238 protein-coding genes, 8 pseudogenes, 1 riboswitch and 3 other annotated features (2 of these 250 running past the window's edge) are annotated in these 230,686 nt (G+C 34.1%); of the genes and pseudogenes, 54 read left to right on the top strand and 192 right to left on the bottom strand.

Going from position 1 to position 230,686, the window contains the following annotated elements; all coding sequences use genetic code 11:
* The 8 genes from ACXKY9_RS09575 to ACXKY9_RS09540 all read right to left on the bottom strand — a co-directional run.
* Positions 1-194, bottom strand: partial view of a hypothetical protein gene (locus ACXKY9_RS09575; RefSeq protein WP_000017440.1) — the 5' portion only. The gene continues 94 nt to the left of window position 1, outside the view; only the first 194 of its 288 coding nucleotides appear in the window; the start codon lies at positions 192-194; the stop codon falls past the left edge of the window.
* 402 nt (positions 195-596) lie between these two features.
* On the bottom strand, positions 597-842 hold the full coding sequence (locus ACXKY9_RS09570; protein ID WP_015382276.1) for a hypothetical protein: 246 nt from the start codon (positions 840-842) through the stop codon (positions 597-599).
* 206 nt (positions 843-1,048) lie between these two features.
* Positions 1,049-1,591, bottom strand: a complete 543-nt coding sequence (locus ACXKY9_RS09565; protein WP_001012176.1) for a site-specific integrase — start codon at positions 1,589-1,591, stop codon at positions 1,049-1,051.
* A complete protein-coding gene (locus ACXKY9_RS09560) occupies positions 1,588-2,073 on the bottom strand; it encodes an ArpU family phage packaging/lysis transcriptional regulator (protein ID WP_000166155.1) in 486 nt (161 codons plus the stop codon). Before ACXKY9_RS09560 ends, ACXKY9_RS09565 begins: the two co-directional genes overlap by 4 nt.
* Positions 2,074-2,100: 27 nt before the next feature.
* Positions 2,101-2,265, bottom strand: a complete 165-nt coding sequence (locus ACXKY9_RS09555) for a hypothetical protein (protein ID WP_000866514.1) — start codon at positions 2,263-2,265, stop codon at positions 2,101-2,103.
* A 165-nt stretch (positions 2,266-2,430) separates the two neighbouring features.
* Positions 2,431-2,712 carry a hypothetical protein gene (locus tag ACXKY9_RS09550; RefSeq protein ID WP_000965619.1) on the bottom strand — a complete coding sequence of 94 codons (282 nt, stop codon included), beginning with the start codon at positions 2,710-2,712 and terminating at the stop codon, positions 2,431-2,433.
* A gap of 1,408 nt (positions 2,713-4,120) precedes the next feature.
* On the bottom strand, positions 4,121-4,528 hold the full coding sequence (locus tag ACXKY9_RS09545) for a hypothetical protein (RefSeq protein WP_000404184.1): 408 nt from the start codon (positions 4,526-4,528) through the stop codon (positions 4,121-4,123).
* Between the two features lie 353 nt (positions 4,529-4,881).
* Positions 4,882-5,181 carry a DUF8088 domain-containing protein gene (locus ACXKY9_RS09540; RefSeq protein ID WP_001098845.1) on the bottom strand — a complete coding sequence of 100 codons (300 nt, stop codon included), beginning with the start codon at positions 5,179-5,181 and terminating at the stop codon, positions 4,882-4,884.
* A gap of 150 nt (positions 5,182-5,331) precedes the next feature.
* Here ACXKY9_RS09540 and ACXKY9_RS09535 point away from each other — a divergent pair, with 150 nt between their 5' ends.
* A complete protein-coding gene (locus tag ACXKY9_RS09535; protein WP_000705118.1) occupies positions 5,332-5,631 on the top strand; it encodes a hypothetical protein in 300 nt (99 codons plus the stop codon).
* On the opposite strand, the gene ACXKY9_RS09530 is transcribed toward ACXKY9_RS09535, so the two are convergent.
* The 11 genes from ACXKY9_RS09530 to ACXKY9_RS09480 all read right to left on the bottom strand — a co-directional run bounded on the left by ACXKY9_RS09530 (position 5,628) and on the right by ACXKY9_RS09480 (position 11,020).
* Positions 5,628-5,843 carry a Thoeris anti-defense Tad2 family protein gene (locus ACXKY9_RS09530; RefSeq protein WP_001025406.1) on the bottom strand — a complete coding sequence of 72 codons (216 nt, stop codon included), beginning with the start codon at positions 5,841-5,843 and terminating at the stop codon, positions 5,628-5,630. The genes ACXKY9_RS09535 and ACXKY9_RS09530 overlap by 4 nt on opposite strands.
* 17 nt (positions 5,844-5,860) lie before the next feature.
* Complete coding sequence (locus ACXKY9_RS09525; protein WP_000817807.1) at positions 5,861-6,025, bottom strand: DUF3954 domain-containing protein; 165 nt, start codon at positions 6,023-6,025, stop codon at positions 5,861-5,863.
* A 71-nt stretch (positions 6,026-6,096) separates the two neighbouring features.
* Positions 6,097-6,363, bottom strand: coding sequence for a hypothetical protein (locus ACXKY9_RS09520; RefSeq protein WP_000436951.1), 267 nt, complete (start codon positions 6,361-6,363; stop codon positions 6,097-6,099).
* A 41-nt stretch (positions 6,364-6,404) separates the two neighbouring features.
* The gene (locus ACXKY9_RS09515) at positions 6,405-7,217 is read right to left on the bottom strand and encodes a DnaA ATPase domain-containing protein (protein WP_002133989.1); all 813 of its coding nucleotides are present in this window, start codon (positions 7,215-7,217) and stop codon (positions 6,405-6,407) included.
* The gene (locus ACXKY9_RS09510; protein ID WP_015382274.1) at positions 7,180-8,196 is read right to left on the bottom strand and encodes a hypothetical protein; all 1,017 of its coding nucleotides are present in this window, start codon (positions 8,194-8,196) and stop codon (positions 7,180-7,182) included. The genes ACXKY9_RS09515 and ACXKY9_RS09510 overlap by 38 nt, the downstream gene beginning before the upstream one ends.
* A 243-nt stretch (positions 8,197-8,439) precedes the next feature.
* Positions 8,440-9,087 carry a sigma-70 family RNA polymerase sigma factor gene (locus tag ACXKY9_RS09505; RefSeq protein ID WP_038415676.1) on the bottom strand — a complete coding sequence of 216 codons (648 nt, stop codon included), beginning with the start codon at positions 9,085-9,087 and terminating at the stop codon, positions 8,440-8,442.
* A 23-nt stretch (positions 9,088-9,110) separates the two neighbouring features.
* On the bottom strand, positions 9,111-9,419 hold the full coding sequence (locus ACXKY9_RS09500) for a hypothetical protein (RefSeq protein ID WP_000176230.1): 309 nt from the start codon (positions 9,417-9,419) through the stop codon (positions 9,111-9,113).
* A 161-nt stretch (positions 9,420-9,580) separates the two neighbouring features.
* Complete coding sequence (locus tag ACXKY9_RS09495; RefSeq protein ID WP_015382272.1) at positions 9,581-10,324, bottom strand: phage regulatory protein; 744 nt, start codon at positions 10,322-10,324, stop codon at positions 9,581-9,583.
* A 45-nt stretch (positions 10,325-10,369) separates the two neighbouring features.
* Positions 10,370-10,525 (bottom strand): DUF6906 family protein, encoded by a 156-nt coding sequence (locus tag ACXKY9_RS09490; protein ID WP_000788398.1) that lies wholly within the window; start codon positions 10,523-10,525, stop codon positions 10,370-10,372.
* A gap of 24 nt (positions 10,526-10,549) precedes the next feature.
* A complete protein-coding gene (locus ACXKY9_RS09485) occupies positions 10,550-10,738 on the bottom strand; it encodes a helix-turn-helix transcriptional regulator (protein ID WP_000549467.1) in 189 nt (62 codons plus the stop codon).
* 75 nt (positions 10,739-10,813) lie between these two features.
* Positions 10,814-11,020, bottom strand: a complete 207-nt coding sequence (locus tag ACXKY9_RS09480; protein ID WP_000714354.1) for a helix-turn-helix domain-containing protein — start codon at positions 11,018-11,020, stop codon at positions 10,814-10,816.
* A 175-nt stretch (positions 11,021-11,195) separates the two neighbouring features.
* Between ACXKY9_RS09480 and ACXKY9_RS09475 the strand changes: the two genes are divergently transcribed.
* Entirely contained in the window at positions 11,196-11,540 is a 345-nt protein-coding gene (locus tag ACXKY9_RS09475) for a helix-turn-helix domain-containing protein (protein ID WP_000258007.1), read from the top strand.
* Here ACXKY9_RS09475 and ACXKY9_RS09470 read toward each other — a convergent pair.
* Together ACXKY9_RS09470 and ACXKY9_RS09465 are read right to left on the bottom strand one after the other, a co-directional pair.
* On the bottom strand, positions 11,537-11,683 hold the full coding sequence (locus ACXKY9_RS09470; protein WP_001033792.1) for a hypothetical protein: 147 nt from the start codon (positions 11,681-11,683) through the stop codon (positions 11,537-11,539). The two genes, ACXKY9_RS09475 and ACXKY9_RS09470, sit on opposite strands and share 4 nt — an antisense overlap.
* Positions 11,684-11,939: 256 nt before the next feature.
* Complete coding sequence (locus tag ACXKY9_RS09465) at positions 11,940-13,160, bottom strand: AimR family lysis-lysogeny pheromone receptor (protein ID WP_000936291.1); 1,221 nt, start codon at positions 13,158-13,160, stop codon at positions 11,940-11,942.
* Positions 13,161-13,899: 739 nt separating this feature from the next.
* Between ACXKY9_RS09465 and ACXKY9_RS09460 the strand changes: the two genes are divergently transcribed.
* The gene (locus ACXKY9_RS09460) at positions 13,900-14,991 is read left to right on the top strand and encodes a tyrosine-type recombinase/integrase (RefSeq protein WP_000237493.1); all 1,092 of its coding nucleotides are present in this window, start codon (positions 13,900-13,902) and stop codon (positions 14,989-14,991) included.
* 22 nt (positions 14,992-15,013) lie between these two features.
* On the opposite strand, the pseudogene ACXKY9_RS09455 reads toward ACXKY9_RS09460, so the two are convergent.
* From ACXKY9_RS09455 to ACXKY9_RS09435, 5 genes and pseudogenes are all read right to left on the bottom strand, one after another.
* Positions 15,014-15,316, bottom strand: a pseudogene (locus ACXKY9_RS09455) (HAD hydrolase family protein); the annotation flags it as partial.
* A 6-nt stretch (positions 15,317-15,322) separates the two neighbouring features.
* Complete coding sequence (locus ACXKY9_RS09450) at positions 15,323-15,913, bottom strand: histidine phosphatase family protein (protein WP_001166434.1); 591 nt, start codon at positions 15,911-15,913, stop codon at positions 15,323-15,325.
* 89 nt (positions 15,914-16,002) lie between these two features.
* Positions 16,003-17,250, bottom strand: a complete 1,248-nt coding sequence (gene spoIIP, locus ACXKY9_RS09445) for a stage II sporulation protein P (protein ID WP_000613905.1) — start codon at positions 17,248-17,250, stop codon at positions 16,003-16,005.
* Positions 17,228-18,196 carry an SPFH domain-containing protein gene (locus tag ACXKY9_RS09440; protein ID WP_000226253.1) on the bottom strand — a complete coding sequence of 323 codons (969 nt, stop codon included), beginning with the start codon at positions 18,194-18,196 and terminating at the stop codon, positions 17,228-17,230. Before ACXKY9_RS09440 ends, spoIIP (ACXKY9_RS09445) begins: the two co-directional genes overlap by 23 nt.
* Positions 18,197-18,198: 2 nt before the next feature.
* Positions 18,199-18,627 carry an NfeD family protein gene (locus ACXKY9_RS09435; RefSeq protein ID WP_000741975.1) on the bottom strand — a complete coding sequence of 143 codons (429 nt, stop codon included), beginning with the start codon at positions 18,625-18,627 and terminating at the stop codon, positions 18,199-18,201.
* Between the two features lie 274 nt (positions 18,628-18,901).
* Between ACXKY9_RS09435 and ACXKY9_RS09430 the strand changes: the two genes are divergently transcribed.
* Complete coding sequence (locus tag ACXKY9_RS09430) at positions 18,902-20,119, top strand: MFS transporter (protein WP_001245226.1); 1,218 nt, start codon at positions 18,902-18,904, stop codon at positions 20,117-20,119.
* A gap of 49 nt (positions 20,120-20,168) precedes the next feature.
* Here ACXKY9_RS09430 and ACXKY9_RS09425 read toward each other — a convergent pair whose 3' ends face one another.
* The 5 genes from ACXKY9_RS09425 to spoIIP (ACXKY9_RS09405) form a co-directional block, all read right to left on the bottom strand.
* Positions 20,169-21,644 (bottom strand): amidase family protein, encoded by a 1,476-nt coding sequence (locus ACXKY9_RS09425; protein WP_000405394.1) that lies wholly within the window; start codon positions 21,642-21,644, stop codon positions 20,169-20,171.
* Between the two features lie 182 nt (positions 21,645-21,826).
* Positions 21,827-22,273, bottom strand: a complete 447-nt coding sequence (locus tag ACXKY9_RS09420) for an NUDIX hydrolase (RefSeq protein ID WP_000178288.1) — start codon at positions 22,271-22,273, stop codon at positions 21,827-21,829.
* A gap of 23 nt (positions 22,274-22,296) precedes the next feature.
* Positions 22,297-23,037, bottom strand: coding sequence for a M15 family metallopeptidase (locus ACXKY9_RS09415; RefSeq protein WP_000747647.1), 741 nt, complete (start codon positions 23,035-23,037; stop codon positions 22,297-22,299).
* Between the two features lie 11 nt (positions 23,038-23,048).
* Entirely contained in the window at positions 23,049-23,546 is a 498-nt protein-coding gene (locus tag ACXKY9_RS09410; protein ID WP_000617573.1) for a GNAT family N-acetyltransferase, read from the bottom strand.
* Positions 23,547-23,801: 255 nt separating this feature from the next.
* Positions 23,802-24,956: a stage II sporulation protein P gene (gene spoIIP / locus ACXKY9_RS09405; protein WP_001079274.1), complete on the bottom strand. Its 1,155-nt coding sequence runs from the start codon at positions 24,954-24,956 to the stop codon at positions 23,802-23,804.
* 88 nt (positions 24,957-25,044) lie between these two features.
* Here spoIIP (ACXKY9_RS09405) and ACXKY9_RS09400 point away from each other — a divergent pair, with 88 nt between their 5' ends.
* Complete coding sequence (locus ACXKY9_RS09400) at positions 25,045-25,341, top strand: hypothetical protein (protein WP_000770738.1); 297 nt, start codon at positions 25,045-25,047, stop codon at positions 25,339-25,341.
* 4 nt (positions 25,342-25,345) lie between these two features.
* Positions 25,346-25,651 carry a hypothetical protein gene (locus ACXKY9_RS09395; RefSeq protein ID WP_016109792.1) on the top strand — a complete coding sequence of 102 codons (306 nt, stop codon included), beginning with the start codon at positions 25,346-25,348 and terminating at the stop codon, positions 25,649-25,651.
* On the opposite strand, the gene ACXKY9_RS09390 is transcribed toward ACXKY9_RS09395, so the two are convergent.
* The 3 genes from ACXKY9_RS09390 to brnQ4 form a co-directional block, all read right to left on the bottom strand.
* On the bottom strand, positions 25,624-26,190 hold the full coding sequence (locus ACXKY9_RS09390) for a DUF1572 domain-containing protein (RefSeq protein ID WP_000435828.1): 567 nt from the start codon (positions 26,188-26,190) through the stop codon (positions 25,624-25,626). The two genes, ACXKY9_RS09395 and ACXKY9_RS09390, sit on opposite strands and share 28 nt — an antisense overlap.
* Positions 26,171-26,500 (bottom strand): chaperone CsaA, encoded by a 330-nt coding sequence (gene csaA / locus ACXKY9_RS09385; RefSeq protein ID WP_001263016.1) that lies wholly within the window; start codon positions 26,498-26,500, stop codon positions 26,171-26,173. The genes ACXKY9_RS09390 and csaA overlap by 20 nt, the downstream gene beginning before the upstream one ends.
* Before the next feature lie 65 nt (positions 26,501-26,565).
* Positions 26,566-27,903 (bottom strand): branched-chain amino acid transport system II carrier protein BrnQ4, encoded by a 1,338-nt coding sequence (gene brnQ4 / locus ACXKY9_RS09380; RefSeq protein ID WP_011110049.1) that lies wholly within the window; start codon positions 27,901-27,903, stop codon positions 26,566-26,568.
* Positions 27,904-28,388: 485 nt separating this feature from the next.
* Here brnQ4 and ACXKY9_RS09375 point away from each other — a divergent pair.
* Positions 28,389-29,734 (top strand): IS3-like element ISBth10 family transposase gene (locus ACXKY9_RS09375; protein ID WP_087942842.1). Its coding sequence is split into 2 segments (ribosomal slippage): positions 28,389-28,830 and positions 28,830-29,734, totalling 1,347 coding nucleotides; the frame shifts between segments, so codons are not numbered across the junction.
* Positions 29,735-29,793: 59 nt separating this feature from the next.
* Here ACXKY9_RS09375 and cbpA read toward each other — a convergent pair.
* On the bottom strand, positions 29,794-30,441 hold the full coding sequence (cbpA, locus tag ACXKY9_RS09370) for a cyclic di-AMP binding protein CbpA (RefSeq protein ID WP_001220524.1): 648 nt from the start codon (positions 30,439-30,441) through the stop codon (positions 29,794-29,796).
* Positions 30,442-30,697: 256 nt separating this feature from the next.
* Here cbpA and ACXKY9_RS09365 point away from each other — a divergent pair, with 256 nt between their 5' ends.
* The 3 genes from ACXKY9_RS09365 (at position 30,698) to ACXKY9_RS09355 (ending at position 33,567) form a co-directional block, all read left to right on the top strand.
* On the top strand, positions 30,698-31,567 hold the full coding sequence (locus ACXKY9_RS09365; protein WP_000055257.1) for a hypothetical protein: 870 nt from the start codon (positions 30,698-30,700) through the stop codon (positions 31,565-31,567).
* Between the two features lie 208 nt (positions 31,568-31,775).
* Positions 31,776-33,083 (top strand): hemolysin family protein, encoded by a 1,308-nt coding sequence (locus tag ACXKY9_RS09360; protein ID WP_000353738.1) that lies wholly within the window; start codon positions 31,776-31,778, stop codon positions 33,081-33,083.
* Between the two features lies 1 nt (position 33,084).
* The gene (locus ACXKY9_RS09355) at positions 33,085-33,567 is read left to right on the top strand and encodes a DUF456 domain-containing protein (protein WP_000217338.1); all 483 of its coding nucleotides are present in this window, start codon (positions 33,085-33,087) and stop codon (positions 33,565-33,567) included.
* Between the two features lie 24 nt (positions 33,568-33,591).
* Here ACXKY9_RS09355 and ACXKY9_RS09350 read toward each other — a convergent pair whose 3' ends face one another.
* From ACXKY9_RS09350 to cls, 4 genes are all read right to left on the bottom strand, one after another.
* Positions 33,592-34,215 carry an NAD(P)-dependent oxidoreductase gene (locus ACXKY9_RS09350; protein WP_000861653.1) on the bottom strand — a complete coding sequence of 208 codons (624 nt, stop codon included), beginning with the start codon at positions 34,213-34,215 and terminating at the stop codon, positions 33,592-33,594.
* Between the two features lie 101 nt (positions 34,216-34,316).
* Positions 34,317-34,496: a hypothetical protein gene (locus ACXKY9_RS09345; protein ID WP_001045960.1), complete on the bottom strand. Its 180-nt coding sequence runs from the start codon at positions 34,494-34,496 to the stop codon at positions 34,317-34,319.
* 225 nt (positions 34,497-34,721) lie between these two features.
* A complete protein-coding gene (locus ACXKY9_RS09340; protein ID WP_000340535.1) occupies positions 34,722-35,180 on the bottom strand; it encodes a spore coat protein in 459 nt (152 codons plus the stop codon).
* A gap of 31 nt (positions 35,181-35,211) precedes the next feature.
* A complete protein-coding gene (gene cls / locus ACXKY9_RS09335; protein ID WP_002004934.1) occupies positions 35,212-36,396 on the bottom strand; it encodes a cardiolipin synthase in 1,185 nt (394 codons plus the stop codon).
* A gap of 160 nt (positions 36,397-36,556) precedes the next feature.
* Here cls and ACXKY9_RS09330 point away from each other — a divergent pair, with 160 nt between their 5' ends.
* Positions 36,557-36,643 carry a YjcZ family sporulation protein gene (locus tag ACXKY9_RS09330; protein WP_000505094.1) on the top strand — a complete coding sequence of 29 codons (87 nt, stop codon included), beginning with the start codon at positions 36,557-36,559 and terminating at the stop codon, positions 36,641-36,643.
* A 125-nt stretch (positions 36,644-36,768) separates the two neighbouring features.
* Here ACXKY9_RS09330 and ACXKY9_RS09325 read toward each other — a convergent pair whose 3' ends face one another.
* From ACXKY9_RS09325 to cotH, 8 genes are all read right to left on the bottom strand, one after another.
* Positions 36,769-37,275 (bottom strand): acyl-CoA thioesterase, encoded by a 507-nt coding sequence (locus ACXKY9_RS09325; protein WP_000141164.1) that lies wholly within the window; start codon positions 37,273-37,275, stop codon positions 36,769-36,771.
* Positions 37,276-37,394: 119 nt separating this feature from the next.
* A complete protein-coding gene (locus tag ACXKY9_RS09320; RefSeq protein ID WP_000488043.1) occupies positions 37,395-38,264 on the bottom strand; it encodes a TIGR03943 family putative permease subunit in 870 nt (289 codons plus the stop codon).
* A 3-nt stretch (positions 38,265-38,267) separates the two neighbouring features.
* Positions 38,268-39,164 carry a permease gene (locus tag ACXKY9_RS09315; RefSeq protein ID WP_000418716.1) on the bottom strand — a complete coding sequence of 299 codons (897 nt, stop codon included), beginning with the start codon at positions 39,162-39,164 and terminating at the stop codon, positions 38,268-38,270.
* A gap of 198 nt (positions 39,165-39,362) precedes the next feature.
* Positions 39,363-40,304, bottom strand: coding sequence for a magnesium transporter CorA family protein (locus ACXKY9_RS09310; protein WP_000932389.1), 942 nt, complete (start codon positions 40,302-40,304; stop codon positions 39,363-39,365).
* Positions 40,305-40,638: 334 nt separating this feature from the next.
* A complete protein-coding gene (locus ACXKY9_RS09305; protein ID WP_000678847.1) occupies positions 40,639-42,018 on the bottom strand; it encodes a putative polysaccharide biosynthesis protein in 1,380 nt (459 codons plus the stop codon).
* 96 nt (positions 42,019-42,114) lie between these two features.
* Positions 42,115-42,717 carry an undecaprenyl phosphate transporter UptA gene (gene uptA, locus ACXKY9_RS09300; protein ID WP_000880691.1) on the bottom strand — a complete coding sequence of 201 codons (603 nt, stop codon included), beginning with the start codon at positions 42,715-42,717 and terminating at the stop codon, positions 42,115-42,117.
* A 104-nt stretch (positions 42,718-42,821) separates the two neighbouring features.
* The gene (locus tag ACXKY9_RS09295; RefSeq protein WP_000153584.1) at positions 42,822-43,439 is read right to left on the bottom strand and encodes an NUDIX hydrolase N-terminal domain-containing protein; all 618 of its coding nucleotides are present in this window, start codon (positions 43,437-43,439) and stop codon (positions 42,822-42,824) included.
* A gap of 105 nt (positions 43,440-43,544) precedes the next feature.
* Positions 43,545-44,621 (bottom strand): spore coat protein CotH, encoded by a 1,077-nt coding sequence (gene cotH / locus ACXKY9_RS09290; protein WP_000937997.1) that lies wholly within the window; start codon positions 44,619-44,621, stop codon positions 43,545-43,547.
* A gap of 181 nt (positions 44,622-44,802) precedes the next feature.
* Between cotH and exsB the strand changes: the two genes are divergently transcribed.
* On the top strand, positions 44,803-45,345 hold the full coding sequence (exsB, locus tag ACXKY9_RS09285; protein WP_000817485.1) for an exosporium protein ExsB: 543 nt from the start codon (positions 44,803-44,805) through the stop codon (positions 45,343-45,345).
* A 46-nt stretch (positions 45,346-45,391) separates the two neighbouring features.
* Here the strand turns inward: exsB and ACXKY9_RS09280 are convergent, their stop codons facing one another.
* The 6 genes and pseudogenes from ACXKY9_RS09280 to ACXKY9_RS09255 form a co-directional block, all read right to left on the bottom strand.
* Positions 45,392-46,003: a phosphoserine phosphatase 1 gene (locus ACXKY9_RS09280; RefSeq protein WP_000858822.1), complete on the bottom strand. Its 612-nt coding sequence runs from the start codon at positions 46,001-46,003 to the stop codon at positions 45,392-45,394.
* Between the two features lie 13 nt (positions 46,004-46,016).
* A pseudogene (locus ACXKY9_RS09275) lies at positions 46,017-46,562 on the bottom strand (short-chain dehydrogenase).
* Positions 46,563-46,575: 13 nt separating this feature from the next.
* Positions 46,576-46,992 carry a FosBx1 family fosfomycin resistance bacillithiol transferase gene (gene fosB / locus ACXKY9_RS09270; protein ID WP_000943769.1) on the bottom strand — a complete coding sequence of 139 codons (417 nt, stop codon included), beginning with the start codon at positions 46,990-46,992 and terminating at the stop codon, positions 46,576-46,578.
* A gap of 59 nt (positions 46,993-47,051) precedes the next feature.
* A complete protein-coding gene (locus ACXKY9_RS09265; protein WP_000824280.1) occupies positions 47,052-48,713 on the bottom strand; it encodes a peptide ABC transporter substrate-binding protein in 1,662 nt (553 codons plus the stop codon).
* An 84-nt stretch (positions 48,714-48,797) separates the two neighbouring features.
* Complete coding sequence (locus ACXKY9_RS09260; protein ID WP_002196418.1) at positions 48,798-49,802, bottom strand: DUF2628 domain-containing protein; 1,005 nt, start codon at positions 49,800-49,802, stop codon at positions 48,798-48,800.
* Positions 49,803-49,809: 7 nt separating this feature from the next.
* Complete coding sequence (locus ACXKY9_RS09255; protein WP_000283913.1) at positions 49,810-50,262, bottom strand: methylated-DNA--[protein]-cysteine S-methyltransferase; 453 nt, start codon at positions 50,260-50,262, stop codon at positions 49,810-49,812.
* Between the two features lie 133 nt (positions 50,263-50,395).
* Here ACXKY9_RS09255 and namA point away from each other — a divergent pair, with 133 nt between their 5' ends.
* The gene (namA, locus tag ACXKY9_RS09250; RefSeq protein ID WP_001083648.1) at positions 50,396-51,433 is read left to right on the top strand and encodes an NADPH dehydrogenase NamA; all 1,038 of its coding nucleotides are present in this window, start codon (positions 50,396-50,398) and stop codon (positions 51,431-51,433) included.
* A gap of 29 nt (positions 51,434-51,462) precedes the next feature.
* Here the strand turns inward: namA and ACXKY9_RS09245 are convergent, their stop codons facing one another.
* The 3 genes from ACXKY9_RS09245 to ACXKY9_RS09235 form a co-directional block, all read right to left on the bottom strand.
* Positions 51,463-52,122, bottom strand: coding sequence for an oxidoreductase (locus ACXKY9_RS09245; protein WP_001042736.1), 660 nt, complete (start codon positions 52,120-52,122; stop codon positions 51,463-51,465).
* Positions 52,123-52,417: 295 nt separating this feature from the next.
* The gene (locus ACXKY9_RS09240) at positions 52,418-53,854 is read right to left on the bottom strand and encodes an IS4-like element IS231C family transposase (protein WP_001053969.1); all 1,437 of its coding nucleotides are present in this window, start codon (positions 53,852-53,854) and stop codon (positions 52,418-52,420) included.
* Positions 53,832-54,053, bottom strand: a complete 222-nt coding sequence (locus ACXKY9_RS09235) for a hypothetical protein (protein WP_002132987.1) — start codon at positions 54,051-54,053, stop codon at positions 53,832-53,834. The genes ACXKY9_RS09240 and ACXKY9_RS09235 overlap by 23 nt, the downstream gene beginning before the upstream one ends.
* 264 nt (positions 54,054-54,317) lie before the next feature.
* Here ACXKY9_RS09235 and ACXKY9_RS09230 point away from each other — a divergent pair, with 264 nt between their 5' ends.
* Together ACXKY9_RS09230 and ACXKY9_RS09225 are read left to right on the top strand one after the other, a co-directional pair.
* Positions 54,318-55,268, top strand: a complete 951-nt coding sequence (locus tag ACXKY9_RS09230; protein WP_001126151.1) for a metal ABC transporter substrate-binding protein — start codon at positions 54,318-54,320, stop codon at positions 55,266-55,268.
* A 138-nt stretch (positions 55,269-55,406) separates the two neighbouring features.
* Positions 55,407-55,877: a GNAT family N-acetyltransferase gene (locus ACXKY9_RS09225; protein WP_001048676.1), complete on the top strand. Its 471-nt coding sequence runs from the start codon at positions 55,407-55,409 to the stop codon at positions 55,875-55,877.
* 112 nt (positions 55,878-55,989) lie between these two features.
* On the opposite strand, the gene ACXKY9_RS09220 is transcribed toward ACXKY9_RS09225, so the two are convergent.
* Positions 55,990-56,940 (bottom strand): CobW family GTP-binding protein, encoded by a 951-nt coding sequence (locus ACXKY9_RS09220; protein WP_000613420.1) that lies wholly within the window; start codon positions 56,938-56,940, stop codon positions 55,990-55,992.
* Between the two features lie 97 nt (positions 56,941-57,037).
* Complete coding sequence (locus tag ACXKY9_RS09215; RefSeq protein WP_001040871.1) at positions 57,038-58,507, bottom strand: RNA-guided endonuclease InsQ/TnpB family protein; 1,470 nt, start codon at positions 58,505-58,507, stop codon at positions 57,038-57,040.
* 261 nt (positions 58,508-58,768) lie between these two features.
* On the opposite strand from ACXKY9_RS09215, the gene ACXKY9_RS09210 reads away from it, so the two are divergent.
* Positions 58,769-59,671, top strand: a complete 903-nt coding sequence (locus ACXKY9_RS09210) for an aldo/keto reductase (RefSeq protein WP_000376357.1) — start codon at positions 58,769-58,771, stop codon at positions 59,669-59,671.
* Between the two features lie 24 nt (positions 59,672-59,695).
* Here ACXKY9_RS09210 and ACXKY9_RS09205 read toward each other — a convergent pair whose 3' ends face one another.
* Together ACXKY9_RS09205 and ACXKY9_RS09200 are read right to left on the bottom strand one after the other, a co-directional pair.
* Positions 59,696-60,280 carry a GNAT family N-acetyltransferase gene (locus ACXKY9_RS09205; RefSeq protein WP_001068749.1) on the bottom strand — a complete coding sequence of 195 codons (585 nt, stop codon included), beginning with the start codon at positions 60,278-60,280 and terminating at the stop codon, positions 59,696-59,698.
* 84 nt (positions 60,281-60,364) lie between these two features.
* Positions 60,365-61,828, bottom strand: a complete 1,464-nt coding sequence (locus ACXKY9_RS09200; protein WP_001168116.1) for a flavin monoamine oxidase family protein — start codon at positions 61,826-61,828, stop codon at positions 60,365-60,367.
* 177 nt (positions 61,829-62,005) lie between these two features.
* Between ACXKY9_RS09200 and ACXKY9_RS09195 the strand changes: the two genes are divergently transcribed.
* The 3 genes from ACXKY9_RS09195 (at position 62,006) to ACXKY9_RS09185 (ending at position 64,758) form a co-directional block, all read left to right on the top strand.
* On the top strand, positions 62,006-62,197 hold the full coding sequence (locus tag ACXKY9_RS09195; RefSeq protein WP_000683357.1) for a DUF3896 family protein: 192 nt from the start codon (positions 62,006-62,008) through the stop codon (positions 62,195-62,197).
* A gap of 104 nt (positions 62,198-62,301) precedes the next feature.
* Complete coding sequence (locus tag ACXKY9_RS09190) at positions 62,302-63,303, top strand: LLM class flavin-dependent oxidoreductase (RefSeq protein WP_000594031.1); 1,002 nt, start codon at positions 62,302-62,304, stop codon at positions 63,301-63,303.
* Positions 63,304-63,415: 112 nt separating this feature from the next.
* A protein-coding gene (locus tag ACXKY9_RS09185; RefSeq protein WP_087942833.1) for an IS3 family transposase occupies positions 63,416-64,758 on the top strand; the annotation gives its coding sequence in 2 pieces (ribosomal slippage) (positions 63,416-63,797 and positions 63,797-64,758; 1,344 coding nt in all).
* A 60-nt stretch (positions 64,759-64,818) separates the two neighbouring features.
* Here the strand turns inward: ACXKY9_RS09185 and ACXKY9_RS09180 are convergent.
* The 3 genes from ACXKY9_RS09180 to ACXKY9_RS09170 form a co-directional block, all read right to left on the bottom strand.
* Positions 64,819-65,763 (bottom strand): alpha/beta hydrolase, encoded by a 945-nt coding sequence (locus ACXKY9_RS09180; protein ID WP_000798320.1) that lies wholly within the window; start codon positions 65,761-65,763, stop codon positions 64,819-64,821.
* 215 nt (positions 65,764-65,978) lie between these two features.
* Positions 65,979-66,434: a DUF3939 domain-containing protein gene (locus ACXKY9_RS09175; RefSeq protein WP_000488206.1), complete on the bottom strand. Its 456-nt coding sequence runs from the start codon at positions 66,432-66,434 to the stop codon at positions 65,979-65,981.
* Between the two features lie 102 nt (positions 66,435-66,536).
* A complete protein-coding gene (locus ACXKY9_RS09170; protein ID WP_000105199.1) occupies positions 66,537-66,980 on the bottom strand; it encodes a Dps family protein in 444 nt (147 codons plus the stop codon).
* A 240-nt stretch (positions 66,981-67,220) separates the two neighbouring features.
* Here ACXKY9_RS09170 and ACXKY9_RS09165 point away from each other — a divergent pair, with 240 nt between their 5' ends.
* The gene (locus ACXKY9_RS09165) at positions 67,221-68,261 is read left to right on the top strand and encodes a YkvI family membrane protein (protein ID WP_000370203.1); all 1,041 of its coding nucleotides are present in this window, start codon (positions 67,221-67,223) and stop codon (positions 68,259-68,261) included.
* 34 nt (positions 68,262-68,295) lie between these two features.
* Here the strand turns inward: ACXKY9_RS09165 and ACXKY9_RS09160 are convergent, their stop codons facing one another.
* From ACXKY9_RS09160 to ACXKY9_RS09135, 6 genes and pseudogenes are all read right to left on the bottom strand, one after another.
* Positions 68,296-68,661 carry a DUF3979 family protein gene (locus ACXKY9_RS09160; protein WP_000965059.1) on the bottom strand — a complete coding sequence of 122 codons (366 nt, stop codon included), beginning with the start codon at positions 68,659-68,661 and terminating at the stop codon, positions 68,296-68,298.
* Between the two features lie 322 nt (positions 68,662-68,983).
* Entirely contained in the window at positions 68,984-69,289 is a 306-nt protein-coding gene (locus tag ACXKY9_RS09155) for a hypothetical protein (protein WP_000539571.1), read from the bottom strand.
* A 196-nt stretch (positions 69,290-69,485) separates the two neighbouring features.
* The gene (locus ACXKY9_RS09150) at positions 69,486-70,304 is read right to left on the bottom strand and encodes a methyl-accepting chemotaxis protein (RefSeq protein ID WP_408732993.1); all 819 of its coding nucleotides are present in this window, start codon (positions 70,302-70,304) and stop codon (positions 69,486-69,488) included.
* 123 nt (positions 70,305-70,427) lie between these two features.
* Positions 70,428-71,366: pseudogene (locus ACXKY9_RS09145) on the bottom strand (HAMP domain-containing protein); the annotation flags it as partial.
* Positions 71,367-71,668: 302 nt separating this feature from the next.
* Positions 71,669-72,721, bottom strand: a complete 1,053-nt coding sequence (gene rsgA, locus ACXKY9_RS09140) for a ribosome small subunit-dependent GTPase A (RefSeq protein WP_001073075.1) — start codon at positions 72,719-72,721, stop codon at positions 71,669-71,671.
* A 182-nt stretch (positions 72,722-72,903) separates the two neighbouring features.
* A pseudogene (locus ACXKY9_RS09135) lies at positions 72,904-73,430 on the bottom strand (DinB family protein).
* A gap of 196 nt (positions 73,431-73,626) precedes the next feature.
* Here ACXKY9_RS09135 and ACXKY9_RS09130 point away from each other — a divergent pair.
* Positions 73,627-73,974 (top strand): DUF4257 domain-containing protein, encoded by a 348-nt coding sequence (locus tag ACXKY9_RS09130; protein ID WP_000426317.1) that lies wholly within the window; start codon positions 73,627-73,629, stop codon positions 73,972-73,974.
* 84 nt (positions 73,975-74,058) lie between these two features.
* Entirely contained in the window at positions 74,059-74,283 is a 225-nt protein-coding gene (locus tag ACXKY9_RS09125; protein WP_000162602.1) for a hypothetical protein, read from the top strand.
* Between the two features lie 199 nt (positions 74,284-74,482).
* On the opposite strand, the gene ACXKY9_RS09120 is transcribed toward ACXKY9_RS09125, so the two are convergent.
* From ACXKY9_RS09120 to ACXKY9_RS09105, 4 genes are all read right to left on the bottom strand, one after another.
* The gene (locus ACXKY9_RS09120) at positions 74,483-74,845 is read right to left on the bottom strand and encodes a DUF805 domain-containing protein (RefSeq protein ID WP_001198794.1); all 363 of its coding nucleotides are present in this window, start codon (positions 74,843-74,845) and stop codon (positions 74,483-74,485) included.
* Between the two features lie 143 nt (positions 74,846-74,988).
* Positions 74,989-75,195, bottom strand: coding sequence for a hypothetical protein (locus ACXKY9_RS09115; RefSeq protein WP_001101741.1), 207 nt, complete (start codon positions 75,193-75,195; stop codon positions 74,989-74,991).
* Positions 75,196-75,243: 48 nt separating this feature from the next.
* Positions 75,244-76,419 (bottom strand): MFS transporter, encoded by a 1,176-nt coding sequence (locus ACXKY9_RS09110; RefSeq protein WP_001082497.1) that lies wholly within the window; start codon positions 76,417-76,419, stop codon positions 75,244-75,246.
* A 47-nt stretch (positions 76,420-76,466) separates the two neighbouring features.
* Positions 76,467-77,402, bottom strand: coding sequence for an aldo/keto reductase (locus ACXKY9_RS09105; protein ID WP_000874082.1), 936 nt, complete (start codon positions 77,400-77,402; stop codon positions 76,467-76,469).
* Between the two features lie 106 nt (positions 77,403-77,508).
* Here ACXKY9_RS09105 and ACXKY9_RS09100 point away from each other — a divergent pair, with 106 nt between their 5' ends.
* Entirely contained in the window at positions 77,509-77,817 is a 309-nt protein-coding gene (locus ACXKY9_RS09100) for an ArsR/SmtB family transcription factor (RefSeq protein WP_001259906.1), read from the top strand.
* 41 nt (positions 77,818-77,858) lie between these two features.
* Here the strand turns inward: ACXKY9_RS09100 and ACXKY9_RS09095 are convergent, their stop codons facing one another.
* The 3 genes from ACXKY9_RS09095 to ACXKY9_RS09085 form a co-directional block, all read right to left on the bottom strand.
* A complete protein-coding gene (locus ACXKY9_RS09095; RefSeq protein ID WP_000099756.1) occupies positions 77,859-78,806 on the bottom strand; it encodes a serine protease in 948 nt (315 codons plus the stop codon).
* A 274-nt stretch (positions 78,807-79,080) separates the two neighbouring features.
* Positions 79,081-79,368 (bottom strand): AbrB/MazE/SpoVT family DNA-binding domain-containing protein, encoded by a 288-nt coding sequence (locus ACXKY9_RS09090; protein ID WP_000648325.1) that lies wholly within the window; start codon positions 79,366-79,368, stop codon positions 79,081-79,083.
* A 115-nt stretch (positions 79,369-79,483) separates the two neighbouring features.
* Positions 79,484-81,364, bottom strand: coding sequence for an FtsX-like permease family protein (locus tag ACXKY9_RS09085; protein WP_001026002.1), 1,881 nt, complete (start codon positions 81,362-81,364; stop codon positions 79,484-79,486).
* Positions 81,365-81,639: 275 nt separating this feature from the next.
* Here ACXKY9_RS09085 and nadE point away from each other — a divergent pair, with 275 nt between their 5' ends.
* Positions 81,640-82,458, top strand: coding sequence for an NAD(+) synthase (gene nadE / locus ACXKY9_RS09080; protein WP_000174901.1), 819 nt, complete (start codon positions 81,640-81,642; stop codon positions 82,456-82,458).
* 49 nt (positions 82,459-82,507) lie between these two features.
* Here nadE and ACXKY9_RS09075 read toward each other — a convergent pair whose 3' ends face one another.
* The 4 genes from ACXKY9_RS09075 to ACXKY9_RS09060 form a co-directional block, all read right to left on the bottom strand.
* Positions 82,508-82,969 carry an NUDIX hydrolase gene (locus ACXKY9_RS09075; protein WP_000024999.1) on the bottom strand — a complete coding sequence of 154 codons (462 nt, stop codon included), beginning with the start codon at positions 82,967-82,969 and terminating at the stop codon, positions 82,508-82,510.
* Between the two features lie 31 nt (positions 82,970-83,000).
* Positions 83,001-83,198 carry a DUF4083 domain-containing protein gene (locus ACXKY9_RS09070; protein ID WP_001048102.1) on the bottom strand — a complete coding sequence of 66 codons (198 nt, stop codon included), beginning with the start codon at positions 83,196-83,198 and terminating at the stop codon, positions 83,001-83,003.
* 105 nt (positions 83,199-83,303) lie between these two features.
* Entirely contained in the window at positions 83,304-84,464 is a 1,161-nt protein-coding gene (locus ACXKY9_RS09065) for a transglutaminase domain-containing protein (RefSeq protein ID WP_000520856.1), read from the bottom strand.
* A 150-nt stretch (positions 84,465-84,614) separates the two neighbouring features.
* Complete coding sequence (locus ACXKY9_RS09060; protein ID WP_001034835.1) at positions 84,615-85,367, bottom strand: YwqG family protein; 753 nt, start codon at positions 85,365-85,367, stop codon at positions 84,615-84,617.
* A gap of 223 nt (positions 85,368-85,590) precedes the next feature.
* Here ACXKY9_RS09060 and ACXKY9_RS09055 point away from each other — a divergent pair, with 223 nt between their 5' ends.
* Complete coding sequence (locus ACXKY9_RS09055; protein WP_000540423.1) at positions 85,591-85,731, top strand: YjcZ family sporulation protein; 141 nt, start codon at positions 85,591-85,593, stop codon at positions 85,729-85,731.
* Between the two features lie 87 nt (positions 85,732-85,818).
* Complete coding sequence (locus ACXKY9_RS09050; protein ID WP_000686789.1) at positions 85,819-86,784, top strand: patatin-like phospholipase family protein; 966 nt, start codon at positions 85,819-85,821, stop codon at positions 86,782-86,784.
* Between the two features lie 113 nt (positions 86,785-86,897).
* Here ACXKY9_RS09050 and ACXKY9_RS09045 read toward each other — a convergent pair whose 3' ends face one another.
* Both ACXKY9_RS09045 and ACXKY9_RS09040 read right to left on the bottom strand, forming a co-directional pair.
* Positions 86,898-87,065 carry a DUF3933 family protein gene (locus ACXKY9_RS09045; protein WP_000816391.1) on the bottom strand — a complete coding sequence of 56 codons (168 nt, stop codon included), beginning with the start codon at positions 87,063-87,065 and terminating at the stop codon, positions 86,898-86,900.
* Between the two features lie 12 nt (positions 87,066-87,077).
* Entirely contained in the window at positions 87,078-88,520 is a 1,443-nt protein-coding gene (locus ACXKY9_RS09040) for an aminotransferase-like domain-containing protein (RefSeq protein ID WP_000439399.1), read from the bottom strand.
* A gap of 118 nt (positions 88,521-88,638) precedes the next feature.
* On the opposite strand from ACXKY9_RS09040, the gene ACXKY9_RS09035 reads away from it, so the two are divergent.
* Complete coding sequence (locus ACXKY9_RS09035; protein WP_001287305.1) at positions 88,639-89,253, top strand: LysE/ArgO family amino acid transporter; 615 nt, start codon at positions 88,639-88,641, stop codon at positions 89,251-89,253.
* A gap of 53 nt (positions 89,254-89,306) precedes the next feature.
* Here ACXKY9_RS09035 and bcbE read toward each other — a convergent pair whose 3' ends face one another.
* The 7 genes and pseudogenes from bcbE to ACXKY9_RS09000 all read right to left on the bottom strand — a co-directional run.
* Positions 89,307-90,536 carry a bacillibactin exporter BcbE gene (bcbE, locus tag ACXKY9_RS09030; RefSeq protein ID WP_033667350.1) on the bottom strand — a complete coding sequence of 410 codons (1,230 nt, stop codon included), beginning with the start codon at positions 90,534-90,536 and terminating at the stop codon, positions 89,307-89,309.
* Positions 90,537-90,771: 235 nt separating this feature from the next.
* Positions 90,772-90,978, bottom strand: a complete 207-nt coding sequence (locus tag ACXKY9_RS09025; RefSeq protein ID WP_000113545.1) for an alpha/beta-type small acid-soluble spore protein — start codon at positions 90,976-90,978, stop codon at positions 90,772-90,774.
* Positions 90,979-91,102: 124 nt separating this feature from the next.
* Entirely contained in the window at positions 91,103-91,945 is an 843-nt protein-coding gene (locus tag ACXKY9_RS09020) for a sugar phosphate isomerase/epimerase family protein (RefSeq protein WP_000877670.1), read from the bottom strand.
* Between the two features lie 37 nt (positions 91,946-91,982).
* The gene (locus ACXKY9_RS09015) at positions 91,983-92,966 is read right to left on the bottom strand and encodes a DUF6005 family protein (protein WP_000200704.1); all 984 of its coding nucleotides are present in this window, start codon (positions 92,964-92,966) and stop codon (positions 91,983-91,985) included.
* Between the two features lie 23 nt (positions 92,967-92,989).
* Positions 92,990-93,256 (bottom strand): petrobactin biosynthesis protein AsbD, encoded by a 267-nt coding sequence (asbD, locus tag ACXKY9_RS09010; protein ID WP_001250558.1) that lies wholly within the window; start codon positions 93,254-93,256, stop codon positions 92,990-92,992.
* Positions 93,253-94,491, bottom strand: coding sequence for an AMP-binding protein (locus ACXKY9_RS09005; RefSeq protein ID WP_000909581.1), 1,239 nt, complete (start codon positions 94,489-94,491; stop codon positions 93,253-93,255). The genes asbD and ACXKY9_RS09005 overlap by 4 nt, the downstream gene beginning before the upstream one ends.
* Positions 94,478-95,719: pseudogene (locus ACXKY9_RS09000) on the bottom strand (IucA/IucC family protein); the annotation flags it as partial. The pseudogene ACXKY9_RS09000 and the gene ACXKY9_RS09005, both read right to left, overlap by 14 nt.
* Before the next feature lie 82 nt (positions 95,720-95,801).
* Between ACXKY9_RS09000 and istA the strand changes: the two are divergent.
* Together istA and istB are read left to right on the top strand one after the other, a co-directional pair.
* Positions 95,802-97,097: an IS21-like element IS232 family transposase gene (gene istA / locus ACXKY9_RS08995; protein WP_000275580.1), complete on the top strand. Its 1,296-nt coding sequence runs from the start codon at positions 95,802-95,804 to the stop codon at positions 97,095-97,097.
* Positions 97,087-97,839 (top strand): IS21-like element IS232 family helper ATPase IstB, encoded by a 753-nt coding sequence (gene istB, locus ACXKY9_RS08990; RefSeq protein ID WP_000798699.1) that lies wholly within the window; start codon positions 97,087-97,089, stop codon positions 97,837-97,839. The genes istA and istB overlap by 11 nt, the downstream gene beginning before the upstream one ends.
* Before the next feature lie 54 nt (positions 97,840-97,893).
* On the opposite strand, the pseudogene ACXKY9_RS08985 reads toward istB, so the two are convergent.
* From ACXKY9_RS08985 to ACXKY9_RS08905, 17 genes and pseudogenes are all read right to left on the bottom strand, one after another.
* Positions 97,894-98,505 (bottom strand): annotated as a pseudogene (locus ACXKY9_RS08985) (IucA/IucC family protein); the annotation flags it as partial.
* A gap of 60 nt (positions 98,506-98,565) precedes the next feature.
* On the bottom strand, positions 98,566-100,374 hold the full coding sequence (locus ACXKY9_RS08980) for an IucA/IucC family protein (protein ID WP_001163356.1): 1,809 nt from the start codon (positions 100,372-100,374) through the stop codon (positions 98,566-98,568).
* Between the two features lie 156 nt (positions 100,375-100,530).
* Positions 100,531-101,688, bottom strand: a complete 1,158-nt coding sequence (locus tag ACXKY9_RS08975) for an RNA-guided endonuclease InsQ/TnpB family protein (protein WP_000710470.1) — start codon at positions 101,686-101,688, stop codon at positions 100,531-100,533.
* 86 nt (positions 101,689-101,774) lie between these two features.
* Positions 101,775-101,960 (bottom strand): recombinase family protein, encoded by a 186-nt coding sequence (locus tag ACXKY9_RS08970; RefSeq protein WP_021728404.1) that lies wholly within the window; start codon positions 101,958-101,960, stop codon positions 101,775-101,777.
* Positions 101,961-102,275: 315 nt separating this feature from the next.
* The gene (locus tag ACXKY9_RS08965; protein ID WP_002100922.1) at positions 102,276-102,812 is read right to left on the bottom strand and encodes a GNAT family N-acetyltransferase; all 537 of its coding nucleotides are present in this window, start codon (positions 102,810-102,812) and stop codon (positions 102,276-102,278) included.
* Positions 102,813-102,905: 93 nt separating this feature from the next.
* Complete coding sequence (locus ACXKY9_RS08960; protein WP_000119510.1) at positions 102,906-103,586, bottom strand: MgtC/SapB family protein; 681 nt, start codon at positions 103,584-103,586, stop codon at positions 102,906-102,908.
* A 159-nt stretch (positions 103,587-103,745) separates the two neighbouring features.
* Entirely contained in the window at positions 103,746-104,402 is a 657-nt protein-coding gene (locus ACXKY9_RS08955; protein ID WP_000873565.1) for a YkyA family protein, read from the bottom strand.
* A gap of 14 nt (positions 104,403-104,416) precedes the next feature.
* Positions 104,417-105,238, bottom strand: a complete 822-nt coding sequence (locus ACXKY9_RS08950) for a peptidoglycan-N-acetylglucosamine deacetylase (protein ID WP_000409482.1) — start codon at positions 105,236-105,238, stop codon at positions 104,417-104,419.
* 101 nt (positions 105,239-105,339) lie between these two features.
* On the bottom strand, positions 105,340-106,698 hold the full coding sequence (locus ACXKY9_RS08945; protein ID WP_000824531.1) for a sensor histidine kinase: 1,359 nt from the start codon (positions 106,696-106,698) through the stop codon (positions 105,340-105,342).
* A complete protein-coding gene (locus tag ACXKY9_RS08940; protein ID WP_000036070.1) occupies positions 106,695-107,384 on the bottom strand; it encodes a response regulator transcription factor in 690 nt (229 codons plus the stop codon). Before ACXKY9_RS08940 ends, ACXKY9_RS08945 begins: the two co-directional genes overlap by 4 nt.
* 12 nt (positions 107,385-107,396) lie before the next feature.
* Positions 107,397-108,644, bottom strand: coding sequence for a hypothetical protein (locus tag ACXKY9_RS08935; protein WP_001174860.1), 1,248 nt, complete (start codon positions 108,642-108,644; stop codon positions 107,397-107,399).
* Between the two features lie 165 nt (positions 108,645-108,809).
* Positions 108,810-109,811, bottom strand: coding sequence for an LCP family protein (locus ACXKY9_RS08930; RefSeq protein WP_002100920.1), 1,002 nt, complete (start codon positions 109,809-109,811; stop codon positions 108,810-108,812).
* Positions 109,812-110,131: 320 nt separating this feature from the next.
* Positions 110,132-112,435 carry a glycoside hydrolase gene (locus ACXKY9_RS08925; RefSeq protein ID WP_000738151.1) on the bottom strand — a complete coding sequence of 768 codons (2,304 nt, stop codon included), beginning with the start codon at positions 112,433-112,435 and terminating at the stop codon, positions 110,132-110,134.
* A gap of 207 nt (positions 112,436-112,642) precedes the next feature.
* A complete protein-coding gene (locus ACXKY9_RS08920; protein WP_001031481.1) occupies positions 112,643-112,852 on the bottom strand; it encodes a DUF6366 family protein in 210 nt (69 codons plus the stop codon).
* Positions 112,853-112,983: 131 nt separating this feature from the next.
* Positions 112,984-113,877, bottom strand: a complete 894-nt coding sequence (gene thrB, locus ACXKY9_RS08915; RefSeq protein ID WP_000612105.1) for a homoserine kinase — start codon at positions 113,875-113,877, stop codon at positions 112,984-112,986.
* Positions 113,874-114,932, bottom strand: a complete 1,059-nt coding sequence (thrC, locus tag ACXKY9_RS08910) for a threonine synthase (RefSeq protein WP_000276439.1) — start codon at positions 114,930-114,932, stop codon at positions 113,874-113,876. The genes thrB and thrC overlap by 4 nt, the downstream gene beginning before the upstream one ends.
* Positions 114,925-116,220 (bottom strand): homoserine dehydrogenase, encoded by a 1,296-nt coding sequence (locus ACXKY9_RS08905; RefSeq protein ID WP_001066899.1) that lies wholly within the window; start codon positions 116,218-116,220, stop codon positions 114,925-114,927. Before ACXKY9_RS08905 ends, thrC begins: the two co-directional genes overlap by 8 nt.
* A 403-nt stretch (positions 116,221-116,623) precedes the next feature.
* Between ACXKY9_RS08905 and ACXKY9_RS08900 the strand changes: the two genes are divergently transcribed.
* Positions 116,624-117,817, top strand: coding sequence for an IS110-like element ISBth13 family transposase (locus ACXKY9_RS08900; RefSeq protein ID WP_000499523.1), 1,194 nt, complete (start codon positions 116,624-116,626; stop codon positions 117,815-117,817).
* A 137-nt stretch (positions 117,818-117,954) separates the two neighbouring features.
* Positions 117,955-118,186 (bottom strand) — a binding site (T-box leader).
* 114 nt (positions 118,187-118,300) lie between these two features.
* Positions 118,301-118,532: a binding site (T-box leader), on the bottom strand.
* 385 nt (positions 118,533-118,917) lie between these two features.
* Here ACXKY9_RS08900 and ACXKY9_RS08895 read toward each other — a convergent pair.
* Entirely contained in the window at positions 118,918-119,556 is a 639-nt protein-coding gene (locus ACXKY9_RS08895; RefSeq protein WP_000402136.1) for a pyridoxamine 5'-phosphate oxidase family protein, read from the bottom strand.
* 81 nt (positions 119,557-119,637) lie between these two features.
* Between ACXKY9_RS08895 and ACXKY9_RS08890 the strand changes: the two genes are divergently transcribed.
* On the top strand, positions 119,638-120,246 hold the full coding sequence (locus tag ACXKY9_RS08890; protein ID WP_000141381.1) for an NUDIX hydrolase: 609 nt from the start codon (positions 119,638-119,640) through the stop codon (positions 120,244-120,246).
* A 47-nt stretch (positions 120,247-120,293) separates the two neighbouring features.
* Here ACXKY9_RS08890 and ACXKY9_RS08885 read toward each other — a convergent pair whose 3' ends face one another.
* From ACXKY9_RS08885 to ACXKY9_RS08855, 7 genes are all read right to left on the bottom strand, one after another.
* A complete protein-coding gene (locus tag ACXKY9_RS08885) occupies positions 120,294-120,632 on the bottom strand; it encodes an SdpI family protein (protein ID WP_000271092.1) in 339 nt (112 codons plus the stop codon).
* 69 nt (positions 120,633-120,701) lie between these two features.
* Positions 120,702-121,529: a peptidoglycan-N-acetylglucosamine deacetylase gene (locus tag ACXKY9_RS08880; RefSeq protein WP_000291223.1), complete on the bottom strand. Its 828-nt coding sequence runs from the start codon at positions 121,527-121,529 to the stop codon at positions 120,702-120,704.
* 120 nt (positions 121,530-121,649) lie between these two features.
* Positions 121,650-122,522 carry an aminoglycoside 6-adenylyltransferase gene (locus ACXKY9_RS08875; protein WP_001258538.1) on the bottom strand — a complete coding sequence of 291 codons (873 nt, stop codon included), beginning with the start codon at positions 122,520-122,522 and terminating at the stop codon, positions 121,650-121,652.
* Between the two features lie 290 nt (positions 122,523-122,812).
* Positions 122,813-123,532: a 3-ketoacyl-ACP reductase gene (locus ACXKY9_RS08870; RefSeq protein ID WP_000818979.1), complete on the bottom strand. Its 720-nt coding sequence runs from the start codon at positions 123,530-123,532 to the stop codon at positions 122,813-122,815.
* Positions 123,533-123,821: 289 nt separating this feature from the next.
* A complete protein-coding gene (gene hitS, locus ACXKY9_RS08865; protein WP_001231621.1) occupies positions 123,822-124,895 on the bottom strand; it encodes an envelope stress sensor histidine kinase HitS in 1,074 nt (357 codons plus the stop codon).
* Positions 124,892-125,569: an envelope stress response regulator transcription factor HitR gene (hitR, locus tag ACXKY9_RS08860; RefSeq protein ID WP_000612414.1), complete on the bottom strand. Its 678-nt coding sequence runs from the start codon at positions 125,567-125,569 to the stop codon at positions 124,892-124,894. Before hitR ends, hitS begins: the two co-directional genes overlap by 4 nt.
* A gap of 85 nt (positions 125,570-125,654) precedes the next feature.
* A complete protein-coding gene (locus tag ACXKY9_RS08855) occupies positions 125,655-127,415 on the bottom strand; it encodes an ABC transporter ATP-binding protein (RefSeq protein ID WP_000453861.1) in 1,761 nt (586 codons plus the stop codon).
* A 240-nt stretch (positions 127,416-127,655) separates the two neighbouring features.
* Between ACXKY9_RS08855 and ACXKY9_RS08850 the strand changes: the two genes are divergently transcribed.
* Positions 127,656-128,420, top strand: a complete 765-nt coding sequence (locus ACXKY9_RS08850; RefSeq protein WP_001194306.1) for an alpha/beta fold hydrolase — start codon at positions 127,656-127,658, stop codon at positions 128,418-128,420.
* Between the two features lie 99 nt (positions 128,421-128,519).
* Here ACXKY9_RS08850 and entFM read toward each other — a convergent pair whose 3' ends face one another.
* Positions 128,520-129,800, bottom strand: a complete 1,281-nt coding sequence (gene entFM / locus ACXKY9_RS08845) for an enterotoxin EntFM (protein ID WP_000755525.1) — start codon at positions 129,798-129,800, stop codon at positions 128,520-128,522.
* A gap of 752 nt (positions 129,801-130,552) precedes the next feature.
* On the opposite strand from entFM, the gene ACXKY9_RS08840 reads away from it, so the two are divergent.
* Complete coding sequence (locus ACXKY9_RS08840) at positions 130,553-130,723, top strand: hypothetical protein (protein WP_001244279.1); 171 nt, start codon at positions 130,553-130,555, stop codon at positions 130,721-130,723.
* A gap of 40 nt (positions 130,724-130,763) precedes the next feature.
* On the opposite strand, the gene ACXKY9_RS08835 is transcribed toward ACXKY9_RS08840, so the two are convergent.
* Positions 130,764-131,366 (bottom strand): nitroreductase family protein, encoded by a 603-nt coding sequence (locus ACXKY9_RS08835; protein WP_001987122.1) that lies wholly within the window; start codon positions 131,364-131,366, stop codon positions 130,764-130,766.
* A gap of 240 nt (positions 131,367-131,606) precedes the next feature.
* Entirely contained in the window at positions 131,607-132,560 is a 954-nt protein-coding gene (locus ACXKY9_RS08830; RefSeq protein ID WP_001080874.1) for a D-alanyl-D-alanine carboxypeptidase family protein, read from the bottom strand.
* A gap of 260 nt (positions 132,561-132,820) precedes the next feature.
* Between ACXKY9_RS08830 and ACXKY9_RS08825 the strand changes: the two genes are divergently transcribed.
* From ACXKY9_RS08825 to ACXKY9_RS08815, 3 genes are all read left to right on the top strand, one after another.
* Positions 132,821-133,822 carry a S66 family peptidase gene (locus ACXKY9_RS08825; RefSeq protein ID WP_000926335.1) on the top strand — a complete coding sequence of 334 codons (1,002 nt, stop codon included), beginning with the start codon at positions 132,821-132,823 and terminating at the stop codon, positions 133,820-133,822.
* 147 nt (positions 133,823-133,969) lie between these two features.
* A complete protein-coding gene (locus tag ACXKY9_RS08820) occupies positions 133,970-134,311 on the top strand; it encodes an EamA family transporter (protein WP_000805125.1) in 342 nt (113 codons plus the stop codon).
* Complete coding sequence (locus tag ACXKY9_RS08815) at positions 134,304-134,642, top strand: EamA family transporter (RefSeq protein ID WP_001089868.1); 339 nt, start codon at positions 134,304-134,306, stop codon at positions 134,640-134,642. Before ACXKY9_RS08820 ends, ACXKY9_RS08815 begins: the two co-directional genes overlap by 8 nt.
* A gap of 35 nt (positions 134,643-134,677) precedes the next feature.
* Here the strand turns inward: ACXKY9_RS08815 and ACXKY9_RS08810 are convergent, their stop codons facing one another.
* The 15 genes and pseudogenes from ACXKY9_RS08810 to ACXKY9_RS08740 form a co-directional block, all read right to left on the bottom strand.
* Positions 134,678-135,124, bottom strand: a complete 447-nt coding sequence (locus tag ACXKY9_RS08810; RefSeq protein WP_000695229.1) for a DUF6376 family protein — start codon at positions 135,122-135,124, stop codon at positions 134,678-134,680.
* Positions 135,125-135,214: 90 nt separating this feature from the next.
* Positions 135,215-135,436, bottom strand: a complete 222-nt coding sequence (locus ACXKY9_RS08805; RefSeq protein WP_000459099.1) for a hypothetical protein — start codon at positions 135,434-135,436, stop codon at positions 135,215-135,217.
* A 184-nt stretch (positions 135,437-135,620) separates the two neighbouring features.
* On the bottom strand, positions 135,621-136,187 hold the full coding sequence (locus ACXKY9_RS08800; RefSeq protein ID WP_001084184.1) for an acyltransferase: 567 nt from the start codon (positions 136,185-136,187) through the stop codon (positions 135,621-135,623).
* Positions 136,180-137,310: a DegT/DnrJ/EryC1/StrS aminotransferase family protein gene (locus tag ACXKY9_RS08795; protein ID WP_000427968.1), complete on the bottom strand. Its 1,131-nt coding sequence runs from the start codon at positions 137,308-137,310 to the stop codon at positions 136,180-136,182. The genes ACXKY9_RS08800 and ACXKY9_RS08795 overlap by 8 nt, the downstream gene beginning before the upstream one ends.
* A gap of 15 nt (positions 137,311-137,325) precedes the next feature.
* A complete protein-coding gene (locus ACXKY9_RS08790) occupies positions 137,326-139,887 on the bottom strand; it encodes a glycosyltransferase (protein WP_001260423.1) in 2,562 nt (853 codons plus the stop codon).
* 107 nt (positions 139,888-139,994) lie between these two features.
* Entirely contained in the window at positions 139,995-141,143 is a 1,149-nt protein-coding gene (locus ACXKY9_RS08785) for a hypothetical protein (protein ID WP_000664253.1), read from the bottom strand.
* Positions 141,144-141,276: 133 nt separating this feature from the next.
* Positions 141,277-143,001, bottom strand: a complete 1,725-nt coding sequence (gene cydC, locus ACXKY9_RS08780; protein ID WP_000073649.1) for a thiol reductant ABC exporter subunit CydC — start codon at positions 142,999-143,001, stop codon at positions 141,277-141,279.
* The gene (gene cydD, locus ACXKY9_RS08775; protein WP_000824021.1) at positions 142,998-144,719 is read right to left on the bottom strand and encodes a thiol reductant ABC exporter subunit CydD; all 1,722 of its coding nucleotides are present in this window, start codon (positions 144,717-144,719) and stop codon (positions 142,998-143,000) included. Before cydD ends, cydC begins: the two co-directional genes overlap by 4 nt.
* Entirely contained in the window at positions 144,719-145,735 is a 1,017-nt protein-coding gene (gene cydB, locus ACXKY9_RS08770) for a cytochrome d ubiquinol oxidase subunit II (protein WP_000950086.1), read from the bottom strand. The genes cydD and cydB overlap by 1 nt, the downstream gene beginning before the upstream one ends.
* The gene (cydA, locus tag ACXKY9_RS08765) at positions 145,722-147,125 is read right to left on the bottom strand and encodes a cytochrome ubiquinol oxidase subunit I (RefSeq protein WP_000448869.1); all 1,404 of its coding nucleotides are present in this window, start codon (positions 147,123-147,125) and stop codon (positions 145,722-145,724) included. The genes cydB and cydA overlap by 14 nt, the downstream gene beginning before the upstream one ends.
* A gap of 594 nt (positions 147,126-147,719) precedes the next feature.
* Positions 147,720-148,775, bottom strand: coding sequence for an LLM class flavin-dependent oxidoreductase (locus tag ACXKY9_RS08760; RefSeq protein ID WP_000417540.1), 1,056 nt, complete (start codon positions 148,773-148,775; stop codon positions 147,720-147,722).
* 119 nt (positions 148,776-148,894) lie between these two features.
* Positions 148,895-149,338 carry a MarR family winged helix-turn-helix transcriptional regulator gene (locus ACXKY9_RS08755; RefSeq protein WP_001205528.1) on the bottom strand — a complete coding sequence of 148 codons (444 nt, stop codon included), beginning with the start codon at positions 149,336-149,338 and terminating at the stop codon, positions 148,895-148,897.
* A gap of 153 nt (positions 149,339-149,491) precedes the next feature.
* Positions 149,492-149,776 carry a carboxymuconolactone decarboxylase family protein gene (locus ACXKY9_RS08750; RefSeq protein WP_223272771.1) on the bottom strand — a complete coding sequence of 95 codons (285 nt, stop codon included), beginning with the start codon at positions 149,774-149,776 and terminating at the stop codon, positions 149,492-149,494.
* 27 nt (positions 149,777-149,803) lie between these two features.
* Positions 149,804-150,217: pseudogene (locus ACXKY9_RS08745) on the bottom strand (tautomerase family protein); the annotation flags it as partial.
* 42 nt (positions 150,218-150,259) lie between these two features.
* Positions 150,260-150,808: a DUF4865 family protein gene (locus tag ACXKY9_RS08740; protein ID WP_000579915.1), complete on the bottom strand. Its 549-nt coding sequence runs from the start codon at positions 150,806-150,808 to the stop codon at positions 150,260-150,262.
* A gap of 120 nt (positions 150,809-150,928) precedes the next feature.
* Here ACXKY9_RS08740 and ACXKY9_RS08735 point away from each other — a divergent pair, with 120 nt between their 5' ends.
* Positions 150,929-151,717: a LysR family transcriptional regulator gene (locus tag ACXKY9_RS08735; protein ID WP_000405000.1), complete on the top strand. Its 789-nt coding sequence runs from the start codon at positions 150,929-150,931 to the stop codon at positions 151,715-151,717.
* A gap of 62 nt (positions 151,718-151,779) precedes the next feature.
* Here ACXKY9_RS08735 and ACXKY9_RS08730 read toward each other — a convergent pair whose 3' ends face one another.
* From ACXKY9_RS08730 to ACXKY9_RS08700, 7 genes are all read right to left on the bottom strand, one after another.
* A complete protein-coding gene (locus ACXKY9_RS08730) occupies positions 151,780-152,733 on the bottom strand; it encodes a branched-chain amino acid ABC transporter permease (protein WP_002102967.1) in 954 nt (317 codons plus the stop codon).
* A gap of 49 nt (positions 152,734-152,782) precedes the next feature.
* Positions 152,783-153,643: a branched-chain amino acid ABC transporter permease gene (locus ACXKY9_RS08725; RefSeq protein ID WP_000382787.1), complete on the bottom strand. Its 861-nt coding sequence runs from the start codon at positions 153,641-153,643 to the stop codon at positions 152,783-152,785.
* A gap of 21 nt (positions 153,644-153,664) precedes the next feature.
* Positions 153,665-154,366: an ABC transporter ATP-binding protein gene (locus ACXKY9_RS08720; protein ID WP_001196697.1), complete on the bottom strand. Its 702-nt coding sequence runs from the start codon at positions 154,364-154,366 to the stop codon at positions 153,665-153,667.
* Positions 154,344-155,117, bottom strand: coding sequence for an ABC transporter ATP-binding protein (locus ACXKY9_RS08715; protein ID WP_000149338.1), 774 nt, complete (start codon positions 155,115-155,117; stop codon positions 154,344-154,346). Before ACXKY9_RS08715 ends, ACXKY9_RS08720 begins: the two co-directional genes overlap by 23 nt.
* A gap of 89 nt (positions 155,118-155,206) precedes the next feature.
* Positions 155,207-156,424, bottom strand: a complete 1,218-nt coding sequence (locus tag ACXKY9_RS08710) for a substrate-binding domain-containing protein (protein WP_000062005.1) — start codon at positions 156,422-156,424, stop codon at positions 155,207-155,209.
* Between the two features lie 263 nt (positions 156,425-156,687).
* Positions 156,688-157,611, bottom strand: a complete 924-nt coding sequence (locus ACXKY9_RS08705; RefSeq protein ID WP_001044941.1) for a CobW family GTP-binding protein — start codon at positions 157,609-157,611, stop codon at positions 156,688-156,690.
* Between the two features lie 106 nt (positions 157,612-157,717).
* On the bottom strand, positions 157,718-159,154 hold the full coding sequence (locus ACXKY9_RS08700) for a flavin monoamine oxidase family protein (RefSeq protein WP_000528025.1): 1,437 nt from the start codon (positions 159,152-159,154) through the stop codon (positions 157,718-157,720).
* A gap of 200 nt (positions 159,155-159,354) precedes the next feature.
* Between ACXKY9_RS08700 and ACXKY9_RS08695 the strand changes: the two genes are divergently transcribed.
* The gene (locus ACXKY9_RS08695) at positions 159,355-160,299 is read left to right on the top strand and encodes an L-lactate dehydrogenase (protein WP_000715321.1); all 945 of its coding nucleotides are present in this window, start codon (positions 159,355-159,357) and stop codon (positions 160,297-160,299) included.
* Between the two features lie 86 nt (positions 160,300-160,385).
* Here ACXKY9_RS08695 and ACXKY9_RS08690 read toward each other — a convergent pair whose 3' ends face one another.
* The 7 genes and pseudogenes from ACXKY9_RS08690 to ACXKY9_RS08660 all read right to left on the bottom strand — a co-directional run bounded on the left by ACXKY9_RS08690 (position 160,386) and on the right by ACXKY9_RS08660 (position 164,925).
* Positions 160,386-161,399, bottom strand: coding sequence for an AI-2E family transporter (locus tag ACXKY9_RS08690; RefSeq protein ID WP_001006597.1), 1,014 nt, complete (start codon positions 161,397-161,399; stop codon positions 160,386-160,388).
* Positions 161,400-161,613: 214 nt separating this feature from the next.
* Positions 161,614-161,739: pseudogene (locus ACXKY9_RS08685) on the bottom strand (amidase family protein); the annotation flags it as partial.
* A gap of 124 nt (positions 161,740-161,863) precedes the next feature.
* On the bottom strand, positions 161,864-161,995 hold the full coding sequence (locus ACXKY9_RS08680; protein ID WP_000997343.1) for a hypothetical protein: 132 nt from the start codon (positions 161,993-161,995) through the stop codon (positions 161,864-161,866).
* Positions 161,996-162,121: 126 nt separating this feature from the next.
* Positions 162,122-162,724 (bottom strand): nitroreductase family protein, encoded by a 603-nt coding sequence (locus ACXKY9_RS08675; protein ID WP_001277012.1) that lies wholly within the window; start codon positions 162,722-162,724, stop codon positions 162,122-162,124.
* Positions 162,725-162,781: 57 nt separating this feature from the next.
* Positions 162,782-163,432: a DsbA family oxidoreductase gene (locus ACXKY9_RS08670; protein WP_000216673.1), complete on the bottom strand. Its 651-nt coding sequence runs from the start codon at positions 163,430-163,432 to the stop codon at positions 162,782-162,784.
* A gap of 71 nt (positions 163,433-163,503) precedes the next feature.
* Entirely contained in the window at positions 163,504-163,935 is a 432-nt protein-coding gene (locus ACXKY9_RS08665; RefSeq protein ID WP_000704082.1) for an Rrf2 family transcriptional regulator, read from the bottom strand.
* Between the two features lie 120 nt (positions 163,936-164,055).
* The gene (locus tag ACXKY9_RS08660; RefSeq protein ID WP_000156749.1) at positions 164,056-164,925 is read right to left on the bottom strand and encodes a LysR family transcriptional regulator; all 870 of its coding nucleotides are present in this window, start codon (positions 164,923-164,925) and stop codon (positions 164,056-164,058) included.
* Positions 164,926-165,022: 97 nt separating this feature from the next.
* Between ACXKY9_RS08660 and ACXKY9_RS08655 the strand changes: the two genes are divergently transcribed.
* Positions 165,023-165,928 carry a DMT family transporter gene (locus ACXKY9_RS08655; protein ID WP_000192820.1) on the top strand — a complete coding sequence of 302 codons (906 nt, stop codon included), beginning with the start codon at positions 165,023-165,025 and terminating at the stop codon, positions 165,926-165,928.
* 41 nt (positions 165,929-165,969) lie between these two features.
* Here the strand turns inward: ACXKY9_RS08655 and ACXKY9_RS08650 are convergent, their stop codons facing one another.
* The 5 genes from ACXKY9_RS08650 to ACXKY9_RS08630 all read right to left on the bottom strand — a co-directional run bounded on the left by ACXKY9_RS08650 (position 165,970) and on the right by ACXKY9_RS08630 (position 171,433).
* Entirely contained in the window at positions 165,970-166,590 is a 621-nt protein-coding gene (locus ACXKY9_RS08650; RefSeq protein WP_000821399.1) for a YcnI family copper-binding membrane protein, read from the bottom strand.
* A gap of 72 nt (positions 166,591-166,662) precedes the next feature.
* Entirely contained in the window at positions 166,663-168,312 is a 1,650-nt protein-coding gene (locus tag ACXKY9_RS08645) for a copper resistance CopC/CopD family protein (RefSeq protein WP_000114333.1), read from the bottom strand.
* A gap of 328 nt (positions 168,313-168,640) precedes the next feature.
* Complete coding sequence (locus ACXKY9_RS08640) at positions 168,641-169,060, bottom strand: VOC family protein (RefSeq protein WP_000750846.1); 420 nt, start codon at positions 169,058-169,060, stop codon at positions 168,641-168,643.
* Between the two features lie 83 nt (positions 169,061-169,143).
* Complete coding sequence (gene brnQ / locus ACXKY9_RS08635; protein WP_001284783.1) at positions 169,144-170,502, bottom strand: branched-chain amino acid transport system II carrier protein; 1,359 nt, start codon at positions 170,500-170,502, stop codon at positions 169,144-169,146.
* A gap of 238 nt (positions 170,503-170,740) precedes the next feature.
* Positions 170,741-171,433 (bottom strand): FMN-dependent NADH-azoreductase, encoded by a 693-nt coding sequence (locus ACXKY9_RS08630; RefSeq protein ID WP_000522502.1) that lies wholly within the window; start codon positions 171,431-171,433, stop codon positions 170,741-170,743.
* A gap of 292 nt (positions 171,434-171,725) precedes the next feature.
* Here ACXKY9_RS08630 and ACXKY9_RS08625 point away from each other — a divergent pair, with 292 nt between their 5' ends.
* Positions 171,726-172,691 carry an arsenic resistance protein gene (locus ACXKY9_RS08625; protein WP_000103805.1) on the top strand — a complete coding sequence of 322 codons (966 nt, stop codon included), beginning with the start codon at positions 171,726-171,728 and terminating at the stop codon, positions 172,689-172,691.
* A gap of 180 nt (positions 172,692-172,871) precedes the next feature.
* Here ACXKY9_RS08625 and ACXKY9_RS08620 read toward each other — a convergent pair whose 3' ends face one another.
* Both ACXKY9_RS08620 and topB read right to left on the bottom strand, forming a co-directional pair.
* The gene (locus tag ACXKY9_RS08620) at positions 172,872-174,119 is read right to left on the bottom strand and encodes a DUF4153 domain-containing protein (RefSeq protein ID WP_001024709.1); all 1,248 of its coding nucleotides are present in this window, start codon (positions 174,117-174,119) and stop codon (positions 172,872-172,874) included.
* A gap of 203 nt (positions 174,120-174,322) precedes the next feature.
* Entirely contained in the window at positions 174,323-176,467 is a 2,145-nt protein-coding gene (gene topB / locus ACXKY9_RS08615; protein WP_000766771.1) for a DNA topoisomerase III, read from the bottom strand.
* A 322-nt stretch (positions 176,468-176,789) separates the two neighbouring features.
* Between topB and ACXKY9_RS08610 the strand changes: the two genes are divergently transcribed.
* Positions 176,790-177,341, top strand: coding sequence for a hypothetical protein (locus ACXKY9_RS08610; protein WP_000458547.1), 552 nt, complete (start codon positions 176,790-176,792; stop codon positions 177,339-177,341).
* A gap of 51 nt (positions 177,342-177,392) precedes the next feature.
* Here the strand turns inward: ACXKY9_RS08610 and ACXKY9_RS08605 are convergent, their stop codons facing one another.
* Positions 177,393-179,033 carry a multicopper oxidase family protein gene (locus ACXKY9_RS08605; protein WP_000819877.1) on the bottom strand — a complete coding sequence of 547 codons (1,641 nt, stop codon included), beginning with the start codon at positions 179,031-179,033 and terminating at the stop codon, positions 177,393-177,395.
* A 362-nt stretch (positions 179,034-179,395) separates the two neighbouring features.
* On the opposite strand from ACXKY9_RS08605, the gene ACXKY9_RS08600 reads away from it, so the two are divergent.
* On the top strand, positions 179,396-180,031 hold the full coding sequence (locus tag ACXKY9_RS08600) for a pentapeptide repeat-containing protein (RefSeq protein WP_000687273.1): 636 nt from the start codon (positions 179,396-179,398) through the stop codon (positions 180,029-180,031).
* Between the two features lie 94 nt (positions 180,032-180,125).
* On the opposite strand, the gene ACXKY9_RS08595 is transcribed toward ACXKY9_RS08600, so the two are convergent.
* Positions 180,126-181,409 carry an aminopeptidase P family protein gene (locus tag ACXKY9_RS08595; RefSeq protein ID WP_000842968.1) on the bottom strand — a complete coding sequence of 428 codons (1,284 nt, stop codon included), beginning with the start codon at positions 181,407-181,409 and terminating at the stop codon, positions 180,126-180,128.
* A gap of 189 nt (positions 181,410-181,598) precedes the next feature.
* Here ACXKY9_RS08595 and ACXKY9_RS08590 point away from each other — a divergent pair, with 189 nt between their 5' ends.
* On the top strand, positions 181,599-181,829 hold the full coding sequence (locus ACXKY9_RS08590; protein ID WP_001179612.1) for a DUF896 domain-containing protein: 231 nt from the start codon (positions 181,599-181,601) through the stop codon (positions 181,827-181,829).
* A gap of 47 nt (positions 181,830-181,876) precedes the next feature.
* On the opposite strand, the gene ACXKY9_RS08585 is transcribed toward ACXKY9_RS08590, so the two are convergent.
* The 8 genes from ACXKY9_RS08585 to ACXKY9_RS08550 all read right to left on the bottom strand — a co-directional run bounded on the left by ACXKY9_RS08585 (position 181,877) and on the right by ACXKY9_RS08550 (position 188,841).
* Positions 181,877-182,356, bottom strand: a complete 480-nt coding sequence (locus ACXKY9_RS08585; RefSeq protein ID WP_000561043.1) for a CcdC family protein — start codon at positions 182,354-182,356, stop codon at positions 181,877-181,879.
* 17 nt (positions 182,357-182,373) lie between these two features.
* Positions 182,374-182,769 (bottom strand): DUF2871 domain-containing protein, encoded by a 396-nt coding sequence (locus ACXKY9_RS08580; RefSeq protein ID WP_000737864.1) that lies wholly within the window; start codon positions 182,767-182,769, stop codon positions 182,374-182,376.
* Positions 182,770-182,915: 146 nt separating this feature from the next.
* Complete coding sequence (locus ACXKY9_RS08575; RefSeq protein ID WP_000516778.1) at positions 182,916-183,311, bottom strand: cytidine deaminase; 396 nt, start codon at positions 183,309-183,311, stop codon at positions 182,916-182,918.
* Positions 183,312-183,344: 33 nt separating this feature from the next.
* Positions 183,345-184,646 (bottom strand): pyrimidine-nucleoside phosphorylase, encoded by a 1,302-nt coding sequence (locus tag ACXKY9_RS08570; protein WP_001983022.1) that lies wholly within the window; start codon positions 184,644-184,646, stop codon positions 183,345-183,347.
* Between the two features lie 36 nt (positions 184,647-184,682).
* Positions 184,683-185,864 carry a NupC/NupG family nucleoside CNT transporter gene (locus ACXKY9_RS08565; protein ID WP_000876173.1) on the bottom strand — a complete coding sequence of 394 codons (1,182 nt, stop codon included), beginning with the start codon at positions 185,862-185,864 and terminating at the stop codon, positions 184,683-184,685.
* 102 nt (positions 185,865-185,966) lie between these two features.
* On the bottom strand, positions 185,967-186,638 hold the full coding sequence (gene deoC / locus ACXKY9_RS08560; protein ID WP_001017441.1) for a deoxyribose-phosphate aldolase: 672 nt from the start codon (positions 186,636-186,638) through the stop codon (positions 185,967-185,969).
* A 304-nt stretch (positions 186,639-186,942) separates the two neighbouring features.
* Complete coding sequence (deoR, locus tag ACXKY9_RS08555; RefSeq protein WP_000409786.1) at positions 186,943-187,890, bottom strand: DNA-binding transcriptional repressor DeoR; 948 nt, start codon at positions 187,888-187,890, stop codon at positions 186,943-186,945.
* Between the two features lie 360 nt (positions 187,891-188,250).
* A complete protein-coding gene (locus ACXKY9_RS08550) occupies positions 188,251-188,841 on the bottom strand; it encodes a TetR/AcrR family transcriptional regulator (protein ID WP_000169648.1) in 591 nt (196 codons plus the stop codon).
* A gap of 640 nt (positions 188,842-189,481) precedes the next feature.
* On the opposite strand from ACXKY9_RS08550, the gene ACXKY9_RS08545 reads away from it, so the two are divergent.
* Both ACXKY9_RS08545 and ACXKY9_RS08540 read left to right on the top strand, forming a co-directional pair.
* Positions 189,482-190,135: a CPBP family intramembrane glutamic endopeptidase gene (locus ACXKY9_RS08545; protein ID WP_001009302.1), complete on the top strand. Its 654-nt coding sequence runs from the start codon at positions 189,482-189,484 to the stop codon at positions 190,133-190,135.
* A gap of 129 nt (positions 190,136-190,264) precedes the next feature.
* On the top strand, positions 190,265-190,576 hold the full coding sequence (locus ACXKY9_RS08540) for a heavy metal-binding domain-containing protein (RefSeq protein ID WP_000637518.1): 312 nt from the start codon (positions 190,265-190,267) through the stop codon (positions 190,574-190,576).
* A gap of 123 nt (positions 190,577-190,699) precedes the next feature.
* Here ACXKY9_RS08540 and ACXKY9_RS08535 read toward each other — a convergent pair whose 3' ends face one another.
* The 5 genes from ACXKY9_RS08535 to ACXKY9_RS08515 all read right to left on the bottom strand — a co-directional run bounded on the left by ACXKY9_RS08535 (position 190,700) and on the right by ACXKY9_RS08515 (position 197,577).
* Complete coding sequence (locus ACXKY9_RS08535; protein WP_000432999.1) at positions 190,700-191,326, bottom strand: LysE family translocator; 627 nt, start codon at positions 191,324-191,326, stop codon at positions 190,700-190,702.
* A 232-nt stretch (positions 191,327-191,558) separates the two neighbouring features.
* Positions 191,559-192,638, bottom strand: a complete 1,080-nt coding sequence (gene nheC, locus ACXKY9_RS08530) for a non-hemolytic enterotoxin NHE subunit C (RefSeq protein ID WP_001171995.1) — start codon at positions 192,636-192,638, stop codon at positions 191,559-191,561.
* Positions 192,639-192,745: 107 nt separating this feature from the next.
* Positions 192,746-193,954 (bottom strand): non-hemolytic enterotoxin NHE subunit B, encoded by a 1,209-nt coding sequence (gene nheB, locus ACXKY9_RS08525; protein WP_000162986.1) that lies wholly within the window; start codon positions 193,952-193,954, stop codon positions 192,746-192,748.
* A gap of 37 nt (positions 193,955-193,991) precedes the next feature.
* Positions 193,992-195,152 carry a non-hemolytic enterotoxin NHE subunit A gene (nheA, locus tag ACXKY9_RS08520; RefSeq protein WP_000751832.1) on the bottom strand — a complete coding sequence of 387 codons (1,161 nt, stop codon included), beginning with the start codon at positions 195,150-195,152 and terminating at the stop codon, positions 193,992-193,994.
* Between the two features lie 598 nt (positions 195,153-195,750).
* Positions 195,751-197,577 carry an APC family permease gene (locus tag ACXKY9_RS08515; RefSeq protein WP_000254887.1) on the bottom strand — a complete coding sequence of 609 codons (1,827 nt, stop codon included), beginning with the start codon at positions 197,575-197,577 and terminating at the stop codon, positions 195,751-195,753.
* A gap of 144 nt (positions 197,578-197,721) precedes the next feature.
* Positions 197,722-197,868: riboswitch (cyclic di-AMP (ydaO/yuaA leader) on the bottom strand.
* A 140-nt stretch (positions 197,869-198,008) separates the two neighbouring features.
* Here ACXKY9_RS08515 and ACXKY9_RS08510 point away from each other — a divergent pair.
* Positions 198,009-198,137 (top strand): hypothetical protein, encoded by a 129-nt coding sequence (locus tag ACXKY9_RS08510; RefSeq protein WP_000031873.1) that lies wholly within the window; start codon positions 198,009-198,011, stop codon positions 198,135-198,137.
* A gap of 64 nt (positions 198,138-198,201) precedes the next feature.
* On the opposite strand, the gene panE is transcribed toward ACXKY9_RS08510, so the two are convergent.
* On the bottom strand, positions 198,202-199,146 hold the full coding sequence (gene panE / locus ACXKY9_RS08505) for a 2-dehydropantoate 2-reductase (RefSeq protein ID WP_001221910.1): 945 nt from the start codon (positions 199,144-199,146) through the stop codon (positions 198,202-198,204).
* A 175-nt stretch (positions 199,147-199,321) separates the two neighbouring features.
* Here panE and ACXKY9_RS08500 point away from each other — a divergent pair, with 175 nt between their 5' ends.
* Positions 199,322-200,797 carry a hypothetical protein gene (locus tag ACXKY9_RS08500; protein WP_000387424.1) on the top strand — a complete coding sequence of 492 codons (1,476 nt, stop codon included), beginning with the start codon at positions 199,322-199,324 and terminating at the stop codon, positions 200,795-200,797.
* Between the two features lie 290 nt (positions 200,798-201,087).
* Here ACXKY9_RS08500 and trhO read toward each other — a convergent pair whose 3' ends face one another.
* Complete coding sequence (gene trhO / locus ACXKY9_RS08495; RefSeq protein ID WP_000246218.1) at positions 201,088-202,047, bottom strand: oxygen-dependent tRNA uridine(34) hydroxylase TrhO; 960 nt, start codon at positions 202,045-202,047, stop codon at positions 201,088-201,090.
* Between the two features lie 478 nt (positions 202,048-202,525).
* Between trhO and ACXKY9_RS08490 the strand changes: the two genes are divergently transcribed.
* Together ACXKY9_RS08490 and ACXKY9_RS08485 are read left to right on the top strand one after the other, a co-directional pair.
* Positions 202,526-203,821: an Nramp family divalent metal transporter gene (locus ACXKY9_RS08490; RefSeq protein ID WP_001030677.1), complete on the top strand. Its 1,296-nt coding sequence runs from the start codon at positions 202,526-202,528 to the stop codon at positions 203,819-203,821.
* Between the two features lie 196 nt (positions 203,822-204,017).
* Positions 204,018-204,548, top strand: a complete 531-nt coding sequence (locus tag ACXKY9_RS08485; RefSeq protein WP_000484229.1) for a GNAT family N-acetyltransferase — start codon at positions 204,018-204,020, stop codon at positions 204,546-204,548.
* Between the two features lie 51 nt (positions 204,549-204,599).
* On the opposite strand, the gene ACXKY9_RS08480 is transcribed toward ACXKY9_RS08485, so the two are convergent.
* The 7 genes from ACXKY9_RS08480 to ACXKY9_RS08450 form a co-directional block, all read right to left on the bottom strand.
* Complete coding sequence (locus ACXKY9_RS08480; RefSeq protein ID WP_000823496.1) at positions 204,600-206,228, bottom strand: peptide ABC transporter substrate-binding protein; 1,629 nt, start codon at positions 206,226-206,228, stop codon at positions 204,600-204,602.
* A gap of 152 nt (positions 206,229-206,380) precedes the next feature.
* Positions 206,381-207,706: a bifunctional S-methyl-5'-thioadenosine deaminase/S-adenosylhomocysteine deaminase gene (locus tag ACXKY9_RS08475; protein WP_002100905.1), complete on the bottom strand. Its 1,326-nt coding sequence runs from the start codon at positions 207,704-207,706 to the stop codon at positions 206,381-206,383.
* A 53-nt stretch (positions 207,707-207,759) separates the two neighbouring features.
* Entirely contained in the window at positions 207,760-208,119 is a 360-nt protein-coding gene (locus ACXKY9_RS08470; protein WP_000342912.1) for a YunG family protein, read from the bottom strand.
* A gap of 27 nt (positions 208,120-208,146) precedes the next feature.
* Entirely contained in the window at positions 208,147-208,590 is a 444-nt protein-coding gene (locus ACXKY9_RS08465; RefSeq protein WP_000701894.1) for a GNAT family N-acetyltransferase, read from the bottom strand.
* A gap of 225 nt (positions 208,591-208,815) precedes the next feature.
* Entirely contained in the window at positions 208,816-210,330 is a 1,515-nt protein-coding gene (gene scpC, locus ACXKY9_RS08460; protein WP_000429822.1) for a succinyl-CoA:acetate CoA-transferase ScpC, read from the bottom strand.
* A gap of 127 nt (positions 210,331-210,457) precedes the next feature.
* Positions 210,458-211,102 (bottom strand): LytTR family DNA-binding domain-containing protein, encoded by a 645-nt coding sequence (locus ACXKY9_RS08455; protein WP_000390208.1) that lies wholly within the window; start codon positions 211,100-211,102, stop codon positions 210,458-210,460.
* 293 nt (positions 211,103-211,395) lie between these two features.
* A complete protein-coding gene (locus tag ACXKY9_RS08450; protein ID WP_001102598.1) occupies positions 211,396-212,319 on the bottom strand; it encodes an alpha/beta hydrolase in 924 nt (307 codons plus the stop codon).
* A gap of 207 nt (positions 212,320-212,526) precedes the next feature.
* Between ACXKY9_RS08450 and ACXKY9_RS08445 the strand changes: the two genes are divergently transcribed.
* Positions 212,527-213,288, top strand: coding sequence for a DODA-type extradiol aromatic ring-opening family dioxygenase (locus ACXKY9_RS08445; protein WP_000982910.1), 762 nt, complete (start codon positions 212,527-212,529; stop codon positions 213,286-213,288).
* 48 nt (positions 213,289-213,336) lie between these two features.
* Here the strand turns inward: ACXKY9_RS08445 and ACXKY9_RS08440 are convergent, their stop codons facing one another.
* The 3 genes from ACXKY9_RS08440 to ACXKY9_RS08430 form a co-directional block, all read right to left on the bottom strand.
* Positions 213,337-214,551 (bottom strand): multidrug efflux MFS transporter, encoded by a 1,215-nt coding sequence (locus ACXKY9_RS08440; protein WP_000179299.1) that lies wholly within the window; start codon positions 214,549-214,551, stop codon positions 213,337-213,339.
* A 167-nt stretch (positions 214,552-214,718) separates the two neighbouring features.
* The gene (locus tag ACXKY9_RS08435; protein WP_000390851.1) at positions 214,719-215,579 is read right to left on the bottom strand and encodes a GNAT family N-acetyltransferase; all 861 of its coding nucleotides are present in this window, start codon (positions 215,577-215,579) and stop codon (positions 214,719-214,721) included.
* Between the two features lie 18 nt (positions 215,580-215,597).
* A complete protein-coding gene (locus ACXKY9_RS08430; protein ID WP_000236039.1) occupies positions 215,598-216,314 on the bottom strand; it encodes a DUF554 domain-containing protein in 717 nt (238 codons plus the stop codon).
* Positions 216,315-216,518: 204 nt separating this feature from the next.
* On the opposite strand from ACXKY9_RS08430, the gene ACXKY9_RS08425 reads away from it, so the two are divergent.
* Both ACXKY9_RS08425 and ACXKY9_RS08420 read left to right on the top strand, forming a co-directional pair.
* Positions 216,519-217,622 carry a CapA family protein gene (locus ACXKY9_RS08425; protein WP_000854542.1) on the top strand — a complete coding sequence of 368 codons (1,104 nt, stop codon included), beginning with the start codon at positions 216,519-216,521 and terminating at the stop codon, positions 217,620-217,622.
* A 52-nt stretch (positions 217,623-217,674) separates the two neighbouring features.
* The gene (locus ACXKY9_RS08420) at positions 217,675-217,902 is read left to right on the top strand and encodes a hypothetical protein (protein WP_000916802.1); all 228 of its coding nucleotides are present in this window, start codon (positions 217,675-217,677) and stop codon (positions 217,900-217,902) included.
* An 80-nt stretch (positions 217,903-217,982) separates the two neighbouring features.
* Here ACXKY9_RS08420 and ilvA read toward each other — a convergent pair whose 3' ends face one another.
* The 6 genes from ilvA to ilvE are packed head-to-tail and all read right to left on the bottom strand — an operon-like array spanning position 217,983 to position 224,883.
* Positions 217,983-219,245, bottom strand: a complete 1,263-nt coding sequence (ilvA, locus tag ACXKY9_RS08415; protein ID WP_000250323.1) for a threonine ammonia-lyase IlvA — start codon at positions 219,243-219,245, stop codon at positions 217,983-217,985.
* 31 nt (positions 219,246-219,276) lie between these two features.
* Positions 219,277-220,950 (bottom strand): dihydroxy-acid dehydratase, encoded by a 1,674-nt coding sequence (ilvD, locus tag ACXKY9_RS08410; RefSeq protein WP_001255833.1) that lies wholly within the window; start codon positions 220,948-220,950, stop codon positions 219,277-219,279.
* 46 nt (positions 220,951-220,996) lie between these two features.
* Entirely contained in the window at positions 220,997-222,004 is a 1,008-nt protein-coding gene (ilvC, locus tag ACXKY9_RS08405; RefSeq protein WP_000861139.1) for a ketol-acid reductoisomerase, read from the bottom strand.
* Positions 222,005-222,018: 14 nt separating this feature from the next.
* Positions 222,019-222,249: an ACT domain-containing protein gene (locus ACXKY9_RS08400; RefSeq protein WP_000019916.1), complete on the bottom strand. Its 231-nt coding sequence runs from the start codon at positions 222,247-222,249 to the stop codon at positions 222,019-222,021.
* Complete coding sequence (ilvB, locus tag ACXKY9_RS08395) at positions 222,246-223,961, bottom strand: acetolactate synthase large subunit (RefSeq protein WP_000813474.1); 1,716 nt, start codon at positions 223,959-223,961, stop codon at positions 222,246-222,248. Before ilvB ends, ACXKY9_RS08400 begins: the two co-directional genes overlap by 4 nt.
* 22 nt (positions 223,962-223,983) lie before the next feature.
* Positions 223,984-224,883 carry a branched-chain-amino-acid transaminase gene (gene ilvE / locus ACXKY9_RS08390; protein WP_000528156.1) on the bottom strand — a complete coding sequence of 300 codons (900 nt, stop codon included), beginning with the start codon at positions 224,881-224,883 and terminating at the stop codon, positions 223,984-223,986.
* Positions 224,884-225,032: 149 nt separating this feature from the next.
* Positions 225,033-225,272, bottom strand: a binding site (T-box leader).
* A 545-nt stretch (positions 225,273-225,817) separates the two neighbouring features.
* Here ilvE and ACXKY9_RS08385 point away from each other — a divergent pair.
* Together ACXKY9_RS08385 and msrA are read left to right on the top strand one after the other, a co-directional pair.
* Positions 225,818-226,576: an SDR family oxidoreductase gene (locus tag ACXKY9_RS08385; protein ID WP_000911808.1), complete on the top strand. Its 759-nt coding sequence runs from the start codon at positions 225,818-225,820 to the stop codon at positions 226,574-226,576.
* A 90-nt stretch (positions 226,577-226,666) separates the two neighbouring features.
* Positions 226,667-227,203 carry a peptide-methionine (S)-S-oxide reductase MsrA gene (gene msrA / locus ACXKY9_RS08380; protein ID WP_001291863.1) on the top strand — a complete coding sequence of 179 codons (537 nt, stop codon included), beginning with the start codon at positions 226,667-226,669 and terminating at the stop codon, positions 227,201-227,203.
* 163 nt (positions 227,204-227,366) lie between these two features.
* Here msrA and ACXKY9_RS08375 read toward each other — a convergent pair whose 3' ends face one another.
* The 6 genes from ACXKY9_RS08375 to ACXKY9_RS08350 all read right to left on the bottom strand — a co-directional run.
* Entirely contained in the window at positions 227,367-227,567 is a 201-nt protein-coding gene (locus ACXKY9_RS08375) for a hypothetical protein (RefSeq protein WP_000913386.1), read from the bottom strand.
* Positions 227,568-227,789: 222 nt separating this feature from the next.
* A complete protein-coding gene (locus tag ACXKY9_RS08370; RefSeq protein ID WP_000385086.1) occupies positions 227,790-228,257 on the bottom strand; it encodes an RCC1 domain-containing protein in 468 nt (155 codons plus the stop codon).
* 142 nt (positions 228,258-228,399) lie between these two features.
* Positions 228,400-229,041, bottom strand: a complete 642-nt coding sequence (locus tag ACXKY9_RS08365; protein WP_000387073.1) for a FusB/FusC family EF-G-binding protein — start codon at positions 229,039-229,041, stop codon at positions 228,400-228,402.
* A 110-nt stretch (positions 229,042-229,151) separates the two neighbouring features.
* Positions 229,152-229,838 (bottom strand): DUF421 domain-containing protein, encoded by a 687-nt coding sequence (locus ACXKY9_RS08360; protein ID WP_001015535.1) that lies wholly within the window; start codon positions 229,836-229,838, stop codon positions 229,152-229,154.
* 160 nt (positions 229,839-229,998) lie between these two features.
* A complete protein-coding gene (locus tag ACXKY9_RS08355; protein ID WP_000878325.1) occupies positions 229,999-230,262 on the bottom strand; it encodes a CD3324 family protein in 264 nt (87 codons plus the stop codon).
* Between the two features lie 369 nt (positions 230,263-230,631).
* Positions 230,632-230,686 carry the 3' end of a sodium-dependent transporter gene (locus tag ACXKY9_RS08350; RefSeq protein WP_001088198.1) on the bottom strand. Its footprint extends 1,283 nt past the window's final position, so only the last 55 of its 1,338 coding nucleotides appear in the window; the start codon falls outside the window, past its right edge; its stop codon occupies positions 230,632-230,634.

The following is a 230,686-nucleotide window of genomic DNA, read 5'->3' as shown; positions in this document are numbered from 1 at the left end:
GTTGCTATATGCTGAGGATTTAAATTAAATTGCATCTTACTCCCTGTTTCTATATCTATTTGTGGAACAAGAATAAACTTATTGTAAATTTCCCCATCCTTATCTATAAGTTCCTTTTCAATCAAAAGACTAGGCTGGATTGGCACAATATATTCATTTCCATTGGATAAAATAATTTTAGAATAGCCACTCATCCTGATTACCACCCTTGCTCCATAAAATGACTGACTTATATTACATTGTTGTATACCTATTTTCACTATTTATATTAGATTATTTGTACTTTTAATACATATTAATTCTAAAAGGAGTACTTCATGAAGTTTGCACACTGTTTGTTATTTATTTTTGCTCTTCTCATACTTATGTTTATGTGGTTCGCTTAGTAATAAAAAAGAACATCCAAATGGATGCTCCTTTTATGGACGGTATCATTTAATCAGTACCATCTGCTGGTTTCGGATTTTATGTGCCGTCATTACGAACCGTTTAGAATTCAAGAAAAACATAGTGAGTTGTGTTTTCCGCCACTTCTCATAATACAAATATAACATGCTTTTATAAAAAACGTCGGCCTTTTTCCTGCCAAAAAGCGGTCAAAATTCTGCCACTTTTTTTATCCTCCTCATTTCAAAAGTTTCCACTTCACTTGTCAGTTCTACTTCAACCCCGAGAAACGTCTGATCCAAGTTCTTAATTTTCTTTTCAATTAGCCAATCAGGGTAAGCTAATTGCTCTAATACTGTTTTATAGTAATCTTGGTTTAACCTTAATGTGCTTAGCTTTTCTCCTTGCTGCATTTGATATTGAACCAATGCTTGTAACAATTCTTCACACATCATCTGTTCCACCTCTCATTCATTCTATATAACCTTTATACGTCATGTGCATATTTTATACCTTCCAATTACCCATATGTTTAATTGTGTGTAACTGACCCCTTCGCCAAAACCCTTGGTATCATTGATTTCATTTCACTTTCTCTTTTGAGTTACACATTACGAAATTTATGAGTAACTGTATAGATGTAAAAAGAAAAAAGCAATGATTAGATTTTAAACCTAGTCATTGCTTTATCCATTGCATCTTGGTTTACACCTATATAACGTAACGTGACCTTCTCTGACGAATGATTGAATATCTCCATAAGTAATGCTATGTTTTTCGTTTGCATGTACATGTGATACCCGTACGTCTTTCTTAGCGTATGTGTTCCTATTTCATCTAATCCGAACTCTGCTGCCGCTCCACTTAGTATCTTATATGCCATACTACGACCGATTGGCCGATTTTTTCCCTGCCTACTTTTTAATAGGTACTCATCATCTTCTCTATTTTCATTAAACCATCGAAGCTCTCTCTTTAGTGCTGCTGTTATTTGTATGCGTTTCTGCTTACCTGTCTTCATTTCTCGCATTGAGATATGACTACCTTTTAAATCTCCAACCTTTAGTTTTAAAATATCACTGATACGTAACCCTGTATTGATTCCCATTACAAATAAAATATAGTTACGTGCATTCTTTTCTTTTAAATATTCTTTGATTTGTTGTATTTGCTCTGAATCACGTATGGGCTGGACAAAATTCATGATTCATTCCCTCCAGTTTCTTCAGTTTCATAAACTTCTAGTCTAAGAGCAAAGGCCAGTTTATAAAACGCTCTAGCTTTCACACGTCGATACGTACGTTCACTCATGCCAATTTCGTTATATACCATATAATCGCATACATCTTCGTCTTCTAAATATCGTTTAACTATAATGTCCCTCTGGTTTTTTCCAACTGTATTGTTTCCGAATCGACTTAATGCTTGTTCAACTCGAAATGCCATTTTCTCTAAACATTCTTCACGCTTGCTTTGTTGAATATTAGAGATTGCTACATCTTCTAACGGTTTACCAACTGCATGTGTAGGACCATGCTCTTTCCTTTCATAAGAAGGAGTGACTTTCATTTCCTTACGTATCATTCCAAATTGCTTATATATACGTACACTTTCCAACATCCCCTCCAATTGCTCTTGCGTTGCTGCTCTATCGATTTTTGGTAAGAAAGATAATTGCTTAGTCATTCCAGACCACTCCTTTTTATTTTTAAATTACTTTTCTCTTATTGCTCCATATCTTCGTTCATAACAAGGCCTATGCCCCTCCATTAAATCCTCAATTTGACGAGTGCTTAACTTCTCTTTTCGTTTTTTCTTAGTTTTCTTTTTTGTTTGATTGCTTTTCCATTCACGTAATTGATCTCTCAACACCTTCATCTCCCCATCTCCCTTCTCAAAATAAAAGGACACCTATTCCTAAAACAGCTTGAATTGCTGCTTTAATGAATTGGTGTCCTCTAGTTTTCTAGCCGGACTTTATTCCATTCTTCTACTCAAAACTTATATGATAACCTTATGACTTTCCCTTCAATTGATTATAAATTATGCTTTAGCCTCCTCTTTTTCTTCATTTTCCTCTTCTTGTATTACTTTCAATGTACTTAACATCAATTTGTAAAATGTATAATTATTTGTATAATCTATTTCTTTATAACTTTGCTTCATTTGATTTACTATAAAAGAATCTTTATGATACTTTTCGATATACAAAATACTTTTTGACACCCAAACTCCAAAATTAACTGAATCAAAATATAATCTCCCCTCAGATTGCTTTACTTCAGATTCTAATGCTTCCCCTAATTTTATCAAATGATATAGCATATACTGTCTCCCTCCTTCTAGTTCATGTATCAATTCGACAGTAAATTTGTGCATCCTACCAATTCTGATAAAATATTTTTCGCTATGAAATTACAAAAAAACATTCAAATACCACTTAAAAGGATCATTTTGTTGGGTTTTAAATACTTTCATTGTCACTCCTGCGACGACGTTTTCATATGTTATTGTATGGCTTCTTCCTTTCAGGAGCGAGCTTATTCATTTTATTCCTTAAAAACCTCTTGCAAGTCCATGTAATATACACTTCCGGGAAAGAGCACTGTTCGAAGGTGCTCTTTTTATTTTTTGCAAATCTGAATATCCTTTCATACATAGCACATACTATACATGGGCGATAAGCCGGAACTCCAATAATCCTCCCTTGTATTTTTTCACTTCTTTTTAGTACAAGCACCTATTTATTAACAGGTACATAAACTATTTCGAACCTTACTTTTCGACTCATTTAATTGTTCATGACTCACAAACATAACATAATAAATGATGTCATCTTATAAAACGGGCACTCTGGCACAAGTGCTCGTTTTATTTTGTTGATTTTCTACAAAATAAAACTTTTATAAATTATTTCTCAACAATTAGCACATAGAAATTTCAATTCGTTTTTGGTAATATATAGTTAATCTCTATATGCTTAGTATATATGCCTGGCTTCAGTAAAAGGACCCACCCCCTCAATGTGGGTCCTTCTTTTTAAATATTTTCTACTAATTAACACTTATTAATATATCTCAATAAGTCATCAATCTTTTTGTTTTGTATAACCAGCATTTCCTTATAAGTATCTAAAAATTGTTGTAAATCCATCTTTGTACAAGCAATTTGGCCCATTACAATGAAGATAACTATCCAAAAAACTAATTCCAGCCCCTACACCTCACTTTCACCCAAATAAAATTTCTATTTTATCTCATGCACATTTTTTTAAGACAAACATATAGTGTATTGACAATTTAAATTCTTTAAGACTCCTTTTTTTAAAATATTTACCTAGAGCACATACATTAATGTGCTCTTTTTTTTATTAAATTTAAAATAACGTTTTTATTTTATTCTTGCTAACCGCTCCGCCCTTGTATAATCGTACCTTTTTTTACACATCCTATTAAAACTCTCTTTTAGGGTGGTGCTAATTTGAAAAAGGTATTTAAATACATTTTAATCTTTTTGTGTGTAGTGTTTTATATTACATTTATAAGCGGTATGATTTATCAAAACTTTGTCCGTGAGCATTTTATTCCTCCAGCCGAGAAATCTAAGCTGGAACATAATGATCCCTAATTATTATAAATACTTCCCTATATGAGCTCGTTATTTTCATTATGATTAGGTATCAGAGGAGCTTTACAAGGCGCTCTTTAATTTAAAAATAAAGATTTTGTATCAATTAATGTACAACTTCACTTTCCTCCTCAAATATCCAATCCGTATCAATATTTTCAATCGGTGGCATCGCACCTAAACGTTCGAAAGCTATTTTTTTCTGTTTTTTGAGTAACTCATCAAAATCCCCTCGTTCTTCCATAATTATTTTTAAATGCTCACCAACTTTTTCTAAAAACCTCATTGTATCTTCCTTAGTGCTTGTTAACATCCAAACCTTTAAATTTATAGGGACACTTATAGCCTTCACACCTGACGTTACTTCTGAAACATTAATAGAGTCACTTAATGGAATTGCACAAAAATGATATTGTCCCACTTTAATTCCATGACCAACTGCAGGTACCCATTGTACCCATTCATCAAACGCTAGATAAAAACGTTGTGTTTGCTCATTCACTTTGATTTCCATTACGTTCTCCTCCAAATCAAAATTTAGTTTGTTTTAGCAGTGTTATATTCAAAAAAACTGAGAGACTTTTTATGTTTATCGCAAGCGTATACATCTGTAGGAAGATGTTTCCTGCCTTGTGGATCTCTAGCAAATATAAAACCTTTGGTTGTTGCATCATTGTCACATCCAACATAATTGCATTTCGCCACTTTCATTTCCCTCCAAAACAAATATTTTATTGAGTTCGATGCACTTTTACTTGAGACGAGCATACGCTGTATTATGTCTCATCTCTCAAAAGTGCCTCCTTTTTTCAAGAGTACATATTAAATATGCACTTTTTTTACATGGCTACAAAATAACGCTTTGGTTTAGTTTTTTGAATGTTCAAATGCTTTTTTCTCACAATCCATGCATGCGACAATGTCGCCACCTTCATCAAATTGATAAATTGATTTCTCTTCAATATCCTTATTTTGAAAGCAAAGATCACAATTGAATTTTCTTTTCTTATCCACTAATTCGTCACTGATTTTCTTAGTTAGTTTTACAGATCCAATTTCTTCATAAGGTTCAATGAAATAGCCTTTCTCTTGTAGAAATTTCGTAATCTCTCGCATATCCTTCCATGCTTCTGTACCTTGACCGAATTGAATAATTACTGTATTCATGGTTCATTCCTCCATTTTTTAATAAAATTCAAATTTTGTCTTACTTTACATCTACACGTGCTTGACTTGCTTCCCGACTAAATTCCCCATAAAATTCTCATTTATTGTAATTTTCTTGATATAATTCCCCATAGAGGGGAGGTGTAATTAATGAAAATAACTAAGCTTTCAGAAAAACTACTAAAATACATGGTAACTGAGTATAAAAACCATGGGACAGATATGTTCTCTTTTGAAACATTTAAAGAGTTGTACCAAAATGAGACTGATGATTTTATTTCGAAAGCACTCTATCGTTTGCGAGATGAAGATTTAGTCTCTGTGTATGCAGCAGACAATGTTGCCTATAACACTGTCTTACTTCCACAAGGGATTGCATATTGTGAAGAGAATAATTCTCTTAAAACCGGATACAAATTTGCAAAAGAAGCAAGATCATGGTTACCTTAATCAACAATTATCCAATCATCAGCAATTAAATCATCTGCGCAGGGATTCCACGCCCTGCGCGGTTTAAATTCGTTAGGATAAATTGGATAATTTCCACACAACTCATACGTATTTGTTGGCTTAATCTTGACCTTAAAGGTCTTCATAAAGTGTAATCGTGAAATAAATTTATTTTGTTCCATCGCTAACTTAGTAGCTTCTTGTATATTCATTATTTTCCCACCTCGTTTTATTTAAACTTCTTCGTAATCGTTGTTTGTGTATGAGACACTTTTCCCTTTACCCAATATAAGACTTGCTGTCCGTAGCCGCTCTTTGGGGGTTCTTCAAAGTTGATTTTTCCATCCACCACAATGTAAATGCCGTTTGTTTTCATGTCTATTTCTCTTTTCATCTATGCCTGTTCTCCTTTGCATTGGCTTGTCCATTTTAGGAAATGCATGTGCTCTCTTGATAAAAATGCCCTTAGTCCAGCTCCATAATTTCTTTCAATGTTCGATTGGACACATATACTTTAATGATTTGAATTCTCCCGTATGTTTCTACCGCTTTTTCTTTTGCTTCAGCCTCTGTATTCACTTCAAACCAACGTAACTTCTGTTTTTCATCTCGGTCAAAAAATTCTACTGCATAGGTAGGTGTTACTGAATGATTAGAGAGGAATTTCTCAGCCGTACTATGCGCTGTATAATCCATGTTTCCTACGATATCTTCAAAGGTTAATTGTTCCATACACTCAACTCCATTCCCACAAAATGATTGATTTCTCCCCTTTACCGTCTATAACTTTCTCCCTCGACTTCAATCAAATAGTGATTTGCCATCCCTAGCAATCTATCAGCAGCTGCAAACCCAATTTTTTCAGGTAAGGTATATTCATCTTCATTTGAGCTAAAAATGATGGGCGCTTTACGCTTATATCGCTCATTAATGATTTCGTAGTACATTTCTTCACGAGATTCTGTATGTTTGCTCTTACCTAGATCATCCCAAACCAGCACATCCGCATACTCTACGACTGTATGGAGCTTTTCAAAGTACTCCTTTTTATCATCACGCTTTGCTGACATAATCTCTGTCATAAAAGTGACATCACTTATACAAACTACTCTGCACCCTCTCGGTTGTGCATTTACAATGTCTTTATTTACAGTTTGAACATTTTGTATAATCCACCTAGCAGCTGCTATTTGTAGATGCGTTTTACCTAATCCGTAATTGTTGTGAAGTTTCATTTTCTCAACCCGTTCATTGATGGATAAGGCTTTTAACCTTCCCTCGCCATATGTAGCGATATATCCAAAGCTATTGCGCTTCGTATCCCTGATTTCATTAAACTTTTTTAAGTATTCCATCATGCTGTTAAACATTTTCTTTTGCATATCGGTATGACGAATATAATTTTTAAAACGTGCTTCTTCAAATTCTTCTGGTATCATTGCATTTTTCAACCTTGCTATTTCAGATTGTTTCTTTTGGCAATCACACATTCTACCTGTCCATCCATTTAAGATCATTCCCGTTCCACTGCATAACGGACAGGTATCATTAAGCGTCTTCTCCGAGCCATTCAATGTTATTTTCATATTCTTGTTGTGATTCCTCTCGTTCCTTGTCTGTAAGTTCTCTCCACTTTTTTGTTGGTTCTGGCAATTTTTCATAGCCCTCTTTTGCAAATCTGCCATGACTTCCGCTATGCTTGCGAATCTGCTCATTTTTCTTCACCTCGTGTTCTTCTTTGGCTTCAATTACTAACCTGTCCCATTGCTTTCTCAACTTACTAGGTGACAATATATTTTTTTTCCAGAAGGAATGATCCTGAGACCATTCCAAGAGATACACAATTTGTTGATTTGTTTTCTTGTCTCTTTCGCGAATTAAGCGGAATTCATTGGCCCACTTCTCGAAGTTCGGCTCTTTATGTTCTGGATTGGTTTCTAAAATTAACTGGAATAACAATTTGGCATGCTCCATGTCGCAAGTTTCAAACTTGTGACAAGAAGTCTTTTTATTTGTAGTAATCTCTGTAGTATTCTCTGTAGTAATCTTTGTATTTGTCCCACGTTTCAATGTAGGAGCCTCCTCCGTTTTAGCGTGGGAGCCTCTCTCATTAGAATGTGGGAGGGTGTCACTTTCTAGCGTGATAGGGTCTTGATATAAGATAGAAACTTTTTCGATGTTCTTCACAATTGGTTCCACATACATAACGTTGTTATGCCTAGTTCCGTTAACTATGATCGTACGAAATTCAATTGCAATTAATTCTCTTTTTACTAAGTATTTGCATGCTTCTTGTACTTGTCTTTTGGTAAAACCAAATGAATCAGCCAATTGTTGATAACTTTTTTGAAGTTTGTCTGCTTTAAATTTTTGTTTATATTGGATTTCATTTGTTCTTTCATCCTTTATTTCAGTTGGTTTATACCAATAAAAAATTTCGCTAAGTATTGTAATCGCAACCATATAGGGCTTGCCATTTTCTAAAGTAAGGTACTTAAACCAGCCCTGGTCTAAAGTGTTACCTTGCAGGTTTATTCTTGCGACTTTTATTACATTGGTATTCATTCCAGTCACCCTTCTCTATCTAACATTTTTTCAATATATCTTTACTGCTAGGGTATTTGATATTTCTCAACAAAAAGATTTAATATTTTTTATTTTCGATCTTTTATTTTTCACTTTTTCCTGTTAGAATGATGAATAAGTTATATTCTTTCACGAAATACCCTGACTTTTGACCTGCTATAACAGGTCTTTTTTTGCATCTCGTACGCAACATGTGTTATGATGACATCACATGTGTTTCTATTAGATCACCAGCCCCAACTGGTGGTTTCTCTTTATCATTCTTTTCCCCAAGAAAAAGGATTTTTGTTTGATTGGCTTATAAGCTGGATTCATCTTTAAAAATGCCCGTGTCTTTCTTGTTTGAACAGTAGATTTTTTCATCTCTAATTTTCTAGCTATTTCTTCTGTGGTATACCCTTCACCGACGTGCAGAATAATTGACTTTTCTTGTTCTTCAAGTACACTCGTCACTTCTTCAAATTCAATGGATAATATCGCTTCTTTTTCCACATCAATAGGAGATACTGCATAAAATTCTTTTACTGTTTCCTCATCTCGATGCAAATCAATCGAATGAATATTCATTTTATTCCGTTCCTCATGACCAACTCGTCTGCTTATCTTAAAAGGAGTCCCTTTCAAGTGAAGCTCATCACTCATTGCCCATTTCATGCCTTTCATCACGTATGCATTGAATGTATCTACTCTCTCTGGATCATAATTCATACAATGCTCCCATAAATACAGATGGCCAACTTGTATTAAATCATCCAAATCCATATTGTTTATTTCTGCAATCTGCCCAGCTCTTGCGATACTTCCAAATTGTTGCTTGATCGCTGCAATCACTAAATATTTCTTTTCTTCAAATAATTCTTCTGCTGTCATTTTTTTACCATCCCTTCTTGTTTTTAAATATAATAGTTTGCTATACAATGTACCCTCTCCACGGCTGAAGCATTGATGCCTCTACTTCTTAAATGTTCCACAATCCCTAAAATGCTTTTACGATCCTGTTCAAGTTGGTTATCATATTTTTCTTTCTCACGGTATAGCGCTATAAGCTCCCGTCGAGCCAATCGTGCTTCTTTAATCCAAATGCAAAGTAACAATGGATCATTCTTTTGAATCGCCTCTATTTGTTTCTTTTCACAATGCTGCAAGAATTCATCTAGTATTTGTTTTTTCTGTACATCTTTCTTTAAAACTGATAACGTCATAGCGCTTTCTCCTCTCAAATTCATTCCACATCTTTTGTAAATTCTTTAATTGGTTTATCGAGTGCATAAACAACAAGCAAAAGCCCACAGATCAGAAACCCAGTGATACATACTGAAAAAACACTTTCTTCCATCATAGTTATTTCCTCCTTCCAACTTTTTCACATCTCAGAGAACTTAATTTGAGAGTTTACTATATTAATTTTCTCACTCAGCACAATAGGTAACGTATACTCTCCAACAATCTTTGTTGCGAGTGCCAAATGACCACGTTTAATTGCTTTATGGCTTGTTACTCCAAATTCACGATATAACTGATTATAGATATCACGGTAGACCTTACCTCTAATCCCCGCATGTTGGTACGCATTAGACTGTTTACCACCTAATAGCGCAACGCCATGACGCTTGACTGCATTTGATATTTCATCGCATTCTACAGCAAATAACGGCGCATTTTCTCGTAAGTCTTTGACATCTGATTTGATGTGCTGGAGTTCTTGCTTTTGCCCTTCTAGCGCTTCAAAAGTAAGCTTTAAAATACTCATGGGATCTGTAGGTACATGTTGCTGTTTTTTGATGTATTCCTTCATACGTTTAAATTCTTGTATAAATCGAATTTTTGTTTGCACTGCTTCTTTCGTGTTGTACCCAAAAACAACTAATGTAAATGCTTCTTCTGTTAAATTGTACTTGGGATATATTCGACCACGTTCATTTGTGTAAGTTGACTCCTCAAAATTTAGGAGTGAGAATTCTGCTCCTGCATAATCCATTTGAAGTTTAATATCTGATATAACATTATCGTGTCGTTTACCGAAAATCTCAGCAATTGTCAAACTATCCGTTACTACCTCACCATTACTTTCAAATACCAGTTCGTTTGCTACTGTTAATCCATCCATGTAAAGCCCTCCTAAATTTTAATAATGCTTGTCCAGTCCACCACCCTATGCACTTGGAATGATTCGTATTGAGTTCGTATGACGATGTACTAAATGTAATTCATCATCTACTTTCTTAAAGATTAGCCAATTATCAGGATTTAAATTATATGAATTGATATGTATCTTTTCTCTCTTGGTTGGTCTTTTACCATTTTTCATAAATGCTCCTCCCACCTTTTCTGTTTATTTTTCAAACAGCTCGTCCACTGTTGTTTTGAAGTATTTTGCTAGTTTCTGAGCTTCTTTTAGGGTGAAATCACTTTTACCGTGTTCCTTAGCAAAATATGTTCTCGGTGAAATATGGATTAAATTTGCAATTGTTTCTTGCGTCATACGTTGCTCTTTTCGAGCAATAAATAAGTTTTTGTGCATGGATATCATTCCTTTTCTAATTAAATTAGTTTTCAATCATAATCCAACATAAAGTTAACACTGTTAACATGTCAGTTAAAAAAAATCGATGAATAAATCATCCATTGGAATTTTAAAAACTTCCGACATCCCTAATAATTTTGAGGTTGTTGGCTGGATTTTTCCGTTTTCCATTAAATTAACTAAAGAATGACTACAGTTTAATAATTGAGCCAATTCCCTCTGTGAAAACCCCTTATTTTTTCTTAATAAAGACAGTTTCTTCCCATTAAATTTTTTCATTTTCGCCCTCCATCTGTTACCTGTGTTAACATCATACACTAAATATATTTTCTTTGTAAACCCTTTTTATCTTTTTTTTAATATCTTGTTCTTTAAAAAACATTGCTTTGTTATACTTTTTTAGTTATCATAATCAATAGAAAAGTTTAATTCAGTTAACCGGAGGGTGTTAGTAATGGTAACGTTAGGAGAGCGTATAAAGTCTATTCGTACGAAAAAGAACATATCACAAAAAGAACTAGCGGAAGCTTTAAATGTAAATAGGTCTGCGATTTCCTTATACGAAACCAATAGAAAGAGCCCTTCACGAGAGAACACTTATAAAATAGCTACTGTCTTAGGCGTCTCTATCGACTATTTATTGGGTATGCAAACCGACCTTTCACTTGAAACAGAAAAAATAAATTCGGAAACTGCTCATCTCATGAAACGTCTAGACAATATGCCGCAAGAAACAAAACAAAACATTATAAAATTAATTGATGATTTAATTAAAATACACGAAAAAAGCCATGATTAATTATTATTAATCATGGCTTTAATTTTACTAACTGCAAGTATGTATTCTTCATCCTCACTAAAAATTTGTTCTAACATTAACATCTTTTTAATTTTATCTTCAGTGTTTTCCTGTTTAATTTTTTTAACATTTATCTTGTTCATTTGTCTAATCTCTCCTATAAGTAATAATCTCATCACCCATTGTAAATTAGCACCTTTTTTATAATTTTATTACTAATTTTTATAGATGTCTCAAGACTAGCCAAAAAACAAAATGCTTTTTTTTAGCAAAATATATTGACAAATAAAAAAGGCCCACTTTTTCAACTTCACTAAGTGGGTCCATATAATTCAACCGCCTGGTCTAACATCCATATAATTAGTGTATTTATCCAAAACCTTTCCTTCTAATCCCTTATTAGGGACAAATGGCATCATCATTAAAGTTAACATCACTGAAAATATCAATATTCTCTTCTTCAACTTCATTCCCTCCCACTTCTTGTTTATAATCCATCATCCACTTAATTATAGCAGAATCTTCCCCTCTCTTATATAATTCTCTTGCGCTTAGACTGGAAAAAAAGTAATTGCCTTGAGTAAAGAATTGCTGAAGACATTTATGTAAGCTTTCATTAGACATATCTTGCATTGCCTTAAATAACACAATAAAGTCTTCCTTTTCTTTTTGATAAAAAACTTGAGCATATTTGTCGACGTCAGCCAATACACTAGCCGTCCCGTCTGTTTCCGCAGCATAATACATTTCTACCATTTTCATATTATAAAACGCCTCATTCTCGTAGCCCTGATCACCAATCCGTTTAGATAAATTATATGATTCTTTTACCATTGATAAACATTTCTGTTTATTTTCAAGTAAATAAGACATGCCAATTATATATGATGCATCTGAAATAGCTTTGATACCAACGTTTGCATTTTTAATAATAGAAGCATATTTTCTTGCCATATCTCTATTATTTGATCGTAGATGTACAGGTGCTAAGACTTCGTATACCTTATAAAAATAGCAATGCTGGAGAAAATCCTTACGTCCACCACTTAACTGTTTGAGTCTCTGCTCTATTTCTTTGCCAATCCCAATCATCATTGGAAACTCTTTAGAAAAATAGTAACCATAGCATTTCATAATGCTAATTAATATTCGCAAACAACAATCTGTAGGTTGTCGTAAGTTATTTATTTCTTCAATCAGTGATTCCCCATCAATCTGCCTTAGCATGTATTGATACAGTATTTCGTAAACATCCACAAACTCCTGAATACTTCCTTTATCTTTTCGATATTTTCCTATCAAACGTTTTAACAATTCAATATCCCTAGTAATCGAAGCGTACTCAAAGCTTTGTTTGATTAGTTCTGTTGTATCAACTTTCAAGCAGAAATCACGCATTATAGTTTTGTAGTTTTCATCCGGCAACGTTAATACTTGCGACAATTTCAAGAGACTACAAAAACTAATTGTCCCACTTTTTTTGAACTTAGACATATATTGAGGACTTACTCCAATAGCCTCAGCAACACTCCCATATGTTAGCTCAGGGCTATTGTCAATTAATTCACAAATTTCAAGGTGTAGCGGCTTCAAAGTATTCTTCCCTCCATCCGGTAACATAAAAAGCCTCCTTAATTTTCTCAACTCAGAACACATTTTAAAATTACTAGGTGTGTGTTACACTGACGAAGAACTCGTATGATGCAAATGTTTGTCCTAAGTTAGCTAGGATGAACAGTGTGAAAGGCTTTGTTAGTTGTACCTCTTACACACGCTCTGCGAGTTTTTATGCTTTTATTTATTTTGTTTTTTACGATTATTCTGTCTATTAATTCTACAGAAACCTATTTACTGTACACAGAGCTAATTTTAGCATGGGCTCATATTCTATTCCACACTAAAATTTATTTCTCAATATAACTTCTGAGAAAAATGTTGAAAATATTTGAATGCAGTTTCATATGTTTTATATTCGTAATGAGCATTGGTTCATTTTTCAATATATTCTGCTAAAATCCATGTAGAAACCAGCCATTTTTTAATAATTGCACCCCACCAATTTGAAAATATATTACAATATAACACGAAGTAAATGCTTGAATTTCTCAATATGCGTCAAGACATTATTATGGTACTATGATTTTATCCTTACTTGTATCATCCTGATTGGTTTCCCTACCAATCTTCTCCACTATTATTAGTGGGGAGTTTTTAAGTTATATGTTATTAAAATTAAAGTGGTTCAAGTCAAAGTAAGACGCTCAATTTATTTTGAGCGTCTTTTCTTTTGGTAACAAACAAGTTATAATCTACTCAATAAATTGAATTATCGATCTTTATTTATACAGGAGGGATTCTTATGGTGATTTACAAAGATAAAGAACGAGGAACATATTTCTTCGTCGTCAGAGTCCGTCAGTTTGATGGCACTCAAAAACAAGTGAAACGTCGTGGGTTTAAAACAAAAAAGGAAGCTCGTGAAGCTGAAGCTAAAATGTTAGTTGAAAAAGAAACAAATTCAAACTTAACATTTGCTCAAGTTGCAGATAGTTATTTTGATTGGTATTGCCAAAGACGAAAGCACACATCAATAAACGTTATAAGAAATATAATATACAATCATTTAATACAAGAATTTAACAAAATCAAAATTGACCAGATTACGGCCAAACACATTATGCATTATCAAAATAAAATTATTAACAACTATTCCGCAGACCATTTAAAAAAAATTCATACTGTACTCTCTTCCATATTCAACTTCGCAATTAAATTTCATGGATTAACAAACAATCCTGCACGCATTGCTGGAAATTTCGAAAAGGAATCGAATAAACGAATGAATTTTTGGGAGTTTGATGAATTTCATCAATTTATTGATAGTGTAGACGATTTATTATATAAAACTTTTTTCTCGACACTTTATTATAGCGGTGCTAGAAAAGGGGAGCTACTAGCTTTAACTTGGGAAGATATCAATTTTGAAGAAAAAACAATAAATATAAATAAAACAGAGTTTAACAGAAAAATTACAAAACCAAAAACAAAATCCTCAAATAGAATTATTATGTTACCATCTCTTGTAATCGATTTATTGAAAAATTTAAAAGAGCATGCTACAGTAAAATCACCTATCAAAATTAATTACGTTGTGTTTGGCGAATTTTATACTAGCATATCAGCAAGCACTCTCGATAGAAAGTATACAAACTATGTACTTAACGCTGGTGTTAAAAGAATCTTGTTACATGAATTTAGGCATTCCCATGCATCATATCTAATTAACAAGGGTGTAAGTCCACTTATAGTAGCACAACGTCTTGGTCATTCAGATGTGGCTACAACCCTAAATACGTATAGCCACCTATACCCTTCAAAACAAGCAGAAGTAATTGCATTTATAGAAGAAGATTTAGTAAAAAAGGTACCAAAATGTTGCCACAGGGTTTAAAAACCCTGTTATAATCACATTAAGAAACACTGTGACCATGTAATTCAGCAAAATTTGAAATATCATGAACGATTTCGCTTGAAAGTACTGATTTATGTATAACTTCTTTCCCACATTTTATATGTGCACCATTTGCTGAAATAAACGTATTTATACCTAGTTCCTTAAATTGTGAGCATAAACTATACGGTCTTCCAGTTGTAACAACTACGTGAATTCCTTTATCTATTAACCTTCGTATCGCTTCTTTTGTACTTTCGTGCATGCTTCTATCAATCTCACTTAATAACGTACCGTCAACATCGAAAAATACAACTTTGTACATAAGTCTTTACATCCCGTCCAAATGATTCGTATCATTAATGAAATGCACCGTTTTTTGTTCACCCTCAATTTCAATTAAACTTATTCCCGTATCTCCCATTTTGAAATAGTAGTCCATTGAAATTGGCATTTTGAAAAATGCACGTAATAGACTATTAATTACGCCTCCATGGGCAACAATTGCAATTCGATCATATGTATTCTCTATCATAATTTTAGAAAAGATTCCTTCTATTCTCATTCGAAACTCAATAAATGATTCTCCGTTTTCAAAACGGTCATGAAGAAACTTTGGCTCTGGATATTTCTTTGCTTCTTCAAATGATACGCCTGCTTGCACTCCATTATTAAACTCCATTAATTCCTCTTCTAATTGAATTGGACAACCAATTGCTTCTGCTAATATTTCACCCGTTTCACGAGCGCGTTTTAATGTGCTTGCCCAAATGAAATCTGGCGCAAAATCTTTTTTCACTTTCTGTACAAGTCTTTGTACTTGTTGTCTCCCTTTGTCAGTTAACTCAAAATCAGCTCGACCTTCATGCACATGTAAAATATCAGCTTCTGATTCTCCGTGGCGTATTAGTAGTATTTGCATGTTTCTCTCTCCCTTTATTTAACATTCATAAAATTCCATTATATCACATTTTAAGATTCCAAAATAAAAAAGGAACGGTCTCCCGTCCCTCATCCATTCACTTTTTCCGCATCATTCCAATAATATTTACTAAACGCTTCTGTTAACACATCAATTGTGTTATATAATTCATCTAACGTATTATCAACACCACCAACTTCAATTAACATCGCATTTTTCGATAAATCTTGATTATAAACGCCATTTCCATCTTTTTTATACTTGGGAAAAATCCCTCTACTTAATCCGTAGTAGTTTTCATCTAAATAACTATTGATCGCTCTTGCAATTTTTTCATTTTCAGCACGGCCTTCATTTTCCATCCCAATTATAAAATATAATCTTGCATACGATTTTCCGTTAATTACTTTTGTTGTTACTTTCTTACGCTGATCGTCACGGTGTATATCAATTGGAAACGCAATTTTATTATTTTGTGCTAATGCTTCTTTTACATATTCATGAGACGCTTTATATGATTGCGGCCATTTCCATTTTTTACTCGCTAATAAATCACCCATATTCGTTTTATCGTGAACTACCGGAATTCCTTGTCCTTCAAGTTGCTCTTTCATACGTTTCCCTAGTAAGGACACATTTACATCTGGACTTGATGGATCCGTAGCCCCTGGTAATAATGGAAAGAAGGATTCCCAGCTATGTGTATGATAAATATATACTGCACTTTCACCTTTTTTCGCTCCGTTCTTTTTCTGAACCGGATTATTCTTTTCCGCTTCTGTAACTTTATCTTTTGCTACTTCCCGTTCTTTCGTTACTTCTTCAATCGGTACACTAGATTCATTTGGGATATTCGTCAAGTTTGTCCCTTCCCCAGCTACGATAATATTAGAATAATACTTTGACATACCAGGTACTTCTTTACCGACGAATGTTCTTAAATCTTTAATTTTCAAATCTGTCGCAATAGAGAACATTAAATTTCCAACTGACTCTCTTTTATTCTTCTTAAAATAATCAAATCCGTAATAGCGATTCTCACTTTCTATCATTTGAACAAAACCTTGCATCGATACTTTTCCAAACCATTGATTTGCATAATTCGATTTCATTGTATGTAAAAATGACGTCAAAATCGACGCTATCATAATTACTATTAGCGCATATAAAAGGAGTAACGAAATCAGTTTCTTCCCATGTATTCGAGTTGCATACTTTTTCACTGCATCACCTTCTTTATACATGGATATGTACAAGCTTTTCGGAATATACGCAAAAAAAAGAGAAATGGTATCCCATTTCTCTTCCTCACTTTTATTGTTCTTTTCCTGTATCATTTGAAGGTAGTTTCTTCACTTGTTTTTCTTTAAATATTTCTCCAATTGCCCCAAGAGTACCAAGTGTTTCAATTGCATTAGACGGAATAAAGACTTTATTTGCTGGTCCTTTTGCAACTTCAGCTAATGATTCAAATGATTTGTAAGCAAGTATACGCTCATCCAAATTCGCTTCACGAAGCAATTCAATACGATTTTGTTCTGCTTTTGCGATTTCTTCAATTGCCCTTGCTTCCCCTTGCGCTTCTAATTCTTTTGCTTCTTTTATACCTTCAGCTTCGCGAATACGCGCTTCTTTATCCCCTTCAGCCATCAAGATTTTACTTTGCTTTTCCCCTTCAGCACGAAGGACTTTATCTTGTTTTGCTGCTTCAGCTTCTAAAATAATCGCACGTTTATTACGCTCAGCCTTCATTTGTTTTTCCATTGATGCTTGCACATCTTTTGGCGGGTTAATATCAACAACTTCGACACGTTCAATACGTACGCCCCATTTTTCTGTTGCTTCATCAAGCGCTAAGCGGATTTCTGTTGAAATTTTTTCACGACCAGATAACGTTTCATCCAGTTCCATTTTACCGATAATTTGACGCATCGTTGCTGAAGTAATATTACGAACACCATATTCATAGTTTGAAATACCATATGTCGCAAGTTCTGGTTCAACAATTTGATAGAAAATAATAGTATCAATTTCTACTTGAACATTATCTTTCGTAATTACCTTTTGCGGTGGTACATTCGTTTGTTGAATACGTAAGTCATGATATACACGAACACGATCTACAATTGGTATTAAAATATTTAACCCTGGGTGCATGATACGTTGAAACTTACCAAATCTTTCAACAACCCCAACTTTTTGCTGAGGAATAATTTTAATTGTTAATGCGATAAATGTAACTACAATTAGTGCGAATATAATCGTTAACGTTAATGCTACCATATTTATTCACTCTCCTTTTTCACTTGTAATATAGTACTATGCCTCTTTATAACAACGACTTTTTCTCCAGCATCAATTGAAGAATCTGCAATAGCTGTCCAAGTATCTCCATCCACTTTCACAATACCATTCGCTTCATTTGTAATCGTTTGCATAACAATCCCTTTTTTACCAACAAGCATATCTACTGTATCAGTAAAACCTTTTGCTTCTCGAAAGTTTTTTGAAATTCTTTTCGTAAAGAATGTCAAAGTTAAACTAACAATTGCACCAACAGTAACTTGTAACAGTAGTGCATCAGGAGCAAACAAAGCAATAAGACCTCCGACAACAGCTCCAATTCCAAGCCAAAGCATGTAAAATGTAATCGACAACATTTCTGCGATAAATAAAATACCAGCTATTATAAACCAAATTACCCAAGCAGCCATATGCAACCCTCACTTTCTTTCTCATTTTCTATATGTATATGAAGAAAAGAATGGTTTATCCGCCCTTTCTTACACTTGGGCGTTTGCTACAAGCTATTGTACATACTCACTGTTACAATGATCATTAATATAATACTATATCAATATATCCTTCATTATACATGAAAATCCCTTTCAAAAAGTGACAAAAAATTAAATTCTTTAAAAATTTTAATTTTTAAATTACAATTATTCTAATTACTAAATACTATTTTTTATAGAGGTGATAATCTTATTGAGAAACCTGTCACTAATCTACTATTTAGGTTCCAAAATATGCATTACTCTCGCTGACATCGTATATGTAATGATTATTACAACTCATATTTATATAGCAACTAAATCAGCTACTATTACTGCTCTTTTTCCATTATTACAAGTTATCACAAATCTAATTGCTAACATCTCTGCACCACTTATAATAAATCGTTTTCCATCTTATACGCTGTTATATACGCTCCAATGGCTGAAAACAGTCTTTTTACTATTATTAATGATTTTGTTCCCGGTCTTATCCACAAACATTATAGCTCTATTAACTTTTATTTTTGTCATTTCATTATGTAGTGGGTGGAGTGCTCCGTTATTATACGGTATTCTCCCGCGCCTTACACCGAAAGAAAAATTAGTAAAAGTAAATAGTATCTTTTCCTTTTCAACACAAATTGTGCAAGCCGTTGCTTATTCATTTACGAGTATTGTCGTTCTTCTCATTGGCGCTACTTCTACACTCATGATTAATAACATTTTAATGATTTTCGGATGCATTGCCTTACATTTTTCATTACGTTCCATACATACTGAAAGAATAGCAGATTCTCCCTCTTCCAAAAGTACTGTTTTATTGGAAGGTTGGAAACTCCTATTTCAAAATCCTTCTCTCCGTACCGTTACATATATGGACTTAATCGAAACTTTCGCAGGGACAATATGGATTGGTGCTATTACGATGGCATACGTTACGACTATCCTTCATAAAGGCGAAGAATGGTGGGGATATATTAATACAAGTTATTATGTTGGCACGTTAATCGGTGGTCTATTAGCATGGAAAATGAGTTCCTATATTCAAAACAATTTAATACGATCTATGTCGATTGGCTCTCTTATATTTAGCATTCTTACATTTTTATATGGTATGACGAGCAGCGGATTTATTGCGCTTTTTCTATGTGTTCTAATGGGACCATGTTATCAAATTAGAGATATTTCCCAAACGACTGTTTTACAATCAAGTGTCGCCCCTGCTTTATTATCCAAAATGTATACAGCACATGGTGCACTTCTTTCAACAGCCTCTGGACTATCTATGCTTAGCATTGGCATTATTACTGATATGTTCGGTGTTCGTACAATTTATATCATCGCTTCTATTCTTATTTTATGTTCCGCTTGTTTATCTTTTAGTTTATTAAAATATCATAAGACAGAGCAGAACGATATTTCAATTTAATCACTAAAACAAAGAGGACAGGGATTCCTGTCCTCTTTGTTTATTCTATTCATGATAAGTTGAGGATTTTTCTATGCTTTGTCGCTTGTTCAAAAGCATAAGCTAATTTAATTAATATCCCTTCACTAAAGGCAGTGCTTGCAATGGTAATTCCAAAAGGCCTCCCGCTTTCCATATACCCTGCTGGTATTGCTATAGACGGATAACCCGCTTTTGCACATATAGTAGAACCTATATAGGAAGGAAACAGTATCGCATCAAGATTATATTTTTCCAATGCAAAATCAATGCCTTGTTCTTGAGAAAAATATATATCTTCTAATCTCGCATTTAAATATTCTGGATTTCGTAAAGTATTAGGAAAATCTTTTCTTCCCTCTAACTTAGTTTGTCCATATTTTAAAGCTCTTTCTGCTATGTTTTTATTAAACTCCATTAACTCCGAAATAGAATGTACCGGGATAGTAGAAGGTAATTTAGAAAGATAGTTATCTAAACTATGCTTCAGCTCATAAAGCGGAACTCCCCAGCTCCATTCTCTATGAAAAGAAGGAATATCAATATTTTCTACTACTGTCGCTCCTTCATTACGTAATACTTGAATCGTTTCCTTAAACAAGATTTCATCATACTCACCATTTTCGTAATAATCTTTTGGTGCATCGTTAAACACACCAATCTTCGCTCCATTTAAACCATTTGCATCAAGGTAAGATGTATAATCCCGATATGCCCTATTTTCACTTTTTCGAGTAACTACATCTTTCTCATCCACTCCAGTTAAACTCCCTAGCAAAATAGCAGCATCTGTTACCGTTCTAGCAAATGGTCCAGCTGTATCTTGTGAATAAGTAAATGGAATAATTCCTCTACGACTAATTAAACCGACAGTCGGTTTAATACCTACTACAGAATTTTGAACAGCGGGGCTCAAAATAGAAGCATCGGTTTCTGTCCCAACAGATACTACTGTAAAGTTAGCAGCAACTGCTATCGCAGATCCTGTACTAGATCCGCCAACAAACATATGATCCTTGCCCGTTCCGTATGGATTGATTGTTTGACCACCTTTTGCACTATATCCAGCCCACATTTCAAAAGACATTGCATTTGCTAATTCTGTCATATTCGTTTTTCCAATTATCACTGCCCCTGCTTCTCGCAGTTGAGTAACGAGAAATGCATCTTCACTGCTTATATTTTGTTCTAGAGCTATTGTACCTGCACTTGTATGCATGGAGTCATTCGTTTCAATATTATCCTTAAGCAAAACAGGTATTCCATGTAATGGACCCCTTATACCTTTTGTCTTTCTTTCATAATCTAACGCTTCTGCAATAAAAATTGCATCTGGATTGATTTCTAAAATTGAATTGATTTTCGGTCCGTCTTGATCATACTTTGCGATTCTATAAAGATAATACATCACTAGCTCTTTTGAAGTTAACTTTCCTGATTCCATTTCATTTTGAATATCTTGAATTGTTAATTCCTTTTTTAAGATTGGATTAAACTGAATTTCCATTTATATTCTCCCTTATATGAACTTTTTTAGCGTATACCCCTTACTTTTTCATTTTTTTCACCTCAACACATCCTAAATTAATATTCCTTTAAAGAAATTCAATTTCCTTATTTAAACACCTTTAATTTACCGAAAAATAAAAATAGTCTGAAACGGATTAACCTTCGCTTCAGACTCTTACATTACTGTGCGTATACTTCATCTAACAAATGTAAAAACTCACCTTGTTTCCCAGCTAATTCAGGGCATTTTGCAATATCAACCCATTCGTAGCAAAATACTAATCCTTTATCTTCCTCACCAGCACTTACAATATGTTCCCAAGTATCCTTTACATCTGTTAGTAAAGTTACATGAAAAAAGTGGCATTTTTCATATTCCTGTTTTTCTTTCATATGTATGATGTAATCTGCTAAAAAACGTTCTATGCATAAATGACGCAATCCGGATTCTTCCTGTACTTCACGCAATATAGCCGCTTCTAACGTTTCACCTTCATTAACCGTTCCTCCTGGCACTTGAATACCAGCTTCATGTATATCACGATGTTTAAAAACAAGTAATTGCATAACCCCCTCTTTTTCTCTTGTAATATATGCATGTACTTTTTTCTTATATAACATCGTCATTATACGTCTCTCCCCTCAATCATTTACTCTGTTACTTCTTCAAGCGTCAGTTGATTATCATACAAATATGTAGCTTGTGGATTTCCCACATACCTTACGTGCCATGGTTCATACCGATAACCCGTAATCGTTTCTTTCGCTTTTGTGTATCGAACAACAAAACCAAATTTATGGGCATTTTCAGAAAGCCACTGACCTTCTTTCGTTTCCCCAAAAACCGTCTCTAACTGAAATTTAGCAGATTGAGACGTAATATCCATAGCTAGTCCAGTTTGATGCTCACTTGTGCCAGGAACCGCGCTAGACATTGCTGTTTTTGCTTCCCCGTCTTGTTTTTTATACATCGTATTTAATGCTTTTTGTCGATCAAAAGATCTAAATCCAGAAACTGCAAAAAGAAAAATACGCTCGTTGTCAGCCTGCTGAAACATATCCTCAAGCGCCCTCGCTGCCTCTTTTCTCATCTTTTTCTTTTCTTGATCACCTTCACTAGAGTAGCGCACTTTCGGAATAACTAAATCTGGCGGTCTATACCCATCTGGTAAACGCCTACTTTTATTTACAAGTACAAGCATTGAATTCGGATTATTAATTACCGCAATATCCCCATCCATATTAGCAATCGTTTCTTTCGCTTTCGGAAATATGCTATTTACACTTACTTCCCGCGCCTGCTTATCCTTATACATTTTATAATTGATTCCTGCTACTCCAATAATAATTATTGCAGCTACAATACCAAGTAGTGCCCATCTTTTTTTCATATAACGACCTCTTATTTTAATAATTTGGCCATTTCATACTCATCGATGCCCTTTCCATCGATAATAAGAGCAGCTTTTTTGACACCTTCTTTCTCAAATCCAGCTTTTTTATATAGTGCCTGAGCTCTTGTATTGTGGGCCATTACTGTTAATTCTAAACGCCATACATCATGTAATTTTGCCCACTTCTCAACCTCTTTAAACAATCTAGTCCCAATACCTCGCCCGTTATACTCTTGCAAAATACCAATTACAATGCTTGCCACATGCCTCTTTCTTTGAATGTTATTTCCATTCACTAATATAAAACCTACTATCCTCTCATCTTCAACTGCTACAAATATTGTTGCATATTCATTTTCCATAAATCGATGGATCATTTTTTCTTGTTGCTCAGCTGTAGTTTTCCTTTCTCCTGGTTCATATAGCATAAACTTCGTTTCTTCATCTAATTGCTTACTTAATTGCAAAAATGATGCTGCATCTTCTATTTCGATTTCCCTAATCACTTCAATCACCCTACCAGTTTCATAATAAAAAGTTTTCCTTATAAAAAGATTTTCTCTACTTTCCCGAAAATTCCTTTGTAAATCTCCTACTATAAATTGACAAATTTCGATATTACTATAACAACGACAAATTATGTCTATTCTGTGACGTCTCACCATTACAAAGAAAAAACGCAAGCATTACACTTACGTTTTTTCAAGATTGAAGTGAGCTAATAATTATCGATAGATGTCCTGGCTAATTCACGTTTCACTTTATCCATTCACTTTTTCTGCCTGCCAAAAATATTCACCAAATGCTTTAGCAAGTGCATCAATTGATCGATTCAATTCTTCCACTGTATTATCTACACCGCCAACTTCTATTAATATCGCTTGTCCTGATAAGTCTTGATTATAGATTCCATTTCCTGTCTGGAACCCTTTTTGAATGACCCCACGACTCACTCCTGGATATTTCTTATTAATCGCCTCATGTAAAGCTGTCGCTAATTGTAAGTTTTTTTCATAGTTTTTATTTCCTTTCCCTACTACAAATGCAAGCTTTGCATATGATTTATCTCCAATTGTTTTTGTCGTTACATTCTTTCGGGCACTATCACGATGCAAATCAAAAAAGTATTGAAGATCTTTATTTCCAGCCATAGCTTGCTGCACAATTTCTCGTGACATCTTATACGAACTATTACTGTTTAAACCTTTACTTATTAACTTTTGACCAACATCACTCTTATCGTTAGTAGCTCCAATCCCTTCTCCTTCTAGTTGTTCACGGAAACGATCTCCTAATATAGAAATATTCGATACAGAACTCGTTGCTTTATTCGGATCCGGGTCATTCGTTAAGTTAAGTAAAGGTAAATAAGATTCCCAGCTATGTGTATGATAAATAAACGCAACTTGTCTCTTCCCGGTCGTTTGGGACGGCTGTTTTTTCTCTTTACTCGTATCTTGTTTAGGTGCTTGTCCAGTTCCACTAGTCCGTTCCTTCACTACTTCTTCAAGAGGAACACTCGACTCTATCGGTAAGTTAGAATAATTTGTACCCTCACCCGCAATAACAATTTCTGTATCGTACTTACCAAACCCCGGGAGCTCTTTCCCGACGAAACTGCGTACATCATTAAAGCGAATATTTGTAGCCATAGAAAAGAGAAAAGAAGAAATTGAAAAATCTTGATTCAAATTTCGATACTCCTGTGTAAAATAATGATTCTCTTTTCCAAGTACATACATGTAACCATTCATCGATAACTCATTTAACCAATTATATAAATACGTTGACTTTGTCTCTTTCATAGAGGTTACCATCAGACTAATAAGAAAAAAAGTCGCTAGCATTGTAGTAATAACAAATAAAACTAACTTACGCATATTTGTAAACTTCATAAAAAAAAAGCCCCGATTCATACTATCACCTCTCTATTTTAAGTTATGTACAAGCCCTAGAGAATAGACCGTTAAAATTCCGGCTATATTGTTAATGAGGTGAAATGAATTGAAGCTATTAATAGGAATATTACCAATCGCTCTATCATTCATTTTTTATTTGTCCGCTAAGCAACCAAAAATCTCTATTGTGCTACATATTTCTGCGTACTTGGCACTGTATGTACTCGGTACAATTATTTCCATTAATATATACGATGTTTTAATACAAGATTTAGTTTTCATGACGAGCATTCATGGAATTTTACTGAATCCATTTTTCCTTATTGCAGGAGCGTATATAGGAACATACACTTTGTACCTACTTTTGTCTCACATTATTATGAAAATAAAAAATGGAGCGTAATGAAATGCAACCACCATTTATCTGTCATACATGCAAAAAAAGAATTGTGAGAAAGAAAGACCTTATTACAGCCACATGGTACTTCCGCTTTTATTTATTTCACAGTGATTGTTTTAAACGACAGCAAGTGTTTATCTCACGATTTCTCCCTGTGAATACACTTTTCAATTTCTTTCTTATTATATATGGAATTATTTTTGGCAGTATTCTTATGATTACAGAACCATCTATTATTTGGCTGACTTTCTTTTTTCCCATTTTTTATCGGTTTCTTTCTTATTATTATGTTGAACGTTTTTTCTCTACATAACGCGCAGACTGACCTCTCGGAATACTTAAACATTCCCACTCATTTTCTTTTAACATCTTCCCAATGTAAATAATCTGACCAATATGCAATGCATAATGAGCAATTTGCCTTTCAATTGCTTGCATGACAGTATGTGCTTCACCGCGAATGTATACCGTCTTCAATAAGTGTTCCGGCGTTAAAGTATTCATCGTATTAAAAACATATTTCCATCCTTCTTGCCAAGCTATAAGGGTTTCTTCTTTTGAGTGATAGCATCCTTCAAATTCACCATCTCGATTACGATCTGTTTTTTCACCATCAGACGTTAAAAAATCCGTCCATCTAGAACGCATATTACCGTGCAGATGCTTAATAATAATCGCTATACTATTTGTTTCTTCATGAGAAGACCATTGTATTTGTTCATATGATAATTGAGAAAGTGCCCGTTCCCCTTGTTTCTTTGTTGCTTTAAAGTTCGAAATCGCACATTGTAAATATTCTCGTCCGATATCCATATTAGCCCCTACCTTCACCCTAGCTAATTTTTGTTCCATTTGGCAATTTCATATTAGGCTGAAGTAACACAACATCATCAGCTTCAGGAACACCACCAAGCACAAGTACTTCTGATTTGAATCCAGCTACACGCTTTGGTGGAAAGTTTACAACAGCAACGATTTGTTGACCGATTAAATCTTCTGGACTATACCTTTTCGTAATTTGAGCACTTGACTGCTTTATCCCGATTTCTCCAAAATCTATTGCTAGTTTAATCGCTGGTACTCTCGCTTCTTTAAATTCCTCTGCATGTATTACAGTTCCAATTCTCAAATCCAAATTTAAAAAATCTTCAAAATTAGCCATTTATCATTCCCCCCAATTATTACTTAGACAAAATACAAAAATCCCCTTCAAAAAAAGAAAGGTGCCTAAGCACCTTTCTTTTGTAATTCACTTGATTCATTTGATTTATAGAAGAAGAAACCGAGAATCCCGCCAATACATGATGGAATTAACCATCCGATTCCTTCGTTATATAACGGTAACATTTGTAGTACATTAGAAATCGCGTCAATTTTAATTTTCGCACTTTCTAAACCGTTAAAGAAACTAATTAACAATGCACCTAAAATAGCTCCAATATAAATTGTATTACGCTTCCCAATCCACTTATGGAAATAAGAAAGTACGATTAATACAATTGCAACTGGATAAATGATCATTAACACAGGTAATGTTACTGCGATTAATTGCGTTAAACCTAGGTTAGATACAATTAAACTAAATACACATACCATTGTTACAATCGTTTTATGCGAAAGTTTTGGGAATAAGTTTGTAAAGAAACCCGCACACGCAGATGTTAGCCCAACAGAAGTTGTTAAACAAGCGAGTATAATAACAAGCCCTAATAAAATTTTACCACTCGTCCCATATAGCTCATTTACAACATTCGTTAAAATAAGACCACCGTTTTCTGAGATACCAAGTGATGTACTTGTTGAACCAAGATAAGCAAGTGATAAATAAATTAACGTTAAACCAAGTACAGCAATAATACCTGATACTACTGTTATTTTTGCAATTTGACTACTCTCTTTTATCCCTTTAGAGCGGATAACTTGTACAACGACAATTCCGAATACGAGCGCGCTAATTGCATCCATCGTTAAATATCCTTGAATAAATCCACCAAAGAAAGCATTTTCTTTGTAAGCAGCTAACGGCGCAGCTGGCTCTCCAATTGGATCAATAATTGCCTTTCCGACAATAACAGCGACAATTAATACTAATAATGGTGTAAGAAACTTTCCGAACCAATCCACTAATTTAGATGGATTTAATGATAAATACCACGTTATTCCGAAGAAAACTATCGTGAAAAGAAATAGCATGTACCACTCTGAAACCATTGCCTCTGATAAAAACGGCTTCATACCCATTTCAAACGAAACAGCTCCAGTACGAGGAATCGCGAAAAATGGTCCAATTGCTAAATAACTAATCAATGGGAAAATAAACGCAAATATAGGGTGGACTCTAGAAGATAGCGCTTTCAAGTCCCCCTCTACAAACGCGACAGCTGTTACAGCTAGTAGGGGTAATCCGACTCCCGTTACAAGGAATCCTATTGTAGCAATCCAAACATTCTCTCCTGCTTGTTGACCTAAAACTGGCGGAAAAATTAAATTTCCTGCTCCTAAAAATAATGCAAATAGCATTAAACCAATTGCTACCGTATCACCTGGCCTTAAACGTCCCTTCATGCTCTTCATTTGCATAGCACTTTTTCATTGTTTATCTCTATATTTTACAATATGCTATGCATCCTCCTCTCTGCTCAAGATGATAAAATATGCCCCTTACAAAGCAGTGTCTTTCTCCATAATTTCTCCATTCCCCTTATTTTTACTCTAATCATTAATACAATTATTATTTTAAATTTTGATTTTTTTGAATTTTCAAATCATTAGAGTATTATTATGTGGAGTGTAGATGTCAGACCTCTTTGTTTTTATCACACATATAGTAACATATTTAGTTGCAAAATAAAAACATATTTTCAAATTGATTTTTTTGAAAATCGAAATTATCTACATTTTTTATTCTCTTACACAAATATTGTTATAATCTCACCTATTATTCGATCGTTATTTTCAAATAACTTTATACACGTAACATACAAAAGCCATCTAATATGAAGTGCACCCCAATTGTTAGACACAGTCTAACAATTGGAGGTGCATTTTTTATGGCTAAATTTTCTTCAAAAGAAAAAATCCAAGCGGTGAAACGATATTTAGATGGTACAGAAAGTGGAAAAACAATTGCTAAATCTATAGGAGTTAACCCTAGCGTACTTCGTGAGTGGATTAGACGATATGAGTCTTCAGGTGAAAAGGCCTTTGAAAAGTGCTATACATTCTACCCAGCCCAGTATAAACTAGATGTACTTTATTATATGAATGAACACGGGACATCTATCAGAGAAACAGCGGCACTTTTCAATATACCGTCTTATGAAACACTTCGGAAATGGAAAATAGCTTATGAAACAGGAGGATTGGATGCCCTACAATCAAAGAAAAAGGGGCGTCCAACCATGAAAGATAAAAAAATAAAGCCAGTAGATGAAGGATCAATCGAAGCCTTACAAGCGGAAAATGAGCGTTTACGTATGGAAAATGCATATTTAAAAAAGTTGAATGCCTTAGTTCAAAACAAAGAAAAATCACCAAACAAGACAAAGCGCAAGTAATCTACGAGTTAAGGCATGAATTTCCTATCAAGGAGTTACTTCAACTCGCAAACATTCCACGTAGTACGTACTATTACTGGATGAAACGTTTTAATCGTCCTGATCCAAATGCGGAGGTAAAAGAACTGATTCAAGCTATTTATAATGAACACGATGGGTGTTATGGTTATCGTCGTATTCGTGATGAACTTATGAATCGTGGACACAAAGTAAATCATAAAAAAGTGTATCGCCTTATGAAAGAATTAGGGTTAAAATGTCTGGTTCGTATGAAAAAATACCGCTCTTACAAAGGGACAGTTGGGAAAATTGCGCCAAATATTTTAAATCGCAACTTCCAAGCTGAAAAACCAAATGAAAAGTGGGTTACAGATATTACGGAGTTTAAGTTATTTGGGGAGAAGTTATACCTATCACCAATGTTGGATTTATTTAATGGTGAAATTATCACGTATACAATTGGTTCAAGACCGACCTATTCCCTTGTTTCAACGATGTTGGACCAAGCCCTTTATTGTGTAACCAATCCGGATAAACTCCTCATTCACTCTGATCAAGGTTGGCACTATCAAATGAAACAATACCGTCATTCTCTTAAGAATTGTGGCATAACTCAAAGTATGTCTCGCAAAGGAAACTGTTATGACAATGCCGTTATTGAAAATTTCTTCGGTATCATGAAATCGGAATTTCTGTATCGAAAAGAATTTGAAAGTATAACACATTTCAAACAAGAATTAGCAAAGTATATAGAATACTATAATCATAAAAGAATTAAGGCAAAATTAAAGGGTATGAGCCCAGTACAATACCGGGCTCATACCCTAGAGGCTGCCTAATGAAACGACCTGTCTAACTTTCGGGGGTCACTTCAATATAATTAGATGGCTTTTGTATGTTACTCTATCGTTTCAACTTCACGTGGATTTTTCATCTCTTCCACATACACAACTCTAAATCCGTGATCTTCTAAATCTTCCAATAATGTCTCTAATTCACCGTCGTTAAACTCTTCTCCTAATGTAAACATAATTCTACGAACTAATAAGGCATCATTATCAAAAGTCATCAAACTTTGAATACCAGTGTATTTCTTTAAAACTGTCGATAACTTTTGGATTGCTCCATTATAGTCTTGCGTTCCAATCATGACAGAGTATTTACTAGAGTGAACGCCCCATGCATCCTCTAATAACTCAAAAACTTTTTTATGCGTTAAAATTCCAAGGAAAACCCCTTTTTCATCAACTACTGATAAATAAGGCAATTTTTTTATTGTAAAAAATACTTTAAAGAAAGATGAATCTTCTCTCACAAATCCTTCTTTATCGTTTAATAATTGTATTACACTCTCATCAAGTGATCCTTTATATTCTAAAATATCTACTTTATATATATTCCCTAAAAATTTCTCTTTTTTTTCATCTAAAACTGGTACACAACGATACCCCGTTTTATTTAAATGCTCTAACGCTTCCCCTATCGTAATCGAACTTGAGCACAGTAAAACTTCCCTTTTCGGCACGTAATTCCCTTTAATCCTCATAAAAAGCCTCCTTATGTTAAAATACTTTCTGTGCCATAACTATATTATATTTTCAGAAAAAAATAAATAATTTATTTTATTTTTCTGAAAATTATTCATTTTCTTGTCATAATTTATTCATGAATCCTTCACTTGTATATTTTTGCTATCAAATCTTCTCTCTGAATTACTAAATGAAAAATATATTGTAACTTCTTTCAAAAAAAGCTAAAATAAGAATAAGAATTTTCTGAATATTCTAAGAGTAGGTGGTTATATGTCCTTATTACGCTCACATATATGTAAATTTATAATTGGTATTATTGTTATTTTTGCCATAAGTCCTATTCCAGCTCTTTTTATTACACACAATTATTCTTATCAAAATGAATTTATTAGCATTTTTCAAAACTTCGCACAGCTTTCTTCTATATCAATTCCAAAGGTTGATTGGATGCATGAATCTATCTTTTTCTCAGCAAACCAAATGATACATACTTCTAATCATTCAACACCATTATTCCCTTACATATGGGAAATATATTTTATATCGATTGTTCGTTTTACTTTTACCCTTGCGATCGGATTTTTCATAAGTTTGGGTATCGGCCATTTATTTTTCAAAGTACCTAATTCGTTTAAAAAGTTTACTACTGTATTGAAATGGATTCCTTACTCTTTTTGCACTGTAGTATTACAATGTTCAGTCTTATTACTACTTCTATACATCGCACAATTTATAAACCTTCCTTACTACTCATCATTTATCATCGTATGTAGTACTTCCATGATTATCGTTATGCAAGCAGTAAAAAAATGGATTCCTTTCTTAAAAAACACAAATGAATATGAAATAAAACATGATTCTTTTCTTGTGGATACATTGTTTTTGGCGCTTACTTCGAATCATAAATCAATTTTAGGTTCCATTATTCTTTCATTCGTTTTTATGGAATGCGTTTTTCATGCAAATGGACTGTTACAATTTATCGTTCAATTTGGCGGAAATTCACCCATAATTGTTACAATCGGCTTATTACTACTCTATATCCCATATAGCATACTTTCTTTCCTTCAAACACTATGGACCACAAACTACTCCAAACAACAGTCATACACTTTGACGAGAAGTGTTCCAAAACCTTAATTTAAAATAACCCTCTATAATCTAAAAGTAGGGGGTTATTCCTTTTGTATAGCGGACAAAATAACAGCAAATTCAAAAACTATTACAGAAACATACCAATATTTACCCTTTTCCTTTGACTATTCTTTTCATTTGGATTTATTATAAAAGTATAACATAATTGCAGGAGGTGACATCTTTATTCCAAACCTTGGAATGGAGAACACGCTTGGACATATTAAATATTTTTCTCATCTTTGTACTTATTCTTATTTCTGGCTTTTTCGTTGCATCAGAATTCGCTGTTGTAAAAGTACGAAAAAGTCGAATTGACCAACTTGCAAATGAAGGTAATAAACAAGCTTTAGCTGCAAGAAGCGTCCTATCTAATTTAGATGTTTATTTATCAGCTTGTCAGCTCGGAATTACAATCACTTCTTTAGGGCTTGGTTGGCTTGGTGAACCGACTGTGGAACATATACTACGACCGCTCTTTGAAAAAATTAATATTACTGGAACAATGGCTAACACTTTATCTTTTGTTATTGCTTTTAGTGTTATTACATTTTTCCACGTTGTATTAGGTGAATTAGTTCCAAAGTCTTTCGCAATTCAAAAAGCAGAAGCGATCACACTCAAATTTGCAAGACCGCTTATTTTATTTGATAAAATTATGTACCCATTCATTTGGCTACTCAATAGTACAGCTATATTTTTCACAAAATTACTCGGATTAGAACCTGCGAAAGAAAGTGAACTTGCTCATTCTGAAGAGGAATTGCGACTCATTTTAGGTGAAAGTTTTAAAAGCGGTGAAATAAACCAAACCGAATATAAATATGTAAATAACATTTTTGAATTTGATGATCGAGTTGCAAAAGAAATTATGGTTCCTCGTACCGAAATGATTTGCTTATCTACTGAAAATACGTTAGAAGAAAATATGGATATCGTCGCTACTGAAAAATATACACGCTATCCAATTATCGAAAAAGATAAAGATGATATCATTGGGATGATCAATACGAAAGAAGTATTCCATGATCAAACGAAAGGTATTTATAAGCCACTTGAATCTTATATACATCCTGTTCTAACTGTATTTGAAACAGTTCCAATTCGTAAAACGTTAGTCCATCTTCAAAAAAATCGCGTTCAGATGGCAATCGTTATGGATGAATATGGTGGTACTGCCGGACTTTTAACGATGGAAGATATTCTTGAAGAAATCATTGGAGAAATTCAAGATGAATTCGATGCGGATGAATCACCTATGATTGAAAAGCGTACACCTAAGCTTACTGTTTTAGATGGAAAGGTGCTTATTTCTGAAGTAAATGATATGTTTGGCCTACATATTGATGATAGTGATTTAGATACAATCGGAGGATGGCTTCTTTCTCAAGCAGTTGACTTAAATATTGAAGCTGGCTATTCCATTGAATATGCTGGTTTTCAATTTAAAGTATTAGAACTTGATGGCCATCAAGTCAAAAAAGTTGCTGTACATAAACTAGATATTAAAAAGGAGCTATAAAGTGACTGTTTTATTAACAATTTGTATCATTGCCTGTTTCGTTGTTTCATTTCTCGCCTTTATTTATCCAATTATCCCTGGCATACTAGCTGTCTGGGCTGGATATTTGATTTACCATTTCGGTATAAATGGAGGCGAATTAACAACTTCTTTTTGGATTATTCAAGTCATTTTTACTCTTTTCATTTTCGTTGCTGATTTTATTGCAAATGGATATTTCTTAAAAAAATACGGTAGTTCTAAATGGGGCGAACGTGTCGGAATGATTTCTATCATTGTCGGATCGTTCTTCTTCCCACCATTCGGACTTATTATCATACCGTTCTTATCAGTATTTATAACAGAACTAGTGCATAAAAAAGCGCCAAAAGATGCCTTTCTAGTTGGAGTCGCTACTGTAGTTGGTTTTTTAAGCAGTACAGTAGCGAAAGCAATTCTCCAAATCATTATGATTATCATCTTCTTGTGTTATATCATCTTTTAACCATCCCGACTTCGGGATGGTTTTTTAATATGCAATACCTACTCGACTATTTTCATATATGTTTTTCTTACATAGATCCCATGCAAAGTGTGCTGTATCACCCACTGTAATTTTTGATCCACCCTCTGGCAATATATCTTTTTCAGTTCGATATACCTCTGTCGCCTCACCATCTATTAAATGTGTCGGACAAACAACTGTCCAACATAAATTATTACTATTACTTAGTACTTTATATGCAGCCAAATGATCTTCCGCTGCCGTTGTCGTTTTCCTTTTGGATTCCGTTGATTGAAAACGATATAAATTTAGATTTGTTCTTGCTTGTAAAATACCAGCTGTTCCTATTGTTATGATTCTACGAACCCCTTCTTCTTCCATTTGCTTAATGATTTGTGGCATACTCTTCCCTAATGTTCCATTTTGATCCGTTCCAAGTGCACTAATTACTATATCGCTTCCTTCTATCACTTTCTTTATATCATTTTCGTTCAATACATTACCTTCTATCACTCGTAGCCTTTCATGTTGTATTTCTATTCTATTTAAATCACGCGCTAATGCAGTCACTTCAGCTGAATCCTTTAATGCTAAATTAATTATGTTTGAACCTACTCGTCCTGTTGCTCCCAATATACATACTTTCATTTGTTTTCCCCCTCTTTCATTCTCTTTCTATTTTTCAATAATCTCAATAAATTTACAACAAAAAAGCTTCCTCATATATGAGAGGAAGCTTTATTATTACTTTATTTCTTTTCTTTAGAATCAGTAGACTTCTCGGTTCCGCTTGTTTCTTTATCCTTTTTATCCTCTTGTTGTGTTGTTGTGTCGTCTTCTTTCTTCTTGTCCTCACCTTTACTACAACCTACCATTAATAAAGAACTTGCAAGTGCCATAGCAGTTAATGATTTAACCCATTTGTTCATTTGCGTTTCCTCCTTGTGATAGAATATGTACAACCTCATATTACTCTCTATTTTTAAAGGAGAGATTGAAAAATAGTAAATATACGGTAAATTTTTGTAAATCTTCTGATAACAAATCCTAATTTTAATTTATATATTTCATTTCCAATCGATACACAATAAAACTAGTTTTTTCTCTCAATGGACGTAAAAAAACTAAGGCGCATACCATTTCGCCTTAGTTTCTCATGCAAACTTTTCATTTTCATATAGATGTGTAATCTTATATTCCTTCTTCATAACATATTGCCACACACTATAAGCGTAACGGTTCATTTTCAGGAAACAATTTTCCAAAAATGAGCGAAACTCTGGATTAGCAACTTCCACTGCAACTTGAGCAAACTTTAAAGCTAATCGTTTCAAGTGCGCAATATAACTGGTTGCAATATGAATATCCCCTGTATATTTACTAACTGTTTCCTTTTCCATTTCATGCAAATCAAACTCCGTTGTTTCACAGGTTATATGTTGCACATTCTCTCCTTCTTGAAAATTTACTTGTTCATTATATGCTTGTAACATATATGGTAAATGGTGCTGTAATAGATTTTTTAATTCTTCGTCTCTGACCTTTCCAGCATACTCTCCAACCTTGTATATTAGTATATAACTATATCTCATTAATTCTTTCATACAGTCCATTAAAGCGCCTCCCTTCTCTTTCGTCCATATACTATAAATATGATGCTAAAACATTCGCTATTCTTGCTAAAAACCAATCCCATCTACTAATTTTCTCAAAATCTTCTTCAGAAAATCGTTTTGATTTATGAAAGTCTACCTGTAATCGACTCCATACTTCATCAACAACGGTTTTATCATATATGATACAGTTAGACTCACAATTTAAATAAAAACTTCTATTATCAAAATTCGCTGTCCCAATATCAACAATTTCTCCATCAATAATTGTTACTTTCCCATGAAAAAATCCATTTCGATATTGATAAATCTCCGCTCCAGCATGTAACATATCTTTCAAATATGGATAGGCAGCTTGTTTTAACAATATGGCATCACTTTTAAATGGCACGAGAATTTTTACATTAACACCACGATTTAATGCAGCTTTTAACTCTTTCACCATTTCTTTACTTGGTACAAAATATGGTGTAGCGATAATTAAAGACTTTTTAGCCTGCTTTAATAGTGCTCCATATTTTTCCCATAAGCCTTTTCCATTTGAAAATAAATATTGATATTTCACATTCCCTAATGTAGGTATACTTTCATGTATAGGCATTTTTTCTCCTGTATCTTCTTTCCAATCTTCGGCGAACTTTCTTTCCATATCCGCTGCACCCTCACCATGGATGCGCACGTGATAATCACGCCATGGCCCAAACTTTGGATTTTGTCCAAGGTACTCCTTTCCGATATTAAAGCCACCGACGTATGATACCTTTCCATCTATCGTAACAATACGTCTATGATTTCGTTGATGCAAAGAATAGAACATATTTTTCAGTTTCGGTTTTTTACTAAATGTAAACTTCACACCGTTTTCTTTTAATCGGCTAATTACCTTTTTCTTCAGCTTATATCCGCCTACCCGATCGACTGACAATTTCACTTCTACTCCGCTAGATGCTTTTTTCTCTAATAACTGTAAAAACTCTTGGCTTATTTCATCTTTTCCTACAATATAAAAATGGATATATATATACTTTTCTGCATCGTTTATATCGTCAAATAATTTTCTATATAACTCTTCACCGTTCGTATATAGTTGAAATTCACCTAATCGAACTTGTCCTAATTCATATTCACTAGCCATTTCCTTCCCCATTTCCACATCGATGTTCATCCAAATGAATACACCTATTAAACAAAGGATTATAGCGAAAAAGTGCTTCATGGATAAATTCCTTTCTCCACTTACTGTTATTTCTATATCTTCCCTTTTTTATTACATTATCATTCAAGAAAATATGTCATTGCATGATATATGTCCATATCAAACAATAGCTCATTTGCATATTGTATGTTGTATCTTAAAATAAAAGGAGGAAATAACAATGGGCTTCGCACATGGTAATGGATTTGCGCTATTAGTCGTATTATTTATCCTCTTAATCATCGTCGGTGCTGCTTGCTTCTGCTAAGTAGCTACTGTCATATGATATGTGGATGAAAAAACTATAAAAGCGGACACCTATTTTAGGTGTCCGCTTTTCATTTTAAAACCATTTCCGACTGCTATAGTAACTTAAATGGCTAAATATTCATCTCAAAAGGTTAACAATGTGGCTACTTTCTTACTCTCTGCCTTACGTATATGACGCTGTTCTGCACGTAACACAGCAATACGATGTAATTCTTTCTCTTCTTCGGTTTCAGGGATAACACGCGGTACTGGAACTGGATTATTTTCCTTACTAAGTGCCACAAAAGTAACGAATGACGTTGCCGCTATACGCTTCTCACCTGAAATTAAATCTTCAGCCACTACCTTCACAAACACTTCCATCGAAGTTCTTCCCGTCCAAATTACGAAAGATTCATAACTAACACAATCTGAAGAACGAACAGGATGTAAGAAATCGACCCAGTCCATAGATGCTGTGACACATTCCTTTCTTGAATGTCTGGATGCTGAAATAGAAGCAACCATATCCATCTCCGCTAATATCTTCCCACCAAATAGCGTGTTATGATCATTTAAATCCGTTGGGAAGACTCGGCTCGTTTTGAACACCCTTGACTCATTGGCTGTTTTCCCCTTTACTTCTGTCATTGTTATCACCCCTTTAATGATCTATCCCTAATATTTCAATAATCACTATACTAAATGAACTACACGTTTAATATTAACAACATTCAGAACTTTTAGTCCACAAAAAAGAACCGATTTTATCAATCGGCTCCTCTAAATACATATTGTTCTTTCGGCTGTTCAACTTTATTCCATTTTGTTACTTCTAATACAGGAATATTCGCATGAAACGGCTGATAAAACTCAGTAGTTATCTCTCCTTCTACTTGAATCCAGTCATCATTATTCCACTCTACGCCTTCTGGTTTTTTCACTAACATACCATACACACCAGAATCTGCTACGCAATGTATAATACCGAAACGGAATAAGAAGTATTGTTCTTTTTTAGAAGAATCATCTCTAAAAACAAACCCTTTAAAAGATAATTTTTTCCCAGTAAACTCGCCAGGATAATTATAAATTGTTTCCATACCCTTTAGGAAGTCTTCATCTTTCAAATTAATATTGTCTTTCGTAACAAACTCTTTCTTCCCTTTTTCCATTACACCGCGGTATCCTTCTTTCCCGTAATAAATGCTCGTATCAGGTCTTAGGAATTGTCTTGTCATAAATGGATCCTTACTTTCTGCTTGTGCAACAGGAAAGTGAAAGCCCTTCGCTTTAACAATATCCGAATCTAGCGTCGCAATTGGGAAAAATAACCCTGAGATAATTGGAAAACAAAACAATGAGTACGAAAATGCTTTTTTCCACCATGTATTCTCATCTTTTGAATGATCATGCCCGCAATGGCTATGATCGCAACTGCAATCATTTTTCTCTTTTTCCTTTTGGTGCTCTTTTTGGAAAACGACGATAATTTGTATAATCGTTAAGAAACCTAAAATAATTGCTGCTGTTGTTGATAAATAGGCATACTTCATATTGATATACTTCGTAATGTTACCGGAAATATGCAGTTGCGCAATTAATATTGTAAAACCTAATAATATATATGCTCGAAACATAACCTACCACCCCATCGCATAAATGAGTAGTGAGCTTGCATAAACAACAAGAGTAACTGTAACTATAACAACAATTACAAATTTCGTTTTAAATGTCGCAAGCATCATAAACATATTTTTAATATCCACCATCGGTCCGTAAACGAGGAACGCGACAAGTGAAGCTGTTGAAAACGTACTTTGGAACGAAGAAGCGATAAATGCATCTGCCTCTGAACAAAGTGATAATATATAAGCAAGTCCCATCATAACAGCTGATGAAGAAAATGGGCCTTGTCCAATAGCAAGAAGTGTTGAAGTTTGTACAAACGTTTGTACCGCTGCTGCAATTAACGCACCTAGTACTAAATATTTTCCCATTGAGAAGAATTCCTCAACAGCGTGTGTACATACATCCCACATTTTTTTACGCAGTGGACGCTTATTATTCACTTCTGGGAAGTGATCATCTCTTAATTGATGTTCTTTAAACATAAAGGATAATATAATTCCAACGATAATGGCTACGATAATCGCTACAATAGAACGATACCATACCATGTGCATACTACTCCCAAAGGCAACATAAGTAGCAAATAATACAACTGGATTAATAATAGGTCCAGTTAACATAAATGCAATCCCTGCGTATGGTGGAACGCCTTTTCCAATTAATCGTCTTACAATCGGAACAATTCCACATTCACAACCTGGAAACAACATGCCTAAAAAAGTAGCTAATAAAACAGACAGAAATCGGTTCTTCGGCATCCATTTTGCCACCATATCTTCTGTCACAAACATTTGAATGAATCCTGAAATAAATACACCAATGAGCACAAACGGAAGTGCTTCGATTAATATGGAAATAAAAATTGTATTCATTTGCAGGAATGCTTTCGGTAATTGAAACAATTCCATGATGTATTTCCTCCAACTTTTCATTAACAATATGTAATTTTAACCCCATTTCATTAATTGGACAAGGTTTATATGACATACATACCCTTTATATACATTACATTGTACAAGTTATATTCTATTCAAAATTTGAGATTTCATAGCAAAAAAGCTGCTCTAGCGTAGTTATATAACTATGCTAGAGCAGCTTTCTTATCGTTAAAAGTAACGTTTCTTCCAAAAAACAAAAGCTAACGTGAAAGATAGTGTTACACATATGATGAGTACAATTACAAAACCGTGGGCTTCTCCTTCAAACGGAACCTTTACGTTCATTCCAAAGAAACTAGAAACCATCGTCGGTAAAGATAAAATGATCGTAATTGACGTTAACAGTTTCATAACACTATTTAAATTATTTGATATAACGGAGCTAAAAGTATTCATCATTCCACTTAAAATATGACTATATATTTCCGCCATTTCAATAGCCTGTTTATTTTCAATTAATACATCTTCTAATAAATCTTGATCGTCTTCATACATTTTTAAAAATGTACTATTACGCATTAACTTTTGAATTACAATTTTATTAGCCTTTAATGACGTTGTAAAGTATACTAAGCTTTTCTCAAGGCCTAATAATGTGAAAATCTCTTTATTTTTCATTGACTGATTTAATTGATGCTCTAAATCAATTGTTTTTCGATTTATTTGCTTTAAGTATCTTAAATAATAAGTAGAAATCGTATATAAGAGCTGAAGTGCAAAGCGCGTCTTCTTAAACGTATAAAATTCTTTAATACGTTGATTAATAAAACGTTCAAAAATTGGATTCTCTTCTAAGCAGATTGTAACAAAACAATCCGGCATCACAATCATACCTATTGGAATCGTGTCATAAATCGAATTTCCTTCTTCGTCATGTCTAACTGTCGGAATATCCACGATAATTAAAGTATTATTGTCTTCCTTTTCAATACGAGAGCGTTCTTCATCATCCAAAGGGTCTTTAATGAAATCTAAGTCTACATTTAAAGTTTGTACTAGATATTGAATTTCTTCTTCTGTTGGATGAAGTACATTAATCCAGCACCCCTTTTGCATTTCCTCAATCTCTTGTAGTTTTCCGTTTCGGTCTGTTAAATATATATTTAACATACTATCACCCCGATTCTTTTTACATGTAGGAATCTACCTCTCTTAAATCACAGTTTTTAAACCGCCATTCTCAGCATATGAAACATACGTTTAAATTTCAATAGAAAAATTATTTTGAAAACGTTTTTATAAGAAAAATATTATAAAGTGAAACTTTAATCAGTGGGAGCTTCATCCCCCCCACTGATTTTCAACCCTCACCAATCGGGCTTTTACGGACTGCCCGCCCCCAACCAAACTTCTTTTCTTTCGCTGAATTTTGAGATGAGGATCTTACTGCCCGTTAGAGCGGGATAAACATAGAAAAAGACAGAGTGCTCTCTGCCTTAAAAGCTTATGTTGCCTTTATAACATATTTAGAAAGCATCCACAAGTTAAACCCGACTGAAATCGTATAGCCCGCGTATGTTGAAATGATAAAACTTACATAATCGAAATACGGAAGCAATACAATATTTAAAACTATCTTCACAATAATTCCAATCACTAGTCCTAGCACCGTCTTCTGCTGTTGATTGATTCCTTGTAGCATAGCAGCCGTTACTGTAAAAAGAGAAAATAGTATGCAAGCAGGAGCATAATACTGTAAAATGATTCTCCCCATCTCTGGATCATTTCCAGCACCAAATAAAAGGGTATATACAGGCTTGGCTAACACCATCATTCCAATTGCCGCCGGTACCGTAATCGCTACTACTAATACATTTGTTCTCGTAAAATGTTTGTACAATAGCTTCGTATTTCCTGCTGTATAAGCTTTCGTCATCTCTGGTACGAGAGACATACTAAAAGCTGTCGCAACGGATACCGGGATAAGCACAACCATTTGAACAAGGCCAATTATCGCATTAATTTTTTCCGCTTCGCCTTGCATATACCCTATCTGTATAAGTAGTTTATTAATTGTAAATGTATCAATCGTCTGATACAACGGAATTGCTAAGCCTACTACAACAAAAGGAATAGAATATGTAAAGAGCTCCTTATAAAGTGAGAAAAAAGATTTCGTTGTTTGTGGTATACTTGCCATTTCTTTTTTCTTTAAGTGCCTTCTCCTTCTCATATAATACGCACTTAAAACAGTTAATCCACCTACAGCTCCCATAAAGGCACCGAACGTTGAAATACCAACTGCTAGTGAAACAGAAGCTTTTAAAACATATAAAACGACAAAGCTTCCTATTAAAATGGTTAAAACACGAAAAAATTGCTCTACAACTACACTTAATGCAGAAGGCCCCATCGATTGGAATCCTTGAAAGAAGCCCCTTAATAAACTCATTACTGGCACAAGTATTAACGCAAAACTTACAATTCGAATATTAGTAGTAACCGCTCCTACACTATTCCCCGTTTGATCATTCCCATCGATGACAAGTTTAGCTAAATGCGGAGCTAGCATATATAACGTAAAACACGAAATGACTCCCATTATAAACATAAACACGATTCCACTTTTCAACACTCTCTTAACCGTATGATAATCATTCAGTTGATCATATTTTGATACCATCTTTGAAACAGCTAGCGGTAATCCCATTGTTGCTATGCTGAGCATGATGGTATAAGGACGATATGCATATGTGTATAGAACGTAACCACTCGTACCGACCATCGCTGTAAATGGTATAACATATATAAACCCTAACATTTTTGATATCATCGTTGCCATCGTTAAAAATATCGTTCCACGTATAAACGGTGACCCTTTCATCACATTCCTCCGCTACGCTTTATTATTACACATTATGGACAACTCCTTTTCTTTAGAACCGAAACAAATAAAAAAGCCAATGAAAAATCATTGACTTTAACGCGCTGCTTTTTTCTTTTTGAAATACTTTAAACCAAAGTATAGAGCAATAAAAAGAACAGCTCCTATAATTATGTAATGTGTGTAATCAGATGCATACTCTTTAATTTGTCGCCAATTCCCACCAAGTTTTTCACCTAAGTATATAAATAGAATTGACCATGGAATGATCGCTACAACCGTATAAAGTGTAAATAGTTTTAATGGCATCTTAGCTAGTCCTGCTGGAATAGAGATCGCATGACGTACTACTGGGATAAAGCGCGCAGAAAATATTACGCCTGCTCCATAACGCTTAAACCAACCTTCCGCTATGTCTAAATGATGTTTATTAATAAGTAGATATTTCCCATATTTCTCTACAACCGGACGCCCTCCGTAGTATCCAAGCCAGTATAAAAAGATTTGCGCTAAAGTACCACCAATCGTTCCGGCGATAACTGCACCCACAAAACTAATTTTACCATTCGCTACTAAAAAGCCAGCATACGAAAGTACAATTTCACTCGGGATTACTTCAATCATTAAAGCAAGAGCTACTCCAAAGTAACCTAAGCTTGCAAAAAATTGCAATAACTGATCTATTATGTTTGCTAACATGTTCTTTTTTATCTCCTTTTTTCTTCACATACCATCCCATTATTACATAAAGGCTGCAATCTGCCAATATCTTCATTTTAACAATATGTACAATTCAAGCAGGATTAATCTATTAATTTCTCTTTCTGCGGGTCTTTCATGTAGGCAAACATCTCTTTAATTTGGTCTTCTGTATTTCTAGCAATTGATAAATTAGGCAATTCATTTTCACCAAAAAACTCCACCTCTTCTGTTTCAATGCTAGTTTTCTTTTCTCCACCAATAATCTCACATCCAATGAAAATCTTATATACATGCGTCGCCGATGGAGATGGTTGATGTTTTTCTTTATCAAATATAGCTAGTAACTTAAAATGATCTACCTCATAACCAGTCTCTTCGAAAACTTCTTTTGCTGCAACTTCGGTTGGCGTATAACCGACATCAGCCCATCCACCTGGCAATGCCCATTTCCCATCGCTTTTTTCTTTCACAAATAATAACTTTTCATTTTGAAAAACAACAGCTCTTATATCAACTTTAGGTGTTTGATAGCCTGTCTCACTTGCAAATAATTTCTCTACGACTTCCCAATCTGTTTTCGTGTAATGTGACATCATTGAAATAGAAATATCTCGTAATTGCTGGAAACGCTCAATATCATACACATCCTTAGAATACGTTAAACCCGCTTGAGCTATAGATTGTATTTGTTTTACCCAATCAATCCATTTAATCGTCATATATCCGCATCCCCATTCTCTATCAAATATATTACTTCATTTTCATTGATACATCTTTATTATACAAAAAAAAAGAGATTGATAACGTTTCAATCTCTTTCAAAATTAATCCAATTCATGTAAGTGGTCTTGTATATACTTTCTTCTCTTATTTATATATTCATAAATCATATCAGCCTCTTGATCAAATGTTTCTAATTTTTCTTTCATGTATGGATCTTGTAGTAAATATGGACGAATCAATTCACACAACCCTTCTACTTTCGGCCTCATAAACGAAACTGTAAATTGATCTTCTAATATTTCTTCTAAAATACTTCGATACTGCTTTCTAAATACAGGTATGTCTAGCAATCTTGCACTCAACGTATTATACCCTTGAATGCGAATATATTCATGATTAAGCGGTCTCCCTTGTACATCTCGCCCCCAAGTCGCATCATAATCCCACGGTATAACTTCAAATAAATTTGTTTCATCGTTATGATATAGTGCATAGTTATGAACAAAACCATCAAAGTTTTGCGTAAAAATAACTCCTGCTAACCATCGTAAATATTTATCTACATGTAGAAACTTCCCAATTTCTTTTTCATAGGCTTCCCTCGTCAAAGTATTCGCTTGAAATACAAATTCACTCAGTTGTTCTTCACTATTTTCATTCGAATATTTAAATTCATAACCCGCAAAGAGCTCTGTCTTAACATCTTTATCTCGTTCACTCATTAATGAAAAATTCGCATCATCATCTATCGCATAATAAATAGAACCACTCGGTAATCCTCTATTTTTTAAAAAATTTTCATCAACCGATTCTAACTGTAAGTACACACCTTGAATTTGACCATTAATTTTTATAAATACATGTTGTGATTTTGGCGAAAGTACACCAATATCATGAAAAAAATCTAAAGATAATTTATTTCTTATGAGAGACGGATCCATAAACTCCGAATTCAAATGAAACTCTTTCGCACCTTGAAATTTTTTAGGCTTATAAAACATAACATGATAAGACTTTTTCTCAAATTCCCGAATATGAGCTCCTCGGTATACGATATCAATATCATACTTCTTTTTTCCATAAGTTAATTTTGCTGGCACTGGACTATCTGACCAAATGTCCTTTTTCAATTCCACTAAGTACATTGGATGAACAAAAAAATCATATGAAGGCAGCATGTTTTCTCATCCCTTCTCAGTTCTCTTCATTCAATGTATGCGCCTTGTCTTGTCCATACATCCGCAATCATCTATTTATATAAAATTACACTCTTGTCCTGTTCAGAAAGATGCCTACATACATATCATGTTAAGGAAAAAGAATACCTTTTCACTTTAATACATGATAAGGAGGATTTCTATGAAACGTGATATTAGAAAAGCTGTCGAAGAAATCAAAAGTGCTGGGATGGAGGATTTCTTACACCAAGATCCAAGTACTTTTGAATGCGATGATGATTGCACTACAAAAATAGAGTGTAACGAAGATTGTAAATGCCCAAGAACAAGATGTACTCGCGTGAAACATTGTACGTTCGTTACAAAATGTACTCACGTTAAAAAGTGGACATTTGTTACAAAATGTACTCGTGTTCGCGTGCAAAAATGGACGTTCGTTACGAAAGTAACGCGTAGAAAAGAATGCGTTTTAGTTACAAAACGTACTCGTAGAAAGCATTGTACATTCGTTACAAAATGTGTACGCTTTGAAAAGAAATTTTACTGGACTAAACGATGTTACTGTAAAAAATGCGAATTCTTCCCTAATGGACACGGTGGCTCTTGCGACGATTCGTGTGATGACGGAAAGAAATGGAACGATTGCAAAGATGGCAGACATAAATTCCCATCTTGCAAAAATAAGAAATTCGATCACTTCTGGTATAAAAAACGTAACTGCTAGTTTTTATACCACCCAAAAAAAGGCCGTTTTGCGGCCTTTTTTACATTTATTGAAAGTGACTTATATCTGCAAATTGTTTCACTTTACCAATACCCTCTTCAAATTCTATTATGCTCAAACTGGCACTATGCATAAATGGATCATCCCACACATTTTCTATTTCAATTCCCGCGAAATGCCCTACAAGTAATTTTGCTGCTGCCGCATGAGACACAATCAATATATTTTGTCCTTTATGCATCTCTAAAAGAAGCTGCATCCCTTCAATTACTCTTTCATAAACGGCCTCAAAATTTTCGCCTGATGTTGACTGAAAAAGATGTGGCTCATTCCAAAACAGATGTACTTCTTCTGGAAATTGCTTTTCTATATCCGCGATTGTTTGTCCTTCCCATATACCCATGTTGATTTCATAGAAATGCTCATCCGCTATAATGGGTATATCACGTTCCCCCTTTATTAACTCTGCCGTATGAAGTGTTCTTTCGCTCGGACTACTATAGATCGCATGGATTGGTAAATCTTTCATTCGATTTCCTAATTGTTTCGCCTGAACTATACCATTTTCAGTTAAAGCAGAATTTTTCCGTCCCTGCATTCGCTTCGCTACATCCCACTCTGTTTCACCATGCCTTGTTACATATATAGTTGTTTTCATTTCTTACTCCCCCTCACCATGTTGGTCGTAATTCCCACGGTTCAACTCTCCCTACAATCCACTCCGCTCGTTTACTTTCAATCCTTTTTATAATTCCATCAGCTATCTCTTGATGAGTAAGCCACCTTCCATATGTATCTTCTAAAATAAAACCTAAAATAATTCTATGATAAATACATCGCGTACTCCCTATTTTTTGTGCAGGCATACGTGATGCTTTACTACCTAAAATATGAAATAAACTCTATGTTTTAGACGACAAATCTAGTTCTTTACAAATATTTGATAGTGCATGCTTTGCACTTGTGTGTACCCATGCAACAACTAATGTGATCGGGCCATTTTTCTTAATTGTACTTTTAATAGCTAGCTTTACATCTTCATCATTATGATAATCTAACGAAAGGCATGTAATATTTTCTGGTGCAGAACTCATTCGCTTAACATTTTTTAATTTCACTTCATCTCGTCCAATAATAGAAACATAAAATCCTTTCTCACAAAGCCACATAGAAACTTTCTTTAGCATTCCTGTCCCACCAATTACAAGTGCATGCAAATGCTATCCCTCCCTAATAAAATGTCATATGAGGTTTCTCATCTCTATAATAATTTAAACGGTCTTGCAGTGTCCCTGAGTGAAACTCAAATTTATGACCGTCAGGATCAACAAAGTATATAGATTCGCAATCTCTTACATCACGTTCTCTTCCTTGTAAAATATGAACATCATTTTCTTCTAATCGCTGTATTAGACATTTAAAGTCTTCTTGTTCAACAGAAAATGCAATGTGCGTATAAGATTGATGAATCTCATTTCTCGGAATATGCGTCTCTTCATTAAGCGCTATCCATACTCCACATATGTTAAAATAAGCTAATTTTCTTCCTTTAACTAATAATTCTCCTTCTAATACTTTTTCATAAAACATAATAGAGTTTTCTAAATTAGATACCGAAAAACAAATATGATTGATTCCTCTTAACAACTATAATTCCTCCTTATACAAATAAAAGATGAGCGAAAATTCACTCATCTTTTATTATACTATTTTTTTGTAATATATGCCCATTTATAACTGAAGTCCCCGCCAAACGTATGGTTAGCAATGCCTTTTACAAATGGCTTCTCTAAATAAGCTGTACTTTGTTGGTACGTAGGAGAAATTGCTGCGTCTTGACCAATTAAGATTTTTTCAGCTTCCGCAAGTGCATTCCAGCGTGCTTTATCATCTTTTAATAGCTCTCCTTTTGATTTCGCTACTAAATCATCATACTTCGGATTAGAATAATCCATTTCATTAAATGAGCTTCCAGTAACAAACATATCAATATAAGTCATTGGATCCGGATAATCAGGGCTCCATGCAGATAATGAGAATTCATATTGGAATTTCTTTTCTAAATCTAGCTTCTGCTTGTATGGTTGCTGTTTCAAATTCACTTTAATACCAGGCAAGTTTTTCTCTAGTTCTTCCTTAATAAAGTCGCCTACTTTTTTACGGCTACCGTTATCATCGTTTAGTAATTCAACCGTAATTGTATCTTGACCAAGCTCTTTCTTCGCTTCTTCCCATAATTTTTTTGCTTTCTCTGCGTTATCTTTACTATCACGGAAGTTTTTATTTACAGAGCGGAAATCTTTTCCATCCGGACCTGTCGTGAATTTTTCAGGTACTAAGAAATATGCTGGCAATGAACCGTCATTTAAAATGACATCAGCAATTCCTTTTTTATCGTATGCTAAATCAATCGCTTCACGTACTTTTTGGTTTTTAAATGTTGCATTTTTTTGGTTAAAACGTAAGAAATATATGCGCGGGTCTAACTTCGTTTTAAATTCATCTGGTTTATTCTTTTTATATTTATCAACAAATTCAGAAGTTAAAATAACTCGATCTGCTTGATCACTATCATATAAATTTACTCCCGTGCTTGTTTCCTTCACAATACTTACATTAATTTCGTCTAACTTTACAGTATCTTTATCCCAATAATTAGGATTTTTCTTTAACTGATAATTTTGTTCATGTTTCCATTGACTCATTGTAAATGGTCCATTATATACTAATTTATCTGCTTCTAATCCGTATTTATCTCCTTGCTCTTTCACATATTTTTCATTTAATGGGAAAAATATAGGGAACGACGTAAGCTCAAGAAAATAAGGTGCTGGTTGCTCTAATTCTACTACCAACGTTTTATCATCCTTCGCTTTAACACCCAGTTGATCTAATGGTAATTCTCCTTTATTTACTTTCTGTGCATTTTTCACATCAAATAAAATGAATGCATATTCTGCCGCTGTTGCTTTATCTAATGTACGTTGCCATGCATATACAAAATCTTGTGCTCGAACTGGATCACCATTTGACCATTTCGCATCACGTAATTCAAATGTATATGTCTTTTTATCTTCACTAATCTTCACATCTTTTGCCATACCTGGTGTTGGTTTATTATCTTTATCTAGACGATATAAACCTTCCATTGCATTTACAAATACACGGAAAGATACAGAATCCGTTGATTTAGATGTATCCATTGAAGGAATTTCAGCTGTTTCTAGCAAATTTAAAACTTGTTTATCGGCCATTCCCTTATTCGATTCTTTCTTCGTTGTCGAAGCCTTCTCACCATTCCCACACCCTGCAACCAATACACTCGTCGTTAACGCAAGTGCAGCAATTGTTGTTGTCTTTCTCTTCATTCTTCCTTCCCCCAATCTATATGTATAAGTTAAATCCTATATAATATATTTTATTATACAAAAGATTCTGATTATTTTAAATATTTATTTTAACAAACATAGAAAAAAGCGATCGGAAATTTCTTTCCAGCCGCTTTCTTGAATAGCATTTACTTGTAATCCATCCTCTATATCAAATGGATTTTGAACTTTAAATATTTCTTCCATTAGCTTCAAAAACTCTTCTTCAGTTTTAGATTCACCATTAACCATAAATGAGTATGGTTCCACTTCACCTAATTTATAATCGACAACAAATTGAATCTTCACCTTTTGTCTTGGCGTTCCGGTGTTATATCCTTGGAATTCTACTAATTCTAACCCTTCCGTTCCACGATAATATATCCAACCTGAATTTTGAAAATAATTTTCGAAAGATTCACCTATTGAAAAGAAAGGATATTCATAAAGCGAGCTTGTACGAACCTTTTGAATAACGTCTCGATCAGTCGGAAAAAAGAAATGACTAAAAAATATGCTAGCAACTGCTAAAATAGTAACAATTGTCGCTCCCATTTTGCTCGTTCCGCCGCTATCATTGATTAGATAGTTTTCAACTGATTTATCTTTTATTTCTCTTGCTTTTATTCGGTATATACGTCTTTCCGCAAATTGATAGTACAATCCATTTGCAAAAATCCCCATTCCAAACAGAATAAAAATGAGTAATAAAAACGTAAGAGGCACCATATTAATGATTGGCAACGCTACATTAAATCCCATATAATACGAAAATGCATCACACGCTACTAATAACAACATAAATAAAGCAGCTGGTACATAATACTTACGATATCCTAGCCAGCCTATATTGAAAATAGCAGCCCAACCATTCCAGCTCCACCTAGCAATCCGCTTATTCTCAAGCTCCCATTTCCTTTTGTAATACGGATATTGTCTCCCTACATATACTTCTAGTTCTTTATCTATTAACGAGCTACCTTCATCTTGTTCATTATCCAAGTTTCGCTGACAACTTGCACAATTTAACTGTTCCTCCTCGCAAGGTTGCCCACAATTTATACATTTCAAAACAATCCCTCTTCCCATCCATACGTCATTTCAAAATACCTTCGTGTTTTAATAACCACTCTTTCCTCCATAAACCACCAGCATATCCAACAAGCTTTCCACTCTTCCCTATTACACGGTGACATGGAACAATTATTGAAATTGGATTCCGACTATTTGCCCCTCCTATTGCCCGTACAGCTTTTGTATTTCCAACTTTCTCTGCAATATCTAAATATGAAGCACTTACGCCGTATGGAATAGTATAAAGTGCATCCCATACATTTTTTTGAAATGCTGTTCCCTCCGCAGACAGCGGGACCGTAAACTCTTTTCTTTTCCCTTTAAAATATTCATCTAACTCATTTATACATTGTTCTATCATTTCATTTTTATTTTCTTCTTGTCGTTCATCAACAAATATAACAGACGTAATTCCTTCTTGATTCGCTGTAATTTCAAGCAAACCTACTTCGCTTTCATAATAAGCCTGGTACATATGCCATCCTCCAATTCAGTTCATATTAGTCATTGTAACACGAATATACAAAATTTTTCGTATAAGCGTTTTATTAGAGAAACAAAAAAGAGAATGATACAATGTAAGAAAATTCAATCTAGGAGGCTATTGGATGAATTCCGAACTTTTTTCACCTTATACAATTAAGGACGTTACATTAAAAAACCGGATTGTTATGTCACCTATGTGCATGTATTCATCGGAAAACGGGGATGGCCAAGTAACGAATTTCCATCTCATTCATTATGGAACAAGAGCTGCCGGCCAAGTTGGTTTAGTTATGATTGAAGCAACAGCCGTGTTACCTGAAGGTCGAATTTCAAATAAAGACTTAGGCATTTGGGATAACAGTTTAATTGAAGGCTTACATAAAACGACTACTTTTATACATGATAATGGTGCAAAAGCTGCCATTCAACTCGCTCACGCCGGAAGAAAAGCAGAACTAGAAACAGATGCGTTAGCTCCTTCAGCCATTCCATTTAATGAAACAATGAAAATGCCAATAGAAATGAGCAAACACCAAATTAAAGATACTGTATTAGCTTTTCAGCAAGCTGCAGTACGATCAAAACAAGCTGGATTTGATGTTATTGAAATACACGGTGCTCACGGTTATCTTATTAATGAATTTCTTTCTCCGCTTTCCAATAAGCGGACTGATGAATATGGTGGTTCACCTGAAAACCGCTATCGTTTCTTACGCGAAATCATCGACTCTGTAAATGAAGTTTGGGACGGACCGTTATTTGTCCGTATTTCAGCAAATGATTATCATCCTGACGGGCTAACGGTTCAAGATTACGTTCAGTATACAAAGTGGATGAAAGAACAGGGAATAGATTTAATCGATTGTAGTTCTGGCGCAGTTGTACCAGCACATATTGATGTGTATCCTGGTTATCAAGTACAATATGCCAAACATATTAAAGAGCATGCTAACATTGCAACTGGTGCAGTTGGATTAATTACGACCGGAGTACAAGCAGAGCAAATTTTAAATAATAACGAAGCAGATTTAATTTTTATCGGACGTGAATTACTTCGCAATCCGTATTTTCCAAGAATAGCGGCCAATGAACTTGGCTTTGAATTGCAAGAACCTCACCAATATAAGCGAGCACCAGGAAAAATTCATACGAATAAATAAAACCGAGAAGTCATTCTTCTCGGTTTTATTTATTCTATCGTTGTAATTTCATTTGAATTATAAGTATGGATACCCGATTCTTCTCGCAGCGCGGTTATATACATCCCTTTCGCCACATCTTTAGCTGAAATTGGTTTATATTTTTTGAAAGCTCCTTTAAAGATAAACGGAATAATACGAGATAACTTTTCAGCCATTCGTTCGCCGAAACGAAATTCTTGTCGATTTCCTACTAATAATGATGGTCTAAAAATGTGAATACCACCAATCACTAACTTTTGCAATTCTTCTTCCATTTTTCCTTTCACTTGTGAATAAAAGAAGAATGATTTAGGATTCGCTCCCATAGAAGACACGACAAGGAAATTTTGTACCCCTTGTTTTTCAGCTAAACAAGCAGCTCGTAACGTATATTCATAATCTACTTTTTTAAAATTTGCTTTTGTTTTTGCTTTTTTTATTGTTGTTCCTAAGCAACTAAAAACATCATCCACAGCAAAGAACTCTTTATATTCCTCTAATACCGAAAAATCAACTTGTTTCTGCTGTAACTTCTCATGTTGCAATTGCATTGGCTCTCTTACAAAAATAGTAACCGAATCGTAGTAATCTGATTCAAGTAATAGACGCGTTATCTCTTGTCCAACTAAACCACTTGCACCAAGTATTAACGCTGTTCGCTTATTCATATATGCATATACCTCTTATTTTACTTTTCTCTCCTTTAGTAAAATACAACCTTTAGGAGTTTCCTGCTCTTATTTTACCACAAGTAAAACACTATGCGTACGCATAGTGCTTTACTCACTCTTTTTTCTCATCTCTCTCTTGTAATTTCGTTATTGTTGTAGCGTCCCCATGCCCATCAACTTAAGGATAGAAACTCTACGGTTTTCCATTAATTGAAATGAACAAACTTTTAAACAGTATAATCCTCTTAAAAATGAGCATACGAAATAAACCCTAACGGGTTTCATTTTTTTCTTATGCAGCTTTCTTTTGTTTTCTCAATCCATTATACTCATAGACAACACCCATAATATCAAAGATAGTTTTCTTCTCATATCGATGGGATTTCCGGCCATTTTTCTTTAGTAGGGTAAACAGGCGGATTAAAACCTTTGTTATTATACGGGTGTTTCTCTGTATCGCTTGATATAACAGGGATAGATGATCTTGAATCATCCCAATTGCTTTATATTCGCTTAGTTCTCTTTTGTGCTTTTGCAACAGAAGTTGGCGCATCTTAAACATCGTGGAAGAACATATAAAAATGGCAATGAGTTTTCCATACACATGGCATTCTAATCGCTCTTGTTTGATAGTTTGCCAATGATGAATTTGAAATAGAGATTTCCACGTTTTAAATATGATTTCGATCTGCCAGCGGAGGGAGTAAAAATCATGGATTTGTTCCATCGGAACCACTTCCCAAGGCGTATTCGTAACATATATGTTGATACCCGTTAATCGTTTACTCTTTTCTGAAAATGTAATCCCCTTTTTACTTTCGGTATAGCTTTGTTTTTTTCTACGTTCCAGTATTTGTTCCTCTGTTAATCGGTAGATAATTACTCTTGTAAATAATCTTTGATTCTTGCCAATATACGACTCTTTTATTTCATACGTTTGTCCTGGTTTTAACGTGTGCATAATGTTCTCTAAATCAACTTGGATATACTGTGACTGTTTTTTGATTGTCCCATTTCGAAAGTATTCTGGAAATGGATTTTTCGTATAGACGGTATGGTTTAACTTAAGTCTTGATATATAGCACACGCCACGTTGATCCATTTGATCTAAGTCTTCCAATGAAAAATATCCTAAATCACGAATACACAGATCACCCGGCCGTAAGGTATCTAAGCAATCTGTTCCAAATGTTTTATCATTATTTTTTCCAGGACCTACCTGGAAGTTTAAAAACTGTCCGCTGTGTAAGTCATATTCTAATTGAATCTTGATACCTGCAGTTTGTGCACAACCACCTGACCCAGGATATACATGTGCTAAATGTTTCGGTACTTGGAAAATCGTCGCATCTAAAATACGGATTCGTTGAAAATACGTGAGTGCTGCACTTGAAATGGCTGATGTTTTACAAAGTTTACTTTTCCATAATGCAGAAAAAATATATTTCAAAAATTCAACCGCTTTTTTATCAAAGCGTTTATTGAGTCCTTCTGGACTCATAAGAGTGCCTGTGGCGGCGTGTAATTGACTGCATAGTCGAACGAGAGAATCACTCGCTGTACGTTGACTGACCCAGATACATATGGTAGCTAATTCATTTCCTGAAAACTTTCGTTTTCTTTTTACAAAACCTAATTCTTTAGCGAGTTCTTCCAAAAGAGAAGGGGTTAAATGACGATACAGCTCTTCAGAAAATAGTTGTAATTCATCTTGAATTGAAAGATTCATAAAAAATGTCATCCTTTCTAGCTAGCTTTTTAGAAAGAATAACGTTTTTTGACACTTGGGGGTAGTGCAAATTCTTAAGTTGATGGGCATGTGTAGCGTCCCCTAAATTACTTATTAATCTTCTTAAAAAAATTAATACGAAAGATAATGGCAATACTACCGCTAATATTAATAAAATAGCTTCCATTAAATAACCCAAGCGCTCATCCCCCTCTTTACCTCCTTTTCAATATATGAAAACAGCGTTGTCACATATGCATGCATTTGCAAAAATAATACACCTATATTTGACAACTTTATAACAAAAACAAATCGGAATGATTATTATTTATTGCAACTTTATTAAAGATGTATTATACTAAGTTCGCAAACTAAAACGTAATTATTCCGTTTTGTATTAAAATGATATTTTTCTTCTATAATTGGGGAAAATATATCCGTAAAAAGAAAAGAGGAGAACTTCATGCCTAAAAGATTGACTATATTTTCATTCTTACTTATTTTTACCTTAATTTTCGCTGGCTGCTCAAATAAAAAAGAAAGTAATGCCAAGAAAGATGGAAAGCTAACAGTTTATACAACGATTTTCCCACTTGCTGATTTCGCAAAGAAAATCGGTGGCGACTATGTAAATGTTGAAGCGATTTACCCACCTGGTGCAGATTCACATACATTTGAACCAAGTCAAAAACAAACAGTACAAGTTGCAAAAGCCGATTTATTTGTTTATAACGGCGCTGAATTAGAACCATTTGCTGAAAAAATGGAAAAAACATTACAAAAAGAAAATGTTAAAATTGTAAATGCATCTAAAGGTATTGAGCTTCGTGCTTCTACTGAAGAAGAGCATCATGATCATGGAGATGGCCATAAAGAAGATGAACATCATCACGATAAAGACCCGCATGTTTGGTTAGATCCTACTCTAGCAATGAAACAGGCAGAAAAAATTAAAAATGCACTTGTAGAATTACAACCTGAACATAAACAAGAATTCGAAAAAAACTTTGCAGCACTTCAAACTAAATTTACTGATTTAGACGATGGATTTAAGGCAGCTGTAGCGAACGCAAAAACGAAAGAAATTTTAGTTTCTCATGCTGCCTATGGTTACTGGGAACAACGATACGGCCTAAAACAAATTCCTATCGCTGGAATTTCAGCTTCTGATGAACCATCTCAAAAGCAGCTTGCTGACATTACAAAAACAGTAAAAGAACATAATCTAAAATATATTTTATTCGAAACATTCTCTACTCCAAAAGTAGCATCCGTAATTCAAAAAGAAACTGGTACAAAAGTTTTACGCTTAAATCACTTAGCTACTATTTCTGAAGATGATGCAAAAAATAATAAAGATTACTTTACTTTAATGGAAGAAAACGTAAACACATTGAAAGAAGCAACAAACTAATCCATTACACTTTCTAGGCAGCTGAATTTGTTATTCAGTTGCCTTTTTATGTATTTATCCTTGACTTGACCAAAATAACAAGTAAAATTATCCATATTAGCTTTAAAGCTATATTAATTTAGAAGGTGAGTTGGAATTATGAATCTTCACATTTGTGAAGTAACAGCAAAAAATTGGCGTTCAGTAGTTGCTTTAGACGTCGCAAAAGATCAGCAACAATTTATTGAAAGTAACGCGTTTTCTTTAGCAGAATCATTATATGAAGGAAACGGAACGTCAGTAGGTTTATATGATGGAGAAACACTTGTAGGATACGCAATGTATGGATGGTATTCAGTAAAACATAAAAGTGTATGGCTCGATCGCTTTATGATTGACCAACAATATCAAGGAAAAGGATACGCAAAACGTTTCCTTCGCTTACTCATTCAATTCTTACAAGAAAAATTTGAATGCAAAATAATTTACTTAAGTTTACATCCAGACAACAAACTTGCAATGGGACTGTATGAATCATTTGGTTTCCGCTTAAATGGGGATATTGATGATGAAGGTCCAGTTGTAGGTGTTGTAATGGAGTTACTAATAGACGAAAATATAAGCCTGTGAAAACAGGCTTTTTATTATACATTTATCAATTTTTAGTTTCTCTCCCTTATTTAATTCTGTTTTGCAATCTAATAGAATGCTCATAAAAAATAAGCCTGCAATTTACGCAGACTTATTTCACACACTCCTCGAAATGTTCTTGGAACCACTCTTTATTAATATCTCTTCCGATAAAAACTACTTCACTTACTCGCTCTTCGCCCTCTTGCCACTCTCTATCGTACGAAGCAGCAAATAACGTATGTACACCTTGGAAAACGATACGTTTATCTACTCCATCTATCGATAAAATTCCTTTGTAACGATATAAATATTCCCCTAGCTCTTGAACGACAGCTGACATCCACTCATTAAGCTTTTGTAAATCCAGCGGACGTTCTTCACGTAATACAAATGATTTCACACCTTCTAAGTGGTTATGTTCTTTATGAGGGTAAATTTGCAACGTATCTTTCATTTTAAACGTTTGGATTTGTAATAAAGATGGTATATCTACCTCACAGTTAGTCGCCTCAATTAACTTTGCAGTCGGGTTAATTCCTTGAATTTCATGCAAGAGATTTTCTTTCTCATTCTCTTCAATTAAATCTAATTTATTTACTAAAACGACATCAGCAAACGCAATTTGCTCTTTTGCTTCTAATCCTTTTTCAAAATGTTTATGTATATGATAACTATCTACTACCGTTACAACACCGTTAATTTGGTAAGCAGATTGAATGACTGGATCTAAAAAGAATGTTTGAATAATCGGGCCTGGATTTGCAAGGCCAGTCGTTTCAATTACTAAACCATCAAAATCCATTTTCCCTTCCGCTTTTACGTCCAGTAACTGTTTTAAAGCAACGAGTAAATCTTCACGTACAGTACAGCATAAACAGCCATTTGTCATTTCCATAATTTCTTCTTCCACATTCATAATCAACTGATTATCAATGCCAATTTGCCCTATTTCATTTACAATCACCGCTAATTTCTTACCGTGATTTTCTGATAAAATACGATTTAATAATGTCGTTTTCCCAGATCCAAGAAAACCAGTTAATATTGTTACTGGAATCATTTCGTACATCTCCTTATAGCTATATGTTTCTACATTATAGCATATGAACACTCCCCCACTTAACAAAGCTTGAAGTGGGGGTTTCTAACGTTTCGACCTAACGGACGATTAACGTCAGGGGAGTTAACACATTAGCGAGCTGTTTCACGCCTAACCCCTCTATCCCATTTGTCCATGCATTTGGGATTACTTTTCGTAAAATGTTAGCCGCAGCATTTACATCTGCATTAATTAAAGTTTTATTTGCTGAACGATATATACCGCGCTTTATTCGTTTTCCTGAAAAAGTTGTATTTTGGTCATTTTCTCCATACGTTGGAATGAAGTCGTTATCCAGAAAACTTGCTTTCGATGTATATGATTCTTCAGTTACAACAACTTGAATGCCTACAGCATTTGCTTTGTATGTAATCATTTGAATCAGTAAATTATGCGGGATATGACAAAACGATTGGTTATTTCTTTTTCCCATATTCGTTTCTTGTTTCCAACTTTTGTTTTGACCAATAACGATTTTACAAACTTCTTCTTCTTGAGCTAGTTTTACGATGTGGTGACTAACTTTATGGAAGACGTCTTTTATTTTCAAGTAACGTTTTTGATGAAGTTTTTCTATCCTTTTAGAAGTAAAAGGTCCTTCATTCGTTTGTTTTCCATTTCTAAGAATGCTTGTAAAATGACTCTTCATTTTGTTGTAATATTGATTTATGCTTTTGACATGTTTGCCCTTAACAAGGACAGGTTTCATACCTGTGTTTGTTACGATGGTTGCAAGGTTATCAATCCCTAAATCAATACTCATATAACGAGCATTCTCTTCAATCATTTGTTGTTCAGAAGGAACATCAATTACCAATTCCACTACATATTCATTGTATTTTGGAATCACACGAACTTGTTTCAGTTTACCTTCAGTGAAACCTAGTTTCCCAATATTTAATTGCAATTTCGTCTTTGGAAACTTTAAAAATCTACCGTTTTTAATGATGCAATCTTGGTTTGTATACAGAATCTCTTTTTCAGAAGAACGAATATACTTTGGAATCCTAGGCATTCCATCATATTTGTTTGGATTCTTTTTATAGTCTTTTAAACTAGCAAAAAAAGATTTCCAATTTTGGAACAAACCTTTCATGATGGACTGGCTACATTGCGTAGGCAAAGCTCGATAATCATTTTGAATCATAGCCTTAAATAGTGCATCTAGAAAGTTGTAATCTACATAAGGTTTTTCAAAATTAGGTTCTGAAAACAAATTACATGTAATCTCTTTCTGTTCTTCTTTAGGCTTTACTTTCTCTTTTTCCAATTTCTTCCGATAGACAAGACGTTGTGTGTCATTCATCTTCCCAATATTTTTATGAATATTATCCAGAACTTCTTTTTGCAAAGGCTGCAACTCTTTTTCTTGTGTTAATCCAGTGTACACCTGGCGTATATAAAAGTTTGTGGTGTTGTACATATTCTTAGCGTTATGACAACATTCTTGAAAATAAGAATACATACGATGCCCTTTTTTTATCCAGATTTGAAGAGTTTTATAGTTTGATGGATTTTCTTTTGCCATTTTATTCACCTCCTTGTTAAGGATATTATAGCAAAAAAGAACATACGTTTCCGTTTTTTTCTCAAAAATAAAATATTCCTTTCAATTCACCTCACCACCTTCATTTACGTTTAGAGATGGGAGTCCTCTCGAAAGGCATGATAGAAAAAATCGTTTTTATAGCAAAACATATTTATTGTCTGTACACCTAATTAACTATATAATAACATGTAGTAAGAAAGCCTTTTCAAAACATTATTATTCATCAAGGGGGTACTTATAATGGATCGAGTTCAAATGGCTGAAACGCTAGAATTTTCTCGTATTATTCAAGGATTTTGGCGTTTAGCAGAATGGAATATGACGAAACAAGAATTACTTTCTTTCATTGAAGATTGTATGGATATGGGAATCACTACTTTTGATCACGCTGATATTTACGGCGCATATACGTGTGAAGGGTTATTTGGCGAAGCTTTACAATTAAAGCCTTCCTTACGAGAAAACATGCAAATTATTACAAAGTGTGGAATCGCTCCCCCATCACCGAAATTTCCAGAGCGATATGTTGCTCACTACAATACTAGTGCAGAGCATATTATGCAAAGTGTAGAAGCATCACTTAAAAATTTACATACAGATTATATTGACGTATTACTTATTCATCGTCCCGATCCTTTTATGGATCCAAATGAAGTGGCAAAAGCATTTTCACAATTAAAACAAGAAGGGAAAGTTCGTCACTTCGGTGTATCTAACTTCTTACCTTCACAATTTAATATGTTAAGTTCGTACTTAGATTTCCCGCTTATTACGAACCAGATTGAAGTTTCTGCATTGCAGCTTGAGCATTTTGAAAAAGGGACAATTGATTTATGCCAAGAAAAACGAATCAATCCAATGATTTGGTCACCTCTTGCTGGTGGGGAGATCTTTACTGGTCAATCAGAACGCGCCGTACGTGTACGTGAAACTGTGCAAAAAGTTGCTACTGAGCTAGGTGTTTCTAGTATAGATACGGTTATGTATGCTTGGTTACTTGCTCATCCAGCTAATATGATACCAATCGTTGGCTCTGGTAAATTAGATCGCGTAAAAACTGCCGCTCTTGCTACAAAAGTTAACTTAGACCGTCAACAATGGTTTACAATTTTCGAAAGCTCTAATGGACATCCTGTACCATAATGCATAAAAAGAAGAGCTGTTTTCTTACAGCTCTTCTTTTTCATATGTATTTCTAGTCATGGCAAATACACACATATCTCTTAATCCGTTTCCATCTACCGCAACACTCGCACTTTCTAACGTACCTTCTAACTTAAAACCTAATTTCTCAGGTATCGCTCTACTCTTCTTATTGAAAGAATCACAACGAATTTCTACACGATTTGCTTTTAATTCAGAAAAAGCGTAATCCGTTATACCTTTCGCAGCCTCTACCATATAGCCTTTTCCGCTAAACCTTGTATCAATCCAATATCCGATTTCAAATTGAGGTATATCCCAATTAATACGATGTAATCCGGCTGAAGCAATAAATTCACCTGTTTCTTTCGAAAATACTAGTAATCTTAAATCCTCACGTTGCAAAAATTGAATATGTGATTTTCTAATACTTTCTTCTACTTCTTGCTCTGTTTGCTCTTTTTGTGCAAACACCATCCAAGGTTTTAGTTCTTGTATTGAAGCCTGAATTGCATCATATACAACTTTACCATCTCCTGGTTTCGGCATTCGAATAAAAAGTCTGTCAGTATAAAATTCAGAAGGAAAATCGAATAATAACGGATTCACTGTAAACACTCCCTATATTTCTTTTATATATAATAATATCCATCTGAAGTTATATAGTAAAGAATTTTCTGAATTGAAAACCTTTTACTCATTCACTTCCACCGCTACACGAATTCCAGATTCAATCGCACCTTGAATCCATCCGTGATATAGCGTTGTATGATCTCCAGCGAAGAATATTCTCCCCTCTGGTTTGACAATCGCTGGTTGCAGCTCAGATTCTTGACCTGCTTGAAAAAGTGCAAATCCTCCAAGCGCATACGGATCCAATGTCCAGCTTTTTGAAATTCCAGATATGAACTCATCATACACTTGACCACCTAATATTGTTGCTAAGTTGTGTAATGCGTAATAAATACGATCCCCTTTTGATAAACCATCCCATAACAACGCGTCATAAGACCATGTATAGCTACCTAACATCATAGCCGGTCCTTTCTCCCCAATTCCATAATTTGGATAATAGGCATAACGAATTGGCAAATCTGTTATAATTCTGCCACCTAATTGTCCTTGTTCTTCCCAAAATCGGCTTTTAAATTGAATTCCTATTTTCGTCGCAGGCATATAATGTAATTCACGAATTGCTTTCCATTTTTCATGAGATATAGAATCAAACGGATCTACTTCTACAAAACGCATTGTCGAAAACGGAATGGTAACAATAACTAAATCTCCTGTAATACTACTATATTCAAAAGTTTCCTCGTTCCGATAGAAAGCTGTCACACCATTATCGTGTTGATGTAACTTCATTAATTTTTGATTATATATAATATTCTCTTCTAATTGCGGTAAAAATGACTTTGGCAATCTATCATTCCCGCCCACAATTTCACAAAATCCGCTCTCCTCTTGCATAATGTATAGAAAGCGTAAAGTCTCTACAAACGACCGTTCCAAAAAACCTTCTAAATCTAATAAAACACCAATCATCTCAATTGTTACTGGCGAAAAGTAAGTATTATACTGATAAGGATGATACTTTAAAAATTGTCCAGTAGAGTATCTCCCAAAATCCTTTACAACAATATCCCAATTTTTTTCTGGGTTCTTTTTTATAAAATTTATAATGGGCTGTACCGCTAACAATAATAATTCCTCTGACGTTTTTCCAACTTCATTCATTTCCACAGGATATCTTAGAATACTTGGATCTTTTTCATATTGTTTTAACGTCGTTTTCCGTCCATTTACGTATATAATATCCGTCTCATTCCTATTAATAAAAGGACTCACCTGTAGCCCAAATTTTCTTATATATGCCATCGTTAATGTATGCGAATACGGAATTCTCATTGCTCCAACATCTAAATATAATCCGGTATCTTCCATTCTCACTGTTTCTATACGGCCACCTACCCGGTTATTTGCTTCAAAAATTTTCACATCATGTCCTGCAGCCTTTAATAAAGATGCTGAAACTAACCCAGCCATACCAGCTCCCACTACAATAATCTGTTTTGGGCTTATCGTCTTCTTCAATCCTTTATCTATAACTTTTAACGCTTCATCCATTTCAGTGTTATACATTATATCTTTCTGCACAATTCCACCCCTTACTTCATCAAATGGACGTTAGTGGTTTAGTGCATTTTATTCATAAATCCCCATAAACATAACACCATTGCAATTTGAATATTCACTAAAAGTACATAAGAGACAGATCTCACTTTTCTTTATACTTCGTATAATATAGCAACTACAAAGAAGGAGTGGTTAAAAATGAAACATACTTATGACTACGATGCTACAAAAAAACATTTAGAATTAAAGAAACAAAACTTATGTAAAAAACTTAGCAATATGACACTATCTGAAAAAGAACGTGAACAACTAAAGCATGAAATTGACAACTATGAATATATTTTAAATCTAGTCGAAATGAATCATTATGAACGCGGATTTTCTCGTTAAAAGCGGAAATAAGATTATCCGCTTTTCATTTTGAGCATTTCACTACGCATTTTTCATAAGTAAATATATAATAGGATGTACATTAAGATTGAGAGGTATATTCTATGATCAAGTTAAGTGTATTAGACCAATCACCTATTTCAGATGGTAGCACAGCAGCCCAAGCTTTTTCACATACAGTTACGCTTGCACAAGAAGTTGAAAAACTCGGATTCACACATTTTTGGGTATCCGAACATCATAATTCCGTAAGCTTAGCTGGTTCAAGTCCAGAAATTCTTATTTCTCATATTGCCGCAAAAACGGACCGTATTAGAGTCGGTTCAGGTGGTGTTATGTTACCGCATTATAGCCCATATAAAGTTGCTGAGAATTTCCGTGTTCTAGAAGCATTGTATCCGAACCGCATCGATCTCGGTGTTGGTAGAGCACCTGGTGGTATGCCAATAGCAACTCGCGCACTTCAAGAAGGGAAAATGGTCTCACTTGATCAATATCCAGAACAAATTGCAGACGTTGCAATGTACTTACATGATCAAGTACCAGAAAACCATCACTATGCAAACTTAAAAGCCACTCCAGTTATCCCAACGTCTCCTGAAATGTGGATGCTCGGTTCTAGCGGAGAGAGCGCTAAAATTGCTGCAAACAACGGAGCTTCTTTCGCATTTGCACAATTTATTAACGGCTTCGGAGGCCCTGAAGTTATGAGGGCTTACCAAGAACAATATGAGCCTTCATTTTTAGGAGATAAGCCTAATTCAATCGTTGCCATCTTTGTTATATGCGGAGAAACAAATGAAGAAGCGGAAAAAATTGCTTCTAGTTTAGATCTATCAATCTTATTATTAGAGCAAGGAAAACGAACTACTGGTACACCTTCTATTGAAACTGCTCAAAATTATTCATACAGCGCTTATGATTTATTCCGTATAAAAGAAAATCGTCAACGTATGATTGTTGGTGATCCGTCTTCTGTAAAAGAAAAAATAATAAACTTAAGCAAAGCATACAATACTGACGAATTTATGATTGTCACGATTACTCATCAATTTGAACATAAATTAAATTCTTATCGCTTACTAGCAAATGCTTTTAATTTATAATTCTAAAAAGAGATGCATCACGTTTAAAATGTACCCTATAGAATAGACACTTGAAAAAAGTCTATTCTATAGGGTATTTCTTGTATAATAAAAGGAAAATTGGGATCGGAGAATGTTGAAAATGACAAAAAAACTATTTACAGAAAGAGAAATTCAAATTCTATCAAATAACCTATACGTAAAATCTGTAAGTCAGAAAGGTATCACTTATACAGAGGAATTTAAGCATATTTTTATTGAGGAAAATGAAAAAGGAAAGCTACCTCGAAATATTTTTGAAGAATGTGGTTTTGATATAGATATGATTGGAATGAAACGAGTTATGTCATCGGGAAGTAGATGGCGTGCTGCTTATAGAAAAAATGGTGTATTGGGTTTAAGGGATACACGTATCGAAAACGCTGGAAGAACTCTTGAGAGAGAGCTTACGTTAGAAGAAAAGTATGCCCGTTTAGAAGCCGAACGAAACTTACTAAAGGCGGAAAACGAATTGCTAAAAAAAATCAAACTTATGGAAGGGAGGATGAGAAGGAAATAACACTACCACCTAGTCAGAAATTCATCTTGATTCGTTCTGTCATCATGAAATACAACTTAAGGAATATGGTCAGTCATTTGTGTAAAGTAGCTGGTGTATCCCGTTCGGGATACTATAATTACTTTTCAGTTTCATCTCAAGAACAACGGAAACAAAAGAGTGATCGAGATGAAATCTTGAAGGAAACCATATTAAAAGCACTTCGATTTAGAAATAGAAACAAAGGGGCTCGTCAGATAAAGATGACATTGGCGGGTCAGTTTCAAGTTGTCTACAATTTAAAGCGTATCCGTAGAATTATGAAGAAATACGAGATTATCTGTCCGGTTCGCAAAGCGAATCCTTATAAAAGAATGCTTAAAGCTACAAAAGAACATCGAATAGTACCAAATCAATTAAATCGGGAATTTAAACAAAATACCCCAGGGAAAACACTTCTTACAGATATCACCTATTTAGTTTACGGTAAGAATCAAAGGGCCTATTTATCTACAATTTTAGACGGCTCAACTAATGAAATTTTAGCTTACCATGTTTCAGAACAGATGACATTAGAGCTCGTAACGACAACTCTCCATAAACTAAAAAGGAATCCGCGGATTCGATTGACTGAAGGTGCTTATATTCATTCAGATCAAGGATCCCACTACACAAGCCCTACCTATCAAAAGCTAGTTAAAAAGCTAAACCTAGGACAATCCATGTCAAGAAGAGGAAACTGCTGGGATAACGCCCCACAAGAATCATTTTTTGGTCATCTGAAAGATGAAGCTCATATAAAACCTTGCGTGTCCTTTAATGAATTGAAACAAGAGATTAAGAAATATATGACGTATTATAATCATTATAGATATCAATGGAATTTAAAAAAGATGACTCCTGTTGGATACAGAAACCATCTTCTTGATGTTGCCTAACTTTTTTCAAAATGTCCTTTACAAAGGGTACAGATTAATGTGATGCATCTCTTTTTCTTACTACTTATTGTTTTCATTTCCTATATATTCAATAGTTTCTTTTAATAGCTCTTCAAAGTTAATAGGATAATCATGATCTAAGTCAGGCACAACTTTATACTTATGTTCTATATTTTTCTCTCTTAATAGTTGTACAAATTGCTGCGTGGATTCGAAACAATCTTCATCTTGATTCCCGCATACTATATATCCTTTTATATGTTTATCCTTCAGCACTCTTAGCAACTCATCCCATTCTTCAATCTCGGGAAGCCATGGTGCCATAAAAACAAAACCATCTACATTTATATCTTGTTGTAAAATCGTATATAAAGCTACTCTCGCCCCTGCAGAAAAACCACCAATGATTACACTTTCTACTGTATGATTTTCTATAAACTTATTGTAATGCTCTTTTAATTCCTCTTTCCCTCTCTCTATGTCCTCCCAAACAAATCCATCTGAAAACTCAATTTGTGAAGACTGTGGTAAAGCTAACATATAATCTTGTATCAAAACAGATTTCCAATATGGTTCTACTATTTGTATATTTTCTTGGTTACCATGCAATGTAAGTAGTAGATTTCCCTCTTTCTTACTGTATATATATTTCACATCTGGTCTTTCCTTTTTATGTGCTAATTCTTCTCTTTCTTTACATAATTGCACCATTGTATGAAATTCTTCAAATTTATGTAGTGATTTTAAATCTTCATCGGAAATTAAATACTCATTTCCATACCAGAATCCCTTTTCTATAATGGCCTCTCTCATTAAATGTAATGCTTCTTTTTCAAGTCCCGATGCACTTGCGAGTGCATACTTAAAATTATATATTTGCGCCTCATTCCCTATTACACCTGTAGCGTTTTCCATTATATAATTGTACGCTTCAAAACTTCCTTTATTTGCATAACAACGTAACGTTTCATTTAATAATTGAATGTAAGTCATACTATTTTTCATGTACCAATTCCCCCGCAACTTTTTATAATATTTATTTTGCGAATCTTTATACCACTTTGTATAACCCACGCTAACAATACCTTATTCTCAAAATGATGCTTAATAGTTGCTCTTCCCTGTCCAATACATTTAGTATAAATAAGAATAGACTGAAAAATCAATATTTTAACAAACAAAAAAAGACAACAATATATGTATTGTTGTTTTCATTACGTCTACCCACTCTTTTGTTTTTTTCTATCTGGTTTACTTGAAACTAAATAATGTTTTTCTGAAATATATAAGTCTCTTTTTAAGCTACGATTTAAGTAAGGTCCTAATTTCATTCCACATATGAGGCGATCTTCGCTACCTTCAACAATTGGGAACATTTCTTTTTCTGTTACGTATTGATCTACTGCTTTTTGTACGACATCAATTTCTTTCACTAGGTTTAAATTTTCTGCTGTATGTTCAAATACCTCAAGCGTTTCCTTCGTTATGAGAAAAACATTTGTTGGAAATGCAGGTAAATATGGTTTTAACAAATCATAATTTACTGTATAATCATCATTTACTAATACTGTATAAACGATATTAGCATTCGTTTCTAAAAACTGAGCCATCGCTTGTTCTAATTCATCTTTCGTAATTTCCCGCTCTTCTTTTCCAGTTCTGAAAAAGCGAAACATCGCATCGCCTCCTTTTTACTATATTATAGCATAAAAGAAAACTGAAAAATCATAAAAAAACCCATTGAAATAATTTTTCAATGGGTTTCTATATATTTATCGTTATTTTAAGAATGCACTTAGCATCCATACATGCTGTTCTAATGTTGTATGAATTGCTAACAGCATGTCAGCTGATGTTTCATCGCCAGCTTCACCCGCAACTTCCATACCTTCTTTTAATTCTTGAATAAGTGCAGAATAATCATTCACTAATGTTTGCACCATTTCTTCTGCAGATTCTTTGCTTGTCCCTTCACTGACACTAGATGTTGCGAGATATTCTTTCATTGTCGCTAATGGTTTACCTTCTAAAGCTAAAATACGTTCTGCTAACTCATCAATATACGTTCCAGCCTCATTATAAAACTCTTCAAATTTCTCATGTAATGTAAAGAAGTGTGGCCCTGTCACATACCAGTGATAATTATGTAATTTAACATATAACACATTCCAGTTTGCTACCTGCTTGTTTAATACTTCAACAACATTTGTTTTCGTACTCATACAATCACTCCTCTTATCATTTTGTAATGTTTATCTTTTAATAACTTAATTACATTTTACCATACATTCCCTTTCCTTTCGAACAATTGGCTTATATGTAACAAAGTTTTAACACCTTTAATGCTTCCCTAATATCATTTAATTCATGTATTTTTTCAACCACTTCATACGTCTAATTGTCCAAGCTCATACATATGCATAATAGTACATCAAGCTCATCATAGTAGAAAGAGGGATAACATGGACAATCAACAATGGCAAGTAGCAAAGAAAGTAGCTGCTACTTATATCGGAACTGTCGTTGGAGCTGGATTTGCTACTGGACGAGAAATTGTTGAATTTTTCACAGTGAATGGATTATACGGGACAATTGGCATATGTGTAAGTGGATTTTTTTTTATTTGGCTTGGCACAAAGATGATGTTACTTTCATCACAAATCGGGGCATTTTCAGCGCAAGAATTTAACAAATATTTATTTGGGGATGTATTTGGGAATGTTGTAAACACATTATTATTACTCGTTTTATTCGGCGTAACGAGCGTTATGTTATCAGGGGCTGGTGCAGTATTTGAAGAGCAACTTCGCTTACCAAGACAACTCGGTATTCTCATTACAGTTATCGCTTGTCTCATTATAAGTAGCCGCGGGTTACAAGGTGTTTTTGAAGTAAATACACTTGTCGTACCTATTATGATGATTTTTATTATCGGACTTGCTATTACAACCTTTTTTCACGGTACACCTCCTATTAATAACACTATTCCTGCAGAGAGCTGGAATATGAAATGGATTACTAGCCCTATTACATATGTCGCCTTAAACCTTTCTCTCGCCCAAAGTGTTCTCGTCCCATTAGCCAGTGAAGTAAAGGATCGAAAAGCCATTTTTTGGGGTGGGATTTTAGGTGGTGCTGGACTTTCTTTAATTTTATTATGCAGCCATTTAGCAATCTTATCAGTCGATCAATTTTATCAATATAACATCCCAATGGCTGAAGTCATAAGAAGATTTAATGCAACTTTTCACTTCTTCTTCGTTCTCATTATTTTCGGTGAAGTTTTCACAACTTTAGTTGGTAATGTGTTCGGAATGACAAAACAGATGCAATCTATTACTGGGTGGAAAAATCACAATATTATTTTCTTCATTTTACTAATTAGTTATTGCTTTAGTTACATCGGTTACAGTGACTTACTTCACATTCTATATCCTATCATCGGATGGGTAAGTATTGTTATACTTCCAATCATTGCGTTTAAACAACTTCAAAAAACATAAAAAAGCATCCATGTTATTGGATGCTTTTTTATGTTCATTCACAATCATCACATACTTCCCAGTACGGTCCCATTTCTAATGCTAAATACGGCTTTAACTGCAACCGAATCATTCGACTAGGCATGCGTTCTAAAACAAATTGAATACCTTCTTCATCTTCGTCTAATTCAACTTTTGAAATCGTAATTTTTTGCATAGTCGTAATGGGAATTCCATCTTTATATAAAGTGATTTTCACCTCATCGTATTCATTAAAATACAATTCGACACTCATTTGATTTTTCAGTATTTCATCACCAATTTTAAATGTATCATTTTGTTCTTGGATTATATATTTCCATCCGCCTCTATCTTCTTTCGGAGCTGTTTGAAATAATGTCTCCAAATCCTCGTATAGCATAAGATAACCCCTCTCTTACTAAAAAACGATGAGTATTTTATATACCCTTTATCTCTATCACTATCCATAGCTATTGTACCATATATCACCGTTCTTACCGTATTCATTTGCTTCATACACACTTATAAAATAACTAATTCTATCTCCATTATTATGTATATTACCTCATTACTCCATACACTCTTACAAGTTCAAATAACGACAGACTTTAATCCATGCAAATATTGTCTACTCTCCGCTTTTATTAGCTCACAGCATTCACACTTTTACATATAGTAAGACTACCACAAATAAAAAAGGAGAGTGACTTATACCACTCCCCTTAAAAGAACTTCCCTATAGCTGCTAAAACTAATACGATTATTAAAATTGCAAATAATAATGAGACAATGAAACTAAAAATAGGTAACGCTTTCTTTTCATTCTTCTTAAATAGTAACTTTAAACTAAGAAAAATATTTACTGGTACAAGTATAAAATAAAAATATTTAACAATTTGCACCGAGCTATTCGAAAGTGTTTTTAATATAAACACTTCAATTAGAAAAACAATAAAAAATGAAATACTTAGCCAAAATGAGACGTAACTAAGCCAAGAATGTCTTTTTGTCCCCCAATACACTCCCATAATACTCTCCTTTTATTTGTATTCTATAGGTTAATAATTATACACAAAGCTAACAAACACCTCTATTTTTCGACAAATATTATGCAAAATACCATTTTAAACGTCATAAAGGAAGTTTACATCTCCATTTGATTTTACATAATAAAACAGACTACCCTCTAGTGTCATAATGCTACTAGGGGGAGTCTGTTCTCTATTAAACTTTAAATCTCTCAATTAATACTTGCAATTCTTCAGCCATTTGAGATAGCGTACCCGCCGCTGATCCAATTTCCTCCATCGAAGCTAGCTGTTCTTCAGCTGAAGCCGCAACATTTTGTGTGCTTGTCGCATTATTTTGTGCTGTCATTGCAATTTGTCCTACTGAAATAGATACTTCATTTGCCCCTTTTGACATTCCATTAGCCGTTTCAACCATCGTCTTAATTTGATTAGCTATTTCATTTGTAGATTGTAAAATTTCAGCAAAATTTTGCTTCGTTTCATTTGCAATAACAAGTCCAGATTGAACTTCTTCATTTACATGATTCATTGATTTGACTGTCTTACCCATATCGTCTTGTATTTCGCCTATTAATTTACTAATTTCACTGGAAGATATGCTAGACTGCTCTGCCAATTTACGTACTTCATCTGCAACAATTGCAAAACCTCTTCCATGTTCACCAGCTCTTGCCGCTTCAATTGCCGCATTTAAAGCTAGAAGATTTGTTTGATCTGCAATGTTTTGAATTACTTCCAATATATCACCAATTTGTTTTGATTTATTATTTAATAACTGTATAACAGCATCTGATTGTGAAACCGATTCTGCAATAGACTGCATCTGGTTTACTGTTCTTCCTACTAGTTTCCCACCATCTTCTGCTTTTTCACGAGTATGAGCAGAAGCGATATTAATAGATGATGAACTATTTGCTACATGCTGAATTCCTTCCGTTACATCAAACAGTAACATAGCACCATTTTCTACACTTGTTGTTTGCGTCGTTGCCCCACTTGATATTTCATCCATTGCTGTTGTAATTTGCTCAGTTGCTTCACTCGCTTGTCTTACACTTGCAGTTAGTTCTTCTGATGCTGCTGCAACATGTCCTGCCGAAGTGTTAATCCTTCCAATTAACGTCCGTAATGAATTTGTCATCTCGTTAAAACCTTTCGCAAGTTGACCAATTTCATCATTAGAATGAATTTCAATTGTTTGCGTTAAATCCCCTTCACTTATTTCTTTAGAAGTGATAACTAGTCTCTTTAAAGGCTTCGTAATTGAAAGTGTCACAAAATAAATAAGTACTCCACCTACTACTAACGAAATAAGCATAACAATTAACATATTATAAAATACAGGTTGAGCAGCTTCAATTACTTCAGTTGCGTACATCGTCCCACCAATTTTCCAACCTGTTTTTACGTTTGTAGCAAATACCATATTCTTTTCACTACCACCATAAGAATATGTAAAAGCACCATGATTATCTTCATAAATTTTCTTTGCCCAAGAATCAGCTGCTTTATCCCCTGATTTTTCTTGTGGATGAGCAATGATTTTTTGCTTTCCATCTAAAATGAAGGCATATCCTTTTTTACCAATATTGATTAACTTTGTTGTTTTTAATAAATTGTCTAAACTTAAATCTAGCGCAACAACCCCATTTTTATCTTCTGTTTGTTTTGCAATCGTTACGACAATATGTCCATTTCCTTTTGCCTTATATGGCTCGCTAACAACAATACCACCTTGTTTTGCCACTGCATCTTTATACCAAGGTCGTGTTGTTGGATCATAATCTGCTGCCATTTGTATATTTGGTTCCTGTACAAATTTCTTATCATTACCGGCAACATACACTTGTTCAACATCTATATTTAAATTGATATACTGAGATAATGTCTTTCTTAGCTCATCCTGATTATCCCCTTGATACATATTCCCTTGAATTACTCGTGCAAAGTTATTCACATCGTTAAATTTTGCTTCAATCATTTGATTGATTAAATTATCTAATATTTTTATATTATCGTTAGCACTACTCGTAATTTGTGATTCAAAATTCTTTTTAGCAGTTTGATAAGACATGCCCCCGATTATAGAAACGGCTGCAATTAAAATTACAAAGAATGAAATTAATAGCTTTTTTGCTACTTTCATATCACGAAACAAATTTAATAGTTTACCCATTATGAACCTCCTAATTTTCAAATTTAAAAGTTAAATTGAGTTAATTATAAATATTTCCCATTCCTTAATTATTATTTTCATAACCTATTATGGTGAATACTTTGTAAAGTTTAAACAATTAATTTCCCTTTGTCTATATATATGAATAATATTATTATAAAATTTACAAATAGAAAAAACCAAAGGGGCCCCTTTGGTTTTTACATTTTTTTATGTTGTTTAGAAATTTTCTTCCATTTATCACGCTCTGCTCTGGCAAGGATTGCATCTTGTTTCCTCATAAAATACGCCAGTTCTCTTTGTAATTTTTTATAGCTTTTCAAACGATCTATCGTAATAAGTCCGTTTTCAATTGCACTATACACCGCGCATCCTGGTTCATTCTCATGCTTACAATCACGGAAACGACATGTTGTCGCAAGTTCTTCAATATCAGAGAATGCTGTTTGAATCGCTTCGCTGCCTTCCCAAAGTTGCAATTCCCTCATGCCAGGCGTATCAATCACGAGAGCGCCACTAGGCAATTGGAATAATTCTCGATGCGTTGTCGTATGCCTCCCCCTACTATCCTCTTCACGTATATCTCCCGTTTTTGCTACATCAATTCCTATTAGAGCATTTAACAAAGTTGACTTTCCTACCCCTGATGATCCAACTAAAGCAATTGTTTTCCCTGAAGAAACGAATTGTTTCAACGAATCTATACCTGTATGCTCTAAACTATCAACAACGAAAATAGGAACACCAATTGCTATAGCTTCCGTTTCTACAATTTTCTCTTCCACATCATTACATATACTACTCTTTGTTAAAACAATAACTGGCATAGCGCCGCTTTCATACGCTAATAATAAATAACGTTCCATCCTTCTAACATTAAAATCATGATTAAGTGCATTCACTAAAAATAAATAATCTACATTTGCTGCTATAATCTGTTCTTCTGTTCTTGTTCCAGCCTCTTGTCTTGAGAAAGAGCTTCTTCGCTGGAAAATACGATGAATAATCGCTTTCTTTTCATCTTCTATTTTCTTTATATACACCCAATCACCAACTGCTGGATAATCGCCTTTCGTAATCGCTTCATGCCGAAACTTCCCAGACAGTTCTGCCATATATTCACCATCATTACAAATAATGCGATATATATGCTTATGCTCAAGTAAAATACGACCTACTTCATAATTTTTCTCTGTAACTTGTTCTTCAAAAAATGAATCCCAGCCGAAAGATTCTAAAATATTTTGATTCAAATAAATATCCTCCCTAGTTTGTACTAAGTGGAAGGATTGCGAATTACCTTATATAATATCGCCCTTTCCATCCACCTTTGTATTTGGTTGATTATTCATATAAGTTATTTTCGCCATAATACATCACCCCGTTCTTATTTTAATTATTCTCATTATATGGAATTCTCCTATAAAAAGCTACATTATTTTACGTAATTTTCAAATAACTTGTTTTTGAGCATTCTAATTTGTCCTCGATGACTAATTTCATCTTCTAGCACATGAAACCATAGATAGTGCTGGTTATATGCTACACCGTTAGGCCACTTTCTTTCTGACATGAGCCACTCATCACCTTGTTCACTTAAATACTTCAGAGATTCTTCTCGAACACTTTGTAGAAGTTGTACATAATACTTTATTTCATGACCACGGATTGCTCTACCCGCTTCCCCTAAATACAGTGCATCTTCCCATATTTCTAATTCTTCTTTTGTAAAGTCACGATCTTGAAATGAAATAAGCTGATGAACTTTTTCAATAGCTGCTATATGCTTTAATAAGGCGCCAATTGAATTTCCGCTGCTTTGCATAATTAAATCTAATTGCTCAACTGATAAATTTTTTACTTCGCCTAATGTTACAGCTCTCGTATGCTCAAGCAGGCTTACTAATTCCCCTATTTTTTTGTATAACCATCTACACTTCTTATTCGATAATCTATATTCATATCACGCACCCCTTTCTGCATTCATATTATTGTAAAAATGATTCATATAATAGACTGAAATCTATCTAAATTTTCTGTTATAATTAATTTGAATACAAAATATACCCAAACAAACTTTCTCAATATGCTTATATGAAATATTAAAAGGAATCAATATGAAATAATCGAATCTTATTCACTAAAAGGAGTGGATTCGATGGAAATGTATCAATGGCTAACCGCTGTTCTCGTTGGTGGCATTACCGGCTTCGTTTCCCATCTAATCAATAACCAAGGTAAGTTATTGCTTCCACGCCGTTTGAAAACATTTTTTCATTTTGGATTTTTAACTGATATTTTTACTGGTAGCCTAGCCGCACTTCTTGGGCTCGTTTTATTCGATGTCACCGCAATAAAAGAAATTATAAAAGTATCCATTGTAACTGCTATTTCCGGTCAAACTTTTTTACTACATCAAGCTCTTGGTGGCGAACAGGCTAAAAATACGCAAATTGGGAAAGCTGATGAGAAGATTCAAGAAATTGACAAATTATTGCGACGTTAGTGTATACTTTCTTTTAAAATTATTGTTATAATGAGAAATAAATATTTTCTATTGCGTCGTTTGTCAGGAGAAAGGGTGTTTCGTATGACAAAAAAGAAAATAGAAGATTTCTTAACAAACTCCGAAAAAGAGGAACTGCTAGAAAACTATAAATGTTTACGAGAAGCCCGCACAAAAAGCGAAGCTAACTATTTTGGCGAAGCAGTAAACCATCTATTAAATAAAGCAAAACAACGAATTATTAAAGATGCAGGTATACATGATGAAAATGCTGCAACTGTTCAATCAAAGAGAAAAGCACTGTTTTAGCTACATTAGCTAAAACAGTGCTTTTTATTTAGAATTTTTTTCTTTCCATGCTATATTCTCTCTGCCTTTATCTTTCCATTTTTACAGTTTCAAAAGTCATCTAGACCTAAAGATCAACCTAATAATATTAGCCCACGCAAACCATTTTAATAATAGATAAAATAATTGAACTAGTAATGCTACAAACTAAATAAGTTTATTAAATCGCTTCTTTTAAATCTGAATGCGGATTTGGTCCGTATTGATTGTCATTTTCTTCACTTTCAATGATAAAAAATACAAGTAAAACAATGCTACCAAACGGTACAAAATTTAATAGTTGCCACCATCCCGTTTTCCCAATATCATGTAATCGTCGTGCACCAACCGAAAAACTTGGTATAATCATTACTAACATAAATAGCAACGCAATAATAGCAACTAACACCTCTGAAAATGATGATAAAAATAACAGTAGCCAAAAAATTACGATATTGGATAAACTAAAAATCCAGTACTCTTTTCGCGTAGCTCTACCACTAAAATTCCCATAATTCTTTAGAGCTTTCAAATACCATTGCATTTAAACCTCTCCCTTTTATCCCCAATAAAATTAAAATATGTAATTATTAACAGATAAGTAGAAATATAACACAACATTTATGTAAAATCCATATCCCCATCTAAATTGCCCTCTATTTAAATAGTTTTTTCCTTCGGCATTTTTCACATTACTTTCACATCTATTTCACAAATATAAGTAGTCCGATATGCTAAACTAAGTATATCCTTTTCCAAGGAACTATATGCCGATATATAAATCCCTATCTTTATAGGGATTTTTATTTTTTGATTCCTCATAACTTTGTTACAATACATTTCTTCTACTATCTCTATACTTTTAGTAACCACTTTAATTAAAAGCACATTCATGTATTCACACTCTTATTAATTCTGATTTGCGAAATATTTATACAAGCTTTATGATGCAATTCCTGTTTCACTATTTTCAGTAATTTTTTCACTTTTTCTAAACAAAAATAAAGCTCCTATATATAGTAACGCAGTAAAACTACCTATAAGTATAAAATTGTGAGATATTGCAAATAACATTCCAGCTATTGCCGCACCAATCATTTGACCAATGTACATAGAAGCATTTGCAAGCGCCGCTCCTGTTCCTCTTGCTACACTAGACATGTTTTGTAAGTGCCTCATCATTAATACAAACAAAATTCCTGTCACAAAAAATAAAGCAAAGAACAATAACTCCACCAATACAATGTTCTTTACATGAGGAAGTAATACATATAGCACTGCTGTAAATATAATTCCACCATAGAAAGAAAGGTTATAACCAATTTTATTTACGATTCTAGGACCAAAAATATTACCAATTAAATTTCCTAATCCTAATACGAGCATAGCTGTACCTACTTCATGAACTTGTAAGCCAAATTGAATGGAAAGCCATACACCAAAAAATGAAAATGCAGCAAAATTTCCGGTTTGAAAAACAAAGTATGCAAAATAAGAAAGTGAAACCTTTGAATCTGTAAGTAATTGTTTATAACGCTGTAAAATCGCTTTTTTATTTCCACCTATATGAACCGACTGTATTTCTGGTAATACAACATAAATAAGAATGACAAGTAGTGCTGATAATATACCAATGAAATAGAATGGAATTGTATAATGTATCGTTGCTAAATAAGCTCCCAGTGGCAGCCCTAAAATTTGAGAGATTGATAACCCTGCTGTTGCAACACCAATTGCTTTCACAATTTGCTTCTTCTCTATAAGAAGCGGAATAGATGCCCACACTTGTGGAGATACAAAAGCTGCACTTACACCTGCTAAAAATCTAAATGTTAGCATCCATAAAAAACTCGGTGCAATTCCACAAAAAAACGTACTTATTGCAAAAAAACTCATACCTAGTACCATTACTTTTTTTCTGTTTAATCCATCTGATATAGGACCAGCCACAAGCGCAAATCCAGCATACCCTAAAGCATACGAACTCACCATCCATCCTGACAACTCAGTTGAAACATGATACACCTGTTGCAATGTCGGCAACAGTGGTGAAATTAAGAAAGTATCTGTACCGATCATAAACATTATCATAAAAAATACAGCTAGTACTCTGTTCATTTAGACCTTCTCCTTATATAAACAGAGGGTACTCTCCCTCTGTTTAACTAATCTTCTAAAATAGATTGGATTTCTTTCATGACTCTTTCATTCAATGCAACATCTACCGCTTTCACACTTTCTCTTACCTGCTCTGCCCGCTTTCCACCAGGTATAACAGTATCAATCCCTTCTTTATTTAATAACCATGCTAACGCTAAATGAGACACTTCAATATCATTTTCTTTAGCTAGCCCTTTTAACTTATTCACTTTCTTAAAATTACTCTTATATGTATTTTCTTCAAATAGATTTACATTTTGACGCCAATCGACTTCATTTAATTTAAAATCTTCTGTATATTTTCCGCCTAATATTCCAAAAGCAAGAGGCCCATATGGAATAAATGAAATACCCGCTTCTATACAATACGGCAACAGTTCTTCCTCAGCTGTACGTTCTAACATATTGTATGGAGATTGTACAACATCTATATGACCATGTTGATTCGCCTCTTTTAATTGTTCTATGTTTACGTTCGATATTCCAATTGAACGAATTTTCCCTTCTTCTTTTAAATGAGTAAGCTCTCCGATTGAATCTATGTAACTTGTTTCAGGATTTGTAAAGTGTAAATAATATAAATCAATATATTCAGTCTGTAATCTTCTTAAGCTATTTTCCACAGCATTCCTTAAATAACTTGGTTCATTGTTAATATAAGTTTCTCCATTTAACAACGGTTGAATTCCACCTTTTGTAGCAAGTATAAACTCATGACGTTTTCCCTTTAATACTTCTCCTACTAATTCCTCCGATCTACCGAAACCATATGAATCTGCTGTATCAAAAAATGTAATCCCTTGCTGAATAGCTTCTTCTACTAATCGCTTTCCTTCTTCTTCATTCACATCAGCATATAAATTATGTCCCCCTACTGCATTTGTACCTAAACCCAACTTTGAAATATTTAATCCTGCCTTTTGCAATTTTATATACTTCATTTTTTCTCCCCCTATATTTCTATTGTTCGAATATATTCGAACAATAGAAATATACCACTTTATATGTTATAGTGCAAATATCTTAACTTATACAAGTAGGTGAAATATGCGTACACTCTATCATCCAAATCGAGAAGAAATTCAATTTTCTTCTGTCTTATATGCACTTAGCGATCAAATTCGTTTACAAATTGTAAATATGTTACTAGAGAAAAATGAACAATCTTGTGGTGCTTTAAACATCCCTGTTGCAAAATCAACTTTATCTCACCATTTCAAAGTTTTACGTGAGTCAGGTGTTATGTACACGCGCCTTGAAGGAACACAACGTTTCATTTCAATTCGTGAAGAAGATTTAAATGCTAGATTCCCAGGTTTATTACAAGTTGTATTACATGCGACAGAGCCATATTAAAAAAACATCTCATATTCATATGAGATGTTTTTTTAATATGGCTATTCTTTTAATAAATCTATTAATCCATTCCCTTCAGATGTACGTTCGTACCCTAAAGGTACAGTTCTTTTAATGAGTTGTGCATATATTTCCGGCTCCGATAACTTTCGACCGTATTCTTTCTCACACTGTTTAATGAGCAAGGCGAGCGCTCCAGCAACATGCGGCGTCGCCATGGAAGTTCCACTTAGCACAGCATATTTTCCTTCTGGATACGTAGATAATATTTCATCACCTGGCGCTACTAGATCAATTTCTTGATTTGAATTACTAAAACATGCAATCTTCCGCTCTAAATTAACGGCACCAACTTCAATTACCTCGGAGTACGCACCCGGAAAGTCTAGTTCCTCTGTTTCATCATCGCAATCTCCATTATTTCCAGCAGCACATACAACGAGAACATCCTGCTTTACCGCATTTTGAATTGCTTCATGTAATTCTGGAACATCTTGCGGACCACCAAGTGACATTGAAATAATTCTCACTTTCTCTTGATTCGGCCCTCTCCAATTTACAGCATAATGAATTGCCTCAATAATTTGCTCATAACTTCCAGAACCATCTCCCGCTAAAACTTTTAATACTAACATTTTAGCAAGTGGTGCAACTCCTAATACACCGACACCATTTTCAGTCGCGGCAATCGTTCCCGCAACATGAGTACCATGTCCGTTATTATCAAGATACACATTTGGATCAGCTTCATAATCTTTTGTGAAATTTCTTCCGCCGATAATACGATCTTTTAAATCTATATGATTAGTATCACACCCTGTATCTAATACGGCAACGACTACATCTTGCCCCTTCACACTCTTTTCCCATACTTGCGGAGCGTGAATCAGTTGTACACCTGGTGGAATTTCATTTACTTGTTCTACCACCTTATTTACGGTAAACGGAATCAATTGTATACCTTTTTGTTTATTCACTGTACTACTCATCGTAATCCCTCCTGAAAATGTATTATTTTCATTTCAGACCACTTTTGAATACGTGTAAATGTAACATTCGTTTTATTCTTTTTGTTTTCCTTCTTTTCAAATATTTCTCAACATCATTTACTACCTCTATAATACTTCTTTATTTTCCCTATGATTTGTAGGAAGTAACAACCCGAGTCGTTCAACTAATAACCAAAATAAGAGGACCAATTAATGGTCCTCTTACAGTCTTTTAAAAGAATGATATGTATTTGAAAAATAATATAAATTAAGACTAAACCTCACTCTTGTTTAAAAACTTTTCTATTTCTTTTACTAAATATTCCGCTCCCTCTATGCCAACTGTAATATTTCCATTTGCTAATGTAATATTCTGCCCTGAAACATCACCTGTGATTTGGCAAGCATTGTAAGGTTGATATTTTTGTAAAATGATTTTATCTGCTTCTACAAAAATTTCAAGCGGTGATTTGATTTGTATTCCCAATACATCGCGTAATTCTTTAGGGATAACAATTCGTCCTAATTCGTCTACTTTTCGAATAACTCCTGTTGCTTTCATATTTCTCCCCCCTTACTCTCTATTAATTTTTTCACCTCGCTTTTTCCATTTTATCACTTTTTGACAATACTTGCCTCTTTTTAGAAAATTTTGTACTCGAGTTAAAAAAACACATTTAATGCATACGTAATCTCTCTTTCAATTGTTTTACATAACGGGATCTTATAAGTAAGAAGTATACAACTTGAATAACTATGAAAATACTTAATACAACTGTATTTTCTTTAAACAATGAGTACTCAAACATTTGCCCTAACGCCGTTAAGGCTACTGCTCCATGTAATGTTGCAACACCAATTGGAACGAAGAATAAAAGCGCCAATCGAATTGTAACTACCTTCGATAATTCCCTACTTGTCAATCCAACTTTACGAATCATTTCGAACAAACGAACATCATCCTCCAAATCGGAGAATAAACGGAAGTAAAGGAAACTTCCTGCGCAAACGAAAAATACTATACCAATAAAGAAACCTACAAATAAAATCGGTCCTGCAATTTGTAAACTTTGGTTTTGCTCGTACTCTTCCGCACTAAACGTTGAATATTCTTGATACGGTTTAATTTGATGCGTAAGCTCTTTACCAATTTCAATCTCATCTTTCGTTCTTTCAGTTTTATACATATAATCTTTTGTCTCTATAAACCCATCTTGTAATGAATCATATTGATTATTAGAGATTACATAAACATTTCCTCTTAATATTTTCCCCAATGAAGATGAAGTAACTTTTTTCACTTTTAAATTTTCATTCATATTAGGTAAAGTAATTTCTTTTCTTTCTTTCATCGTTGGCCCTGGTATATTAGCTGACAAAAATACAACTTCTTTATTTGCTACAGTATTAAATGGTTCTCCTGTTAACTTTGCATATTTCTTATAGTCTGATTCTTTTATAAAAATGGCGCTTCTTAACGACTGTTCCTCCGTTTTCTTTGTCGAAATATTAGTTTTTGAAGCTGCTATACTATGTTTCTTTAATCCTTTGTCAATCATTTGTATATGCTGTGATTCGTTACTATTCCCTTGCTTAGAATGGTAATGAAACGAAATCGGTCTCTCCATTATCCCTTTCGTCATGGATGCGAAGCCAACTAATGTCCCTATTGCGGAAAATGCTACAGTAGAAATAATGGTTACAATAAAGAACATTCTTGCGTTATCTCTCATGCGATACGCTAAATCTGATAACGTAATAATATTAGTCTGTGTCCAATAAAAACGTTTACTTTTTTTACATAATCGAATAATAAAGACACTCAGCTGCTTGTACAACAAATACGTCCCAATAATAACTACCGTTGTAACAGGAATCATCATAATAAATACCATTGCTCCATGTGATAGAAGAGCTCCTACATAGCCAGCACTAAGCAATACTACTGCTAATATGGAAGAAATGATTGATGCTTTCGGTTCAGGTTTCGCCTCTGCCGATCCTCTAAACAACTTCATAATCTTATTTTTACGAATCATTCCTGCACTAAACAATGATATGATCATAAATAAAATAAAAAACATAATACTCGTTACAACAATTGCTTTCATCGGTATGTAATAGGATAAGGAGATATCTAGTTTCAATATCATCGGAGCGACAAATAGTAATACCCCTGAAAATAACATACCTGAAAGAATACCAAAAATAATTGCCCCTATTCCAATCATAATATTTTCAAAAAAGATTAGACGCTTTAATTGATATTTCGTCATACCTAACATCATTAAAATCCCTAGTTCACGCTTTCTCGTTTTTAAAAACATTCCCATCGAATATAAAATAAAGAAGAATGTAAATAAGTAAATAATAGACTGTGCAAAAGACATACTTACGAATACGTACTGACCTAATTCTCCTGCACTTAATGCCGGATGAAACGCAAAAAATGAATACACAAAAAAGGCCATAATTGCAAATGCACTACTCAAAAAATAGGCTGAGTATGTCCGTCTATTTCGGGTTACATTCCGATATGCTAGTTCTCTAATGTTCATATTACTTCTCCGCCCTTCTACTATCTATGTTTTTATATTAGTAAAGTGCGGAAATACCTTCCATCGATTCAAATGACAAAAACCTTACATTTTTGAAAGGTTTAAAAAAATTGCTTATACGTAGTACTTTATTTATAATGACTACATTCATATTCATATTCATACACACATCCTATTGTATATTCGTTAATTTTGCGAAATAATAAAGGATAGAAGTATGTACCATTATACATATAAACTTAATTACCGCTTTAATATGAATAGGAGGAAACATAATGACATTACAAGAACAGATTATGAAAGCATTACATGTTCAGCCTGTAATTGATCCAAAAGTTGAAATTCGTAAACGAGTTGATTTCTTAAAGGATTATGTAAAAAAAACAGGTGCAAAAGGATTTGTACTTGGTATTAGCGGCGGACAAGACTCTACATTAGCAGGACGCTTAGCACAACTTGCAGTTGAAGAAATTCGTAACGAAGGTGGTAATGCAACGTTTATCGCCGTGCGTCTTCCTTATAAAGTACAAAAAGATGAAGATGATGCACAATTAGCATTACAATTCATTCAAGCAGATCAATCTGTTGCATTTGATATTGCTTCAACTGTTGATGCTTTTTCAAATCAATATGAAAACTTATTGGGTGAATCATTAACAGATTTCAATAAAGGTAACGTGAAAGCACGTATCCGTATGGTTACTCAATATGCAATTGGTGGACAAAAAGGGCTACTTGTTATCGGAACAGATCACGCTGCAGAAGCTGTAACAGGGTTCTTTACAAAATTCGGAGATGGTGGTGCAGATTTATTACCATTAACGGGATTAACGAAGCGCCAAGGACGTGCATTATTACAAGAGTTAGGTGCAGACGAGCGACTTTACTTAAAAATGCCAACAGCTGATTTATTAGATGAAAAACCAGGTCAAGCTGATGAAACAGAGTTAGGTATTACTTATGATCAATTAGATGATTATTTAGAAGGTAAAGCAGTTCCAGCTGACGTTGCAGAGAAAATTGAAAAACGTTACACAGTGAGTGAGCATAAAAGACAAGTACCAGCGTCAATGTTTGATGATTGGTGGAAATAAATTAAACATAAAAAAGAAGCTAATCTTCATTTAGCTTCTTTTTTATATGTTAACGATATACCCCTACTCTTTTCTCCAATAAATCTTGCAGGCAATCTTCATGTTGTTTACAAAATAACGGTGGCATGTCGTCTAACGGGAAAAACTTCAAATCCAGCGTTTCATCACCATCTACTTTTTTGTCACCTCCAACTATTGAGAATGAAAAGAACATCACAATTGACTGAGCCTTGTCTCCATTTGGATATGATTGAAAATATTTTGTATACACTCCAATAAGCTCATTTATTTCTACATCATACCCGGTTTCTTCTTTGATTTCTCGGATTGCAGTTTCCGCAGCTGATTCTCCTATCTCCATTGCACCACCTGGAAATCCCCAAGCGTTAAAGTCTCCTCTTTTTTGCAGTAATACTTCTCCTTCTTTATTAAATACACAACCACCGGCAAAGTTTAAGAAAACATAATCATGTCCTACTTTTTCACGTAATTCTTTTATATAATTGGCCATTCTCTTTCCCCTTTTCATACCTCTTCTATCGCTATTTCTTATCTTTTTCAAGCAATTCAATGATTCGATCTAGCTTCTGGTTCATATTAATCACGTGGTGTTTCTTTGCAGCACTGCTTTGTAATACTCTTCTAATAAACAAAGTAAATGATATGAAAAACAAAACGATAAGTCCGATTACTAAACAAGTATATATCAATGTAAAAATATTACTTTCGAACAAGTTCATTCCACATTCACATCCTTATCCATTTATTCTATCACACAATTCTTAATATTCAAAAGCAATCAATTAATAAAAAAAGCACCTTTTACAGATGCTTTTTCCCATTGCTTAATACGTAAATGTAATTGTCGCTAATGAATAACCCGCCAATGCACTGTAAGGCGCTACTTGATAAGACACACGCTTTGCACCTTTTGGCCAATTTATTTCATTTAATACTTTCTTTATATCTTGCATCGTTCCATCCATGGACTGCTTATATCGCACTTCTACTTTTTCTGGCTTGGCTGCAAACTGTTGCTGCAACTTTTTCTTAAATTCATTATAATTTTCTGCTCCGTATTCTGCAGATAAGTATTGTAAATTTGTTTCTTTTAACATCTGCTCATATACGACAGTTTTTGAGCTACCAGCTTTTATTTTATTTGTTAATTCACCAAAATAACTTGTAGTTGCCGCTGGATATTTGCTACGATCCCATTCATGATCTTTACTTAACTGTTCGTCAGACATATTAAAATATGAGTAAGTTACACGCCCTGCTTTATCTGGTACTGGATCATCAAATGTAGTATCTAGGTGATACCATTTGTTTTCAATGTTCACTAAATTCCACGCGTGAGCTTGTCCATTTCCTGTGCCTGTTACAATATGATTTTGAATACCTGCCTCTTTTAACAACTCATACGTTAATAATGTATATCCTTGGCAAACGGCAGAACGATTCGCTAATGCTTCATATGCTGTATACGCTTGATAAGACGTATCATAAGACACATGCTTAACAACGTAATCGTGAATAGCTTTTACTTTCTCATGCTCATCCATCCCTAGTTTTACAATTGATCCAACAATTGATTTCGCCTGAGCTTTTACATATTGAGTTTGTTCTTTTGATTCACGGTATTTTACTTGCAGTGTAAACGTATAGTCCCCTGGCATTCCTTTAATAGAATATCTAGTAGACGCTACATTATATTTTACATACTCATCAGCATCTACAATTTTATTAAACTCACCATACAATTGATCCATAATATTTCTAGCATTTCTATCTTTTGTTTTATATGTGATTGTAATATTCTCTTCTCGATTATCAATCTGTTTTTTTAATTCTTTTCTGAAATCATCTAATAACTTTACATCTGATTGTGCTGTCACTGTAGTCGGATTTGTAGCTGCATAAGATACAGATGACGCTTGTAAGCCTCCCATTACTATAGTTGAACAAAGTGCGGCAGCTGTCACATACTTACTTGTCTTTCCCATCTTGTCACTCCTTATATTCTATAACTATACGAAAAAGTATCGTATAGTTTCAGAGTATACAATACTTTTTCGTATAGGTCATATGAGATTATGCATATTAACTAATTCACATAAAAAGGTTGTTCTTTTTAAAAGAACAACCTTTTTTCATTAGCATGTTTGTAATACGCAGCATGTATTTTCAAAACGTTGATTTTTCAAATCTTCATTACTAATACAGAAATATAGCATCCCTAGTTCTCCCCAAACCATATTACAATTTTTATGATCTGAATCAATTTGGAATAAAAGAGTCATTTGCTGCGGGTCTACTCCCATATATTCTCCCGTCTCATATAACACTTCTTCTTGTACAGAGAATGGCTCACCAAACATTTGATGGTTATCGTAGTTATCCGGAATTAGCTCTTCAAGTAATTGCAAGAAACGATCTGAATCAGCCTCATCTTCAATGAAAAGTTCTGGTAATTTGTATGTCAGTTCAAAAGTAATTGCACACTGGTTATATTTCGCTTGTACTTCATTTCCTCTTCGTAATTGCTCTACAGGAACATCATAATAAAGTACACCCCCAGCCTCTGTTAGCTTCACATTTTCTTCAAAATAATTTTCAATGCAAAAGAAATACAGCATCCCCGTCTTAGGAAGATTGTGATCCATACCAACGTTTTGTAAATCACTTAAGTTAAATTGCGCGATAAATTGTAGTGGATTTCCTTTATGCTTTGGATATTCAAATAAAGCTGGTAAATCAGGAACTCCTCCCATTTTCGAACTACCTATCGCAACAGTTTCCTGCTGCTTTGGCACAACTTTTATACAAGGAAATACAGTATTAATAAGTTCCTCTTTCAAGTGTGTTAGTTCATATTTATCAATTAATACTTCAATTTTTTTATTCATAAATTCTCCTTACATTTACATACTTATTTATATCATAGTACAAAGATTATACTTCATTCTTTACAAAATCAACAAGCCTCCAAAAAACGGGCTTATCCTTCGTACGCGAACAAGTTTAAAAAAGCATACTATACATTGTTCCTACAAACACGATAGTTCTTTAGTTCTTCCAGTACATTTTCCCCTCGTTCATTTTTATTTTTAATATAAGGAGGAATTCCACATGGGTTACGGATATAGTTGCGGCGGTTACGGCGGTAGCTGTGGTGGTTGTGGTTACGGAGGTTTCGCTTTATTAATCGTTTTATTCATCCTTCTAATCATCATCGGAGCTAGCTGTTGGGGCGGCTTTGTAGGCTGCTAGTAAACTTAAAAACCATTGTAAAAAAGCACGTACAATACGTGCTTTTTTGCCATTTCCAAATCTTTTATTTGAAAGGAAGTATGTTTAATGAAGATTGATGGTGTTTTTGAAGGAGGCGGTGTGCGCGGTATTGCGCATGTTGGGGCAATTTGCGCGTTAGCCGAAAAAGGTTATGAATGGGAACGTGTAGCTGGAACATCAGCTGGTGCAATTATCGCGGCACTTTTAGCTGCAGGATATTCTTGTTCAGAGCTAAAAACCATTATAACTGATATCGATTATAATAAATTTACGAAGAAAACCTTTATTGACAAAATCCCCTTTATCGGAAAAGGACTAAGTGCATGGACTACTCTAGGTATATACTCTAATGTATTTATAGAAGAATGGATTGAAGAATTACTTCGAAAAAAAGGTGTTCATTTATTTACTGATTTACCGGATCTAAACAAACTCAAAATCATCGCTTCTGATATTAGTAATGGTAAAATGGTTGTCTTTCCTGACGACTTACCAAACTATGGATTTTTAAATTATCGCTTCTCTATCGCTAAAGCGGTAAGAATGAGTAGTACAATCCCCTTCTTCTTTGAACCCGTAAAATGGAGAACTCCAAAATGGAAGCAGCCTTGTTATATGGTTGACGGAGGAATTCTAAGTAATTATCCAATTTGGATCTTCGATTCACCTACCGCTCCTCGCTGGCCGACTTTCGGATTTCATTTTGTAAAAGATGAGATTCAAGCTGACCCTGCTCACTATAACGAGCCTATTTCTATGTTCAAAGGACTATTTAAAACAATGATGCAAGCTCATGATTTACGTCATTTAGATAAGGAATCAAAAGCAAGAACAATTACAATTCCAACAGGAACGATTACAAGTACTAATTTTGAACTGACGAAGGAAGAAAAAGACTGGCTTTACAATTCTGGTTATAACTCTGCTAATAAATTTTTACAAGCTTGGAACTTTAGGCAATATATTGATGAGTATAGAAAAGGAAATCAAGACCGAAAGACAAATCGATTTTTTCGTCAACTTGACTCATAATATTATTACTTTGCGTATAAATACGAGAACGTTTAACAACTTAATAGTAAATAAGCCTAGTAAATTCTTATATTACTAGACTTATTTACTTCCTATATAATCTCATACATTGTTTAAGGATACGTTAAGCCTTCGGCTTCTTCTGCAGTTATAACTATGTAACGATTTCCCGTTCTTAATCCTAACAGTTCTGCTTTTTCAATCGCCTCTTGCTTCGTCTCCGCATAAGCAGCTAAATATTTTCCTCCATTGATCATTTGGCAAATTACATATTGTTTCATTACTTTCTCCTCTTACTTTTTCATTAGTTGTGCAAGTTTTTTTATACCTATTTCAATTTCTTCTAACGTTGCGTATGAATACGATAGGCGCAAAAATTGATTTGCACTTCTATCATATAAAGTACCTGGGTTTAATAAAACCTTTTCTTGCAGAGCTTTATCAAATAAACTGCGATATGAAATGGGTACTTTTATATGTACCCATATATAAAACCCGCCTGTTGGTTCATGCCAAGTTGCTATTTCACGAAGATATTTATCTAACATTAGTAACATAAAATCTCTTCGTTTTTTCAATTCACTTCTTACAAATCGCAAATGCTCATCATATAGACCATTTGTAAACCACTCTGCTGCAATTTGCTGGGATATAGTGCTTGAACCATAATCTGTTTGCATCTTTATGTCTGACAATCTTTGAATTACTGGCTCGGGTCCAACAATCCATCCAATTCTTAAACCTGGACTAATTACTTTGGACATGCTTCCAATATGTAGTACGATTCCATTTTTATCATAGGCCTTTAAAGGTTTCGAACTAGGTGCATCAAACCATAAGTCTTGATACACTGCGTCCTCTATAATAGGTAATCCAATTTCATTACATATTTCCATCACTTCTATTCGTTTCTTCGCATTCATACTAAAGTTCGTTGGATTATGAAAAGACGGGATTGTATATAAAATAGAGGCATTAAATTGCTTCTTATATTTCTTAATATATGATGTATGTAACCCGCTTTCATCCATTGGGATTCCAATTAAACGTACTCCTGCTGATTGAAAAACATTAAGCGAATATAAATAGGATGGTTTCTCTAATAAGATTGATGCCCCTTTCGAAAGAAGCCCCATAGAAATAAGTTGCAGCGCTTGAATTGCTCCTGAAACAATTAATATAGAGTCAGGAGATACATATACGCCATGCTCCTTTAAGTATTCGGAAATCTTTTCCCTTAAATAAAGATTTCCTTTCGGCTCTTCATACCCAAGCGTCACATTTGACTTTAAAAGGTTATTCATAATTTCTTTCATCTTTTTCTCAGGTAAGAGACTCGGCGCGAGCTCACCTGTTCCTAACCGAATTACATGTGGGTAAAATTCAGCTTGATTAATCTCTTGAATAGCTGGGAGATTCGGATAATGAAGTCCTGTTTCTACATAAGACTGCCAATTAGGCGGGGGTGCGTAAGTTGAAACATTCTCATTATTATTTACAACAATTGTTCCTTTCCTGCCATTCCCTTCAATATATCCCTTCGCAACTAGTTCATCGAAAGCCATTACAATTGTGCTTCGATTCACACCAAATGTATGGGCCAAATCTCTTTGTGAAGGTAATTTCGTTCCAACGGTCCATTCTCCATTAACGATCCTTTCTTTTATATACGTTTCTATTTGTTTATACAGCGGCGTCGCTAGAGACATATCCGGTTTCCAAACGAATCTTTCCATCATATCACCTTATATTCTTTTTGGTTGGTAACCTCCCCAACCATATGGATGGATACAAATTTTCATTTCTTCTATACAATATACACTATCATAATGAATTAAAATAGGAGGTAATATGATGAGTGAAGCAATTATTCATGGTATCATTCTTGCATTTGGACTTATCATTCCATTAGGTGTACAAAATGTTTTTGTCTTTAACCAAGGTGCGAGCCAACCAAACATTTGGAGGGCAGCCCCTGTAGTATTAACTGCCTCTATATGTGATACGTTACTCATATTGATTGCAGTGCAAGGTGTCTCCCTTGTACTCCTTACTTTTTCTTGGCTAACTAACTCATTATATATAATTGGATTTTTCTTTCTCCTATACATGGGCTTTGTTATTTGGAGAAGTAGCCCTTCCAACGATGTAACACAAGAAAAAAGTATGCCCTTAAAAAAGCAAATCCTTTTCGCAGCATCAGTTTCGTTATTAAATCCACATGCTATTTTAGACACAATCGGTGTAATTGGAACAAATTCTATTCAATACATAGGAAGTGAAAAATGGGCTTTCACACTTGCAACTATTATCGTTTCTTGGATTTGGTTTATAAGCTTAGCTTTAGCGGGGAAATTTCTAAAAAGACTAGACTCAACCGGAAAGACAATTTTATTATTAAATAAATTTTCTGGTCTCATCATATGGGGTGTCGCACTTTATATGTTAAAACAAGTTATTTATTCTTAATGAACGAAAGAGAATTGCATGTTACTCAAAACATCATGCAATTCTCTTACAAATTATGAAGTAGGTTCCGGTTTCTGTTTTACCGCCTTTGCATCCTTTGCTGGTTTAATCCAAATGATTGCTATGACAGCACCAATGGCAGCGAAAATACTAGTCAAATAAAACACTTCATGGTCCGCCCCTTTCATGAAAAAAGAATATAAAGGTGGTCCAGCTGCTACACCGATAAATCGCATTGAACTGTAAAATGACGTAACTGTTCCCCTTTGCTCCTTTTCAATTCCTTGTGTAATGAGGGCATCTAAACATGGGAGTGCCATACCAATCCCTATCCCCATAATAACGAGACAAAGAAGTAGTAAATAAATCCCTTTTATAAATAAAGGAATGATGACTGATGCAGCTGCCATTAAAAACCCAATATAGATACACTTCTTCATAACATTTTGATTATCTCCAATTTTTTTACCGGCCATATATGAACTAAGTGACAGTACAAGTAACGGGATAGCAAGCACACACCCTTTCCATATACCATGAATGTCATACTTTGATTCCAGTATAGTCGACAAATAAAAGAGAATTCCGAATAAAATAAGCATAATAATTGCACCTAATGCAAAAATGGCAATTAACCATCTTCCTTTTTCTCGAAACGTAGACAGAATAGATTTTATAAACTCTTTAAGTGGTGGTACTTCTCCTTCTTGTTTCTTTGCCTTTACTAGAACAAGTAATAAAACAATTGATACTACGCATAAAATTGGAATCGCCCAAAATGGTAAGAACCATACAACGGCAGCAAGAGCAGACCCTAAAATAGGGCTCAGCACTTTCCCAAATGTATTGGATGTTTCTATGATTCCTAAACCTGTACTAACTTGTTTTTCGTCTTTGTATAAATCACCAACACACGGTATAACAACTGGCATTGCACCAGCAGCACCAATACCTTGAATCGCTCTACCAATCAATATCCAATTGTAGGGATTATCAACTTTCCAAGATACCCAACCAGTTATCGCTCCTCCTATAGCTGCAATCAGCAAACTCGGAACCATTACCATCTTTCGTCCCCATCTATCTGATAAATAACCAGCAATCGGTATAAGTAGAATGGCTACGATAGAGTAAATTGTAATAATCATGGATACTTGAAACGATGAAATATGTAATTTCTTTTCAATAGTCGGCAGAATTGGGATGAGCATTGAATTCCCTAATGTCATAACAAGTGGAACTGATGCAAGCGCAATTAAACAACAGTTTTCTTTTTTTAACATGTTGGCTTCGAAACCTTTCATCATATATTTCTTACCATATAATAGCCCCGCTGGAACGTAACTTTTCATTCCACCAGGGCTATTACATCTTTACTACTTCCCATTCACAACAAAAGAAATTGGGGAAATTATAGTATTATTCCTATTCTTTGAATCCAGTTCACAATATATCCATACCAATTAATTGAAAAAAAAGAAAGGAAGAATCCTTCCTTTCTCCTATAACCTTCTACAATTAGCGAGTATATCCGCCACCAAGTTGTTGTTCTGCCATCGCTACAAGGCGTTTTGTAATTTCACCGCCTACAGAACCGTTTGCACGTGAAGAAGTATCAGCGCCAAGTTGTACACCAAACTCTTGTGCAATTTCATATTTCATTTGATCTAAAGCTGCTTGTGCTCCATGTGATGCTAATTGATTAGAATTACGATTTCTAGCCATTACCAATCACCTCCTTATTTATATATAAATTGTGTTAAATTCAAATTAAAATACATGGAAATTTTTGGTTATTTTTTACCATAAAAAAAGAGCCTCTAAAACGAGACTCTCACATCATTTCACATTACGAAGTTACTACTTCTAATTTTCTATTTATTAATACTTTCATTTCTTCTTTTAATATCTCTTTTGCATTATGTCCAAACCATTCTAAGGAAGCAAAAAGATCCGTACCTCTCACTTCCTGAATAATCTCATCATAATTTACAATACCTTCAAATAACGGAACCATACCAATACGACTTCCTGCTGCAGCATATACATTATTAGGTTCAAACACATGCAAATAATCCGCTGAAGATATATTCTTAAAATGGTAATGTAGTGTCCACGGCTTTAATCGATGGAAACTGTCTATTGGATCTGCGCCAGACTCCCATATATGGAGAAAATCAAGATTTATTTTTAAATTCGGATGATTTACTTCTTCTAATAGTTCTATAGTAGAAGGCAATGTGTCTGTTAGTGTATTGGGATGTGTTTCTAACAGCACATACATATTGTGCTGAGCAAACACATCACAAATCTTACGTATTCGCTTTACATACTCTTTTCTCTCTTGTTCCGAGAAGTCCTTGCTCCCTTTTTGCCCAGCAAACGTGCGAATTTTATTCGTATTAAACCAATTAGCTAGTACTACAAGTTGTTCACTTTTCTCTATCGTTTTTTCAAAATCTGCTGATAATGATATATCTAAGTAATCACTTATCATCGTAATTTCTAAGTTTTTATCCTTTAGAAAAGTCAATTCTCGTTCTGTCGTTTCGCGTTCTTGTATATACAAATTTTGTGCATGAGTCCCCCACAATTCAATTCCTTCAAAACCGTTTTCATATGCAAATTGAACAATATCAGTAAATGAAATTAATTGATGACGAAATGAAATGGTACATAGCGAATATTTCATAGCATTAAACTCCCCTATCTTAAATTCAGTTAGCTTATTAAAAAGTTGCGACAGACTGATTTGTTTTCATACCTTTCCATGATAGAAACTGTCTCTCTAATTCCTTCTTAATTTGCAGTTCAATTGCATTCATTTCATCCAGTTTTTCAATAATCGATACTAGCATACCTTTATTATTCGTCATTGCCATTTTAATTGCACGATACTGTACATTTGTAAATCCTTGTACAATATCCTCTACCCGATCACACCAATAATCAAATTCTTGCTCCGAATATTGCAACGTTTCACGGAAGTATGCAAAGGCATGCTCATAACTATATTTACGAATTGCAAGTACTGGTATTTGTTTTACTGCTGCTACAAGACCAGAAAGCGCATATCCTTCTTCCTCATTTGCCATTTTTACAATTAAATTTTTCAGTTCCATAGTCAGTTCATTGTCGTTCTTTTTGAATGTTTCTGTGAAATAACTAGCTACTGTTTCTTGCGTTGGCTCCCCAATTCCTTCTATATCAATGAAATAACCTCCACCAAATGGGTTATCTTGAATAGAGTGAAGTACTTTTTCTCTTTCCATATTTCCTTCCCAACGAAAATCAGGATCTAGCATGAACCACTCTTCTTCTTTCTCTGTTTTTGATATCATTAAATAATGTGGAAACGGTTTTTGATGAAATTTATTTTCCCTCTCTGGTAATAGAGACATATCAACCATTACAATGACATAACGATTTTCCGGCTTGTTTTCTACTAATTCTAAAAACGTTTCTACATTGCTATCTTTATCTTTTGCATGATCATACCATTCGTTTACTTTAATACCGTACAATTTTTCAAACCAAAGTAAATAATGATCATGGTTAATGTTTTCAGAGTGATATGAAATAATTCCGCCTTCTGTTATATCAAAATCTCCATCCCATAGTCCAAAATAAAATGGACGAAAATCAATGTCGCTACGCCTTTTTATAATTTCACAAAAACAACTCACTAAACAGTGCACTTTTATTGAAGTCATACTCTCATCCACTTTCCTAAAGGTTAGTTATTCACATTTACTTCTTGTAACTCCTCCATAAAATCAAGCAAAGATCCTACAGTAAGAAATGCCTTTGGATCTACCTCATCCTCTGGAACGCATAGCTTTATATCCATTTCTATGTATACAATAAGCTGTAACATCATTACCGAATCTATATATAAATCTTGATTTAAGCGCATCGTTTCTTCTAAATGCGTTACATTTTTCAGTTCCATTTTTTCTATCATAATTTTTAACACGGCATTCTTTAACGCTTCCCGTCTCATGTTGTAACCTCTCCCATCTCTAGTAACTTTCTACTTACTTTTCCAGTTTTATTTTTAGGAATTTCATTTACACTTTCAATTTCATGGGGAACTTTATAAGAAGGTAAGTGCTGAATACACCATTCTCTTATTTGTACTGGATCAACATGAGAGATCACTTTCGCTTTAACTATTTCGCCCATGACAGGATGTTTCCCTCGATATACAATTGCCTCTTGAACACCTTCCAATCGAAGCATCGTTTCTTCTACCTCTATAGGAAAGACTTTTAATCCCGAAACATTAATTACATCGTCCATACGCCCCATAAAATGAATGCCACGCTCAGATTTATACCCTAAATCTTTCGTGAAGATTTCCTTATCATTCATTTTCACGACGATTTCTTCCGGTGCATTTTCATCTGAACCTATGCTTATACTCGCATGAGGTAGAGGGTTTCCTAAATCTAAATGGCTCTTCATATCATGACATATACTAATACAACCTGCTTCAGAACAACCGTATTGCTGCATCATATATGTTGTCATTTCTTTTAGTTTATAAAATAGTGCTTCTGGCAAGGGCGATCCTGATGTCATAATTTTATGAAACTGGAACGTTCCTAATGGAAAACTCCCCATAATGTGTAACATAAGTGGTACTGCATATATAATATGTTTCTCTGTATTGCGAACTATATTTAATGCGAATTTAGGATTTTTATTCGTAATGATTACAGGCTGGCTCCCCCTCTTAATTGCTGATAAAGTACCACATATTAGTCCGTATGAATGTGAAACAGGAGCCATAACGATTGGCACTTCATCTACTTCACAGTTTAAAGCTTCATTATAAGCGGTAATTTCCGTATCAACTTCCGTCCATGCTCTACGAATTAGTTTCGGTTCCCCTGTAGTTCCAGAACTATATTGCAATAAAGAAGGCTCTTCTAGTAAAAAGTTCCCTACTTCTAATTTTGTAAAATCGCCATATTCTCCATATAAAATTCCTACACAATTTGCACGCTTTGCCATTTTAATAGCTGTTTCTTTTGGTGTATCTTCATGTATAAGTAATACTGATGATTTCTTTTCTTTTAAGAAAAACACAATCGTAATAATATCGAATGGATCTTTCAGACAAAGTGCAAATCTATTTCCTTCTGCTTCTTTAAATTGTTCCATTTCCTCATAAACTTGTAATCTCGATTCAAAATCACTTTTGCTATACTCTTGTTTATTAACGATTAGCATAATTTCCCCCTGTAACAGCTGATTTTTGTTTCATAAGTTGTCTTACTCTATACAATGGATTTGGAACTTCATGAACAAGCGATTCCAGATCCATATATAATCGACGTTTCGTTAATTGTTCAGCATAGAATGTAGGTGCATATAATTGAATATTTTCAAATCTACCTTTCAAATGTGGATATATTCTTAAATGATTTTCAATTTCTTCAACAACCATCATCCAAAAATGTTCTTCTTTCAATCCATATTCATCCGCAAGTACGAATGCTAATTCTCCTAAATTAAACAGGAATAGTGCATCTAACACCATCTCTTGCAAACATTCAATGCGATCCATTTCAAAGAAATCATTCATTTTTCCATTCGCATATGTTTTATGCATTTTAGTAAAGTCGGGACATTTGTCAACCGTTTTCAAATATGGACGATAAAACTCAAGCCCTTCATGAAAATCCTTTAACGCAATACGAACAGGCACCCCTTCTTTATGGACTAGAATCATATTTTGTCCATGTGATTCCAGTGCGATGCCATGCTCTACAACAAGATGTATAACTGGTATTATCGCTTTTTGAATAAGTAATTGTAGCCAATCCTTCATTCCATATTTATTCAACCACGCATCAATAATTGGTGTACCATTTTTCTCTTTAGCGTATAAACCATTAAAAGGAATTGCATCTTCTTGTGCATCTAAATACTTATGAATGCTTTCGCGCCAAATACATCCTAATGAACCATATATAGCTTTTTTATTCGTGTCATACGTTACACTGGAAAACTCATTTAACAAGATTAAACGTGCTTCATCCATTAAATAGGCGTCATTACTTACAACATCATTTAACCAATTTGATATTGCTGGTGCACTCACAACAGAGTATGGTTTCAGCGTACGAAGTGTTGAAGTGTTGAGTAAATTCATCGATAATTTAACGTACGGTTTCTTTGGACTCGTAATATTTCTTAATGTTCTCATTGACTGTTGCGCGCAATAATCGTCCTCAGATGTTCCTAAATAAATAATAAATTTCCCCTGTATATGATCCGCATAATTTGAAATGATGAAATTCACCCACTGCCATGGGTGAACAGGTATAAACACGTACTGTTTTGGATTACATCCCTTATTACGAATTCGTTCCATAAACTCTTCTAATTTACGATCGCCAATCTCCTCTTTTAAAAGGTTGTTATACATCACTTCATTCTCATAACCTATAAATGCTAACTTAAATATGTACATTAACGCTTGAATAAATATGTACATTTTCAATTGGATTCTCCATACTGACTCTGAGGTGGTTAGTATGTATATTAAGCTAGATATTCAAACAGAATTTGAGGTTAAAAGTCTTTCAGACTTACCAAATTTTAAAAAACTAATGGGGAACTTAAAAATGAAGATAAATAAAAGTCAATTAGCCAGAGAATTGAATGTGGATCGGCGTACCATAGATAAGTATTTGAATGGTTTTACACCAAAAGGGACAAAAAATAAAACATCGAAAATCGATACATATTATGAAGTGATTGCAGCTCTTTTATCTAGTGATTCTAAACAAATCTTCTACTACAAACGAGTGTTATGGCAGTATCTAACAGACAATCACGGTTTAAAATGTTCACAGTCTGCATTTCGTGCTTATATTAATAGAAAGCCTGAATTTAGAACATATTTTGATGAGGGGAAGCGTATTTTATCAGGTCATTCAGTGGGTGTCCGTTATGAGACACCTCCAGGAGAACAAGCTCAATTAGATTGGAAAGAAAGCATACGATTTGAAACCAAAAGTGGCGAAATCGTATATGTGAATGTAGCTGTACTTTTATTGTCCTACTCGAGATTTAAAGTTTTTCATTTGAATATTTCAAAATCACAAAGTGTTTTAATGTCATTTATGACAGAGGCATTTGAAATGTTTGGTGGTGTACCGAAGGTAATTGTCACGGATAATATGAAGACGGTAATGGATGAAGCTCGAACAGAACACTTTACAGGAACGATTAACAATAAGTTTGCCCAATTCGCTCAAGATTTTGGATTTAAGGTACAACCTTGTATCGCAGGGCGACCAAATACCAAAGGGAAAGTAGAAGCGCCAATGAAACTTCTAGACGAAATTCATGCTTATCAAGGAAGATTCACTTTTGAAGAATTACATGAATTTGTGCAAAAATTATGTGCAAGAATTAATCAAACATTTCATCAAGGGACTGGTAAGATTCCAGTGTTTGCCCTAAAACAGGAAAAGAATCTCCTACAACCACTCCCGAAGAGCGCGATAAGAGATTCCTATATGATTAAGCATAAACTTGTAAAAGTTAATACATCAGGCATGATATCTTACAAATCGAATCAATACTCAGTTCCAGCTGAATATCAAGGTAAAACCGTCGGTTTACAAGTATATGATAATCAAATATATGTTTATCATAACATGAAGTTAATTGTACAACATAAAATCAGCCAATCTAAGCTCAATTATAAAGAAGAACATTATAAAAAAGCATTGGCTAAGTCACTACCTAAATATCCGAACATTGACAATTTGGCGAAACAAAATTTATCAGTAATTGGTGAGGTATATAGAAATGAAGAATAGCTATCAACAATTAACAACAAACCTAGAGTATTTAAAATTAAAACAAATGGCACAACATTTAGGTGACGTAGTCGATTTTAGCATTAATAATGAATTATCCTTCGTAGAGACACTTGTTAAACTGACAAACTATGAGATTGATGTACGAGAACAAAATATGATTCATTCTATGGTGAAAATGGGCGCATTTCCTCATAGAAAGGAGGTTGATGAGTTTGATTTCGAATTCCAGCCGAGTATTAATAAACAACAAATCTTAGATTTTATTTCTCTACGTTTCTTAGAGCAACAAGAAAACATAGTATTTTTAGGACCTAGTGGTGTTGGTAAGACCCATTTGGCCACGTCTATTGGTATAGCAGCAGCTAAAAAGCGAACAAGTACTTATTTTATTAAATGTCATGATTTACTTCAAAATTTAAAACGTGCCAAGATTGAGAATCGCCTAGAATCTCGTTTAAAGCACTATACAAAATACAAATTACTTATTATTGATGAAATTGGGTACTTGCCTATTGATCCGGAGGATGCAAAATTATTCTTTCAATTAATCGATATGCGTTATGAAAAGCGTAGTACCATCCTAACGACCAATATCAACTTCAAGTCTTGGGACGAAGTATTCCAGGACCCTAAACTCGCCAATGCCATACTAGATCGTGTCTTACATCATGCCACGGTGGTCAGTATTGTAGGACAATCCTATCGAATTAAAGATCATTTTAGCAAAGAAAATGATTGATTTTGTACATGCTTAAACAAGCGAAAATGTACATGTTTATCTTGACATTTACACATAACCTACAGTCGCATAATTCTTATGCGCTGCAATCCATATGAGTTTTATTGGCTGCATAAATTCATAACCATATTGAAAATTGTCACGATATTGAAATCCAACACGTGCTTTATAACTAGGATGATATGGATGGCCGTCTATTAAATGGCTTTCGAACTCATCGTAAGATTTTTGAGTATATTCTCTCTTATTATTTCTTTCATATTGTGCAATCGTGTCTTTAAATATTGTTTGTTCTAATTCGTGTATAAAAGAATCTAATTTAGCTTGTTCTACACTAGTAACCCGAAAAACTTCTTCTAGAAATTGCGAGACAGATTGTATTTCTTGCTGTTCATCTTGAACTCTTACTATTAATGAGTCTAACGAAATACGTCCAAATGTCATCCGTTCCCTGCCATAGCATTTGTACGTGACACTTTTGCCTTCTTCATCAAGTCCTTGTATTAGAAAAAGAAGTTGTTCTTCTTTTTCTATGCGAACCGGTGTAATAATCCCCTCATAAATTAACGATTCTACTAATTGACGTAGCACTCTTCTTCGTACTGAAATGTAATCTTCTGATTCGAGCGCCTTCAATACTTTCGTATGATATATGTCCACTCTCATAAAACCCTCCACCTTATGACAAAATACCATTATTTGTATTACGTGAAATTTTAACGTTATTTATGAACGAACAGCCACTTCTCTAACGAGTGGATTATGTACTTGCACATAAATAGCTTGCTCCAATGGATTACTTAACTCATCGACATCGAAAAATCTCGTTAGTAAATTTGCTTTACACGCTAACTTATCTTCGTCCAATAATTCTCTTAAAAATGTAGAAGGTTCCCGGTTATATGGAAGGAATGATTCAAGTACAGACCTTAATTCCGAGAGAAGAATTTCCTCCTTAATTAATCCTGCTGTGCCAAAACCATTAATGAGGCCAAACATATGATTGAAAATTAAGTAGTAACGAAATCTCTCATCCACAATATAGTCGTCATATAAATTTCCAGTACGTTCTCCAATACCAGCTAATTCATTATTAAGCATCTCTTTCATTGAATTACAGAAATAAAATCCTTGATTATCACGGAAATAATATTTGACCGGATAACCATCTTTTAGCTGAACAACGCTATTTTGCTGATGAGCTTCTAATGCAACACCATACTGTAAATACATCCATACCATTGGCTTTAAAGAAATATTCATATATCGTCTAAACCACTCTAAGCTTACTTCTTCACAGCTTTTACTTTCTAAATCTGCTAGGCGATGAATAATATTCGATAACCGCGTACGCTCCCCAGGTATAGCGTCTTGAACTAGCCCAGCAATTAATGTTGCGTCGTTTGCATGTTCACTATAAAAAGGATTCTCACGAATAATCACTTCAAATCCAGATTCTTGTGTTCCATAATTTAATGTAATAAAGGCTGGATCACAAATAAAATCAAATCCTGGAAATCTTTCTCGTACTTCACCAATAGCCGTATTTAACATTTCCTTCCCTTCAAGACCACTCTCAAGTTCTTTCAGTTTATTAATACGCATTGAATTCGTTACTTTCACCGGAAATGAAAACTTAAGCATATACTTCGAATTGGGATGATATAGCGTCCTTAGTGATGATGTTGCCATATAATACTTACCTACAGGACCAATATACTCAAGCAATTCTTGAATTATCCAATCTTGTACGTAAGCTTGATGCAAGAGCCATTCTGCCTGAAGCGGATGAATTGGAATTAATGCATATTGATCTTCCTTACAGTACTTCGCTATAAATTCCTTACTAACCATCTCATCATTACTTAATTCTTCTTTTATAATCGTTGTTGTAGAATCTGATAATAATGATTTTTCATTTACTATACTTTTATGTGCCCGAAAATAATGAAGCTGACATTCCCCTTTTAATTCTGGAGAATACATTGCACTTTTCCAATCCAATATCCCCTGTCTACTCTTTGGTGTAGGATGAGTTAAATGCCCAAATAATAAAGACTGCTCCGCTTCTATAAAAGTTGTATGGAAACCGTATAATGCGGATGTATCTTCTATTCTCTCTTTTGTAAATTCCTCAATATTTTGACAACTACGGATAACTCGAAGCATAAGTTCCGCAGGATTCGTTCCTTCTCCGTAGTTGATCGACATCTCTTTTATTAAAAACGTAATAACTGTAACGTAATCTGCTGTAATAACGGAATTACTATCTCCAATTTGATAATAAAATTGTTCTCCAAACAAATGGCGATCTGTTGATGATTTATATATAACTTCTCCATACAAAGTAACGTTCTGTGCCGATAGCCGACAACATAAATATGTGGGGACTGTATCTCTATTCAACGTATTACTGAAGATACTTTTCATTCTTTCATCCTCTGTAATCCATTCTCCACTCCCTGTTTCTCTTAAATAACAGTTTAAAAAGCTTTGTAATGTTGCATGTTCTGCGATTTGTTTCGCATGCTGCATGTTGGTCCTGCTACTAAAAATATAGATAAATGTACATTCTTAGAGTATTCCTGCTTCTACGTGTCCTGTCTCGCCAATCACTCGCTACTACAGTTTGCTGTAACACTCCACAGGCGTAAATTCCGATGTAGCCCACCGTACATATATACAATCTATTTACGTTAGTATTATATATTCTTTTGCTTGTAAAAGGTTGATTGACGCGTTCAAATCTCTATCCATTACATTTCCACAGTCACATTCATATACTCGGTCGGATAGCTTTAAGTCTACTTTCTTTTGACCACAACATGAACATAGCTTTGAAGATGAATAGAACCTGTCTACTTGACGCAGTTCAATTCCATATTCCTCACACTTCGTCAATAACCATGTTTTAAATGTATAAAAGTACTGCTTAGCAACTGCTTTAGATAGATGTTTATTCTTCATCATACCTTTCACATTCAAATCTTCTACTGTAATAAACGTTGGCTTGGTTTTCACCACACCATTTACAACAGACTTTACATACGCTAATCGAATGTTTGCTAACTTGGCATGTAGTTTTTGCACCCTAAGAATGTTTTTATCTATATTCGCTCTTTTATTAGTAACAGAGTGTTCACCTCTCTTTTTTAGATTTTCAAATTTACGTGATAAAGAGCGTTGTTCACGTTTTAACCGCTTTTCTATCTTTTTTACTTTTCCTGTTTTGTTTATATTTTTGTGAATTTTCCCATCGCTACGTACAGCGAAATCTTTCACGCCTAAATCAATGCCTACACCCGTTGAATGGAGTGTTGGCTTCGCTTTTGTTTCTTCCAATTCACAAAGCACAGATACAAAATATTTTCCTGCTCTTTTAGCTATCGTTCCGCTTTTTACAACCGCATCTTTTGAAATATATCCATACTCTTTTAATCTCATCCATCCAATCGTAGGGATTTTTACTCTATGTCTTTCAACTATCCAATCTGTTTTGTTGTTTTTAGGGAAATAACATTTTACATCTTCATTTTTCTTTTTCTTGTAGCGTGGAAACTTAGATAAACCTTTAAAAAATCGCTTAAAAGCTTTATCTCCGTTCATAATCGCTTGTTTTACAGCTTTACTTGATATTTCTTTTATCCACTGGTCACATTCTTTTGTATGAATGTTGTTTAGCCATTTAGAAAATTCATAGCCACTAAGAAATTTCCCCTCGGATTCATATATCTCTTTGTTTTTTGAAAGATATAGATTGTAAACATACCTGCACACTCCAATCGTTTGATGGATCTTGGTTATTTGTTCATTTGTCGGCTTAATCTCTATTAGATATGCTTTTTTCATAGATCTTCATCCTCCGACATTCTCTTTTTGTATTTCCTCAATCTGTATATCCTACAACTAAATATGTGAATAACAGATATCAAATACTAAGCAAACTCTTCTTGTGGAGACAACCTTTCATTAGTAACAATGATAACTTTGACTCCCAACTTATGAAGAAATCCATCAAACCAATCATAATCAAAACGGAAAACCCTATCTTTGTGTGCGATGGTGATGGTTGAAACATTTCTCTCCATGCAGTCATCGAGCTTATATTTTTCATTACGCATATCCACGTTTACTTATGTTTTCACTTACTGTTAGTTCCTCCTCTTTATATTAACGCTATCGGAATTTCATATTATAATTGATAATGATATTCAATTCAAGAGTATATTTCAGAATTTTTTTATCAAATTAAATTTTTATTTTTTTCTTTCTTTTCTTTAATCTAGTTAAAAGTACACTAGAAAATTTCTTGCTTTCAAACTAATTACCTACTATTTTTTATTAATCCATTTTTTGATGGATTAATAAAAAGGTACACCAAATGAGGTATACCTTTCCCTATAATATGTTTACATAATATTATTATATGTATAATTCTATATAGCTGTTTGTTTTTGTAACAAATTTAAATCTCTCCAACAATACGCTGTTTCTTCTACCCTTACTCTCTCTAAAAATTTCGTATCAATTTTTTCAGGGGTAAATTTTTCATAAAACTTTTTAGAAGGATTATTCGTAACAACCCAAACTAAAAGTGATTGCATATCATTGTTTATACAATCCGATAATAAAGCTTGAAATAACTTTTGTCCTATTTTCATTCCTTGATACTGTTGTAAAAGGTAGATTGCATATAATTCTCCATCACAATTATATGTACCAGTTCTTTCTACTCCCCCATCGATGAATCCAACTATTTCTCCATTTAAATTCTCTGCTACAAATCTAAATTGATGATTACCTTCTTTTTGAAAAATATCTTCCCATTGTTTTTCTCGTTTCTCATATGCTATATTATCTAGAATTTCGTCAGCAAATATCCCTTTATACGCTGTCTTCCAACTATCAACATGCACCTTTGCTATACCTGGTATATCATCCTTTATTGCTCTTCTAATATGTATTCCCATCATTTCTCCCCCCTTATTACTCATCATTATATCAATTTCATTCCTTAAAAATCCAAATAAAAAAGAGTGAATTCACTTCACTCTTTTTTATCACAATTATCTACTTTCCACTTCAACTGAAACTACTCGATCAATCTCTTTCAGGGAACTATATAACTCTGTTGTATATAAATCTTCTGGAGCTAAAATAACCATCTCCAGTTGCTGAAATGCTCCACTATCTATATCTTTAATTTTCACGCGTTTCACATGCATGCCTAAATTTTTAATTTGCTTAAATATACCATCTAACTCATGATGCTCTTTAACAGTAATTTTTATAGATAAATCCTTTTGTCTTAATGAATACGGTCCTGCAATTTTCACAAGTTGCGGAAGTACATTAATCGCTAAAATAATTAAAACCATAGCAACTGTCGCTTGTAAATAAAATCCTGCACCAATTGCGATCCCTAAAGCTGAAGCAGCCCACACCATAGAAGCTGTTGTTAATCCAGAAATAACGTCATTACTTCTTCGTAAAATGACACCTGCGCCAAGAAAACCAATTCCACTAACAATTTGAGCGGCCAGTCGCATCGGATCCATATTTGTATGTCCTGGAACAGAATATACATGCACAGATTCAATTGAAACCATCGTAATTAAACAACTTGCTACAGAAATAACCATACTTGTTTTCACACCCAGTGGTTTATTCTTTAGCTGCCTATCTATCCCGATGAATAATCCTAAAAAGAGTGCTAAACCTAATTTGAGTAAAAATTCATATGACATATTCCCATTCTCCTTACTTTACAATGTTTCCCTTAGAATAACTCACTATAACTCTTTTATGATATCAATTCCAGTCTTTTCTATTCATTTAACGTAAAAAACCGAAAAAACATTTATAACGATGTTTCTCCGGCTTTTTATTACACTTTAGATTCTTCTTTATTTCTGATCTTTAATCTTAATTTCTGCATCTTTGTAGAATGCTAATTTACTGTCATTATACTCTTTTGTAAATTTGTTAAACTGCTCTTTCGACTTTTGTGCTTCCACATTTAATTCATTAACAGTTTTAACTTTTTCACCGATTTCTTTTAATTTCGTTTCTTTTACTTTTAATTTTTCATACAGTTCTTTTTCAGTCGCTAACACTTTCGTGTAATTTTCATTCATCTTTTGGAATGCATCATAACGATTCTTATACGACTCTTCTACTGCTTTTGCTTGTTTTTGTAACTTCTTATCTTCAATCTTCTCTATATTACTTTGAACAGATTTCGTTTCCTTCTGTGCTTTTTCTAGCATTTCTTTCTCACTTTTCAATACTTTTTCACGATCATCTACATTTGCAGTAGCTTGCTCTATTTTCTTCACAACTGCTTCATTATGATCTTTACCTTCTTGCAAAATTTGAGCATATAATTCTTGCCCTTGTTTCTCTAACTGCTCTAATTTTTTTGCTTCATCCACTAAAGATTTTTCTTGTGTTGCTGCTGTTTCAAAAGCTGTATATAGATTTTCTTCTGGCTTTTCACCGAAACAACCTGTTAAAAGTCCTACTGATAATGCTCCAACTACTGCTACTTTTCCATACTTCAACGTTCATTCCTCCATTACATACGGTTATCATGCCAGAAGTTCACTGGGAAGTGACTTTCTTCATGATAAGCTTCGAACTCATAACCTTTTTCTTTTAGCCCTTTTAAAATTGCTGGCACAGCAGCAACTGATTGCGGGTGAATATCATGCATTAAAATTACTTCTTGTGGTTTTGTTGCGTTTGTTAATACATTTTGAGCAATTTGTGCTGCAGCTGCATCAACTGGCATTTTATTGTATTTCCAATCTAATGAATCAATTGTCCAATCCCATACTTTAAATCCGCCTTCTACCACTTTATTTCGAAGACCTTCATTTAATCCAGGCATCGAACCATATGGAGGACGTGTTAATTTAGGTGATTTCCCAATAATATTAGCGATTAAACCTTGATCTTCTTTCATCTCATTTACATACTCGCCATTTTTATATAACTTTGCGAAATTATGTGTCATACTATGCATGCCTACATAATGACCCTCAGCATTTTCACGTTTCACTAAATCAGGAAATTCTTTTACATTCGCTCCAATTAAAAAGAACGTCGCCTTCGCATCATGTTGTTTTAGCGTATTTAATAATTCAGCCGTATATTTCCCTGGCCCATCGTCAAATGTAAGATAAGCAACTTTTCTTTCTTTTCCATTAAAACGACTTGGTGCCGTTTTATTCATTTCAACTTTCGGCTGTTCACTTGCAAGCTGCACTACATTTTCTTGTTTCGCAACAGCTTTTGCTGGTGAAGTAATTGATTGAAACATGTAATACCCAATAGCTACTGCGGCAATCGCTATTAAAACGACTACTATTTGTTTAATTTTTAAAGCTTTTTCCATTCTATCGAATTCCTCTCCCTATTAATCTTATATATAAATCGCCCAATATAATTATACATCTATTTATTTTTATTTCACCATATAAATAGATTTTATTTGTATTATAATGGGAGTTTTATCAAAATTGTTGTTCCTATTCCTTCTTTGCTTGTAACACTAAGCGCACCGCCATGAAGCTCTACCATTTTTTTAACGATAGCTAAACCAATACCTGCACCTGCAGCATGATTATTAATTTGGTAAAATGATTGCTCAATATATGGTAAATGTTCTTTAGCAATTCCAATACCTTCGTCTCTTACCTTAATCACTGCTTGTCCTTCTATTTTAGTCGCTTCAATGTGTATTGTGCTTTTTTCATGTGAATACTTAATTGCATTTTGAACAATATTCAAGAAAACTTGCTTTAGCCTATTTCGATCTCCCATCAATTCAATTCGGTCTATAGTAGTAATAAATTGAATTTCCTTCTCTTCCGATTTAGGAGTTAATTGCCAAATCGTCTCCTCTAGTATATCGTACAATTGCACCTTTTGTTTATATAAATTAAAATGATTTGATTGTAATCTTGAAAAATCTAGCAATTCTTCTACTAAATGAATTAACCTATCTGTCTCACCTGAAATAATGCCCATACCTTGCTTTATTTCTTCTTCTGTTAAATGATCTACTGTTTTTAACGTCTCACTCCAACCTTTAATTCCTGTTAAAGGCGTTCGTATTTCGTGCGAAATAGAAGCAATGAATTCATTTTTCATCTGCTCAGCCTTATCTATTTTATAGGCCATATAATTTAAACTATGTGCCAAGTCACCTAATTCTCCAGGATAATCTTCTTTAATTTTTTGCTTTAATGTGCCTTCTGCAATTTGTGAAGAGGCTTGAATAATGGATTCAATTGGCTCAACAAATGAATTTGCCAAACGTCTACTAATTAAGAAGGCAACTCCCGAAATAACAATACCTACAGAAATAGTAAACGTAATAATTTCAATAATCTTTTTATTTACATTTGTTAAAACAGTCGTGTATTTTAAAACACCAATAGTTTGTCCTTGATGTATAAGTGGGCTTAGCACCTCTAGTTGTTTTTTATTACCTTTCGTAGTAACTTGATTATACATTTCACCTTCTAATAATGATTGTGGAATATTCACTTTACCTTCTACCTTTTCACCACTTGAAGATTGTATAACCGAGCCGTGACGATCAATTAACTGTAATTCTGTTCCTTCTAATTGAAAGCTACTAATTATGTCACCACTATATTCTTGTAATCGAATAAAGTATAGTGAATTGTATTCTGAAAAAAAACGTGTACTCGTTTTCGCATGAGACTCTATATATTGCACAATACCATTATAATAGTATCGATAAATTGAGACTGAAAATACAACTTCAAATAATACAAGCATAAGTGTAATGACCGTCATAAAATATAGAGTCACTTTCCGTTTCATCTTATACTTTCCTTCCACACATATCCTTTTCCCCACACCGTAAGAATAAATTCAGGTTCTGATGGATTACATTCTATTTTTTGACGTAACCGTCTCATATTTACATCTACTACTTTCGTTTCACCTACGTAATTAGTTCCCCAAATCATATTTAAAATTTCATCACGCGAAACTGGCTTTGAAGCCTGATTCATTAAATACTGTAATATCATATACTCTGTAGGTGTTAAATCGACTAATTGTCCATCTTTATACAATCTTTCTTCTATAATATTTAACGAAAATGGACCTGACGTAACAATATTCGTTTTTTCTTCATGTACTTCTATTCTTCTTAATAAAGACTGTATACGTGCAGTTAATACTACTGGACTAAACGGTTTTGCAATATAATCATCTGCACCTATTCCTAGTCCTTGCACCTTATCTTCATCTTGTACACGTGCGGTTAACATAATAATACCCATTTTTTTATTTTCTTTCCTGATAGCCTTACAAACTTCTAAACCATCAATCCCCGGTAACATTACATCCAGCAGTGCTATATCAACAGTTTGTTCACTCAAAATCTGTAACGCTTCTTCTCCAGTAGTAGCTTCTATTACATAAAATCCAGCACGTTTTAAATTTAAAACAATAAAGCTACGGATTGTTAATTCATCTTCTAAAACTAAAATTTTTGACATAATTCCCACCTCCTACTCTTGTTGATAATCCGCTAGCGGTTTTATATATGCTTTCACTTTTTCAAATTTCGATTGCTTCGGTACTGCATATACGTGAGAAGCTGTTTTAATTGCTGCGCTGTAGCCTTTTATATTGAACCATTCTTTCCGCTTAAAAATATGAACTTCAAGCCATATTTCATTTGTTCTTGTATCCAAAAACTTTTGAGAATTTGATTCTTTTTGCTGATCTGGTATTGTAATTTTCCCTATTAACTCTTTAGGAATTTTCACATAATACCCTTTTTCTATATCTATATATCGTTCTTCAATTGGTTTAATTCCAGATTCACTCCACTGTATGTAACGTTCAAAAAGCGGACTATCACCATGTGATTTATCTTCCCAACCTTTTGGACGTACAGTACGAACAAATTCAATAATGCCGTCTTCATTAACATCTTTACTTTCTACAACATATTCATTAAATAAATCTTCTTTCCCATCTATAGGTAATACTTCATAATGATCCTGATCAAATTTTGCTACATAAGTTATACCTGAATGAGCGCCAACTCCTGCATCAATTACCACCGCCTTTAGTGATTTAGATATACGACCCATTTGTATTCTTTGAATACTATTTATAAATGGATCGTATGACACTTCAGATAAAGTCTTAAATTGTTCCATGAACTCAACTGTCAGCTTCTCATCTTTTTCAAATGTAACAAGGCTTATATCTTTCAGTCCATTTTCATTTAGATCCTCTATGAATAACTTCGTATAACTTCGATTATATATTTCCTTCATATCTTCATTTTCTTCCGAAAAAACATACATAACATGTTCTAACGATTCACGATTTACAGAGATTCCGATTAACAACTCTCTCTTCCCGTTCCCTGTAAAATCACCGACTTCAACGATATCTACATCTCCACCATCAAATTTATGTGTGGACTTTATTCTCCAGCCATTTCCGATTTCTTCATATACGGCTAAATATACGCTATGATCTTCATTCGGCAATTTATAAAATAAGATGGCTTCTTTCTTATTATCTTGTTTAAAATTCATTGACCAAATCATCTGTTTATCTTTGTTAGACATTGGAGTAAGTAAGCGATAATTAACAGGTAAATCTTTATCAATTTGTTCCTTTAATTCATTAATCCATTTTTCATTTGTAGGAGCTTCCATTAGACTTGTTGGAGCCTCAGACATTTTACATCCAGTCAATATAAAGATAATTCCCATCATGCTTAACCATTTCTGCATATGATATCTTTCCTTACCACAAATTTTGAATATGTCCTTTTACTTTTTTACCTATCCATTATACTCATACATATGAGTATAATTTTTCTAAACTAAAAAATCGTTACAGAAAAGTTACAAATACATTCCCATAAAAAAAGATTGGCAAAAGCCAATCTTTTTTTATTATTCGTTTCGGACTGATTTTGGCGTTACACCTAAATGATCATTTAATTTTTTGGAAATGTCTTTTACATTTTTTTCATTTGGAATGTAATAATAAATACCACCGATACGTTTATCTGTACCTTCTATTTGCATTTTTTCCATTTCCAAATTAGATCCTGCCATATTTTTTGTAATAGCAAGCATATCGTCAAATGTTAAGTTCGTTTTCATGTTTTTATCAACCGCATCCAGTAAAGAGCCCATTTTGCTAATTGATTGAACAGACATCGCTTTTTTAGCAATTGCTTCTATTACAAGTTGCTGTCTCTGTCCACGCATTGCGTCACTATCAATTTTACGCGTTCTTGCAAGTGCAAGTGCTTGTTCTCCATTTAAATGTTGGTAACCTTTTTCTAAATGGATCATACCAGCTTGGTCTTTACTATCTTGTTCAGTGAAAGTAACTGGTACATCAATATCAATACCACCAATTGAATCGACAATTTGTACGAATGATTCAAAGTTAAACTTCACATAATAATCAACAGGGACATTTAAAAATCTTTCCACCGTATCACGTGTGCTTTCTACGCCACCAAATACGTGAGCATGAGTAATTTTATCTAGTTTTTTTCTAGTTGGAATGTAAACACGTGAATCACGTGGAATACTTACTAGCTTAACAGACTTATCATCTTTATTAATTGTTGCTAATAAAAGTGCATCTGTTCGAACTGCTTCGCCATATTGGCTTTTTCTCATTTCACTTCCATCTACACCCATGATTAATATTGAAATATTATCCTTTAAAGGTTCAACTTCTTTATCACGCTTTGATGACTTATCAATTTTTGCATACGCATCATTTACAACAGCTTTTGCTTTATTATATATAAACGAACCATATCCTACTCCTCCAAAAATAAGTAGGAAAAATGGAATTAATATGAACCATTTCATTGACTTTCTTTTAGAACGCTTTTTATTACTTCTCGTATTTTGTTCTAATTCAGAGCTCATACCCATTCGCCTCTCTTTCTCTTTACCAAGTATAATGTAAGTCTATTTATCTTCATATTGAATTTCCTTTCACTAACCTTACAATTTTGTAAGGTTACTACTTAAACCCAATACGTATTCCATTTCACATTATACTCTCGTACTTATTTTTGGCAAGTCACTATTTACCAATTTCAAAAATTTAGCACTTCGCAACATACGGATTTACAAATTTATTAACTCTTTCATTTTAAATTAGAATGTCTTTTTCCTAACAAACGATATGAATAAAGAATCCAGCTAATTATAAAATCTCTATGAATACAGTATATTTAACTTTATTATTTCTCAAACGGCGTATACACACTTTTCTTCCCCTGATTATCAATGTAAGCCGACTTTGCTTTTATTTTCGTTTTTTCTACTTCCATGTCTTCATTTGAGAAGTTCACAATGATTTTAATATCTTTTCCATAAGAAACAGATTGTACTAGCTTATCTTCTGACAAATACGCAAAATTCGTCATCTCTTCTTTTACTGCTTTTTCATGAACTTCATTCCAAACTTTTAGATGCTCTGTAATTTCTTTTTTATGCTTATTCCACTCTACTTCATCTAAATGGTACAACGGAGGAACATTATACAATAATTCAGACAGCATTCGATTTCCAACTTCATCTTTTACCTTTAAACTTCCCCATTCCCAATGATGCGTTGTAATAACGGAATCATTGTATACTAATTTATATAATGGTACCGAATATACTGGGTTTAAATATACTTGTTTATATTCTTCTTTCAATGGTACTTGTTTTGCATATTTTTCAGGCACATTTTGATTTGGTGACCAATATCCACCGACATAATACGGACTTGTTTTATTTTTCCGCATATCTTCATCGTCCCATTTAATAACAGGTGTTTCAATTCCGTGTGCAAATGCAATCGTACTACTAGCAAAATCATTTCCGCCTTCAGAACCAACGACCATACCCTTTTCTTGCGCAATGTAGTCCATTCGTTTTAAACGTGCTTTTAAATCTTGCTCTTGTGTCGTTATATGTTTCGCTGAATAGTCATCGTAAATTTCACCTGTCGCATCACAATCAATAAACCATGAATTATATTTAGGACCATTTTGTAATATATCATTCATGCGTTCCTTTACACTAGGCAGCGATAAAGTCGGATTTAACTTGCGACCTCTTCCTAAAAAGCCTTGCACCTTTTCTCCGTTTTTCTTCGTTACAGTAGCCTCTTCGTATAATGACGGGTCATTAAAGGATGCTGTGTTCCAATTTTTATCACTTTTTTCGTGAATGGAATGATACGAATCATACGGACCAACTAAATACCCCATTTCCTTAGCTTTTGTCACGAAATTAGGTTGCATAAATCCTTGTTCCCAGTTCGGCAGACCAATCCACGCTTTTTCTATTCCTGCCTCTTTCATTTCCTTTAATATATCCGTTCCATCTGCATTACCCCATTTACTTACCTCTTCAACCGCATCACCAAGTAGCGACTTTAATAAATGCTTATTTAAGCTATACAATTCTGTATTCGTTAAGTGACCTACACCTTTCTTTAATAGCACACTAGCTTCCTGATTAACGTTTTGAAAAATATCCTCTTTATAAAATTCCTTCATCGATAATACTTCGTTTATATAACGTAAAATAACATTTTTTTGATACTTATCAATGAAATCTTGTTTACTTACTTGATCCAATACATTCAGTTCCCCAGGCTCGGAACTATTCTTTTGAATAAGTTCTTTTATATGACTAAACAGCGGGCTATTTATTTGCTCCCTTAGTTTTGGCCAATTTATATTATTTTCTAATAAACCATTTTGATTCCAAAAATAAAAATGCGCCGCTCCATATAACTTTTCGATTTCTTTATTTTTTCTAGCCTTTTCTTGTAATGTTTTAAATTCACCTTTTCGAACAATATCATCCTTATACAGTTTAGCAATGCTTACCGCATCATTATTTGTCACATATAATTGAAATCCATATGTTTTATTTTTATTTATGCTCGGAAATTCATGTGTAAAATCAAATCCTATTTTCGGATCCGAATGAAATTTCAATTCATTATTAAACATATTCGTTGCAATATATACAATTGAATATCTCGAACCATTTAATGCGAAAAACTTCATAGAAAATGATTCAGCAAATGAATATGCATCATCCTTTAAAAACTTCTTCCAATTCTCATCATTGCTCGGAATTTGCTTACCCTCCCATAACGGAAGTGTATAATTTTCAGCTTCTACTTTCGGCCATGTAAAGCTTTCTGCACCAGTCGATTCCACTTCAATGTTTAAGTGGTCTTTTTTCTTTTCTAATTTTATTTTTACTTTTTGATCTGGATATTCCCACGATGTACGATCCTTTTCTTTTTTTACATTCGATACCTTCATTTTCGGTAGGGGTTGTGATGCCTGTTCCTTTGCCCCCTCATGTTCTACAGTTAATGTGAATGTTTCTGGATTTACATCATAAGTAAAATCTTTATACGTCGCTTTCTTTATTTTAGACTCTTGTACAGCATTACTACCTTTTACGTCACAACCGACTAAAGTCGAAAACGACATAGTTGTAAGAAGACATATCGCTATCATTTTTTTCATCCTCTGCACCTCCACCAATGAATATACAGATGCTTTGTTACAGGAATGTGGCAAAAAATAATAGAGCTAGCATTTTGCTAGCTCTGTTTGGAGTATTAAAAGTTGATATGAACAACTATAATTCGCTTAGAAAATATGTAATACAGTAACTACATTTTTTCTCAACAATTATGAAACTAAACAAATCAAAATTTTAACAAGCATTCTTCAACTGAAAAAATAAGTGTATACAATATATCCTAAAAGTAGTACTAAAATGATTATTCCTGTACCTTTCCGATTCATACCGCCTGCTATATCAACTGGACTACCCGTTTCCGCTCTATTGAGTCCGTCACGTAAAGAACCCGTAGGATTACTTTTTAATTCACTTTGTCTCATACGCTCTCTTTTTTCTTCTGGTGACTCTTTATTCATTTAATCACCTCCAAAATGAATGCACTCTTTACTTACATTATTCAAAATCAACATTTGTTTTATATTTTTCCGAAAAAACCTAATTTAAAATAGGTTTGCAACGTAAAGAAAGCTAGCCATGCCAGCTTTCTTTACGATCCAATATGCTCTTCCTTATTTACAATAATACCTTTATGGTCGATTTCAAGCTCACATACTTTCATATCTGTAAATACTCTCGCTAATTGCTCAGCGATTTCTTGACGCTTCTCATATGGCGTTAATATAAAAATAGATGGCCCCGCACCACTAAGTGCTGTGCCGTACGCACCAAATTCTTTTGCGCATTTACGAATAGATGGTAATAATGGTACGAGTTCTAAACGATATGGTTCGTGAAAATGGTCTCTCTCCATCATTTCACCTACAACTTCCCACCGCTTTTGACATAATGCAGCTACTAATACGTTACTTATCGCACTAGCTTTAACTGCCTCATGAAACGGAAACATCTTTGGTAATACAGATCGACTTTCATCTGTATTTAATTCTGCATTCGGAATGAGAGAAATTACCCCCAATTCCTTGCTCTCAATTCTTACGACGGAAACATCCTTTCCATCAAGTGCTCCAATTACAGTTCCACCTAATATAGAAGCAGCAACATTATCAGGATGTCCTTCAAAATTTGTAGCAATTTGAACTTTTTGATCAGCAGTTAAGTTCAAATTGCCTAGTTGATTCGCAAGCTCTATCCCAGCTACAATCGCTGATGCACTACTTCCTAGCCCTCTCGTTAATGGGATATTACTAGTAACTTCTATTATATGGGGTGATATAGAAGGACATACTTTACATGCCGTGCTAACGATTAAATTTTTATCGTCTGTCGGTATTGATTCTTCAAAGGAATGGATTACTTGCCATTTATCAGCTTTTTCTTTAACCACCACACCTAAATACAATGACAAAGCTATTCCAACTGAATCAAATCCAGGACCAACATTCGCCGTACTAGCAGGGACACGAACGCTAAATGGTATCACGACATAATCACCCCTTTAATATGATCTTTAATTTGTTCTATATCATTTGACACACTTGCGATGTCTAGTTGATTTGAAGAAATAGCGATATCAGGATCCTTCAAACCATTTCCAGTTAATACCGCAACAACTGTTTCTCCCTTTTTGATTTTCCCAGATTGAACATGTTTAATTACGCCGGCTAATGAAGCATTTGATCCTGGTTCAGCGAAAACTCCTTCAGTTTTTGCTAATAACCTATACGCATGTAAAATTTCTTCATCTGATACCATATCTATTTCACCACGAGACTGCTCGGCAGCCTCTACTGCATACGACCAACTTGCTGGGTTACCGATGCGAATCGCTGTTGCAATTGTTTCAGGCTCTTCAATTACATGCCCTTTTACAATTGCAGCTGCTCCTTCCGCTTCAAAGCCATGAATTCTTGGCTTTTTATAACCTTTTTCTTTCTCATATTCACAGAAGCCTTTCCAATACGCTGTAATATTCCCTGCATTCCCAACAGGGATAGCTAGAACATCTGGTGCATTTTGCAATTGGTCACAAATTTCAAACGCTGCTGTTTTTTGCCCTTCAATTCGATAAGGATTTACTGAGTTTACTAACGTAATCGGCTCTTCTGCAGCAATATTTCTTACAGCCTTAAGCGCATCATCGAAATTCCCTTCTATTGAAATAATTTCAGCTCCATAAGCGACCGCTTGCGCTAATTTTCCATGTGCAATCTTTCCTTCTGGTATTACGATAATGCATTTCATCCCAAGACGTGCCGCATATGCTGCAGCTGACGCTGATGTATTACCTGTTGATGCACAAATGATTGCTTCTGAACCTTCTTCTTTCGCCTTAGCAACTGCCATGACCATACCACGATCTTTAAAAGAACCTGTCGGATTCGCTCCTTCGTACTTACCATATAGCTGAATCCCTAATTGTTTTGATATATTTAATAATGGAATAAGTGGTGTGTTTCCTTCCATTAAGCTGACATCAGGTGTATTTTCATTCACCGGTAAATAAGACGCATATTGTTTTAATAGTCCTTTATACATATTGTTTTTCCTCCTCAATAATGTAGTAACTGTTTATTTCACTTGCGACAGCTTCTATCGCTTCTAAAACTCGTTCAAATTGATACTTGGAAGTTCGATGTGTCACAACAACGACTTCTGCCAGTTCACGGTTTAAAGGTAATTGAATAACCTCTTTTAAACTTACAGAATAATTAACGAAACATTCTGTTATTTTTTGCAACATCCCAGGCTCATCTTGTAATGAAATGCGTAAGAAATATTTCGAAACTACTTCTTCATCACCTTGTAATTCATAAGGAACTGGTTCTTTTAACGCACTTTTATTTTTCGGAACTTGATTCATATTTTTAACGATTGAAATAATATCACTTACTACAGCAGAACCAGTCGGTAACTTCCCAGCTCCGGGTCCATAAAACATCACTTCTCCTACCGCTTGGCCATGGACATACACCGCATTAAATTCATTATTCACATTTGATAATGGATGCTGGCTCGGTAAAAGCGTCGGTTCTACACTTAAATGAATGGCTGGTCCTTGTTTTTCAGCTTTACCAATTAACTTCATAGTAAATCCTAACTTTTCAGCCATTTGTAAATCTTCTTTTTCGACCTTTCGAATCCCTCTTACTTGCACATCATCTAATGAAACATTCATCGAAAAACCTAAGTTTGCAAGAATTGCTACTTTTCTCGCCGCATCTAGTCCATCTACATCTGCTGTCGGATCCGATTCTGCAAAGCCTAATTTTTGTGCTTCCTGTAAAGCCTCTTCATAAGACCATCCATTTTGACTCATTTTTGTTAACATATAATTTGTTGTACCATTTACAATTCCCATTATTTTTTCAATTTGATCTGATGCTAACCCATCAGTTAGTCCTCTTAACACTGGAATACCGCCCGCTACACTCGCTTCGTAACATAAATCACAATCATTATCGTTCGCCAGTTGAAGAAGCTCTGCACCATATACAGCCATTAAATCTTTATTTGCTGTTACGACATGTTTTTTATTTCGTAAAGCCTTAACAATATGCTGTTTTGCTTCTTCAATTCCGCCCATTACCTCTACTACAATATCAATATTTGAATCATTTAGAACTTCATCTGCATGACTTGTTACTGCAATTCCATCAATACAAACATCGCGTTCTTTTTCCAAATCACGTACAACGACTGTTTTCACTTTCACTTCGTATCCTGTATCAAGTGCGATTTTTTTATAATGTTCTTTCAAAATATGAACAACACCACTTCCGACCGTACCTAAACCTAATACCCCAACATTTATAACGTTATTCATCTTCTAATCTCCTCCTAAAAGTTTAATTGTTACATCTATAAATCACCTTACTCTGCTTTTTTGTCATGCAGGTGGTGGTTATTTCCGTACTTATAAATCGTTTCATATTACCGCACCTCCTCGTATGATAAAGTTAGGTTTTTTAGGAAAGGGATTTACCTATAAACCCGTGAGTATCTAGTTATATGAGATACTTATATTTGTAGATAGAGTGTTGCCGACCACCTCCTTGAATCTTTGTATTCGGTTGAAAGAATGGTACCTCTGTCTAATAAGTAGTTTACGAATGAGTTGGATGTTGATGACCATTGGTCATTCTTCGTATCTCTTACGAGGTAGTAGCGCTTATTAGTTCAGAGGAGGACAACACTATCTAACACTGATTAAAATAGGGGTGTAAGCTATGTTCTATTTAGGTATTGATATCGCTAAACATAAACATTATGCGTCCATTATCGACCAAACTGGAAAACCTATTACTAAGCCATTTCCCTTTCAGAATCATAAAGAAGGCGGACAAGCACTGTTAAATTGGATGTACCAATATATTGAGTCTCCTACAGAAATACTGATTGGAATGGAGGCAACAGGACATTATTGGTTAGCCGTTTATTCTTTTCTACTTGATCATGGCTTCTCAGTCGTTGTATTAAATCCAATTCAAACCAATGCTTGGCGAAAAGGAACAGAAATTAGAAAGCGAAAAACAGACGCCATTGATGCCACTATGATTGCCGATATCATTCGATTCGGCCGTTTTGTTGAAACCCCACTTGTGGACGAGAAAATGTTCGCTCTAAAACAAATGAGCCGCTTTCGTAATGCGCTTGTAAGTAATATGAGTGATTTAAAACGAAAAGCTCTTGTCGTATTAGATCAGACTTTCCCAGAGTACCAAAGCATCTTTTCGGATGTTTTTGGTAAAACTTCTTCGCAAATCTTACTTGAATATGCCTCTCCTAGTGACTATGAACAGATATCTATTGATGATTTAACACAAATAATTGAGCAAACCAGTCGTAATCGACTGGGGAAGAAAACAGCCAACAAGCTAATGGAATTAGCCTCTAATTCGTTTGGTGTTACCTTCTGTAAAGACGCTTTTTCCTTCCAACTAAAAATGTTGATGGAACAAATTCGTTTTATCGAAGATCAAATCAAAGAATGTGAAGAAGAAATGTCACAACTTTTAATTGATTTAGATACTCCTATCATGACAATACCTGGTGTTGGGCCCATTTTAGGAGCCACTATACTAAGTGAAATTGGGGATATTCACCGCTTTGACAAACCATCTAAACTTGTCGCTTACGCAGGCATTGATGCCTCTGTGTCCCAATCTGGACAATTTGAAGCCTCAGGTACGTCTATATCCAAACGTGGTTCTTCTCATTTGCGTAGAGCCTTATTCCAAGCGGCTATTACAGCGCATAAACATGACCCTGTATTAAAAGCTTTTTATGAAAAGAAACGAAAGCAAGGAAAGCACTACTATGTTTGTATAGGGGCGGTAGCTAGAAAGCTGTGTTACATTATCTATGCCATTCTTAAAAGCAATAAGCCTTATGAAGTACCACCTCACACAACAGAAACATGACCTTTTCATTTTTTTTGAAAATCCTTAGGTTTATTTGGCACGCCCTTTTTTAGAAAAACACCCCCTATTTATATAAAAAACTCCCCTTGACTTCTCATAGTTGGTCTTTCAAAGTAAAAAAACACACCCATCCCTAGGAAAGGGACGAATGTGTTTTCGTGGTTCCACCCTTGTTCCAATCTAGACGTATTTCCTCCTAGATTGCTCAAGTTCAGATAACGGCTGATACCGCCAATAATTACTAGATTACTCGTTCACTATTGAAGTTCAAAGGTGGTAAAATCATTTCTCGTGTTAGGAAGCTCACACCCTTGGCTTCCCTCTCTGTAAACCGTAAAAATGATTTCGTGTCCTTATCGTTACTTTTTCGTTCATGTTTATTTGTTAACTCATTATACTCGCATAAAAAACAAAATCAATACTATTTTTTAATTATTTTAAATTTTCAATCTCTTATACCATAAAAAACACACTCATCCCTAGGAAAGGGACGAATGTGTTTTCGTGGTTCCACCCTTGTTCCAATCTAGACGTATCTCCTTCTAGATTGCTCAAGTTCAGATAACGGCTGATACCGCCAATAATTACTAGATTACTCGTTCACTATTGAAGTTCAAAGGTGGTAAAATCATTTCTCGTGTTAGGAAGCTCACACCCTTGGCTTCCCTCTCTGTAAACCGTAAAAATGATTTCGTGTCCTTATCATTACTTTTTCGTTCATGTCTATTTGTTAACTTATTATAGTTATCAAATTTTTAAAAAGCAAGCCTATTTTTACTAACTATTTTCAAAATGATTTTTTATTATATTTCACAATAGCATTATGCAACTGCCACTCAATTTACCTATTTTGTCATTTCTCCAGTTAATAAATCAACGGTTCATATATAAAGTGAAGGCTAATAATCAGTGGGGATTTTGTTCATCCCCACTGATTATTAGCCTTCACCAATCGGGCTTTTACGGGCAGTTGATCCCCACCTAACTTCTTTGCTTTCGCTGAATTTTGAGGTAGGGGTGTTACTGCCCGTTAATGCGGGATAAATCCCCATTCTAAAACCCGTACATACTCACCTTACAAAATTATATCAATAAAATTTTTAATACAATCTTTTTGTATAACTTTCTTCTAAAGAACGTGCAACATCTTCTTCTGAAGCATTCACTTTCGCATGCTCTAACAACATTTTTGCTGCTGAAGGTAACTCTTTTTTATTTAACCAAGATTCTGGATCCCATATCTTCGAACGAATAAACGCTTTTGCACAATGAATGTAACACTCTTCTATTTCAACAACAATTCCAAGCAACGGATTACGTCCATTCGCCTGCATTTCTTTCAAAATTTCTTCATAGTTTGTAATATACGCTCGGCCATTTATTCTAAGTGTCTCCCCAAGACCTGGAATAAAAAAGAGTAGTCCTACACGTGGATTTGAAATAATATTCAAAATGGAGTCTATACGACGATTTCCTGGCCTTTCTGGAATGATAATTTTATTATTATTGAGTACGTATACAAATCCAGGTGCGTCTCCTCTCGGCGAGGCGTCACACTCCCCCAACTTATTTGCAGTAGATAATACTAGAAAAGGAGATTTAGAAAGGAAATCTACACAATGGTGGTCTAATGATGAAATAACTTTTTTCAATGCTCGCTCACTTGGTTTCCCCAATATTTTCCGTAACTCTTCCTCTGTTGAAATAATCGATTTTATTTCCATACGCTCTATCTCCACTTATAATCGCCCCTTTTTCTTTATTTTCCCAAAATTCAATACGAATATTGTATAATAAAATTTGCAGAAAGGGGAATTAAAATGACAGAGTGGTTAACAATATTTGATTCTGAAAGAAATACACTTGGGAAGAAATTACGCGATGAAGTGCATCGTGACGGTGATTGGCACGAAACATTTCATTGTTGGTTTGTAGAAAAAGATGCTAAAGATATATTCTTATATTTCCAATTACGCTCTAAAAATAAAAAAGAAGCTCCACTTATATGGGATATTACTTCAGCTGGACATATTATGCATGATGAAGATGTACAAATTGGTGGTCTTCGTGAAATCGAAGAAGAATTGGGGCTTTCCTTTCAAACTACTGATTTAGTATACAAAGGAATCTTTAAAATAGATTATGAAATTTCAAATCTTACTGATCGTGAATTTTGTCATATGTATTTTCACAATGTCATCAATCCACTTCCATTCGCACCAGGTGAAGAAGTAGACGATGTGATGAAAGTACATGCAACTTCTTTTCTACAACTATTAAATGGTGAAATTTCATCTTTTACAGCTAGTTCTGTTTTAAACAATAAACCAATTACAATAACATTTGAAGATATTTATCCGTATGATCTTGCATACTATGAATTTGTTATAGAGAAAGGAAAAGAATTATTAAAAAATAATAGTTTATAAATAAAATAGGACTCTTAGCATAATATTGCGTAGAGTCCTATTTTTTATTATTGTTCAAGTATCTTTAATTTATTCTCTACTTGTATAAATAAAAGAATAATTAATAACAGCATAACCACCATAATCGCTATTATTGTATGTGGATATCTAAACAGTATACTAATAACACTTCCAATTAACATCATGATGAATCCGTTTTGCTTCATCACTTCTGCACTATACCTGTTACCCGCATCCCATAATTCCTTATTTTTCATAGATCGTTTCGTACGATAACCATATGCCGCATTAATATCGGTCGGTGGATTTTTTTGAAGAACAATTGCCGCAAGTATAAATATAGTACCTATTAAAATACTCATTCCTATGTTTATTAGTGCATACATCAATTATATCCCCTCCTAACTTACACCTTCATTATACGACATGACCCTTTTTTCAAATTTATAACACATTCAATTTCTTTCTTTTGATGTGTGGAACATACTTGGAAGTGTTACAAAACGTGCCCCTTTCGTTTTTAACTGCGGAATGATTTTGTCTAGTGCATCTACAGATCCTTGTAAATGCCCACCTGGTGTTGAATGCTGAAGGATGACACTTCCTGGAAATGAATTCCCTAATACATTATTTGTAATCGTATCAGCGCTTACACCTTTCCAATCAACTGTATCAACACTCCACTGTACAATCATAAAATTTTGCTCTGTTGCCCACTTCAATTGCTCTTCAAGTATTTCACCGTATGGCGGACGTATAAACTTCGGTGCATAACCAGCTAAACGATTTAATATTTCTTCCGTTTTTATTATTTGATTACGATACTCAGCATCATTTACTTTCGCTAAGTTCGGATGACTATACGTATGATTACCAATTACATGCCCTTCATTTGCAATACGCTTTACTACGTTCGGAAATTTTTCTGCGTTTTCACCAAGTAAGAAAAAAGTAGCTTTTACATTATGTTGTTTTAACTTATCTAATATTTTTGGCGTGAATTCTAAATCTGGTCCATCATCAAATGTAAGAGCGACTTCCGCTTTATTATACGGTCCTGAAAATGCGTACGCATATTTTTCGACCCACGAAAATGGTGTCCACGATCCACGCTCATATGCTTTCATTTGTACTTCATAGTTTTGAGGGATATATGCGTATGGCAATGAACTTATATAGTCTCCATAATAAAATGAGTTATATGGCATATAAGCATACGAAACATCTCGTTCTAGTCCCCATTGATATGGAGCAAACATTTGTGGCGAATAAAAATAATACATGATAAAAAAACCTCCCTAATTTTTCATATGTGATTCCTCTGCACTTTGTTAGAGAAATTGTTATTCATAAACAAAAAATAAGACTGTCCTTAATTAGGACAGTCTTGCTGCTTTATATTATTAATACATCGATGTACTATCTTTCGGCAAAGCTTTCACATGTTTTAAATAGTTCGTCACTTTATCATCCTCATCTTGCGGATATTGATATTCATATGTGTTAGCGATTTCGTTCGCCACTTCCCTAAATAAATCACCCATGACAAAGAATGACTCCCATATGTTTTCATATTCTGCATTAGAAAATGTCCTTTTAAATTGCTCCCACATATCTTCTTCAATATATTGCTCGAAATGCTTTCCAAACTTCCCTGTATTAACTGTAAAGTCTGTTTTCATACCAATATGCCATTCTAGCATTACGATGAACATATCTCGCACTGGTCCTTCAAGCATTCCTTTTGCATAAGAAAGCTCTTCTCTCCATAGCCCTTTTGCCACATTCGTACTACACCACCAAAATTCATTACAGCAATCCAAAAACTCTTTTTCTGTAGGCTTTTTTATTAAGTAATCTTTATCGCTTGCTGGCGGGAATCCTTCCATACAATTATCTTTATCAAGAAGCAGTTTACTTAAACTATCTTGTCCAACGAACTTTTTTATTAACTCAACTGGAACTAGCGTTAAATCAATCCGATTCCCATCCATGAACTGCATTAAATATGGAAACTTCCCATCTTCATCTGGTTGAACTAACGACATTTCTTCTGGCATTTGTACTATCATTATTTCTCCAAATCTATGAACCCAATTATGATTAGACGTAAAAGATTGTATATCATTTACAACATACATAATATCATAGTCTTGAAAACAATCTCTTTTCACATTTGGATTTACACGCGATCCATTCATGATAACTGCTCGAATTCTTTCATCCTCTTTTGCTATATTTATAATTACGTCTAACATTTCTTTTTCAGTTCTCATCTACTTATATCCTCCAATTTTTTAATATATAATATAGTGTTATGTATATTGGAGGTCCACGAGCTAATCTCGTTATACACGATACATGTTATAATTTTTGAAACTTCTTTTTCATCCCTTTTTCCTCCTTACATCACTCTTTTACAACTGCCATCCCTTTCAATTTCCCAATGCTTTCTACCATTCACTTTTAATTATACCGAAAATTCTGTCTCGAATACAAAAAATAAAGAAGGGACATCTACCCCTTACAGAATAGATATCCCTTCTTTTAAAGTTAAATTTAATTCCTATGGATTAGTAGACCAAAGCCCAGCAGATTTAATAAATGTACGTTTATTTAATTTCAGCTGCGCTACGATAAATTCTGCAATATCTTCTGCTTGCATTACTTTATCAGGGTTTCCATCAGTTAATCCTAAATCTACAGCCATATCAGTTGCTACTGTACTTGGAGTTAAAGCTGTTACACGAATGTTATGTTTGCGAACTTCCATCGCTAACGATTCTGTTAAGCCAAGGACACCAAATTTAGAAGCACTATATGCACTTGTTACAGGTGCACCTTTTTGTCCTGCTGTAGATGAAATGTTAATGATATCACCAGATTGTTGTTCAATCATGCTCGGTAAAGCTGCACGAGTTGCATAGTATACACCCATTAAGTTTACTTGAATGATTTTTTCCCAATCAGCAACGTCTAGTTCTAAAAACTTACCGAATTTAGAAATACCAGCGTTATTAATTAAAATATCGATAGATCCTAAACCATTTTTTAACGTTTCAATCGCAGTTGTTACTTCTTCGCATGAAGAAACATCAGCAGTTGCGATAACAGCTTTTACACCTTCTGCTTCTACTTCTTTTGCTACAGCTTTTAAGTTTTCTTCTGAACGAGCTAATAAGCCTACATTTACGCCTTCTTTCGCTAATGCGATTGCTACAGCGCGACCAATCCCTCTACCTGCTCCTGTAATTAAAGCATTTTTACCTTGTAATAATTCTGCCAAGTATAACACTCCTTAATCATCTCAGTTATGTATTATATTAAAATTGTATCTATGTTTATGTAAAAAGGCAATGATGCACTTTCATGTGCGTAGGTTACTTGTAGGTAACTATAGAAAGTTTTTATTTATAAGTTTCATTTTTTTACCATTATTCATGTAAAATAAAAACAAATCCAGCATAGGGGAGTGTATGAGTATGAAAAGCGAAGGAAAAGCTTTTCAATATAATTGCAGTAACAGTAAATGCATTTTTAAAGAGAAATAGTGTTAGAAGGTTCTCCTTCTAACACTATTTCTCTTCATGATTCGGCATACGCACAATAAATTCAGTACCTTTTCCTTCCTCACTCTCCACTTTTATCTCTCCTTGATGAAGGTCAAGTACTTTCTTTACAATAGCTAAACCTAAGCCACTTCCTCCATAGGCACGATTTCGTGAAGAATCCGCTTTATAAAAACGCTCAAAAATATGTTGTTTCTGTTCTTCTGATATACCAATTCCTGAATCACGGATACGCACTTCCACTACTGTCTCATGTTCCTTTAACTGAATAGTAATCGTACCACCGCTTGGAGTAAATTTAATACTATTATGAATTAAATTAATCCACACTTGACTCATACTTTCTTGGTCAGCAATAACATATACTTTTTCTAAATCTAGTTCTAACTCAATTTCTTTTTCAGCCCAGAGTGGTTCACTATTTAACACAATTTGCTTTAATTGTTGATCTAATCGATAGCTCACTCTTTCTGGTGTATACTCTTCTGATTCTAAAAGAGTTAGCTTTAGTAAATTTTGACTTAGTTTAGATAATCTCGTTGTTTCAGTTTCAATAATGGTAAGATAATGCTTTCTTTTTTCCTCAGAAAGATTATCGTCTTGTAGTGCTCTAGCAAATCCTTTTATAGAAGTTAACGGTGACTGTATTTCATGAGAAACATTCGATACAAACTCTTGTCTCATTTTCTCCATCGTATTCAGTTCATCTGTCATATCATTTATACTTTTTACGAGCACGCCAATTTCACCATCATACTTTTCTTCATTTCTTATTTTTACGGAGAAGTCTCCTTTTGCAATTTTTTGTATCGGTTCAATAATAGTCCAAATCATCGCCTCTCGTTTTGGTCTCATTAATATTCCAATCAATGTCCAAATAAGAATAATAAAGACAAAACCGACCATATCACTAATTAGAAAAGCAACAAACGGCGATACGTTTACGTCAAAAGCATTCAATATACTAGTTGCTACATAAAATGCGATAGACCAAATTATAGTAAGAAAAGAAAAGAGCGCTAATACCGCTCCAAATACTTTCAGCATCTTCAACTTACTCATTCGTTTTCTTTTTCTCATTTACTTACCTCTAAGCGATACCCTAATCCTCTTATTGTTTTAATACTAAATTTCGACTGCTCTTCTTGAAACTTCTCACGTAACCGATTAATATGAACGTCTAGTGTACGTTCATTCCCTTCAAAATCATATCCCCATATTTCTTCAATTAATTGCTCTCTCGAACAAGTTCTTCCCGATTTAGACCCTAAAGTAAAGAGCAGCTCAAATTCTTTTAACGGTAATGTAACCGTTTGTTCTCCAGATGTAACTTCGAATGTTTTACGATTTAATAATACATTTCCAACTTGAATCGATTGGGAAACTGTAATTTGGTAACGTTTCAATAATGCCTTTACTCTCACTACTAATTCTATAGGGTCAAATGGTTTTACAAGATAATCATCTGTCCCAAGGTGAAATCCTTTTACTTTTTGTGATGTTTCCCCTTTGGCAGTTAGCATCAGAACCGGGATATCATAGTATTTTCTTAATTCAAAACATACATCAAATCCATCCATATTTGGCATCATGATATCAAGAATAACCATATCGACTTTTACGTCATCCATTTTCTGAAGTGCATCTACTCCATCAATTGCCTCATATGTTTGAAAACCTTCTCGTTCTAAAAATACAGAAACGAGTTCTCTAATGTGTGGATCGTCATCTACTATTAAAATTTTAGGTATCAAAGGAACCATTTCCTTTCTACTTAGCATCTAATATATTGTTTAAAAATGAATCATCAGTGGAGTAAAATCCCACTGATGATTCATTTTATAATGCACCCTCTTTAATTTTCAATTGCTGCGTTGCAAACTCACGATACATATCATGCGTCTGTAATAATTCATCATGCGTACCACTACCTGTAAGATTCCCTTTTTCAATAAAGACAATTTTATCTGCATCTACAACAGTAGAAAGTCTATGCGCAATCACTAACGTTGTTCTGCCTTTCATTAAGTTATTTAACGCTTTTTGAACGACAGACTCAGATTTACTATCTAAGCTTGAAGTCGCCTCATCTAGCATAAGAATTTGCGGATTTCGAAGTAACGCTCGGGCAATGGCAATTCGCTGTCTTTGTCCCCCAGAAAGCTTCACACCGCGTTCTCCAACTTCTGTTGCATAACCGTTTGGTAAGTCATGAATAAATGCATCAACATATGCCATTGCTGCTACTTTTTCAATTTCTTCATCCGTTACTTCGCCCTCGACGCCATAACAAATATTATCACGAATTGTTCCATCAATTAACGGACTATCTTGTGATACGTAACCGATTTGACGTCGCCATGACTGTAATGAATAACTCGTAATTGATTCTTCCCCTAATTTAATGGCGCCACTAGTTGGCTCATAAAAACGTTCCAATAATGAGAATAAAGTTGTTTTCCCACTACCACTTGGTCCTACAATCGCTGTCACTTTTCCAGATTCAATTGTGAAATCAATATTTTTCAAAACTTGCTCTTCTTCGTTATACTCAAAATGTACATTTTCAAGAACGATCGGTTGCTTAGCATTTGTCACTTTCACACCAGTTTCATGATCTTCTACTTCATATTCTAAAATCGTACTAATTCTTTCCGTTGCACCAATTGCCTTTTGGAATTGTGTAAAGAACATAGATAATTGACTCATTGGCATTACAATTTGAACTAAATACAAAATAAACGCTACAAGTTCACCGGTTGTTAATGCACCGCTAGAAACTCGCATCCCGCCATACCCTACGATAATAACAAGTAGTGCCATTAAAACAAACGACATAACTGGCGAAATTAATGCTTGCACTTTTCCTTCTTTCAAACCAAATTGTAATAACTTTTGTATACCTGTATTACCCGTTTCATATTCTCTCTTTTCTGTATTTGAAGATTTCACTAAACGAATTTCTGATAACACTTGCGTTAACACACTTGTAAAAGATGCAGTTTCATCTTGAAGTGCTTTTGAAATCTTATACATTTTTCGTCCAAGTGGAACTAAAATTAACACAGACAACGGAATAACCGTTAAAAGTAACGCAGTCATTTTCCAATCTAAAACAAATAATACAATTAACGATCCAACAATTGAAATACCACCTGTTAATAAGTTTGACAAATGCTCAGAAATTAACGTTTTCACAACACCTGTATCATTCGTCATACGGCTAATCGTATCACCTGTTCTATTTTGATCGTAATAAGATACCGGCAAGATAAGTACCTTTTTCCACAAACGTTCTCTTAGTCCCGCTACAATCTTCTGCCCAATATAATTTAGTAAATATATAGACAACCCTGCCGCAATAGTTTGCATTACAAAGAAAGCAATTAACCCAACAATTTGTCCTGCACTAATTGAAGAAAGCGAAAAATTATCTACTAATCCTTTTGTCAGCATAGGAATAAATAAACTCGCTCCCGTAGAAAGCAAACTCATTAACAACGCAAAAACTAAAATTCCTTTCGGAGGATTTGTATCTTGAATAAGGCGTAAAAACTGCCTCCAACTCCCTTTTTTCTTTATTTCATTTCTAACTTCCATTCCTGTTCATCTCCTCATGTTAAACAAAACTGTTCTTTCTAAAATTAGAATACGATACAAATGTAAACTGAATGTAAACACACTTTTTCTATTTTTACAAAATATACATAAAAACTCATCTTTACAACAGATATAAACATCTGATATTATTACCTGGTACTTAATATTATTCTATGTAAATTATAGATAAATAATTTAAAACACGATATAAATCTCCAGTTAGTGAAAGGAGTATCCTTTTTGCAAACAAATATACATTCTGAAAAGGAAACAATTATTTTTATTCATGGATTAGTTGGCAATCGTCGCGCCTTCAAAAAAGAGCAAAAACGATTTTCTGCCTCCTACAACATTATAACTTATGACTTATTAGGTCACGGTGATGATAAAGGAGAAGCAATCGACTTTTCATTACAGCGCCTCGTAGATCAATTATTAAACTTATATGAACAAGAAGGTATTAAAAAAGCACATATTTGTGCGCTAAGTTACGGCTGTTACATCTCTACAATTTTTGCACAAATGCATCCAGAAAAGGTATTAAGTATTTGTCATATTGGAGGACATTACAATAACCCTTCTCGTTTATATAATGTATTTCAAAATTTTTGGGAGAAGCGAGGAGATGAATACTCTAAATGGCTCTCTCAATACGCAAATACTATTTTTCCAAGCGGTATATTAAAAGCAAATCCGTTCGCAGTCATTTCAAGAAATATTTACTACCGTTTCGGATTACAATTACATTCATCCATAATTGCCCAGTCATTACGACATCGGTTAGAATTCGATTTAAAATCTAAATTAAAATCACTTCCTCACCCTATACTATGGGTAATGGGAGAGCATGATCATCTCTATAAATCTTGTCTATTTGATTTGAAATCTATTTTGCCTAACGTTCTATATAAGGAAATACCGTTAGCGGGACATGCAGCGAACTTATTTCGTCCTAACTATTTCCATGACTTATATGATCGATTTTTAAATGGAAAGTTAAAATAAAAACTATTAAACTTCCAATTTATTCAACTATAAAAAGGCTTCCCAAGTTTCCTTGGAAAGCCTTTTCTCTATACGAAAAGTATATAAAACTACTTTTTCTTAGTATGCTTTTGTGTAACCTAATAGGTGCTTGCTCCAGTAAGAGTTACTTACAGAACTAATACGTACACCAGTTGCATCTGTTTCTGCACTAATGAACTGACCGTTTCCTAAGTAAACACCCATGTGAGAAGGACCTGATTTATAAGTATTTTGGAAGTATACTAAATCACCTGGTTGTGGATTGCTAGTTTTTGTTTTAGAGCTCCAGTATCCAGCAACTGTTTGACGAGCGCCTTTATGACCAGTTTGATTTAATACGTAGTGAATGAATCCACTGCAGTCAAAACCAGCAGGTGTTGTACCAGCAGTTCTGTATGGTGAACCATTTAAAGATCTAGCGAATCCAGCGATTGAAGATGTATCTCCACCTGTTGTTGGTTTTTGTACGTCTTTACCTGGTTGTTGAACGTTATTTGTAACATTATTGTTATTTGTAACGTTGTTTACTCCGCCTTTTACAAACTTAACGAAGTCTGCACTTACGTAACCTGTGCGGCCGTTATGGTTAATTTTGTACCAACCATTTTCAGCACCAGTAACGTTTAATACTTTACCATTTGTTACTCCACCGATTACAGCGTTGTATGTAGCTGGGCCTGTACGTACTTTTAAAGCACCAGTGTTAACAACATAAGAACCACCAGTTTGAACTGTTGTAGTATTGTTGTTTGTAGTTGGTTGTTGTGTTTCGTTAGATACAGCAGAACCACCTTTTGTTACGAAGTCTTTGCTTACGTATCCAGTTCCACCATTGAAGTTGATTTTAAACCAATCTTGTACTTCACCTACAACTTGTACTGTTTTACCTTTGTTTACAGAACCTAATACTGTATGAGATGTACTTGGGCCTGTACGTACGTTAAGTGAAGAAACGTTTACTGTGTAAGTACCTGTTCCTTGTTGAACAGTCGTTCCTGTTTTGCCACCAGTCGTTACGAAGTCACCACTTACATAACCTGTTTGACCATTTACGTTTACTTTGAACCAACCATTTTCTTGTCCAACTACTTGTAGCACTTGGCCTGATTTTACTTTAGAAATAACGTTATGTCCTGTACCAGCACCTGAACGAACATTTAATACATCAGCAGTTACTGTGTATTTTAATTCAGAAGTTGTTTCTACAGTTTTTGTTTCAGTTACAGTCGTTTGAGTTTGAGTTTGTCCATTAATTTCTTTTAGCGCTTCATTTGAAACTTGTGCATGAGCAGAATCCATTCCTGGAACTGCAACGCCAGCTACAGAAGCTGCTGCTAAACCTGCAATTACTTTTTTCATAAGTTGTCTTTACTTCCTTTCCCTACTATCCTCTTAAAAAAAACTAAAACTTTAATACTTTACAATATTATCAAAGTAAAATATTCATCCAGTTCCATTTTTTAGCAAGAGTTTTATTTTTCACACAGAGTTCATTTTAAATGAACAAAGTGAAATCCGTGTGAACTTCATGTGAACTTTATCATTAAACACAGTGTTTTTGCAATGGTTTTTTCAAATTTCTTATATATCGCATGAAAATTCGACATTCTATTTAATATTTTAATATAAAATATCCCTTTTCTATCTATTATAAAAAATTCTATTAACCTAATACAAACTCAAGTATGTATTTCCTTATAAAGCTCCTTACATGAAGTATACTTTCATCATGACAAAAATCACTCTATTTATCAATAGTATAATATTTTTAGAAAACTAAATTTCTATACTATCTACAATTTTGAAATAATTTGACGAATTGTAAGATTTATTTCACAAAAGCCATTTCTCCTTTAAAGAAAACACACACTATATCAACTGTTCTCTTTTTCTTATAATGGAATTTATAGGATATTTATAGGATATTTATAGTATTATATACATATCTTAATAAACAAGAATTTTAGCGAATTAATTAAAGTTTCATTCCCTTATAAAATGAAACTTTAATCAGGAAGGGTTTTATACATCCTCCGCTAATTATTAACCCTCACCACTCGGGCTGCCCATTAATGCGGAGTTTTATTGGAATAAAAAGAGGAGGCATATTTGTGAGAAATATAATAGATGATCCAATACAAAAAAACATAGAGCTATACTATGCTTTTATTCAATTCGTTTCAATGATAACATTACAAAAAGTATCAGCTATTGAAACACGTAAAAACGAATTAAAAAATCAGATGAAAAATGCCGGACAAAAAAACCCTTATTACGTATAAAAAAAGGTGAACAGGTTATATTCCTGTTCACCTTTTTAAATTATTTATAAATTTTCACACGGTCCTCTAGCGGTTGGAATTCTTTTTCACCAGCATGTACTACCGGTTTACCAAATGGCATTTGTGCAATAAGTTTCCAATTCTCTGGAACATCCCACTCTTTTCTCACTTCTTCATCAATTAGCGGATTGTAATGCTGTAACGTAGCACCAAACCCTTCAATTTCTAAAGCTGTCCAAATTGCAAATTGTAACATTCCTGATGATTGCTGAGACCAAGTTGGGAAATTATCTTTATATAATGCAAAGTTAGCTTGAAGGCTTTCCACTACTTCACTGTCTTCAAAATATAAAACCGTTCCATAACCACTTTTAAATGCATTCATTTTTTCTTCAGTAGGTGCAAAGTTATTTTCAGGTACAATTTTTCGTAACGTTTCTTTCGTAATATCCCATAATTTATCATGTTGTTCTCCTAATAAAACAACAACGCGAGCACTTTGAGAATTAAAAGCTGAAGGTGTATGTTTTACAGCATGATAAATCACTTCTTGAATTTTCTCATCAGAAACTACTTGCTCTTTACTAATTGCATAAATAGATCTTCTGTCTTCAATTGCTGAGTAAAAATCTTTTGCCATCATAATTCCCTCCAATTTTCAATTGAGGCTATTTTATATGTATATATCATATTACGCCCCTCAAACTTATTATTAATAAGCTTATAACTTTATAATATCACAGCAACAAACAAACTCAAATAATAACACTTATATTTAGAAGCTTTTTCCTTTTTAAAATAAAAAGACTGTTTGTTGTTATCTAAAATTAGTAACAACAAACAGTCTTACTTATGTAGCGATCTAGATTCGTATTTTACTTACTTAATTAACTAATCCAAATGCATACGACATTAACTTATTTGTCTCTGTAAAACGTTTTGTTTTACTGGATGTCCCCATGACCACTGTAATAATTCGATTATCACCTTGCTTTGCAGTCCCAGTAAAACAGTATCCTGCACTATCTGTAAATCCAGTCTTTAGTCCGTCCATTCCTTCTATATATAAACTTTTATTATTTTTGTTTAACATGTCGTTTGTGCTTATAACATTAATATTATTAAATGCTAGCTGACTTTGGCGTAAGTGAGTCACTTCTAATATTTCCGGATAATCTTTTATAAGATGATACGCCAATTGTGCTACATCACCAGCCGTCATTTTTGTTTCACTTCCATCTGGCTCTTGTAATCCAGAAGCATTTGCAAATTTAGCATGTTCCGACATTTTTAACTGTTTCGCTTTTGCATCCATAAGCTGAACGAAATCTTTCTCCGATTTTGCCATATGTTCTGCTAAAGCCACAGCCGAATTATTAGCTGACTCAATCATTAATGCATGATATAAATCTTTAACAGTTAATGTGTCATTAACTTGTACTGGGATTCTCGCTCCTTCTGTTTGTGCCGCCTTCGCACTCATTTTTACTGGATCTTCCCAGCGAACTTTCCCGTTATGTATACTCTCTAGTAAGAGATACGCTGTCATCATCTTAGACATACTAGCCGGTGCAAAAGCTTCATTTTCATTATATTGATAAATAATATCTCCATCACTCGCATCGATAATCATAGCTGCTTTTGCGTTAATTTCTGGTGGGATGTACTTTGGCGGGACTACTTTTTTAGTAAATCCTGCTTTAGGTAGTTCTGCCACTTGCAAAGGTTGTCCCTCTACATTCGCTATGCTCTTTTGATTTCCTTGGAATAAGAACCAACATATCCCTAAAATAATAACTAATAGGACTGTCATCCTTCCCCATTTTAACCGATTCATTTCAAAACTCCTTTAGCAAACCTTTTATACACTCACATTTAACCTTAACAACAATTCCTTTATATAGTCAAGGTAAAAGGTATATTTATTCATATACAGCAATGATTATTTTAATTTATTTATGTTAAACTTACAATATTGAAACGTAAGAATATTCAATAATAAAATCTCGTAAATAAAGCGAAACTTTAATCAGCCCCACCAATTGGGCTACCCGTCAAATAGCGAGATAAACTATTTAATAGAAGGGATTCATACAAATGCTACTTCCAAAATCATTAAAATACGGAGACACAGTTGGGATCTACTCCCCTTCTTCACCAGTAACCTACACTTCTCCAAAAAGATTTGAACGAGCAAAATCTTACTTACAACAGAAAGGGTTTCATATATTAGAAGGTTCATTAACAGGTCGATATGATTTTTATCGTTCTGGTAGTATACAAGAGCGTGCTGAGGAACTAAATGTCTTGATAAGAAATCCTAATGTTTCTTGTATTATGTCAACAATTGGTGGGATGAATTCAAATTCAATATTACCTTATATTGATTATGATGCTTTTCTAAAGAACCCTAAAATAATGATTGGGTATTCAGATGCAACTGCTTTATTACTAGGAATTTACGCCAAAACAGGAATCCCTACATTTTATGGACCAGCTCTCGTCCCTTCCTTTGGCGAATTTGAACCTTTTGTTGATTGCACATACAAATATTTTGCTGAAACTTTACTACATGATCATTCTCTTCCTTATCATATAAAACAACCATTATTTTGGTCAGATGAATTTATTAATTGGGAAGAAAAGACGAAGGAGAAAGAACTTCGACCAAACGATTGGATTTCAGTAATTGATGGAAAAGCTACTGGGCGTATTATTGGCGGGAATTTAAACACGATACAAGGAATTTTGGGTAGCCCCTATATGCCACATATTCAAGAAGGCGACATTCTCTTTATTGAGGACAGTTCAAAAGATGCAGCTACTATTGAAAGAAGCTTTTCATTACTTAAAATTAACGGTGTATTCGATAAAATTTCAGGTATCATTCTTGGAAAACACGAGCAATTTGATGATTGTGGTACCAACCGAAAACCTTTTGAAATACTATTAGAAGTACTTCAAAATCAAAGAATTCCTTTTCTAGCTGACTTCGATTGTTGTCATACACATCCCATGATTACCATACCTATCGGTGTTCAAGTAGAGTTGGATGCAACAAATAAAACGATACATATTGTAGAACCTTGGAAAAAATGAATTCATAGATAGCTTCTATTGTTTTACAATAAAAGCCATGATACTATATAATTTGGAATGTGAAAGGTTAAACAAAATACGTTCCAATATATATCATTAGAAAAATTAGGTATAAATATATATTTATATGCAAAAGAGAGTGAATAAATGAAACCAACTATTAAAAATTACGTATTTTTACATGTAGCTTTTTTGATATATTCTATCATTATGGTTTACATGAAATGGGCAGCTAAATTCCCCATTGCTTCCATCTCATTTTTTGTTGCTTATTTCGGACTAGTTATACTTTTATTCGGATATGCAATTTTATGGCAACAAGTAATTAAACATTTCGAAATTTCAAAAGCATATTCACATCGCGGAATTATTATACTGTGGTCAATGCTTTGGTCAGTATTTCTATTTGGAGATACTATTCAGTGGAATCATTTACTTGGTGCAGCTATTATTATCGTCGGGATTGTGGTGGTGACAAAAGATGAATAGTTATATGTTATTATTTATTTTCGGGATAATTTTAGCTAATTACTCACAAATATTATTAAAAAAAGCTACTTTGCAACAATACGATTCTAGAATAAAAGAATATGTGAATCCTTATGTTATTATCGGCTACTCTTTATTTGTAATTAACGCCGGATTAAATGTTATCGCCATGAAGGGCATGGCATTAAAACAAGCATCAGCATTAGAATCCTTAAGTTATATCATCATATTAATTTTTGGTTGGTATTTCCTAGGAGAAAAAATAACGAAACGTAAACTCATCGGCAACATGATTATTATCGTTGGTGTAATCGTTTATTGTATCCAATAGTAAAAAGCTCCGTTTATCACAAACGGAGCTTTTTACTATTGACCTAAATTTTGCACTTTATCTTTCAAATCTCGAACTTGATCTACCGTCTGCATAAGCTCAGAGTTTTTAAATTGCTCTACATCCACTTTGCCTTCTTCTATCTTTGTCTTCGCCGTATCAATTAACGTATTTAACTTTTCGTTATATCCGACGATTTGTTGATGAAGATCCTTTGCTACATCAGGTGGCGTTAATTCATTGAATGCGGGTATATCTTGTTTAATTTCACTAAGCTTCGTTTCTAATTCTTTTCGAGCCTCGCTATCATTAACGGCCTTTTCTGCTAATGCTGGTGCATCATTTGCAAATGCACTTATTTCATTTACATAGTCTGTCGCCTTTTGAGCATAATCTATGGAGTTCTTTCCTTCTTCCACTATTGAACATCCCATTAAACCAATTGAAACTATGAATACTAATACAATTGATTTTATTTTCATTTTAGACCCCCTTCGTCCTTATAATTGTCTGTAATTTTCTCTATACATAACTTCTAGCTAAATTGTTTATAGCCTTTTTCAAATAGCTATTTACCCTCTTACATGCCCTATTATCGTTACAACATCTATTTCTATATGCACGCTTATAATATCTTCAATTATATCCATATACCCTTGTCCTATAGCTGTTCCATAGTGTAATGTAAGCCCCTTCTTTTCATACACTGACTTTGGCACTGAAAAAATAAATCTCCTCAAATTTCTTTCATCAGCTGGTTCCATAATTAAAACAATCCCATCCTCATCAAACATATACGCTCGCCCTCCAACTTTACATTCACTATGGCTCAGTATTGCCTTGGTCAGCAAAATTTAAAACATAATAAGTTAAGATACACTCTGCTCTATCATAAAGTGAAACTTTAATTAGCCCTCACCAGTCGACTCTTTATCGGCAAATAGCGGGATAAAAATAAAAAGCATTCATTCTTTTTTGTTAAGAATAAATGCTTTTTAAAAAATCAATTTCTAACTCTAACATCTTTTTTTGACGAGGTTTTACTTTCCTTACGGGAACTCCAGCGTAAATATACCAATCATCTAAACTCTCTTTTACCATACTCATCGCGCCGACTGCCGTACCTTCTCCTACAATTACATTTGGAAAAATAATAGAATTAGCACCAATAATCACATGTTTTTTTAAAATAACTTTTTCTGCTTTCACATTCCTATATTGATTCGGGACGGTTGGCCCCATTAATGTATTTCCACTGAAATCATCAAGTACTGCATATACGATTGTTTTAGCTGAGATGTTTGCAAAATCATGCATTTCAATCCCAACTTCCCCTCCATATAACGCTGTATACGCTGATATGTGCGAATAACTTCCAATTGTGATTTTACCACTTAAAATGCAAAAATCATCAATTCTTACATGATTGCCAACTGATATAGCACTCGGATTATATATACTTGCTTTTTTACTAACCAATACATTTTTCCCAACAGATAAAAATCCAATTTTCTTTAGTTCTTCTTGACTATAAAAACTATTCATCTACCGACACCACCTTCTGCTCTAAACAGATTACAATTTGCTCTACTAGTTCTTTCGTCATCCCTTCCCATAAAGGTAAACTTACGATTCGTTTTGCTATTTTATTCGTTTTTGTTAAATCTGTCGACTTATAGTTTTTAAAAAGAACTTGTTGGTGGCAAGATGGTGAAAAGTATAATCTAGCTTCTATTTTCTGTTTTTTCAGTTCTTCAATTACTTGTATGTTGCGAACTTCTTCTGGACAAATGATAGGCATAAATTGGTGAATAACTGCTTCTGTCTTTTGGACTTTCCACCCTTTTTTCATTAACCCAGTATTTTGTAACAACTGTTTATACCATTCAGAAATACGGGTACGTTCTTTTAATTTTTGATCCCACTTTTTTATAGTCGCAATCCCAATAGCTGCTGCGTATTCAGACATTTTACAATTAAACCCCATCATCGTACATTCACGATTTTTATCAAATCCGAAATTCCCCATTCTTTTAATACGTTGTATATCTTCTTCGTTTTTACTATATATGAGCCCTCCTTCACCAATTCCGAATGGCTTTGTTGCATGAAAGCTATATACGATCATTCCACTAAAATCTTGACCGTAATGCATCCCTCCATTCATTAATCCAAATCCCGGCGCCGCATCTACGACAACCGGAATCCCCTTCTTCTCTAATTCTTCATATTCTTCTAAGTTCATCCATGATCCAAAAGTGGCGTACGGGACAACAATCGCAACCTCTTCTTTTAATTCTTCTATCTTATCCAAAAGTACGGTTTTATCCATATACCAATCATCTATTGAAATATCAATAAAGTAAGGTTCCAATCCACACCAAATAGCGGCTAAGGCAGTCGCAGGGAATGTAAAGCTAGGCATGAGAGCATACTTTCCCTTTCTTCTTTTCTTTAGTTGAATAGCCGCCATTAACCCTAACGTTGCGTTTGCTACTGTTGTAACAGCTCCCCTGTTTTGAAAAAATGACGACATAATTGTTTCCTCAAAACGTTGATTTATAGGTCCATAATTCGTATATATGTGAGATGTATCAATTTCCTTCAATTCGTCCAAATACTCACTTACAGGTACAGTTGAAGCACGTAAAAAAGGAATATTCTCCATATCTATTCCTTCCTATCATTTTCGGACAATATAGAGCATATCTGTTTCAGATAATCCAAATTTCCTAGCACTTTTCATTCCTTGTTTTTCCGCTATGTTATATAATTCTACCTTAAATCCTGCATTCATTAATCGTTGAATAAATCCCGATTGATTGTAAATTCTCACATGATCTTCTTGACCAAAAGCTAATTTCCTCAATTGTGGTGTTACAATTAATTCATTCTCTATAATAAAATCTACATTCATTACGATTGGTACTTGAATAATTCCCCATCCATTTGGCTTTAACACTCTATATAACTCTCGCATTGCTTTGTCATCATCAGGAACGTGTTCTAATACATGGCTACATAATATTACATCAAAAGTATTACTATCATATGTAATTCTTGTAACATCAATTTCCTTCATTAATGGATCCTTTGGTTCTAAGTCACCACATACATACGTAATATTTTTATACTCGTTAAACCAATCTCTTAACTTTGCTTCAGGTGCAATATGAAGCATTGTATAGTTTCTATTTAACAAGTCCGTTTCCGTTTCAATGTACGCACGGTACAATCTTTCACGATCCATCGAATTACAAACTGGACATATCCCTGTATCTTTATTCCACATTTCAAATTTATATTTCGGAAAATCATAATGTGCTGGCCAAGGTGAAAATTTTTCAAATTGTTGATTGCAATATTGACAATAACAACATTCTTTCTCGAACATATGAGCAACTAACTTGTTTAAGCCTTTTTTTATCTTTTCATTATAAATTTGATCTAGTTCGCCATTTCTTACTGCATCCTTAACTATAAATCCCGCATTTTCTAAACAATAAGATAAACTCTCTTTATACTCACTTTCGGAGCTTAAAAACCCACTATTATATGCATCTATAATTAATTCAATCCACTCTTCAATTGTCATTAAAATAAAATGCATTTGTTTTTGATTTTGTCCACTATGCTGTCTAAAATAACTAAGAGGTTCATGTATATAAACTACTTTTCCTTTCCTCATCATATCTAGCCAAGTTGCAATGTCATTAATAGCAGAATAAGCCTTTCCTTTAAAATATCCAAACTTCCCGTCAAACAAATTCCGATTAAACAAAACAGTTGTCGGCTCACCAACTACATTTTTCAAGTTTTTTAACATATAATTCCCTAATTCTTTTCCTTCAAAAAGTGTAGTTTCTTTCGCGATTTTCATATTTAATGTTGAAGGTAGTAATATCTCTCCATTCTCATCAATCAGTTCACGATATGACGTCACAAATGAAATATTTTCTAACGCCAAAAAGTATTTCATCATTCTCTCGATCTTTTCATGATGAAATAAATCATCATCTAATAAAAAGTTTATATAGTCCCCATTCGCAAGTTCTACACACTTATTAAAGTTTTCGGCAACTAACGGCGTTTCATTTTTTACATATGTAATACACTCATATTCACGTAAGTACGGTTGAATCATAGCATTGACTTCATTATTTGTACTGTCGTCAGAAATAATAATTTCAATATTTTCATATGTTTGATTCAAAGCGCTGTTGAGTGCTAATTCCAAGTAATAAGGTCTATTGTATGCAGGAATAAGTATACTTACTTTCGGTAAAGAAGAATTATTATTTATATGTTGTTTTTTCTTTTCTATGTTTATTTTCTTCGCTCTAATTTTTTGGCAATAGTCTAATGTATATAATATTGATGATGGAACTATCCTTCTTGCATAATCTAGAAAATTAGTTATCGCTTTATCTAACTCTTTTTCAGTGGATAAGAAACCATATTGTTCTCCTGCTATAATACTGTGTGAAAAATCTTCTAACCCATCCATCATTTTATTAGATTCATTTAACTGTTGATCTGGATGTAATCGAAAGTAACTAAGTGTCTCTGCTATATATACAGCTTTTCCTTTACTTAATAAAGATAACCATGAAGCTATATCTACGTTACATAAATACCGCCTCTTATCAAAAATCCCAAACGGTTCTTGTAAATCATTTTTACGAAATAAAACTGTTGTCGGTTCTCCAATATAATTTTTTTGATCCACAATTACCTTATTTCCTAATTCTGTTCCCGCTATAATGGTATCCTCTTCAAATAAACGGACAGTCGAATAAATATGTCGTAGCTCTTTCCCTTTATCATCAATGACTTGACGATGAGATGTTACAAGCTTAATTTCATTATCTAAATCATCGAAAAAATACTTCATCATTTTTTCAATTTTATTCACATGAAATACATCATCATCCATTAAAAAATTTATATATTCACCGTTCGCTTCATTAAATAACATTAGCGCATTTTCAAATTGTCCGAGAGTTGATCTATTTTTTATATAAATAATATTTGAATGATCACATAAGTATTTTTGTAACACTTTTTCTGTTTCATCATTCGTGCTGTCATCTCCAACTATAATTTCTATATTAGGGTACGTTTGTTCTAACACACTACATAGCGCCTTTTCAAAGTAACGAGGACGATTATACGTAGGAATTAATACACTTACCAACGGAAGTTGCTCTACCACCTCTTCAGTTCTTTCAATACGAGTTCTCATTTTAACTCTCTCACCTCTTCGCATATTATTTATATACGCGACACAAAAATCACATTACTTTAACTGTATGGAGCCTATATACTTTTATGCAAACATGAAACAAATTATCATACTTTTCGTTCCTGAATAAACATATTTAATAATGCGGACATTTTATTTGCACCTTTTTTATTCATATGATCACTATCATAAAAATCATCGTCACAAAATAATGGCGAATCAAATAGATCTATGATTTGAAAAGAATATTGAGTTTGAAAATCATTTATAACTTTATAAAAATCTTCTTTTAATTTTTTACTACTACAATTGAAATAATGTGAAGTAACAGGGAACACAACAATTAGTGGCTTTATATCATTTTTTAACAGTAAATCTAAATATTTTTTAAAAATCATTTTATTTTCAACTAAAGTATGAGGGTACGACAATTTAGCATGTGAAGCTGCTCTTATTTTCCCGTGTTCTTCAAAAGGAATGTGAAGAGGAGTGGTATTCCACTCAGCATTTATCCAAGGCAGTATCAATGATTCATCTTTTAGTTCATCTAATAAAATATATTCAAAATGCAAATTTAAAATAGAAAGAAGTGGTTTCGGAGTATTTAGATGTGAGAATCCATCAGTGGGTAGAGGAGAGTGAACTACAGTATGATGACCATCTTGAAACAATGGATAATATACTTTGTGAATTCTATATGATTCGGAGGATAACGACATATCAAAGTAAAACGAGAAATAGGCTATTCCTATTAAACAATATTGAAATGAATGATTGTTTGATAAAAGTTGTGACGCTATTAAATAATCATAGTATAGATCTTGCGATGGAAGTGTTAATTTTATTGACTTTTTTGAGAGAAGCTCCGTACTTATGCCACAATGCGGATAAGACAAACCGGTAGCAAACAATTCATACGTCGGATCACTCTTTGCTTTTTTCATAGAAATGTATAAAGACATAAGATCCGGATTTATTTGATAGATAGAAATTAATTTATCCTTCCATTCATACATGTATTTTGTTAAATTAATAATTTTTGAACTTTGCACGCCCCTATTTATCAAGTCATTTGTAAGTTTTTCTGCGTCCCCTCTCCAAATGACTATATATTGAAAAGAACTTTCTATACGAACAACATCTGAAACGTCCACAACATGAACTATTGTTTTACATTTATTTTTGTCTAACGTATTTCGAATCCTATCCCCTGATAATTCATCACTTAAAACAATGATTTTATATTGTTCCTTCATGTACATCCCCTCCATTATATGTATAATATGAAATTCATTTTTAATTCGTAACAATCATATACACCTGCAATCTAACAAAAAAAATAGCTCCACCATTAGGCGTAGCTATTTTTACAATTATTGCTTATTCAAATTATATTCCTTTATCTAACTCATAAAGTTTACGATACTTTTCATTTTCTTTCAGAAGTTGTTTATGACTACCTTGCATGACAATTTGGCCACGATCAAGGAATATAACTTCGTCTACATGTTCTATTCCTACAAGATGGTGCGTAATCCAAATAACCGTCTTTTCTTCCGTTGCAGAAAACATTGTTTCAATTAAAGACAATTCTGTTTTTGGATCTAAACCGATAGTCGGTTCATCAAGTACAATAATTGGTGTTTCTTGCATAAGAGTTCTAGCAAAAGCAACCCTTTGTCTTTCCCCACCAGAAAACCGCTTTCCCATTTCATGCATTTTTGTTTGTAATCCGTCTGGAAGAGAAGTAACATGTGAAGCTAATTGTGCTTTCTCTAAAGCTTTCCATATCTCTTCATCCGTCGCCTCTGGTTTGCCAATTCGTACATTATTTCCAATTGTCGTATCAAACAAATGCGGCTTTTGATTTAATACAGAAATATATTTAGATAAAAGATTCGTATGAGCTCGTTCACCATTTAGTACAACTTGGCCATTTACTGGGCTTAACGCCCCTGTTAACAATTTTAGTAAAGTAGATTTCCCTGTCCCACTTCTCCCTAAAATAGCAATTTTCTTCCCTGTTTTTATTTGTAATGATACATCTTTTAATACAATCTCATTACTATCTGGATAACTATACGATACGTGATTCAGTTCAATATCTACATGTTTTGGTTCAATATAATCTTTCTCTCCATGCAAATCCGTTTCATCATGTAAAACACTATCACTTTCTACGCCATTAAGACGATGGGTAGATTCTACATACGACGGTATTCGATCGATGGCATCTGCAATAGGAATAAGCGCGTTCGTTACAGATAAAGTCATTAATACGAAAGCTGCGATAACTGTAGGAGCAATTTGTTCACTTGCCGCTTCATTCCCAGTCCATATGATCATCGAAATAACTACAATACCTACTACTAATTGAATGATACTGTCCCGAATATGATACCAGCGTTTCACTCTCTTTTCGATTTTTAACAACTGATCATTTTGTTTTACATACTCATTAATAAATTCATCTTTACGACCACTTGCTTGCCAATCAGATAATCCAAAAACAGCATCTGTCAGTTGTTGATACAAACGGTTTCTTCCTTGCTTTAAAGTAACATGATGTTTCTTCATCAAAAGTAATGATACAAACGGAAGAAGAAAAACGATAATAGCTAACATACAACCTACAATAAGTGCAAAAACAAAATCAAATGCACCGATAACAAGTACGAAGATACTATAAACAACTAGCGCTAATATGCTAGGAAATATTGTACGTAAATATAGGTTTTGCAAATGCTCTATATCTTCGGATAACACTCCTAACATATCACCCGTTTGAAATCGAGAACGGAAAAATAACGCCTGTGGTTCTACTATTCTATATAGCCTCGTTCTCATTTTTTCTAATATACGTAGTACGACATCATGTCCGACTAAGCGCTCTATATAATGAAATACAGCTTGCCCTATACTAAACGCTCTTGTTGCAACAATAGGAACATATACAGCCATTACATTTTCTGGTCTAAGGGCAGATTTTGAGATTAAATAACCTGAAATAAAAAGTAACATCGCTCCTGAACTAACTCCAAGAAGACCAAGGAAAATAGTTAAAGTCATTCTACCTTTATTTTGTTTTATATAAGGTTTAACCCAGTTACTCATTTCTCTCCCCTCTCTTCCCTATGAAAATGTAATGTCTCATTCTCTAAAAGTTCTTCATACGTCCCACTTTCTTTCATTTCCCCTTTATTTAAAATAAGAATATGGTCCATTTGTTTCATCCAATGTAGACGGTGGGTTGCTAAAAATACTAACTTTCCATTAAATAGACGTAACATCGCTTGCTTTATTTCAAATTCGGTTTCAATATCAAGATGTGCCGTAGGCTCATCTAATAAAATGATTGGTTTTTTACTTAAAAGCGCACGCGCCATAGCAACACGCTGTTCTTGTCCGCCACTTAGCATACGTCCACCTTCTCCAATTCTTTCGTGCATCCCATTTGGAAGTGATGTAACGAGTGAACGAAGGCCGACTTCATTAATAACTCTTTCAACTTCTTCATCTGTTGCATTTGTTTCATAAAAACGAATGTTATCCTTTAATGAAAGCGGAAAAATATAAGGTTGCTGCGGAATATAAGCGATATTTTTTTGCCAATCTTCACGAGTAGATCCATCAACTTCTACACCATTTACTAACATCTTTCCACTCGAAGGAGATAAAAAACCTGCTAATACGTCGATTAACGTCGATTTGCCTGCACCACTTTCACCAATAACACCAATAGCACCGTTACCTTCCCAAGTAAAATTAATTCCTTCTAATATAGCCTTTTCAGATTCAGTATTATTAACTTTGATGTCTTGTAATTTCAAGCTACTAGAGGCATTCCATACTATATCTTCATTTAAATCTTTCTTTTGTATTCCTTTTTGTTGTTGCAAAATCTCTTCTATTTGCTCCATCGCAATTTGTCCATCTAATGTCGCATGATAATTTGCTCCCACTTGTTTAATCGGCAGAAAATATTCCGGAGCTAAAATCAAAATTGTAAGGGCTGGTAATAGTATAATCGTTCCATCTATTAAACGTATCCCTAATCCAACTGCCACAAACGCAATTGATAAACTCGTAAAGAAATCTAATGCAAAAGAAGAAAGAAAAGCAACTCGCAAAGTACGCATCGTTGCTTTTCTATACCTTTTACTTACTTTTTCAATCTTTCCTTCGTGCTGTTCACTTTTCCCTAAATACTTTAATGTTTCTAAACCTTTTAACGTATCTACAAAATGGTTCGAAAGTACACGATATATCTCGTACTGACTATCTGCCATTTTTTGCGCTGCCAATCCGAGAAGAATCATAAATATGATCACGATAGGAATCGTTACAACTAAAATGATTCCAGACTCAATATCTAGCGTAAAAACGTATAGTACAATTAGACCTGGAACGATGCTACTTCTAATCATTTTAGGAATCGTTAATTCAATATATGTTTTAAATTTCTCAATCCCTTCAATTGATAAGGTAACCAGATGACCAGTTCCAACAGTTTGAACATACCTTGGACCTAATGTGAAATATGCCTCTATTAGTTGTTTTCTTAGTAACGACCCTGTTTTTTCAGCAAAACGTTCCACTAATATTTGTGATGTTCGAACTACTATGTGACGCGCTGCAAACGCGATACCAAAATAAACAATTTCACTTAATATTGTTTGTACTGTCTCTCCATGAAATAAAAACGTAATAGCTCGTGCTAAAAAGATTGTTTGCGCAATAATACTAAAAGCTTCTAAAATACTAATAATCGTTAACGCTACATATAAAATACGGCTACCGGGATAAGACGGAAGTCCTCTTTTTCTTTTCATTAGTACTCCAAATCGTTGTCTGACTTAACAGGTTGTCTAAATACATAATAACTCCATATTTGACTTCCGATAACGAAAGGCAAAATAGCAATCGCAAAGTAAGTCATAAGTTTTAATGCATAAGCTCCTGATGCTGCGTTGTAAATTGTCAAATCATTCATTGCTCCTAAAGAGCTAATCATAACACGTGGGAACATACCGATAAATACACTCGCACTTAGTAAAATGATTGTTAAACTCGTCATAAAGAAAGCCCAACCATCTCTTCTTCTTTTATTTAATAAAGTGGACACTAATAGTGCTACAAAAGCTCCGATTGGCACCATAATCCATTCTGTTCCATGAGCAGTGAAAATGTCGGTTTTCCATAACCCCACACCAGCAAAAACAAGAAGTGTAATTAATGAAATTGGTGCAATTTTTATTGCAGCAATTCGTGCACGTTCTCTCAATTTACCAGTTGTACGTATCGTAAGAAATTGTAATCCGTGAACAATACATAGTAGGAGAAACATTACTCCTCCAAGTAACGCAAATGGATGAAGTAATTGCAAGAATCCACCTACAACATTTTTACTCTCATCAATAGGTACACCTACCATAAAGTTTGCAATCGCAACTCCCCAAAGGATAGGAGGTAACATACTTCCAATAAACATCCCCCAATCCCATGCACTCTTCCATTTATGATTATCTATTTTCGCACGAAATTTAAAGGAAACACCTCTTAAAATTAAAGCAAGAAGCATAAATACAAATGGAATATAAAAACCACTAAATAAAGTTGCATACCAGTGCGGAAATGCCGCAAACATGGCTCCACCAGCACAAACAAGCCATACTTCATTCGCGTGCCAGAACGGTCCTATTGTATTTAAGTAAACTCGTTTTTCAAAATCATTCTTTCCTAAAAACCTCGAAACCATTCCTACCCCAAAGTCGAAACCTTCCAGTACGAAGAATCCAACAAACAAGATTGCAATAACTAAAAACCATAACTCATTAAGAGATAACATACTCTTCCTCCTTATCAAATGGATCATGGCTTTGATAATCCTTTTTCGTTTTCTTATTCTTGTGGCCCTTAATGGTACGAACAAATAAGTACACACAAATTCCACCCATAATTAAATACATTGATGTGAATGAAATAAGTGAGAATAATACTTCACCGAATGTTACATTTGGTGATACAGCATCTTCTGTTTTCATTACACCAAATACAACCCAAGGTTGACGACCCATTTCAGTCATAATCCACCCTACTGTATTACCGATGAATGGAAGAGAAATTGCATACACCATTAATTTTAAATACCACGTTTTTTCCGCTAAACGATCTTTTCTTGATAAGAACCATCCGTAAGCTCCTAGAAGAAGCATGAATGTTCCACTCATTACCATCGCTCTAAAACTCCAAAACATTGTATGCACTGGAGGAATATAATCTCCAGGTCCATATTTTTCCTCATATTGTTTTTGAATTTGATTCATCCCTTCAACTTGACCGCTAAACTTATCATACGATAATAGACTTAGCATATAAGGGATTTGAATTTCAAACGAATTTTCTTTCTTCTCTGTATCAATTTTCGAAAATACTGTAAATGGTGCTGGATCCTCACTTGTATTCCATAGCGCTTCAGCTGCCGCCATCTTCATTGGATGTGTCTTAATTAATTGTTGCGCTTGTGCATGACCGAAGAATAATACAAGCGCCGTTGTAATTGTTCCAACAATGATAGAAATTCGGAAAGATTTTTTAAATACTACAGTTTCTTGTCCTTTTGTAATTTTCCATGCACTTACACCAGCAATAAAGAATGCACCTGTTGCAATTGCCGCTGTAATTGTATGCGGGAATTGTACCCATAGTTGTGGGTTTTGAATAATGGCTAAGAAATCATTCATTTGCGCACGACCATCAGCTGCCATTTCATACCCGACAGGTGACTGCATAAATGCACTTGCAGTTAAAATCCAGAATGCTGATAACATCGTTCCAATTGAAAGGAGCCAAATACACATTAAGTGAATTCGCTTCGGTAATTTATCCTCACCGAATACCCATAAACCCAGGAATGTAGACTCAATGAAAAATGCCAGTAATCCTTCAATCGCAAGTGATGGACCAAATACATCACCTACAAAACGTGAATACGTTGACCAGTTCATACCAAACTGAAATTCTTGTAAAATACCTGTTACTACACCTACTGCAAAGTTAATAAGGAATAATTGCGTCCAAAACTTTGCCATCTTCTTATATACTTCTTGCCCTTTTACCACATACAACGTTTGCATGATCGCAATAATAAAAGCTAAACCAATTGACAGCGGAACAAAAAAGTAATGGAAAATCGTTGTTGATGCGAACTGTATTCGTGCCAATTCGAGCGTTTCCATACTAAAATCACTTCCTTCATAGTTTTTATAATAAAAGTTAATTGAGCAATCTTATCAAACTCAATTATTAAGAAATACGAAAAGACAAAAACATTTTGTATGTATTGTCGAAAAATATGAAGTTTCAGTTTTTCAAACTATTGTAATGCTATTTTTTACCTTTTCACTATTTCTGTAGTGTTTTATTCGTTAATCGAATTGTATAATATACCTGCATAGTAAATTCAGGTTATTTTTGACGTATTATTGACATCATTTTGTCTGAAATATGTCTTTTGTCATTTTTTTGAATCAGATTTTTCTCATTAGCAAAATGTGTTTTTTCAATATACTTCTTACTTTTATATCTATAAAACAATCGTTTTTCTCTTCATACACTTGACTTTCACCCGAAAAAATGTCCTCGGAACTACCCTCGATAAACGCTTGTTTTTTGTCAAGAGAAAAATGTATTTTTAAAATTCAAACTCGAAATAATGTTATTCAAAAATAGAAAATAACTTCCCTCTTCCTCGACTAAAAGTTCATTTTTTTGTCATTTTTCCAGAACAAATAAAAAAAACTGAAAGTCGATTAGACTCTCAGTTTTTTTATTTATTTTGCTGTATGTTTTCTAACGGCTGGTAAAATTTCAGTAGCAATTAATTCAATATTTTTCTCAATTTTATCAAATGGTACACCGCCAAAATCAATTTGTGCCATAAAGCGTTGTTGGCCAAATAATTCATATTGGTACAGCATTTTCTCAATGATTTGTTGTGGGCTACCAACCATTAAAGCATCACGGTAATCTATTGCATTTGTAAATTGCTGTTTCGGATACCCACCACCGCGCAGTGTAAGCATACCAGCATTAATGTGAGGGTAATATTCACTAAGTGCATCTTGTGAATTTTTTGCCGTATAAAATAAACTCGTTGTCGCAACTGGTAAACTAGCTGAATCAAATCCACTTTGTACAGCCGCCTCGCGGTAAGCATCTACTGACACTTTAAAGTTAATTGCTGGACCACCAAGTGTTGTTATCATCATTGGTACACCCGCGCGTCCTGCTTTAATTGCACTAGCTGGTGGACCTCCAACCGCACGCCAAATTGGTAAGTTATTATTTTTCGCTCTCGGAATAACCGATGCATGTGCGAGCGGTGCTCTGAACTGTCCATTCCATGTGACATGTTCCTCGTTATTAATTTTTAATAAAAGATCCATCTTCTCTTCGAATAATTCTTCATAATCATTCACGTTATAACCAAGTAAACTATATCCCCCAATACGAGATCCACGACCAGCCACAATTTCTGCACGTCCATTAGAAATCAAGTCAATTGTAGCGAAATCCTCATATACTCGAACTGGGTCAGATGTACTTAATATCGTTGCTGAACTTGCAATTTTTATATTTTTCGTAGCTTGTGCAATAGCTCCTAAAATAACTGTATGAGCTTGTGTTGTAAAATGCGTTTGATGACTTTCACCGACAGCAAACACATCAAGCCCTGCCTCATCTGCTAACTTAGCTGTTTCAATTAGTTCGTGAATTCTTTTCTCTGGCGTAATTTTCTCCCCATTATGTGGATTTAAAACATGATCACCAATTGAATATAATCCAAACTCAATTCCTTTTCTTATATCTATACGGTATTTTTCCATAGTTACTCTCCCCTTTAATAAAGTAGTATTAGTTTTTTTCTAAAAACGTTGGTAAGTCAGGTATATCTCCGTATTACCTACGCCTTCACTTGATTAGTCAATTGATAGTGTAAAAAAAATTACTCTTGCGGTAATTCTTTTTTTTCACTATGCTTATGAACTTTCGTCATTAGCTCGTATAATATTTTCTGCTCTTCTTCATTTAATACATCATCAAAAAACGAAGATTGAAATGCAAGTTGCTCTGGCAATGCTTTCTCTAAGGCCGATTCCCCTTGCTCTGTAAGACTAATTGTTTTCGTTTTCCAATCTTGTTTTCGTACAATATATCCTTCTTTCTCAAGACGAGTTAACATTCGAGAAATACCACCTTGTGTAACAGTTACCTTTTCAGCTAACTCCATTTGTGTTAGTGGCTGATACGTACGTATTTGCAAAAGCACATCAAATTGAGCTGTCGTTAAATCAAAACGTTTTAAAAACTCATTTGACATTTGATTACTTTGGTTCGTAAATCGTATTAAACGTAACCATATTAATGATCCTATCGTATTATCACGCATGTTTTGTCACTTCCTAGCGTTCATCTTACTATCACTTTACTACGCAAGTGATAAAAAAGCAAGAAAAAATGTAATAAATATATCGATAGAGTATTGCATAAATAATGATAAGTAAGAATTCATATAAACATGAATTCTTACTTATCATTATTCTTAACTTTGCCTTTCATTCATTACTATATTTAAAGCTGCCATAGCTTTTGGCCAACCAACGTAAAAAGCCATATGTGTTATTAATGCAACCAATTCATTCTCCATAACCCCATTTTGTTTAGCTAGCTTCAGATGAAATTGTAATTGTTCTGTATTACCGAGACTGATTAGTGCTGACACAGTACACAAGCTTCTTTCTCTTAATGTTAAAGTGGCATCCCGCCACACTTCCTCAAATAATATCTTTTCACTATAATGAGCAAATGCAGGTGACATTTCTCTCATTTTCTTTTTAATATGTACTTCAATAAGTTCATTTTTTTCTCCCTTTATTTTCACCATTTGTGCTATTCCTTGACCAAATGACCAGTTTTCAGCAGCTGTCTCATTTAATGTAATAAAAATATCCGAAGTTTTAACATCGGAATATTCCGTAATTTTTAAGGATACCGATTGATACAAATCTTTTTTCTGTTGCACTGTTCTTCCCGGTCCACATGTAATAGAAACATAAATCATATTCTCTGTTCTCTTTTCTCCTCTTTCCAACAAATAATATGGATTATATAAAAATTTGTTTTCTTGGTAAGGTAAGAACATTTGAAAATAATCATTTTCAGGGATGTTAAAATGTTCAATTAATGAAAGATGGATACATTCACCCATTTTTTCCAACTCTTCTTCATTTAATATGTTTTCAGGATAATAAATCTTCACAAAAGGCATAGACTTTCATTCCTTTTCTTATTTTTAATATGCAACAAAATTTCATCGTGAAATGTGTAAAATCTCATATACTGTAACACCTTTATTCACTGCAATTTCAGGCTTCTCCTCATAAAAATTAAACCTACTATACCCCCATTTATCCGGATTATAAACGATTACATTCCCTAAACACTTTTCGTTGTTTTGTACATCTTCATTCATAGTGCTTAATTGAGTCCCAATCAGTGTTTTACTTTGAGAAATACTTCCTGCATATTCAACAACATATCTACTTTTCTTAAATCCATCACTTAGATTAACCACTAATGGAACACCTATATGTATTTGTTGCCATCCAAAAGATTGTAAAATGTTATCGTAATACCCTTCAAAGATAAATTTATTCATCCCTTCATGACCATTCCAAATATATAAAGGTGCATAGCAGTTATAAAAATTCCCGTCTTTCTCCGTTTCCGTAATTAAATAAGCTTTAAAATTTAGTGCTTGGAAACCATCAGTTTTATAACCATTATCCTTTACCCTTTTCCTAATAATTTCCATGTCATAATCCTTTGGCAAAATGACCTTATATTGCATTCCAATCATGTTTATCACTCGCTTTCAATCTTATATACATTATGATAAATCGATAAGTAGCTAACGTAAAATAGGTATAAATTATGTTTGGTATCATTTATAATGATAGTGCATAAGGGGCTGAGATATATGGAAATAAATGATCTTATTATATTCAAAACTGTAGCCAGTGAGGGTTCTATTAGTAAAGCTGCTAAAGAGTTAGGTTATGTTCAACCGAACGTAACTGAGCGAATCAAAAAATTAGAACAAGAATTAGAAACGCCTTTACTACATAGAGATAACAAAGGCGTTTCCTTATTACCTTCTGGTGACATTTTATTAGATTACACGAATAAAATATTAACTCTATTAGAAGAAGTAAAAGATGAAATTAAAACGAGTGGTTCTTCTTATATAATAGCGACGTCACAATCTATTTTGACAAATTATTTAAGTAAGCGTATTGAAGAAAACTTCAGAAATTATCAAATATATGTAGAAAGTAGTAGTCATTTGCAAAAATTACTTCAGCAACAAAAAGTTGATATGGTCATAACTTATGAGGATTATCCTGACGCATCGTTTAAAAAAGTGTTCACAACCTCAATTTCTGTAGGCTTATTAAAAGCGAAAGAAAAATGTACCATTGATTATTCAAAAGAAATTTTCTTCGTTAGCAATGACAAAAAGTGCCCTTTTAGGAATAAGACGATACAATTTCTAAAAGAAAATAATTTATCTCAGCGTCAACTTCAACAATTAGATTCTTATTCGCTTATGGAAGAGTTTATTCAGGACGGAAAAGGGATAGCCTTTTTGCCGATTAAAAATGATAAATTGGTACCAATTGAAGATGTTCCAGTTGAGAAATTAGCTGTTCATTTTTTTGCAAATCAAAACTCTTTCAAACAAATCCCTGATGAACTATTTGGTTAATAAAAAAATCCCTCCTTTATGAATCTAAAAGAGGGATTTTCATATTCTATACAATTGATTTTTCACACATTTTGCTCCACTTCTGCACTTTTCTCCTTCTTATTCCGTTTCATATTCTTCAGTCCCTTAACCGTCCCAACCAATCCTTTCGGAAAAACGAGTAGCACGATAATATACAATAAACCTAGAATAATCGTCCATCTTTCAAAAATCGGATATTCCGTCGCTAGTTCTGATAAATAATATTTTAGGGATTCAATAATCCCAGATCCAGCAATAGCTCCAATTAATGTTCCGACTCCTCCAATCATTGTCATCAAGAGTGCATTTAGTGTCATTTCAATTGAAAATACAGTCGTATTGACAAAGCGTAATGTAATAACAAATAAACCACCGCTAATTGCAGCTACTATTCCTGCCACTACACTTGCGATTATTTTATAATGGAGGACTTTATATCCAAGTGCTTCAACACGTTGTTCATTTTGTGAAATTGCCTTTAATACTTTCCCAATAGAAGACTTTGTAAAAAGACGTAATAGAATAAAAATGAAGCATAAACATACAAGTGATACATAATAAAAAGTAAAACGATCACGGAATATTTCTGGTACCCCAAATGTAAAACCATCTCCTCCGTGAGTGAGCCCACGCCATTTTTCAGCAAGGACGAAAAACAACTGTGAAATAGCAAGTGTTAACATTGCATAAAAATGACTTTTCAATCGTAAAGAAAGCAAACCAATTATATAACTAACGATTGCTGAAACGATAATTGCAGCTACTATTCCAATTAAAAAGTTCGTTATTGATACGCCTTGTCGATCAAATAAAAGCGCTACCCCATATGCTCCTATCCCAAAGAACATACAATGACCGAACGATACAATTCCTGTATACCCAAGCAATACATCAAAACTCATTGCAAAAATAGCAAAGATGAAGATTTGAGTGAACAAAATTAACAGGCTCCGTGAATCATTTACGAACGGAAATACACTTAAACAAATGAGCATACATACTCCGAAGTATACTTTAATTCGGTCCGATGTGTTGTTCACCATTTCACCCCTTTTCACCAACAAGTCCAGTTGGCTTCACTATTAAGAAAAATAGTAACATTAACATATTAATTGCAAGTGATAAATCTGGTATAAAATACGCTGTAAAAGCACCAGCTAATCCGACAATTAAAGAAGCAATAGCTGAACCTTGTACGCTTCCTAATCCACCGATAATTACTACTATAAAAGCTAAAATTGCATACTGCATGCCCATCTCGGCGAAAATAACGCCTGAATACGGTGCTAATAAGAATCCTCCCAAAGCTGCCATCCCTGCTCCTAATAAAAAGACGAAAGAAAATATCGCTTTTACATTAATACCAAGCGCTTGAACCATTTCTTTATCCATTACACCTGCACGGATCATAAGACCTATCTTCGTCTTTTTGAGTAATAGTAGTAGTGCGATGTAAATAATTATCCCAATCAAAATAACAAATAGACGATATTTAATTAATATAATACCTCCGAATGTAAAACTTCCTTGTAACCATAACGGTAATTTTGCACTAATAGGGTTTGGCCCCCAAAATATTTTAATACACTCACTAAGAACGAGCATTCCTCCAAGCGTAACGAGCAGCTGTCGAACATGATTTCCATATACCGGTCTAATAAGAAACCTTTCTAAAATAAATCCTAGGAACATTCCCATGGCTACTGCTCCAACTAAAGCTAATATATAACTTCCTGTCATATTAAATAACCAAACACCTGTAAATGCTCCCCATGCAAATAAACCACCGTGTGCAAAGTTTAAAACGCTCATTAGACCGAAAATAAGTGAAAGACCTGATGCTAACAAAAAAATGAGCATCCCTGTTGAAATCCCATTTACAAATAAATTGATTAACACATCCATCCTTTTCACCTCGGATTCATGTTAAGAGATTCCTAAATATTTATGACACATTTCCTTATCCTTTTTTAATTCATTCATAAAACCGTTATGAACAATTCGTCCGTTATCCATAATGTAAAAATAATCACCAATTTGACTAGCCATCATAAAATTTTGCTCAACAAGTAAAACTGTTGTTTTCTCTTTCATCTTCAAAATAGCTACCATTAATTTCTCCACCATTATCGGGGATAGCCCTTTGCTCGGCTCATCAATAAGTAATAATCCATCACTATTAATAAACGCTCTTGAAATAGCCAACATTTGCTTTTGCCCTCCGCTCAAGAGCCCACTTTTCTTATTCCAAAACTGCTTTAAATCCGGAAATAGTTCCAGCATCCACTCTATTTTCCCTTCTACTTCCACACCTTTTCCCCTAGCAAGAGCGAATGTTTCTTCTACTGTCAAATCATGAAAAATACCTTGATTTTCTGGTACATACCCTATTCCTTTCCTTGAAATTAAATGTGTAGGTAATCCACTTACTTTTGCACTATCATAATAAATTTCACCATCTGCAATGCGGTGAAACCCCATAACTGAACGTAATGTCGTTGTTTTCCCTGCCCCGTTTCTACCAAACAGTACAGTAATTGTCCCTTTCTCAACAGCAAGAGATACTCCTTGCAAAATATGAAACTGATCTAAATACGTTTCTATATTATTCACTTGTAATAGTGCCACTATATAATCCCCCTAAATAAGCACTTTGTACACGCTCATCTTTCATAATTTCTTCTGGCAATCCTTCAGCCAATAACTCTCCATGAAATAAAACGATAAGATGATCTGACAAACCTAGTATCATATCCATTTTGTGTTCGATAAGTACAATTGTGCTCTCTGGATGTTTCTTAATATTTTCAATCACTTGTAATATAGCAGGGACCTCCTCAACCGAAATACCTGCCGTCGGCTCATCAAGTAATAACACATCCGTTTTTAAAGCCAATAACATCGCAAGTTCTAGCTTTCTTTTCTCTCCATGTGCCAAATCTTTCGCTAATACGTTCTCTTTCTCGTGAAGTAATACTGTTTTTAAGAAACGTCTCGCCTCTCCAACTTGTTGCTTTAATTTTGCTGAACTCGGGAAAAAACTATAGTAATCTTGTACGAATGATTGAACACTTAAACGGACATTTTCAAGTACCGTTAATTCTGGGAATATGTTTGTAAGCTGAAAAGAGCGACCGATTCCTAAGCGTGTTCGATCTGAAATCGATAGTTTTGTAATATCTTGCCCTTTAAAATACACTTCACCTGTTGTAGGTGAAATCTGTCCACTTAGTAAATTAAATAATGTTGTCTTCCCCGCACCATTTGGCCCGATAATAGAAATGAGCTTTCCTTTTTGGACAGTTAAATTTACATCTTTAATAACTTGATGTTCACCAAAAGATACACTAAGATTTTTCGTCTCTAGCAAATGTGTCACGAAATCCCTCCCTTTAAAGCCGTGAGTATGAAGGAAATATGTATAAAGAGGGTCCCCCCTCTTTATACAAAAACAACAGAAAATTCAGTCTATTTATTTTGAACTGGTGGTTCTGTTTCTTTCATCGTTAATTCTCGCTCTAACACTGGCACCGGATAATCAACACCATCTTGCTTTTTCAATGTGATAGAATACAGCGTCTGCATCGCTTGGTGGTCCTTCTCTCTAAACTTCATCTTTCCTTTCGGTGTATCAAATTCCATTCCTTCCATTTTCTTAATCAAGGTATCTACATCTGTATCACCTTTTGTTTTCTTTAAGGCTTCTACAATAGAAATTGCTGCTGACATTCCTCCCGCTGTAAACAAATCTGGCACTACACCATTAAAACGTTTTTTATGCTCTTCAACTAGCCAATCATTCACTTTATTTTTTGGAAGTGTGTGATAATATACAGAAAAACCTTGCATACCTACTAATGCATCCATTGTTTTTAATGCTGGTATATCTGGCGCACCTGTAGAAATTTTAATACCTTGCGCTTCCACATTCATATCTTTCAACTGTTTCCAAGGTGAATTTGCCCCTGCCCAAACAATAAATAAATAATCTGGTTTTGAACTAATGATATTTTGAATATTCGCTGTAAAATCTGTTGAATTTGTATCCGCGTATTGCTCATTCACAATGCTCGCACCTAATTTTTTCGCACCCGCTTTAAATGCAGCAATCCCTTCACGACCAAAAGCGTTATCTGGGGCAAATGTCGCAATCTTTACACCTTTTTTCGCAATTGCCGCTGCTCCTGCAATCGCATCTTGTGAGGAACTTCTTCCAGTTCTAAAAATATATTTATTCCAGTTCTTCCCGGTAATACTATCCGCAACTGCCGGTTCTACAACCATAATCTTTTCATATTCCCCGGCCAGTGGTAAAACCGCTAACGTATCACTTGAACTAGACGATCCAACTAAAAAATCAACTTTCTCTTCTTCTAATAACTTCGTAGCTTTTTTAACTGCTACATCAGCTTTCGTTTCTGTATCTTCTACAACAAACTTAATCTTTTTCCCATCTACTTTCCCAGTTCCACCAGTTGCATAGTCTAACCCTAATTCAAATCCGTTCACTGTTTGTTTTCCATACGATTCTAGCGGTCCTGTTAAAGAAGCAAGAACTCCTACCTTAATCGTTTTTTCATCCTCTGTACTTGTTTTCTTTCCTGAACAAGCTGCCGTTATTAATAACGAACCTAAAACACAACCAGTAAACATTGTCTTTAGCCACTTACGTTTTTTCATCGACATTGTGATCCTCCCCATACTTTACTTTCTGATAGAATCAAACACGCCAAAATCCCCTGTCCGTAATCATGACTAACTAATTCGATAGATAATGGAAAACTCTTGTAGTACCCTCTACATTCGGCACAAATATATAATCACCTTCCTATGTAATGGAAACGGACATACAATCAATATATATTCTGTAATCCAATTGAAAATACTGTTTCATTTCAGTAATGATCATACAAAAAGACTAACTTATTTTTTAAGTTAGTCTTTTCACCTTAATTAGAGTTAAGTTCTACTTTCTCTAACCCTTCAGCCAATTGTTTCTTATCTAGTCCTTCTCCTATTACTACTAAGTTTGTCGGGAAACCGAAGTCTTGTTCTAATAAAGTTGGTACTCCGAACGAATATTGGAATAGGTGAGGGTATTTATCTCCACGGAATTTCACAAAACCTTTCACTCGATAAATACTATCTGGTAAATTCGAAAGCCATTCATATAATTTGTCTTGATCAATCGGTTTCGTAAATTGATATGTCATCGTTTGTATATGTAAATGCTGTTTGACATGTAGTGTCTCATGTTCCTCATCATTTGGAAATTCTGCTTCCTCTATATCTTTTAAAGATATATTGCAATACTTTGTCTCATACATTTTCGCATGATCATTTATTGCCTTTACTTCTTCAAATACTGTGTTCTTATCTTCATCTGTTAGTAAATCTGCTTTATTAACAAGAATGTGACTACCAAATTTAAGTTGCTCATGCAATAGCTGTTGTACATTTGCACTTAATATACTTCGGTTTAACCACCTTACTGCATCTAAAACGACTACAATTGATTTCACTTCCAGAAAAGGAGCTAAAATTGGCGAGACACACGCGTCTAACACTTCAATTGGATGCGCAACACCTGTCGTTTCTATATAAATTACATCTGGTCTTTCTTGTTGGTATAACGAATGTAATTGTATTTCAAGCTCTTCTTTTAATGTACAACAAATACATCCTTTAAGAAGTTCTCTTAAAACATTCTCTTTTCCAATAATATCTGTATCTACCGAGTATTCACCAATTTCATTCATTAATACTGCAACTTTTCTATTCTTCTTTTTCTCTGCTAACAATAAATTTTGTAATAATGTTGATTTTCCACTACCTAAAAAACCACCTAATATATGAATCTCCACTTTATTCATTCAACCGACCATCCATTTCTTTACTTCAAATGTATTCAAAGCGTAATAATTACGATTTATATTTATCATTTTATTAAAAGAATGAACATTTGTAAATATAAGAGATTCACTGTTCATTTACTTCATATGCAACTCTAACTCCAGACTCAATTGCCCCTTGCATCCATCCATGTGTTAATGTCGTATGCTCTCCTGCAAAATGTACTTTTCCAGATGGTGGTGTAATATACGGAAATAACTCGAGCTCTTGGCCTGGTTCGAAAGCTGTAAATGCACCGCAAGAATACGGATTTTTACTCCAGCTAAAAGATGTTCCAGTGACAAACTCACTATAGACGATGTCACCGTATATTTCCGCTAAATTTTTTAATGCGTAACGAATACGATCTCTTTGCGGGAGACTATCCCATGTTAACGCCTCATCTGCCCACGTATAACTTGCTATAACGATAGCTGGTCCTGGAGTATGAATGCCATAACTCGGATAGTATGTAAACCGTATCGGTAAATCAGTAATAGATTTACCTCCACACTGTCCCGCTTTCTCCCAAAATCTACTTTTAAACTCTATTGCAATTTTAGTTGCAGCAATATAATTTAATTCACGAATTGCTCTTTTTTTAAAATAAGAGAATAAATAGTATGGCTGAACTTCTACAAATCTTAACGCTGAAAATGGAATTGTAATAATAGCAAAATCACTTGTTATTGTAAATTGCTCTAACGTTTGTTCATGATTTCCTTGTAACATTACTTTATTATCTTCTTGTATAATTTTATCAACCTTATACTGCATTAAAATATGTTCCCTTAATTGTGGTAAGAATGCATTCGATAACTTATCCATTCCACCAGTTATTTCATAATATTTCGTTGTTGAAGTAAAGAAAATCATTTCACGTAATACTTCAATTAAGGACATTCCCATATAAGCTTCCATATCAAGAAGTACCCCAATCATATCTATTGCACCATCTGAATAATACTCCATTAAAAATGAACCAAGCGAATACGTTTTATACTTTTTTTCAACGATAAGCCAGTTTTTATCAGGATCCTTCTTAATATAATTTAGTATTGGTTCTAATACCTCAATCATTAGCTCTTCTGCCGTTTTTCCTCTTTCTTTATCCAAAACCGGATATTCAAGTACACTTGGATCATTTTCAAACACATTCAATCTCGTTTGAATGTTATTCGTATAAATGATATCTGCAAAAGTTTTATTTATAAAAAGGTTTAAAGGTAGTTTAAATTTATGAATATACGCTAAGGTTAACTTATGGGTGTCAGGGATTCTCATCGGTCCCGCATTAAAATATAAACCCACACTAAATGGTTCCCGAATCGTATACACTCTGCCACCTATTCTGTTATTTGCTTCTATAATCGTTACTTCGTGCCCAGCCTCTTTTAATAAAGAACCTGCAACTAATCCAGAAATCCCTGCACCTGCAATCGTAATCCGTTTTGGGTTATTCTTTTTAACAAGCCCTGCATGAATAATATGAAGCATTTCTTCCATTGTTAATGGGTTCCCCATACCATTTCCCCTTTTACAAAGGATTTTACTGAATTATATTCGGTTCACTGAATTCCTATGTTTTGTTCGCAGATTTGCACGGATACATTTTCAAATACTTGAATATCTTTTATAAAATGTAATAAACTAGATATGACTCTATAGAAGTAAGACGTATTATCTTACATAACAAAACCAATGAAATTGCGAGGAATTTTGAAATGAAAAAAGGTATTAACCGTGTTGTATTAGTAGGAACAGGAGCAGTTGGATGTAGTTATGCTTACTGCATGATTAACCAAGCCGTAGCTGAAGAATTTGTTTTAGTCGATGTAAATGAAGCAAAAGCTGAAGGGGAAGCAATGGATTTAAGTCATGCTGTTCCATTCGCCCCAGCTCCAACTAGAGTATGGAAAGGCAGCTACGAAGATTGTAAAGATGCTGACCTTGTAGTTATTACAGCTGGATTACCACAAAAGCCAGGCGAAACACGTTTAGATTTAGTTGAGAAAAACGCCAAAATCTTTAAACAAATCGTTCGCAGTATTATGGATAGCGGATTTGATGGCATCTTCTTAATCGCAACAAACCCTGTAGATATTTTAACTTATGTAACTTGGAAAGAATCTGGTTTACCGAAAGAACGTGTAATCGGTTCTGGTACAACGCTTGATTCTGCTCGTTTCCGCTATATGTTAGGTGAGTACTTCGATATTGGTCCACACAACATTCACGCTTATATTATCGGAGAACACGGCGATACTGAACTTCCAGTTTGGAGCCATGTTTCCGTTGGTATCCAAAAACTACAAACACTGCTTGAAAAAGACAACACGTATAATCAAGAAGATTTAGACAAAATTTTCATAAACGTCCGTGATGCAGCTTACCATATTATTGAGCGTAAAGGCGCAACTTATTATGGTATCGGTATGTCACTTCTACGTGTTACAAAAGCAATTTTAAACGACGAAAATAGTGTATTAACTGTATCAGCTTACTTAGAAGGTCAATACGGTCAAAAAGATGTTTATATCGGGGTACCTGCTGTTTTAAATCGCGGCGGTGTTCGTGAAATTTTAGAGGTTGAATTAAGTGAAGATGAAGAATTAAAATTCGACCACTCTGTTCAAGTATTGAAAGAAACAATGGCTCCGGTTCTTTAATTAAGATAAAAAGCAATCCAATTTATTTTGGATTGCTTTTTATTTTCATTATCTCCTATGACTTTTTAGTGATTTTCTATCATTTCTTATTTTTTAGTCGCATCCTCATTATTTATATCAAGTACATCTAATAAAAAGATAAAGATTGGTATCCCGATAATAAGCCCCCATATTCCGAGGAAATGCTCTGAGAAGATAAGAATCATAAATGTGTAGAATATTGGTAAATTTGTTTTTGCAGACATAAACTTCGGATTTAAAAAATAACTTTCAAGAGCATGGATTACTGTTATGAATACGAGTATGTATACTACGTACATAACTCCGCCTACGTTGTAAGCAATGATACAAAGTGGAAACAAAGAAATAATCACACCTGCAACAGGAATCAACCCTAGTAAGAAAATCATAACAGCTAATACAAGTAGCTGTGGAAATCCTAAAACGATTAATGCAATGACAGTAAGAATACAATTTACAACGGCAATTAAAAACTGAGCCTCAATTACTTTTCCGAACGATCTTGCAAATCTTTCACCAAAATATGCAATTTCCTCATAAAAGATTTTTAACTTACTATCTTTAAACTTAGATGTAAATGTAATAATACGCTCTTTTTCTAATAAGAAAAATAAGCTTAAAATTAGAGATAATAATATTTGTAAACTTACCTTCCCTATATTTGCTATTGATTGATAGATGACATCTACACCTTGTTCTATATATTTTGATACTTCCATCCCATTAATTGTCGAAAGTGCATATTTAACGATTTCATTATCAGGTGGATTTTGAAAAAATAGTTTAAACTGATAAATTAATTGTGAAATTTGTATCGTCAGCACAGGTAAATATTTATATAACGTTGTGCCTATAAAGGAAACCAATATTATATATAAACATGCAATAACAATTTTCCGGTTTACTTTCAATTTTCTTGAAATAAAACGTTGAAATCGATCCATTAAAAACGTCAGTATAAACGTAATTAATATTAAATTAATCATACTTTTTAATGCGTATAATACAAGCGCTACTATTATTAAAACGAGAAACCGTTGAAACCCTCTACTTCGAAAAAAACTCTTTACTTCATTCATTAAGAATTAACCTCCCCCTTCAATGGATGGAAATTGAATATATTACATTTTATGAACTCCTATAGACAATCTTTCTTACTAATTGGGAAGAATCCTTTTTTCTTTTTTATTGTCGGATTTTTTCATCTAATACTTTTCTAAAAACTACTTTATCAATTCTATCTTTATCTTTCGTTTTTTCTGTCATAGTATCTTTTTCGTCATAACCTACCATTACGATTACAGGAATACTATATAAGTTCGATTTCTTATTTAACGCTCTCTCTTTGTCTAACTTTCGCGCCACTTCCATCGCATTAGGATTAATCTCTGTAACAGCATTTAATGCTATTCCATTTTTTCATGTTGTTCTCTCCAATCTACAAGTTGCTCACTAGTAAATTTTCAGATTGAAAAAAGAGAGTTATCTTCTTAACTCTCTCTAGACAAAATGCTAAATGATACAATTAATTATTCCAATCAAATCATTGCTTTTTTTCCATTCGCTTCGCTAACAATTCCTTCACTTGGTTATAGGTTAACCCTGAATTTTTATTTAAACGCTTTACTTCCTCAACATCAGTACCTACCACTGTATATTTTTTCTCATCATTCATTTTTCTAATTCCCTTCTCACCGTATTATTTCTTATATTTCTTCCCTAAATACGCATAAATTAACACCACTACAAAAAAGGAAGCTGTTTTTAAGCACAGCTTCCTTCTCGTTACATATTGTATTTCTTAATAAAATTTCACTACATCTTCAGTAGGTAAGAACGTTCTTTCTGCTGGTTGTTCGTTTGGTTCACCAAATGGCATTTGACCTACTAAGCTCCACTCTGCCGGAATGTTCCAAGTTTCTTTCACTTCAGCATCTACGATTGGGTTGTAATGTTGTAATGACGCTCCAATTCCTTCAGAAGATAATAGCATCCACACAGTATGTTGTAACATCGCATTTCCTTGATGAGACCAGAATGGGAACTGATCTTTATATAATGGGGCATTTTCTTGCATTTTTTCTACAGTTGCTTGATCTTCAAAGAATAGAACTGTTCCTACACCTGCATGGAAGCCTTTTAGTCTTTCTACAGTCGCTTCAAAGTTTTCTGCTGGTACGCGGGCTCTTAGTGTTTCTTTAACGATATCCCAAAACTTTTCATGCTCTCCATCCATTAATACAACCATACGACCACTTTGCATATTGAAAGATGTTGGTGCGTGTAAAGCTGTTTTTAACACTTCTTCAATTCTTTCTTTCGTAATTGCATCGTTTTTTGCTACTTTACGAATTGAACGGCGGTTCACGATTGCTTCTTTTAAGTTTGTTGTAGTTGCTGACATTTTAATTCCTCCAAATGTTTGTTTTATAATTTATTTTGTTATTTCATAACAAGCGAATTAGCAATATCCATCGGTATTACATTGCATACCTTCAAATGAATTTGTTTTATCCTTTTCAATTTCTTTATCAATGACCCTTTCTAGTGTTTCTTTACTAGCAAGCCCTTGAATGACTTCATCTCCAATCATGACAGTTGGAACAGCCATAATATTCGCTTCATCATATGCGTGTTGAATTGCTTCTTGATGCTTTTCTTTATATTTACGAGTTACTAAAGCATCTTTAAATTCCGCCTCAGGAAGTCCTACTTCTACCGCTAATTTTGTTAACACATCAATATCTTCAATGTTTTGCTCTTCTTGGAAAAATGCTGTGAATACGCGGTGATGATACTCATTACCTAGTCCACGTTCTTTCGCAAATTGACATCCTTCGAAAGCTAAATGTGTATATGGATGCGGTGAAACACGTGGCAAGCGCATATCAATTCCTAACTTCTTCGCTGTCGGAAGAATGAAAGCATCCCATGAACCTAATTTTTCTGGTTCATTCCATGGATCTATTTTTGAATATGGACTTGGACGTAATTCAAATGGCATCCATTCAATCTCTACATCTTTCTCTTTCGCTACCTCATCTAATGGACCTTTTGCTAAAAAACAAAACGGACATATAAAATCTGAGTATACTTTCATTTTTACAGTCATAACTTTTACACCTTACCTTTATTGTTGTAATCAAATCGGTTACATTAATGACAAAAAAATATAAATATGATTTAAGCATTCATTTTTTCTTGCAAAGTTTCAAACAACTGCCCCATTGTAATATTTCTCAAAACTTCTTCCATCGCGGATTGTGCTTGAATTAAAATAATTTCTAACACCGCTTGAATATTCGCACCAATTGGACAATCTGGATTCGGTTTCTCGTGAATATGAAATAGCTTGTCTTCTTCGACTACGTTCACTGCATGATACACATCTAACAATGTGATTTCATATAAATCCTTTAGTAATCCCGCGCCACCGGGTCCACGATTTACGTAAACAAAGCCAGCTTGTTTCAAGTACGACATGATTTTACGAATGACTACTGGATTTGTATTAACACTCTCAGCCATATAGTCTGAAGTACAAAGTGAAGATGGATTGTTTTTCAAAATAGATAAAATATGAACAGCTATGGAAAAGCGGCTACTAATTTTCATCGTAATCACCACCTCGATGTAATCATTATAGTTACAACTAAAAAATAAGTCAATCCTTTTCATAGATTTTTTATAAGTAAATTAAAAAGTGTCCCATTATGATATATGAGACACCTCTTTTTATTCTGCAAATAGCGATTGAAATTCTTCAATAAATAGCTGCACAGCGATTGAAGAATCCTTTAATGAAGGAACAGCTAAAGCAATTTCTCTCCATACTTGTGGTTCCAATTCTCTCGTTTGCACATTTTTTGGTAAATTCGTTAAAGATAATTCAGCTAATATTGCAATGCCCAATCCTTCTTGAATCATATTTAAAGCTGTAGTAACTGTCGAAATTACATATTCAGCCCGAAGTGGTACGTTTGCTTGTTTAAACATATCAATAATGGGTGGTTCGTATCCACCCTTACATAATATGATCGGTTCATTCTCTAAATCACAAATTGTAAGAGCGTCCTTCTTACAGAGAGGATGATCCTCTCTTAAGATAGCAACCATTTTCCCCTTCGTTAATGGAACAATCTCCATATCTTTATTAGGCAAAATAACAATCCCTATATCAATAACCCTCGATACTAACCAATCTTCAACTTCTTTAATCGTCCCTTCACAAAGAACTACTTCTAAGTTCGGATACTTTTCCTTAAAAAGGTTTATCATTTTGGGTAAGAAATGTGCAGAAGCGCTCGGAAAACTCCCAATTCGAATCGTCCCAACTTCGTGTCCTTTCTCCATCGCAACTTCTTGTTCAATCTTCGCTACACCGTTCAAAATCTCTCTAATATGTACAAGAATCCTATTTCCTACATCCGTAACGAGTAGCCCTTTTCGTTTATCACGTATAAGAATCGTAACTCCTAACTCTGACTCAATACTTGAAATCGCATGACTAACAGCTGGCTGCGTCATATTTAACACCCTGGCAGCCTTCGTAAAACTACCTAAATCAACAGTTTTTATTAATACTTGCAGTTGTGTAATGGTCATAACTAATCACTTATACTCCTCATAAAAAAGATTCATTTTATTTATTACAGTCGATATCATATCATAGTGAAATGAATAACAACAAGGAGGTCTTTCAGTGACACAGCTTTCTCGAACTAAGACGGCCATCATCCTTACCTTTCTCGTTTTCATGTGGGGAATCAATTGGCCTTTATCAAAGTTTGCCCTGCATTATACACCACCTGTTTTATTTGCAGGCGTTCGAACTTTAATTGGAGGATTCATTTTACTTCTGTTCGCATTACCGAAATACAAAGAGTTACATTTAAAAAAAACGTGGCATTTATACGTTATTTCTTCCTTACTTAACATCATTATATTTTACGGATTACAAACTGTCGGCCTTCAATATATGCCTGCTGGGTTATTTTCCGCCATTGTATTTCTACAACCAGTTTTACTCGGTATTTTCTCGTGGATATGGCTTGAAGAATCAATGTACGGCTTGAAAATTTTCGGGCTTGTTCTCGGATTTATTGGTGTAGGCGTTATTAGCTCAAGCAGTTTAACAGGACATATTTCTGTTATTGGAATCCTTCTCGCGTTAGGATGCGCTATTGGCTGGGCACTTGGCACAGTATTCATTAAGAAGACTGGTCACCGTGTTAATGCCATTTGGATGGTAACACTTCAGCTTATTATTGGTGGTCTTTGCTTAATTGGATTTGGTTCAGAGTTTGAAAGCTGGTCTAGTATCGCTTGGAGTATGCCATTTGTTAGCGTACTTCTCTTTATTTCATTCTTTGTTATTGCAATGGGGTGGCTTGCATACTTCACACTTGTTGGAGCTGGTGAAGCAAGTAAAGTTGGGGCTTATACATTCCTCATTCCACTAATAGCTATTATTGTAAGTTCAATTTTCTTACATGAGGCTATTACCATTAGCTTATTCATCGGACTATTATTTATTGTTGTGAGTATTTGTTTTGTAAATATAAAACCGAAAACACTTGCTGTAAGGCAGCAAGTTGAATTGAAATAAACGTAAGAAAGAGCCTACTGTTGTAGGCTCTTTCTTACGTCTTACTTTTTACGACGTACTACAAAAACACACGCACTTACCGACGATACTATGGCAAAAATAGATAAGACAATTGCTATCAATTGCATATTACTAGTACCTTCATTTTTTTCTACACTAGACACTTCACCATGTTCTCCTGTTAATGACGTACCTTTTGCAATTGTAGTAAGTGAATGCGGTTTTTCAGCTTTTTCATCACCTGTCCATTCAACAATTTCTCCATCTTTATATTGTTGATATGCGTCCCAAGCTATTTTTTGCTCTTTATCCGGATTTTTAGCGACGAAAGTAAATCGCTGGAACTGACCTGTTAAAATTCCTTCTCCTGTCGCTTCCCATACTACAGTTTTAACTTTTCCGGCATTATCTTTTTGCTCCTCAACTTTCCATCCTGGCACTGGTTCATACTGCTGGAACTCTACTCCAGACGGTATTTTCAGTGTAACTTTTGTCGTTGCTACATTTTTTTCAACTGGTACTTTTATCGTATAAGTCTCCCAAGAACCAACGTCAGAAGTTGCTGGTTTTACAGTGACGTGCGCACTAACAGGTAACGAAAACATTCCCATTGCAATAATTGTTGCGATCATTGTTGTTCCTAATTTTTTTATACGTTTCATTTTCTATTTACTCCTTTTCATCTATAACATCTGTTTATCCTGCTACTCGCTAGCAGCATGATTGGTAAAATTTTATCTGCCACCTACAATAAATTTAAAATCTGTATCGAAACTATCAAGAGATTTTGTTAATCCATGAACATGTATATTCCAGTTTCCTGTCATATTAATATACATACCTTCTGCTTCATATTCTCCTGGTGAAACTACTGAAACTTTAAATGAACCTTTTCCCATGTTCATATCTAATGATTGAGTCGTCAATATCATTTGTTCCATATCAGTAACAGGCTGTCCCTTTTCGTCCTTTAGTGTAATATGGAATTTATTTTGTCCTACCTTATTCGGACTTACATTTAGCGTAAGTTCATATCCATTATCTAATTGCTTACTCTCTGTAAATGGTCCAGTAGGAGGCATCGGTGGTGTTTGTACGTTTGTCATAAAAGCTACGATTACGAAAATGATAATTCCAATGACAAACTCTACTTTCACCGTAGCTCCTAATCCTTGCTGCGCTCTTATTCTCCCTTTCACATAATGAATAATTCCCAATATCCCCATGAAAATAAATAATAGTATCTTTGCTAATAAAGCCAATCCATACTTCGTATCAAATAACGAGTGGATTGTTGGAATAAAAAATGTACTATTAAAAAGGCCTGTTATTAAAATCACAATGACAGCACCTGTTGCCCACGGTGAAAAACGCTTAATCATATCCCAATACATATGCCACTTATTATCCTCTTTACATAAAAGAAGAATAATAGATGATAAACCACCAACCCATAATGAAGCTGCTAATAAATGTAGAAAATCCATAACGACAGCAATGTCTTTAAACTTTAAACCGTATGCGTGACTATTAAAGGCCTTCATAACAAGTAGCCCTATAAACAATAGTATTGGAATACTCCATACTTTAAACGACGAAAACTTCTCATGCTTCACCGCAAAATACGTAACAATTATAAGCGTACTAATGAGAACCATTTGAGTAATCCATACATAACCAAAAACAGAAAGCTGTAATGTTTCTTTTAATAGTAAAGGATTGAATGCTTCTAGCCATGAAACATCAGCATTTATTTTCGCTTGCAGTGGTAGATTGAATAACAAGCTAATCAATATCCCAAATAAAGAGATCCATATTATGTTCTTACTCCTTGATCGAACCGAGGTTGCATTGCCTTTATACATAATAAGATTAAAGAATAGCACTCCTATAAATAGTGAGAAACTTGTATATAAAATTCCACGTTCCATAATCATATCGATTTGTGGGACGTAGCCCATCTCTTCCACTTGTATATCGTCTGTTTCCGCTTCCGCTAATCCAACCCGGAACGGGATAACTCCTTGAATTGGATGTCCATCAGCTGAAATCACTTTCCACTGAATAGAGTAAAGACCATTTTTGAGATTGTCTTTTAATCCAGCTTCTAATAGCTTTTTATTTTTTTTATCAATATGAGCATCTTTTAAATCGATCCTTTTACCTGATGTATCTCTCACGTACAATGTATTAAAACTTGAAACTTGTATGTCCTCATCGAATTCGATTTTTACAACAGATGGTGCTTTCTTCAATGTTTCATTTTCAGTAGGGTTTGATTTCACAACGTACGCATGAGCAGATGCACTTTGCGGTATCAATATGATAAGCACACACACAAGTAATAGCCATGTCCCTAATCTTCTCATTACTTTCACACTCATTTCACTTCTTTCTTCCTCATTGCTCTATTTTCATTACTTTAACTTCCGAAGTTTGATTCTCGGGCGAAATATTAACCTGATTAAATATAAACTTCTATAAAGTATAACTCTTATTTCTCTTCCACCTCTAAACTTCTAATATAATAGTAACTATCACTATAGATACAACTTACATTTTTAAAGCCGATTGTTATTATATCATAAAATATATTTATGTAAGTTATCAAAGAAGAAAAGTTATCGTGAATCATTTGTGAAAAAAATGTGAAATACATAAATAAAAAGGTATTACGTTATTACGTAACACCTTTAAAAAAATATCCCTCTTCTATTTCTCTTCCGGATAATCACAATACTCGATAATCGTTCCTTCTGTATCCGCTGGGTTAAGATAAATTAACCTTCTACCGTGCTTATTAATGCGTAGTGTATGCTCTAATGTCCGAATACCTTGTTCTTTTAACTCTTCTAGAGCCACATCTAAATCATCGACACGATACGCAACGTGATGAACACCTTTACCTTTTTGTTTAATAAAACGGGCAATTGGAGATGTTGTATTATTTGTCGGTGCAAGTAATTCAATTCTATCTCCAGCCACTTCAAGAATGGCTACTTCACTTTCCACACCAGGAGCTTCACTTACGTAACGATCTATTAAAGTTCCTAGTAACACATTTTCATAAAAACGTATCGTACTATCTATATCTCGAACTGCGATTCCGATATGATCAATTGTTTTTTTCATTTTATTTCCCCTACTACTTTATTTTTTCTCATTATTAATAGTAACAAAAAAAGCTATAGAAACAAGTCTATAACTTTTTTTATTTAACCTATTTTCTTATCCGCTCTAGTTGCTGGTTGAACTTGGTTTTTCACTTTTAAAATGCTAATACCATATCCGATAAATCCACCGATAATCGCTGGGAAGATCCAGCCTAATCCTACTTCCTGCATCGGAAGGAATTTAGTGAACACTTGGCTTACTACTTCAATGTTAACTCCAGCTGCACTTAATCCATCAAATAAGCTGATGATAAATGTTACGATTAAGCTTACTTGATAAACTTCAGCTCTTCCTTTAAATAATGAATGGAAGAATGTTAAGAAAATCAATACGATTGCTAGTGGATAAATTGCTGTTAATACTGGAACAGAAACTGCGATCAATTGTGTTAATCCTACGTTTGCAACAATTGCACTAAATACACATAGCGTAATTGCAATTGCTTTGTAAGGAACATTTGGGAATAACTTATGGAAGAATGAAGAACATGCTGATACAAGTCCCACACTAGTTGTTAAACAAGCTACTGTAATCATTAATCCTAATAATACTCCGCCATATGATCCGAAATAGTAGTTAGAAACTTTCGCTAATACTTCTCCGCCGTTCTCTAAATGTCCAAGCTTTGCAACACTTGAAGCACCCATATAAGAAAGTGCTGTATAGATAATTGCTAAAATAGATGCTGCAATAATTGTCGCTTTTGCACAAACGACCATAATTTGTGTTTTCGTTTTCGCACCTTTTTCTTTAATAGCATTGATAATGATAATCCCGAATACAAATGATGCTAGCGTATCCATCGTTAAGTATCCTTCTTGGAATCCTTTAAAGAATGCATGTGATGTATAAGCTTCCACTGGTGCTTGCATATCTCCAATCGGATGTATAAAAGCAACGATTACTAAAATACCGATGAAAGTCAACTTAATTGGCGTTAAGATTTTTCCAACAATATCGACAATTTTCGCGGGATTTAGCGAAAAAAAACAAGTGATACTAAAGAATATAATTGTGAAAAGAATTAAAGGTGTAGAACCTACTCCTTCTGGCATAAACGGCTTAAGACCAATTTCATAAGAAACATTTCCTGTTCTTGGTATTGCAAATAACGGACCAATCGCTAAGTATAAAACTGTTGTAAACACAATCCCAAACACTGGGTGAGCACGACTAGCTAATGACTGCAAATCATCTTTACCTGAAAAACCAAATGCTAGTACACCTAGTAATGGTAATCCAACACCAGTTACTAAAAATCCAGCGTTAGCAATCCATACATTCTCTCCAGCTGATTGACCAAGCATCGCTGGAAAAATTAAATTTCCCGCTCCAAAAAATAGTGCAAATAACATTAATCCAATAACTACTATGAACGAAAACGGTACTTTATTCGCCATAATATAACCCCCATTCAAGTTTCCTTATCTCATTTTCCAATTTTAACTAATTGAATTTTCTGAATATTTAATTTAAGTATCAACTATTCTTGAATTCATTATAGTTTGCTATATAATATTTTGCAATACTATTTTCGAACTTTTCTTTTATTTTATAAATATACATTTTTTAACATGAAAAATAGACTAAAAAACCAACATGGTCATCCATGTTGGTTTTTCCATTTACTATCATGAATTAAAATTTTGCTGCTACTTTTTTAACGTTTTCTAGACCTTCTTCAACAATTTGTTGTGAACGATCTGGATATTGATTGTGTCCTTCAATTACAACTGTCTCTGGATTTGTAATTCCCCAGAATCCAAGTACAGTTGTTACGTAATTAACTGCCATTTCCATAGGAGCCATTTGTTCTGAAGAGTAATCTGAACCACGAGCACCTAACACAACTACTTTCTTACCACCAACTAAACCTTCTGGGCCATTTGCTGTATATTTAAACGTTTTTCCAGCTTGAGATAAGTATGAAATATATGTGATTAATGGTGCTGGTACTGTAAAGTTCCATAATGGGAATGCAAATACAACCTTATCAGCTTCTAAAAACTGATTTAAATATTGATCTACTGTAGCAACTGCCTTCTCCTCTTCAGCTGTTAACTCCATACCTTGGCTACGTTTATATCCACCTGAAATCGCGATATTTCCGTAATAAGGAAGATCTAATGCAAATAAATCTAATTCCGTAATTTCTGTATTTGGATTTGCTTCTTTATAAGTACTTACAAATGTTTCATACATTTTTGAACTAACTGCTTGCTCCGCTGGACGATCGTTTGCTTTTACAAATAATACTTTTGACATTTTTTTATTCCCCTCTACATTCTTATTTTCTTCTTTTTTACCAAATAATGAGCTAAATAGTCCCATTTTCTTCACCTAATCTTTCTTTTCATATTCATTATTCATCATCATAAAAATTCTTATTCTAAGAAAAAGTTCCAATAGATACCTTAAGTTACGCCGTTGCAACTTTTTGTTATTTAATTACCTTATGTAAGTGATTGTAATATAGTCACTTACTTTAGTCAAGTAACTTTTAATAAAAAATAAAATCTCGACTTAAAAATATTAAGCGAGATACAATTGAACACCAAATACATCTTTATTACTTGTATAATAAACTTAGAGAGGAAAATTCATATATAGAAAGGATTTATTCATGAGCACTATAGAAAAGATTCAAACTTTTATTATTCTTTTTGCTGTTACATGCGGCATCGTACTCGGACAATTTAATATGATACATACGTATTCAGACAAATTTATTGTCCCCTTCTTATTTTTCATGCTATATGGATTATTCCTCAGCATCCCATTAAAAGAAATAAAAAAAGGATTTCGCAATTTAAAATTTGCTGGAACAAGTCTTACTATTAACTTCTTATGGACACCTTTACTCGCTTGGGGGTTAGGGGCACTATTTCTTTCCGATCATCCAGCACTTTGGGTTGGATTTATAATGTTAATGGTTACTCCATGTACAGATTGGTACTTAATCTTTACTGAAATAGCGAAAGGTAATGTAGCACTTTCTACTGCAATTTTACCTGTAAATTTAATTTTGCAAGTACTGCTCCTTCCCATTTATTTATTTTTATTTGCTGGTGTCATGAAAACTGTAGCGGTTTCTGTTTTAGTAGAAAGTATTGTTATCGTAATCGTCTTACCATTTATACTTGCACACGCTACAAAATTCATTATGAATAAAATGAAAAAAGCTGAACCTCTCGAGAATAAACTCATTCCGTTTTTTAGCTCTGCTCAAATTGTATTTTTAAGTTTAGCAATAGTAGCGATGTTTGCATCACAAGGTAAATATTTACTACAAAATATGAATGTTGTTTTATTATTACTCGTTCCTGTTCTATTGTTCTTCATCATCAATTTTTTACTAGGACAATTTATCGGGCGCATGATGCATTTATCTTACAAAGATACAGTAAGTCTAAGCTTAACAACGTTAGCAAGAAACTCACCTGTTGCACTCGCTATCGCTGTAACCGCTTTTCCAGACGAACCTCTTATCGCACTTGCACTCGTTATTGGACCATTGATTGAGTTACCGGTACTAGCTTGTGTGTCACAAGTTTTGTTGCTTATTAAGAAAAAACGGCAATACGCATAATAAAAAACGTCCCATTTTGGGACGTTTTTTATTATGGAAAAATTACATACAACACTTATTTCTTATTTATCATTACAAATGAAATTACCGAAACTACAAACATAATAATACCCATTATAAATCGATGGGCTCTAAAAATGTTATAGAGAATTAACTTTTCGTTACATTAACAGATCCTTTCTAATTAAAAATGATAGGAAACGTAAATATAACGAAAGCTGCCCAAAGTCCGTATATTGGCAAATACTTCGTAATGGCATCTTGAATAGCTGTCGGTCCTGATTTGTTTTGCAAGAAACGCATATAGGAAAACATAATCCAAATTAGATTTGCCCAGATCAGTATATTTACACCTAAAACAGCTAGTCTATTAGGTGTAGTCCCGTAAGATGAAAGTCTAAATACGATGGCTGACAATGCGACAGTGTCAATAATAAGCGCCAGAACAATTAAGGAAACATTTATATAATCTGAAATGTTCTTTTTCTCGTCCGAGTCACTCTCAACGATAGAAAATATAGTAACAGCCAATACACCAAGCAGTATTCCGTTGAATGCCATTAGGAAATTACGATCCAAGAACGGGTTTTTCCCGACCAAAATTATCGTTATAAGATAAATAAACAATGTGACCAGGACAAGCGGACTAAAGATTTTAGATATGTATGGTGTAATATTTTTAGCAAGCTTAAGATTCATTGATACTAAGTATGCAGCCACAATAGCGAGAGCCGCTGCTCCAAATAAAACAACATTACTAAAATAGAATTCTCCTATATCTAAGTCAACAAAGCTAAATAAACGCATGGTGAATATTGCTAGTATCATTCCGCTCACTGCCATGCTCCCGTAGAGAAGACAATATTCTAAATTAAATTTAATATAGGCTAATCTTGTACTGCCTTTTGAATATTCATTTCCTGTAAATGCAAGCCCTACTAAGACCCATAAAAATATAGGAAGATGTAAATAAGCAAGTATGGTACTGTCTTTATAATTTATTGGCAATGTATTAAGATACACCCCGGAAACTAGGAATAACGCTATAAGGGAATAAATAATACTTTTTTTCGGCTTATTATTGTAAACAAAATAAGCAGCAATAAAGGGAATTACACCAAAAGCCAAGTTTATTGGAGCAATTGCTTCCTGCTCAACAAAGTGGAAAATAATCCTGGTGCTTATGCCGGCCAAAATAGCTAAAAGGCCCATGAATAAGAAACCTTTTTGAAACAAAGATGTTTTTTCTTTATTTACTTTCTCCTTGAAATGCAACCTTTCATACCAAGCACCTAGAATTTGAGAATCAGGGTTTTGGTCCCATGCTTGTGAGAATGCTTTTTTAAAAGCTTTCGGATCTTTTCTATACATCTTCTCCAACTCATGGGGGTTATCCATATGTTTAACAATCAAATTGTTAATATTCATAGTTATACCTCCTCTAATTTTAAAAATAAGGTTGTTACCTTTTAACAAAAGCACCTCACTCATTTATTATGATTTTGATTTTAATACAAAATTTATCGTTTTACAATAAAAAATTATTATTTAAAGCATTTTTTTATCGTTAAATTTCATTTCAAAGAAAAACAAAAGAGCATGACAATTTTATGTCATGCTCTTTTAACAAATTAATTCTCAAATACAAAATTAATCTTATTATCTTTCCACTCTAATTTCGCATCAAACGTTTTCTCGCCCTTTTTAAAGCCTTTAATTAAATCAGTCTTTTCACCTTTTAAGAGCTTTGTCATATTCTTTTGCGAAATTGTTTTACTTAATATCTTCTTTGAAATGGTGAAATCACATTGCGTTGTATTATAGTTAGAACAACCGTAAAACGTTGACTTATCAATTACATCGCCATCACATTTTTTACAGCTACCAACCTTTTTACCCGTTGTAAATTTCGATCCTTTTCGTTCAATCGATTCAACATGTAGTCCCGTGAAATCCCACTTCTCAGACATTTCCACTGCGTCTTCAATAATTTTAGCTGATAGCTTTTTCGTCTGTTCCATAAATGTAGCTGGTGAAGCTGTACCTTCACCAATTTCCGCAAGACGTTGTTCCCATTTCGCAGTCATTTCCGGTGAAGCTAGTATTTTGTCACCAATTGCGGTAATTAATACTTTTCCTTTATCAGTCGCATACACTTGGTTTTTCTTTACATCTATATATTTACGGTCTTTCAGCATCGTAATAATACCCGCGCGGGTCGCTTCCGTACCTAAACCTTCTGTTTTCTTCAATACCTTCTCTAGCTCTTCATTCTCTAAATACTTACCGGCTGTTTTCATTAACGTAATAAGTTGTCCTTCTGTATAACGCTTCGGTGGCTGTGTTTTTCCTTCTTTCACTTTCACCTTTACAACTTTTCCTTCTTCACCTTCAGCTACAATTGGAAGAATGGTTTCGTCATCTTTATCGTCTTGGAAAATAACTTTACGCCAACCTTCTTGAATTTGCTGTTTTCCTTTTGAAATGAATTCAGCACGTTCATCTACAAGCGTTACAATCGTTGTATAGTCAAAGATTGCAACTTCATAATGAGCTGCAATAAGCCTTCTTACGATCATATCGTATATTTTCTTTTCATCACCTGATAGTCTGCTTGGGTTTGTAACTTGCTCTGTCGGAATAATCGCGTAGTGATCTGTTACTTTCTTTTCATTTACATAACGCTTATTGTTCATAATGGATTCAACCGGAGCCGGTAATAAACCTTTATATTCATCAAACTGACTTAACTTCTGTAAAATATCAGGGAAAGTCGCTGCTTCTCCTTGAGTAACATAGTTAGAATCTGAACGTGGATAAGAAACAATCCCTTTTTGATAGAGTGCTTGCGTTATATCAAGCGTCTTTTTCGGTGAAAACTTAAAGGCTTTATTTGCCGTTGCTTGCAGTGATGATAAGTTGAATAAAAGCGGCGGCTGAAACTCTTTACGCTCCGTTTTCATTTCCTTCACAACAGCCGGTTTCCCTTGGCAAAATGCCGCAATTTTATTCGCCATATCAGGGTCTTTTAAGCGGGATTCATTATCCTTCTCCCATTTCCCGTCATATTTCTTTCCTTCTATATTAAAGGTTGCAAACACTTCCCAGAAAGGCTCTGACTTAAAGTTTTCAATTTCTTTCTCACGCTTTACAATCAATGCTAACGTTGGTGTTTGGACACGACCAGCAGAAAATACATCATTCATTCCTTTTTTCTTTAACAAAATACTAAACACACGTGATGCATTCATGCCAACAACCCAGTCAGCACAAGATCTTGTGTATGCTTCGTAATACGTATTAATTGTATCTGATTCATCAAGTAAATTTTTAAACCCTTGATAAATAGCTTGCTTCGTTAAAGACGAAATCCATAGACGCTTCATAGGCTTTTGCACATTACAAAGATTAATAATATTTCGTACGATTAGTTCCCCTTCACGCCCAGCATCGCCTGCGTGAATAATTTCTGTTACCTGTGGATTATGTAACAGCTGTTTCACAACGTTAAATTGCTTATACTTTGACTTTGTTACTTCAAATTGAAAACGCTCTGGAATCATCGGTAATGTATTAAGTGACCATTTTTTCCACTCTGCGTGATAATGCTCTGGATTACATAACTGCGTCAAATGACCAATTGCCCATGTACAGTACGCTCCATTTGGAAATAACTCATTCGCTTCTACCTCTAAATATCCATCTTTCCGGCGATATTTAAACTGTGAAACAAGAGCCAACCCTTGATCTGGTTTCTCGGCAATAATTAATTTCATTTTATAACTCCCTATCTGTATTCCAGTGTTACTTTCATTGTCTATATGTTTAGAAGCGATGATAAAACAACAATCTTATTTATCATTCGCGGTTTGTCTCGCAAATGGGAGACCTATAATATTATACGCTTATTCTTTATGGCTTCACAATAGAAACTCATAATATAACAATTTCTTTCACATGCTTACAATTAAAAAAGACGCCCTAAAAAATCAAGCGTTCCTTTGCTTACATCTATGAAATTGTGCAGATAATATGCAGATATAAATTATCATAAGTACACATATGATGAAATGAACGATAGGACAAGGAGGTATCATAATGTTTGCTTATACGTTAACTACCTTAACACTTTGCTGTACCTCAATTCTTATTGTATCCAATATTTCTAAACGTAAGGTTACCCTAATGGAGTATATGGTATTTATTATGTCTTTTAGTATGAGTATCGGTTTAAGTATTGGTTTTTATTTAGGCATTCTCTTTAAGGGGGAATTACTATATTCTACTTTACTTGCTATTTTAATTAGTGGTTTTATCGGTTTTTTAGTGGGTCTACGTTTTCACCTATATACTGCTTTAGAAGGAATGTTCTCTGGATTAATGGCAAGTATGATGGGAGCAATGATTACAGAAATGTTAAACGCTCAACAAGCTCATAGTATATTGTTCATTAGCCTTTTACTTACTATAACGATTACTATGTCCTGTGTGATTCAATTGTTATCGGAGAACTTTTCTACTTTTATCCAACGTCGTTTTTTGTTATTCCTTTCAATTAGTGTAGTAATTATCGTTGCCGTATTCGCGACATTCCCAGATCATACTCCTGCACCTTCACCTTCACCTGGGCATAATCAACATATACATTAGTACTTGCAACAAAAATGAATAAGCAGCTATCCATAGGATAACTGCTTCCTATTATTCTGGCTTATTAGGAATGTTTTGGTTTGGAACATAGTCAGATTTATAATCTGTATAGTTCACTTCCGTTACCATCCCTGCTGAAGCATGATGTAGGTCGTGACAGTGGAACATCCACTCACCGGGATTGTCTGCTACAAAGGCTACTTCATATTCTTCTCCTGGTTTTAAGTTCAATGTATCTTTTACAATTGGAGAACCTTCTATCGGTTTTCCATCTTTACTCAACACCTGGAAGAAGTGACCATGTAAATGCATTGGGTGATCATCCATTTTAGAACGATTTACCAATTTCACTTTTACTAAATCACCCTTTTTCACTTGAATTGGGTCAATATCCGGAAATACCTTTCCGTTAATTGTATATACCATTTCATTTTCATTCATTTGCGTATTTAAGTCCATATTATATGTGGCAGTATACTCTTGATTTAACGTGAAACTACCTAATTTTTTAGCACCATATTTCGTCATATCTAATTTCGCTAATTTTCCCTTTTCATCTGCTTTATCTTTCATCTCTTTGCTGCCATCATACTCAATAACAGCTTTCATTCCTTTTGCACCTTTATTTTTTGAATGGTCCTCAACATACCACTTCCCAGGATTATTAGCAGTAAATTCAATATCATAACGTTCACCCGGTGCGATTGAAATTACTTTATCCTTTATAACTTTTGGATCGTTTATTGGTTGACCATCTGTCGCAATTACTTTTATATCATGACCGTGAACATGTATATCATGTGATAGATAACCAGCATTAACAAGTCGAAGACGAACTTTATCTCCCTTATTCACTTTCAATGGCACTACTAAATCACCGCTTTTTCCATTGATTGTGAATAAATCATACATACTCATATCATGACCTTCCATCTTCATATTTCCATGGTCCATTCCTGCCATATTGCCAGAGTCTTTTTGATCACTGCCCATGTCCATACCAGAATGATCCATGCCGTTCTTATCATCATTCTTTTTCGTATTTTCATCACCTTTAGATTTATTACCTATTTGCCCTTTTGTCATTTCTTTTAACTGCTTTTTAATTTCTTCTTTATCTGTAACCCATTCATCCAACAGTAATGTGTAATCTTTATCATATTTTTCCTTTGTATCCTCTACAATGAGCGCTCCATACAAACCTCTATCTAATTGATTTACAGAATCTTGATGCGAGTGATACCAGTACGTTCCTGGTACGTTCGCTTCAAATTCGTAAGTGAAACTTTTTCCTGGTTCAACTGCATCTTGTGTCACGCCCGGAATTCCATCCATGTTATTTGGGACAGGATATCCATGCCAATGAATAGATACTGGTGCAGATAATTCATTTTTTAATGTCACTTTCACCTTTTCACCTTTTTTCACCCGAATTTCTGGACCAGGAGATGAGCCATTAAATGTCCAGACTGGAACAATAACACCGTTACTTAATTTTTGCTTTTCTTCTTTCGCTATTAAAGTAACTTCTGGCCCTTTTTCAACCTTCAATGGTGTTGTAGCTGTTTCAGTCTGTAGTGTTTTGTTATCATTCATATTTTTATGATCATTTGTTGTATTTGTCGTCACAGAACAGGCAGCAATTAAAAATATTACAGAGACAGTAACGGCTGCTAATACAAATCGCTTCATGGACAATCCCTCCTTATTCTTTTTCAAAATCATTATAGAAGTTGATTTTCAAGAAAATAAGGAGATGTAATTAGATCTTACGTAAGCTAATTGGAAAATTACTAAAAGCGGAGACATTACAAGAGACGAATATTTTAGTAATACAAAATGCTTTCCTTGTAGCGACTATATTAGCCGTTCTCGTATTTGTTTTGACGTTATTTCTTAAGAAACAATAACACTGCTATTATTAAATAAGAAAAATGTAGCTAAAATGCTCTTCACAAAAGAACTTAGATTTTTGTATAATAAGAACTAATGTTCCTCACAGACAATGGACTCAAATTACACAAATATATCAAATAGAAGAGGATTGATATACGATGAAAATTGATAGACCAAAAATTTCACCAGAGTTATCTTCAAAGAATTTTCAAGATATTTTTTATGAAGAAGATCCAACATTGGAAGTGTGTGAAATTATAGACTCCACTTTCGAAAATGAATCTGTAGATAGAGTGCGGTTATATGATGCGGTGATAAAAAACTGTAAGTTTACTAATACAGACTTTAGCAATATTGATATTACAGATGTTTGTTTTGAAAACTGTGATTTATCAAATGTTAATTTAAGCAATTCTTCTGTTCACAGAGTCGAATTTAAAAACAGTAAATTAATCGGAGTAAATTTCACAGGATCTAGCTTAGGAAATGTTAAATTTGAGAATTCAATTTTGAATTTAGCGGCATTTGGAAATTCTAAACTAGAAAAAATCATCTTCAATGAAACTTCATTAAATAATGCAGATTTTTTTGACTGTAAACTTAAAAAAGTTGAATTCCAATTATGTAGTCTTGATGAAGCTAATTTTGATCAGACATCACTGAAGGGGATAGATATTAGTTCTTCTACCTTTGATACACTTACAGTTTCAGTGAACGATTTAAGAGGATGTAAAGTATCGACATATCAAGCTGTTCAGTTTGCTACTTTATTAGGATTAATAATTAAAGATTAGTATTTCGAAGAAAAGAACCCTATCCCGAATCATGGATTTTTTAATTGTCCACGATTCGAGATAAAGTTCAAATAAATTAGTGATGACTCTTTTATTATTTAACTACAGCTTGGTTTCCTTTTACATGTTCATTATTTACACTCATAAATTCTTCAATTTCTTCAACTTCCCTAATGATATCTTTTGACAAGTTTTCATACCCGTCTTTCGTTACAAGAATGTCATCTTCAATACGAATTCCAATTGATTCTCCTTCAATATAAAGACCAGGTTCAATTGTTATAACCATACCTTCTTCTAACACTCTATCTTTATATGTTCCTACATCATGTGTATCTAAACCAAGGAAATGGCTGACACCATGATAATAGTATTTTGATAACTCTTCATCTTCTTGAATTAAACCAATTGCTTTACACTCTTCTGCCAGTACCTTTTTTGTATGCTCATTTAATGCAGCGAACTTTAATCCTGGCTTAATAATCTCTGTTGTTTCTTTTAATGCTTTTAATACAATATTATAAATTTGTTTTTGGCGACTAGAGAATGTTCCATTTGCTGGGAATGTATAACTAATATCAGCGTTATAGTAGTCTTTTTGAGCACCTAAATCTAGTAATACTAAGTCACCATTTTGAATTTGTGCATCATTATCTTCATAATGAAGAACTGTAGCATTTTTCCCACTCGCCAAAATTGTATTGAACGCATGGTACTTAATTCCAGATGACTTCAGTGTAAAATCAAATTGTGCTTCTAATTCATACTCCATCATGCCTGCTTTTGCATGCTTAAGTACGTTGTAAATACCGTCTTTCGTTATAGCAATCGCTTCTTTAATAATTTCAATTTCTTCCTCTGTTTTAAATACTCGTAATTCACAAATGTTCGGATATACATTACCAATTGTTACGTGTGGGTATTTTTCTCTTACATGTTTAGCAAATGCTAATGTTTTTGTCTCCGTACCATTCCAATCACGACGTTCTATATCTAAATATAGATGCTTCGCATTTTCTGTAAAAAGTATATTTGACATTGTCTTTTCAAAGCTATCTAAATATATAACTTTCTTTATACCTGAAATTTTCTCTGCTTCTTCGTTAGAAACTGTTTTACCGACCCATTTTTCCATTACTGGATCTGCCTTTTCAATGAAAAGTGTTTCTTCAACACTACTTCCAACCTTTTTCAGCATAAAAATAACATTTGGTTCATCGATTCCCGTTAAGTAGTAAAAATTACGATTCGGTACAAATTTATAATGTGCATCAGCTGACATATGCGGTGCTTGTCCCGCAAATAAAATCGTAATAGATCCCTCTGGTAATGTGTTTGCTAATCGTTCTCTATTTTGAGCAAAAAATGTTGATTTCATGATAATCCCCCTAGCGTTTTATGTATAATTGTGAAACTAATTATTCAATACACTTCATTCTATTATTGTTATAATTTTTCGTCAATTTTTAACTAAATTTTAGATAGTATTGACACAGGCAACTAAACAAGTTACAATAACTATAAATTAGTAAGTTGCTAATTTAAATTTAAATAAGAGGTGAACAAAATGCAAAACATTTTATTCCGTATTAACGAATTGTCAAAAAAAGAAAAAGCGAATGGATTAACAGTTGATGAAAAACAAGAACAACAAATGTTGCGCCAAAACTATACACAAACATTTCGTGGAAGCTTAGATTCCATTTTATTAAACACAAAAATTGTTGATCAAAATGGTCTTAACGTTACACCTGCTGCATTACAAGATGCTCAAATACGTTTAAAATTAAGCAAATGAGTTCCGAGCTAAAGAATTCTAATAAAACATAAAAAGAGCTGGATTTCCTATATAGAAATTCCAGCTCTTTTTATTTTCTTTTTTAATTTAGTAAACGAGCGATACATCGCAATTCTCCACGACACAATCATCGCAAATGCAAGTAAGAAAAACATTCCACTTAACTCCGCTAAATCAATCGATTGACTTAAATATGATTTCAACGCTACTCGTACAGCTAATAATCCGACTAAAATAAATATAAATGCTTTTGACGGTTTCATATATATTTGTTCGTCTCTTATTTCAAACTTCGTTGTTTTTATAAGAAATACAGAGAAAATAAGCCCTGCAATAATTGCTTCTATTATTTCTAACGACGTTAATCGGAATTCCGGTAAAAAGTACATCATTGCTCCAGTACTCATAAAAATTGGCGGCAATATAATTTTCTTTTTCGTTACCGGTTTTTTCGCTGCTTTAAAGCGCAGAAACATGACACCAACAGCCATACAAACCGCTAAAATACTTGATAAAAGTGCTATCATACTCTTCCCACTCCTATCTATTTAAAAGACTTTTTGAGCAAAATCATAAACCAAACGAGCCCGATACTTATAATAACATGACCTAATCCAGCCATATGGCTTAAACCGTAAAAGTCAGTTCCATTTACTTGTAGAAGACCTCTCCATAGCATTGTAACAATAGTAAAGATTACTCCTACATTATAAACAACAAACCATGCACAAAAGCTCTTTGTTTCTTGTACATGAAACACTTTACATAAAGCTAAAGCAATTAAAAAGAATACAAAACCGAGCACTAATACATGTGTATGCACTAATTGCAACATTGTGGATCCTTTAATTCCTTGTGCTTTCGAATACTCTCTTGCAAATACACCTGATAATAAACCAATAATTAAGTAAATAAATGCCGCATTATATAATTTCTTCATTCTATTCCTCCTGTTGTAAACTTTCTATATTCGCTGCAATTATTTTAAGCAAAGTTTATGAACGGAGTATGAACAAAATATTACATTCAATTTTTGAAAATAAAAAAGCCATTCCACAAATAATAATTGTAGAATGGCTTTTCAATTTATTTTAAATCTTCTATTGAGAAAGCACCTGGCAGTAACTGCTCAACAGTCACTTCTTTTTCATCACCTTTTACATTCGTTAATAATACAGGCATTTTCGGGTCACAGAATTCAGCAATTACTTGTCTACACGCACCACATGGTGAAATCGGTCCATCAGTTTCTCCTGTAATAACTAAGTAACTAAAATCGCGCTCACCTTCTGATACTGCTTTAAATATTGCTGTTCTTTCTGCACAGTTACATAAACCGTAAGAAGCATTTTCTATATTACAACCAGTATAGATTTTCCCTTCTTTCGTAACTAACGCTGCGCCAACAGGAAATTTAGAATACGGAATATACGCTTTCGATAACATCTTGTTTGCTTCTTCAATATATTTTTTCTTACCCATATTATTTCCCCCTCAAAGTAAACGAAATGATGATTAGTCAGTAATAACTGTATGAACTAATTTAGGAGCCACTGCTGTTTCAGCGATAGAGATGTTCTCATAAATTTTTGCTTTTACATCTTCTACATTTTCACGATTTGCGTAGATTGTTACGAATGGCTCGCCTTCTTTTACTGCATCGCCAACTTTTTTACGTAACATTAATCCTACTGCTAAATCGATTTCATCTTCCTTCGTTGCACGACCTGCACCAAGTAACATAGCTGCAATACCAATCTCATCTGCAACAATGTTAGAAATAACACCTGAAGTTTTTGCAGGTACATCAATTACATACTTCGCCTGTGGCATTTTTTCTGGATTGTCTACAATTGAGCTATCTCCGCCTTGATTGCTTAAGAACTCTTTAAACTTCTCAGTTGCTTTTCCGTTTTTCATAACTTCAATTAGCATTTCACGAGCTTCTTCTAACGTATTTGCTTTTTTCGCAAGTACGACCATTTGGCTACCTAATACAAGTACTAATTCTGTTAAATCTTCTGGACCTTCACCTTTTAACGTATCAATCGCTTCTTTTACTTCTAGAGCGTTACCAATCGCAAAACCAAGCGGTTGTGACATGTCTGAAATAACAGCCATAGTTTGACGTCCTACATTATTTCCGATACGTACCATTGCATGTGCTAATTCTTTTGCATCTTCTTCTGTTTTCATAAATGCACCAGCACCTGTTTTTACATCAAGTACGATTGCGTCAGCACCTGCTGCAATTTTTTTACTCATAATTGAACTTGCGATTAAAGGAATTGAGTTAACCGTTCCTGTTACATCGCGTAATGCATAAATCTTTTTATCTGCAGGTGTTAAGTTTCCTGTTTGTCCAATAACAGCTACTTTGTCACGGTTTACAATATCAATGAACTGCTCTTTCGTAATTTCAACGTGGAATCCTTCTACCGCTTCTAATTTATCAATTGTTCCGCCTGTATGTCCTAAACCACGACCAGACATTTTTGCTACTGGTACATCTAAAGCAGCAACTAATGGTCCTAATACTAAAGTTGTTGTATCACCAACACCGCCAGTTGAATGTTTGTCTACTTTAATTCCTTCAATTGCTGATAAGTCGATCGTTTCACCAGACTCAACCATCGCCATCGTTAAATCTGCACGTTCGCGATCTGTCATATCTTTAAAGAAGATTGCCATTGCAAGCGCACTCACTTGATAATCAGGAATACTTCCGTCTGTATATCCATTAATAAAGAATTTGATTTCTTCAGTCGTTAATTCTTTGCCGTCACGTTTTTTTGCAATAATATCTACCATTCTCATTACAATCACCATTCCTTTTTATATGATACGAATCTATTAAAATAATAAGCCAACGATTGTTGCTGATAAGAAACTTACTAATGTTGCACCGAATAGTAATTTCAAACCAAATCTTGCGACTACATTCCCTTGCTTTTCATTTAAGCTCTTAACCGCCCCTGCAATAATCCCAATTGAAGAGAAGTTTGCAAATGAAACTAAGAATACAGATATAATCGCTGTCGTTCTATCTGAGAAATTAAAGTTTCCTTGTGCTAAATCTGTCATAGCGACAAATTCATTCGATACTAATTTTGTTGCCATAATATTTCCGGCATTAACTGCTTCATGCCAAGGTACACCCATAATAAATGCAAATGGTGCAAATACATAACCAAGAATTTCTTGGAATGAAATACCGATTACACCTTTAAATACTGCATTAATGAATGCGATAAGAGCAACGAAACCGACTAACATAGCTGCTACTGTAATCGCAACTTTAAATCCATCAATAATGTATTCCCCTAATACTTCAAAGAAAGTCTTTTTCTCTTCTTCTTGTACTTCTAACATATCTTCTTCCTCAGTAACTTCATACGGGTTAATGATAGAAGCAATGATGAAGCCACCGAATAAGTTAAGCACTAAAGCGGTTACAACATATTGCGGTTTTAATAACACCATATATGATCCGACGATAGACATTGAAACGGTAGACATTGCAGATGCACATAATGTATACATTCTTTTCTCTGGCAATAACCCTAATTGTTTCTTAACTGAAATAAACACTTCAGATTGTCCTAAAATCGCAGAAGCAACTGCATTATATGATTCTAGTTTCCCCATTCCATTTACTTTACTTAATGCTAGACCGATAGATTTCACAATAATAGGTAATACTTTAATGTGTTGCAAAATACCTATTAAAGCTGATATAAATACGATTGGCATTAATACACTTAAAAAGAACGAAAACTCTTTTTGATTTACTAATCCACCAAATACGAAATTCACACCATCAGCGGCATATTTTAATAACTCTCCAAAACCATCTGCTATTCCGCTAATTAATATATTCCCTACACTTGTATTTAATAATAAAAACCCCAAAATAAATTGTAATATAACCATCGTTATGATTGGGCGATATTTGACTTTCTTTCTATTATTACTAGCAAGCCAAGCGATACCTAAAATCAATACGAGGCCAAAAATACCAATTAAGTATTTCATAAGCCGTCTCCTCCCATTCGTATCCGCTTACATTTTTTTCAATTATTAAAGCAATAGATACACTTTACTTTGTGTATCTATTGCTCTTCACTTCATTAATGATTAGTAGTTATCTGTAGCACCTTTTGCATCATTTAATACGATTGCAACACTAGCACTTGCTCCAACGCGAGAAGCTCCAGCAGCTACCATTTTGTCTGCATCTTCACGTGTACGAACACCGCCAGATGCTTTTACACCAACGTTTGGTCCTACTGTTTTACGCATTAATGCGATATCTTCAGCAGTTGCTCCGCCAGTTGAGAATCCAGTTGAAGTTTTTACGAAGTCAGCACCAGCTTTTACTGATAATTCACAAGCGCGTACTTTCTCTTCATCTGTTAATAGGCAAGTTTCAATGATTACTTTTACAAGAGCTTTTCCTTTTGCTGCTTGTACTACTTCATAAATGTCTTTTTCAACAAGTTCGTTGTCACCATCTTTTAAAGCGCCTACGTTGATTACCATATCAACTTCAGTTGCACCTTTTGCAATAGCATCTTTTGTTTCAAATGCTTTTGTTTCAGTCGTGCTTGCTCCTAATGGGAAACCGATTACAGTACAAACGTCTACATCATGTCCAGCTAGTTCATCAGCCGCTAATTTTACCCATGTTGGGTTAATACAAACAGAAGCGAATTTATATTCCTTTGCTTCTTCGATTACTTTCATAACATCTTCTTTAGTAGTATTAGCTTTTAAAATTGTATGGTCAATTAACTTTGCAATGTTCATTATCTTCACTCCTCATATCTTTTAACAACTTCATTCTAACTCTTAGTTGAACAAATGTAAATACACTTTTGAAATTTTGTTCATTCTTTTTAAAAGGAATCATCTTGTAGTAAATAAAGCGCATTCTAACAAAGAACATTTCAGATATATAATCAAAATTTTTATGTTAACAATGGTAGTATGTATCTCCATATCCATAATTATTTTTAAAAAGGCAATTTGTGTTCAAAAAAACTCCTATCATTCATACATAACAAAATAAAAGGCATTCTCAAAATTAACATCTTGAGAACGCCTTTTATTTCTAATCTTTTTGATAATGTAATAATTCTTTCGCTGTATGCTGATCGATAATTAATACATTTGCATACCCGCCACGTAACGCACCATCAATTGCTTTTATTTTTCTATTACCACCTGCAACTAAAATAGAGCGTTTCTTTAATTTCAGTTCCTCTAACTCAATTCCAATTGTACGCTGATTAATCTCTTCGCTACTAATATTTCCGTCTCCATCAAAGAAACGTGAACAAATGTCACCGACCGATTGTTTTTTGAGTAAACTTGTTTCATCCTTATCGAAATAACCTAATCGGAATAATAGCGCTTCGTCTCGCACTGTTCCTACAGTGAAAACTGCAATATTCGCTTGTTTCCCCATTTCAATAATGTGATGAATATGTCGATCCTGCTCTACTAATTCTTTTGTCACTGCATTATCAAATATAACTGGAAGAGGTAGATTTCTTGGCGTCGTTTGAAAAGCATCTGCAAATAAAGCTATCGTCTCATTCGCATATGTATTTACACTTGAATGACTAATACCACCTTTTAGCTGGACAACCTCCACCCCTTTTACATGTTGCGGTACGATTTTTCTAGCGATTTCATACATAGTCATGCCCCAGCTTACACCAACAATATCACCGTTTTTAACCGTCTTTTCCATATACTCAGCAGCATATTTACTTATATACTCTGTAATCGTTGCATATTCCGGCACTGGAGAAAATACAACATGTGCCTCTAACAAGTTGTACTTTTCTTTCAGTAAATTCCCGACGTTATCTAAATCAGCAAATGGATCGGCGATGCTAATTTGAACAAACCCTTTTTCTTTCGCGTACTTTAACAATCTAGAAATCGTCGGTCTTGAAATATTTAATTTGTTAGCAATTTCTTGCTGACTATAATCTGATTGATAATATAATCTTGCAACTTCAACGCTTAATTGTTGTTTATCTTTTTCCATAGTAACTCATTACAAATCCCTTCCTGTATTTCCCTTTCGTTACAAGCATTATACAGCTTTATGCAAAAAAATTCGACTACCGAATTTTATCTATCTGAACTTCTACTACACTTAATATATAATGAAAACTTATTGTGTAGATTTACAAACTCAATATAGATACGCTTGAAACATGTAAATCAATTAACATTTAATTCACATTTTTTCTGTAGTAACGATAACAAAGCCGTTCAATAAGAAACATGAAACATCATCTAAAAACTATTCAAATACCCCTTATAAACAGAAGTTACTATTTATAAGGGGTATTTACTCAATTTAATTTTATAAAAATTGGATGGAAACAATGCAAGTTCTCACTTATTTAGAATAAGTGAAAAGATGATGTTTTATTTGTTCAATAAAATAATGATGGTGTATATTATCGTTAGATACTCGACTTGCCATAATAGCCCCCTCCATTGAAGAGGCAAGAAAGGAAGCGAGTGATATAACCTCTATATCTTCTTTAAATTCTTGTTTCTCTATTCCTTCTTTTATGAGAGAAGCCATTAACATTACTGTATCATCATAACCTTTTGCTGCTGCTTTTTGTAATTCTGGAAATACTCCAGTACTTTCAATGGCACTATTAAGTAATGGACAGCCTCCAGCAATAGGAGGATTATTAGCTGCATCTTGATATACAAGGAAAATTGCAAGGATTTTATCAATTGCTGTCTTTTTATTTTCCATTGCTTTATGAAAATGACTCCACATAATCTCACCACTTTTGTCGTAGGCAGCAAGGACAATTTCTTCTTTACTTTTGAATCTACGATAAATAGATCCTTTAGGTAGTTCAGTAGCTGTCATTATATCCTGGATGGATGTGCGAGTTATCCCATTAGTATTAAATAAATATAAAGATGTTTCAATAATTTTTTCTTTAACCTTATCAACTTTAGTCATGCTTTGTAATCCTCCTAATGAAAACCATCCTAATATTCTAGGTAATGTTTACCCTCTATTTTCTTAATTTTTTTGTAAGTATAAATAAGTTTGGAACAGAAATATCTTATCAATCCCTATCTTATGGAAACCTCAAACAATACAGTTTGAAAAGAAGTTAATCAAATTGTATTACCTACATAAATTAAGTGAATTTTCCGTCAAAACAACATGACCAATTGTTTAATTCAGTCATATTATACAACTAATTTTATCTAAAATCGTAGAGGTGTAAAAATATATAGTTAATTTTAATGTATAGACATATGATTATTATATATAATTTTTATCAATATGTTTAGCTAAAGTGTTTGAACTACTCCCACTTTCACTTCATTCTATAAAAGATTAACCATTAATGATTACTGGAATTAAATTGTAACAAAGCAACTGAAATATAAATATATTTGCTTTTTTCCATTTTGATTTTGTTAATACTTTATAAAAAGGGTTTAAAAAACTAGAAACTTGTAGTATCATTAGATTTCGATTCAGACCGAACCGTCCGGTTTATAATCTTATATAAATATATTTAGAAGGAGAGCGTTATGCAGAAAGAAAAATCAAAAATTATAGGTAATTTAATTATGGGGGCAATACAGTGAACTTTATAAAAATGAATAAAAAAGAAATCATTATGCTAATAATCTTTACACTGTTTGTACCATTTCAAATTGGCTTGTACATACTATTTGGCATATCACTTTTAGCTAATGTCAATTTAGTTGAATCAGAATTTGTTCTTAGTGCCATCGGTTTTACTGTACCTGCTATTGTAGGAATCATTTACTTTAGGAAAGAAATTATTGAAAGTTTTACTTATTTTAAAGAGAAGACAATTTTGAAAATAGTAAGTATTCCTATGGTAGTTTTATTTACGTTAATTGTGGAACAGTGTGTTATGCATTTTCTAGCAACTGGTCAACCAGAGAACCAAGAGCAGCTCCTTGAAACGGGTGCAGAGGTACCTCTTGTATTTACATTGCTTGTATTTGGTATTCTGGGTCCAATACTTGAAGAAATTGTGTTTCGCCACATATTAATAAATCGTTTTTCTTACCATATTGGTACTGCTATTGCATCTATCATTTCGATTATGATTTTTACACTTCTTCATACGAACCAACTTTCGGATATTGCTATTTATTTACCTGGATCGTTGATACTTACTGCGGCTTATCTTATTTCTAAAAGATCCATTGCATATGTTATAGCGATACATATGTTAAACAATTGCCTTGCTTTCATTCTGTAAGAAACTAGACTTGTTTCTGATGCCAAAAATATTCTATGTTTCTATCAAGCATTTTTGGTACCAGAACTACTTTTTCTATGACATAAGAAAGCTAATCAAAAATTATAAAATATTAGGAGAGTGTCAGTCATGATTGTAACAACAACTTCTGGAATTCAAGGTAAAGAGATTATTGAGTATATTGATATTGTAAATGGTGAAGCTATTATGGGTGCAAATATTGTCCGCGATGTATTCGCTTCCGTTCGTGATGTTGTCGGTGGCCGTGTTGGTGCTTATGAAAGTAAACTAAAAGACGCTCGTGATATTGCAATGGGCGAAATGAAAGAACTTGCAAAAGAAAAGGGTGCGAACGCTATCGTTGGTATTGACGTAGATTACGAAGTTGTTCGTGATGGAATGTTAATGGTTGCTGTCAGTGGTACAGCTGTACGTATATAAGTAAATAAAAAAACGGTTCCTCTTGGAATTTATACTTTGAGGGGAAATCCTGATTCTGTTGCAGATTTTAAAGAATAAAACGAGAAATAATCAACTTTTTTATTTCTCGTTTTATCTACATATTTATTTTTGGAAAAACAATCTAACTCCAAATACTAATAATACGGCGCCTGTAATACCCTCTATTGTACGGTTCACTCTTTCTTTTCTTAAAAAAGTTCTTAATTGACGTATGAGTGAGATGTAAAGTAAATACCATATTGCTGTCAAAGTCGTAAATGTGAGTCCTAACAAAAGAAATTGGAAGAAATGATTTTGATTACTCACAATAAATTGGGGTAAAAAACTAAGGAAAAATACAGCGGTTTTTGGATTTAAAATTGCCGTAGTAAATCCTTGTCTAAAGCTTTTAATTGCCCCAATATCCTTAGAGTCCATTTCTGCTGAACCTGACATATCTTCTTTTTTATGTAAGGCACTTTTAATTGACTTTACAGCTAAATAAATTAAATAAACAGCCCCAGCATATTTTATAAATGTAAATAACATAGCAAATTTCATTAAGATAGCAGAAAGTCCTAACGTAGCCATTATTGTATGAATCATCATTCCAGATATCGTTCCTAAAACAGTCTTTATCCCGCCATTTTTACCATGCGAGATAGTATTTTTTGTAACTAGTGCAAAACCAGGACCAGGCATCATTATGATTAACATTGCTGTAAGGATAAATAATAGATAATTTTCCATGTTGTAGTATTTCCTCTCCAATTTTTAGTTTTGCTTACAGTATAGCTTTTTTCATTAAAACATTACATATAAAAGACTTGATCAGAAATGTATTTAGGTTATTCGTATCAATTTGATTAACTATTACCCAATAGCCACATTGATAAAACACATGACAAACTTATATATAATTGCAAGCTCAACTCTCACAAAAAAACAGGATGAAAAATAAACAGCAGAACTAGTCCACTGTTTACTTTGCCACACCTTCATGTAATTTTTCTGTATAATCTTTTACATCTTTCCAGCTATCTTTCGCTGTATGTAAATCTTCTTTTATAAACGTAAACTCTTCCGGACTAATTCCTTTTACGTTTTGTAATAAATTATTATACTTTGCACCTACTGTATACCATTGATTTGATATGTTTTGTAGTGCTGTAATTGCTGCATCAATTGTTTCTGTCATGTTTGTTGTTTTATTTTTTACATCAGTCAAAATTACGACTTCTGCTTGTGCTCCTGAAATTCTATCTTTTAAATTGGCGATTTCTCTTTCTGCATTTGCGATATCTTTTTTCGCAACCGCAATCATCGGCCCGCCAGCAAGACATGTTATTAGAGCTACGCAAAGTACGCCACCAGCAATGACCATATCATTACTCTTTTTAATCGAATCGTTATATGTATTTATTTGTTGCTCTAGAGCTGGAATACCAGCATTCGTACTTGCCAATATCGCTGTTAACTGATTTGTATCCTCTTTGAAACTATTTGTATCTTTCGCCATTCTATCGCGAAAAGCTTTCAAATTTCCTAATAATCCATCTACCTCATTTTGATTCTTTACAATATCCGCATACAACTTTTCTAAATCCGCTTTTAATTTTCCACTATCCTTTTGATCAATCGCTATTAACATGTCATTATAATACGATTGAAAAGTATTATTGTAATTTATAATATTTTGATCTGTTTTCATAATTTGAGGCTTCATATTATTTAACCAATATGCTGCATTAATTTTTGCATCTCTTTGATGCTGAATCATACTCCCTTTAAATTCACTATTAATCGAACTTATTTTACTTAAATCCGTCTCTTGTTGATTTTGAATTAATTTTGCATATGAATCCATTGCAAATATGCTTGATGTCGTTTGTGCCATTACATCTTGGAATCCTGCTGGTCCAAGAGAATAGTTTTTCACATTTTCTTGTAGCACCGTTACATTTTGTTCTGCTGCAAAAGGATGTAAAGGAAATGCGTTACTCGTTGCCACCCCAGCAATCATTACCGCTAAAAGACATTTTTTATAAAATCGTTTCTGCATATTTTTCACCTATTCTCTTTATAAGGATATCAAAAGCTCCTGCTCACAACTGAACAGGAGCTTCAAATCATTCATCAACACTTAACGCCCTAACGATTCGTATTCGATTATGCTTTTTTCGTATCTACTACTTTAATATCTTCAGCATAAATCTTTTCTGCATAGTCTTTAATGTTTTTCCAGCTATCTTTCGCAATGTTTAAATCTTCTTTAATGAAAACAAGATCGTTTGGACTAATTGAATCCACATTTTGAAGTAAAGAATTGTATTTTGATCCCATTGTATACCATTGGTTTGAAATGTTTTGCAACGCTGTAATTGCAGTATCAATCGTATTTGTTAAATACTCAGTTTGTGTTTTAATGTTCGTTAACCCAGCTACTTCTAATTGAGCAGTTGTAATTTGTCCAGTTATTTTTTGAATTTCAGCTTGTGCATTGTCAAGTTCTTTCTTCGCTAATACGATACCAGCTGTACCACCGCCTACAGCTGCTGCACCACCTGCAATTAATGCGACTCCTAGCGGTGTTCCTGCGCCCGTAGCAATAACTACTGCACCACCAATAATTGCAATTGGTCCTAGAGCTGTCGCAACAGATGAACCGATAATAATTGCATTATATTTACTAATTGCTTCATTGTACGTTGTAATTTGATTTTGCAGAAGTGGAATCCCTGCATCTTGACTAGCTAATATAGATGTAATTTGATTTGCATCACCCTTGAAGTTTTGCGTATCCGACGTCATTTTATTTCGGAATTTTTTCAAGTCTTCTACTAACTGATCCACTTGCGCTTTATTTTCATTAATACTACTTGATAATCTAGTTAGGCCTTTCGTAAGAGTCGCTTTATCTTTTGCATCTACCGCAGCAACTAAAGTATCATAATAGTTTTGGAATTTTGTATTGTAGTTAATGATGTTTTGATTCGTTGAAATAAGCTGTGGCTTTAATACATCTAACCATTGCTTCGCATTTCCTCTAGCTGTATCTTGGTGCTGAATCACTTTTCCTTTTAAAGCTGCATCAACAGTCGATACATTTCCAAAGTTAACATTACCTTGTTTAATAATTGTTAAAGCATACAGATCCATTACTAAAGCATTTGAACCTGTTCTTTCCATTGCATCTTTCAAACCTTCTGGTCCTAATGAATATTCTTCATAGTTATTATAAGCTTTTGCTACCGCATGAACTGGAGCTTGTTTCACTGTACTTTCAGCTGCATACGTATGAGCCGGCATAATATTTCCTGCTGCAAATACTGCCATAAGTGCTGATAGAGCCATTACTTTATATGGTTTTTTTGTCATTTTTCTTCTCTCCCTATATCGCTAATTATTTTTCTATTTAATGTACTTCAACGTTTGTAACGTAATCTTCAAATTGATTTGTTTGCTTATTCATTTCATCACTTACTTTTTTAATTTGATTAAAATGTTTTTGAAGTAAACTACTGTCTGTATACGTGCCTTCTTCAACATTTGTTTGAATTTGAATCATATTATTATTTAAAACTTTCCAATCCGTTAATAACGTTTCTAAAGTTGTAATTTGACGATCAATTAATTCTGTAAAGCTATTTACTTGATCTTCAACGAATGTAATTTGAGTCGCCTCTGCTTCAGTTTGTGATAACTTTTGAATAAGTGGCAATAACTCTTTTTGCTTTTGCTGAATGCGAAAAGCTGCTTCTCTCGTTTGACTATCTGCAGCATTTACAATTTCATTACTTAAAGTACCGATAGAAACAAAATCGATTGTTTTCGTTTGTGCAGTTTGATTTGTGATTGTAAATACTTGTTTACCGATATTAATAGAACCTTTAATTATTTCTTGAGGTCTATTCAAAATAGTAGTTAGTTCAGCTTGAATTTCCCCTTGAATTCTTTTAATATCTTCTCTTAATTTCACAATATCTCCACTTGATCCTTGCAGTGTTTTTATTGCTTCATCGGCTTTAATTGATAAGTTGTTACTATCTTTGTCTAATACTGTTTTAAATCGATTTAACTCTAATAAATCTTGCTCCATACTCTCTTGGATGCTCTGTACTTGCAATTGTAATTTTCCATATGCACTCATAAAATCTGTTTTTGCTTGCTGATCTTCATTTACATTTCCTGCTAGTTCATAGAGCTTACTATAATAACTATTGAATCTAGTGCTGTATCTCATCATCTCTTGATTTAAGTCAATTAGCTTCGGATTATATTCATCAATCCACTCTCGTACATTCGCCTTTGCAAACTTTTGATGATTCGTTAAGCTACTCATCGCATTTACCTTAATGTCTGGCTGTTGCAAAATAATTAATCCGTATGCTTGAATAAGCGGTGATTGTGATCCTAACATTCTAATTGAATTGGATAATGTATTTGGAGCAATTACATTTTGCGCATATACTGTTTTCACTTCCGTTTGCCCCTCCTTAGCGTAAGCGCTTACAGGAATGAAGCAACTCGTAGATACCGCTGTAACCAATAACCCTGTAATTAAAGTCTTTTTCACTTTAACTCCTCCTATGTATTAGCAACTATTACTATCGCATTTTATTATTCTATTTTCTTGCCCATAATTTGAGATGGTTAAAATAGAGAACGTTCTCAACGTGATCTATGTATGAACCACCTCTCTCGTATTGCTACAGTACTTACTTATCGTCACAAAACATTTCATTATTTTTCATATGTGTTTAGTATGAATAATATTGTATAAATTTTCTATTTCATCGAAATTCCCACATTCACACAGTGAATATATTACATAAAAATATTATTCATTTTAAACTAAACAACATACGTAAATATGAAATTTCATTTTGTTTTCATATAAGTTTTGTACTGTAAGGTCATTTAAACACAGCTGTTTATATATCGTAAAGAAGTATTTTCATTCCCTTTATTTTCAAGCTTTCATGTCCTTATTTCAAAATATAATCCGATTCACTTTATCGATTGAAATATCTACATATCACAACAGAAAACACTACTTTCAAATAACCAATGAAGTTATATTAGTATAATTTTTAACCCCATATGCAATTATGCATAGCATATACACAAAAAGGATAGCTTCATTTTCGCGAAGCTATCCTTAAAAAATTTTCTTATTTTTTCAAATGATATGGAACTGTCGTAATAACAACATTTCTTTTATAAAGTAAATACGCACGTATAAGTAAACTGGATTGATTATGAAGAATGTTATGCCAACCTTTTTTCGGAATGAACTGTGGTATAACGACCGTAACACGGTAATTCGATTCACTTGCCTTATATTGCACTGTATCGATAAACTTCGTTAGCGGCTGAATAATACTTCTATAATGAGAATGTAATGTAACAAGCCTTACTTCAGGTTGCCACTTCTTCCATTTCTCCTCAAATTTCTTTTCCTCTTCTCTGTCAAAAGCAACATATACTGCGATAACTTGATCTGCCGAAAGCGATTTCGCATAGTTCAATGAATTTTCTACTACATGCGTCATACCTGCTACAGGAACGACAATTACATTCCCCTCAATTGGAATAAGAGGCTCGCAAGTTTTTAAACTTAATTGATCACCCACTGCATCATAATGCTTCTTAATTCGATGGAATAAGAAGATAATAACTGGTAAGAAAATAAGAATCGACCAAACTTGTGCAAATTTAGTTAAAAAGAACATGCTCATTACGATAAAACTAATAACTGCACCAATTAAATTAACCGTTAATCTTAAAGCCCATCCTTCAGGCTTTTCGCGAAGCCATTTTAATACCATCCCTGTTTGAGAAAGTGTAAATGGAATAAATACACCTACTGCATATAGTGGAATTAAATGTTCTGTTTGCCCTTGGAAAGCTACAATTAAAATAATCGAAGCAACTCCAAGTATAATAATACCGTTTGAGTAACCTAGGCGGTCTCCTCTAATCGTAAACATTCTCGGTATGAATTTATCTTTTGCAAGGTTAACCGCTAATAAAGGAAATGCAGAATAACCTGTATTAGCAGCAAGAATTAATATTAAAGCTGTTGTACCTTGTATGAAATAGTACATGAAATTACGTCCAAATGTTTGTTCAGCAATTTGAGAAACAACTGTTACTTCTTTACTCGGAGTCACTCCGTAATAATAAGCTAAAAATACAATTCCTGAAAATAACACAGCAAGTAATGCACCCATTGCAAGCAATGTTTTTGCAGCATTGTTTGGCGCAGGATCTTTAAAGTTCGGAATTGCATTTGAAATTGCTTCAACACCTGTTAAAGCAGAACTACCTGATGCAAATGCTCTTAGTAATAAAAATAAACTAATCCCTGCAACTGGTGTACCAATTGGCGCATGTAAAGTGGGTGAAACATGACCAGTTAAAATATTATATATGCCCACACCAATTAATATAAATAGTGCTAAAACGAATAAATAAACAGGATATGCTAAAACGGAAGCTGATTCCGTTACTCCCCTTAAATTTAATATCGTAATTAATATAACAAATATAACCGCAATAATTACGTTGTGTGCATGTAAGCTAGGAAACGCAGACGTAATTGCATCTGTACCAGCAGACACACTTACCGCAACAGTTAAAATATAGTCAACTAATAAAGATCCTCCAGCAATTAAGCCTGGATTCATCCCTAAATTTTCTTTTGATACAACATACGCTCCCCCGCCATGCGGATAAGCAAAAATAATTTGACGATAAGATAAAATAAGGGCTGTCAATAATACTAATACCCCAACAGCGATCGGAATGGAATACCAATAAGCGATCGCTCCAACACCTGCTAAAGCAATTAAAATTTGCTCTGGACCGTAAGCAACTGATGACAATGCGTCAGAAGATAAAATAGCTAAAGCTTTCGTTTTATTAAGCTTTTGTTCTCCAAGCTCCGTTGATTTTAACGGTCTTCCAATTAAAAATCTTTTAATAGATGAAACCAATGCTGTCCACTCTCCAATAATTTTGTACGAACTTTTCTGCTTGTTGCAGCCAGTAAACTATTTACTCAGAAAACAAAAAATGTCTACAAGCCATAGCGAAATAGACTTGTAGACATTATTTTTTTTGTCGCACAAGCTCCACCTTCCTTCTCAATATAACGCTTACGAGGTTAGCTGTCGGATTCGGGCCTATGAGTAGCCCTACCTTTTTTAAGGATTCACCCCATCGGATTATGTACTAATCCGTAAAAACGGGTCCCCCGTACCATGCGGTTTCAGCGATTTAGAAAATTGAAACTGTGGATTATAATACTCCTTTATTTTCAAAAAGTAAACAAAAATTTTTAATAAGAAAAAAATTAAAATGATTGTGCATAATCCACTGAGAAATATACATAATGAATACTAAAAAATCCGCAAAGGAGACCCCTATGTCTAAAGAAAAGAAGCCTATTTTTTCCGATTCATATTTAGATGCAGTAGCAAATGAAATTAATCAGTTATATGGTAAACGTGAACAGGAAATAAATTTGACAGATAGAACGAAAAGAAATAAATAATTTGTCATACAAAAAAATAAAAAAGATAGCAATACACTTATATATTGCTATCTTTTTTATTTTTTCATACATCTAATTCTATTACAGATCTGTTAAAGGTCATCTCTTCATACACCTTTAAATTTTGATATATAGTGCCTAATAATGGTGCCGCTATAGAAAATTGCTCTGCTACATCCAGTAAATATCCTTGCAAGTGCTTCCCTTCAATAAACGAACCCTTCTCCATATCACGTTGCATCGATGACTTCATATCATACGAAATTTTATCAATTGTTTTCATATGTTCCTGGGCAATATTAACCTTTATTGGAGCTCCTAATACTTTCATAATTTGTACAGATTCCTCAAATACATTACGGATAAAATCACGGCCGCCTTCACTTTCACGAATTGGTCCAATTGGTGCACGCATTAACGTTGTCACACCGGACATTACAGTAATAAATAAATATTTATGCCACATATCTTGCGTAATATTTTCACTTAAAACAAAACTAGATTTCGTACCTGCAAATGCTTTAGAAATATGCTTTACTCTCTCTGAATTTTGAGACTTAATTTCTCCAAACACAAGTCTGTTGGCAGCGCTAGTTTGTACAATTTCTCCTTGATCGTTTAACGTCGTCTCGATAAAGCATAAACCGCCAAGTACTTTTTCTTCGCCGAATTCTTTTTGTAATAGCGATAAATGAGCGATACCATTTAACAATGGAATGATTACAGTATTTTCGCCAACAAACGGCTTCAAATCTTGAATTGCCTCGTTTAAGTGATACGCTTTTGTTGAAAATAAAATGACATCAAATGGAGAAGTTCTCTCTTCTTTCGTTATTAAATTCGGTTGGAAAGAGAAATCCCCGTTAACACTTCGGATTACAAGTCCTCTTTCCTCTAATTGTTTTTTCCGTTTACTACGAACAAGAAATGTAACATCTTCTCCCTTTTCGACTAATCTGCCACCAAAAAATCCTCCGACTCCACCAGCGCCTAATACTAAAATCCGCATACAGCATCCCCCTTTTCAAAATACAATTTTATAACTTTTAGTATACATAACATTATACATGTCCTCTGCTAAATAAGCTGAATTTTCACTCTCAATCGAGTATAAAACAGTGGTTATTTTCAAATAAATTTGGGCATGTTGTTTCTATAGCATATATGGAAAGGAAACAATGTAGATGGAGGCAATACAAGCAATTGAGGAAAAAGATGTAGCAACAGCTATATTTCAATTTATATTCCCGTTTTCGTTTAAAGCTGGATATGAACAAAATATGTTCCCTTTCTTACAAAAAAACGATTTCCGTCCTTTTCGGCTCGATCATCTCTATGATGAAAATACATATTATGGGGAGTTTAAAGTTTCACATCAAAATATGGAAGCATACTATCTTTCATTTACAAATAAAATTCTCTTTCCTCACTCAGAGCATCAAAAGGGCTTGCAACGTTATTCAAAGGACCTTAACTTAACTGGACATTTAACAACAAACCTTATTTCAATCCCATTCAAGATACACTCTATTGATGTAACACTTTGTCCTTATGAACTTGGCTTCTTAACAATTCGAACAGAAGTAAACACTGCTCCAAGCATGACTTTATCTGAAGCAATCGAATTCGCTGCTCGCTTCCGTGTACTTGAAACTAAAAATGATACAAATGAGACTATTTGTATTGGATGTAACGGAAAAAAGTATTCCCAAGTTGAAAAATTCATTTTTGGTTATTTATTTCATGGCGTAACTGATTTCTTTGAAAAGAAGAGATTAAGAAGTTCATACTTTCAAACCTTCCCTTTCTTCGAAGACCAAAGAATGTACGTCCAAACTTTATTGTCACTAAAAGAAGGTATGGAACTTAATGAAGTGGATGTTTATCGTACTTCTAGTCTTTCCGGATTAACAAGTGATGGTAAGCCATATGTGAGTGCAAATAACCTTCCTTACATTCATGACTATTTAAAAAAACACGCTTACCAGAGATGGGCTCCAAATCGTTATTTCATAATGGAAGAACATATTTTTACATGTGTAACAAATGAAGGAGAACGCGAAATCGCTAAACTTGCTAGTCAAATGTACGGAGAATTTTATTACGCTTTATTATTAAACCTATTCCATAAAATTGTTTTATTAAAAATGGCAAACGCCTATGCTGAGCTAAACATTGAACAAGATACTAATGAAATAGAGAAATTAATTTATTCGATCAATTCGTTCACTGCTAATTATTTTTCTTTAGAATTAGTATCCCAATCACAAAGTGAAGATATTTTCTTTCGTTTAAGAAAACTTTTTAATATTGAGGTTCTATACTCGAACGCGAAACAAAATCTTGATAGTTTGTTTAAATATCAAGAAAATGTCGCCTCTAAAAAAGATAGCCTCTTATTATTAATTTTAACGCTCTACTCTGTAGTGGGCCAAATGTTAGGGTTTACTATGATTGACCTTTTAAGAAACACCGATTCAAACAAAATATCGTCACCTCTTGAATTTTTCGCTCTATTAATTGCGATTAGCGGCATTGTCATTTCACTTATTTTAGGAGCTCAAAGTTTATACCAATGGGGTTTACAGCATAAACGAAGAAAAGCTTGGGTAAAACAAACTGTACTTTCTGCCGTTAAAGAGAAAGAAGATAAAAATTAAAGAAGGTTATTTTCAAATTCTTGGCGCGCTGCAGTAAGTGAAATCTTTATCAGCGATTTTCCGATTATATCGGCGCAACTCGAAATATATCAGCGATTTTTAAGATATATCAGCGCAACTCAAAATATATCAGCGATTTTTAAGATATATCAGCGCAACTCAAAATATATCAGCGATTTTTTTAATATATCGACTTACCGACAAAAACCGACAAATGACAGAACCGTATAATAAAAAAAGGGTGCTCCAAAATTAAACTTGGAGTACCCCTTTTACTATAAGAATTCAGTTTACTTCCCTGCTTCGATTTGCTCTAATGCAGCAGCTACTTGCTCTTCCGTTAATTCATGTTGTATTACGTAGCGGTTACGTGGACTTACACGACATTCATTAGAACATGCACGTAAATATTTCGCTTCGTTTTCTTCAGAACATAAAATTTTCTTATTACATTCTGGATTTGAACAGTTTACATAGCGCTCACAAGGTTCACCTGTAAAGTGGTCTTTACCAACGATAACATGTTCTTTTTGGTTTACTGGTACAGCGATACGCTCATCGAACACGTAACATTGTCCATCCCAAAGCTCACCTTGTACTTCTGGGTCTTTTCCGTACGTTACAATTCCGCCGTGAAGCTGACTTACATCTTCATAGCCTTCACGAACTAACCAACCAGAAAACTTCTCACAACGAATTCCGCCTGTACAATAAGTTAAAATCTTTTTACCTTCAAGTACTTCTTTGTTTTCACGAATCCAATCTGGTAATTCACGGAAGGATTCGATATCAGGTTTAATCGCACCTTTGAAGTGACCTAAATCAAATTCATAATCATTTCGTGCATCAATGATAACTGTATCTTCTTGTTTCATTGCTTCATAAAAATCTTTTGGCTCTAAATACTTCCCAGTTATTTCGTGCGGGTTAATGTCATCTTCTAGACGAAGTGTAACTAACTCTGGACGAGGACGCACGTGCATTTTCTTGAATGCATGACCATCAGCTTCATCTATTTTAAATACGATACCGTCAAAACGTGGATCATTGTTCATTGCTTCCATGTATTTCTCTGTTTGCTCTACAGTTCCAGAACAAGTTCCGTTAATACCTTCTTTTGCTACAAGAATTCTTCCTTTTAATTCAAGTGAATTACAAAATGCTAAATGCTCTGCCGCGAATTCTTCTGGGTTTTCAATTGTTGTGTACATGTAATATAGTAATACTCTGTATGGTTTTGTAGTTGCCAATGTATTTCTACCACCTATCTAATTTTTTAAATCATGTATAAGTTAACGTTCATATCAAAACATATATAATAAGAAAATGAATCCCATTTTCTTTTCTTTATACTATTTTCTATCAGTTAACAAAAATAAAAAACAAGATTACACACCAAAACACTATGGTTATGTTGTAATCCCAATATATTATATATCATACAAATGCAATTCCATCAATTAATATGCTGTATTATCAGCTTTATGTTCACATAAATTTCAAAAACAGCCCTTTAATTCACTATGTTTCCCCACGTCATCACACCATAAACTCCCAATTCATTTTACGTTATCACACCATCCATTGCATAAAGGCATATAATTTGCATTAAGGAAACTTTCGTGTTCAAATGAAATTACCATATAATATATTTAAATGTATTGAAATAATGAGTAAGAATAAATACAATAATTTCATCAAGTTAACATTTTAAAGGGGAAAACTACTATGAATAAAGATATAACAAAAGATGAACATCTCCCTTCTGAAAGTACAACTGTACAATCAGCTCACTTAGCTTTAAGTGGAGAAACAAAAGGCTGGAAAAGACTGTTACCATTTTTAGGACCCGCTTTTATCGCGTCCGTTGCTTATATTGATCCTGGCAACTTTGCTACAAATATCGCAGCTGGTTCACAATATGGATATTTACTATTATGGGTTATACTCGCTTCTAACTTAATGGCTGTATTAATCCAAACTTTATCAGCTAAATTAGGAATTGCTACAGGAAACAATTTACCCGAAATAGCTCGTGAAAACTTTCCAAAGCCTGTGTCTATCGGCTTATGGATACAAGGTGAACTAGTTATTATGGCTACAGATTTAGCGGAATTTATTGGAGCTGCTTTGGGGCTTTACTTACTATTTGGAATCCCGATGCTACCTGCCGCTTTAATTACTGCAGCCGGATCATTTATTATTCTTGAGTTTCAACGTAGAGGATTTCGTCCACTAGAAGCTATTATTACAGGAATGATTTTCATTGTAGTAATTGCTTTTGGGATTCAAGTTTTTTATGCAAAACCAGAATTAAGTCCCCTTCTTTCAGGACTATTTATTCCAAAATTCCAAGGTGTAGACAGTATATTACTTGCAGCAGGGATTTTAGGTGCAACAGTTATGCCACATGCAATATACTTGCATTCTGCATTAACACAACGCCGCGTGGTCGGAACAACTGACGAACAAAAGAAAAAGATTTTTCGTTTCGAATTTATCGATATTATTATTGCAATGGTTATTGCTGGAGCAATTAATGCAAGTATGTTAATTGTTGCTGCTGCACTATTCTTTAAAAACGGCTTGCACGTTGAAGATTTAGATGTTGCTTACACTCAATTTACCAATTTAGTAGGTCCTGTATCGGCTGCATTATTTGGGATTGGACTTTTATCAGCAGGACTATCTAGCTCTTCTGTCGGTACAATGTCGGGTGATATTATTATGCAAGGTTTCATTCGCATGCATATTCCGTTATACTTACGCCGATTTATTACAATGATTCCACCATTAGTTATTATCGCTTTAGGTGTAAATCCAACTTACGCTCTAGTCATGAGCCAAGTCGTCTTATCATTCGGTATTGCATTTGCGCTAGTACCACTTATTATGTTTACAAGTAACAAAAAGATTATGGGTGCACTCGTTAACCACCGTATAACAACATTTATCGCTTGGATAATTGCAGCACTCGTTATCATTTTAAATATCTTCTTACTGTATCAAACATTTGTAGGATAATGAAAAAGGGTATTCCAATTTTAATTTGGAATACCCTTTTTTCATTATTTGTATTAATCCTATAAAGTCTTTTTAAAATAAATTTTATAATCTATTTCCAGCCAATAACTTCCTTACACCTTGAATAATCTTTATTTTCAGATTAAATTATATAATAACAAATACATTCTATTTTCATGTGAAAAGGAGCGAAAATATGTTTCCTTTATTAAAAACTGAAAGACTCATTTTAAGAGAACTTACCAAAGAAGATGCACCGCGTATACTACAATGCTTTTCTAATACTAATGTACTGCGCTATTATGGCCAAAAACCGTTACAAGATATTGATCAAGTGAAGCAAATCATTCATAATTTTAAGTTGAGTTACAATGCAAGAAGCGGTATAAAATGGGGAATCGAATTAAAAGACACGAAAGAACTCATTGGTACCATTGGTTTTCACGATTGGTCTTCTGAGCATAAACGAGCCAATATAAGTTATGCCTTTTTGCCTGAACACTGGGGAAAAGGATATGCGACTGAAGCTGTTTCTGAGATTATATCATACGGTTTCCATACGATTCATTTAAAGCGGATTGGAGCAATTGTATTTCTTGAAAATGAAGCTTCCAATCAAGTACTATTAAAATTAGGCTTTGAAAAAGAAGGCGTTCTAAAAAATTATATGTATCAAGATGATGTCCCATATGATACGAATTTTTACGCTTTATTGAAATCGGTTTAATAGAATTCATGTGTAAAAAACCTTACTTTTAAAAAGTAAGGTTTTTTGTATTTATTCATTAGCAATATAAGCATTCTTATAAGTATAAATACCACCAAATTGATGCTTTTCAATTCCTTTTACATAATCCTTTTGTACATATGCTGAGCCAATATGATAAAGCGGCGCTACCGCAGCATCTTCTAATAATACCTGCTCGGCTTCTCGCAACGCTTCCCATCGGTTTTCCGTATCTAGTACAAAATCCGTTTTCGCTTTCTTTATTAATTCATCGTAATGAACATTAGAATAATTCATTTTATTATTCGGATTCCCTGTCGTAAATAACTCTAAATAACTAATTGGGTCTTTATAGTCAGGTCCCCAATTTGCCATAGTTATATCGTAATCACCTGTTTGTTCTAACTGTAATTTTTGCTTAAATGGCTGTTGTTTAATTTGTATCGCGATTCCTTGCAAATTCTTTTCTAAATCACCTTTTATATATTCTGCCATCCGTTTTGCATTATCTTGTTCAAACGTTAAAAACTCGAGGTTTACTTGCTCTACTTCAAGCTCTTTTTTCGCTTCTTTCCAAATCTTTTGCGCATTTTGCAAATCATATGAAGAAAGATCTCCGTTTTCTTTTCTAAAATCTTTACCGGTCACTTCATTTACATGACCAACTGGTACAAGCCCGCTTGCAGGTTTTGCTCCGTTATTAATAAAGTGAGCAACAAAATCATCTTTATTTAACGCTAATGAAATAGATTGACGCACCTTTTTATTTGCTAACGCGGTATTTTTTTCATTAAAACGAAGCATGGCAATTCCAGGATCACTCGACATATGTAATTCCTTATTCCCTCTATACTTGTCTACAATTTGCGAATTAATAGGTACTCGATCCAAATCTCCGGCTTCATATAAATTTACAGCTGTCATTGTATCCTTTACGATATGAAAGTTTATTTCGTCTAATTTCACTTTCTTTTGATCCCAATATGTAGCATTCTTCTTTAATTGAAACTCTTGTTCATGCTTCCATTTTTCTAATACAAATGGCCCGTTATATATGAGATTACTAGGTTCCAATGCATAATTGTTTCCTTGTTCTTTCAAAAATGATTCATGCTGTGGTAAGTATATAGGTAGTGCTAACAACTGTAAAAAATACGGAACCGGCTGTTCGAGTTCAACTTCTAACGTATAATTATTTATTGCTTTAACCCCAAGTGCATCAAGAGGCATTGTTCCCTTATTGATCTCTTTCGCATTTTTCACATAAAAGAGCATGGACGCATATTGAGATGCTGTTTCAGGGTTAATTGCACGTTTCCACGCAAATATAAAATCATTTGCTGTTACACTATCCCCATTTGACCATTTTGCATCTTTACGCAAGTCAAATGTATATTTCTTACCATCTTCACTTCTTTTAAACGATTTTGCTATGGCTGGAGTAGACTGATCTTGATCATTTAATACATATAACCCCTCAAATATATTCTGCATAACGTGGGCTGATGTACCATCCATTGTTTTCGCAGTGTCCAGAGAAGGAATTTCTTCTGATACTGTTACATTTAACACTTGTTTTTTAACCTCTGTATCACTTTTATTCGCTTTATTATTACAAGCTGTTAATAATAAAAATGTAACAAGTGCCATTACCATTAAATGGCTCTTTTTTCGCTTCATGAGTTGTTCTCCTTAAATATAAAATATTATAAAGCGTAATATATTATAGCAGAAATACTAACAGAAAGATGCGACATTCTTTTGAATATTTATTCGTTCAAGAAAAAAGCTATCCTTTAAAAGGATAGCTTTTTCAACTGCCACATAATTATCTATCTTTGCAAACCTCGTTTATAACGACTTGCTTCAAATATAATACGCTCTTCATCTAACGTTTTACATTCGCCATTCCAAACGACATGTTTTCCGTTAATAATTACATCGCTTATATCTTTTCCACTAGCAGCATATACAAGGTGTGATAACACTTCATCCGCTGGTTGTAAATGAGGCTTATTAGACGGATCAATTGTAATGAAATCAGCACATTTTCCAATCTCAAGTGATCCTGTTTGTTTCATCCCGATTACTTCAGCAGCTCCTTTTGTCGCAAGTGTAAGAGCTGTTTCAACTGGTAAAGCTGTTGCATCTTGGTGAATACCTTTTTGTAGTAAAGTCGCTATGCGCATTTCTTCAAACATATCTAAATTATTGTTAGATGCAACACTATCTGTTGCAATTCCTACTTTTATTCCTGCTTCTAGCATCGCTTTTACATTCGCTATACCAGAACCTAGTTTTAAATTACTATTCGGATTATGAGCTACTCGAACGTCATTTTCTGCTAAAAATGCACGCTCATCTTCATTTAATACTACACCGTGTGCAATAACTGTTGGGCGTTTAAACAATCCGCAGCTCGCTGCATATTCTACTGGACGTTTTCCATATTGTGCTTCAATATCACGTACTTCACGCTCTGTTTCAGAAAGATGGATATGAACCATCGTTTGATTCTCTACTGCAATCCGTGCGCACTCTTCTAACAATTCTGTACTACATGTATATGGACTATGTGGTGCAACCATCGTAGTTAACATGCCACTTTCGTTATAGTAACGCTTCACATATTTCTCAGCTTCTTCAATCGCTTTCTTTTCATCGTCTTTCGTTCCGAAGCTAAATAAAGTCCTTGAAACAGCAGCTCGCATCCCGCTCCTTGATACCGTTTCCATAATTGCGTCTTGATCTACTCCAATTGGATTAAACATGTCAGAGAATGATGTTGTACCACTTTTCACCATCTCAAGTAATCCTAATTCCGTACTAGCGACCGCAATTTGGGGAGTAAATTGACTTTCCAGTGGCCAAATTCTCGTCTCAAGCCACGGCTGTAATAACATATCATCGCCAATACCTCTTAGGAGACTCATTACAACGTGTGTATGTGTATTTACAAGCCCTGGTAAAACCCACTTTCCTTTCATATCAATTACTTCATCTACTTCAAAATCATTAGCGAATTCTCCGCTCTTTACATCTATAATTTGATCATTTTCTACAATGATATATCCATTTTCTATCACTTCGTTTTGTTCATTCATCGTTACAATTGTAGCGTTTACATAAGTTGTTTTCAAAAGTATTTCCCCTTTCAACTCTATGAAGTTCCCTTTAATAAGTTACCACCATTATAGTAACTTATTAAAGATTAAGAGTCAAAAGATAATTTGAATTCTTTCGTTACTTTTTCCTTCAAAATGCTATATTGTTTTTCATTTGTATCTGCAAATGCTTCTTTCCGATTTGATTCCACATCCATATAATTCAATTTCCCATTGAATTGAGTCTCTGTAAAATCAAATCTCTGCCCATCTATAAAGTTATAAAAGTGCCATACCTCTCTTACTTTTGTCTTTTTAATTTCTCCTCCATATATGTCTTGAACGACTAGAGCCGTTACACCACACTGTCCCTTTGCTGGGTTTTCAATTGTCCACTTTGAACTCGTTTCAATCGACCACGATTTTATTAGTGCTTCATATATTCTTTTTTCCTTTACATCATCCATTCTAATCTTCCCCTACTATTAATAGTTTTACACATCATATTTCAAAAGAGGCAGTACACGACCCTTAAAGACAGTTGATGGTGTCTCTCCTATTAACTGTGCCCCCATTTTCAAGTAATATCCTTTTGCATTCGGATCACTATCAATCGTAAAACTTTTTAATCCTAGTTCATTGGCTTTTTCTATTACGTACTCCCAAAGTATTTTCCCGTAACCTTTTCCTTTGTAATCAGGATGAATGTACAAGAAATCGAGAGCTTTATCATTACGTAAAAATGAGAAAAAACCAATCTTCGCATTATCGTTTTCTAAAACATATACAAAATTATTTTTTATGTATTCTTCTGTAATTGTTAAATCTTCCTTACAAGCAAGTATGAATTCTTCACTATAATCCCACGTTGCTTTTGATTGTAGTGCGAATTCACTTAATTCATTTGCTTCACTTAATAACGCTTCTCTTATCTTCATGATTCTTTCTCCTCACCTTCGATATGTAAACTACTAAATTGATTCGGAAAGCACTTCAAAAAACCTTTTTTTCATAAATTAGAGGTTATTTTTATAAATCTTTATTATAACCAGTACAATTTTTTTAAAGAAAAAGAACACCATCCCTAAAAGTTGGTGTTCTCTTTTTCTAAAATTTAATCTTCAAACTCACTCATTCGTTTTACTATTTCGTACGATACAAACCTATACAGTTTCTACTACCGCTTCAACCATTGTTCCATTTTTAGCATAATTCGTATGCCAAGAAAAAGCTTTTTCTAAAATATGAGGAGTTTGTCCACCTCTTGTTTTTGCTTCTTCGTAATAAGCACGTAGTTGATCACGATACATTGGATGTGCGCAATTCTCAATAATAAGTTCCACTCTTTCTCTTGGCGCAAGTCCCCTTAAGTCGGCATACCCCTGTTCAGTAACAATAACATCTACATCATGTTCAGTATGGTCTACATGAGAAACGAAAGGAACAATACTTGAAATGTTACCACCTTTCGCAATCGATTTAGTAACAAAGATAGCTAGGCGTGCATTTCTTGCAAAATCACCAGACCCACCAATTCCATTCATCATTTTTGTACCTAAAACGTGAGTAGAGTTAACATTTCCGTATATATCTAATTCTAATGCAGTATTAATTGAGATTAATCCAAGGCGACGAATGATTTCAGGATGATTGGAAATCTCTTGCGGACGCATCATTAATTTGTCACGATATTTTTCAAAGTTAGAAAATACTTGTTGCATTTTCTCTTCAGAAAGCGTGATAGAACAACAAGAAGCAAAATTGACTTTTCCAGCATCCATAAGATCAAAAACTGCATCTTGTAAAACTTCAGAATACACTTCTAAATCTTCAAATTCTGAATCTAACATTCCATGCAATACTGCGTTAGCAACTGAACCAATTCCTGATTGTAACGGCGCTAAACGATTTGTTAATCGCCCTATTTTAACTTCTTCTCGAAGGAATTCTATTAAATGCTGTGCCATAATGACCGTTTCTTCATCCGGAGGAACAATTGTCGATGGCGAATCCAATTGATTCGTAAACACAATTCCCTTTACTTTTTCAGGATCAATTGGAATACCGATTGTTCCAATTCGGTCATCTGTTTTCACAAGCGGAATTGGAAGCCTCTCCCCTTGTTTACCTGGTTCATATAGATCATGTAGTCCCTCTAATTGCGTGGATTGAGCCATATTCATTTCAATAATAATAGACTTAGCATTTAAGGAAAACGCTAAGGAATTTCCAATTGAAGTGGTTGGAATAATCATTCCGTCCTCTGTAATCGCAACCGCTTCCAAAATAGCGAAATCTATATCCAGAACGTCAGCGCGGAGTAACTCTGCTGTATGAGATAAGTGTTGATCCACAAATAAAAAGTCTCCGTTATTAATTCCTTTTCGCATCGTCGCGTCAGCTTGGAAAGGTAATCTTTTCCCTAAAATTCCTGCCTCAGCAAATAATTTGTCTACATCCGAGCCTAAAGAAGCCCCAGTATAAACATTTACTTTAAAAGATTCATCATTCTTAACTCGGTTTACAAGCGCAAATGGGACTGCTTTTACATCACCTGCACGTGTAAACCCACTTAAGCCTAAAGTCATTCCACTTTGAATCCAGGAAGCTGCTTCTTCAGGTGTAACTACCCGATCTTTTAGACGTTGATCTCTGATTCTATCTAAATTATTCTCCATATGTAATCCCTCTCTCATTGAATATTCATAATTATTTTACACATTTACACTATCAAAATAGGGATTTTAGTATACAATGCCGAAAATTCAGACAGAACAGCAAATTTAGGTTCTAAAGCAGAAAAATTTAGAATCCTAGAAGCTTACGGAAATAACTAGCGTATGATTGACTAACTGGTACTCTCTCACCATTATCCATCGAAAGTACAAAAGTAGAATGGGTATCAGGATAAATCGCTTTAATATGATTAACATTTACAATAAATGAACGGTGACATCTAATAAATGAATCTTTAGGAAGCAAGTATTCGAATTCTTGCAGAGAGTATTTATGTGTTCCTGATAACTCTTCTGAATTCACGTACGTCTTTTTATCTTTAGCCTCTAAATACATAACCTTTGAAAAAGGAACCGGAATCCAGCCATCTGTTGTTTTTAAAGTAACGACTGACTTTCCATCCGTTAAAGCTGGATAAATTGCCGTTACGCACCCTTCAAGCTTTCCATTGTTTGAAAATGGTACAGCCATTCCATGATAAGGAATACCAAAAACATCCCGATTCATAAACTCAGATGTTTTTTGATTCATCACCATCGCTTTATGAGCAATCGTTCCTTCCTTTATAGAATCCCCAGCGCTAATCTTTAAATCAATTCGTTTACTTGGCCGATAGTAAATATATTCTTTCGTATTCGAAACAGCAATTGAAATTTCATCTGAAAATAATTCACCAACAACATCTAGTAATAAACCTAATGTTCTATCTTCCATTCTATTAACACCTCATTCACTATTATACTACTATTATGAACGAGCATCTGTTGCTTTATAAAAAGTTTGATTTTAAATTATTTTTAAAATTAGTTTTATTCACTATTACTTCGTTACTACAAAAAGCCTCACTTCAGAAAAGTGAGGTTTCCTCTCATACAATATTTCTTTATTTTTTAACGACTATAGAATAAGATTTATTTTTTATTAAGTAAAGTGAATTTAAGAATTTATTGCCCGTATTTCTGTAAAATAAATAATCCCAAACTACAAACAGTTTGGGATTATCTTTCTCATTTATTATGCGCATCTAACCAAGAAATTAAATCTTTAAATACTTCATCCTTATTTACTTCATGAAACATTTCATGTCTACCATTTTCATATAAACGTAGTGTCACGTCTTTCACACCACATTTTTTATAGTTTTCATATACTTCTTTTACACCTTTCCCCATATCGCCAACAGGATCACGATCACCAGAAAATATATGTATTGGAAGATTCTTTGGCGTCTTCTTGTATTCTTCTAGTTTATTTACTTCTAATACACCAGAAAATAATTCTCGGTAAAAACTCGTCGTACAAATGAAACCACATAACGGATCCGCAATATATTTATCAACTTGATTATTATCTGAAGATAACCAATCAAATTTTGTACGATTTGGCTTAAAGTTCGAATTGAAGTTTCCGAAAGATAAAAAGTTTAGCATTGGACTTTTCGTTTTTGCACCACGCAATTTCATTTCGATTGTTGCTACTTTATGACCAATAGCTCCTAAAAGCCCTGGATTTCCACCTGTTCCTGAAATCAGAAATCCATCATATAATTCGCCTCTAAGTTGCACAGCACGTCTTGATAAAAAAGAACCCATACTATGGCCAAGTAAAAATAACGGGCATGTCTGCTCTTTTCTTACCGTTTCTGATACAAAAATAACATCAGACACAGCCTCATTCCAACCTACATTTGGTTTAAAATGACCATAATCTTCTTCTCTTTTCACTGTTTTCCCATGACCTTTATGATCATGTGCATAAACACCATACCCTGCTTCTAATAACGCAGCAATAAAGTCTGTATAAACACCTGCATGTTCTGTCATACCATGTGCAATTTGAATAATCCCTTTCGGTTTACCTTCTGGCAACCACTTGCGTAAATAAATTTCTGATCCATCCAATGCCGTAACGAAACTTTCCTGTACGTTCATTTCGTCAGCTCCCAACTCTATTATGTATCTTTAAAAATGAATATCGATTCATTTTTCTTACTATGTATTATATGCAATTGCCTTCATTATGACAAATGACTACCTTTTCCAATTAGCTCAATAACTATTATGTTGACGAATCGAAAATAAAATTATATAGTTACTTACATAAAGTAACTGTATAATTTTTAGGAGGTTTCTACTATTATGATGCCATCATTATTTTTAGCACATGGTTCGCCTATGCTCGCTATTCAAGATACAGACTATACACGATTTTTAAAAACACTTGGAGAAACATATAAACCGAAAGCAATTGTCATTTTCACTGCTCACTGGGAAAGTGAAGTATTAACGATTTCCTCATCAGATAACGAGTATGAAACAATTTATGATTTTGGAGGTTTTCCCCCTGAGTTATACGAAATCAAATATCGTGCGAAAGGCTCTTCTAGCATTGCATCTATGTTAGAAACAAAATTTAAGAACAAAGGTATTTCAGTCCATCATAATATGACGAGAGGTTTAGATCATGGTTCATGGACACTCCTGCACCGCATGTATCCAGAAGCAAATATTCCTGTCGTGCAAATATCAGTCAATCCATTCCTTTCTGCAAAAGAACAATTTGAAATTGGAGAAGCACTTAAAGGACTCGGACAAGAAGATATTTTAGTAATCGGGAGTGGTGTTACCGTCCATAACTTACGAGCTTTGAAATGGAATCAAACTACACCTGAAAAATGGGCAATTGAATTTGATGATTGGATTATTAAACATATGCAGCATAACGATAAAGATGCATTGTTTAATTGGGAGAAAAATGCTCCTCATGCACAATTAGCAGTACCAAGAGCAGAACATTTTGTTCCTTTATTTATCGCTATGGGAAGTGGTGAAAATAGCGGTGAAGTCATTCACCGTAGTTATGAGCTTGGTACATTAAGCTATCTATGTCTTAAATTTTAAAGAAAAGGATGAAGCAATCATTGCTTCACCCTTTTTTTATTCACTAAGTTAACTAACTTCCAAATGTTGTTTCTCTGATACCTCTTCGTTCTTATTATGAAAATAAACCCAGATACACGCAATAAATAGTAGTGATGATGTAGAGAGGAAAACATATTGGAAGCCTGCATGTGCTGCAATTTGCCCCCCGAGCACTGGACCAATCATATTTCCTAAAAACTGAAATGATTGATTATATCCAAATATCCGTCCCGTAACATGGGTTGGTGTATGTTGTTTTAGTAGAGTTTGTACGGAAGGTAATAATCCTGCTTGTGCGATACCTAATAAAAATCGAAGAATTAATAGGTGCCAAGCTGAGGTTACAAATGCTTGCGGGATAAAAATAATTCCTGCAGCAAATAACGCTACAACTAACGTTTTTTGAGGACCGATATGATCTGATAATCTTCCTAGTCTTGGTGCTGCCAAAATAACGGCTAATCCTGTTGCTGACATAACTGCTCCCGCAATTGTTTCAATATGTGCAGTATGAGGACCTACTAAATTTTTCACGTACAATGTAACAATTGGTTGAACTGACATATTAGCAAGTTGAATAATAAATGTTGTTACAAATAAACTAATAATTAAATGCTTCGCTGGGACCATCGTCCATACTTTTTTCGGCTGTGTTTTTTTTGCTTGAGCAGAGTGATTTTCTTCATGCAAGAAGAAAAAAACGATGAGAAAGGAAAGGAATAAAAAAGCTCCTGTAACAAGAAAGACATGACGCATTCCAATTAACTCAGACAAATATCCACCAAGTAATGGACCAAGTAAAGAACCGCTCACGCCACCAGTTGAAATTGTAGAAATTGCCCAACCTGAATGTTCTTTCGGAGTTTCTGCTGCAATAAATGTCATTGCGGTTGAAAGGAAACCAGATACTGCTCCCATTAAAAATCTTAGTGCGACTAATTGATATACATCCGTTACAAACCCCATAAGCGTCATAATAATCGCCATACCGAGGCTAGCACGAATAAGCATCAGTTTCCGTCCATGTATATCACCAAGCTTTCCCCATATTGGCGATACGATCGCACCCATTAAAAATGTTACACCAAATGCAAGTCCCGACCACTGTGCAATACTTGAAGTGCCAGTTACTCCTAATTCCTCAATATAAAAAGATAAGAAAGGAATTACTAAACTCATACCGGCTGCAGTGGTAAAACAACCTAGCCAACAAATCATTAAATTTCGTTTCCAGCTGGCCATTTTCACACCTTCTTTCTTTAGATACCCATTCTACACCCTTTCTTGTAAAAAGTTTAGTAATTTGCTTTTTATGCAAGATTTACTACAAAACCCGCTATTTTCTAGTAAAAACCACTACATCTCTACATCATTTTCATAATAAAACCAACTCCTCTATATGAAGTTGGTTACTTATTATCTATCGGTATTAAACGAGCATTACAATTTCTCTCGTAAAACTCAATGGGACCTGCTTGTCCAATAATCGCATATTCATATCCATCTTGCTTCATATTATATAAACAATGATACAATAATTCTTTTCCTACACCTTTCACACGATTTTGTTTCGCTATGCCCATTGGACCAAACAATCCTTTCTTTCCTCTCACTACATCGTAACAGGCGAAACCAACTATTACTTCCTCCTGCTGTGCAATATAGATAGGTAACTTTTCATTATATGTCCGATATCCGTAATCAACCGACTGTAACCACCGTTCACCAAATTCAGCCGCCACAAATCGTGATAACTTATCAAAATCAGAAGGACTAGCTCTTCTTACATGACAAAATAATGTATTATAAATAGATTTAAAACTATTTAAATCAACCGCTAAGTCTCTCGGTGCAGCTGTAATACGTAATATATCTTTTTGCATTTGTGTATGTATAAATTCACCAATATCTGTATCTACACGAAATAATGCATACATAACATGTCCTTCATTGATTACTACTTGCTGAAAGCGTTCCATACGTTTCTTCGCTATTTGTAAAATTTCTATCGCCTTATAAGATAGTTTATATTGTCCTATTTTTTTATACTCTTGATGATGTAAATCGAATCGTTTTCGTAACGAAAGTTTTTCTAAAAAATCTGGACCGACTTTATGAAACAAATACATAAATAACTCAGCGCAAACTCCTGTACCTTCTTTACACATACCTATGAACAGATGGACTGGTTGAATTATGTTATACTCACTCTCTTCTGCTGCAATCTCCAATATTTTATGCACACGTTTTGTAAATTGAAATTCCTCCATATGTGTTTCCACCCTCTACTAATTTACTAACAAACCGTAACCATAAATAATTGAAACAATTACACCTACTACCAATATACCTGGAAGTAAATTTGCCACCTTGATTTTAATAATACTAAGCAAGTTCAATCCAATAGCAGATATCATAATGCCGCCCGTAGCCGTCATCTCCACTATAAATTGGTTCATTAATTCTTCCGGGACAAAACTATTAATTTGTGTTGCAAAAACTGCAATACCACCTTCATATAAAACAACTGGAATCGCCGAAAATACTACGCCAATTCCTAGAGTTGTCGTTAATATAATAGAAATAAATCCATCGATAATTGCCTTGGTAAATAAAATATTATGATTTCCGCGAATCCCACTGTCAAGTGCACCAAGTATCCCCATCGCACCAATTGCAAAAATTAAAGTAGCTGTTACAAAACCTTCTGATATGCTTCCTTTCCCCTTCGATCCAACTTTATTTTCTAGCCAATCCCCTAAATTTTTTAACTTTTCTTCTAATTGTAACCACTCTCCAATTACCGTACCAATCACTAAACTCAGTATGACAACAAGAAAGTTTTCACTTTTTAATGCCATTTGAAGCCCAAGCACAGTAACCGCTAAACCGATTGCGTGCATTATCGTCCCTTTCATACTTTCTGGAATCCTACTAAATAATTTACCAAGTAAAGTACCAAATATAATACAAATTCCATTTACAACTGCTCCTAATATAACCATTTCTCATTCTTCACCCTTCGAATTCTTTATTTCTATATTTTGGTTTATACATTGATTTACAGGTTATCTATATGTTAACTTAATATTGAGAATATTAACAAATGTTTTCCACTACATAACCCGCTGTTTTTTTGTAACTTTAATTACCTTTAATAGATTCAGTGTTAATTTAATTGCGGGATAATATTAAAAGGGAAGGTATATATGAAAACTTTACTAAAACGATTTTTGTTAATAGCCTTTTTCATTACACCGATTGTTTTATTAATCAATTACTCTTTTATTTCAAAAGCAAAAGACAAACCCGATTTACAAAACAAATCTAGTAAAACCGCTTCAAAAAGCGAAAAGAAAATAGAAGACCAAGAAATCACACTCACCTTCTCTGGTGATACAATGTTTGATTGGCAATTACGTCCTATAATCGAAAAGAATGGGGCTGATTACCCATTCCAACATGTAAAAGAAGAAATAAAAAAAGCTGATATTTCTTTTGTGAATTTAGAATCGGCATTTACAACGAAAGAAAAGAAAGCACCTGGGCAACTCTTTTGGATTAAAAGTGATCCATCTACACTACAAGCTATTAAAAACACTGGATATGACATCGTAAATATTGGGAATAACCACACACTTGATTATGGGCAAGATGGATTATTAGATACGATTTCTCACGTAGAAAAATTAAAGTTCCCTTACATTGGAGCCGGAAAAAATGCGAAAGATACATATACAGCACGAGAAATGACCGTAAAAGGGAAAAAGTTTAAATTTCTTTCCTTCGTTCGATTTATGCCTGATTCTAATTGGGTAGCTGGTGAGAATAAACCTGGCGTTGCGAATGGCTATGATTTAAATCTTGTAACAAAAACAATTAAAGAACAAAAACAAGATGCAGACTATTTAATCGTCTATATGCATTGGGGCGTTGAAAAATCAAACCGTCCGGTAGAATACCAAAAGCAATATGTACCTAAAATGGTTGAAGCAGGAGCTAACGCGATTGTCGGAAGCCATCCACATTGGTTACAAGGGTTTGAGTATTATAATAAAGTTCCTATCGCTTACTCATTAGGTAACTTTTTATTCCCAAGTTATGTGAATGGAAAAAGCGCCGAAACTGGCGTATTAACTTTAACTTTTAAAGGAAAGGATGTCCAAATGTCATTCAATCCTTATATCATTCGCAACAACCAAGTTTCCCCTGTAAATGAGGAAGAAAAGAAAAAAGCTCTTCAATATTTACAAACAATTTCAACTGATGTAGAAATTGATGATACAGGGAAAATAAAAAATAAACGAAACTAGACAGCTCAAGATCTATTTCTCTGTAATCTACTTTACAGAATAGGTGATAAACATGCTGAAAAACTTATTAGAAAATGTAAGTTTGTTAGAAAATATTTATAAAATGTCTATAGCCGTTCTACTTTTATGTTCAGTTTTTTCTGTTAGATTTCTAAAAAAAATAAAACGCGAACGAAAACTTACTACCTTTGAATTTACTATGTATGTAATTATTCGCATTGCGATATTTTTTTGGTTAACTAGCTTTATTCTTCTTGAATTTAATGAGTATCTAGTTTAACTATAAAAAAGATAGAACAAGCACTATATTTCTTTGCTTGTATCTATCTTTTTTATTTAGATGCTTATTCTTCCCTTCTATTAAATAAGCAAATCAAACAAAACAGGGTTTTTATTAAGCTCCATAAATTGAATATTATTTTCTTTAAAGCGAGTAATTAATTGCTCATAATCTTCTTTATGTTTTAACTCTACTCCGACTAATGCTGGACCATTTTCCTTATTATGTTTCTTAATATACTCAAAACGAGTAATATCATCTTCTGGCCCCAATCCTTTATCAAGAAATTCTCTTAACGCGCCTGAACGCTGTGGGAATTCAATGATGAAATAATGCTTTAACCCTTCGTAAATGAGAGATCGTTCTTTCATTTCTTGCATTCTATCAATGTCATTATTTCCACCACTTAGCGTACATACAACTGTTTTACCTTTTATTTCATCCCTGTATAAATCAAGTGCTGCAATAGAGAGTGCACCAGCCGGTTCAGCTACAATCGCATTTTTCTTATACAGTTCTAAAATCGTCGTACAAACTTTCCCCTCTGGTACTAAAACGATGTCATCAATTACATCTTTACAAGTTTCAAAAGTTAACTTTCCTACCTTTTTAACCGCTGCCCCATCAACAAAACTATCTATTTTCTCTAATGCGACATTATCATTTTGAAGAAAAGCCTCTTTCATAGAGGCAGCTCCCATCGGTTCTACACCAATAACCTTTGTAGTAGGACTAACACCTTTTACATATGTACCAACACCTGATGCTAATCCACCACCGCCGATTGCCGTAAAGATATAATCAACCGGTTTCTCCATATCATGCATAATTTCAACTGCCACTGTCCCTTGACCAGCAACTACATACGGATCATCAAACGGATGAACAAATGTCATTCTATTTTCTTCACAATAACACTGTGCTTCTTGGAAAGAGCTATCGAATGTATCACCAACTAATACAATCTCTGCGAAATCACCACCGAAAAATTGTACTTGTGATACTTTTTGTTTCGGTGTTGTTGTGGGCATAAATATTTTCGACGGAATCTTCAATAAATTACATGTATAAGCAACTCCTTGCGCATGATTACCAGCACTTGCACAAACAACACCGTTTTGTAACTTTTCTTTCGGTAAACTTTGAATCAAATTGTATGCACCACGAATTTTGAAAGAGCGAATTAATTGTAAATCTTCTCGTTTTACATAAACGTCACAATCATATTTCTCAGATAAAACTGTATCACGTTGTAACGGTGTTTTAATAACGATATCTTTCATGCAATTATGAGCCATTAAGATATCTTCAATTTTCACTCTCTCCTTTACCTTTTGCACCATTATATATCATCCTTATCTCTTTTAAATTGGCTCAATCAAAATGTGGGATTTTCAGAACAGCCCCTGTATTCGCCGATGTTACCATTTGTGCATAACGTCCAAGCCAGCCAGTTTTCACTTTCGGTTCTGGTCGTTTCCATTCTTTTTTACGCTTATCTAATTCTTCATTACTCACTCTTACTTCTAGCAAGCGTTCTTCAACATCAATACATACAATATCCCCTTGTTCAAGAAGTGCGATTGTTCCACCAGCTGCTGCTTCTGGTGAAATATGTCCTACTGAAATTCCACGTGAAGCTCCAGAGAAACGTCCATCCGTTAATAATGCAACCTCAGCACCTAATCCCATTCCAGCAATTGCTGATGTTGGTGCTAACATTTCTGGCATACCAGGGCCACCTCTTGGTCCTTCGTAACGAATGACAACTACATCTCCTTTTTTCACTTTCCCAAGCATAATGCCAGCAAGTGCCTCATCTTGTGAATTAAAAATAACGCAAGGTCCTTCAAAACGCTTTACCTCTGTTGCACCGCTTTTAATAACCGCTCCATCTTTCGCAAGGTTGCCTTTTAATATACGCAATCCTCCTTCCTCACTATGAGGGTTTTCAAGAGAGTGAATAACTTCCTTATCTTTAATCTCTGCCTCAGCAATATTTTCTCTTAATGTTTGCCCAGTAGCAGTTATTCGATCAAGATGAAGTACTCCTTCTTTCCGGCTCATCTCTTTCAAAATTGCACTAATCCCGCCCGCACGATCAATATCTTCCATATGCCAATTGGAAGCAGGGCTTACTTTACATAAATGTGGTACACGTCTTGAAACGGCATCAATACGGTTCATATCGTAATCTAATCCAGCCTCTTGCGCGAGCGCCAATGTATGCAACACTGTATTTGTTGAACCGCCCATCGCCATATCAAGCGCAAACGCATCATCAATTGCTTCTTCCGTTACAATGTCTCTTGGTTTAATATCTCTTTCAATTAAAATTTTCAATTTCTCTGCTGCTTGTTTAATTAACTCTTCACGTCTTGGATCAATTGCTAAAATACTCCCGTTACCAGGAAGAGCTAAACCTAACACTTCACATAAACAATTCATAGAGTTCGCGGTAAACATACCCGAACAAGAGCCACAAGATGGACAGCCATGATCTTCAATATCTTTTAATTCTTCTTCTGAAATTTTCCCAGATTGATAAGCTCCTACTCCTTCAAAAACGGAACTCAGATCAACAACTTCTCCTTTAGATGTTTTTCCTGCTGCCATTGGGCCGCCTGAAACAAACACAGTCGGAATATTAATACGTAGTGCAGCCATCATCATACCTGGTGTAATTTTGTCACAGTTTGGAATACAAATCATGCCGTCAAACCAGTGTGCATTTACAACCGTTTCTACTGAATCTGCAATTATTTCACGACTCGGAAGAGAATAACGCATACCGATATGTCCCATCGCAATACCATCGTCAACTCCAATTGTATTGAATTCGAATGGTACCATACCTGCCTCACGAACTGCCTCTTTTACAAGTTTCCCAAACTCGTTCAAGTGTTTATGCCCTGGAATAATTTCAATAAAAGAATTACAAATCGCTATGAAAGGTTTATCAAAATCTTCATCTTTCAAACCAGTTGCTTTTAATAAACTACGGTGCGGCGCTTTATCAAAACCTTTTTTAATCATGTCACTTCTCATCTTGTCAAATCCCCTCTTACATATTTTTCATTTATACTCTCTTACTCTATTTCTTTACTAATTCTTTCGGTGCATGAATCCAACTCATCATTTCACGAAGCTCTGCTCCCACTTTTTCTAATTGATGATTTTGTTCTGCTTTTTTCATTGCGTTATACGTCGGACGCCCTGCTTGATTTTCTAAAATCCATTTCTTCGCAAATTCACCTTGCTGAATTTCTGTCAGAACACGCTTCATTTCCTTCTTCGTTTCATCTGTAACAATTCTCGATCCTGTTACATAATCTCCAAATTCTGCCGTATCTGAAATAGAATGGCGCATATTCGTTAATCCACCTTCGTACATTAAGTCAACAATTAGCTTTAATTCATGCAAACATTCAAAGTATGCAATTTCAGGACGATATCCACCTTCCGTTAACGTTTCGAACCCGGCCTTCACAAGTGCAGTTACCCCGCCGCAAAGTACAGCTTGCTCACCGAATAAATCCGTTTCGGTTTCTTCTTGGAATGTCGTTTCAATTACACCCGCACGTGTACAACCTACACCTTTTGCATACGCTAATGCTACATGTAGCGCTGTTCCCGTCGCATCTTGATGCACTGCGACTAATGCCGGAACACCATTTCCTTCTTGATATACACGGCGAACGAGATGACCTGGACTTTTTGGCGCAACCATTGCTACATCTACGTAACTTGGCGGATTAATTTGGCCGAAGTGAATGTTAAATCCATGTGAGAAAAGTAACATTTGTCCTTCACGGAGATTCTCTTCTACTTCTGATTTATATACATGTGCTTGCTGTTCATCTGGCAATAACATTTGTACAACTTGTGCGGTTCGAACCGCTTCTGAAACAGACATTACTTCAAATCCATCTACTTTTGCTACTTCATACGATTTACCAGGTCTAACACCAACTACAACTTCCACACCTGAATCACGTAAATTTTGTGCCTGCGCATGCCCTTGAGATCCATAACCAATTACCGCAACTGTTTTCCCTTGTAATAACTCTACATTTGCATCTTTCTCATAATACGTTTTCATACTCCATACACCCCTTATAATTTATTTACTTGCAGTACATCAATTAATTTTTTCAACTGACTAACAAGTAATGTCGCTTCATTTTCAGTACAAACTGCTGTGAGTTTCATTTCAGAAACGCCACTCGTATCTCTTTCGTTTAAATGTAAAGAAGAAATATAATAGCCACGCCGAGCAAAAATTCCACTTATACGTAATAAGACACTTGGCTCGTTATGAATAACGAGTGAAAAAGTATGACTCATTCTTCCCACCTCTTCATAATCATTTCGTTATTCCCTTTGTTTGGCGGAACCATCGGAAATACGTTTTCACCTTCTTCTACACAAAAATCAACTACGACAGGACCTTCGTGAGCAAATGCTTCTAACACCACTTGTTTCGCCTCTGTTGAATTTGTCGCCCTTAATCCCTTCACTCCATAAGCTTCTGCCACTTTCACAAAATCTGGTGAGCCAATTTTTGACTCTGATAAACGATTTTCATAAAACATTTCTTGCCATTGCCTTACCATCCCTAAAAATCTGTTATTTATAATAAATACTTTTACAGGGATGTTATTTTCAGCAATTGTTTGTAGTTCTTGAATGTTCATTTGAAAAGAAGCATCACCTGCAATACAAACGACGAGTTCTTCTTCTTTTGCAAGCTGAGCACCAATTGCCGCTGGGAACCCAAACCCCATTGTTCCTAATCCTCCAGAGGTAAGGAACGTCCGAGGTTTTCTTGCTTTATAGAAGTGAGCAGCCCACATTTGATGCTGTCCTACTTCTGTTGTGACAATCGCTTCACCATTCGTTAATTCACTTACTAAGTTGATCACATGCTGTGGTTTTAACTCAGATTCTTTTTGCTTATAAGAAAGTGGATATTCTTCTTTCCATGCCTTTACTTTCTGAAGCCATTCATCTGTTTGTGTATAAATAGACATATGTAACAACATGTGTAACGCTTTTTTCACATCACCAACAATCGGATGCTCTACAGTTACATTTTTATGAAACTCAGAAGGATCAATATCAATATGTACTTTTTTCGAGTGCGGAGAAAAAAGTTCTAATTTCCCTGTTACACGATCATCGAAGCGAACACCTAATGCAAGTAGTAAATCACATTCTGTTACCGCCATATTAGCAGCGTATGTCCCATGCATACCAAGCATCCCTAGAAACAATGGATCTCCCGGTGGATATGCACCAAGTCCCATTAAAGTTGAAACGACTGGAATACGGTTCTCCCTTGCGAATTCGAAGAGTTCATCGGATCCACCTGAATGAATGACACCTCCTCCAATATAAAGAAGTGGACGCTTTGATTTTGAAATTGCTTTAGCCACCTCTCTAAGTTTCATGCTGTCTGGTACAAGTTCTGGTTTGTACCCCGGAATATCAACTTCTTCATTAAAGAAACTGGTGACTTTTGCATTTTGAACATCTTTTGGAATATCGATTAATACTGGTCCCGGTCGTCCGCTTTTGGCGATGTAAAAAGCTTCTTGCACAATTCGTGATACATGATTTACATCACGAACTTGGTAATTATGCTTCGTAACAGGTACTGTAATTCCGACAACATCCGCTTCTTGAAATCCATCTTTACCAATTAAAGGCGTTGCAACTTGGCCGGTAATGACAACTAAAGGAATCGAATCCATATAAGCGTCTGCTAAGCCCGTAACTAAATTTGTCGCCCCTGGGCCAGAGGTAGCAAAGACTACCCCGACCTTCCCAGAAGCTCTCGCATATCCTTCAGCCGCATGAATGGCAGCTTGTTCATGACGAGTTAAAACATGTTTCAAACCACTTTCGTATAACGCATCGTATACTGGTAAAATCGCTCCGCCTGGATAGCCGAAAACGGTCGTTACACCCAATTTCTTCAAACCTTGAATCACGTGCCCAGCGCCTGTCATTTCTTCACACTGTAACTTCTCATACGCTGTATACTGCTGCTTCATTTCAATTAACTCCTCTCCTTATTTATGCTAAGCTTTCCGTCAGCCCGGGAACACGTACTCCTCTTTCTCTCGTTAATTTTTTAAATTCTTCGGTCAATTGTTTCGTTACACTTCCTGGTTTCCCATCTCCAATTTCTCTCGAATCAACTTTTACAACTGGAATTAACTCCGCTGCTGTTCCTGTTAAAAATACTTCATCCGCTACATATACGTCATGGCGAGTGAATGGTCTTTCCTCACACGGAATACTCAGTCGTTCACATAGCTCGATAACACTATTTCTCGTAATACCTTCTAATGCCCCTAAATAGGATGGCGGGGTTAATACTTTTCCATCTTTCACAACGAAAACATTATCGCCAGAACCTTCACAAACATATCCTTGTTGATTTAACATAAGAGCCTCTAACACTCCTGCTTGTGCCGCCTCAATTTTTACAAGTACGTTATTTAAATAATTCATTGACTTAATACGTGGATCTAACGCGTCTGGCGTATTACGTCTTGATGCAACAGATACAACGCTTAGCCCATTATCATAAAATTCTTGTGGAAATAACTTTAATTGTTCTGCAATGATAATTACGCTCGGCTTCACACAACTTCTCGGATCGAGTCCTAAGTCACCTTTTCCTCTTGAGACAATTAAGCGAATATAAGCATCAGCGTATTCATTTTTTTGGAGTGTATGTAAAACTGCTTCTTCCATTTCTTCTACCGTCATTGGAATTGTTAGTAAAATAGATTTCGCTGATTCATACAATCGTTTCACATGTTCTTTTAAACAAAATACATTTCCTCCGTAACTACGAATCCCTTCAAATACACCGTCTCCGTATAAAAAACCGTGATCATACACTGAAACAACTGCCTTTTCTTTTTCTACAAATTCCCCATTCATGTAAATGTACTGGTTTCCCATCTCACATCGCTCCTCTTTTTTCTCTATTTTTGCAATCTATTTCTACATCGATTGCTGAGATGAGTAATTTTAACAGAATATTCAGTATATAAACCTTAAAAATATACTCGTCTCAACAATCGATTACTTACATACTTGTAGCAATCCATTGCTGAGACGAGGGAATCGTGGTACCACTCAGCTTCCTTATACTTCTCACGAAATATAAGCTCTGCAAGTCCAATTAGACTTTTGTTTTTCTATCGGGAACAACCCCGCTACTTTTTACTAGTTTTCAAAAGTAGTGCTCCAAGGTGATTTTCAATGAGTGAATTGTTACCACCCTCACAGCCTCGGGGCAGCTCTCTGAAACAATCTTTATCATTTACTCTCCTCTTCTACGCATTCTCTTCTTCTATTTTTAAAAATAAAAACTCTCGCCTCAGCAATCAACTACTACAATTTAGTAGCTTTGATTGCTGAGGCGAGAGTTTCGCGTTACCACTCAGCTTCCTTATACTTCTCACGAAATATAAGCTTTGTAGGTCCAATCAGACCTCCGTCCTTTTACCGGAGACGATGCCGCCGCCCTCTACTCAGTTTCCCTTTCGCAAGCGATGCTCCGAGGTGATCTTCAATGATTCGATTGTTACTACCCTCACAGCCTTGGAGTAGCTCTCTGAAACGATCATAATCATCTACTTTCCTCTTCTTTGCATATACAACATATAAAGTTAGAAAATTCTTAATTAACTTTTATTTGTTACACGTATTATAGGACGTTGTTCTTTTCGTTGTCAACATGTTTTCTCAAAAAAATCAAAATTCATTCTATTTATTTTTTCTCAAATCAAAATTGGAATGCATTACTTACATACACTCATATATTACTTAAGTATGTTTGCATTACTACATAAAGAAAAACTTATAAAGTTTATGAGGAGATGAGGAAACTATGTTAAAAGGGAAAGTAGCGTTAGTTACAGGAGCAAGCCGAGGAATTGGACGAGCGATCGCTAAACGTTTAGCAAATGACGGTGCATTGGTTGCTGTTCATTACGGTAATCGAAAAGATGACGCTGAAGAAACTGTTCATGAAATTCGATCAGATGGTGGCCAAGCTTTTTCTATCGGCGCAAATTTAGAATCCTTACACGGTGTAGAAAACCTTTATAACGCTTTAGATACTGAATTACAAAAGCGCACTGGTGAAACACAATTTGATATTTTAATAAACAATGCTGGCATTGGTCCTGGTGCTTTTATTGAAGAAACGACTGAACAATTTTTTGATAGAATGTTTTCAGTAAATGCAAAAGCACCATTCTTTATCATTCAACAAGCACTGCCACGTTTACGTGACAATAGCCGAATTATTAATATTTCATCCGCTGCCACCCGCATTTCTTTACCTGATTTTGTTGCATATAGTATGACGAAAGGCGCTATTAATACAATGACTTTTACGCTAGCAAAACAGCTTGGAGCACGAGGAATAACGGTGAATGCAATACTTCCAGGATTTATTAAAACAGATATGAATGCAGAACTCTTGAGCGACCCGATGATGAAGCAGTACGCTACTACTATTTCCGCTTTCAATCGCTTAGGTGAAGTAGAAGACATTGCCGATACTGCTGCATTCCTTGCTTCTCCAGACAGCCGCTGGGTAACTGGACAATTAATTGATGTGAGCGGAGGATCTTGTTTATAAAAAACATATATTTTCAAATCTTTTTTATTGCGCAATAAAACAATTTATATAATACTATATAAAACATATACATTTAGGAGGATTACAGCAATGTCCGAAAAAACATACGAACTCGCAACCTTCGCAGGCGGTTGCTTTTGGTGCATGGTAAAACCATTTGATGAACTTCCTGGTATTCATAAAGTACTTTCTGGCTATGCAGGAGGTCATGTAGAAAACCCAACATATGAACAAGTAAAAGCTGGAATATCTGGACATTTAGAAGTTGTTCAAATTACATTCGATCCTTCTATTTTTCCTTATCAGAAATTACTAGACTTATATTGGCCACAAATCGATCCAACTGATGATGGCGGACAATTTTTTGACCGTGGTCCATCTTATCGTACCGCTATTTTTTATCATAACGAAACACAAAAAGGGCTTGCTGAAAAATCAAAACAAGCTCTTACAGAAAGCGGTATGTTTAAAGATCCAATCGTGACTGAAATTCGCCCTGCTGCACCTTTTTACGCAGCAGAGGAATACCACCAACATTTCTATAAAAAGAATCCAGAGAAATATGCTACTGAGCAAAAGGAATCTGGTCGTGAAGACTTTATTAAAGAAAATTGGCAAAAAAAATAATAAAAACGCATCGTGCTTTTTTAATACGATGCGTTTTTATTTTTGATAAAAGTACCATACAATGATGAGAACAACCGCTGTTAATGCCCAAAGCGCTACTTCATTTTTCACTCTACTCTTTTTCTTAGTCATTTCATCTCCTCCTAATAGCAATACAACGTATTCAAGATTTCCTCTGTTTCATTGTCCACCTTATATACATAAATACATCCTTACCAATCCTTATAACAAGACCACCAATAATTCCGATTGCAATTGAAATTACTAACATCTGTCCAAAGCTAAAAGAATTTGTGTACGTTATGTAGAGAACGATACATATAAGTAAAACATCCGGTAAAGAAAGCAAAAACTTTTTAAGCATTTCTTTATCTCCTCTATACTTTATTTATATCTTCTACTGTAATTTTGAAATATAGTTTGTTCAAAAATTCCATTTAGACCCTCATTTTATGAAAAATAATAAGAATCCCTTTTCAAAAGAGATTCTTATTCAGTAGATTTAAGTTTAATTATTTTCTACATATCCTATTCCATAATTACTCCTAAAATAGAATAATATTACTAATCATTTATTGTAAATTGACTATTTGCCAGGCAACCGAATGTCGCGCCAGCTACCTACATCGCATTGGCCAAATTCATTATTACCTACCGCGACTACCGTGCCGTCTGATTTTAGTCCGACTGTATGTGCACAACCAGCCGCTATCGCTACAATATCGCGCCAATCGCTTACGTTACATTGACCATACTCATTCCAGCCCACTGCCACCACGGTACCGTCTGATTTTAGTCCAATTGTATGATTCGTACCAACTGCTATTGCTACAATATTTATCCAGCCACTTACATCACACTGGTTATGTTTATCATTCCCCACTGCGACTGCTTCAATATCTCGCCAGCCACTTGCATTACATTCCCCTTCTTTATTCCGGCCCACTGCTACTACCGTGCCATCCGATTTAAGGCCAACAGTATGACAACGCCCCGCCGCTATCATATCTTTGGGCCATCGCTTCACTTTTTCTTTCGATAAAAGGTAATCCATGTTTTACCTCCTTGCATATAAGCAACTGTATCATAATAGATATTTTTATCAAATTTCATTATAAATCTACATTTACAAAGAAAGCTTATTTTACTTCTTCAAAAAATAAAAACCTCCAGTTTAAATACTAGAGGTTTTCTCGTTATTTCTTCAAGCGGTCAATAAAATCGTTCAATTTATCTAGCGATTTCATATTCTGATTGCAAGCTACACCATCTTTGCAAATGTAGTTTCCCTTTTTAACGAAAGTTCCTGGTACATCGCCTTTAATTTCAACTAAAAACATTCCTACTTCTTCATGCCCATGACATAATGAACAAATGCTTTTTTTATTTAAACTTTGGAACGTTCCTTGCAGACCAACAAATTTATTTTTATCATTTTTCGCTATAATAAATTTCCTGCTTGATCCCTTATCAATCCAGCTTAAATAAGATATTTCTTTCATATCCATTTCTTCCATATCAGGAAGTTTTAACTTTTTTGCCTTAGGAAATAACTTTTTTAATGTTTGTGCTGTAACTTCTTGAAACGGAATTACATACGGATTTATTTTCATTAAAAATGACTCTGCATCTTCTCTATTTTGAACTGTTAATACCGTATCAATTAACTCTTTCTGTTCATCCGTTAAATTCTCAAATACATGTATTATCTTTTCAATCGCAAGCGATTTTAACGCTTGAATTACACCTCTATCATTTGCCGTTGCATGCCCGTTTGCTAAAATATAAGCTTGTGATTTTATAAAATTATATTGATCACTTCTAATAAACGCTTCCATCTTTATCACTCCATACAAATTGTTGATCTAGTTTTATTGTATACAATGATTACGTTTTTTGATATGTAAAAGATAACTTAGAAACAAACATTACATATATCACTTATTCTCTACCGCTGCATTTCCTGACAAAAGAAGCCATCATCCGTTTTCCATTCCGCATATAATACGTCTTCAAATTTAGTAATTCCTTTTTGCTTTATTTGTTTATAAAGCCACCCTTCATCAAATCCCGCTTCCCTCAAATTATCCTTAACTACTTTTCCATCACTAATTAATGAAATTGGTAAGTATACAGGCTTATGTTTTAAACTTAAATCATTTACAGTAGGAGATTCGTATTTACTTTTTTTCAAAACGCTTATGTTTCCGTTAGGTTCCAATATCATATATTCAACTTCTCGGATTGAAAATATATCTTTTTGTTGCCTAAGCATTTGTTGTAATTGGTTTATATCCAAATGATTTACGCTTAATTGTTCACGATCAATCTTTCCATTACGAATAATAATTGAAGGATATCCTTCAAAAAACCTTCTTGTCCCTCTTACTTTTTGTGTTATCACTTCAATAGTATAAATTAAAATTACCCAAACAAATACTGAATATAAAATAGACCATACTTTAATTTTAGGATCATATATTGAATTTCCAACGAGCTCACCTAGGACGATTGCAGAAATAAAATCAAAGGGCGTTAGCTGAGATATTTGTGTTTTCCCTAATATTTTTGTAGCAATTAATAGAACAAAAAAACCAATTAAAAGCTCTATCGTTATTTGTCCAATATGATTCATATATGTTCACCTTTCTACTCTTCAAATGTTCTGTATAGCATTTAATAAAAAAACGGCACATTTTTTCTATTATCATGCCCGTTCACACTTCATATATCCAATACATATAAAACAAAAAGAGTCTGATTCAAAGTAATATATGAATCAGACTCTTTTCCTCTTATTTAGAATACACAATCTTTTTAATCGTTTCCCCAGAAAGAAAATATTCTTCTGCAAGTTGATGAATAGCAATCCCACTTTTAAACGCTTCTTTAATTGCTTTATTTCTTTCATCTAATTGTTTTCTTCCGCCAGATCGTGTACCCCATTTATAATGTTTCGTTTCTTGTTTCGGAATGTAAATTGTTTCACCTTGTATATACTTTTGAATTTCAGTAATTAAACTCTCCGGTAAAACAGCATTAGCTTTTACGTATTTCATTTCTGCTCGCCCCTTATTTTTTATGGTTCATTTCAATAAGGTGCAAAGCCAAATATAAAAAATGATACGAGCTCATATAGGCGATTGTATATTACTTGTCTACCTCACGCAAAGTATCGCCATTTCCATACTTGGCTTTGCATGAGACGTTGCAGTGTCTGGCAATTGAATTATAATCGCCATATAAACACCTCCTAATATACCTTTTGCATTTTATTATATGATAAATTCCTTCTCCTTGCATCCACACCCTTCTTAAAGCACGAAATTTTATCTAAGAAGGGCTATCAGTTCGTAACAGTAAATGAATTGCAAAAAAGAGCAAAATAAAAAGGTAGCGTATCTTTGTATGATACGCTACCTTTCTTTTTATATAATGCCAAGTACATTTAAGAATACGATAATAATCGCAATTGGTGCGATA

The organism is Bacillus sp. 2175 (assembly GCF_057812155.1).
The sequence above is the reverse complement of the archived record's forward strand: the minus strand, read 5'-3'. Positions and strand labels throughout refer to the sequence as shown.

Excerpts from the sequence above, each read along its gene's own strand:
- ACXKY9_RS09570 (WP_015382276.1), bottom strand. The coding sequence starts at position 842 with ATGATGTGTGAAGAATTGTTACAAGCATTGGTTCAATATCAAATGCAG.
- ACXKY9_RS09565 (WP_001012176.1), bottom strand. The coding sequence starts at position 1,591 with ATGAATTTTGTCCAGCCCATACGTGATTCAGAGCAAATACAACAAATC.
- ACXKY9_RS09560 (WP_000166155.1), bottom strand. The coding sequence starts at position 2,073 with ATGACTAAGCAATTATCTTTCTTACCAAAAATCGATAGAGCAGCAACG.
- ACXKY9_RS09555 (WP_000866514.1), bottom strand. The coding sequence starts at position 2,265 with ATGAAGGTGTTGAGAGATCAATTACGTGAATGGAAAAGCAATCAAACA.
- ACXKY9_RS09550 (WP_000965619.1), bottom strand. The coding sequence starts at position 2,712 with ATGCTATATCATTTGATAAAATTAGGGGAAGCATTAGAATCTGAAGTA.
- ACXKY9_RS09545 (WP_000404184.1), bottom strand. The coding sequence starts at position 4,528 with ATGGAAATCAAAGTGAATGAGCAAACACAACGTTTTTATCTAGCGTTT.
- ACXKY9_RS09540 (WP_001098845.1), bottom strand. The coding sequence starts at position 5,181 with ATGAATACAGTAATTATTCAATTCGGTCAAGGTACAGAAGCATGGAAG.
- ACXKY9_RS09535 (WP_000705118.1), top strand. The coding sequence starts at position 5,332 with ATGAAAATAACTAAGCTTTCAGAAAAACTACTAAAATACATGGTAACT.
- ACXKY9_RS09530 (WP_001025406.1), bottom strand. The coding sequence starts at position 5,843 with ATGAATATACAAGAAGCTACTAAGTTAGCGATGGAACAAAATAAATTT.
- ACXKY9_RS09525 (WP_000817807.1), bottom strand. The coding sequence starts at position 6,025 with ATGAAAAGAGAAATAGACATGAAAACAAACGGCATTTACATTGTGGTG.
- ACXKY9_RS09520 (WP_000436951.1), bottom strand. The coding sequence starts at position 6,363 with ATGGAACAATTAACCTTTGAAGATATCGTAGGAAACATGGATTATACA.
- ACXKY9_RS09515 (WP_002133989.1), bottom strand. The coding sequence starts at position 7,217 with ATGAAAATAACATTGAATGGCTCGGAGAAGACGCTTAATGATACCTGT.
- ACXKY9_RS09510 (WP_015382274.1), bottom strand. The coding sequence starts at position 8,196 with ATGAATACCAATGTAATAAAAGTCGCAAGAATAAACCTGCAAGGTAAC.
- ACXKY9_RS09505 (WP_038415676.1), bottom strand. The coding sequence starts at position 9,087 with ATGACAGCAGAAGAATTATTTGAAGAAAAGAAATATTTAGTGATTGCA.
- ACXKY9_RS09500 (WP_000176230.1), bottom strand. The coding sequence starts at position 9,419 with ATGACGTTATCAGTTTTAAAGAAAGATGTACAGAAAAAACAAATACTA.
- ACXKY9_RS09495 (WP_015382272.1), bottom strand. The coding sequence starts at position 10,324 with ATGGATGGATTAACAGTAGCAAACGAACTGGTATTTGAAAGTAATGGT.
- ACXKY9_RS09490 (WP_000788398.1), bottom strand. The coding sequence starts at position 10,525 with ATGAAAAATGGTAAAAGACCAACCAAGAGAGAAAAGATACATATCAAT.
- ACXKY9_RS09485 (WP_000549467.1), bottom strand. The coding sequence starts at position 10,738 with ATGCACAAAAACTTATTTATTGCTCGAAAAGAGCAACGTATGACGCAA.
- ACXKY9_RS09480 (WP_000714354.1), bottom strand. The coding sequence starts at position 11,020 with ATGAAAAAATTTAATGGGAAGAAACTGTCTTTATTAAGAAAAAATAAG.
- ACXKY9_RS09475 (WP_000258007.1), top strand. The coding sequence starts at position 11,196 with ATGGTAACGTTAGGAGAGCGTATAAAGTCTATTCGTACGAAAAAGAAC.
- ACXKY9_RS09470 (WP_001033792.1), bottom strand. The coding sequence starts at position 11,683 with ATGAACAAGATAAATGTTAAAAAAATTAAACAGGAAAACACTGAAGAT.
- ACXKY9_RS09465 (WP_000936291.1), bottom strand. The coding sequence starts at position 13,160 with ATGTTACCGGATGGAGGGAAGAATACTTTGAAGCCGCTACACCTTGAA.
- ACXKY9_RS09460 (WP_000237493.1), top strand. The coding sequence starts at position 13,900 with ATGGTGATTTACAAAGATAAAGAACGAGGAACATATTTCTTCGTCGTC.
- ACXKY9_RS09450 (WP_001166434.1), bottom strand. The coding sequence starts at position 15,913 with ATGCAAATACTACTAATACGCCACGGAGAATCAGAAGCTGATATTTTA.
- spoIIP (WP_000613905.1), bottom strand. The coding sequence starts at position 17,250 with ATGATACAGGAAAAGAACAATAAAAGTGAGGAAGAGAAATGGGATACC.
- ACXKY9_RS09440 (WP_000226253.1), bottom strand. The coding sequence starts at position 18,196 with ATGGTAGCATTAACGTTAACGATTATATTCGCACTAATTGTAGTTACA.
- ACXKY9_RS09435 (WP_000741975.1), bottom strand. The coding sequence starts at position 18,627 with ATGGCTGCTTGGGTAATTTGGTTTATAATAGCTGGTATTTTATTTATC.
- ACXKY9_RS09425 (WP_000405394.1), bottom strand. The coding sequence starts at position 21,644 with ATGGAAATTCAGTTTAATCCAATCTTAAAAAAGGAATTAACAATTCAA.
- ACXKY9_RS09420 (WP_000178288.1), bottom strand. The coding sequence starts at position 22,273 with ATGACGATGTTATATAAGAAAAAAGTACATGCATATATTACAAGAGAA.
- ACXKY9_RS09415 (WP_000747647.1), bottom strand. The coding sequence starts at position 23,037 with ATGAAAAAAAGATGGGCACTACTTGGTATTGTAGCTGCAATAATTATT.
- spoIIP (WP_001079274.1), bottom strand. The coding sequence starts at position 24,956 with ATGAATCGGGGCTTTTTTTTTATGAAGTTTACAAATATGCGTAAGTTA.
- ACXKY9_RS09395 (WP_016109792.1), top strand. The coding sequence starts at position 25,346 with ATGCAACCACCATTTATCTGTCATACATGCAAAAAAAGAATTGTGAGA.
- ACXKY9_RS09390 (WP_000435828.1), bottom strand. The coding sequence starts at position 26,190 with ATGGAACAAAAATTAGCTAGGGTGAAGGTAGGGGCTAATATGGATATC.
- csaA (WP_001263016.1), bottom strand. The coding sequence starts at position 26,500 with ATGGCTAATTTTGAAGATTTTTTAAATTTGGATTTGAGAATTGGAACT.
- brnQ4 (WP_011110049.1), bottom strand. The coding sequence starts at position 27,903 with ATGAAGGGACGTTTAAGGCCAGGTGATACGGTAGCAATTGGTTTAATG.
- cbpA (WP_001220524.1), bottom strand. The coding sequence starts at position 30,441 with ATGAGGATTAAAGGGAATTACGTGCCGAAAAGGGAAGTTTTACTGTGC.
- ACXKY9_RS09365 (WP_000055257.1), top strand. The coding sequence starts at position 30,698 with ATGTCCTTATTACGCTCACATATATGTAAATTTATAATTGGTATTATT.
- ACXKY9_RS09350 (WP_000861653.1), bottom strand. The coding sequence starts at position 34,215 with ATGAAAGTATGTATATTGGGAGCAACAGGACGAGTAGGTTCAAACATA.
- ACXKY9_RS09345 (WP_001045960.1), bottom strand. The coding sequence starts at position 34,496 with ATGAACAAATGGGTTAAATCATTAACTGCTATGGCACTTGCAAGTTCT.
- ACXKY9_RS09340 (WP_000340535.1), bottom strand. The coding sequence starts at position 35,180 with ATGGACTGTATGAAAGAATTAATGAGATATAGTTATATACTAATATAC.
- cls (WP_002004934.1), bottom strand. The coding sequence starts at position 36,396 with ATGAAGCACTTTTTCGCTATAATCCTTTGTTTAATAGGTGTATTCATT.
- ACXKY9_RS09330 (WP_000505094.1), top strand. The coding sequence starts at position 36,557 with ATGGGCTTCGCACATGGTAATGGATTTGCGCTATTAGTCGTATTATTT.
- ACXKY9_RS09325 (WP_000141164.1), bottom strand. The coding sequence starts at position 37,275 with ATGACAGAAGTAAAGGGGAAAACAGCCAATGAGTCAAGGGTGTTCAAA.
- ACXKY9_RS09320 (WP_000488043.1), bottom strand. The coding sequence starts at position 38,264 with ATGTTTCGAGCATATATATTATTAGGTTTTACAATATTAATTGCGCAA.
- ACXKY9_RS09315 (WP_000418716.1), bottom strand. The coding sequence starts at position 39,164 with ATGGAATTGTTTCAATTACCGAAAGCATTCCTGCAAATGAATACAATT.
- ACXKY9_RS09310 (WP_000932389.1), bottom strand. The coding sequence starts at position 40,304 with ATGTTAAATATATATTTAACAGACCGAAACGGAAAACTACAAGAGATT.
- ACXKY9_RS09305 (WP_000678847.1), bottom strand. The coding sequence starts at position 42,018 with ATGAAAGGGTCACCGTTTATACGTGGAACGATATTTTTAACGATGGCA.
- uptA (WP_000880691.1), bottom strand. The coding sequence starts at position 42,717 with ATGTTAGCAAACATAATAGATCAGTTATTGCAATTTTTTGCAAGCTTA.
- ACXKY9_RS09295 (WP_000153584.1), bottom strand. The coding sequence starts at position 43,439 with ATGACGATTAAATGGATTGATTGGGTAAAACAAATACAATCTATAGCT.
- cotH (WP_000937997.1), bottom strand. The coding sequence starts at position 44,621 with ATGCTGCCTTCATATGATTTTTTTGTTCATCCAATGTACTTAGTGGAA.
- exsB (WP_000817485.1), top strand. The coding sequence starts at position 44,803 with ATGAAACGTGATATTAGAAAAGCTGTCGAAGAAATCAAAAGTGCTGGG.
- ACXKY9_RS09280 (WP_000858822.1), bottom strand. The coding sequence starts at position 46,003 with ATGAAAACAACTATATATGTAACAAGGCATGGTGAAACAGAGTGGGAT.
- ACXKY9_RS09265 (WP_000824280.1), bottom strand. The coding sequence starts at position 48,713 with ATGAAGAGAAAGACAACAACAATTGCTGCACTTGCGTTAACGACGAGT.
- ACXKY9_RS09260 (WP_002196418.1), bottom strand. The coding sequence starts at position 49,802 with ATGGGAAGAGGGATTGTTTTGAAATGTATAAATTGTGGGCAACCTTGC.
- ACXKY9_RS09255 (WP_000283913.1), bottom strand. The coding sequence starts at position 50,262 with ATGTACCAGGCTTATTATGAAAGCGAAGTAGGTTTGCTTGAAATTACA.
- namA (WP_001083648.1), top strand. The coding sequence starts at position 50,396 with ATGAATTCCGAACTTTTTTCACCTTATACAATTAAGGACGTTACATTA.
- ACXKY9_RS09245 (WP_001042736.1), bottom strand. The coding sequence starts at position 52,122 with ATGAATAAGCGAACAGCGTTAATACTTGGTGCAAGTGGTTTAGTTGGA.
- ACXKY9_RS09240 (WP_001053969.1), bottom strand. The coding sequence starts at position 53,854 with ATGAATCTTTCAATTCAAGATGAATTACAACTATTTTCTGAAGAGCTG.
- ACXKY9_RS09230 (WP_001126151.1), top strand. The coding sequence starts at position 54,318 with ATGCCTAAAAGATTGACTATATTTTCATTCTTACTTATTTTTACCTTA.
- ACXKY9_RS09225 (WP_001048676.1), top strand. The coding sequence starts at position 55,407 with ATGAATCTTCACATTTGTGAAGTAACAGCAAAAAATTGGCGTTCAGTA.
- ACXKY9_RS09220 (WP_000613420.1), bottom strand. The coding sequence starts at position 56,940 with ATGATTCCAGTAACAATATTAACTGGTTTTCTTGGATCTGGGAAAACG.
- ACXKY9_RS09215 (WP_001040871.1), bottom strand. The coding sequence starts at position 58,507 with ATGGCAAAAGAAAATCCATCAAACTATAAAACTCTTCAAATCTGGATA.
- ACXKY9_RS09210 (WP_000376357.1), top strand. The coding sequence starts at position 58,769 with ATGGATCGAGTTCAAATGGCTGAAACGCTAGAATTTTCTCGTATTATT.
- ACXKY9_RS09195 (WP_000683357.1), top strand. The coding sequence starts at position 62,006 with ATGAAACATACTTATGACTACGATGCTACAAAAAAACATTTAGAATTA.
- ACXKY9_RS09190 (WP_000594031.1), top strand. The coding sequence starts at position 62,302 with ATGATCAAGTTAAGTGTATTAGACCAATCACCTATTTCAGATGGTAGC.
- ACXKY9_RS09180 (WP_000798320.1), bottom strand. The coding sequence starts at position 65,763 with ATGAAAAATAGTATGACTTACATTCAATTATTAAATGAAACGTTACGT.
- ACXKY9_RS09175 (WP_000488206.1), bottom strand. The coding sequence starts at position 66,434 with ATGTTTCGCTTTTTCAGAACTGGAAAAGAAGAGCGGGAAATTACGAAA.
- ACXKY9_RS09170 (WP_000105199.1), bottom strand. The coding sequence starts at position 66,980 with ATGAGTACGAAAACAAATGTTGTTGAAGTATTAAACAAGCAGGTAGCA.
- ACXKY9_RS09165 (WP_000370203.1), top strand. The coding sequence starts at position 67,221 with ATGGACAATCAACAATGGCAAGTAGCAAAGAAAGTAGCTGCTACTTAT.
- ACXKY9_RS09160 (WP_000965059.1), bottom strand. The coding sequence starts at position 68,661 with ATGCTATACGAGGATTTGGAGACATTATTTCAAACAGCTCCGAAAGAA.
- ACXKY9_RS09155 (WP_000539571.1), bottom strand. The coding sequence starts at position 69,289 with ATGGGAGTGTATTGGGGGACAAAAAGACATTCTTGGCTTAGTTACGTC.
- ACXKY9_RS09150 (WP_408732993.1), bottom strand. The coding sequence starts at position 70,304 with ATGGATGAAATATCAAGTGGGGCAACGACGCAAACAACAAGTGTAGAA.
- ACXKY9_RS09130 (WP_000426317.1), top strand. The coding sequence starts at position 73,627 with ATGGAAATGTATCAATGGCTAACCGCTGTTCTCGTTGGTGGCATTACC.
- ACXKY9_RS09125 (WP_000162602.1), top strand. The coding sequence starts at position 74,059 with ATGACAAAAAAGAAAATAGAAGATTTCTTAACAAACTCCGAAAAAGAG.
- ACXKY9_RS09120 (WP_001198794.1), bottom strand. The coding sequence starts at position 74,845 with ATGCAATGGTATTTGAAAGCTCTAAAGAATTATGGGAATTTTAGTGGT.
- ACXKY9_RS09115 (WP_001101741.1), bottom strand. The coding sequence starts at position 75,195 with ATGAATGTGCTTTTAATTAAAGTGGTTACTAAAAGTATAGAGATAGTA.
- ACXKY9_RS09110 (WP_001082497.1), bottom strand. The coding sequence starts at position 76,419 with ATGAACAGAGTACTAGCTGTATTTTTTATGATAATGTTTATGATCGGT.
- ACXKY9_RS09105 (WP_000874082.1), bottom strand. The coding sequence starts at position 77,402 with ATGAAGTATATAAAATTGCAAAAGGCAGGATTAAATATTTCAAAGTTG.
- ACXKY9_RS09100 (WP_001259906.1), top strand. The coding sequence starts at position 77,509 with ATGCGTACACTCTATCATCCAAATCGAGAAGAAATTCAATTTTCTTCT.
- ACXKY9_RS09095 (WP_000099756.1), bottom strand. The coding sequence starts at position 78,806 with ATGAGTAGTACAGTGAATAAACAAAAAGGTATACAATTGATTCCGTTT.
- ACXKY9_RS09090 (WP_000648325.1), bottom strand. The coding sequence starts at position 79,368 with ATGAAAGCAACAGGAGTTATTCGAAAAGTAGACGAATTAGGACGAATT.
- ACXKY9_RS09085 (WP_001026002.1), bottom strand. The coding sequence starts at position 81,364 with ATGAACATTAGAGAACTAGCATATCGGAATGTAACCCGAAATAGACGG.
- nadE (WP_000174901.1), top strand. The coding sequence starts at position 81,640 with ATGACATTACAAGAACAGATTATGAAAGCATTACATGTTCAGCCTGTA.
- ACXKY9_RS09075 (WP_000024999.1), bottom strand. The coding sequence starts at position 82,969 with ATGGCCAATTATATAAAAGAATTACGTGAAAAAGTAGGACATGATTAT.
- ACXKY9_RS09070 (WP_001048102.1), bottom strand. The coding sequence starts at position 83,198 with ATGAACTTGTTCGAAAGTAATATTTTTACATTGATATATACTTGTTTA.
- ACXKY9_RS09065 (WP_000520856.1), bottom strand. The coding sequence starts at position 84,464 with ATGGGAAAGACAAGTAAGTATGTGACAGCTGCCGCACTTTGTTCAACT.
- ACXKY9_RS09060 (WP_001034835.1), bottom strand. The coding sequence starts at position 85,367 with ATGAATAAAAAAATTGAAGTATTAATTGATAAATATGAACTAACACAC.
- ACXKY9_RS09055 (WP_000540423.1), top strand. The coding sequence starts at position 85,591 with ATGGGTTACGGATATAGTTGCGGCGGTTACGGCGGTAGCTGTGGTGGT.
- ACXKY9_RS09050 (WP_000686789.1), top strand. The coding sequence starts at position 85,819 with ATGAAGATTGATGGTGTTTTTGAAGGAGGCGGTGTGCGCGGTATTGCG.
- ACXKY9_RS09045 (WP_000816391.1), bottom strand. The coding sequence starts at position 87,065 with ATGAAACAATATGTAATTTGCCAAATGATCAATGGAGGAAAATATTTA.
- ACXKY9_RS09040 (WP_000439399.1), bottom strand. The coding sequence starts at position 88,520 with ATGGAAAGATTCGTTTGGAAACCGGATATGTCTCTAGCGACGCCGCTG.
- ACXKY9_RS09035 (WP_001287305.1), top strand. The coding sequence starts at position 88,639 with ATGAGTGAAGCAATTATTCATGGTATCATTCTTGCATTTGGACTTATC.
- bcbE (WP_033667350.1), bottom strand. The coding sequence starts at position 90,536 with ATGTTAAAAAAAGAAAACTGTTGTTTAATTGCGCTTGCATCAGTTCCA.
- ACXKY9_RS09025 (WP_000113545.1), bottom strand. The coding sequence starts at position 90,978 with ATGGCTAGAAATCGTAATTCTAATCAATTAGCATCACATGGAGCACAA.
- ACXKY9_RS09020 (WP_000877670.1), bottom strand. The coding sequence starts at position 91,945 with ATGAAATATTCGCTATGTACCATTTCATTTCGTCATCAATTAATTTCA.
- ACXKY9_RS09015 (WP_000200704.1), bottom strand. The coding sequence starts at position 92,966 with ATGACTTCAATAAAAGTGCACTGTTTAGTGAGTTGTTTTTGTGAAATT.
- asbD (WP_001250558.1), bottom strand. The coding sequence starts at position 93,256 with ATGAGACGGGAAGCGTTAAAGAATGCCGTGTTAAAAATTATGATAGAA.
- ACXKY9_RS09005 (WP_000909581.1), bottom strand. The coding sequence starts at position 94,491 with ATGCTAATCGTTAATAAACAAGAGTATAGCAAAAGTGATTTTGAATCG.
- istA (WP_000275580.1), top strand. The coding sequence starts at position 95,802 with ATGTATATTAAGCTAGATATTCAAACAGAATTTGAGGTTAAAAGTCTT.
- istB (WP_000798699.1), top strand. The coding sequence starts at position 97,087 with ATGAAGAATAGCTATCAACAATTAACAACAAACCTAGAGTATTTAAAA.
- ACXKY9_RS08980 (WP_001163356.1), bottom strand. The coding sequence starts at position 100,374 with ATGCAGCATGCGAAACAAATCGCAGAACATGCAACATTACAAAGCTTT.
- ACXKY9_RS08975 (WP_000710470.1), bottom strand. The coding sequence starts at position 101,688 with ATGAAAAAAGCATATCTAATAGAGATTAAGCCGACAAATGAACAAATA.
- ACXKY9_RS08970 (WP_021728404.1), bottom strand. The coding sequence starts at position 101,960 with ATGCGTAATGAAAAATATAAGCTCGATGACTGCATGGAGAGAAATGTT.
- ACXKY9_RS08965 (WP_002100922.1), bottom strand. The coding sequence starts at position 102,812 with ATGATGGGAATACATATTAGAAGAGCAATAAAGGATGATATACCAGGT.
- ACXKY9_RS08960 (WP_000119510.1), bottom strand. The coding sequence starts at position 103,586 with ATGTCATATGAATTTTTACTCAAATTAGGTTTAGCACTCTTTTTAGGA.
- ACXKY9_RS08950 (WP_000409482.1), bottom strand. The coding sequence starts at position 105,238 with ATGGAAAAAGCTTTAAAAATTAAACAAATAGTAGTCGTTTTAATAGCG.
- ACXKY9_RS08945 (WP_000824531.1), bottom strand. The coding sequence starts at position 106,698 with ATGAAACGGAAAGTGACTCTATATTTTATGACGGTCATTACACTTATG.
- ACXKY9_RS08940 (WP_000036070.1), bottom strand. The coding sequence starts at position 107,384 with ATGTCAAAAATTTTAGTTTTAGAAGATGAATTAACAATCCGTAGCTTT.
- ACXKY9_RS08935 (WP_001174860.1), bottom strand. The coding sequence starts at position 108,644 with ATGCAGAAATGGTTAAGCATGATGGGAATTATCTTTATATTGACTGGA.
- ACXKY9_RS08930 (WP_002100920.1), bottom strand. The coding sequence starts at position 109,811 with ATGAGCTCTGAATTAGAACAAAATACGAGAAGTAATAAAAAGCGTTCT.
- ACXKY9_RS08925 (WP_000738151.1), bottom strand. The coding sequence starts at position 112,435 with ATGAAAAAAATGATAGCGATATGTCTTCTTACAACTATGTCGTTTTCG.
- ACXKY9_RS08920 (WP_001031481.1), bottom strand. The coding sequence starts at position 112,852 with ATGAATAAAGAGTCACCAGAAGAAAAAAGAGAGCGTATGAGACAAAGT.
- thrC (WP_000276439.1), bottom strand. The coding sequence starts at position 114,932 with ATGTATAAAGGACTATTAAAACAATATGCGTCTTATTTACCGGTGAAT.
- ACXKY9_RS08905 (WP_001066899.1), bottom strand. The coding sequence starts at position 116,220 with ATGAATAACGTTATAAATGTTGGGGTATTAGGTTTAGGTACGGTCGGA.
- ACXKY9_RS08900 (WP_000499523.1), top strand. The coding sequence starts at position 116,624 with ATGTTCTATTTAGGTATTGATATCGCTAAACATAAACATTATGCGTCC.
- ACXKY9_RS08890 (WP_000141381.1), top strand. The coding sequence starts at position 119,638 with ATGACAGAGTGGTTAACAATATTTGATTCTGAAAGAAATACACTTGGG.
- ACXKY9_RS08885 (WP_000271092.1), bottom strand. The coding sequence starts at position 120,632 with ATGTATGCACTAATAAACATAGGAATGAGTATTTTAATAGGTACTATA.
- ACXKY9_RS08880 (WP_000291223.1), bottom strand. The coding sequence starts at position 121,529 with ATGTATTATTTTTATTCGCCACAAATGTTTGCTCCATATCAATGGGGA.
- ACXKY9_RS08875 (WP_001258538.1), bottom strand. The coding sequence starts at position 122,522 with ATGAGAACTGAAAAAGAAATGTTAGACGTAATTATAAATATAGCAAAA.
- hitS (WP_001231621.1), bottom strand. The coding sequence starts at position 124,895 with ATGAGAAAAAGAAAACGAATGAGTAAGTTGAAGATGCTGAAAGTATTT.
- ACXKY9_RS08855 (WP_000453861.1), bottom strand. The coding sequence starts at position 127,415 with ATGGAAGTTAGAAATGAAATAAAGAAAAAAGGGAGTTGGAGGCAGTTT.
- entFM (WP_000755525.1), bottom strand. The coding sequence starts at position 129,800 with ATGAAAAAAGTAATTGCAGGTTTAGCAGCAGCTTCTGTAGCTGGCGTT.
- ACXKY9_RS08835 (WP_001987122.1), bottom strand. The coding sequence starts at position 131,366 with ATGATGGCAAAAGATTTTTACTCAGCAATTGAAGACAGAAGATCTATT.
- ACXKY9_RS08830 (WP_001080874.1), bottom strand. The coding sequence starts at position 132,560 with ATGAATCGGTTAAAATGGGGAAGGATGACAGTCCTATTAGTTATTATT.
- ACXKY9_RS08825 (WP_000926335.1), top strand. The coding sequence starts at position 132,821 with ATGCTACTTCCAAAATCATTAAAATACGGAGACACAGTTGGGATCTAC.
- ACXKY9_RS08820 (WP_000805125.1), top strand. The coding sequence starts at position 133,970 with ATGAAACCAACTATTAAAAATTACGTATTTTTACATGTAGCTTTTTTG.
- ACXKY9_RS08815 (WP_001089868.1), top strand. The coding sequence starts at position 134,304 with ATGAATAGTTATATGTTATTATTTATTTTCGGGATAATTTTAGCTAAT.
- ACXKY9_RS08810 (WP_000695229.1), bottom strand. The coding sequence starts at position 135,124 with ATGAAAATAAAATCAATTGTATTAGTATTCATAGTTTCAATTGGTTTA.
- ACXKY9_RS08805 (WP_000459099.1), bottom strand. The coding sequence starts at position 135,436 with ATGTTTGATGAGGATGGGATTGTTTTAATTATGGAACCAGCTGATGAA.
- ACXKY9_RS08800 (WP_001084184.1), bottom strand. The coding sequence starts at position 136,187 with ATGAATAGTTTTTATAGTCAAGAAGAACTAAAGAAAATTGGATTTTTA.
- ACXKY9_RS08795 (WP_000427968.1), bottom strand. The coding sequence starts at position 137,310 with ATGGAGAATATTCCTTTTTTACGTGCTTCAACTGTACCTGTAAGTGAG.
- ACXKY9_RS08790 (WP_001260423.1), bottom strand. The coding sequence starts at position 139,887 with ATGAGAACTCGTATTGAAAGAACTGAAGAGGTGGTAGAGCAACTTCCG.
- ACXKY9_RS08785 (WP_000664253.1), bottom strand. The coding sequence starts at position 141,143 with ATGAAGGAACAATATAAAATCATTGTTTTAAGTGATGAATTATCAGGG.
- cydC (WP_000073649.1), bottom strand. The coding sequence starts at position 143,001 with ATGAGTAACTGGGTTAAACCTTATATAAAACAAAATAAAGGTAGAATG.
- cydD (WP_000824021.1), bottom strand. The coding sequence starts at position 144,719 with ATGAAAAGAAAAAGAGGACTTCCGTCTTATCCCGGTAGCCGTATTTTA.
- cydB (WP_000950086.1), bottom strand. The coding sequence starts at position 145,735 with ATGTTATCTCTTAATGAGTTATGGTTTTTAGTTATTGCAATCTTGTTT.
- cydA (WP_000448869.1), bottom strand. The coding sequence starts at position 147,125 with ATGGAAACGCTCGAATTGGCACGAATACAGTTCGCATCAACAACGATT.
- ACXKY9_RS08760 (WP_000417540.1), bottom strand. The coding sequence starts at position 148,775 with ATGGAAAAATACCGTATAGATATAAGAAAAGGAATTGAGTTTGGATTA.
- ACXKY9_RS08755 (WP_001205528.1), bottom strand. The coding sequence starts at position 149,338 with ATGCGTGATAATACGATAGGATCATTAATATGGTTACGTTTAATACGA.
- ACXKY9_RS08750 (WP_223272771.1), bottom strand. The coding sequence starts at position 149,776 with ATGAGAGAAATGTCACCTGCATTTGCTCATTATAGTGAAAAGATATTA.
- ACXKY9_RS08740 (WP_000579915.1), bottom strand. The coding sequence starts at position 150,808 with ATGATTGGAATGCAATATAAGGTCATTTTGCCAAAGGATTATGACATG.
- ACXKY9_RS08735 (WP_000405000.1), top strand. The coding sequence starts at position 150,929 with ATGGAAATAAATGATCTTATTATATTCAAAACTGTAGCCAGTGAGGGT.
- ACXKY9_RS08730 (WP_002102967.1), bottom strand. The coding sequence starts at position 152,733 with ATGCTCATTTGTTTAAGTGTATTTCCGTTCGTAAATGATTCACGGAGC.
- ACXKY9_RS08725 (WP_000382787.1), bottom strand. The coding sequence starts at position 153,643 with ATGGATGTGTTAATCAATTTATTTGTAAATGGGATTTCAACAGGGATG.
- ACXKY9_RS08710 (WP_000062005.1), bottom strand. The coding sequence starts at position 156,424 with ATGTCGATGAAAAAACGTAAGTGGCTAAAGACAATGTTTACTGGTTGT.
- ACXKY9_RS08705 (WP_001044941.1), bottom strand. The coding sequence starts at position 157,611 with ATGAATAAAGTGGAGATTCATATATTAGGTGGTTTTTTAGGTAGTGGA.
- ACXKY9_RS08700 (WP_000528025.1), bottom strand. The coding sequence starts at position 159,154 with ATGGGGAACCCATTAACAATGGAAGAAATGCTTCATATTATTCATGCA.
- ACXKY9_RS08695 (WP_000715321.1), top strand. The coding sequence starts at position 159,355 with ATGAAAAAAGGTATTAACCGTGTTGTATTAGTAGGAACAGGAGCAGTT.
- ACXKY9_RS08690 (WP_001006597.1), bottom strand. The coding sequence starts at position 161,399 with ATGAATGAAGTAAAGAGTTTTTTTCGAAGTAGAGGGTTTCAACGGTTT.
- ACXKY9_RS08680 (WP_000997343.1), bottom strand. The coding sequence starts at position 161,995 with ATGAATGATGAGAAAAAATATACAGTGGTAGGTACTGATGTTGAGGAA.
- ACXKY9_RS08675 (WP_001277012.1), bottom strand. The coding sequence starts at position 162,724 with ATGTCAGCAACTACAACAAACTTAAAAGAAGCAATCGTGAACCGCCGT.
- ACXKY9_RS08670 (WP_000216673.1), bottom strand. The coding sequence starts at position 163,432 with ATGACTGTAAAAATGAAAGTATACTCAGATTTTATATGTCCGTTTTGT.
- ACXKY9_RS08665 (WP_000704082.1), bottom strand. The coding sequence starts at position 163,935 with ATGAAAATTAGTAGCCGCTTTTCCATAGCTGTTCATATTTTATCTATT.
- ACXKY9_RS08660 (WP_000156749.1), bottom strand. The coding sequence starts at position 164,925 with ATGACCATTACACAACTGCAAGTATTAATAAAAACTGTTGATTTAGGT.
- ACXKY9_RS08650 (WP_000821399.1), bottom strand. The coding sequence starts at position 166,590 with ATGAAACGTATAAAAAAATTAGGAACAACAATGATCGCAACAATTATT.
- ACXKY9_RS08645 (WP_000114333.1), bottom strand. The coding sequence starts at position 168,312 with ATGAGTGTGAAAGTAATGAGAAGATTAGGGACATGGCTATTACTTGTG.
- ACXKY9_RS08640 (WP_000750846.1), bottom strand. The coding sequence starts at position 169,060 with ATGAAAAAAACAATTGATCATATCGGAATCGCAGTTCGAGATATAGAT.
- brnQ (WP_001284783.1), bottom strand. The coding sequence starts at position 170,502 with ATGGCGAATAAAGTACCGTTTTCGTTCATAGTAGTTATTGGATTAATG.
- ACXKY9_RS08630 (WP_000522502.1), bottom strand. The coding sequence starts at position 171,433 with ATGGGACTATTTAGCTCATTATTTGGTAAAAAAGAAGAAAATAAGAAT.
- ACXKY9_RS08625 (WP_000103805.1), top strand. The coding sequence starts at position 171,726 with ATGAGCACTATAGAAAAGATTCAAACTTTTATTATTCTTTTTGCTGTT.
- ACXKY9_RS08620 (WP_001024709.1), bottom strand. The coding sequence starts at position 174,119 with ATGAATATTAACAATTTGATTGTTAAACATATGGATAACCCCCATGAG.
- topB (WP_000766771.1), bottom strand. The coding sequence starts at position 176,467 with ATGAAATTAATTATTGCCGAGAAACCAGATCAAGGGTTGGCTCTTGTT.
- ACXKY9_RS08610 (WP_000458547.1), top strand. The coding sequence starts at position 176,790 with ATGTTTGCTTATACGTTAACTACCTTAACACTTTGCTGTACCTCAATT.
- ACXKY9_RS08605 (WP_000819877.1), bottom strand. The coding sequence starts at position 179,033 with ATGAAGCGATTTGTATTAGCAGCCGTTACTGTCTCTGTAATATTTTTA.
- ACXKY9_RS08600 (WP_000687273.1), top strand. The coding sequence starts at position 179,396 with ATGAAAATTGATAGACCAAAAATTTCACCAGAGTTATCTTCAAAGAAT.
- ACXKY9_RS08595 (WP_000842968.1), bottom strand. The coding sequence starts at position 181,409 with ATGAAATCAACATTTTTTGCTCAAAATAGAGAACGATTAGCAAACACA.
- ACXKY9_RS08590 (WP_001179612.1), top strand. The coding sequence starts at position 181,599 with ATGCAAAACATTTTATTCCGTATTAACGAATTGTCAAAAAAAGAAAAA.
- ACXKY9_RS08585 (WP_000561043.1), bottom strand. The coding sequence starts at position 182,356 with ATGATAGCACTTTTATCAAGTATTTTAGCGGTTTGTATGGCTGTTGGT.
- ACXKY9_RS08580 (WP_000737864.1), bottom strand. The coding sequence starts at position 182,769 with ATGAAGAAATTATATAATGCGGCATTTATTTACTTAATTATTGGTTTA.
- ACXKY9_RS08575 (WP_000516778.1), bottom strand. The coding sequence starts at position 183,311 with ATGGGTAAGAAAAAATATATTGAAGAAGCAAACAAGATGTTATCGAAA.
- ACXKY9_RS08570 (WP_001983022.1), bottom strand. The coding sequence starts at position 184,646 with ATGAGAATGGTAGATATTATTGCAAAAAAACGTGACGGCAAAGAATTA.
- ACXKY9_RS08565 (WP_000876173.1), bottom strand. The coding sequence starts at position 185,864 with ATGAAATACTTAATTGGTATTTTTGGCCTCGTATTGATTTTAGGTATC.
- deoC (WP_001017441.1), bottom strand. The coding sequence starts at position 186,638 with ATGAACATTGCAAAGTTAATTGACCATACAATTTTAAAAGCTAATACT.
- deoR (WP_000409786.1), bottom strand. The coding sequence starts at position 187,890 with ATGGAAAAAGATAAACAACAATTAAGCGTTGAAGTTGCAAGATTATAT.
- ACXKY9_RS08550 (WP_000169648.1), bottom strand. The coding sequence starts at position 188,841 with ATGACTAAAGTTGATAAGGTTAAAGAAAAAATTATTGAAACATCTTTA.
- ACXKY9_RS08540 (WP_000637518.1), top strand. The coding sequence starts at position 190,265 with ATGATTGTAACAACAACTTCTGGAATTCAAGGTAAAGAGATTATTGAG.
- ACXKY9_RS08535 (WP_000432999.1), bottom strand. The coding sequence starts at position 191,326 with ATGGAAAATTATCTATTATTTATCCTTACAGCAATGTTAATCATAATG.
- nheC (WP_001171995.1), bottom strand. The coding sequence starts at position 192,638 with ATGCAGAAACGATTTTATAAAAAATGTCTTTTAGCGGTAATGATTGCT.
- nheB (WP_000162986.1), bottom strand. The coding sequence starts at position 193,954 with ATGACAAAAAAACCATATAAAGTAATGGCTCTATCAGCACTTATGGCA.
- ACXKY9_RS08510 (WP_000031873.1), top strand. The coding sequence starts at position 198,009 with ATGTCTAAAGAAAAGAAGCCTATTTTTTCCGATTCATATTTAGATGCA.
- panE (WP_001221910.1), bottom strand. The coding sequence starts at position 199,146 with ATGCGGATTTTAGTATTAGGCGCTGGTGGAGTCGGAGGATTTTTTGGT.
- ACXKY9_RS08500 (WP_000387424.1), top strand. The coding sequence starts at position 199,322 with ATGGAGGCAATACAAGCAATTGAGGAAAAAGATGTAGCAACAGCTATA.
- ACXKY9_RS08490 (WP_001030677.1), top strand. The coding sequence starts at position 202,526 with ATGAATAAAGATATAACAAAAGATGAACATCTCCCTTCTGAAAGTACA.
- ACXKY9_RS08485 (WP_000484229.1), top strand. The coding sequence starts at position 204,018 with ATGTTTCCTTTATTAAAAACTGAAAGACTCATTTTAAGAGAACTTACC.
- ACXKY9_RS08480 (WP_000823496.1), bottom strand. The coding sequence starts at position 206,228 with ATGAAGCGAAAAAAGAGCCATTTAATGGTAATGGCACTTGTTACATTT.
- ACXKY9_RS08470 (WP_000342912.1), bottom strand. The coding sequence starts at position 208,119 with ATGGATGATGTAAAGGAAAAAAGAATATATGAAGCACTAATAAAATCG.
- ACXKY9_RS08465 (WP_000701894.1), bottom strand. The coding sequence starts at position 208,590 with ATGAAGATAAGAGAAGCGTTATTAAGTGAAGCAAATGAATTAAGTGAA.
- scpC (WP_000429822.1), bottom strand. The coding sequence starts at position 210,330 with ATGGAGAATAATTTAGATAGAATCAGAGATCAACGTCTAAAAGATCGG.
- ACXKY9_RS08455 (WP_000390208.1), bottom strand. The coding sequence starts at position 211,102 with ATGGAAGATAGAACATTAGGTTTATTACTAGATGTTGTTGGTGAATTA.
- ACXKY9_RS08450 (WP_001102598.1), bottom strand. The coding sequence starts at position 212,319 with ATGAACGTACAGGAAAGTTTCGTTACGGCATTGGATGGATCAGAAATT.
- ACXKY9_RS08445 (WP_000982910.1), top strand. The coding sequence starts at position 212,527 with ATGATGCCATCATTATTTTTAGCACATGGTTCGCCTATGCTCGCTATT.
- ACXKY9_RS08440 (WP_000179299.1), bottom strand. The coding sequence starts at position 214,551 with ATGGCCAGCTGGAAACGAAATTTAATGATTTGTTGGCTAGGTTGTTTT.
- ACXKY9_RS08435 (WP_000390851.1), bottom strand. The coding sequence starts at position 215,579 with ATGGAGGAATTTCAATTTACAAAACGTGTGCATAAAATATTGGAGATT.
- ACXKY9_RS08430 (WP_000236039.1), bottom strand. The coding sequence starts at position 216,314 with ATGGTTATATTAGGAGCAGTTGTAAATGGAATTTGTATTATATTTGGT.
- ACXKY9_RS08425 (WP_000854542.1), top strand. The coding sequence starts at position 216,519 with ATGAAAACTTTACTAAAACGATTTTTGTTAATAGCCTTTTTCATTACA.
- ACXKY9_RS08420 (WP_000916802.1), top strand. The coding sequence starts at position 217,675 with ATGCTGAAAAACTTATTAGAAAATGTAAGTTTGTTAGAAAATATTTAT.
- ilvA (WP_000250323.1), bottom strand. The coding sequence starts at position 219,245 with ATGGTGCAAAAGGTAAAGGAGAGAGTGAAAATTGAAGATATCTTAATG.
- ilvD (WP_001255833.1), bottom strand. The coding sequence starts at position 220,950 with ATGAGAAGTGACATGATTAAAAAAGGTTTTGATAAAGCGCCGCACCGT.
- ilvC (WP_000861139.1), bottom strand. The coding sequence starts at position 222,004 with ATGAAAACGTATTATGAGAAAGATGCAAATGTAGAGTTATTACAAGGG.
- ACXKY9_RS08400 (WP_000019916.1), bottom strand. The coding sequence starts at position 222,249 with ATGAGTCATACTTTTTCACTCGTTATTCATAACGAGCCAAGTGTCTTA.
- ilvB (WP_000813474.1), bottom strand. The coding sequence starts at position 223,961 with ATGAAGCAGCAGTATACAGCGTATGAGAAGTTACAGTGTGAAGAAATG.
- ilvE (WP_000528156.1), bottom strand. The coding sequence starts at position 224,883 with ATGGGAAACCAGTACATTTACATGAATGGGGAATTTGTAGAAAAAGAA.
- ACXKY9_RS08385 (WP_000911808.1), top strand. The coding sequence starts at position 225,818 with ATGTTAAAAGGGAAAGTAGCGTTAGTTACAGGAGCAAGCCGAGGAATT.
- msrA (WP_001291863.1), top strand. The coding sequence starts at position 226,667 with ATGTCCGAAAAAACATACGAACTCGCAACCTTCGCAGGCGGTTGCTTT.
- ACXKY9_RS08375 (WP_000913386.1), bottom strand. The coding sequence starts at position 227,567 with ATGCTTAAAAAGTTTTTGCTTTCTTTACCGGATGTTTTACTTATATGT.
- ACXKY9_RS08370 (WP_000385086.1), bottom strand. The coding sequence starts at position 228,257 with ATGGATTACCTTTTATCGAAAGAAAAAGTGAAGCGATGGCCCAAAGAT.
- ACXKY9_RS08365 (WP_000387073.1), bottom strand. The coding sequence starts at position 229,041 with ATGGAAGCGTTTATTAGAAGTGATCAATATAATTTTATAAAATCACAA.
- ACXKY9_RS08360 (WP_001015535.1), bottom strand. The coding sequence starts at position 229,838 with ATGAATCATATTGGACAAATAACGATAGAGCTTTTAATTGGTTTTTTT.
- ACXKY9_RS08355 (WP_000878325.1), bottom strand. The coding sequence starts at position 230,262 with ATGAAATACGTAAAAGCTAATGCTGTTTTACCGGAGAGTTTAATTACT.